General features: G+C 64.5%; 209 protein-coding genes, 1 tRNA gene and 4 pseudogenes (1 of these 214 only partly in view). 78 read left to right on the top strand and 136 right to left on the bottom strand.

The window, feature by feature from the left end:
- On the top strand, window positions 1-319 hold the end of the coding sequence (locus IQ16_RS11560; RefSeq protein ID WP_018641567.1) for a L,D-transpeptidase family protein. It extends 1,874 nt beyond the left edge of the window; the window shows 319 of its 2,193 coding nt (coding positions 1,875-2,193); the start codon falls outside the window, past its left edge; its stop codon occupies window positions 317-319.
- A 271-nt stretch (window positions 320-590) separates the two neighbouring features.
- Window positions 591-2,213 carry a peptidoglycan L,D-endopeptidase MepK gene (locus tag IQ16_RS11555; RefSeq protein ID WP_018641568.1) on the top strand — a complete coding sequence of 541 codons (1,623 nt, stop codon included), beginning with the start codon at window positions 591-593 and terminating at the stop codon, window positions 2,211-2,213.
- Window positions 2,214-2,331: 118 nt separating this feature from the next.
- Here the strand turns inward: IQ16_RS11555 and IQ16_RS11550 are convergent, their stop codons facing one another.
- The 4 genes from IQ16_RS11550 to IQ16_RS11535 all read right to left on the bottom strand — a co-directional run bounded on the left by IQ16_RS11550 (window position 2,332) and on the right by IQ16_RS11535 (window position 5,506).
- Complete coding sequence (locus IQ16_RS11550) at window positions 2,332-2,766, bottom strand: DUF1801 domain-containing protein (protein ID WP_026311775.1); 435 nt, start codon at window positions 2,764-2,766, stop codon at window positions 2,332-2,334.
- 47 nt (window positions 2,767-2,813) lie between these two features.
- Window positions 2,814-4,580, bottom strand: coding sequence for an adenylate/guanylate cyclase domain-containing protein (locus tag IQ16_RS11545; protein ID WP_018641570.1), 1,767 nt, complete (start codon window positions 4,578-4,580; stop codon window positions 2,814-2,816).
- A gap of 116 nt (window positions 4,581-4,696) precedes the next feature.
- Window positions 4,697-4,969 (bottom strand): DUF2312 domain-containing protein, encoded by a 273-nt coding sequence (locus IQ16_RS11540; RefSeq protein ID WP_018641571.1) that lies wholly within the window; start codon window positions 4,967-4,969, stop codon window positions 4,697-4,699.
- Window positions 4,970-5,200: 231 nt separating this feature from the next.
- The gene (locus IQ16_RS11535; protein ID WP_018641572.1) at window positions 5,201-5,506 is read right to left on the bottom strand and encodes a DUF1244 domain-containing protein; all 306 of its coding nucleotides are present in this window, start codon (window positions 5,504-5,506) and stop codon (window positions 5,201-5,203) included.
- A 165-nt stretch (window positions 5,507-5,671) separates the two neighbouring features.
- Between IQ16_RS11535 and IQ16_RS11530 the strand changes: the two genes are divergently transcribed.
- Window positions 5,672-6,253 carry a DUF1036 domain-containing protein gene (locus IQ16_RS11530; protein ID WP_018641573.1) on the top strand — a complete coding sequence of 194 codons (582 nt, stop codon included), beginning with the start codon at window positions 5,672-5,674 and terminating at the stop codon, window positions 6,251-6,253.
- A complete protein-coding gene (gene pyk / locus IQ16_RS11525) occupies window positions 6,250-7,686 on the top strand; it encodes a pyruvate kinase (protein WP_018641574.1) in 1,437 nt (478 codons plus the stop codon). Before IQ16_RS11530 ends, pyk begins: the two co-directional genes overlap by 4 nt.
- A 151-nt stretch (window positions 7,687-7,837) precedes the next feature.
- Here the strand turns inward: pyk and IQ16_RS11520 are convergent, their stop codons facing one another.
- Window positions 7,838-8,518 (bottom strand): TetR/AcrR family transcriptional regulator, encoded by a 681-nt coding sequence (locus tag IQ16_RS11520; RefSeq protein ID WP_026311776.1) that lies wholly within the window; start codon window positions 8,516-8,518, stop codon window positions 7,838-7,840.
- 268 nt (window positions 8,519-8,786) lie between these two features.
- Between IQ16_RS11520 and IQ16_RS11515 the strand changes: the two genes are divergently transcribed.
- Window positions 8,787-9,770: a phosphatase PAP2 family protein gene (locus IQ16_RS11515; RefSeq protein ID WP_018641575.1), complete on the top strand. Its 984-nt coding sequence runs from the start codon at window positions 8,787-8,789 to the stop codon at window positions 9,768-9,770.
- 501 nt (window positions 9,771-10,271) lie between these two features.
- On the opposite strand, the gene IQ16_RS11510 is transcribed toward IQ16_RS11515, so the two are convergent.
- Window positions 10,272-10,436 carry a Flp family type IVb pilin gene (locus IQ16_RS11510; RefSeq protein WP_018641576.1) on the bottom strand — a complete coding sequence of 55 codons (165 nt, stop codon included), beginning with the start codon at window positions 10,434-10,436 and terminating at the stop codon, window positions 10,272-10,274.
- A 289-nt stretch (window positions 10,437-10,725) separates the two neighbouring features.
- On the opposite strand from IQ16_RS11510, the gene IQ16_RS11505 reads away from it, so the two are divergent.
- Complete coding sequence (locus IQ16_RS11505; protein WP_145831468.1) at window positions 10,726-12,198, top strand: hypothetical protein; 1,473 nt, start codon at window positions 10,726-10,728, stop codon at window positions 12,196-12,198.
- Between the two features lie 73 nt (window positions 12,199-12,271).
- Here IQ16_RS11505 and IQ16_RS11500 read toward each other — a convergent pair whose 3' ends face one another.
- Entirely contained in the window at window positions 12,272-14,044 is a 1,773-nt protein-coding gene (locus IQ16_RS11500; RefSeq protein ID WP_018641578.1) for a DUF6798 domain-containing protein, read from the bottom strand.
- Window positions 14,045-14,414: 370 nt separating this feature from the next.
- Entirely contained in the window at window positions 14,415-14,735 is a 321-nt protein-coding gene (locus IQ16_RS11495; RefSeq protein ID WP_018641579.1) for a BA14K family protein, read from the bottom strand.
- 283 nt (window positions 14,736-15,018) lie between these two features.
- Between IQ16_RS11495 and IQ16_RS11490 the strand changes: the two genes are divergently transcribed.
- Window positions 15,019-15,894 carry an alpha/beta fold hydrolase gene (locus IQ16_RS11490; protein WP_080648021.1) on the top strand — a complete coding sequence of 292 codons (876 nt, stop codon included), beginning with the start codon at window positions 15,019-15,021 and terminating at the stop codon, window positions 15,892-15,894.
- A gap of 93 nt (window positions 15,895-15,987) precedes the next feature.
- Here the strand turns inward: IQ16_RS11490 and IQ16_RS11485 are convergent, their stop codons facing one another.
- From IQ16_RS11485 to tolQ, 11 genes are all read right to left on the bottom strand, one after another.
- Window positions 15,988-16,425, bottom strand: coding sequence for a YybH family protein (locus IQ16_RS11485; RefSeq protein WP_035665871.1), 438 nt, complete (start codon window positions 16,423-16,425; stop codon window positions 15,988-15,990).
- A gap of 836 nt (window positions 16,426-17,261) precedes the next feature.
- Complete coding sequence (gene ftsH, locus IQ16_RS11480) at window positions 17,262-19,184, bottom strand: ATP-dependent zinc metalloprotease FtsH (RefSeq protein WP_018641582.1); 1,923 nt, start codon at window positions 19,182-19,184, stop codon at window positions 17,262-17,264.
- A gap of 268 nt (window positions 19,185-19,452) precedes the next feature.
- Window positions 19,453-20,538, bottom strand: a complete 1,086-nt coding sequence (tilS, locus tag IQ16_RS11475) for a tRNA lysidine(34) synthetase TilS (protein WP_018641583.1) — start codon at window positions 20,536-20,538, stop codon at window positions 19,453-19,455.
- A 64-nt stretch (window positions 20,539-20,602) separates the two neighbouring features.
- Window positions 20,603-21,670, bottom strand: coding sequence for a tol-pal system protein YbgF (gene ybgF, locus IQ16_RS11470; RefSeq protein WP_018641584.1), 1,068 nt, complete (start codon window positions 21,668-21,670; stop codon window positions 20,603-20,605).
- 188 nt (window positions 21,671-21,858) lie between these two features.
- The gene (pal, locus tag IQ16_RS11465) at window positions 21,859-22,347 is read right to left on the bottom strand and encodes a peptidoglycan-associated lipoprotein Pal (RefSeq protein WP_018641585.1); all 489 of its coding nucleotides are present in this window, start codon (window positions 22,345-22,347) and stop codon (window positions 21,859-21,861) included.
- 249 nt (window positions 22,348-22,596) lie between these two features.
- The gene (locus IQ16_RS11460; RefSeq protein ID WP_018641586.1) at window positions 22,597-23,322 is read right to left on the bottom strand and encodes an N-acyl amino acid synthase FeeM domain-containing protein; all 726 of its coding nucleotides are present in this window, start codon (window positions 23,320-23,322) and stop codon (window positions 22,597-22,599) included.
- Window positions 23,323-23,501: 179 nt separating this feature from the next.
- A complete protein-coding gene (locus IQ16_RS11455; protein ID WP_018641587.1) occupies window positions 23,502-25,835 on the bottom strand; it encodes a putative bifunctional diguanylate cyclase/phosphodiesterase in 2,334 nt (777 codons plus the stop codon).
- A gap of 236 nt (window positions 25,836-26,071) precedes the next feature.
- On the bottom strand, window positions 26,072-27,436 hold the full coding sequence (gene tolB, locus IQ16_RS11450; RefSeq protein WP_026311778.1) for a Tol-Pal system beta propeller repeat protein TolB: 1,365 nt from the start codon (window positions 27,434-27,436) through the stop codon (window positions 26,072-26,074).
- Between the two features lie 23 nt (window positions 27,437-27,459).
- On the bottom strand, window positions 27,460-28,419 hold the full coding sequence (locus IQ16_RS11445; protein ID WP_018641589.1) for a hypothetical protein: 960 nt from the start codon (window positions 28,417-28,419) through the stop codon (window positions 27,460-27,462).
- A gap of 4 nt (window positions 28,420-28,423) precedes the next feature.
- Complete coding sequence (gene tolR / locus IQ16_RS11440) at window positions 28,424-28,876, bottom strand: protein TolR (RefSeq protein ID WP_018641590.1); 453 nt, start codon at window positions 28,874-28,876, stop codon at window positions 28,424-28,426.
- A gap of 43 nt (window positions 28,877-28,919) precedes the next feature.
- Window positions 28,920-29,636, bottom strand: a complete 717-nt coding sequence (gene tolQ, locus IQ16_RS11435) for a protein TolQ (RefSeq protein ID WP_018641591.1) — start codon at window positions 29,634-29,636, stop codon at window positions 28,920-28,922.
- Window positions 29,637-30,258: 622 nt separating this feature from the next.
- On the opposite strand from tolQ, the gene ggt reads away from it, so the two are divergent.
- The 3 genes from ggt (at window position 30,259) to IQ16_RS11420 (ending at window position 33,213) form a co-directional block, all read left to right on the top strand.
- Window positions 30,259-31,995 carry a gamma-glutamyltransferase gene (ggt, locus tag IQ16_RS11430; protein ID WP_018641592.1) on the top strand — a complete coding sequence of 579 codons (1,737 nt, stop codon included), beginning with the start codon at window positions 30,259-30,261 and terminating at the stop codon, window positions 31,993-31,995.
- A 173-nt stretch (window positions 31,996-32,168) separates the two neighbouring features.
- On the top strand, window positions 32,169-32,456 hold the full coding sequence (locus IQ16_RS11425) for a hypothetical protein (protein ID WP_018641593.1): 288 nt from the start codon (window positions 32,169-32,171) through the stop codon (window positions 32,454-32,456).
- A gap of 238 nt (window positions 32,457-32,694) precedes the next feature.
- Entirely contained in the window at window positions 32,695-33,213 is a 519-nt protein-coding gene (locus IQ16_RS11420) for a DUF2231 domain-containing protein (protein WP_018641594.1), read from the top strand.
- A 7-nt stretch (window positions 33,214-33,220) separates the two neighbouring features.
- On the opposite strand, the gene IQ16_RS11415 is transcribed toward IQ16_RS11420, so the two are convergent.
- Window positions 33,221-33,988 (bottom strand): serine acetyltransferase domain-containing protein, encoded by a 768-nt coding sequence (locus IQ16_RS11415; protein WP_018641595.1) that lies wholly within the window; start codon window positions 33,986-33,988, stop codon window positions 33,221-33,223.
- Between the two features lie 312 nt (window positions 33,989-34,300).
- Between IQ16_RS11415 and IQ16_RS11410 the strand changes: the two genes are divergently transcribed.
- Window positions 34,301-35,464, top strand: coding sequence for an acyl-CoA desaturase (locus IQ16_RS11410; protein WP_018641596.1), 1,164 nt, complete (start codon window positions 34,301-34,303; stop codon window positions 35,462-35,464).
- Here the strand turns inward: IQ16_RS11410 and IQ16_RS45100 are convergent.
- From IQ16_RS45100 to IQ16_RS11370, 9 genes are all read right to left on the bottom strand, one after another.
- The gene (locus IQ16_RS45100) at window positions 35,451-35,615 is read right to left on the bottom strand and encodes a hypothetical protein (RefSeq protein ID WP_018641597.1); all 165 of its coding nucleotides are present in this window, start codon (window positions 35,613-35,615) and stop codon (window positions 35,451-35,453) included. The two genes, IQ16_RS11410 and IQ16_RS45100, sit on opposite strands and share 14 nt — an antisense overlap.
- Window positions 35,612-35,866, bottom strand: coding sequence for a hypothetical protein (locus tag IQ16_RS11405; RefSeq protein ID WP_018641598.1), 255 nt, complete (start codon window positions 35,864-35,866; stop codon window positions 35,612-35,614). Before IQ16_RS11405 ends, IQ16_RS45100 begins: the two co-directional genes overlap by 4 nt.
- A gap of 54 nt (window positions 35,867-35,920) precedes the next feature.
- Window positions 35,921-36,049, bottom strand: a complete 129-nt coding sequence (locus IQ16_RS47260) for a hypothetical protein (RefSeq protein WP_018641599.1) — start codon at window positions 36,047-36,049, stop codon at window positions 35,921-35,923.
- 257 nt (window positions 36,050-36,306) lie between these two features.
- Window positions 36,307-36,798, bottom strand: coding sequence for a DUF2852 domain-containing protein (locus tag IQ16_RS11395; RefSeq protein ID WP_145831466.1), 492 nt, complete (start codon window positions 36,796-36,798; stop codon window positions 36,307-36,309).
- Window positions 36,799-36,919: 121 nt separating this feature from the next.
- The gene (locus IQ16_RS11390) at window positions 36,920-37,660 is read right to left on the bottom strand and encodes a TetR/AcrR family transcriptional regulator (protein WP_018641601.1); all 741 of its coding nucleotides are present in this window, start codon (window positions 37,658-37,660) and stop codon (window positions 36,920-36,922) included.
- A gap of 188 nt (window positions 37,661-37,848) precedes the next feature.
- A complete protein-coding gene (locus IQ16_RS11385) occupies window positions 37,849-38,214 on the bottom strand; it encodes a hypothetical protein (RefSeq protein ID WP_018641602.1) in 366 nt (121 codons plus the stop codon).
- Window positions 38,215-38,273: 59 nt separating this feature from the next.
- On the bottom strand, window positions 38,274-38,678 hold the full coding sequence (locus tag IQ16_RS11380; protein WP_018641603.1) for a YciI family protein: 405 nt from the start codon (window positions 38,676-38,678) through the stop codon (window positions 38,274-38,276).
- A gap of 158 nt (window positions 38,679-38,836) precedes the next feature.
- The gene (locus tag IQ16_RS11375; protein WP_018641604.1) at window positions 38,837-39,490 is read right to left on the bottom strand and encodes a glutathione S-transferase family protein; all 654 of its coding nucleotides are present in this window, start codon (window positions 39,488-39,490) and stop codon (window positions 38,837-38,839) included.
- 88 nt (window positions 39,491-39,578) lie between these two features.
- Window positions 39,579-39,944 carry a nuclear transport factor 2 family protein gene (locus tag IQ16_RS11370; RefSeq protein WP_026311780.1) on the bottom strand — a complete coding sequence of 122 codons (366 nt, stop codon included), beginning with the start codon at window positions 39,942-39,944 and terminating at the stop codon, window positions 39,579-39,581.
- 319 nt (window positions 39,945-40,263) lie between these two features.
- Here IQ16_RS11370 and IQ16_RS11365 point away from each other — a divergent pair, with 319 nt between their 5' ends.
- From IQ16_RS11365 to IQ16_RS11345, 5 genes are all read left to right on the top strand, one after another.
- On the top strand, window positions 40,264-41,928 hold the full coding sequence (locus IQ16_RS11365; protein ID WP_018641606.1) for a methyl-accepting chemotaxis protein: 1,665 nt from the start codon (window positions 40,264-40,266) through the stop codon (window positions 41,926-41,928).
- 258 nt (window positions 41,929-42,186) lie between these two features.
- Window positions 42,187-42,975 (top strand): SDR family NAD(P)-dependent oxidoreductase, encoded by a 789-nt coding sequence (locus IQ16_RS11360; RefSeq protein WP_018641607.1) that lies wholly within the window; start codon window positions 42,187-42,189, stop codon window positions 42,973-42,975.
- Window positions 42,976-43,096: 121 nt separating this feature from the next.
- The gene (locus IQ16_RS11355; RefSeq protein WP_018641608.1) at window positions 43,097-43,534 is read left to right on the top strand and encodes a hypothetical protein; all 438 of its coding nucleotides are present in this window, start codon (window positions 43,097-43,099) and stop codon (window positions 43,532-43,534) included.
- Between the two features lie 261 nt (window positions 43,535-43,795).
- Window positions 43,796-44,131: a hypothetical protein gene (locus IQ16_RS11350; protein ID WP_018641609.1), complete on the top strand. Its 336-nt coding sequence runs from the start codon at window positions 43,796-43,798 to the stop codon at window positions 44,129-44,131.
- A 426-nt stretch (window positions 44,132-44,557) separates the two neighbouring features.
- Window positions 44,558-44,908: a hypothetical protein gene (locus IQ16_RS11345; protein ID WP_018641611.1), complete on the top strand. Its 351-nt coding sequence runs from the start codon at window positions 44,558-44,560 to the stop codon at window positions 44,906-44,908.
- Between the two features lie 104 nt (window positions 44,909-45,012).
- On the opposite strand, the gene IQ16_RS11340 is transcribed toward IQ16_RS11345, so the two are convergent.
- The 4 genes from IQ16_RS11340 to IQ16_RS11320 form a co-directional block, all read right to left on the bottom strand.
- A complete protein-coding gene (locus IQ16_RS11340; RefSeq protein WP_018641612.1) occupies window positions 45,013-45,426 on the bottom strand; it encodes a VOC family protein in 414 nt (137 codons plus the stop codon).
- Between the two features lie 39 nt (window positions 45,427-45,465).
- Complete coding sequence (locus tag IQ16_RS11335; protein WP_018641613.1) at window positions 45,466-46,002, bottom strand: SRPBCC family protein; 537 nt, start codon at window positions 46,000-46,002, stop codon at window positions 45,466-45,468.
- Window positions 46,003-46,191: 189 nt separating this feature from the next.
- A complete protein-coding gene (locus IQ16_RS11325) occupies window positions 46,192-47,478 on the bottom strand; it encodes an RNA polymerase sigma factor (RefSeq protein ID WP_018641614.1) in 1,287 nt (428 codons plus the stop codon).
- A complete protein-coding gene (locus IQ16_RS11320) occupies window positions 47,475-47,843 on the bottom strand; it encodes a YciI family protein (RefSeq protein ID WP_018641615.1) in 369 nt (122 codons plus the stop codon). Before IQ16_RS11320 ends, IQ16_RS11325 begins: the two co-directional genes overlap by 4 nt.
- Before the next feature lie 144 nt (window positions 47,844-47,987).
- Between IQ16_RS11320 and IQ16_RS11315 the strand changes: the two genes are divergently transcribed.
- Entirely contained in the window at window positions 47,988-48,953 is a 966-nt protein-coding gene (locus IQ16_RS11315; protein WP_018641616.1) for a 2-hydroxyacid dehydrogenase, read from the top strand.
- Between the two features lie 283 nt (window positions 48,954-49,236).
- Window positions 49,237-51,204, top strand: coding sequence for a methyl-accepting chemotaxis protein (locus IQ16_RS11310; protein WP_018641617.1), 1,968 nt, complete (start codon window positions 49,237-49,239; stop codon window positions 51,202-51,204).
- A 306-nt stretch (window positions 51,205-51,510) separates the two neighbouring features.
- On the opposite strand, the gene IQ16_RS11300 is transcribed toward IQ16_RS11310, so the two are convergent.
- A complete protein-coding gene (locus IQ16_RS11300) occupies window positions 51,511-52,191 on the bottom strand; it encodes a TetR/AcrR family transcriptional regulator (RefSeq protein WP_018641618.1) in 681 nt (226 codons plus the stop codon).
- A gap of 105 nt (window positions 52,192-52,296) precedes the next feature.
- Between IQ16_RS11300 and IQ16_RS11295 the strand changes: the two genes are divergently transcribed.
- A complete protein-coding gene (locus tag IQ16_RS11295; RefSeq protein ID WP_018641619.1) occupies window positions 52,297-52,941 on the top strand; it encodes a glutathione binding-like protein in 645 nt (214 codons plus the stop codon).
- 216 nt (window positions 52,942-53,157) lie between these two features.
- Here the strand turns inward: IQ16_RS11295 and IQ16_RS11290 are convergent, their stop codons facing one another.
- The 7 genes from IQ16_RS11290 to IQ16_RS11260 all read right to left on the bottom strand — a co-directional run bounded on the left by IQ16_RS11290 (window position 53,158) and on the right by IQ16_RS11260 (window position 62,511).
- Window positions 53,158-53,925 carry a substrate-binding periplasmic protein gene (locus IQ16_RS11290; RefSeq protein ID WP_018641620.1) on the bottom strand — a complete coding sequence of 256 codons (768 nt, stop codon included), beginning with the start codon at window positions 53,923-53,925 and terminating at the stop codon, window positions 53,158-53,160.
- Between the two features lie 64 nt (window positions 53,926-53,989).
- Window positions 53,990-54,316, bottom strand: a complete 327-nt coding sequence (locus IQ16_RS11285; protein ID WP_244635628.1) for a c-type cytochrome — start codon at window positions 54,314-54,316, stop codon at window positions 53,990-53,992.
- 101 nt (window positions 54,317-54,417) lie between these two features.
- On the bottom strand, window positions 54,418-56,136 hold the full coding sequence (locus IQ16_RS11280) for a pyrroloquinoline quinone-dependent dehydrogenase (RefSeq protein ID WP_018641622.1): 1,719 nt from the start codon (window positions 56,134-56,136) through the stop codon (window positions 54,418-54,420).
- Window positions 56,137-56,528: 392 nt separating this feature from the next.
- A complete protein-coding gene (locus IQ16_RS11275) occupies window positions 56,529-58,187 on the bottom strand; it encodes a hydantoinase B/oxoprolinase family protein (protein WP_026311782.1) in 1,659 nt (552 codons plus the stop codon).
- A gap of 2 nt (window positions 58,188-58,189) precedes the next feature.
- Complete coding sequence (locus tag IQ16_RS11270) at window positions 58,190-60,274, bottom strand: hydantoinase/oxoprolinase family protein (RefSeq protein WP_018641624.1); 2,085 nt, start codon at window positions 60,272-60,274, stop codon at window positions 58,190-58,192.
- A 186-nt stretch (window positions 60,275-60,460) separates the two neighbouring features.
- Entirely contained in the window at window positions 60,461-61,456 is a 996-nt protein-coding gene (locus tag IQ16_RS11265; RefSeq protein WP_018641625.1) for an alpha/beta fold hydrolase, read from the bottom strand.
- Between the two features lie 125 nt (window positions 61,457-61,581).
- Window positions 61,582-62,511: an NmrA family NAD(P)-binding protein gene (locus IQ16_RS11260; RefSeq protein ID WP_018641626.1), complete on the bottom strand. Its 930-nt coding sequence runs from the start codon at window positions 62,509-62,511 to the stop codon at window positions 61,582-61,584.
- Window positions 62,512-62,624: 113 nt separating this feature from the next.
- On the opposite strand from IQ16_RS11260, the gene IQ16_RS11255 reads away from it, so the two are divergent.
- Window positions 62,625-63,260 carry a TetR/AcrR family transcriptional regulator gene (locus tag IQ16_RS11255; RefSeq protein WP_035665876.1) on the top strand — a complete coding sequence of 212 codons (636 nt, stop codon included), beginning with the start codon at window positions 62,625-62,627 and terminating at the stop codon, window positions 63,258-63,260.
- Window positions 63,261-63,268: 8 nt separating this feature from the next.
- Here IQ16_RS11255 and IQ16_RS11250 read toward each other — a convergent pair whose 3' ends face one another.
- The 3 genes and pseudogenes from IQ16_RS11250 to IQ16_RS11240 form a co-directional block, all read right to left on the bottom strand.
- Window positions 63,269-64,090: an NAD-dependent protein deacetylase gene (locus tag IQ16_RS11250; protein ID WP_018641628.1), complete on the bottom strand. Its 822-nt coding sequence runs from the start codon at window positions 64,088-64,090 to the stop codon at window positions 63,269-63,271.
- A gap of 69 nt (window positions 64,091-64,159) precedes the next feature.
- The gene (locus IQ16_RS11245) at window positions 64,160-64,996 is read right to left on the bottom strand and encodes an SDR family oxidoreductase (protein WP_018641629.1); all 837 of its coding nucleotides are present in this window, start codon (window positions 64,994-64,996) and stop codon (window positions 64,160-64,162) included.
- Window positions 64,997-65,069: 73 nt separating this feature from the next.
- A pseudogene (locus IQ16_RS11240) lies at window positions 65,070-66,387 on the bottom strand (solute carrier family 23 protein).
- Between the two features lie 140 nt (window positions 66,388-66,527).
- On the opposite strand from IQ16_RS11240, the gene IQ16_RS11235 reads away from it, so the two are divergent.
- Complete coding sequence (locus IQ16_RS11235) at window positions 66,528-67,856, top strand: dicarboxylate/amino acid:cation symporter (RefSeq protein ID WP_018641630.1); 1,329 nt, start codon at window positions 66,528-66,530, stop codon at window positions 67,854-67,856.
- A 140-nt stretch (window positions 67,857-67,996) separates the two neighbouring features.
- Here the strand turns inward: IQ16_RS11235 and IQ16_RS11230 are convergent, their stop codons facing one another.
- From IQ16_RS11230 to IQ16_RS11185, 10 genes are all read right to left on the bottom strand, one after another.
- Window positions 67,997-69,613, bottom strand: coding sequence for an ABC-F family ATP-binding cassette domain-containing protein (locus tag IQ16_RS11230; RefSeq protein ID WP_018641631.1), 1,617 nt, complete (start codon window positions 69,611-69,613; stop codon window positions 67,997-67,999).
- 164 nt (window positions 69,614-69,777) lie between these two features.
- Window positions 69,778-70,125 (bottom strand): RidA family protein, encoded by a 348-nt coding sequence (locus IQ16_RS11225; RefSeq protein WP_018641632.1) that lies wholly within the window; start codon window positions 70,123-70,125, stop codon window positions 69,778-69,780.
- 15 nt (window positions 70,126-70,140) lie between these two features.
- The gene (locus IQ16_RS11220) at window positions 70,141-71,262 is read right to left on the bottom strand and encodes an NAD(P)/FAD-dependent oxidoreductase (protein ID WP_018641633.1); all 1,122 of its coding nucleotides are present in this window, start codon (window positions 71,260-71,262) and stop codon (window positions 70,141-70,143) included.
- Complete coding sequence (locus tag IQ16_RS11215; RefSeq protein ID WP_145831465.1) at window positions 71,259-72,680, bottom strand: FAD/NAD(P)-dependent oxidoreductase; 1,422 nt, start codon at window positions 72,678-72,680, stop codon at window positions 71,259-71,261. Before IQ16_RS11215 ends, IQ16_RS11220 begins: the two co-directional genes overlap by 4 nt.
- Window positions 72,677-72,973 (bottom strand): (2Fe-2S)-binding protein, encoded by a 297-nt coding sequence (locus tag IQ16_RS11210; RefSeq protein WP_018641635.1) that lies wholly within the window; start codon window positions 72,971-72,973, stop codon window positions 72,677-72,679. Before IQ16_RS11210 ends, IQ16_RS11215 begins: the two co-directional genes overlap by 4 nt.
- A gap of 27 nt (window positions 72,974-73,000) precedes the next feature.
- Window positions 73,001-74,137 (bottom strand): NAD(P)/FAD-dependent oxidoreductase, encoded by a 1,137-nt coding sequence (locus IQ16_RS11205; RefSeq protein WP_018641636.1) that lies wholly within the window; start codon window positions 74,135-74,137, stop codon window positions 73,001-73,003.
- 8 nt (window positions 74,138-74,145) lie between these two features.
- On the bottom strand, window positions 74,146-74,952 hold the full coding sequence (locus IQ16_RS11200) for an ABC transporter permease (protein WP_018641637.1): 807 nt from the start codon (window positions 74,950-74,952) through the stop codon (window positions 74,146-74,148).
- Window positions 74,949-75,824 (bottom strand): ABC transporter permease, encoded by an 876-nt coding sequence (locus IQ16_RS11195; RefSeq protein ID WP_018641638.1) that lies wholly within the window; start codon window positions 75,822-75,824, stop codon window positions 74,949-74,951. Before IQ16_RS11195 ends, IQ16_RS11200 begins: the two co-directional genes overlap by 4 nt.
- A complete protein-coding gene (locus IQ16_RS11190) occupies window positions 75,821-76,861 on the bottom strand; it encodes an ABC transporter ATP-binding protein (RefSeq protein WP_018641639.1) in 1,041 nt (346 codons plus the stop codon). The genes IQ16_RS11195 and IQ16_RS11190 overlap by 4 nt, the downstream gene beginning before the upstream one ends.
- 23 nt (window positions 76,862-76,884) lie before the next feature.
- Window positions 76,885-77,919 (bottom strand): ABC transporter substrate-binding protein, encoded by a 1,035-nt coding sequence (locus tag IQ16_RS11185; protein WP_018641640.1) that lies wholly within the window; start codon window positions 77,917-77,919, stop codon window positions 76,885-76,887.
- 275 nt (window positions 77,920-78,194) lie between these two features.
- Here IQ16_RS11185 and IQ16_RS11180 point away from each other — a divergent pair, with 275 nt between their 5' ends.
- Window positions 78,195-79,094 (top strand): LysR substrate-binding domain-containing protein, encoded by a 900-nt coding sequence (locus tag IQ16_RS11180; protein WP_018641641.1) that lies wholly within the window; start codon window positions 78,195-78,197, stop codon window positions 79,092-79,094.
- Between the two features lie 199 nt (window positions 79,095-79,293).
- On the opposite strand, the gene IQ16_RS11170 is transcribed toward IQ16_RS11180, so the two are convergent.
- The 9 genes from IQ16_RS11170 to IQ16_RS11130 all read right to left on the bottom strand — a co-directional run bounded on the left by IQ16_RS11170 (window position 79,294) and on the right by IQ16_RS11130 (window position 88,279).
- Window positions 79,294-80,667, bottom strand: a complete 1,374-nt coding sequence (locus tag IQ16_RS11170; RefSeq protein ID WP_018641642.1) for an amidohydrolase family protein — start codon at window positions 80,665-80,667, stop codon at window positions 79,294-79,296.
- Window positions 80,664-82,247, bottom strand: a complete 1,584-nt coding sequence (locus IQ16_RS11165; protein ID WP_018641643.1) for an ABC transporter substrate-binding protein — start codon at window positions 82,245-82,247, stop codon at window positions 80,664-80,666. The genes IQ16_RS11170 and IQ16_RS11165 overlap by 4 nt, the downstream gene beginning before the upstream one ends.
- 214 nt (window positions 82,248-82,461) lie before the next feature.
- Complete coding sequence (locus tag IQ16_RS11160) at window positions 82,462-83,118, bottom strand: aspartate/glutamate racemase family protein (RefSeq protein ID WP_018641644.1); 657 nt, start codon at window positions 83,116-83,118, stop codon at window positions 82,462-82,464.
- An 8-nt stretch (window positions 83,119-83,126) separates the two neighbouring features.
- Window positions 83,127-84,011 carry a polysaccharide deacetylase family protein gene (locus tag IQ16_RS11155; RefSeq protein ID WP_018641645.1) on the bottom strand — a complete coding sequence of 295 codons (885 nt, stop codon included), beginning with the start codon at window positions 84,009-84,011 and terminating at the stop codon, window positions 83,127-83,129.
- Window positions 83,998-84,813, bottom strand: coding sequence for an ABC transporter substrate-binding protein (locus IQ16_RS11150; protein ID WP_026311784.1), 816 nt, complete (start codon window positions 84,811-84,813; stop codon window positions 83,998-84,000). The genes IQ16_RS11155 and IQ16_RS11150 overlap by 14 nt, the downstream gene beginning before the upstream one ends.
- A 16-nt stretch (window positions 84,814-84,829) precedes the next feature.
- On the bottom strand, window positions 84,830-85,594 hold the full coding sequence (locus IQ16_RS11145; protein WP_018641647.1) for an amino acid ABC transporter ATP-binding protein: 765 nt from the start codon (window positions 85,592-85,594) through the stop codon (window positions 84,830-84,832).
- Window positions 85,591-86,448, bottom strand: coding sequence for an amino acid ABC transporter permease (locus IQ16_RS11140; RefSeq protein ID WP_026311785.1), 858 nt, complete (start codon window positions 86,446-86,448; stop codon window positions 85,591-85,593). The genes IQ16_RS11145 and IQ16_RS11140 overlap by 4 nt, the downstream gene beginning before the upstream one ends.
- Window positions 86,445-87,272: an ABC transporter substrate-binding protein gene (locus IQ16_RS11135; RefSeq protein ID WP_026311786.1), complete on the bottom strand. Its 828-nt coding sequence runs from the start codon at window positions 87,270-87,272 to the stop codon at window positions 86,445-86,447. The genes IQ16_RS11140 and IQ16_RS11135 overlap by 4 nt, the downstream gene beginning before the upstream one ends.
- A gap of 50 nt (window positions 87,273-87,322) precedes the next feature.
- Complete coding sequence (locus IQ16_RS11130; protein WP_080648022.1) at window positions 87,323-88,279, bottom strand: N-carbamoyl-D-amino-acid hydrolase; 957 nt, start codon at window positions 88,277-88,279, stop codon at window positions 87,323-87,325.
- 151 nt (window positions 88,280-88,430) lie between these two features.
- Between IQ16_RS11130 and IQ16_RS11125 the strand changes: the two genes are divergently transcribed.
- The 3 genes from IQ16_RS11125 to IQ16_RS45085 all read left to right on the top strand — a co-directional run bounded on the left by IQ16_RS11125 (window position 88,431) and on the right by IQ16_RS45085 (window position 90,391).
- Entirely contained in the window at window positions 88,431-89,357 is a 927-nt protein-coding gene (locus IQ16_RS11125; protein ID WP_018641651.1) for a LysR family transcriptional regulator, read from the top strand.
- Window positions 89,358-89,386: 29 nt separating this feature from the next.
- Entirely contained in the window at window positions 89,387-90,100 is a 714-nt protein-coding gene (locus tag IQ16_RS11120; protein ID WP_018641652.1) for a type 1 glutamine amidotransferase, read from the top strand.
- Window positions 90,101-90,214: 114 nt separating this feature from the next.
- Complete coding sequence (locus IQ16_RS45085; protein ID WP_158646922.1) at window positions 90,215-90,391, top strand: hypothetical protein; 177 nt, start codon at window positions 90,215-90,217, stop codon at window positions 90,389-90,391.
- Window positions 90,392-90,395: 4 nt separating this feature from the next.
- On the opposite strand, the gene IQ16_RS11115 is transcribed toward IQ16_RS45085, so the two are convergent.
- The 5 genes from IQ16_RS11115 to IQ16_RS11095 form a co-directional block, all read right to left on the bottom strand.
- Entirely contained in the window at window positions 90,396-90,863 is a 468-nt protein-coding gene (locus tag IQ16_RS11115) for a nuclear transport factor 2 family protein (RefSeq protein ID WP_018641662.1), read from the bottom strand.
- 93 nt (window positions 90,864-90,956) lie between these two features.
- Entirely contained in the window at window positions 90,957-91,361 is a 405-nt protein-coding gene (locus IQ16_RS11110) for a YbgC/FadM family acyl-CoA thioesterase (protein WP_018641663.1), read from the bottom strand.
- Window positions 91,362-91,414: 53 nt separating this feature from the next.
- The gene (gene ybgC, locus IQ16_RS11105) at window positions 91,415-91,858 is read right to left on the bottom strand and encodes a tol-pal system-associated acyl-CoA thioesterase (RefSeq protein ID WP_011089947.1); all 444 of its coding nucleotides are present in this window, start codon (window positions 91,856-91,858) and stop codon (window positions 91,415-91,417) included.
- A 222-nt stretch (window positions 91,859-92,080) separates the two neighbouring features.
- Window positions 92,081-92,266: a hypothetical protein gene (locus tag IQ16_RS45575; RefSeq protein WP_018641664.1), complete on the bottom strand. Its 186-nt coding sequence runs from the start codon at window positions 92,264-92,266 to the stop codon at window positions 92,081-92,083.
- 672 nt (window positions 92,267-92,938) lie between these two features.
- Entirely contained in the window at window positions 92,939-93,385 is a 447-nt protein-coding gene (locus IQ16_RS11095; RefSeq protein ID WP_035665968.1) for a Panacea domain-containing protein, read from the bottom strand.
- 590 nt (window positions 93,386-93,975) lie between these two features.
- Here IQ16_RS11095 and IQ16_RS11090 point away from each other — a divergent pair.
- Window positions 93,976-95,305 (top strand): annotated as a pseudogene (locus IQ16_RS11090) (IS5 family transposase).
- Between the two features lie 576 nt (window positions 95,306-95,881).
- Here IQ16_RS11090 and IQ16_RS11085 read toward each other — a convergent pair.
- Complete coding sequence (locus IQ16_RS11085; protein WP_131234201.1) at window positions 95,882-96,610, bottom strand: hypothetical protein; 729 nt, start codon at window positions 96,608-96,610, stop codon at window positions 95,882-95,884.
- Window positions 96,611-96,626: 16 nt separating this feature from the next.
- Window positions 96,627-97,139, bottom strand: a complete 513-nt coding sequence (locus IQ16_RS11080; protein ID WP_018641667.1) for a DUF488 domain-containing protein — start codon at window positions 97,137-97,139, stop codon at window positions 96,627-96,629.
- Window positions 97,140-97,703: 564 nt separating this feature from the next.
- Here IQ16_RS11080 and IQ16_RS11075 point away from each other — a divergent pair.
- Window positions 97,704-99,284, top strand: coding sequence for an alpha/beta hydrolase (locus IQ16_RS11075; RefSeq protein WP_049826435.1), 1,581 nt, complete (start codon window positions 97,704-97,706; stop codon window positions 99,282-99,284).
- Between the two features lie 13 nt (window positions 99,285-99,297).
- Window positions 99,298-100,491: a hypothetical protein gene (locus IQ16_RS11070; protein ID WP_028159538.1), complete on the top strand. Its 1,194-nt coding sequence runs from the start codon at window positions 99,298-99,300 to the stop codon at window positions 100,489-100,491.
- Here the strand turns inward: IQ16_RS11070 and IQ16_RS11065 are convergent.
- From IQ16_RS11065 to IQ16_RS46500, 6 genes are all read right to left on the bottom strand, one after another.
- Window positions 100,488-102,296 carry a DUF2326 domain-containing protein gene (locus IQ16_RS11065; RefSeq protein ID WP_018641670.1) on the bottom strand — a complete coding sequence of 603 codons (1,809 nt, stop codon included), beginning with the start codon at window positions 102,294-102,296 and terminating at the stop codon, window positions 100,488-100,490. The two genes, IQ16_RS11070 and IQ16_RS11065, sit on opposite strands and share 4 nt — an antisense overlap.
- A 1-nt stretch (window position 102,297) precedes the next feature.
- Window positions 102,298-102,498, bottom strand: coding sequence for an ABC-three component system middle component 8 (locus tag IQ16_RS11060; protein ID WP_131234200.1), 201 nt, complete (start codon window positions 102,496-102,498; stop codon window positions 102,298-102,300).
- A 25-nt stretch (window positions 102,499-102,523) separates the two neighbouring features.
- Window positions 102,524-103,495, bottom strand: coding sequence for an ABC-three component system protein (locus IQ16_RS45570; protein WP_018641672.1), 972 nt, complete (start codon window positions 103,493-103,495; stop codon window positions 102,524-102,526).
- A gap of 270 nt (window positions 103,496-103,765) precedes the next feature.
- A complete protein-coding gene (locus IQ16_RS46510) occupies window positions 103,766-103,912 on the bottom strand; it encodes a hypothetical protein (RefSeq protein ID WP_018641673.1) in 147 nt (48 codons plus the stop codon).
- Between the two features lie 30 nt (window positions 103,913-103,942).
- Window positions 103,943-104,668 (bottom strand): site-specific integrase, encoded by a 726-nt coding sequence (locus IQ16_RS46505; RefSeq protein WP_011089949.1) that lies wholly within the window; start codon window positions 104,666-104,668, stop codon window positions 103,943-103,945.
- Window positions 104,631-105,002, bottom strand: a complete 372-nt coding sequence (locus IQ16_RS46500; protein WP_074077759.1) for a hypothetical protein — start codon at window positions 105,000-105,002, stop codon at window positions 104,631-104,633. The genes IQ16_RS46505 and IQ16_RS46500 overlap by 38 nt, the downstream gene beginning before the upstream one ends.
- Before the next feature lie 318 nt (window positions 105,003-105,320).
- On the opposite strand from IQ16_RS46500, the gene IQ16_RS11040 reads away from it, so the two are divergent.
- Entirely contained in the window at window positions 105,321-105,686 is a 366-nt protein-coding gene (locus tag IQ16_RS11040) for a hypothetical protein (RefSeq protein ID WP_014492324.1), read from the top strand.
- Here the strand turns inward: IQ16_RS11040 and IQ16_RS11035 are convergent.
- The 8 genes from IQ16_RS11035 to IQ16_RS11000 form a co-directional block, all read right to left on the bottom strand.
- Window positions 105,631-106,962, bottom strand: coding sequence for a tyrosine-type recombinase/integrase (locus IQ16_RS11035; RefSeq protein WP_014492323.1), 1,332 nt, complete (start codon window positions 106,960-106,962; stop codon window positions 105,631-105,633). The genes IQ16_RS11040 and IQ16_RS11035 overlap by 56 nt on opposite strands.
- 510 nt (window positions 106,963-107,472) lie before the next feature.
- On the bottom strand, window positions 107,473-108,312 hold the full coding sequence (locus IQ16_RS11030; protein ID WP_018641674.1) for a universal stress protein: 840 nt from the start codon (window positions 108,310-108,312) through the stop codon (window positions 107,473-107,475).
- Between the two features lie 125 nt (window positions 108,313-108,437).
- Window positions 108,438-108,827 carry a response regulator gene (locus IQ16_RS11025; RefSeq protein ID WP_018641675.1) on the bottom strand — a complete coding sequence of 130 codons (390 nt, stop codon included), beginning with the start codon at window positions 108,825-108,827 and terminating at the stop codon, window positions 108,438-108,440.
- Window positions 108,824-111,865, bottom strand: coding sequence for a GAF domain-containing protein (locus IQ16_RS11020; RefSeq protein ID WP_018641676.1), 3,042 nt, complete (start codon window positions 111,863-111,865; stop codon window positions 108,824-108,826). The genes IQ16_RS11025 and IQ16_RS11020 overlap by 4 nt, the downstream gene beginning before the upstream one ends.
- 308 nt (window positions 111,866-112,173) lie before the next feature.
- The gene (locus tag IQ16_RS11015) at window positions 112,174-112,851 is read right to left on the bottom strand and encodes a membrane protein (protein ID WP_018641677.1); all 678 of its coding nucleotides are present in this window, start codon (window positions 112,849-112,851) and stop codon (window positions 112,174-112,176) included.
- Between the two features lie 42 nt (window positions 112,852-112,893).
- Complete coding sequence (gene greA, locus IQ16_RS11010; protein WP_018641678.1) at window positions 112,894-113,376, bottom strand: transcription elongation factor GreA; 483 nt, start codon at window positions 113,374-113,376, stop codon at window positions 112,894-112,896.
- A gap of 57 nt (window positions 113,377-113,433) precedes the next feature.
- Window positions 113,434-113,919: a hypothetical protein gene (locus IQ16_RS11005; RefSeq protein WP_018641679.1), complete on the bottom strand. Its 486-nt coding sequence runs from the start codon at window positions 113,917-113,919 to the stop codon at window positions 113,434-113,436.
- Between the two features lie 238 nt (window positions 113,920-114,157).
- Window positions 114,158-114,490 (bottom strand): hypothetical protein, encoded by a 333-nt coding sequence (locus IQ16_RS11000; RefSeq protein ID WP_026311790.1) that lies wholly within the window; start codon window positions 114,488-114,490, stop codon window positions 114,158-114,160.
- A 270-nt stretch (window positions 114,491-114,760) separates the two neighbouring features.
- On the opposite strand from IQ16_RS11000, the gene IQ16_RS10995 reads away from it, so the two are divergent.
- Both IQ16_RS10995 and IQ16_RS10990 read left to right on the top strand, forming a co-directional pair.
- Window positions 114,761-114,994 (top strand): DUF3551 domain-containing protein, encoded by a 234-nt coding sequence (locus IQ16_RS10995; protein ID WP_018643685.1) that lies wholly within the window; start codon window positions 114,761-114,763, stop codon window positions 114,992-114,994.
- 334 nt (window positions 114,995-115,328) lie between these two features.
- A complete protein-coding gene (locus IQ16_RS10990; RefSeq protein WP_018643686.1) occupies window positions 115,329-116,867 on the top strand; it encodes a peroxidase family protein in 1,539 nt (512 codons plus the stop codon).
- 148 nt (window positions 116,868-117,015) lie between these two features.
- Here IQ16_RS10990 and IQ16_RS10985 read toward each other — a convergent pair whose 3' ends face one another.
- From IQ16_RS10985 to IQ16_RS10970, 4 genes are all read right to left on the bottom strand, one after another.
- Window positions 117,016-117,609, bottom strand: coding sequence for a hypothetical protein (locus IQ16_RS10985; RefSeq protein WP_018643687.1), 594 nt, complete (start codon window positions 117,607-117,609; stop codon window positions 117,016-117,018).
- A gap of 295 nt (window positions 117,610-117,904) precedes the next feature.
- Complete coding sequence (locus IQ16_RS10980) at window positions 117,905-118,423, bottom strand: hypothetical protein (RefSeq protein WP_018643688.1); 519 nt, start codon at window positions 118,421-118,423, stop codon at window positions 117,905-117,907.
- A 188-nt stretch (window positions 118,424-118,611) separates the two neighbouring features.
- Window positions 118,612-120,159 carry an acetolactate synthase large subunit gene (locus IQ16_RS10975; protein WP_018643689.1) on the bottom strand — a complete coding sequence of 516 codons (1,548 nt, stop codon included), beginning with the start codon at window positions 120,157-120,159 and terminating at the stop codon, window positions 118,612-118,614.
- A 46-nt stretch (window positions 120,160-120,205) separates the two neighbouring features.
- Window positions 120,206-120,436 carry a hypothetical protein gene (locus IQ16_RS10970; protein WP_080648076.1) on the bottom strand — a complete coding sequence of 77 codons (231 nt, stop codon included), beginning with the start codon at window positions 120,434-120,436 and terminating at the stop codon, window positions 120,206-120,208.
- 87 nt (window positions 120,437-120,523) lie between these two features.
- Here IQ16_RS10970 and IQ16_RS10965 point away from each other — a divergent pair, with 87 nt between their 5' ends.
- On the top strand, window positions 120,524-121,102 hold the full coding sequence (locus IQ16_RS10965) for a L,D-transpeptidase (protein ID WP_018643690.1): 579 nt from the start codon (window positions 120,524-120,526) through the stop codon (window positions 121,100-121,102).
- Window positions 121,103-121,312: 210 nt separating this feature from the next.
- On the top strand, window positions 121,313-122,128 hold the full coding sequence (locus IQ16_RS10960) for a DUF2927 domain-containing protein (protein WP_020607915.1): 816 nt from the start codon (window positions 121,313-121,315) through the stop codon (window positions 122,126-122,128).
- A 57-nt stretch (window positions 122,129-122,185) separates the two neighbouring features.
- Here the strand turns inward: IQ16_RS10960 and IQ16_RS10955 are convergent, their stop codons facing one another.
- From IQ16_RS10955 to IQ16_RS10945, 3 genes are read right to left on the bottom strand one after another with little or no spacing between them, the layout of a single operon-like run.
- Entirely contained in the window at window positions 122,186-123,337 is a 1,152-nt protein-coding gene (locus IQ16_RS10955; RefSeq protein ID WP_018643692.1) for an alanine racemase, read from the bottom strand.
- Complete coding sequence (locus tag IQ16_RS10950; protein ID WP_018643693.1) at window positions 123,321-123,974, bottom strand: helix-turn-helix transcriptional regulator; 654 nt, start codon at window positions 123,972-123,974, stop codon at window positions 123,321-123,323. The genes IQ16_RS10955 and IQ16_RS10950 overlap by 17 nt, the downstream gene beginning before the upstream one ends.
- 9 nt (window positions 123,975-123,983) lie before the next feature.
- Window positions 123,984-125,111 carry a threonine synthase gene (locus IQ16_RS10945; protein ID WP_018643694.1) on the bottom strand — a complete coding sequence of 376 codons (1,128 nt, stop codon included), beginning with the start codon at window positions 125,109-125,111 and terminating at the stop codon, window positions 123,984-123,986.
- Window positions 125,112-125,485: 374 nt separating this feature from the next.
- Here IQ16_RS10945 and IQ16_RS10940 point away from each other — a divergent pair, with 374 nt between their 5' ends.
- The 3 genes from IQ16_RS10940 to upp all read left to right on the top strand — a co-directional run bounded on the left by IQ16_RS10940 (window position 125,486) and on the right by upp (window position 128,752).
- Window positions 125,486-126,742 carry a GTP cyclohydrolase II gene (locus tag IQ16_RS10940; protein ID WP_018643695.1) on the top strand — a complete coding sequence of 419 codons (1,257 nt, stop codon included), beginning with the start codon at window positions 125,486-125,488 and terminating at the stop codon, window positions 126,740-126,742.
- A 5-nt stretch (window positions 126,743-126,747) separates the two neighbouring features.
- A complete protein-coding gene (locus IQ16_RS10935) occupies window positions 126,748-127,986 on the top strand; it encodes a URC4/urg3 family protein (RefSeq protein ID WP_018643696.1) in 1,239 nt (412 codons plus the stop codon).
- Window positions 127,987-128,122: 136 nt separating this feature from the next.
- Window positions 128,123-128,752, top strand: a complete 630-nt coding sequence (gene upp, locus IQ16_RS10930) for a uracil phosphoribosyltransferase (RefSeq protein ID WP_018643697.1) — start codon at window positions 128,123-128,125, stop codon at window positions 128,750-128,752.
- Between the two features lie 8 nt (window positions 128,753-128,760).
- Here upp and IQ16_RS10925 read toward each other — a convergent pair whose 3' ends face one another.
- Together IQ16_RS10925 and IQ16_RS10920 are read right to left on the bottom strand one after the other, a co-directional pair.
- On the bottom strand, window positions 128,761-129,873 hold the full coding sequence (locus IQ16_RS10925; RefSeq protein WP_018643698.1) for a M48 family metallopeptidase: 1,113 nt from the start codon (window positions 129,871-129,873) through the stop codon (window positions 128,761-128,763).
- Between the two features lie 3 nt (window positions 129,874-129,876).
- The gene (locus IQ16_RS10920; RefSeq protein WP_026312094.1) at window positions 129,877-131,022 is read right to left on the bottom strand and encodes a YjgN family protein; all 1,146 of its coding nucleotides are present in this window, start codon (window positions 131,020-131,022) and stop codon (window positions 129,877-129,879) included.
- Between the two features lie 339 nt (window positions 131,023-131,361).
- Between IQ16_RS10920 and IQ16_RS10915 the strand changes: the two genes are divergently transcribed.
- Entirely contained in the window at window positions 131,362-132,627 is a 1,266-nt protein-coding gene (locus IQ16_RS10915; protein WP_018643699.1) for a cytochrome P450, read from the top strand.
- Between the two features lie 178 nt (window positions 132,628-132,805).
- Window positions 132,806-134,080, top strand: coding sequence for a cytochrome P450 (locus IQ16_RS10910; RefSeq protein ID WP_018643700.1), 1,275 nt, complete (start codon window positions 132,806-132,808; stop codon window positions 134,078-134,080).
- 214 nt (window positions 134,081-134,294) lie between these two features.
- Here IQ16_RS10910 and IQ16_RS10905 read toward each other — a convergent pair whose 3' ends face one another.
- Complete coding sequence (locus IQ16_RS10905; protein ID WP_145831463.1) at window positions 134,295-135,215, bottom strand: LysR substrate-binding domain-containing protein; 921 nt, start codon at window positions 135,213-135,215, stop codon at window positions 134,295-134,297.
- Window positions 135,216-135,340: 125 nt separating this feature from the next.
- On the opposite strand from IQ16_RS10905, the gene IQ16_RS10900 reads away from it, so the two are divergent.
- The 4 genes from IQ16_RS10900 (at window position 135,341) to mdlC (ending at window position 140,256) form a co-directional block, all read left to right on the top strand.
- Window positions 135,341-136,510 (top strand): acyl-CoA dehydrogenase family protein, encoded by a 1,170-nt coding sequence (locus IQ16_RS10900; protein WP_026312095.1) that lies wholly within the window; start codon window positions 135,341-135,343, stop codon window positions 136,508-136,510.
- Between the two features lie 10 nt (window positions 136,511-136,520).
- The gene (locus IQ16_RS10895; RefSeq protein ID WP_018643703.1) at window positions 136,521-137,618 is read left to right on the top strand and encodes a CaiB/BaiF CoA transferase family protein; all 1,098 of its coding nucleotides are present in this window, start codon (window positions 136,521-136,523) and stop codon (window positions 137,616-137,618) included.
- Between the two features lie 14 nt (window positions 137,619-137,632).
- Window positions 137,633-138,484, top strand: a complete 852-nt coding sequence (locus IQ16_RS10890; RefSeq protein WP_018643704.1) for an HTD2 family dehydratase — start codon at window positions 137,633-137,635, stop codon at window positions 138,482-138,484.
- Window positions 138,485-138,633: 149 nt separating this feature from the next.
- Window positions 138,634-140,256, top strand: coding sequence for a benzoylformate decarboxylase (gene mdlC, locus IQ16_RS10885; protein ID WP_018643705.1), 1,623 nt, complete (start codon window positions 138,634-138,636; stop codon window positions 140,254-140,256).
- 171 nt (window positions 140,257-140,427) lie between these two features.
- Here the strand turns inward: mdlC and IQ16_RS10880 are convergent, their stop codons facing one another.
- Entirely contained in the window at window positions 140,428-141,204 is a 777-nt protein-coding gene (locus IQ16_RS10880; RefSeq protein WP_026312096.1) for an SDR family NAD(P)-dependent oxidoreductase, read from the bottom strand.
- A gap of 77 nt (window positions 141,205-141,281) precedes the next feature.
- Between IQ16_RS10880 and IQ16_RS10875 the strand changes: the two genes are divergently transcribed.
- On the top strand, window positions 141,282-141,737 hold the full coding sequence (locus IQ16_RS10875; protein WP_018643707.1) for a MarR family winged helix-turn-helix transcriptional regulator: 456 nt from the start codon (window positions 141,282-141,284) through the stop codon (window positions 141,735-141,737).
- A gap of 242 nt (window positions 141,738-141,979) precedes the next feature.
- Here the strand turns inward: IQ16_RS10875 and IQ16_RS10870 are convergent, their stop codons facing one another.
- Window positions 141,980-142,774, bottom strand: coding sequence for an SDR family oxidoreductase (locus IQ16_RS10870; protein WP_018643708.1), 795 nt, complete (start codon window positions 142,772-142,774; stop codon window positions 141,980-141,982).
- Window positions 142,775-142,857: 83 nt separating this feature from the next.
- Entirely contained in the window at window positions 142,858-143,553 is a 696-nt protein-coding gene (gene trhA, locus IQ16_RS10865; protein ID WP_018643709.1) for a PAQR family membrane homeostasis protein TrhA, read from the bottom strand.
- 185 nt (window positions 143,554-143,738) lie between these two features.
- On the opposite strand from trhA, the gene IQ16_RS10860 reads away from it, so the two are divergent.
- Both IQ16_RS10860 and IQ16_RS10855 read left to right on the top strand, forming a co-directional pair.
- Complete coding sequence (locus IQ16_RS10860) at window positions 143,739-145,208, top strand: YcjX family GTP-binding protein (protein ID WP_018643710.1); 1,470 nt, start codon at window positions 143,739-143,741, stop codon at window positions 145,206-145,208.
- On the top strand, window positions 145,205-146,233 hold the full coding sequence (locus IQ16_RS10855) for a YcjF family protein (RefSeq protein WP_018643711.1): 1,029 nt from the start codon (window positions 145,205-145,207) through the stop codon (window positions 146,231-146,233). Before IQ16_RS10860 ends, IQ16_RS10855 begins: the two co-directional genes overlap by 4 nt.
- 185 nt (window positions 146,234-146,418) lie before the next feature.
- On the opposite strand, the gene IQ16_RS10850 is transcribed toward IQ16_RS10855, so the two are convergent.
- Entirely contained in the window at window positions 146,419-147,948 is a 1,530-nt protein-coding gene (locus IQ16_RS10850; protein WP_035666647.1) for a glycosyltransferase family 39 protein, read from the bottom strand.
- A 378-nt stretch (window positions 147,949-148,326) separates the two neighbouring features.
- On the opposite strand from IQ16_RS10850, the gene IQ16_RS10845 reads away from it, so the two are divergent.
- From IQ16_RS10845 to IQ16_RS10830, 4 genes are all read left to right on the top strand, one after another.
- Complete coding sequence (locus IQ16_RS10845; RefSeq protein ID WP_018643713.1) at window positions 148,327-150,060, top strand: adenylate/guanylate cyclase domain-containing protein; 1,734 nt, start codon at window positions 148,327-148,329, stop codon at window positions 150,058-150,060.
- A 356-nt stretch (window positions 150,061-150,416) separates the two neighbouring features.
- On the top strand, window positions 150,417-151,616 hold the full coding sequence (gene sorA, locus IQ16_RS10840) for a SorA family sulfite dehydrogenase catalytic subunit (protein WP_018643715.1): 1,200 nt from the start codon (window positions 150,417-150,419) through the stop codon (window positions 151,614-151,616).
- Window positions 151,617-151,630: 14 nt separating this feature from the next.
- Window positions 151,631-151,939 (top strand): SorB family sulfite dehydrogenase c-type cytochrome subunit, encoded by a 309-nt coding sequence (sorB, locus tag IQ16_RS10835; protein WP_018643716.1) that lies wholly within the window; start codon window positions 151,631-151,633, stop codon window positions 151,937-151,939.
- A 208-nt stretch (window positions 151,940-152,147) separates the two neighbouring features.
- Window positions 152,148-152,348: a cold-shock protein gene (locus IQ16_RS10830; RefSeq protein ID WP_008563500.1), complete on the top strand. Its 201-nt coding sequence runs from the start codon at window positions 152,148-152,150 to the stop codon at window positions 152,346-152,348.
- A gap of 171 nt (window positions 152,349-152,519) precedes the next feature.
- On the opposite strand, the gene IQ16_RS10825 is transcribed toward IQ16_RS10830, so the two are convergent.
- Window positions 152,520-152,981 carry an Lrp/AsnC ligand binding domain-containing protein gene (locus tag IQ16_RS10825; protein WP_018643717.1) on the bottom strand — a complete coding sequence of 154 codons (462 nt, stop codon included), beginning with the start codon at window positions 152,979-152,981 and terminating at the stop codon, window positions 152,520-152,522.
- A gap of 114 nt (window positions 152,982-153,095) precedes the next feature.
- Between IQ16_RS10825 and putA the strand changes: the two genes are divergently transcribed.
- The 3 genes from putA (at window position 153,096) to IQ16_RS10810 (ending at window position 158,557) form a co-directional block, all read left to right on the top strand.
- A complete protein-coding gene (gene putA, locus IQ16_RS10820; protein ID WP_018643718.1) occupies window positions 153,096-156,095 on the top strand; it encodes a bifunctional proline dehydrogenase/L-glutamate gamma-semialdehyde dehydrogenase PutA in 3,000 nt (999 codons plus the stop codon).
- 266 nt (window positions 156,096-156,361) lie between these two features.
- Window positions 156,362-157,567 carry a CaiB/BaiF CoA transferase family protein gene (locus IQ16_RS10815; protein WP_018643719.1) on the top strand — a complete coding sequence of 402 codons (1,206 nt, stop codon included), beginning with the start codon at window positions 156,362-156,364 and terminating at the stop codon, window positions 157,565-157,567.
- 342 nt (window positions 157,568-157,909) lie between these two features.
- Window positions 157,910-158,557, top strand: coding sequence for a glutathione S-transferase family protein (locus IQ16_RS10810; RefSeq protein ID WP_018643720.1), 648 nt, complete (start codon window positions 157,910-157,912; stop codon window positions 158,555-158,557).
- Between the two features lie 50 nt (window positions 158,558-158,607).
- Here IQ16_RS10810 and IQ16_RS45560 read toward each other — a convergent pair whose 3' ends face one another.
- From IQ16_RS45560 to IQ16_RS10780, 6 genes are all read right to left on the bottom strand, one after another.
- On the bottom strand, window positions 158,608-158,772 hold the full coding sequence (locus IQ16_RS45560) for a hypothetical protein (RefSeq protein WP_018643721.1): 165 nt from the start codon (window positions 158,770-158,772) through the stop codon (window positions 158,608-158,610).
- 28 nt (window positions 158,773-158,800) lie between these two features.
- Window positions 158,801-160,348, bottom strand: a complete 1,548-nt coding sequence (locus IQ16_RS10805) for a hypothetical protein (protein ID WP_018643722.1) — start codon at window positions 160,346-160,348, stop codon at window positions 158,801-158,803.
- A gap of 93 nt (window positions 160,349-160,441) precedes the next feature.
- Window positions 160,442-161,446, bottom strand: a complete 1,005-nt coding sequence (locus IQ16_RS10800; protein ID WP_018643723.1) for a hypothetical protein — start codon at window positions 161,444-161,446, stop codon at window positions 160,442-160,444.
- A gap of 400 nt (window positions 161,447-161,846) precedes the next feature.
- Entirely contained in the window at window positions 161,847-162,344 is a 498-nt protein-coding gene (locus IQ16_RS10795) for a TPM domain-containing protein (RefSeq protein ID WP_018643724.1), read from the bottom strand.
- Window positions 162,345-162,349: 5 nt separating this feature from the next.
- Complete coding sequence (locus IQ16_RS10790; protein WP_018643725.1) at window positions 162,350-163,249, bottom strand: TPM domain-containing protein; 900 nt, start codon at window positions 163,247-163,249, stop codon at window positions 162,350-162,352.
- 131 nt (window positions 163,250-163,380) lie between these two features.
- The gene (locus IQ16_RS10780; protein WP_018643726.1) at window positions 163,381-163,983 is read right to left on the bottom strand and encodes a LemA family protein; all 603 of its coding nucleotides are present in this window, start codon (window positions 163,981-163,983) and stop codon (window positions 163,381-163,383) included.
- 176 nt (window positions 163,984-164,159) lie between these two features.
- Here IQ16_RS10780 and IQ16_RS10775 point away from each other — a divergent pair, with 176 nt between their 5' ends.
- The 3 genes from IQ16_RS10775 to IQ16_RS10765 are packed head-to-tail and all read left to right on the top strand — an operon-like array spanning window position 164,160 to window position 167,371.
- On the top strand, window positions 164,160-165,014 hold the full coding sequence (locus tag IQ16_RS10775; protein ID WP_018643727.1) for an enoyl-CoA hydratase: 855 nt from the start codon (window positions 164,160-164,162) through the stop codon (window positions 165,012-165,014).
- 5 nt (window positions 165,015-165,019) lie between these two features.
- The gene (locus tag IQ16_RS10770) at window positions 165,020-166,159 is read left to right on the top strand and encodes an acyl-CoA dehydrogenase family protein (protein WP_018643728.1); all 1,140 of its coding nucleotides are present in this window, start codon (window positions 165,020-165,022) and stop codon (window positions 166,157-166,159) included.
- A gap of 15 nt (window positions 166,160-166,174) precedes the next feature.
- The gene (locus IQ16_RS10765) at window positions 166,175-167,371 is read left to right on the top strand and encodes an acyl-CoA dehydrogenase family protein (RefSeq protein WP_018643729.1); all 1,197 of its coding nucleotides are present in this window, start codon (window positions 166,175-166,177) and stop codon (window positions 167,369-167,371) included.
- Between the two features lie 173 nt (window positions 167,372-167,544).
- On the opposite strand, the gene IQ16_RS10760 is transcribed toward IQ16_RS10765, so the two are convergent.
- The 3 genes from IQ16_RS10760 to IQ16_RS10745 form a co-directional block, all read right to left on the bottom strand.
- Entirely contained in the window at window positions 167,545-169,866 is a 2,322-nt protein-coding gene (locus IQ16_RS10760) for a xanthine dehydrogenase family protein molybdopterin-binding subunit (protein WP_026312098.1), read from the bottom strand.
- Between the two features lie 309 nt (window positions 169,867-170,175).
- Window positions 170,176-171,051: a dihydrodipicolinate synthase family protein gene (locus IQ16_RS10750; RefSeq protein ID WP_018643730.1), complete on the bottom strand. Its 876-nt coding sequence runs from the start codon at window positions 171,049-171,051 to the stop codon at window positions 170,176-170,178.
- Window positions 171,052-171,107: 56 nt separating this feature from the next.
- A complete protein-coding gene (locus IQ16_RS10745; protein ID WP_018643731.1) occupies window positions 171,108-172,073 on the bottom strand; it encodes a VOC family protein in 966 nt (321 codons plus the stop codon).
- 192 nt (window positions 172,074-172,265) lie between these two features.
- Between IQ16_RS10745 and IQ16_RS10740 the strand changes: the two genes are divergently transcribed.
- Window positions 172,266-173,132 carry a S1C family serine protease gene (locus IQ16_RS10740; protein ID WP_018643732.1) on the top strand — a complete coding sequence of 289 codons (867 nt, stop codon included), beginning with the start codon at window positions 172,266-172,268 and terminating at the stop codon, window positions 173,130-173,132.
- Window positions 173,129-173,500: a response regulator transcription factor gene (locus IQ16_RS10735; protein ID WP_018643733.1), complete on the top strand. Its 372-nt coding sequence runs from the start codon at window positions 173,129-173,131 to the stop codon at window positions 173,498-173,500. The genes IQ16_RS10740 and IQ16_RS10735 overlap by 4 nt, the downstream gene beginning before the upstream one ends.
- 10 nt (window positions 173,501-173,510) lie before the next feature.
- Here the strand turns inward: IQ16_RS10735 and IQ16_RS10730 are convergent, their stop codons facing one another.
- The 5 genes from IQ16_RS10730 to IQ16_RS10710 all read right to left on the bottom strand — a co-directional run bounded on the left by IQ16_RS10730 (window position 173,511) and on the right by IQ16_RS10710 (window position 179,841).
- Complete coding sequence (locus IQ16_RS10730) at window positions 173,511-174,752, bottom strand: amidohydrolase family protein (protein WP_035666633.1); 1,242 nt, start codon at window positions 174,750-174,752, stop codon at window positions 173,511-173,513.
- Window positions 174,753-174,781: 29 nt separating this feature from the next.
- The gene (locus IQ16_RS10725; protein WP_018643735.1) at window positions 174,782-175,864 is read right to left on the bottom strand and encodes a sensor histidine kinase; all 1,083 of its coding nucleotides are present in this window, start codon (window positions 175,862-175,864) and stop codon (window positions 174,782-174,784) included.
- On the bottom strand, window positions 175,851-176,543 hold the full coding sequence (locus IQ16_RS10720) for a response regulator transcription factor (protein WP_018643736.1): 693 nt from the start codon (window positions 176,541-176,543) through the stop codon (window positions 175,851-175,853). The genes IQ16_RS10725 and IQ16_RS10720 overlap by 14 nt, the downstream gene beginning before the upstream one ends.
- A 100-nt stretch (window positions 176,544-176,643) precedes the next feature.
- Entirely contained in the window at window positions 176,644-177,174 is a 531-nt protein-coding gene (locus IQ16_RS10715; protein WP_018643737.1) for a hypothetical protein, read from the bottom strand.
- A gap of 330 nt (window positions 177,175-177,504) precedes the next feature.
- Complete coding sequence (locus IQ16_RS10710) at window positions 177,505-179,841, bottom strand: Tex family protein (RefSeq protein ID WP_026312099.1); 2,337 nt, start codon at window positions 179,839-179,841, stop codon at window positions 177,505-177,507.
- Between the two features lie 396 nt (window positions 179,842-180,237).
- Between IQ16_RS10710 and atzD the strand changes: the two genes are divergently transcribed.
- Window positions 180,238-181,347 carry a cyanuric acid amidohydrolase gene (gene atzD, locus IQ16_RS10700; protein ID WP_018643738.1) on the top strand — a complete coding sequence of 370 codons (1,110 nt, stop codon included), beginning with the start codon at window positions 180,238-180,240 and terminating at the stop codon, window positions 181,345-181,347.
- A 120-nt stretch (window positions 181,348-181,467) separates the two neighbouring features.
- Window positions 181,468-182,937: an amidase gene (locus tag IQ16_RS10695; protein ID WP_018643739.1), complete on the top strand. Its 1,470-nt coding sequence runs from the start codon at window positions 181,468-181,470 to the stop codon at window positions 182,935-182,937.
- A 196-nt stretch (window positions 182,938-183,133) separates the two neighbouring features.
- On the opposite strand, the gene IQ16_RS10690 is transcribed toward IQ16_RS10695, so the two are convergent.
- Window positions 183,134-183,451: a hypothetical protein gene (locus IQ16_RS10690; protein ID WP_018643740.1), complete on the bottom strand. Its 318-nt coding sequence runs from the start codon at window positions 183,449-183,451 to the stop codon at window positions 183,134-183,136.
- A gap of 150 nt (window positions 183,452-183,601) precedes the next feature.
- Between IQ16_RS10690 and IQ16_RS10685 the strand changes: the two genes are divergently transcribed.
- Window positions 183,602-184,510 carry a PaaI family thioesterase gene (locus IQ16_RS10685; RefSeq protein ID WP_018643741.1) on the top strand — a complete coding sequence of 303 codons (909 nt, stop codon included), beginning with the start codon at window positions 183,602-183,604 and terminating at the stop codon, window positions 184,508-184,510.
- Window positions 184,511-184,578: 68 nt separating this feature from the next.
- The gene (locus tag IQ16_RS10680) at window positions 184,579-184,944 is read left to right on the top strand and encodes a hypothetical protein (RefSeq protein ID WP_018643742.1); all 366 of its coding nucleotides are present in this window, start codon (window positions 184,579-184,581) and stop codon (window positions 184,942-184,944) included.
- On the opposite strand, the gene poxB is transcribed toward IQ16_RS10680, so the two are convergent.
- From poxB to IQ16_RS10665, 3 genes are all read right to left on the bottom strand, one after another.
- Window positions 184,941-186,677 (bottom strand): ubiquinone-dependent pyruvate dehydrogenase, encoded by a 1,737-nt coding sequence (poxB, locus tag IQ16_RS10675; RefSeq protein ID WP_018643743.1) that lies wholly within the window; start codon window positions 186,675-186,677, stop codon window positions 184,941-184,943. The two genes, IQ16_RS10680 and poxB, sit on opposite strands and share 4 nt — an antisense overlap.
- Before the next feature lie 110 nt (window positions 186,678-186,787).
- Window positions 186,788-187,420, bottom strand: a complete 633-nt coding sequence (locus IQ16_RS10670) for a 2-dehydro-3-deoxy-6-phosphogalactonate aldolase (RefSeq protein ID WP_018643744.1) — start codon at window positions 187,418-187,420, stop codon at window positions 186,788-186,790.
- Window positions 187,421-187,433: 13 nt separating this feature from the next.
- Window positions 187,434-188,348, bottom strand: coding sequence for a 2-dehydro-3-deoxygalactonokinase (locus IQ16_RS10665; RefSeq protein WP_018643745.1), 915 nt, complete (start codon window positions 188,346-188,348; stop codon window positions 187,434-187,436).
- A gap of 210 nt (window positions 188,349-188,558) precedes the next feature.
- Here IQ16_RS10665 and IQ16_RS10660 point away from each other — a divergent pair, with 210 nt between their 5' ends.
- Window positions 188,559-189,656, top strand: coding sequence for an LLM class flavin-dependent oxidoreductase (locus IQ16_RS10660; protein ID WP_026312100.1), 1,098 nt, complete (start codon window positions 188,559-188,561; stop codon window positions 189,654-189,656).
- Between the two features lie 57 nt (window positions 189,657-189,713).
- Window positions 189,714-190,268, top strand: coding sequence for a flavin reductase family protein (locus tag IQ16_RS10655; RefSeq protein WP_018643747.1), 555 nt, complete (start codon window positions 189,714-189,716; stop codon window positions 190,266-190,268).
- A gap of 175 nt (window positions 190,269-190,443) precedes the next feature.
- Here the strand turns inward: IQ16_RS10655 and IQ16_RS10650 are convergent, their stop codons facing one another.
- The 6 genes from IQ16_RS10650 to IQ16_RS46300 form a co-directional block, all read right to left on the bottom strand.
- Window positions 190,444-192,309 carry a sigma-54-dependent Fis family transcriptional regulator gene (locus tag IQ16_RS10650; protein WP_026312101.1) on the bottom strand — a complete coding sequence of 622 codons (1,866 nt, stop codon included), beginning with the start codon at window positions 192,307-192,309 and terminating at the stop codon, window positions 190,444-190,446.
- Window positions 192,310-192,475: 166 nt separating this feature from the next.
- Window positions 192,476-195,778: an acetyl-CoA carboxylase family protein gene (locus IQ16_RS10645; protein WP_018643749.1), complete on the bottom strand. Its 3,303-nt coding sequence runs from the start codon at window positions 195,776-195,778 to the stop codon at window positions 192,476-192,478.
- 12 nt (window positions 195,779-195,790) lie between these two features.
- Complete coding sequence (locus tag IQ16_RS10640) at window positions 195,791-197,512, bottom strand: AMP-binding protein (protein WP_018643750.1); 1,722 nt, start codon at window positions 197,510-197,512, stop codon at window positions 195,791-195,793.
- A 148-nt stretch (window positions 197,513-197,660) separates the two neighbouring features.
- Window positions 197,661-198,332, bottom strand: a complete 672-nt coding sequence (locus IQ16_RS10635; protein WP_018643751.1) for an aspartate/glutamate racemase family protein — start codon at window positions 198,330-198,332, stop codon at window positions 197,661-197,663.
- A gap of 12 nt (window positions 198,333-198,344) precedes the next feature.
- Window positions 198,345-200,027 carry a methyl-accepting chemotaxis protein gene (locus IQ16_RS10630; RefSeq protein ID WP_018643752.1) on the bottom strand — a complete coding sequence of 561 codons (1,683 nt, stop codon included), beginning with the start codon at window positions 200,025-200,027 and terminating at the stop codon, window positions 198,345-198,347.
- A gap of 256 nt (window positions 200,028-200,283) precedes the next feature.
- On the bottom strand, window positions 200,284-200,679 hold the full coding sequence (locus tag IQ16_RS46300; RefSeq protein ID WP_026312102.1) for a hypothetical protein: 396 nt from the start codon (window positions 200,677-200,679) through the stop codon (window positions 200,284-200,286).
- Between the two features lie 110 nt (window positions 200,680-200,789).
- Between IQ16_RS46300 and IQ16_RS10620 the strand changes: the two genes are divergently transcribed.
- A complete protein-coding gene (locus tag IQ16_RS10620) occupies window positions 200,790-201,263 on the top strand; it encodes a hypothetical protein (RefSeq protein ID WP_018643754.1) in 474 nt (157 codons plus the stop codon).
- A 3-nt stretch (window positions 201,264-201,266) separates the two neighbouring features.
- On the opposite strand, the gene IQ16_RS10615 is transcribed toward IQ16_RS10620, so the two are convergent.
- Window positions 201,267-201,866, bottom strand: a complete 600-nt coding sequence (locus tag IQ16_RS10615) for a TetR/AcrR family transcriptional regulator (RefSeq protein ID WP_018643755.1) — start codon at window positions 201,864-201,866, stop codon at window positions 201,267-201,269.
- A gap of 158 nt (window positions 201,867-202,024) precedes the next feature.
- Here IQ16_RS10615 and IQ16_RS10610 point away from each other — a divergent pair, with 158 nt between their 5' ends.
- Together IQ16_RS10610 and IQ16_RS10605 are read left to right on the top strand one after the other, a co-directional pair.
- The gene (locus IQ16_RS10610) at window positions 202,025-202,402 is read left to right on the top strand and encodes a tautomerase family protein (protein WP_018643756.1); all 378 of its coding nucleotides are present in this window, start codon (window positions 202,025-202,027) and stop codon (window positions 202,400-202,402) included.
- A 25-nt stretch (window positions 202,403-202,427) separates the two neighbouring features.
- Window positions 202,428-202,553: pseudogene (locus IQ16_RS10605) on the top strand (GFA family protein); the annotation flags it as partial.
- 24 nt (window positions 202,554-202,577) lie between these two features.
- On the opposite strand, the gene IQ16_RS10600 reads toward IQ16_RS10605, so the two are convergent.
- From IQ16_RS10600 to IQ16_RS10590, 3 genes are all read right to left on the bottom strand, one after another.
- Window positions 202,578-203,447 (bottom strand): urea carboxylase-associated family protein, encoded by an 870-nt coding sequence (locus tag IQ16_RS10600; protein WP_145831459.1) that lies wholly within the window; start codon window positions 203,445-203,447, stop codon window positions 202,578-202,580.
- A 76-nt stretch (window positions 203,448-203,523) separates the two neighbouring features.
- A complete protein-coding gene (locus tag IQ16_RS10595; protein WP_018643759.1) occupies window positions 203,524-204,453 on the bottom strand; it encodes a CobW family GTP-binding protein in 930 nt (309 codons plus the stop codon).
- Between the two features lie 3 nt (window positions 204,454-204,456).
- Window positions 204,457-205,947: an amidohydrolase family protein gene (locus IQ16_RS10590; protein ID WP_026312103.1), complete on the bottom strand. Its 1,491-nt coding sequence runs from the start codon at window positions 205,945-205,947 to the stop codon at window positions 204,457-204,459.
- A 904-nt stretch (window positions 205,948-206,851) separates the two neighbouring features.
- On the opposite strand from IQ16_RS10590, the gene IQ16_RS10580 reads away from it, so the two are divergent.
- The 4 genes from IQ16_RS10580 to IQ16_RS10565 all read left to right on the top strand — a co-directional run bounded on the left by IQ16_RS10580 (window position 206,852) and on the right by IQ16_RS10565 (window position 209,757).
- Window positions 206,852-207,283 carry a hypothetical protein gene (locus IQ16_RS10580; protein ID WP_026312104.1) on the top strand — a complete coding sequence of 144 codons (432 nt, stop codon included), beginning with the start codon at window positions 206,852-206,854 and terminating at the stop codon, window positions 207,281-207,283.
- A 182-nt stretch (window positions 207,284-207,465) separates the two neighbouring features.
- Window positions 207,466-208,491 (top strand): alpha/beta hydrolase, encoded by a 1,026-nt coding sequence (locus tag IQ16_RS10575; protein ID WP_018643762.1) that lies wholly within the window; start codon window positions 207,466-207,468, stop codon window positions 208,489-208,491.
- 195 nt (window positions 208,492-208,686) lie between these two features.
- Complete coding sequence (locus IQ16_RS10570) at window positions 208,687-209,157, top strand: aminoacyl-tRNA deacylase (protein WP_145831458.1); 471 nt, start codon at window positions 208,687-208,689, stop codon at window positions 209,155-209,157.
- Window positions 209,158-209,337: 180 nt separating this feature from the next.
- Window positions 209,338-209,757, top strand: a complete 420-nt coding sequence (locus tag IQ16_RS10565; RefSeq protein ID WP_018643763.1) for a CBS domain-containing protein — start codon at window positions 209,338-209,340, stop codon at window positions 209,755-209,757.
- Window positions 209,758-209,871: 114 nt separating this feature from the next.
- Here IQ16_RS10565 and IQ16_RS10560 read toward each other — a convergent pair whose 3' ends face one another.
- From IQ16_RS10560 to IQ16_RS10550, 3 genes are all read right to left on the bottom strand, one after another.
- On the bottom strand, window positions 209,872-211,689 hold the full coding sequence (locus IQ16_RS10560; protein WP_145831457.1) for a DEAD/DEAH box helicase: 1,818 nt from the start codon (window positions 211,687-211,689) through the stop codon (window positions 209,872-209,874).
- A gap of 119 nt (window positions 211,690-211,808) precedes the next feature.
- Window positions 211,809-211,883 (bottom strand) — tRNA-Glu (locus IQ16_RS10555).
- A 194-nt stretch (window positions 211,884-212,077) separates the two neighbouring features.
- Window positions 212,078-212,419 carry a hypothetical protein gene (locus IQ16_RS10550; RefSeq protein WP_018643765.1) on the bottom strand — a complete coding sequence of 114 codons (342 nt, stop codon included), beginning with the start codon at window positions 212,417-212,419 and terminating at the stop codon, window positions 212,078-212,080.
- Here IQ16_RS10550 and IQ16_RS10545 point away from each other — a divergent pair.
- From IQ16_RS10545 to IQ16_RS10530, 4 genes are all read left to right on the top strand, one after another.
- Window positions 212,418-213,440, top strand: a complete 1,023-nt coding sequence (locus IQ16_RS10545; protein WP_018643766.1) for an RluA family pseudouridine synthase — start codon at window positions 212,418-212,420, stop codon at window positions 213,438-213,440. The genes IQ16_RS10550 and IQ16_RS10545 overlap by 2 nt on opposite strands.
- Window positions 213,441-213,657: 217 nt before the next feature.
- On the top strand, window positions 213,658-214,557 hold the full coding sequence (gene rpoH, locus IQ16_RS10540; RefSeq protein WP_018643767.1) for an RNA polymerase sigma factor RpoH: 900 nt from the start codon (window positions 213,658-213,660) through the stop codon (window positions 214,555-214,557).
- Window positions 214,558-214,800: 243 nt separating this feature from the next.
- Window positions 214,801-215,139 carry a hypothetical protein gene (locus IQ16_RS10535; protein ID WP_018643768.1) on the top strand — a complete coding sequence of 113 codons (339 nt, stop codon included), beginning with the start codon at window positions 214,801-214,803 and terminating at the stop codon, window positions 215,137-215,139.
- An 86-nt stretch (window positions 215,140-215,225) separates the two neighbouring features.
- Window positions 215,226-215,567 carry a hypothetical protein gene (locus IQ16_RS10530; protein ID WP_018643769.1) on the top strand — a complete coding sequence of 114 codons (342 nt, stop codon included), beginning with the start codon at window positions 215,226-215,228 and terminating at the stop codon, window positions 215,565-215,567.
- 46 nt (window positions 215,568-215,613) lie between these two features.
- On the opposite strand, the gene IQ16_RS10525 is transcribed toward IQ16_RS10530, so the two are convergent.
- The 4 genes from IQ16_RS10525 to IQ16_RS10510 form a co-directional block, all read right to left on the bottom strand.
- Window positions 215,614-216,240, bottom strand: coding sequence for a peptidoglycan recognition protein family protein (locus IQ16_RS10525; protein WP_018643770.1), 627 nt, complete (start codon window positions 216,238-216,240; stop codon window positions 215,614-215,616).
- A 34-nt stretch (window positions 216,241-216,274) separates the two neighbouring features.
- Entirely contained in the window at window positions 216,275-217,486 is a 1,212-nt protein-coding gene (locus tag IQ16_RS10520; RefSeq protein ID WP_020607920.1) for a GGDEF domain-containing protein, read from the bottom strand.
- A gap of 755 nt (window positions 217,487-218,241) precedes the next feature.
- Complete coding sequence (locus tag IQ16_RS10515) at window positions 218,242-218,853, bottom strand: LysE family translocator (RefSeq protein ID WP_018643772.1); 612 nt, start codon at window positions 218,851-218,853, stop codon at window positions 218,242-218,244.
- Between the two features lie 56 nt (window positions 218,854-218,909).
- Window positions 218,910-219,284: a response regulator gene (locus IQ16_RS10510; RefSeq protein ID WP_018643773.1), complete on the bottom strand. Its 375-nt coding sequence runs from the start codon at window positions 219,282-219,284 to the stop codon at window positions 218,910-218,912.
- A 120-nt stretch (window positions 219,285-219,404) separates the two neighbouring features.
- On the opposite strand from IQ16_RS10510, the gene IQ16_RS10505 reads away from it, so the two are divergent.
- Window positions 219,405-220,235 (top strand): SDR family NAD(P)-dependent oxidoreductase, encoded by an 831-nt coding sequence (locus IQ16_RS10505; RefSeq protein ID WP_018643774.1) that lies wholly within the window; start codon window positions 219,405-219,407, stop codon window positions 220,233-220,235.
- Between the two features lie 141 nt (window positions 220,236-220,376).
- On the opposite strand, the gene IQ16_RS10500 is transcribed toward IQ16_RS10505, so the two are convergent.
- Complete coding sequence (locus IQ16_RS10500) at window positions 220,377-221,183, bottom strand: lytic murein transglycosylase (protein ID WP_018643775.1); 807 nt, start codon at window positions 221,181-221,183, stop codon at window positions 220,377-220,379.
- A 152-nt stretch (window positions 221,184-221,335) separates the two neighbouring features.
- Between IQ16_RS10500 and IQ16_RS10495 the strand changes: the two genes are divergently transcribed.
- From IQ16_RS10495 to IQ16_RS10485, 3 genes are all read left to right on the top strand, one after another.
- Window positions 221,336-221,863 (top strand): hypothetical protein, encoded by a 528-nt coding sequence (locus IQ16_RS10495; protein ID WP_018643776.1) that lies wholly within the window; start codon window positions 221,336-221,338, stop codon window positions 221,861-221,863.
- Window positions 221,864-221,983: 120 nt separating this feature from the next.
- Entirely contained in the window at window positions 221,984-222,322 is a 339-nt protein-coding gene (locus IQ16_RS10490) for a hypothetical protein (protein WP_018643777.1), read from the top strand.
- A gap of 519 nt (window positions 222,323-222,841) precedes the next feature.
- Window positions 222,842-223,078 carry a hypothetical protein gene (locus tag IQ16_RS10485; protein WP_018643778.1) on the top strand — a complete coding sequence of 79 codons (237 nt, stop codon included), beginning with the start codon at window positions 222,842-222,844 and terminating at the stop codon, window positions 223,076-223,078.
- A gap of 113 nt (window positions 223,079-223,191) precedes the next feature.
- Here the strand turns inward: IQ16_RS10485 and IQ16_RS46295 are convergent.
- Window positions 223,192-223,428, bottom strand: a pseudogene (locus tag IQ16_RS46295) (group II intron reverse transcriptase/maturase); the annotation flags it as partial.

The following is a 223,428-nucleotide window of genomic DNA, read 5'->3' as shown; positions in this document are numbered from 1 at the left end:
CCCGGTCAACATCACCTACCAGACCGCGTTCGTGGACGACGCCGGCAAGCTGCAATTGCGCAAGGACGTCTATGGCCGCGACGCGACCATGCTCAACATCCTGAAGAACGGCCGCGGCAAGGATCTCGAGAACGTCGTCGCGCACTCGCAGCCGAGCTATTCGCGCCCGGCGACCACCCTGCCCTCGGGCGTTGCGGTGGCCAACAATGGCGGCGGCTTCGGCTCGTCCGGCCCGAACTTCTTCGAGCGGCTGTTCGGAGCGCCGACCCCGCCGCCGGCTCCGGTCGGCCGCCGGCCGCAGCGGGTGTTCACCCGCTGAGGCCCGCCGGCGCCTCATTTCCTGAAATTCTGCAATGAAATCAGCGCCCTCATCCCCAGGATGGGGGCGCTTAACGTTAACCATTCTCCGACCTGCCCTCAGGCAACGGGCGTTTTTTTGCCACAGTCAACCGTTTAGGATTGTAGCCTGACTTGGTTTGGGGGCGGGAAGGTCAACCTCGAATTAACCTTCTTGCTTTAAGAAAGCGTTCACCCTCTTTCGCGCGCTAACGGGGTTGGCGGGAGAGTCCATTTGAACGCTCGTCGACTGGGTGGGCTCATACGTGCTGACTGGTCTTGCACGCCAACTTGCTGTGCTGTCGTTGTCCCATGCGGGAGTGAAGGTCGGATCCAGGATCGGCCTCGCTTCCGTATTGCTGCTGGCTGCCGCCGGCTCGGTCCATAACGCCGCCGCGCTGAACGAGACCAAGACCCTCACCTTCCACCACACCCATTCCGGCGAAGACCTCAGCGTCACCTTCAAGCGCGACGGGCGCTATGACGAAGCCGCGCTGAAGCAGCTCAACCATTTCCTGCGCGACTGGCGCACTCAGGACGAGACGGTCATGGACCGTCACCTCTTCGACATCCTCTGGGAAGTCTACCGCGACGTCGACGGCAAGCAGCCGATCCAGATCATCTCCTCCTACCGCTCCCCCGCCACCAACGCCATGCTCCGCCGCCGCTCCTCGGGCGTGGCGCGCTTCAGCCAGCACATGCTGGGCCATGCGATGGACTTCTACATCCCGGGCGTACCGCTGGAGCAGATCCGCTTCGCCGGCCTGCGCCTGCAGCGCGGCGGCGTCGGCTTCTACCCGACCTCCGGCTCGCCCTTCGTGCATCTGGACACCGGCAGCATCCGGCACTGGCCGCGCATGACGCATGACCAGCTCGCACGCGTGTTCCCGGACGGAAAGACGGTGCATCTACCGACCGACGGCACACCGCTGAAGGGTTATGAGCTCGCCAAGGCCGAGATCGAGCGTCGCGGCAGCGGCGATGACGGCGCCAGCAAGCCGAACTTCTTCGCCGCCCTGTTCAAGAGCAAGTCGGCGCCGGCGGCCAGCAGCAGCGACGAGGATGACGAGGGCGCACCGGCCCCGGCCGCGAAGTCGTCCGGGCCGACCGTGGTCGCCGCCGCAGCCAAGCCGGCCGACCCGGTCCCGACCCCGCGCGCCAAGCCGCAGGTCGCAGCCACCCTCCAGCTCGCCTCGGCCGATGCGCAGCTCGTCGCGCCGCCCAAGCCGAAGCCCGCGCCCGTGGCTGACAAGCCCGCCGCCAAATCTGCCGAGGCCAAGCCGGAGACCCCGGCCGACATCATCAATGCCCGCGGCTTCTGGGATGCCCCCGCCACGCCGCAGCAGGCGACGCCGGCGCAGGTCGCGGCGCTGAAGGCCCGCCAGGCGCTTGCCTCCGCGAGCGATCCGCAACAAACCGCGAGCGTGTCCAGCGCAACGCTTCAGGCACTGGCTTACGCGCCTGCCGCCTCCCCGGTCGATCGCAGCAACGTGGTCGCCGCCTCCGCGCCGATCCCGCGCTCTGCCCGTTCCGGCGCGCGCGGCGCGGCACCCGCGACCGAGATCAACAGTGTGGTCGGCAAGAGCGTCGACGGCATGGTCGCGACCGCGACCCGCCTGTCCGCGGCCAAGAACGAGAACATCTGGCTCAAGATCGTGATGCTGTCGCCGAGCGCCAGTCGTGCGATGTCGGTCACGCTGATGGGCGAGCTCGATACGGCGGCGCTGCGCGGCTATTTCGTCAAGCCGCAGACGGTGATCGCGATGGGCTTCACCGAGGACCCGATGCCGGGCCTGTCCTGCGACAGCTTCTCGGGCAGCGCGACCGCGAAGCTCGAGACGACGTCCTTCGTCATGCGCACCGCGGCGCTGCGCTAAAGGCGCAGAACGACCTCCACGAATTCAGTCTCGTAGCCCGGATGAGCGCAGCGACATCCGGGAAAACGGCGCGCGCTGAGACATCCCGGATATCGCTTCGCTCATCCGGGCTACAGGTTCACAGCATCTCTTTCGCTTTCCCGCCCCGCCGATCCAGATGATAGGTCAGCGCCAGCGACAAGCAGACGGCAAGCTCCCGCTTTTGCAATTTGCCCGCCACCGGCAGCAGCAGTGCCCTGGTCTGCCGGTACTCGAACTGATCTGGAAAGCGCTCGCGAAAGCTGTCGACCAGCGTCGTCCTGCAGTTGAACAGAATGGCGGCGTGTTCGGAGTCCTTCAGGCGGCCGAGCCTGATCGTTGAGCCGCTGCCCGTCTCTTCGGTCAGATAGGCGGGCTCGCCCCATTTCAGGGTTTCGCTGAGCCGGCCGACCTCCTCATGCACTGCCGCGGTCGCAAAGATCAGATCGCGCACCTGAAGGAGCCGCTTGCGCATCGGCGCCGGAAAGGCGTCGAAGGCCCGGCTCACCTCGCGCGGCAATATCGGCTCGGTCACGGTCTCGCTCTCGATGGATCGGCAATCGGTCTCCGCCGTGCGCCAGATCAAGTCGGCAGGCCTGCCCGAAGAAGGCCTGCCTCATAGCGCTGACGATCGACCTCCCGCTTATAATGCTGGGTGGAAAGATGATTGGCGACGGAAAATGCCGGCTCACGCTTGAGAACTTCGGCCGCGTGCGCGCCGGCAGCCACTGCATTGCCCATCTGCGCGAAGATCCCGGCGAGGAACGCATGATGGGTGTGATCGGGGCGTGAGATCCGCGAGAAGGCTTCGGCGGCTTCGGCGTATTTCTCGGCACAGTAATAGGCACGCCCGAGATGGCTCCAGAATCGTTCCGGGTGATACGGGTTGAGCCGCATCGCCTTCTTGATCCAGTCGATGCCCTCCTCCGGCCTCCCCAGCCAGGTCAGCAGTTCGCCCTGCTGCACCACCACGAGGTCATAATTCGGGTTGAGCGCGAGCGCGCGTTCCTGATGGTAAGTGGCCTTATCATGATCGTCGCGGTTCAGATTGAGTGCCGCGAGGATGCGGTGGACGTCGCTGTCATTGTCGTCGAGGCCCAGCGCGGTTTCCAGCTCTGAAGCCACCTGCTCAAAGGTAGCGTCGCGATCCGCGCACCAGCTATAGACCCAGGTCTGGCCCAGGACGCACGCCTTCCACGCATGCGCGTGAGCATAATTCGCGTCGAGTTCGAGCGCCCGGTTGAGCAGAAGCTGCGCCCGCGCATTGTCTTCGCGATTGGAGCGATGGTGCAAAACCTTTGCGGCCAGCACGCATTCATAGGCCGCCATGTTGTCCGTCGGCTTGCGGTTCGCCCGATCGTGCGTCGCCGCCTCGACACGGCCGGGCAACGTGGCGGCGATCGCACGCGTCATCTCGTCCTGGATGGCGAAGATGTCCTTGAGCTCGCCGTCATAGCGCTCGGCCCAGATATGCCGATCCGTCTCCGCATCGATCAGCTGCACGGTGACGCGGACGCGATCCCCGGCCTTTCGGACGCTGCCCTCGATGACGTAGTCGACACCGAATTCGCGGCCAACGTCCTGTACCTTGACCGACTTTCCCTTGTACACGAAGGTCGAGTTGCGCGAGATCACCAGCAGGTCGTGGAAGCGGGAAAGCTCGGTGATGATGTCCTCGGTCAAACCGTCCGCAAAGAACTCCTGCTCCGGATCGCCGCTCATGTTGGCGAAGGGCAGCACGGCGATGGACGGCTTCTTCGACTTGCCGGTCGACTTTGCAGCGGCCGTCGTGCCGGCTGGCGCGCTTGCCGACCCATCCTCCAATCGAATCCTGTAGACGCGGATGGCGCGCGCGATGTTCTTGACGTTCTGCTCGCCGATATCTTCGAACGCGACACCATCGAGGCGCTCGCCCAGCTGGTCACGCACCGCGCTGGAGATGCAGATGCCTCCAGGCTCGGCCAGGGCCTCCAACCGTGCCGCGACGTTGACACCGTCGCCGAAGATGTCGTTCTGGTCGACGATCACATCGCCCAGATTGATACCGATGCGGAATTGGATCCATCGCGGCGGCGGGACATCGGCGTTGCGGCGCCCCATCCGGCTCTGAATTTCAGCAGCGCACAACACGGCGTCGACGACGCTATGGAATTCGACGAGCAGTCCGTCGCCCGTCGTCTTGATGATGCGGCCGTGATTTTTGGCAATCGCCGGATCGATGAGCTCGATCCGGTGGGTCTTGAGGCGCGCGAGCGTGCCACCCTCGTCGACCTCCATCAGCCGACTAAAGCCGACCATGTCAGCCGCGAGGACCGCGGCGAGCCTGCGCTCTGGTCCAGGCACATCCATAGCTCGGTCCCTTCACCGAGCATTCTAGCAGACGAGCCGATTTTGCCCAAGCGCGGGCCTCCGCAAATTGCGGCCCGGCGAGGTACTCTTACGGGTGAGGCGCGGTCCCGTCGCCTTCAGAGCATCCCCAGCGCCTGCATGTAGGTCTCGAGGATGGTCTCGGCCTCGGCGCGTTCGTTGGGGTCCTGCTTGCGCAGGCGCACGATGGTGCGCAGCGCCTTGACGTCATAGCCGTTGCCCTTGCTCTCGGCATAGACGTCGCGAATGTCGTCGGAGATCGCCTTCTTCTCTTCCTCCAGCCGCTCGATGCGCTCGATGATGGATTTGAGCTGGTCCTTGGCAAATTTCGTCGCGGGCTCATCGTCGCGGACGGCGGCGGAGGTGGCCATCTTGGTACTCCCAATGGAACTGGCAAAACGAGGCGACGCCGGCATCCACCGCGCGTGCTGGCAAAACCCTTAGGGTTCGTCCCCCCTGCGTTCAAGCAAGCATCGCGCTCGTCCACAGCGCGCCCACAGGAGATGACGTCGTCATTCCGGGGCGCCCGAAGGGTGAACCCCGAATCTCGAGATTCCGGGTTCGATGCTTTGCATCGCCCCGGAATGACGGAACGAAATTACTCAATGCCCGTGCGGATGGACCTTCTTCATCGCCTCGAGCTGCTCGGGCGTGGCCGTGCCCTGGTGCTTCGCCTTCCAGGCCTCGTAGGGCATGCCGTAGACGGCCTCCCGGCTCTCGTCCTTGCTCAAGGCGACCCCTTGCGCGTCTGCGGCGTCCTTGAGCCAGTTGGACAGGCAATTGCGGCAGAAGCCGGCCAGATTCATCAGGTCGATGTTCTGGACGTCCGTGCGGCTCCGCAAATGATCGACCAGGCGCCGGAAAGCGGCCGCCTCGAGCTCCGTTCTGGTTTTGTCGTCGATTGCCATAGCTGGATCCCTCGGCTGGCCGTTAGACATCGTCACCCTTACGGGATCAGGTGGGGTCCTGTCACAGATTTTGCCATATCGCGGTGCAAACGGGCCAAAGCGCGGCCTGGGGCAGTTCCCGGCCCTACGCCAAATCGTCAATGATCTGGTATAGCTTCCGCAACAATGATTGCCGAATCTCCCCGCTTCCCGCTTCGCCTGCTCGCCCGGTTGGTCCCGGTGCTGGCGGTCGCGCTGCTGTGCCTCTGGGCCAGCCCGGCCTCCGCCGATTTCCGCCTCTGCAACAACACCTCGAGCCGGGTCGGCATCGCGCTCGGCTACAAGGATGCCGAAGGCTGGACCACGGAGGGCTGGTGGAACATCTCGTCCCGCTCCTGCGAGACGCTGCTGCGGGGCACGCTGGTCGCCCGCTATTACTACATCTACGCCATCGACTATGACCGCGGCGGCGAATGGTCGGGCCAGGCCTTCATGTGCTCGCGCGACAAGGAGTTCACCATCCGCGGCACCGAGGACTGCCTGGCACGCGGCTATGACCGCACCGGCTATTTCGAGGTCGATACCGGCGAGCAGCGCGCCTGGACGGTGCAGCTCACCGATGCCAACGAACAGCCGGCGCAGCAGCGCGTGCCTGGCCTGCCCGGACCGGTTGGCCCGGGCGGCGTTCCGGGTTTGCCCAATGTCCCGCCCGGTGCTACGCCCCCGGGCTCGCCCGGCCTGCCACCCCCTTCCGGAAATAAGCCATGAGGCGTCTTCGCCGTATCAAGATTCTTGCGACCCTGGGACCTGCCTCTTCAGACCTCGCAATGATCCGCCGCCTGTTCGAGGCCGGCGCCGACCTGTTCCGCATCAATATGAGCCACACCCCGCATGACAAGATGCGGGAGCTGGTGGCGACGATCCGCAATGTCGAGAGCAGCTACGGCCGCCCGATCGGCATCCTGGTCGACCTTCAGGGCCCCAAGCTCCGGCTCGGCGCCTTCGCCGAAGGCGCGGTCCAGCTCCAGAACGGGCAGACCTTTACCCTCGATTCCGACAAGGCGCCGGGCGATGCCACCCGCGTCAACCTTCCGCATCCGGAGATCCTGGCCGCGCTCAGGCCCGGCCATGCCCTGCTGCTCGACGACGGCAAGGTGCGGCTGATCGCGGAGGAGACCTCGAAGGAGCACGCGGTGACGCGCGTCGTGGTCGGCGGCAAGATGAGCGACCGCAAGGGCGTCAGCCTGCCCGACACCGACCTGCCGGTCTCGGCGATGACGCCGAAGGACCGCGCCGACCTCGAGGCGGCGCTCGTGACCGGCGTCGACTGGATCGCGCTGTCCTTCGTGCAGCGCGCCGACGACGTGATCGAGGCCAAGAAGATGATCCGCGGCCGCGCCGCCGTGATGGCCAAGATCGAGAAGCCGCAGGCGATCGACCGCCTCGCCGACATCATCGAGGCCTCCGATGCGCTGATGGTGGCGCGCGGCGACCTCGGCGTCGAGCTGCCGCTGGAGCGCGTGCCGAGCCTGCAGAAACAGATGACGCGGATGGCGCGCCGCGCCGGCAAGCCGGTGGTGATCGCGACCCAGATGCTGGAGTCGATGATCCAGTCGCCGGTGCCGACCCGCGCCGAAGTCTCCGACGTCGCCACCGCCGTCTATGAGGGCGCCGACGCCATCATGCTGTCGGCGGAATCGGCGGCCGGCAAATTCCCGGTCGAGGCGGTCTCGACCATGAACCGCATCGGCGAGGAGGTCGAGCGCGACCCGACCTATCGTTCGGTCATCACCGCGCAGCGCCCGGCGCCGGAATCCACCGCAGGCGATGCCATCGCCGACGCCGCGCGGCAGATCGCCGAGACGCTGGACCTGCCGGCCCTGATCTGCTGGACCAGCTCGGGCTCGACCGCCGTGCGCGTGGCGCGCGAGCGGCCGAAGCCGCCGGTCGTGGCGATCACGCCGAACATCACCGCCGGCCGCCGGCTCGCCGTCGTCTGGGGCGTTCATTGCGTGGTGGCGGAGGACGCGCGCGACCAGGACGACATGGTCAGCCGCGCCGGCCAGATCGCGTTCCGGGACGGTTTCGTCCGCGCCGGCCAGCGCGTGATCATCGTCGCCGGCGTGCCGCTCGGCATCCCCGGCACCACCAACATGGTGCGCATCGCCTCGGTCGGCCCCGAGGGCGACGCCAACATTTAGGCCCCGCCAGCGCGGCCAAACAAAAAAGTCGGAAAACAACCCCATGCACAGTAGCCGGCCGGTCCGGCTGATAGGCTGGGGTTTCACGAAAAGGCACGCTCAGGCAATGACCTGAGTGCGATCGGGGCGCGACCTGTGTCGCTACGCGATTTTACGCCCCAACCAGCGCCTTCGTGGTCGGCAGCAGCGTCTGCTGGACCACGAGGCCACGGGCGCGGGCGTCCATGACGCCGACGGCGCGCAGCGCCAGCAGCGTCACGGTCTGCACCGCATCGCGCATCTTGACGGGATCTTCGAGATTGTCGGGCGCGAGCGGCCCGACCAGAGCCTCATGCAGCGCCCCCAGCAGCGCGGTGGCGGCAAGCGCGGTATCCTGCGCCGGCAGATGACCGGCACGCACGGCCGCATCGATCCTCGCGGCGATCTCGCCAGCGATCTCGCGCCGGCTGGCAAGCCGGGAGGCGCTGACGTCGACATCAACAGGCTCGGCCAGGATGCCCCAGGCCAGCCGCCGCTGCGACAGGGTATGGACCGCCACCGTGGTGACCGCGGCCGCGAGTGCCGAGGACGGCCCCGGCGCGGCGTCGGCCGCCCGGCGGATCGCCGCGAGCTCGTCGCGGGAGACCTCGGCGATCAATTCGGAGATCAGCTCGGCCTTGGAGGGGAAGTAGCGGTAGACCGTGCCGGCCGCGACATTGGCCCGGACCGCGACCGGCGCGATCTGCACCGCCGCCATTCCGCCTTCCGCCGCCGCCTCCCGCGCCGCCGCCAGTATCGCACTGCGCCGCGCCGCAAGGCGCTTAACCACTTGATGCGTCCGCCGATAAACCATGGCGCGCTTCCTGTCCCACACACGCCGTCCGCACACCCCGCGGCCGAACGCTTCGTCACGCAATTTGCTGCAAATCGCCCCGCAAGGACTGAACAACTATTCAGGGGGGATGACAAGATGCATTTGCGTAAAGCGTCACGCCAAAGCCGCAGGCGACAAATGCGCAAAGTGCGAGTGCCGGTTGATAGACGGCTAACCACGATTGTTACCGTCATCTTAAAGCAGGTCCGCGACCTTACCGCCGACTGCGATCCTAGCTCGGTGCAGCATGCTCGATTCGGACGCCCGAACCGCCTGGCGGCTCTTCCACCTGAACTGGCTTCCCATCGTTGCCATGGGCGGCCTGCTGGCGATCGGCCTCCCCGCGACCGGTCTGAGCCTCGAGCCCGTCGCCTACAGCATCACGCTGGCGATCGCGGCCATCCTGGTCGGCATCGCCTGTGGCCACCAGCTGACCAAGGGCGAGCTTGCCGATCCGAAGCTGGTGTTCTCACTCGGCACGATCGGACAGGTCATTCTCACCTGCGCCATCGTCGGACCGCTGAGCTATGTCGCGGGCAAGCTGAACTGGCCGCTCCAGGACGAGGCGCTGCTGGCGATCGACCGCGCGCTCGGGCTCGATCCCGAACCGATCGCGCGTTACATCAACGACCATCCCTGGCTCGCAGACGTCCTCGCGCGCGGCTACGGACTGATCAAATGGCCGCTGCTCGGCGTTCCCGTCGTGCTGACGCTGACCGCACGCTATGTGCGACTGCAGGTGTTCATGCTCGCGATGAGCTTCGCGCTCGCGGTGACCATTGCGATCTCCGCAATGGTACCGGCGATCGGCACCTATTACGGGCTGCAATTGCCGGCCGCGCATTTCCCCGAGATCAACACCGCGGTCTATGCCGGGCAGCTGCGCGACATCCTCGCGCTACGCGACGGCAGCCTGCACGAGCTGCGGCTGTTCTTCCTCTCCGGCATCGTCTCGTTTCCGAGCTTTCACGCCGCATCCGCCGTGCTCTACATGTGGGCGCTGTGGCCGGTGCGCGGCATCGGCGGCATCGCGGCCGCGCTCAACCTGTTGATGATCGCGGCGACGCCGGCGATCGGCGCGCATTACCTCATCGACGTCGCCGGCGGCATCGCGCTTGCCGCAGCGTCGATTTGGGTGACGAAGCTTTGTGTTGAACGGCTCGGCCGCGCGGCACCTGCGTCCGCCGAACCTGCGCTGCCGCCAGTGTGGCAGCCCAGCCTCGCGGAATAGCGGGGCACTCGTCGCCATCACAAGCACGCTGCCGTAGCGTGGGCAAAGGCGCATAGCGCCGTGCCCACCATCTCTCTGCAACTGAGATCGAAGTGACGGCACGCTGACACTTCCTCGTCATTGCGAGCGCAGCGAAGCAATCCAGAGTCTTTCCGCGGAGGCAGTCTGGATTGCTTCGCTGCGCTCGCAATGACGTTGGGGCTGCACTGTGCCACGTGCTCATGATGGTGGGCACGCTTCCGCCTTCGCTCTTCGAGCTACGGCGGACAAGTCGCTTTGCCCACCCTACGAGCTTCAATTCCGTCATCCTGAGGTGCTCGCGTAGCGAGCCTCGAAGGATGAACGGCCGAGATGCAGCCGGGCCGTCGCCCTTCGAGGGCCGCTCCGCGGCCACCTCAGGGTGACGGTGATGAATGCGCGGGCTCGGAAATGATGGCGTGCGCCCAAAAGAAAAGAGCCCCGTCGAAGACGAGGCTCTCAGAATTCCCAGGTCGTCCGAGCTTACTTGAGGCTGGACGAGATCGAGCCGAACTTGGTGTTCAGCGTGCTGCCGAGGTTGTTGACGACGGTGATGATCGCGAGCGCGATGCCGGCAGCGATCAGGCCGTATTCGATCGCGGTGGCGCCGGATTCATCCTTCACGAAACGCGCAACGAGGTTCTTCATAGAGTGCTCCCAAAAAGTACACAAGGCTACAAGTGGTCTGGTCTCTTCGGCTTCCCAGCGCCGCCCGACCATGGAACCGAACCTAGGGACAAAGAATTGCGCCGCAGTTAATTCGACTGCGGAAACAAACAGCGGTTTGCGAGTATTCGCCGATGGTAAACCGGAATTGAAAACAATCCGTTAAATTGTAACGACATCGCACAGTCGCCGCGGTTTACCCGAAGTTATGACCGACGTGGTCGAATGCCGCTTGCCAATCCGACAAGAACAAGCAGGACGACGAGGCGGCATGTCCCTTTCCTTTGAGAGCAGCATCGCAGTACAGAACCGCGCGCGTGCGCTGGTGCCGCTCTGCGTCGGAGCGGGTGCGTATCTCTTCTTTCTCTGTGTCGGCGATACGCTGCTTCAGGACTCCGACTCGTTCTGGCAGATCAAGATCGGGCAATGGATTCTCGACCACCACGCCCTCCCCACCACCGACTTCTATTCCTTCACGCGGCCCGGGGCGCCCTGGGTTTCGACGTCATGGTTGTCGCAGGTCGCGTTCGCGCTGTCCTATACGCAATGGGGCTGGGCCGGCCCGGTGATCCTCACCGCGGCCGCGGTCGCATTGTCGGCAGCGATCCTCATCTATCTGCTCGACGCGCATCTGGAGATGCCGCGCTCGGTGCTGTTCGCGATGCTGGCGGTCGTGCTGTCGCTGCATCACATCCTGGCGCGGCCGCACATGCTGGCGCTGCCCGTGATGATCGCATGGGTCGGCATGCTGATGGCGGCAGCCGATCGCAAGGGCACGCCGTCATGGTATTGGCTGCCGCTGATGTCGCTGTGGGCGAACCTGCATGGCGGCTTCGTGCTGGGCCTCGCGCTGATCGGCCCGATGTCGTTCGTGGCGCTGTGGGGCCTGGAATCCGGCAAGCAGGTCCGGCTGCTGCTGCGCTGGTTCCTGTTCGGCGTTGCCGCGCTGGCCGCGTGCTGTGTCACGCCCTATGGCTGGCGCACATTGCTGGGTGCGACCAACATCCTCAATCTCGGCGAGCTGCTCACGGTCATTTCCGAATGGTCGCCGGCCAACTTCGCAACCTTCACCGCGTTCGAAGGCGCGCTGCTCGGCCTGATCGCGCTCGGGCTCTATCGCGGCCTGACACTGTCGCCGCCGCGCATCCTGATGATCCTGCTGCTGACCTGGATGGCGCTCGGCCATGTCCGGAGCATCGAGGCCTTTGCCTTCCTGGTGCCGCTGGTGCTGGCCAAGCCGCTCGGCGAGACATCGTCCCTGCAGCAAGCCGATGCGCAGACGGGTGAGAGCTGGCCTGCCCGGTACGTAACTGCAGCGGGCGCGTTGATGATCGTGGCAGCAAGCTGGACCTCGACCTCGATCTTCATGTCGCATCACCGCTTCACCTTCACGATGGACCAGACGCCGGTTGCGGCGACCGACCTGCTCGAGAAGCGTGGAGCGCAGCGCATCTTCAACGCCTACAGGTTCGGCGGCTACCTGATCGGGCGCGACATCCCGGTGTTCGTCGACGGCCGCGCCGAGCTCTATGGCGAGAAATTCGTGATGGACTTCTTCAAGGCGACCGAAGGGAAGAAGCCCGAGCTGCTGCCCCGCCTGCTCGAGGAGTACAAGATCGACGCAACGCTGCTGGCCGCCGATGCACCGGGGCCCCAGATCCTCGATCACCTCAAGGGCTGGAAGCGGATCTACACGGACAATATCGCGGTGATCCATGTGCGCGAGGACGCCACGGCTCCGTAACGATCCCATGCACGGACTGCGCGTCCATCGATCGCTGAGCTTGCCGCGCCGGCTCGCGAACGCGAGGCCCCGATCAACCGGGAGATCGCTCTGTCACCGACGAAGCATCCTTCCGCGCAGTCGGCTCGCTCGCGCCCGCGGAAAATACGCAGAGCCGCTTCGTTCGATAGAGAGCACCGCTCTGCGCGTCCGGGCCCTGGCAGATATCGATGACATAGCCGATGCCATTGCGCGACGCATAGGCGAGGCGCTCGTCGAGCGAATTCAGGCCGTCGACATCGGTCAACCTGCTTCGCCACGTCTGGTAATAGGACGGCATCCACATCGAGGTTCCGCCGCGCTTGTGATCGATCCAGACACGGCGGTGCGAGACGTATTCAAACACGCTGGCGCGATCGAGCGCCATGTCGGCGGTGCTCACCTCCGAGCCGTCAAGTCCCGGCCTCCTTGGGGTGAGGAACATGGCGTTCAAGGGCGTGTTGTTGCGCGCCCATGCGCCGACGGCGCCCCACTCTTCGATGGCCTCGTTGCAGATTCGGTTGAAGTTGAAGTCGGTTCGGATCGCGAACGGGTAGGCAACGAAAACAGTCGCGGCGAGCACCAGATGGCCCGTGGCGCGCTGATAGGATGGCGCAGGTCCCGATTCCATCGTTCGAAGCGCATACACCAGAGCGGCGACGACGAAGGCCAGGCTGCCCCAGCCGTCGAAGCTCAGGAACAGCACGATGAGACAGGTGGGAAGGAAAGTCGCATCCTTGCCTCGCCGCAACCACTTCGTCGCCAATGCTGCGATCGCAAGGCCGGCCAGAAGATGAATGACCGTGCTCGATCGCAGGAAATGAAGGTTGAGAATGAACGGCGATCGCGTGACGAAGGGAACGACGACGCCGATCAGATAGACCAGGATTGCGCCCACATAGGCCACCCGCAATTCCGCAGCGGTCTGCCTCAGCGCGAAAAACGCCAGCGCTCCGATGGCGGTGACGGCCAGGAGGCCCACGATTTCGCTCGGCGCCATCGAGTCGATCAGCATGTGGCCAGGAAAATACTGACGGAGGAAGTCGGCATAATCGATGCCGAACGGACGGCCGAACTCCGGATTGGCGAGGAAACCGTAAAGCACCGCGAAAGCCAACGGCAGACACAGGGCCAGGCCGATCAGCACCCGGGACGAGAGCTCGCCGATTGTCATGTTCCGCTGCAACAGGAAGTGTATCCCGATCAGCGCCAACGGCAGCACGAGCCAGACTGCAAAGAAGGCGTTGATGAAGAACGTGATCCCAACAGCAATCGCCGCCGCGGTGAAGCGGCCCCGGGCGGCAAAGTAGATCGCCAGCAGGGCCACACCATTCGCCATTTCCGAATGGGTGAAGGTGTTGATGAAGAGGCCACCGGAGCCGGCGTAGCTGTAGCCGTCGAGAAAGGCGACGAAGCAGAGGATCAGGCTGAAGACGATCCTGTCGCGTTGTTCCGTTATCCCCAGCAGCGAAGCGCAGCATAGAAATCCGACAAAGCTGAGCAGGCGGGACAGGAAGAACAGAACCAGGAACAGCAGCGGAACGTTGTCAAAGTATCGTTCGACGCCGCTCAGGATCAGCCAGACACCGGACGCGAAATAGCGCAGCGACTGGATGAACCGGTCATCCGCATATTGCGGCTCATTGTAGAGACCGGCAACGATCGGAAGATGATAGAGATTGTTGGTGAGACCGAAGACGAAACCCGTCCGCAACACCGACACCGCCGACGCGAAGACGGCGACCGAAAATATCTCGACCCAGAAATTCGAGGCGCCGACCGCGCGATCGCGGCCGATCATGTCAGAGGTGACGTTGACGTCTGCCATTCGAGTGCCGGTGAAAGCGACCGCTGCGGATCAGCCTCGGTTGAGCGCCGCGCCGGCCATCCGTCCTGAAAGCGCCCGCCCGGCTCGCAGAGCGATGAAGACGGACAGCAGCAGAGCTAAACCACAAACGCTAATGGCGGATGAATCGGCGTTCCAGAATTGGCACACCGGCTGATGGTAAATGCTGGGCTAAGGCCCGCGACACGATCGCCCCGGTTCGGAACAGCGATCGTAGGGTGGGCAAAGCGCTAGGCGTGCCCACCACGTCTGTCGCGACTGCCGAGAGATGGTGGGCACGGCGCAAGGGTGCCTTTGCCCACCCTACGGCTTGCTACGTCCTGCTATCCGGATCGGTGATCTGCGCGCCGCATTACCTGCAGGCATGGCGGCTGCCGTCGAAGCCCAGGTAGGTGCCCGTTGCCGGGTCGAAGGAACGATAGCGCTCGGCGCAAGACCGCGAGCTCTCCGCGCGAGCCACGACGTTGTCCACGCCTTGGGCAGGAGCTGCACCGTCCGGCAGCTCGAGGCCCAGCCGGCCTGCCGGTGTCACCGTGCCATTCAGGTTGCGATTGGGGTTCTCCGCCTCGTACGTATCCGGGTGGCTGCTTGCAAAGCCGGACTGCGCGTAAGCGGTGGTTGCGGTCAGGGCCGACAACAAGGCCACGGCAGCGAAAGTCTTGAATCCAGTCATGGTCGATCTCCATCATGGGCCGGTGCATCGTGCGGCCGGTGCGGCAGGAAGTGGATCGACATGGTGCGCCGGACAAGCTAGAGGCGCCCGATACGCGCGGCCCGACGCGATGTCGCCGTTCGAATGCAGAAAGAGTCGTTTGTTTGCGGAACGCGGCGAATGATCCATCTCCGCAGGGCCAGCGAGTTCTGCCGTGTTCACGTCTCGGTGCGACGCGGCCTCGAGACTGACGCGCCGGCGTCGCAATGCGCTAATATCCGACGATCGAACAGGAAGGCGCATCATGATAGTTCGCAATCTCTTCGCCGCATTGCTCATCGCCGTCTCGATCAGCACGGCGCACGCGGCACCGCGATGGCTGAACCTGCCGCCGACGCCGACCTTGCCCAAGGCGGCGCAGAGCGGCTTTGCGCCGGTCAACGGCATCAAGGTCTGGTACGCCGTGTTCGGCCGGGGCGAGCCCGTGCTGTTGCTGCATGGCGGTCTCGCCAACGCCAATTACTGGGGGCACCAGGTCCGCGCGCTGCAACGGCATTATCAGATCATCGTCATGGAGAGCCGCGGGCATGGGCGCAGCAGCCGCAACCAGGAGCCCTATGGCTACGATTTGATGGCCTCGGACGTGATCGGACTGCTCGACCACTTATCGATCAAGAAGGCGGCGATCGTCGGCTGGAGCGACGGCGCGATCATCGGCCTCGACATCGCCCTGAAGCATCCGGAGCGGGTGAGCAGGCTGTTCGCGTTTGCGGCGAACTCCGATCCGTCGGGCGTTGCCGACATCGCCTCAAATGACGTCTTCAATGCCTACATTGCGCGGGCGGGCGAAGAGTACAAGCGCCTCTCGCCGACGCCGACGCAGTACAAGAGCTTCGTCGACGAGATCACCAAGATGTGGGAGAGCCAGCCGAAATGGACGGCCTCGGACCTCGCGGCGATCAAGGTGCCGACCTGGATCGTGGACGGCGACCACGACGAGGCGATCAAGCGTGAGAACACCGAGTTCATGGCGGCGAACATTCCCGGCGCCGGCCTCTTGATCCAGCCGGAGGTCAGCCACTTCTCGTTCCTGCAGGATCCGGAGCAGTTCAACGAGGATGTGCTGCGTTTTCTGGGGCGTCGGGATGCGGGCGCGGCGCGGGGGGCCGCGGCCAGATGACGAGATCGTGGGGTGCAAGGCGTCGGCATGCCCACGCTTCCATCGCGTCCGGCAGGGCCACCGCCCCACCGGATCGATTTGGCCTCAATCACCCTAGTTGAAGGTTTGCAACCGCAATTTCAGCGATCCGTCGGCTTGGCGTTCGAATACGTGCATTGCTAAACCGCCGAGAGGAGAGGGCTTGCCCTCTTTGTCCTTGCCTGTGGCACTCCACTTGGCTGTGCCGAACACGACCTTGTCATCTCCGCCGGCATCGATCACCTCCAACTTGTGACCCGTCACACCGTTAGCGAAGAGTCCGTCAAAGAACTTCTCGATCTCCGCCGGACCCGATGCGACCTGATGTGTCGGCGGCATCAGTTTGGCCGTCGCCACATAGGAGGCACCGATGGCTTTTGCGTCGTGCTTGTTGAATGCGGCATCCCAGGCCGCGTAAGCCTTCTCCACGTCCCCCTTGGCGTCTGCGGCCAACGCAACTCCGGGCGCGCCGAGCAGGCAAAAGACTAATGCTGATGTTTGAGCCAACTTCATTGGATACTCCTCTGTTGGATTAACGTGCTTCACCCCCCAATCTTCTCGATTGCACAGTCAATCGATCCGGTCGTCTGCGGCGGATGCGCTTCCACCACCACGACGATATCGTCGCCGGTCCCGCTGTAGCCGGCTGTCGGTCGTTAGGGATGAGGTACAGGCGATGGCAAATTCAACGGCGCCATTCACCTTGGGAGTCCATATCGCGCGCAGTGACACCGCTCATGCAGCCGGTCACACATGCGCCGAATGCCAACCTATTCTGCGACGGACCATTCAAGATGGTCTTCGCTGGTTGCTGGAAGACTCCATCCAAAAGTTCGCGGAACAGCAATCCCGGGCAATTACCGTCAACAACGTTGACAAGCCGGTGTGCGAGGAAAGTGAAAACAGTCGGACATGGCATGCGTTCGTCGGCTGCCCGGATTCACACGCCCTGGCGCGTTAGCTGCGGCGACATCGCGAGCCACCGGGTCCGCGCGAAGCGCGGCCCGATGACAGGCTCCGCGAAGCAATCCAGCGTCTTTCCGCGGAGACATTTCTGGATTGCTTCGCTGCGCTCGCAATGACGGAATGTGTTGCGACGACACGCATCCCTCTCGTGTCCCGGACGCGCTGCAGCGTGCAACGCTGCTGCGCTGAGCCGGGACCCAGGAGGCGACACGGGAGGATGCGGAGATGTGGGCCCCGGCTCTGCAGCGCACCACGTCGCAAGGGCGACGCGCTGCGCTGCGTCCGGGGCACGAGACCGGAGTTTGAAGCGCAGCTGTATCAGCATCAGCCAACAAAAAACGCGGCGTTGCCGCCGCGTTTTTCAATTCACTATGCCGCTTGCATTACGCCTGCGGCTGCGGCTCCAGGCCGGGATCCGGATCGGGCCGCGGGCGCGACTTGCCGGCCGGGGGCACGGCGGAGGCGCGCGGGGTGGTCGGCTCGAGCACGGACTCGCGGTTCGGCTTCTTGCCCTTGAGCAGGTCGACGATCTCGTCGCCGGAGAGCGTTTCGAACTCGAGCAGGCCCTTGGCCAGGGCTTCGAGGTCGGCGTGCTTCTCGGTGAGGATGCGGGTCGCTTCCTTGTAGCCTTCCTCGACCAGACGGCGGATCTCGGAGTCGATCTTCTGCACGGTCGCTTCAGAGGCGTTCTGCGTGCGCGAGACCGACATGCCCAGGAACACCTCGTCCTGGTTCTCGCCATAGGAGACGGTGCCGAGCTCTTCCGACAGGCCCCAGCGCGTCACCATCATCCGGGCGAGGCGCGTGGCCTGCTCGATGTCGGAAGCTGCGCCCGAGGTCACTTTCTCGCGGCCGAAGATCAGCTCTTCGGCGACGCGGCCGCCCATCATGATGGCGAGGCGCGAGGTCATCTGCTCCAGGGACATCGACAGCTTGTCGCGCTCGGGCAGCTGCATGACCATGCCCAGCGCACGTCCGCGCGGAATGATGGTCGCCTTGTGGATCGGATCGGTCGCGGGCACGTTGAGGCCGACGATGGCGTGGCCGCCCTCGTGATAGGCCGTCAACAGCTTCTCTTCCTCGGTCATGACGAGCGACTTGCGCTCGGCGCCCATCATCACCTTGTCCTTGGCCTCCTCGAACTCGGCCTGCGTCACCATCCGCTTGTTGCGGCGGGCGGCGGTCAGGGCGGCCTCGTTGACGAGGTTCATCAGGTCGGCGCCGGAGAAGCCCGGGGTGCCGCGCGCGATGGTCTTGAGGTTGATATCGGGCGCCAGCGGCACCTTGCGGACGTGGACCTTGAGGATCTGCTCGCGGCCGACGACGTCGGGGTTCGGCACCACGACCTGACGGTCGAAGCGGCCCGGACGCAGCAGCGCGGGATCGAGCACGTCGGGACGGTTGGTCGCGGCGATCAGGATCACGCCCTCGTTGGCCTCGAAGCCGTCCATCTCGACCAGCAGCTGGTTCAGCGTCTGCTCGCGCTCGTCATTGCCGCCGCCGAGACCGGCGCCGCGGTGACGGCCGACGGCGTCGATTTCGTCGATGAAGATGATGCAGGGCGCGTTCTTCTTGGCCTGCTCGAACATGTCACGGACGCGGGATGCGCCGACGCCGACGAACATCTCGACGAAGTCCGAACCGGAGATGGTGAAGAAGGGCACGTTGGCTTCGCCCGCGACCGCACGCGCGATCAGGGTCTTACCGGTGCCGGGAGGGCCGACCAGCAGCACGCCGCGCGGAATGCGGCCGCCGAGGCGCTGGAATTTGCCGGGGTCGCGGAGGAATTCGACGATCTCCTGCAGGTCCTGCTTGGCCTCGTCGACGCCGGCGACGTCCTCGAAGGTGACGCGGCCATGCGCCTCGGTCAGCATTTTTGCACGCGACTTGCCAAAGCCCATGGCCTTGCCGGCGCCGCCCTGCATCTGCCGCGACAGGAAGATCCAGACACCGATCAACGCGATGAAGGGCAGCCAGGAGACCAGCAGCGACACGAACCAGGGCACGTTGTCGCCCGGCGGCTTCGCGGTGATCTGGACCTTGCTGTCATAGAGGCGCTTGACCAGCGTCGGGTCGTTCGGCGCATAGGTCTGGAAGCTGGAGCCGTTGGTGAAGGTGCCGTGGATGTCCGGGCCCTGGATCACGACGTCGCGCACATTGCCGCGGTCAACTTCGCTCAGCAGCTGGGAGAAGGCGATGTCCTGCGAGGAGGCGCGCTGACCCGGATTCTGGAAAAGCGTGAACAACGCCAACAGCAACAAGACAATGATGACCCAGAGGGCGAAGTTGCGCAGATTGGCGTTCATCGATCTTCCTTCGTGGTCGCGCGGATCGCGGCCCTGATCCTTCAGGAGTTACTCGACCCAGTGACTTGGGGCAATTCGAGGAAATCCCCAAGGAATCCTCATCGTTAGACGCATACAATTTAGGTGCCGCCCCGCCCGCTGCCAAGGGAACGAGATGGGACTATTTAGCCCATCTTAGAGCGATTCCCGCTGAAATAATGGCGCCGGAAGCCGGGTTTTTCCTGCCTGGTTAAGGTGTCCTGACGGCGGCATGCGGAAGCGGCCGGTGTCATGATCCGCCCTCATCCGCCCTTCTAGTCCCCTTTCGGGACCGCCGCACCGGCGCAGGCGCGATGTGGATACGCCCACCGGCAAGGCTGATCAAGGCTCCCGCAAGGGTCTGCTTCAGGACCGATCGGCCATTTGCGGCTGCGCGGGGGCCCAGAGCCAGGGCCTGATCGAGCACGGACAACAAAGTTTCGACCTTGCCGAGTTCCGCCGGCCCTTCATGGCCGAGGGCATTGATGGCGCGCAGCAGGAGGCGCAGGCGGACTTCCTCCGGCAGGAGGGCAAAGGCTTCGGCCTCGAAGCTGCGAACGCCCACCTGCGGCGCATCGCCGCGCGCCCGCAATTGAAGAAACCGGTCGGCGCCATCGACCAGCACCTCGACCGCCGCATTGGCGCGCGACAGCCTGCCCGCGAGCCGCGCAAGGCTCCTGCTGTCGCCGCCCTCGGCTGCGAGCTGCGGCAGCAGCGCGCGCAGCCGCGGCCGGGTGAAGGCCGTGTCGCGGTTGGTGGGATCGTCGGCGAAGGCGACTTTCGCCCGCTTCAAGGTCGCGATCAGCTGCGACTTCGGGATGTCGAGCAGCGGACGCGCCAGCACGATGCCGTCGCGCTCCGTCAGCTGTGCCATCGCCGACAGTCCTGCAAGCCCGCTGCCCCGAAGCATGCGCATCAGGAGGGTCTCGGCCTGGTCGTCGCGGGTGTGGGCGGTCACCACATGGCTCGCGCCGGCGGCGCGCGCCGCTTGCGTCAGCAGGCGGTAGCGCGCCTCGCGCGCGGCTGCAGGCAGTCCCGTCTTCGGCTTGGCGCCCCGCCAGCGCAGGGTCCGGTGCGGCAGGCCGAGCTCGGCCGCAAGCCGCTTGACCTCGCGCGCCTCGCGCGCCGCCTCCGGCCGCAGGCCGTGATCGACGGTGACAACGAGCAGACGAGGACCGCGCGAAAAACTGCGCTGCCAGCGCGCCGCGAGCCACATCAGCGCGACGGAGTCGGGCCCGCCGGAGACCGCGAGCACCAGGGCCGGCGCGCCGCGGAGGTCAGCGAAGAGTTGCTTCGCCGCGCGCGCCGAGATCGGTGAATTGTCGTCGTCTGACATGACGCTGCAATCGTCCACGGATGGATCGAATGTTTAGCGCAATGCCATCCGCCTTGTCAGCGGATCAGCACTTCACCCGCTTCTGCTCGCGGTCGACCGCGGCTTTGACGCCGGCGGAGGCGCGCGGATATTTGCGGCCGATCTCGCCGAAGGCGGCGCAGGCGGCCTCCTTCTCCTTCAGCGCGGCGAGCGACTGGCCGAGCCGCAGCAGCGCATCGGGCGCCTTGGCCGATTTGTCGTATTTGGTGGTGACCGCGAGGAAGGCCTCGGCGGAATCGCGATATTGCTGGCGCTGGAAGTAGCTCTCGCCGAGCCAGTATTGCGCGTCACCGAGCAGCGGGTCGTTCGGATATTTCTGCGCAAAGTTCTTCATGGTCTGCTCGGCCAGCGCATAGTCCTTGCGCTGCATGTAGCCGATGCCGAGGTCGAACTCGTCGCGCGGCGTCGCCGAGGGCGGCAAGGTCGTGAGGCCGGCGCCGCCACCCTGCGCCGGATAGCCCTGCTGGGCCGGCGGATAGCCCGGCTGGGCCGCGGGCGGCACGCCTTGCTGGTAGCGCGGGCTGGTATTGGCGAGATCGAGCGGATCGCCGGCATTGCGACCGCCGGGCGCGCCGGCTCCCGCCGACATCGGCTGCTGTCCGCCGCCGAGGGCGCGGGGCGCACCGGGCGCGTTCGGATTCTGGTTCGGATCAAAGGCATCGCCGCGGCGGCGCGTGCCGGGGGCGCCGGGCGCCGGCTGCTCCTGAACGATCGGCGCGGGGCCTGCGGTCTGCGGCTGCTCGTAATTGGGTTGCACGGCCTGCTGCTGCTGGCGATAGGCCGGCGCGCCTTGAGGGGGCGAAATTTGCGCCGGCGGTACGGCCGCGACGCCGGGCTGGACCGGCTGCTGTCCCGGCTGGACTTGCGCGCCGCCCTCGAGCGCGCGCAGGCGCTCCTCGAGCTGCCGGTTGCGGTATTGCAGTTCCTCGTTCTGGCCGGTGAGCTGGCGCAGCTGGTTCTCCAGCCGCTCGATCCGCATCTCGGGATCGTCATCCGTCTGGGCCAAGATCGATTGAGCCAGGACCGGCGCGCACAAGGAGAGCAGCGCGGCGGTCGCCACGGAGCCGGTAAGAACCTTAAATCTGGATGACATCTTGCCCTGACGACGAAAGCGAAATGGCCTGCGACGGAACCTTCGACGCGCCACACATTGAAGTGGAGTACGCCAAAAATGTGACTGCTACAAAGGGGTTTCTGTCACAGATCGCTGAAACGAAACCGGCGCCCGTGAGGGCGCCGGCATGATCGTTTTCTGAAGATGAACGGCGCCTGACTGAAGCGTCAGGAGCTCGCGTTCAGCACGGTGACGGCGCGACGGTTCTGCGACCAGCAGGAGATGTCGTTACAGACGGCGACCGGCCGCTCCTTGCCGTAGGAGATCGTGCGCATGCGGTTCGGATCGATGCCGCGCGAGGCGAGGAACGAACGCACCGATTGGGCACGGCGCGCGCCGAGCGCGATGTTGTATTCGCGGGTGCCGCGCTCGTCGGCATGCCCCTCGATGGTGAAGGAGTAGCGCGGATAGGTCTGGAGCCACTGCGCCTGCTTCTCAAGGGTCACGATCGCCTGCGGGGTCAGATCGGTCTGGTCGCTCTCGAAGAACACGCGGTCGCCCACGTTCACGACGAAGTCCTGCTGGCTGCCCGGCGTCGCCGCATTGGCCATCGCATCCGTCGCAGCATTCTTGTTGGCGCAGGCGCCCATCGACAGCGCGACGGCAAGCACCGCGGCCAGCTTCAATCCCTGGAGGATACGCATAGGATGTTTCATTCCGGAGCCTCCACGCTCACGTTAGTCCACTGCTGTCCGGTCTACAGGGGGTTGGTTAAGCGAACGTTCCGTCAACCTTGACGGAACCTTGCCACAGCCGGTCAAATGCCCCCAACCAGCGAAAAGCAACCGTCATGGTTAATGGGTTGTAAATGTGGCGCGAGGGTGAAGGCAAGCCGCGTTAGCCGGCAAAATCGCTGGCTTTGCTTGAATTTTGGGCCTGAGCCCCTTGCTGCCGACAGCCTTCAGTCAGGCGTGAACGGCGTCCGCCACCAGCACGCGCCGCTGCGGGACCTGGCGCTGACCGCCGCGCCCGAACAGCATCCGCCGCTCGAAGGCGGTGGAGCGCATGATCGGATAGCGCTCGAACACCTTCCTGCGGAAGGTCGGGAAGTCCGCCGCCATCAGTCCGAACGGCTTGGTGAGACCGGGGACCAGCCGCGGCTCGGCAATGGTCTCGTGCAGGAACACCCGCCGGTAGAAGGCCTGATGCTCCGGACGCACGATCGCAAGGCCGAGATCGGCATGGAAATGCTCGCAGGCCATATAGGCGAGCCGGGTCGTCAGATAGGGCAATTCGGGGACGCGCTTGACCTGGTCGGGATCGGCGACGAACCGGGTCGGGTCGATCATGATCTCGCCGCGATCGAGCCGCGGCAGCAGGATATCGGGAAAGACGTCGGCCGAAGTGGACTGGCGCCATTCCGAGGTCAGCACGCTGATGCGCACCGAGCTGCAGAGCTTGCCCCGGAGATAGACGCCGAAGGTCCACGCGTTCGACAATTCGTCGTACTGGTCGGTGACGCGCGTATCAGGAGATTCCTTGACGGCGCCCTCGCGCAGATAGGCGCGATAGCGGAGATTGTAGATCTCCTCCTTCTCCGCGGCCGTTTCCGCAAGATGATAATCGACGTCGGTCAGGAGCTCGGCACCCCGTCCAACAGCCGAAATGATCGCTCTGGCTGAGGACTGCATTCCAACTCCTTACCCGCCACCGCACACCGCATCCGCGCGGGACAACTTCCACGCGCGTGATGATTTATTAACAGCTTCTTAACAATGAAGCAAAGCAATCGAAGTGTTAGGGTTAACCCCCCGTAGCACTACGGTAGCCGGCAACAAGTTGAAACAACGGGAGATTTCGGGAAGCGGAATCAGGCGAACGAGCGCGAGCCGACGACCTGGAGCAGGCTCTCGCCGCGCCGTCCATGCGAGGCGTTGAGGAGCTGGCGCATCCGTACGGCGGGCACCGGACGGCTGAACAGATAACCTTGCGCCTCGGACACGGTGCCGTCGGCGCTGATCAGCTCGAGCTGCTCGTTGGTCTCGATGCCCTCGACCACGACCGCCATGCCGAGATCGGCCGACAGGCGTGCCACGCCGCGCAGCAGCGTCAGCGGCCGGTCGGTGTCGATTCCTTCCAGGAAGGAGCGGTCGATCTTCACCTTCTGCATCGGGAAATTGTGCAGGTAGCTGAGGCTGGAATAGCCGGTGCCGAAATCGTCGAGCGAGATGCGCACGCCGAGCGCATGCAGCTGCGACAGGATATCGTGGGTGAGCTGGGTGTTGCGCAGCAGCGAGGACTCGGTGATCTCGATCTCGAGGCGATGCGCCGGAAGCCCTGAGACCTCCAGCGCGTAGCGGATCTCGCTCAGCACGTCGCGCTGGTGGAATTGCTGCGGCGAGAAGTTGACGGCGACGCTGACGCCCTCCGGCCACTTCATGCATTCCATGCAGGCGCGGCGCAGGATCCAGCGGCCGAGATCGACGATCAGGCCCATGTCCTCGGCGACCGGGATGATGTCGACCGGCGAAACCGTGCCGCGCACCGGATGATTCCAGCGCAGCAGCGCCTCGCAGGTGGTGATCTTGCCGGACTTCAGATTGACCAGCGGCTGGTAGAACAGCTCGAACTCCTCGTTGGCGAGCGCCTTGCGCAGGTCGAGCTCGAGGATGCGGCGCGCCTCGACGGTCGCCGCCATCTCGTCGCGGAAGAAGCAGAAGGTGCCGCGACCGTCGGCCTTGGCGCGGTACAGCGCCATGTCGGCGTTCTTGAGCAAGGTGTCGGCGCTGACCTTGCCGTCCGGCGAGGTCAGCGCGATGCCGACGCTGGCGCCGATCTCGACCAGGTGATTGTCGATGCGGTAGCGCTCGCTCAGGCGCTCGACGATGCGGCGGGCGAGGCTCGCAGCGTCCTCGGCCGACGAGATGTTCTGCTGGAACACGACGAACTCGTCACCGCCGAAGCGGGCGACGAAATCCTCGGGACGCAGCATCTCGCGCAGGCGATTGGCGACCGCGCACAGGAGCTGGTCGCCGCAGGGGTGGCCGAGCGTGTCGTTGACCTGCTTGAACTGGTCGAGGTCGACGAACAGCAGCGCCGAGAGCCGTTCGGCGTGGTGGGCAAAGGCCAGCAGGCGTTCGATCTCGTCGCGGAACGAGACCCGGTTGGGCAGCGCGGTGAGCTCGTCATAGCGGGCGAGATGGCTGATGCGGGCTTCGGCGTTGGTGCGTTCGGTGATGTCTTCGAGCAGCAGCACGGTGCCGCCGCCGGTCATCGGCTGGAACGTCCAGGCCAGGGTACGGCCGCGCGAAAGATCCGGATCGGCGGTGACGATCTCGCAGATCCGCGCATGGGCGATCTCGGCCAGGATCTGGTTGCCGCTCTCCGCCGAGATGGAGCCCGCGGCGATGCAGGCCGACACGATGTCGGCCGCGGTGGCGCCGCGCTTGACCAGGTCCTCGGGCAGGCCCATCAGCTCGCCGAAGCGATGGTTCATCACTGCGAGGCGCCGGTCGGCGCGAAACATGCACAGGCCATGCGGCATGTTGTTGAGCGCGGTGTCGAACTGGCTCGCCAGCGCGGACTCGCGGAAGCTCGAGGTCAGCGCCTTGACGAAGATCGCATGCAGGCTGAGGTTGATGTTCTTCAGGCCGATGAAGAAGAACATCAGCAGGATCGCAAGACCGACGTGGTAGGGGCCGCCGTGCAACAGCAGCGCGAGCGACATCGGACCGCAGGCGAGCGCGACGTGCCATTGGATCACCCGGGGCTGGCCGTAATTGCGGGCGGCGCCGCCGGCGGTGTAGCCGATGCCGATGGCGACAGCGAGCATGTCGGCCACCGGATCCTCGTTGTTGTAGATGACGACGAAGGACCATATGCCGAGTACCGCCGCATAGCTGAGCGCGCCGAACCAGTAGCGCGGCTCCAGATGCTTGGCTTCCTCGAACGACAGCGGGTGCGCGCGGTTCTCGTATCCGCGCATCTGGAACGCGCGCGCAGTGCCGATGGCGATCAGCAGAAATGCGAGCGGCCACAGCCAGACGTCGCCGGTCTTGAGCGCAGTCATGACCGCGGCCACGGCCGCGGAGGCCGAGCCCAGGAAGATCGCCCAGAAATTCTGCACCATAGAGTTGATCAGAGCGGCGTAGAGTATCGGCTCCAGCTCGTCTCGATCGCTCTGCTTCTGGTCGGCCAGCTGCATTGGCTAATTACGCGTCCTGTTTAGAGCGTACTTTTACCCAGCCCAGGTGAAGCCTTTCTGAGGGAACATCGTTAAAGTCGAGTTGTTTTTCGGCAATTGCGAACTCGATTCTGCTGAAATATCAAGCAACTAGGCAAGCGTTGCCGCGCACAAGGTGAAGGAAAGCTTGCTTTCCCCACCGAACGCGAAAAAATCGGCGCTTTTTTTCGGAAACATCGCGCGTCTGAACACGCGATTTATTGGCCAGCAGTCGAGGACAGTAGCGGCGACCATGCCGGGTCTGAGGCGAAGCCCGGCGTCGGCACCTTCAGCTCGTTGCGGCCGGAGATGTCGACGCTGTACAGCGACGGTCCGCCGTTGCCACCGGGATCGCGGAAGAACATCAGCACGCGGCCGTTCGGCGAGAAGGTCGGGCCCTCGTTGTGGAAGCCCGAGGTGAGCAGCCGCTCGCCGCTGCCATCGGGCTTCATGACGCCGATCGAGAACTGCCCGCCGCCTTGCCGGGTGAAGGCGATGTAATCGCCCTTCGGCGACCACACCGGTGTCGAATAGCTGGCGTTGGTGTCGTCCTTGGAGAAGGAGATGCGCTGCGCCTGTCCCCCGCCCGCCGCCATCACATAGATCTGCGACCTGCCGCCGCGATCGGACTCGAAGCAGATGCGGGTGCCGTCCGGCGAATAGGAAGGCGACGTGTCGATCGCCGGCGTGTCGGTGAGGCGCGTGGTCGAGCGCGAGCGCAGATCCATCACGAACAGGTTGGAATTGCCGCCCTGCTGCAGGCTCATGATGACGCGCTGGCCGTCCGGCGAGAAGCGCGGCGCGAAGGTCATGCCGGGGAAGTTGCCGACGATCTCGCGCTGGCCGGTCTCGATGTTGAAGAGATAGACCTTCGGATCGCCCTGGCCGAACTCCATGTAGGTGATCTCTTGCGAGTTCGGCGAGAAGCGCGGCGTCAGCACGAGGTCGGAGCCGCGGGTCAGGTAGCGCACATTGGCGCCGTCCTGGTCCATCATGGCGAGCCGCTTGACGCGGCGCTCCTTCGGCCCGGTCTCGTCGACGAACACGACGCGGCTGTCGAAATAGCCCTTCTCGCCGGTCATGCGCTCGTAGATCTGATCGGAGATGATGTGGGCGATGCGGCGCCAATATTCCGGCGACGTGAAATATTGCTGGCCGGCGAGCTGCTGGCCGGTGACCACGTCCCACAGGCGGAATTCGGCCTTGAGGCGGCCGTCCGGCTGCCGCGTCATGCGGCCGGTGACGAGGGCCTGCGCGTTGATGGTCTTCCAGTTCTGGAATTGCGGCGCGACGTCGATGTTGCTGATGCGCTCGATGAAGGCGGCCTGATCGATCGGTGCGAACAGGCCCGAGCGCTTCAGGTTGTTGGTGATGACCTGGGTGACGCCGTTGCCGACGTCGCCGTCGGACGGCGAGCCCGGCACAAAGCCGGAGATCGCGATCGGGATCGGCTGGAATTCGGTAGGATCGATGCGCAGTCGCGGCTGGCCTTGAGCGAACGCATGTCCGCCCCCGAGCATGGCGAGCGCCGATCCGGTGAGGGTCATAAAGCGGCGGCGGGTGATCGATCGGGCGTCATTCATTGCAAAATTCTTTTGTTCGGATGTCACAACATATCTTTCAGGCCGAAAGTCATCGGAATGAGCTTCCAGCTCTCGTACTGCTGCTTCGGCATGAACGAATAGACCTGGCACTGCACGATGGCGCGCTTGGCGCTCTCGGCAACCGCCTGGGCGATCGACCGCGACGGTCCCCTCACCGCGACGACGATGGGCTCGGATGCGAGCGATCCATCGATCTTCATGGGAATGTCGATGTCGGCCTCGTATTGATCGGCGTCCTGGCCGTTATAGGTGGGCGTGAAGCAGCGCTTGACCGCGCCCTGGAATGCACCGCGCCAGGTCGCGACGTTGTTGGCCGCGGTCCCGGTCGCCGCTCCCAGCGACGCTGACGCATTCAATGCGGAGCCGGTCTGCTCGTGGCGGGTCGCAGCGCGCTTGTCGAGATCGCGCTGGATCTGCGCGGGATCGAAGCTGCGCTCCTTCGGTTTCGGCCGCTGCTGCGGCTGCACGGCCGCGACCTTCTGCTCGACGGGCTTCGGCGGCGGCTTCTTGGTATCCAGCTTCTTCTGCAGCTCGGCGATCGGATCTTCCTTGGCCGGATCAGGCTTCTTTTCCTGCGGCTTCGGCTCTTCCTTCGGCTTCGCCTCGGCGACCGGCTTCGGCGGCTCAGGCTTCTTCTCGACCGGCTTCTCGACGGGCTTCGGTGGCGGCTCCGGCGTCGAGTTGGTCTTGATCAGCTCTTTCTTCTCGGTGACCTTGCCGACGGCGTCCTCTTCGGGCTTGGCCTCGGCGATCTTCTCGACCTTGGGCTTCGGCTCTTCCTTCTTGCCGGTCTTCTGCCCCGCCATCATCTTGGCGAGCTGATCGGTGGAGATGATGTCGACCGGAAGCGACTCCTCCGGCGCGATGTAGGCCTTGCTGCTAAAGGTGACGAGGCCCCATCCCAGCACGAGGACATGGAGGGCAATCGACGCAACGAGTGTCTTGTCGACGTTCACCTTCACCGGCTTAGGACCCCTGATCCGCTTCCGTGACGAGGGCGAGCTTCTTGAATCCGGCACCGGACAACAGGCCCATCACCTTGGCCACCGTGCCGTAATCCGCCTTCTTGTCGGCGCGCAGATAGATGCGCTCCTCGAGCCCGCCGCGCGCGTCCGTGATCGCCTTCAGCTTCGGTATCAGATCGTTGATCGCGATCTCGGCATCGTTGATGAACACCTTGCCCTTGATGTCCACCGACATCTGGATCGGCTTCTGGTCGTTGTTCTCGAGGCTCTTGGCCTGGGTCTGCGGCAGGTCGAGCGGCACGCCGACCGTCAGCATCGGCGCCGACACCATGAAGATGATGAGCAGCACCAGCATCACGTCGACCATCGGCGTGACGTTGATCTCGGCCACGACGGGCTTGCGCCGGCCACGGCGCCCGCCGCCGCCGGACGAACTCGCAACGTTCATGGCCATGATCGCGTGCCCAAATTGCCCTTCACACTATACATGCCGTCCGTCAGCCCCGCTCGTCGATCTGACGGGACAAGATGGCTGAAAATTCATCAGCGAAGCCTTCGAGCCGCTGGGCCTGCCGGTTCACCTCGGAAGTGAACTTATTGTAGAAAATAGTGGCAGGAATGGCGGCGATAAGGCCGACCGCGGTCGCAAACAGCGCCTCGGCAATACCGGGGGCCACCACCGCAAGGGAGGTATTTTTCGACGCCGCGATCGACTGGAAGCTCGACATGATGCCCCAGACCGTGCCGAACAGGCCGACGAAGGGGCCGGCGGAGCCGACGGTGGCGAGCACCAAAAGGCGGCGTTCCAGCCGCTCGACTTCGCGGGCGATCGAGACGTTCATGACCTTGTCGATCCGCATCTGCAGGCCCGCGACCGAGCGGGCGTGGCTCTCGAACGAGCGCTTCCACTCGCGCATCGCCGCCACGAAGCAGGCCGCCATGGAATGCGTCGGCTTGGCCGAGAGGGTGCGATAGAGCTCCTCGATCGACTCGCCGGACCAGAAGGCCTGTTCGAACCGGTCCATCGAGCGGCGGGTGCGGGCGAACAGGAAGATCTTGTCGATGGCGATCGCCCAGACCCAGACCGAGCAGGACAGAAGTCCCAGCATCACCGCTTTCACGATCCAGTGAGCCTGCCAGAACAGCGCGATCAGCGATACGTCCGCGGAAGCGGCAACCGGAAGGGCTGACTGAGCCACGTCGGCCGGATTCATAAGCAGTATCCTCTCAAGGCGATCTTCAACCTCATGTCACGGCCGGTAAATGTCCGCCGGTTCCCCAACCGCCGCGCCAACCGCGCAGCCGGCAAGCCCGCTCAAAGCCTTGTCTTTCTGGGGTGCAGGGCTCGTCCAAAGCCGGCCGCCTGCATTCCCTGCCAAGATGTCAAAACTAAGGGGCCTTGACCCCAGGCCTTGACTTCGGGCTCCGGGCACGCCTGTCCACCCTTACCAGAGCCCGCCGATGGTTAATGCGGGGTTACCGCCGGCGAATTTGGCTGCGGGAAAGGCAGGCGGCGCAGGGGGATGGGGCCGCGGGAAGGCCCGGTCCGTGTCCCGGACGCACCGCAACGTTCCAACGTTGCGGTGCAGAGCCGGGACCAGAATGCAGCGCCCCCCTGCGGCGGGATGGGCCCCGGCTCAGCAGCGCATCGTCAAAGAGACGCTGCGCTGCGTCCGGGGCACGAGAGTTCCGCGTGCCCCGAGCAAGACAGGTTCCCTCCCCCTTCGCCATCGCGCGTCACCTCATCCTCATGCTCCCTCCGCGGGCGCGAGCTGATAGGGTCCGTTCGCGGACAACAACGTGCCGACATCATCGGCCAGCCCTGAGGAACTCCCCATGCCGAAACCACAAACGAATGTGCGGTGGATGACCGCCGCGGTCGTATCGATCTGCCTCGTCACATCCAGCCCCGCGCGCGCGGCATCGGTTGCGCCGGTCGCCGCGGAAAACGGCATGGTGGTGTCCGCGCAGCATCTGGCGACACAGGTGGGCGTCGAGGTGCTCAAGCGCGGCGGCAATGCTGTCGATGCTGCTGTGGCCGTAGGTTATGCCCTTGCCGTCGTCTATCCGGCGGCCGGCAATCTCGGCGGTGGCGGCTTCATGACGATTCAGCTCGCCGACGGCCGCAAGACCTTCCTCGATTTCCGCGAGACGGCTCCCAAGGGGGCGACGGCCAATATGTATCTCGACAAGGACGGAAACGTCATCAAGGGCATCTCGACCAAGGGGCATCTGGCCGTGGGCGTGCCGGGGTCCGTCTCGGGTATGGAATATGCGCGCGAAAAATACGGCACCATGAAGCGCGCCGACCTGCTCGCGCCCGCGATCCAGCTCGCCGAACAGGGATTTGTGCTCGACCAGGGCGACATCGACCTGCTGCGCACGGCAACCGACGATTTTAGGGATGACCCGGCATCCAGCGCCATCTTCCTCAACAACGGCCAGCCATTCGGCGTGGGCGACAGGCTGATGCAATCCGAGCTGGCGAAAACCCTGCGCGAGATCAGCAGCAAGGGCACCGACGGCTTCTACAAGGGCTGGGTCGGCAGCGCCATCGTGGCATCCAGCCAGGCCGGCAAAGGCCTGCTGACGCAGGACGACCTCGACGGCTACAAGACGCGCGAGCTCGCACCTGTCGAATGCGACTATCGCGGCTATCACGTGGTTTCCGCGCCGCCGCCAAGCTCGGGCGGCGTCATCATCTGCGAAATCCTGAATATCCTGGAAGGCTATCCGCTCAAGGAGCTGGGCTATCACTCCGCAGCTGCGACGCACGTGCAGATCGAAGCGATGCGGCACGCTTACGTGGACCGCAACAGCTATCTCGGCGATCCCGACTTCGTGAAGAATCCGCTCGACCGCCTGCTCGACAGGGCCTACGCGGCCAAGATCCGCGCCGTGATCGACCCGAACAAGGCCGGCGTCTCCAAGGACATCAAGCCGGGTGTCGCGCCGCACGAGGGCAGCAACACCACGCATTATTCAATCGCGGACAAGGACGGCAACGCGGTGTCCGTCACCTACACGCTGAACGACTGGTTCGGCGCCAAGGTCACGGCGGCAAAGACCGGCGTGCTGCTCAATGATGAAATGGATGACTTCACCGCCAAGGTTGGCGTTCCGAACCTGTATGGCCTGGTGCAGGGTGAGGCCAACGCCATCGCGCCCGGCAAGCGGCCGCTCTCCTCGATGAGCCCGACCATCGTCAGCAAGGACGGCAAGCCGGTGATGGTGGTGGGCACGCCCGGCGGCAGCCGCATCATCACGGCCGTGCTGCAAACCATGATCAACGCCATCGACTACGGCATGAACGCGCAGGAAGCCGTCGACATGCCGCGCATCCACCAGCAGTGGCTGCCCGATATCACCAACGCCGAGAATTATGCGCTGTCGCCTGACACGCAGAAGATTCTGGAGGGCATGGGCCACAAATTCGGCCCGCCGCAGCCGGCCAACCATCTGGCGGTGATCATCGTGGGCGCGCCGTCGCTTGGCGGCAAGCAAGTCGGCAACAACCGCTACTATGGCGCCAACGATCCGCGCCGCAACTCGGGGCTCGCTGCCGGGTATTGAGCCGTCGCTATGCAGCTTGTGCCACGCGCGAGGGTTTATTTCACCGGTCGATCGGCAACACACTCTATTGGCTTTGTTTGCGGGCCGCCTGACAACGCGGGAGTGGGCCGCTCGCAGGCAATCGATTATAGTGGCTGACGAGCTGCCCGACGACCTCGTACGGGAGAATCCGCATGGAACAGATTCTGATCAACCTCGTCTCAGGCGCGCTTGGTGGAGTTGGCGCGGGCAAGTCTTCGCCGACATTTGATCTCGGAATGGCCGGAAACATCATTTCGGGTTTGGTCGGCGGCGGGGTGCTCGGCCAGGTCGTTACGTTGCTGCTTCCGTCCATCATGGCCGCGGCACAATCTGGAAACTTGAGCGTTGGCGGCATCGTGTCACAAGTTGTCGCCGGTGGCGCCGGCGGGGCGATACTCACCGCGATCATTGGAGCCATCAAGAACAAGGCTGCCGCCTGATCGGCGAGGCAAGTGCTAAGGCCTCACCACTTCTCCCTCGAGTGCGTAGGGTGGGTTACGCCCACCCTACAGTCACTGGGCTCCCCCTGCCCTGCCCCCGTAAGGGGGGAGGAAGCGCAATTTGCCGCGCGGCAATCACCGCCTCCGCAAGCACGGCATGAAGGCTGTCACTCTGTCGCTAGGAACCAGCCCCCGCCCCAAAAATTGTCCGGAAAATCACTTTCGGCGAGGCATTGCCATGAGCATCAACCCCAAGACGACGGCCGCCATCGGCGACCATCCGCTCCACCCCATGATCATCCCGTTCCCCGTGGCGTTTCTGGTCGGCGCGCCCATTGCCGATCTGGCCTTTATTGGAACCGGCGACGGTTTCTGGGCCAGGGCTGCAATGTGGCTGATCGGCGCCGGCATCGTCATGGCGCTGGTTGCCGCCGCGGCCGGCTTTACCGATTTCCTGAATGAGCCCCGCATCCGCCGTCTCAACGATGCCTGGTACCACATGGTCGGCAATCTTGCGGCGGTGGTGCTGGCGCTGGTCAACTTCTATCTGCGCTATACGCAAGGCAGCGAGGCCGCGATCAAGCCCTGGGGCGTGGTGCTGTCGCTGATCGTCGTCGGCATCCTGCTGTTCACGGGATGGAAGGGTTGGGAGATGGTCTATCGCTATCACGTTGCGGTGCTGGATGCACCGGGCCAGACCAGCTCGGAGCCGGTCACGCCGCCCCATGGCGGCGAGAGCCATCGCCGCGCCGCCTGATGGCGGTTCAAGCCGCGGAGGCCGGCTCTGGGCAGTTGGTCAATCGCGCGGGATTGCCGACCGCGGTGCAGCCGGCGGGAACGTCCGACGTCAGAAGCGTGCCGGCGCCGATCTTGGCGAAATCGCCGATGCCGATGTCGCCGAGGATGGTCGCACCGCCGCCGATGTAGACGCCGCGGCCGATGCGGGGTGAACGCGCCGGCAGCTCGCTGTGACGGCCGATGCTGACGTTCTGCAGGATGGTGACCTCGTCGCCGATCACCACATTCGCGCCGATCACGATGCCGGTGGCGTGGTCGAGATAGACCGCCGATCCGATGCTGGCGGCGGGGTGGATGCTGACCTGCAAGGCGTTCGAGGCCTCGTTCTGGAACAGCAGCGCCGCATCGATTTGCCCGCGATGCCAGAGCCAGTGCGAGACGCGCCAGGCTTGCAGCGCCACGTAGCCCTTGTAGTGCAGCAGTGGCGGCAACAGCTCGGCGATGGCGGGATCGCGACGCGCGATGCCCTGCAAGTCGCGGCTGGCGGTCTCGATCAGGCCCGGCTGGCTGCGAAAGGCGTCAAGGGAAAAGGTGGTGAAACGCGCCCGCTCCGCTGCGGAGCCGCCAAGCCTGCGTCCGATCAGATCGGCCAGGGCGGCAGCAAAATCGCCATGGATCAGGACTGTATCGGCAAGGGACTTGCCGAAGACGGGATCGGCCGCCATCGCGCGCCGCGCTTCATCGCGTATGTCCTGCCAGAGACTGTCGCTCGCCGTGGTCGCAGCTGCCATCATCGCTGCCCCTTCCTTCTCACCTGTCGAATATAGGCCGTGGGCAGCCCGCGCGCCACGCCGTGCCGGCGGCATAGGTGACAGGCCTCGCAACATGCCGCAGGTCCCCGTGAGGCTACGAGCTTGCATGCCAGGCACCGGCAACCATATAGTCCATCGCGTTTCGGCCGACGCTGCTTCGGCCGGGGATGTACGCGCAAGGCATCCTGTCCCAGCCCCCGCGGTGGTCCGCCATCCGCGGGTTTTTCATACCCGGCGTCCTCCTGCGCTGCCGAGACAAATTCCAAGATCCCCCACTCGAGGTCACACCGAAGCATGTCGCCCAACGCTCCCGCCGACGACCATCACGACGACGTCATGTACCCCTCCGCCATACCGTTCGTGCTGGTTCATCTCGGCTGCTTCGCCGCGATCTGGTCGGGCATTACCTGGGAGGCCGTCGCGATCTGCGGTGCACTCTATATCGTGCGCATGTTCGCAATCGGAGCAGGTTACCACCGCTATTTCTCGCACAAGGCTTTTGCCACCAGCCGGGTGTTTCAGTTCGTCCTGGCCGTTCTCGCACAAAGCACCGCACAGAAGAGCGTTCTGTGGTGGGCGGCCAAGCATCGGCACCATCATCTGCATTCCGATACCGAATTGGACGTGCACTCACCGCGCCAACGCGGCTTCCTGTACAGCCATGTCGGCTGGATCTTCTATCGGGAGCACGACGAGACCGATCTCGTGAAAGTCGGCGATCTCACGGTCTATCCGGAGCTGATGTGGCTGCATCGGCTGGAGCTGCTGCCGGCCGTTGTGCTTGCAGCGCTCTGCTTCGCAGGTGCGGGGTGGTCGGGTCTGGTCGTCGGCTTCCTGTGGAGCACGGTGCTGGTCTATCACGCGACCTTCTGCATCAACTCCCTCGCCCATGTGCATGGACGCAAGCGCTACGTGACGGGCGACGATTCCCGCAACAACTGGCTGCTGGCGTTGCTCACCCTGGGAGAGGGCTGGCACAACAATCACCACGCCTACCAGAGCAGCGTGCGACAAGGCTTTCGCTGGTGGGAAGTCGACGTGACCTATTACATCCTGAAGGTCCTGTCCTGGTTCGGCATTGTCTGGAACATGAAGGCGCCGCCCGAACTGGTGCTGCGCAACGAGCAGCCGCTCGGCGCGCGCGTCATCAATCGGGCGGCCCGGCAGCTCGCCGGACGGTTCGATGCTCACGCGCTGGCGCACGCGATCTCGTCGGCGCTGCACCGCGCTGACCTCGCCCAGCTGCAACTGCCGACGCTGCACGACATCTTCAATCGCGCCCACGAAGGCGTCGATGCGCTGACGCATCTGCACCTGCCGAAGATCCCGACCCGCGACGAGTTTCTCACCGAGGCCAGGGCGATGTTCGCGCGAACGCGCTCACTCAACGAGATCGTGGACCACGCCTACGAGCACTTCCTGACGTCGGTTCGCGCGCAGCTCGTCACGGTGCGCTGAACTTTTCGGCGCCGCTGCTGCCGCCGGGACGCGTGCCCTCGCGCGCGCGGCCCGGCCGCGCCCGCCTGCGCAGGCTGAGCGCATAAAGCCAGCCGCCCGCCGCGATGAGGGCCGGCAGCACGTAAAGTGCGAAATCGCGCAGCAGGATCATGGGGCAAGCTCCGCTGTCGCAAACTTGACGGCGCGCCGCAGCGCGAACGCGGCGAGTTGATAGAGGCCGAGGCTGAGAAAGACCTTCCAGGCATTTCCGACCACGAATTCGGGATAGAACTTGATCTCGGTCGGCCAATGATTGAGGAATGCGATCGTCAGCGGAATATAGTCCCCGAACCGAACGAACAGCGTCGCCGCGCGCTCAAATAGCGCTGTGTCCTGGATGATCTCCTTGCCTTCATTCGTCATGGCGGTACCCGTTGGCGCTGTCAGGGCTTGGTCGGGCCCGGCGCGAAATCGGTTCTAGCGGTCCTGCACATGTGCGTGATCGACGCCACAGAGCGAGCGCCCGCCGGCACAGAGGCGAAAATGGCAATCGGGATCGAGCGCGCAGCTGCCATAGACGACGCTGACATAGCCGAGCACCGCCAATGCGGTGATACCAAGCAGCAGGCGGGTGCGCAGATCCGTGCGTCTTTGGTGTCGGTGAACCGTGTGACGGTTCGGGGACTCAATCTACTCCCTCTCCCCGTTCCTACGGGCCGCGACGAGCTTCGCTCGCGCTGAGCAAGCGGGGAGAGGTTAAAAACCAAACCGCCCGCCTGCGGGTTGCGCAGACGGGCGGCTCGGGGCCATCAGGACTTTGGGGGCATGCGCCTGAAGGCTTTGAGAGGTTAAGAACCTTCAGATCAGCCTTGCTGCTGGTCGGTCGGCGGCGGGGTCGGGCGCGTCTTGTGCTGCGCCATGAACTGGTCGAACTCTTCCTTGTCCTTGGCGTGACGCAGACGGTCGAGGAAGTTCTTGAACTCGACCTGCTCTTCCTCGAGCCGGCGCAACGTCTCGCTGCGGTACTCGTCGAAGGCGCGGTTGCCGGAGGACGGCGGGCCGAAGCCAAAGCCGAAGCCGCGGCGATCCATGCGGTCGCGCATGCGGTCCATCTTGTACTGCATCCGCTCCATCTTGTTCTGCCAGCGGTCCTGATTGCTCCAGCACGACATTCTTCTGCTCCCGAGTGTGAAAAAGAGAAGGGCAAGTCCGATCGGCCACCAGATGATGAAGCCGAGGATGGTCACGGCGATCCAGCCGGGATGCCAGGGCGTGTCGAGCATGCGGGGACGCTCGTACTGTTGGTATTGATCTGAAGGGCCGCGCCATCGATTGACATCAGCGGTGTAGGCCATTTCCCATCTCCATCACGGCACCAGCGCCGTTGTGAATGTAAATAACATTTACATAGCTAGACCATCCCGCGATTTTGTCAAGCTGGCCGCCTGACAGGCCGGGCGAATTATTTGCGCAACTTTATTTCGGCTTGCCCCAGGGACCGCCGGGCGGCACGCCCGAACCGGAGGAGGCCTCCGGCGGCACCGGCGGCGGCTCGGCGCCCTTGGTCGGCGGCCTGCGGTCGGTCGGGAAGCCGAGCCCGCGCAGATAGATCAGGACCTCGGCCTCCAGCAGCTCGTCCGGCGACATCGGCAGCTTTCGCCGCGCGGCATCGCCGCGCGAGAACAGCGAGGCGACGCCATGCGCCATCGACCAGATGTGCAGCGCCATCATCATCGCCGGCGGGCGCGGCGTGCCGGGCGGGGCCAGCGCAGCAAGCCGTTCGGCGGCGGCGCGGATGATGTTGAAGGCACGTTCGCTGGCGGCCTGCAGCGCCGGATTGGCATCGACCGGCAGGCCCGATTCGAACATCGCGTTGTAGAAGGCCGGCTCCTCGCGGGCGAAGGCGAGGTAGGCCCTGCCGACGCGCTCGAACGCGGTGACCGTGTCGGGTCGGCCGTCGTCCCAGGCCGCAGTGAGGCGCGCCTCGAACTGCTCGAAGCCGCGCTGGGCGATCGAGGACAACAGCTCGTCGCGATCGCGGAAATGCCGGTAGGGCGCCGCGGCGCTGACGCCGGCCATGCGCGCGGCATCGGCGAAGGTGAAGCCGGCCGCCCCCTTCTCGGCGATCAGCCCGAGGGCGGCCTGCAACAGGGCTTCCTTCAGATTACCGTGGTGATAGCCGCGCTCGGCGCGGCGCTGCTCCTTGCGCCAGCTCATGTGAACGGCTTTTACATGAGCTGGGCGTGAAGGTCACTAGCGCAGGCCGGGTTTGATTAACCCGTATTTTCCGCAGTCATTCCGGGGCGATGCGAAGCATCGAACTACGGTGCGCGCTTGCGCACCTGAGAATCTCGAGATTCCGGGTTCGATGCTTCGCATCGCCCCGGAATGACGATCCACGGAGCCTACATCTGCGGAATCGGCAGCACGGGCATGACCTCGATCGCCTCGCCCGGGAAGATCGCAAAATGCGGGTGGTTCTCGAACAGCTTTGCAGCGTCCTCCTGGGAGGCGGCCCGCACCACCGTGAAGCCGGTCAGCGCGTTGCTGATCTCGGTGATGCCGCTTGCGTCGATCCTGCGGGTCTTGCCGAGCGGGCCGCCCATCTCGACGATGACGTCCTTGTGCTTCTCGACCCAGCCGGTCCAGGCGGCCATGCCCTCGCGCTCCCGGGCCTTCCGCTCCGCCTCGGGCATCGCGTGCCAGGCCTTCATTTTTTCGCCGCTCACGCTGCCGAGATAGACGGCGAGGAATTTGTGTTCGGTGCTCATCAGTTCTCTCCTTGTTGATCGATTGACGGCAGCCGCGAATGTATCCGCGGCCGCTGTGACTATTGCTTCAGTTCGTCGAAGCCGGCGGCGGCGGCCTGCACCTCCGGCGGAAAGTCGCTCATCTCCTGCACCTGCCGGATCTCGATGATTTCGTTCGACGAGGCCGGGCACTTCTTGGCCCACGCGATCGCCTCGGCGCGCGAGGCGACGTCGATCATCCAGTAACCGCCCAGAACTTCCTTGGCCTCAGCGAAGGGACCGTCGGTCACGACAGGCTCGCCGGTCGCAAACGAGACGCGCGCGCCCATCGAGGGCGGATGCAGGCCGTCCAGCGTGATCAGCACGCCGGCATCCTTCAGCGCCTCGTTGTAGCGCATCATCGCGGAGACGCGCTCGGGATCGAGTTGGACGTCCGCCGGCGCGCTCTCGTAGCCGAGCGGGATCATCAGCATCATGAATCGCATGGTGTTCCCTACCTTCACTGTCGGGAGGAGCAGCGGCGGGCCGCCTGCCCTCGCCTTCAAGACGAATGAACGCCCGAGGAACCGACATGCCGCAGAAAAAATGTTTGCGGAGGTCCCCGACGCAATAAGACCGGCAGCCGGGCAACAGCGGGGAAATCTCACCCCTCCTCGGGGAACATCCCGAAATAGGGCTCGGCTTCTCTCAAGACCCGCATCACCGATGGACGTACTTTCAGCCGCTCGAGATAGCTGGTGATATTGGGGCGGTCAGTGCCGATCGGCTCGACCCTGTTGGCATAGAACAAGGCGGGCAGCGCCGAGCAGTCCGCGAGCGTGAACGCCTCGCCCGTCGCGTAAGGTCCGGTCGCCATCCGCTGATCGAACATTGTGTAGGCTGAACGTATGCGACCTCGCGCCGCTTCCACACCCAACGGATCCCTCTTGTCGTGCGGCCGCAGCCGATCGCCAACGATCTGCTGCATCGGCATGTGGACGTAGAGATCATAGAGGCGGTCGCACAGACGGGTCCGCAGCGCGCGGTCCGGGTCCGTCGGTATCAGAGGCGTGGGGCCGGCATAGTGGCGATCGAGGTATTCGATGATGATGCTCGACTCCGGCACCGTCTCGCGCCGCTCGGCATCCACCAGCACCGGGAACTTGCCGATCGGCCAGAGCTTCAGGAAGGCCTCACGCTCGGCGGGATTACCCAGGTCGACCGGATTCGGCGTGAACGGCACGCCGTTCTCGTAAAGCGCGATCAACACCTTCCAGCAAAACGACGACAGCGGATGGAAATGCAGTGTCAGGGACATGGCTCCTCCTGATATCCCCTTCAAGACGAACGAGGTTTTATACAGCCGACATGATGACGGTAATTATTTGGGACGTCATCGCGCCGCGCTAGCGCGGCTGCGGCAGGAAACGGCCATCCTGCCGGGCGGCGCCGAAATAGACCTCGATGCGCCGGACCTTGCCGCCGGCGAAGGTGAAGAACTCGGTGTTGCGAAAGCTCCTGCCATCCTTTGCCAGGCAGCAATAGGTGACGAAGGCCTCGTCACCCCGGACGAAGATCCGTTCGATGTCATGCCGCGCGATCCAGCCCGTGTCCCTCCAGCAGCGTTCGAAATAGGCCGCCTTGTCGAGGTCGTCGTCGAACGGGCTGGTGAAGCGGAAGTCGTCGGCGAGCGCATCGCTCACCCGTTGCCGGTCGTTGGCGATATAGGCAGCAAACAGGTTCCGGATCACACGCTCATGGTCATCAGACATCACCGTCTCCGCGGCAAGCATCCCCTGATGCAAGACGATTCCCGAACGGCCGTGCCGACACCGCACGCGGACTGCGCCAACACGACGCGGAAAATAACTCGCATGCATTCCGTACAAATACGGCCCCGTTCTATGAACTTCGCCGTGCACATGAAACGGGAACGCCTGTCAGTTGAAAGACATGGCAAACGCACGTGGAGCTTCGGAGCCGAGACAGGTTTTTCCTGCGGTTTACAGATGCTCAAGAAGAGCATGCAACTTTTTCCCTGAGGGGAAACAGATTCTCCCAATTGCCACCGAAAAACATTGCGGAGCTCACGTGTTCAATTTTCAAAGCAAGAAAGTCAGACATGCGATCGCAGAGGTCGAGGCGCTCGACCGGTCGCAGGCGGTGATCGAATTCGATCTCGACGGCACCATCCTCGATGCCAACGAGAACCTGCTCAAGATGAGCGGCTACACGCTCGCCGAGATCAGGGGCAAGCATCACAGCATCTTCGTCAGCCCGGCGGAGCGCGAGAGCGCCCGCTATCGCGACTTCTGGGCCAGCCTGAACCGCGGCGAGTTCCAGACCACGCAGTACAAGCGTTTCGGCAAGGGCGGCAAGGAAGTCTGGGTCCACGCCTCCTACGCGCCGCTGCGCGACGGGAACGGCAAGGTGGTCAGCTTCATCAAGTTCGCCACCGACATCACCGCGTACAAGATCAAGACCATGGAGGATTCCGGCAAGATCGCCGCGATCAATCGCGCGCAGGCCGTGATCGAGTTCAACATGGACGGCACCATCGTCACCGCCAACGAGAATTTCCTGAGCGCGATGGGTTATTCGCTCGACGGGATCAAGGGCAAGCACCACTCCATGTTCGTGACGCCCGAGGACCGCGCGAGCCCGGCCTATGCTGCGTTCTGGGCCAAGCTGAACCGCGGCGAGTTCGAGGCAGCCGAATACAAGCGGCTCGGCAAGGGGGCCAAGGAGGTCTGGATTCTCGCGACCTACAACCCGATCCTCGACGAGAACGGCAAGCCGTTCAAGGTGGTGAAGTTCGCGACCGACGTCACCGCGCAGAAGATGAAGGCGGCCGACAATGACGGCCAGCTCGCCGCGATCCAGAAGTCGCAGGCGGTGATCGAGTTCAACATGGACGGCACGATCCGCACCGCCAACGAGAACTTCCTGAAGGCGATGGGCTATGCACTGGCCGAGATCAAGGGCCAGCACCATTCCATGTTCGTCGAGCCGAGCGAGACGAACTCGACCGCCTACCGCCAGTTCTGGGAGACGCTCAACCGCGGCGAATACCAGGCCGCCGAATACAAGCGCATCGCCAAAGGCGGCCGCGAGATCTGGATCCAGGCCTCCTACAACCCGATCTTCGACCTCAACGGCAAGCCGTACAAGGTGGTGAAATACGCCACCGACATCACCGCGCAGGCGATCGGCCGCAAGAAGGCCGACAATGCGCGCGGGCTGATCGACGCGGTCGCGGCCGGCAGCGAAGAGATGAGCGCCTCGATCCGCGAGATCGCCGAGACCATGGCGAAGTCGCGCGAGACGTCCAAGGTCGCGACCACCAGGGTCGAATCCGCCGACCTCCAGGCCCAGAAGCTGACCGCGGCCGCACAGGCCATGAGCGGCATCGTCGAGATGATCTCCGGCATCACCAGCCAGATCAACCTGCTCGCGCTCAACGCCACGATCGAATCGGCCCGCGCGGGCGAAGCCGGCCGCGGCTTCGCCGTGGTCGCCTCCGAGGTGAAGAGCCTCGCCAATCAGGCCAAGCAGGCGACCGATACGATCACGACCGAGATCGACGCGCTGAACAGCATCTCCGGCGACGTCGCGACCTCCCTGACCGCGATCAAGGTCGCGATCGCTGCCGTCAACGAGTTCATCGCCTCCACCGCCGCGGCGGTCGAGGAGCAGAGCATCGTGACGGAGGACATGTCGACCAACATGCAGCGTGCCTCGGCCGAGCTGGCGTAAGGCGCGACTTCCGTCCATCTCCGTCATCCTGAGGCGCTCACCGTGCAAAGCACGGTGAGCCTCGAAGGATGAATCGGCCCGGCCTGTGGCCGTCGCCCTTCGAGGGCCGCTGAAGAAGCGGCCGCCTCAGGGTGACGGTTCAAACGCGTGGGCGCCTAGCTCCACCTGCAAAAGCCCTTCCTCGCCGGAACGAAAGCGAAGTAAAAGGCGCTGGCCGCCCGTGCGGCTTCCGTTTCCGCCAGAAGGACAGACCAGCCCATGCCGCAAGCCCCACAAAAAGTCGCCCTCGTCACCGGAGCCGCGCGCGGCATCGGGCTTGCGACCGCGAAGAAGTTCCTTGGCGAGGGTTGGCGCGTGGCGCTGCTCGACATCGAGGGCGAGCTGCTCGGCCGCGCGGTCGCGGAGATCGGCCAGGACGAGGCGACGCTGGCGCTGACCTGCGACGTCTCCGACGCGGCCGCCGTCGGCGCCGCGATGGCGGCGATCGAGCGGCGCTTCGGCCGGCTGGACGCGCTCGTCAACAATGCCGGCATCGCCGTGTTCGCGCCGCTGATGGAGACGTCGGACGCCGACTGGCGCCGCGTGCTCGAGGTCAACCTCACCGGCCCGTTCCTCTGCACCAAGGCCGCGGTGCCCTTGATGCGCGACAGCGACGGCGGCGCGATCGTCAACATCACGTCGATCTCGGCGGTGCGCGCCTCGACGCTGCGCTCGGCCTACGGCACCAGCAAGGCGGGCCTTGCGCACCTGACAAAGCAGCTGGCAGTCGAGCTTGCCTCGCTCAACATCCGCGTCAACGCGGTCGCGCCCGGTCCGGTCGACACCGCGATGGCCAAGCAAGTGCATACCAAAGAGATCCGCGCCGATTATCACGACGCCATTCCGCTCAACCGCTACGGTCTCGAAGAGGAACTCGCGGAAGCGATCTACTTCCTGTGCTCGGAACGATCGAGCTACATCACCGGCCAAATTTTGGCCGTTGATGGCGGCTTCGATGCGGCCGGCATCGGCCTGCCGACGCTGCGCGGGCAACGGCGGAACGGGTAAAACCTTGTAGGGTGGGCAAAGGCGCTAAGCGCCGTGCCCACCACCTTCTCCGGATTTGCCGTGCCGACGGTGGGCACGCTACGCTTTGCCCACCCTACGAAACCGAGTTGGTGGAGAGTTCATGGGACGCGTCACCTCCCTCAAAGCCCTGATGCTCGCATCCGCGCTCGTCGCCGCCACGCCCGCTGCCGCCGAAATCCGCATCATCCAGTCGCCGGGGGGACAGGTGGGACCGTTCCTCGACCTGTTCGAGAAGGTGCGCGAGAGCGGCGAGCGCGTGGTGATCGACGGTCCCTGCCTGTCCGCCTGCACGCTGGTGCTGAGCATCGTGCCGGGCGAGCGCATCTGCGTCACGAGGCGCGCCGTGCTCGGCTTCCACGCCGCGCGTTCGATCGACCGGCGCGGGCGCATCTATGCCGAGCCGGAAGCATCCGACGCGGTGCTGGCGGCCTATCCCGGCCCGGTACGCGACTGGATCAGCCGCCGCGGCGGTCTCACCTCGCGGTTGCTGCTGCTGAAGGGGCGCGACCTCGCCGCGATCTATCCGCGCTGCCGGTGACGCCCGGCGGCGCGTGACCGCGATCAGCCCGCCACTGTCCGGCGATTAGGCAGTTCGGTGAAAATCCCCCTTCGCGGCCGCTGAATCCGCTCAAGCGCTTTGCAATGGCTGCACAATTTACGCGGTTTGCAGCTTTTCCCTGCTGACTATGATGAATTTGGCCAGACTGAGGCCGCGGCGGCGTCACAATCTCAGCGGTGGTCACAGACTAGTATGGTTTTGCCTTTTCAAGATTGCTCATTTTCAAGCGGGTCGCACGCCATGCAACCCATCGATTTTCGCTACCGGCTGTCGGACCAGGGACGGATCGTCCTCGGTCAACTGAGCTCCGAGGAAACCGTCGAGTTCGAATTGCTGTCGCGACGCGACCGCGAGGGCCTGATGGACCTCGCATCCGAGCTGCGGCTGCTCGAGCTCTATGTGAAATATGTCGGCTCGGGCGCAGACGCCGCGCTCGCGCCGTCGCAACCCGACCGGCACGGCGTCGAGCCGCGGCGACCGACGCCCTCCCGGACGGCACGACCGCGCAACTACATCGTCTCGATGCTCGTCATCGCAAGTGTCAGCTTCACGCTCATCGCATTGCTCGTGAGCTGACGGGCAAGCGCGCCGGCGACATTGCGCCGGTCCCACGCTTCGTCGGTTCTAGAAGAACCGCTGGATCATCTGCGCCAGTTCCATGCTCGCGCAGATGAGCATACCCCAGAGTGCAAAGTTGATCTGTAGCGCCGCTGCCATCGGTCGCTCCCCTTCCAAGTCACGCCCATCCCAGTTTGTAGAATTTATGAAGAAATGATTAGCGATTCTGACGCTGAGTTCACAGCCTATTATTGCGCCAGTTGTTGTGCGATGCGGGCCGCACCTCTCCACGAAGCGGCCTCACTGCTCCCGCAAAGTGATGCGAGATCATGATCCCTTATTCGGCCATGCCGGCCGTCGTTTCCCTTAAGTTCCATTTAACTGGCGCGATGCGATACTTCCCAAGCGGAATTTGCGTGTCGCGTACCGCTCCAAAGGCCCGGCATGATGCGACACGGCTTCTTCTTGCTCACTTTTTGCGCAGCGCTCATGGGGTGCGCGGTCGCACCGGCGCAGGAGCGTCGTCCGATCGCATGGGACGGCCTCGGCAAGGATCCGAATCGCACTCACGTCACAAAGCGGCGCGCCGCCAGTCCCGCACCTGCGCAGGACAATCCCAATCAGGAGCGGGAAAAGGTGCTCGCCACCTTGCGTCCGTACTCCGAGGCGTGGTGGGCGGTCCACGACGAGATCGAAGCGGAGAACGACAGGACCCTCGGCACCAAGCTCGTGATCTGTCCGCGCTGCGTTCAGCCTTCGCCGTCCGGTGAAGACGTGACCGGATCAATCCGGTGAGAGACATACCGGCCGGCCGCCGGATGACGTGCCCAGCCTGGGCGCGCCCTGCCCCGCAATGATCGAAAGGGCGCGCCGCCGGGCGTGTCAGGCGACCGCTTCTGTCACATGCCCTCGGCCGGGCAATTCACCATCCAGGGAATGCCGAACCTGTCGACGCACATGCCAAAGCCCTTGGCCCAGAACGTCTTGCTGAACGGCATGGTGACGGTGCCGCCGTCGGCGAGCGCGTTGAACTTGCGCTCGGCGTCCGCGACATCCTTGATCGTCAGGGATACCGAAAAGCCCTGCGGCTTGTGAAAATGTTCGCCCGGCGCATCGGAGGCCATCAAGACGCTACCGTCTGGCAGCGACATCCGCGCATGCATGATCATCTTCTCGCGGCCGGGTGCAGCCGGCATGTCCGGCGGCGCTTCGGATGCACGCATCATCGCGTCAATCTTGCCGCCGAGAACCTTGGCGTAATAGGTGAACGCCGCTTCGCAGGTGTCCTGATAGAACAGATAGGGATTGAGCATCGTTTCTCTCCTCTTCTCTTCCTTGGGCAGTGAGGTTCATTATTTCTCGGTGAGCTTCTTCAGGCTCGCAAGGCCGGTCTCGAAATCCTTGCCGATCATGCTGTCCATGTTGATGAACACCTGCATCACCTTGGACATGAACGGGGCGGGACCGTACATCGCCCACGTGACCAGAGTGGTATCGCCTTGCGGCACAAAGGTGAACTCGGCGGTGTTGTGGCCTTCGAAGGGTCGCTCGAAATCGAGCTTGATGCGCAGCTTTGACGACGCATTCGCCTCGAGGATCTCCATGTGGCCGGCGCCGACATTGTTGTTGCCGTCCCAGGCGTAGGTTGCGCCCTTGCCCTGCGTTGTTCCACCGTAAGTGCGCTTCATTGCGGGATCGCGGTTCTCGTAGGGCGACCAGCTGGTCCAGAAGCGGAAATCGGCGACCTGCGGATAGATCGCGGCGGCCGGTGCCTTCATGGCGAGGGAACGCTCAACGCGGAACGTGTCCGGTTTGGTCAATGCGAAGACGAGGACTCCGGCGATGCCGACGGCGAGAACGATGGCGATGACGGTAATGGCTTTCAGCATAAGTGGCTCCCTGGATATGGGATTAAGACGAAGGAGGATGGCTGGGGCCGACACGACGGAAACGGAATTATTTCAGCGTCATTCCGGGGCGGTCCGCAGGACCGAACTCTGGTGCGCAATTGCGCACCTGAGAATCTCGAGATTCCGGGTTCGATGCTTCGCATCGCCCCGGAATGACGAGAATCGCCGTCACTTCACCTTCGCGCTTTCCTTTGCCTTCGGCTGGCTATCCCGGATCAGCCGGTCGAGATGCATGCGGATATGGGCGGCTTCGGCGGAGGTGTTGGCCAGCGCGATGGCGCGGTCGAAGGCGATTCGAGCCTCGTCATTGCGGCCGAGCTGCATCAGGAAGGCGCCCCGCACGCCATAGAAGTGAAAGTAGTTGGCAAGCTTCGGCCCCAATGGCTCGATCAGGTCGAGCGCGGCCTGGGCCCCGTGCACCTTGGAGACCGCGACGGCGCGGTTGAGCGTCACCACGGGCGAAGGCTGCATCACCTCGAGCGCGCCATAGAGCAGGTCGATCTGGGCCCAGTCGGTCTCCTCCGGCGTTGCCGCGCGCGCATGCAACGCGGCGATCGCGGCCTGGATCTGGTACGGCCCGCTGCGGCGATGGCGCATCGCCTTGTCGATCAGCGCCAGCCCCTCCGCGATCATGGTGCCGTTCCACAGCGAGCGGTCCTGATCGTCCAGCAGGATCAGCGAGCCGTCCGCGGCAAAGCGCGCGGCGCTGCGTGCATGCTGCAACAGGATGAGCGCGGTCAGTCCCATGATTTCCGGCTCGCTCGGGAACAGCCGCAGCAGCAGCCGCGCCAGGCGGATCGCCTCCTCGCACAGCGGCGTGCGGATCGCCGCGGTGTCGCCGCTCGCGGAATAGCCCTCGTTGAAGATCAGGTAGATCATCGCCGCGACGCCGGCGAGCCGTTCGGAGCGCTCGATTGCGCCCGGCGTCTCGAACGGTGTCCCCGCCTCGGCGACCTTCGCCTTGGCGCGCGTGATGCGCTGCTCCATCGCCGCGTCCGAGACCAGGAAGGCGCGGGCGATCTGCTTCACGGTGAGGCCCGAGACGATGCGCAAGGCCAGCGCGATCTGCTGCGTCGCCGGCAGCTGCGGATGGCAGCAGATGAACATCAGCCGCAGGATGTCGTCGCGATAATGCGAGCCGTCGAGCCGCTCGGCGAGTGCGCCCTCGGCATCGTCGAGATCGGAGATCGCCTGATCGTCCTCGGGCAGCGGCTGCTGCTTGCGGGTCCGGCGCACCTCGTCGATCGCGACGTTGCGGCCGACCATGATCAGCCACGCCGCGGGATCGCGCGGCGGCCCGTTCTGCGGCCAGGTTTTCAGCGCGCGCAGGCAGGCGTTCTGGAAGGCTTCTTCGGCGGTGTCGAGATCGCGGAAATAGCGCAGCAGCGCGCCTACCGCCTGGGGTCGCGCCGAGGTCAGCGCAGTCTCGATCCAGGCGGTTTCGGTCTCGCTCACGTCAGGTTTCCTCCGGGCCGGAACACGCCGACGGGACGCACCTCATAGGCGCCGCCGGGATTGGCCGCAGCCAGTTCGCGCGCGACGTCGAGCGCGTCGTCGAGGTTCTTGCAATCGACGATGTAGAAGCCGAGCAATTGCTCCTTGGTCTCGGCATAGGGACCATCCAGCACCAGCGGCGGGTCCTCCTTGCGCAGGGTCGCCGCCGCCGTGGTCGGCAGCAGCCGCGCCACCGGCCCGAGTCGTCTCTGCTGCGTCAGCTTGTCCTGCACCACCGCGAGCTTCTTCATCACGGCCTCGTCCTGCTCCTTGCTCCAGGAGCCGACGAAGTCCTCATCGTGATAGCAAAGAATCGCATAAAGCATGGGCAGTACCTTCCCCGACCTCTTGTTCTGAAGACGATCCACTATGCCCTGCCCCGACAGGGCTGCGGAAAAATTTTGCAAGAAAAATCCGGCAGATCGTGCCAAGGAGAGCCTCCAAAAGCGGAACCTTATGAGGCACTTCGAATGACCATGGGCACACTCGCCGTCCTGATCAACAGCACGCAGCAGAACTGGCTGCCGGAGCGCTGGAAGGCCCGGTTCGATGCGGTCTGCGGCGGCCGCCGCGTGGTGCTGCTGCCCGATCCCGGGCTCGATCCGGCCGAGGTGCACTATGCGGCGGTTTGGAAGCCGGTGCCCGGCGATCTCGGCTCCTTCCCCAACCTTCGGGCCATCTTCAATCTCGGCGCGGGCGTCGATGCGCTGATGGCCGACAAGAGCCTGCCCGACGTGCCGCTGGTCCGCGTCGCCGTGCCCGACCTCACCAACCGCATGACCGAATATGTCGTGCTGCACGTGCTGATGCACCACCGCCAGGAGCTGTATTTGCGGGACTCGCAGCGCGAGAAGCGCTGGGAGCCGAAATATCAGTGGCCGGCAAGCGCCGTCACTGTTGGTGTCATGGGGCTCGGCACCCTCGGCGCGGACGCGGCCGACGTGCTGCGGCGGCTCGGCTTCCGCGTCACCGGCTGGAGCCGCAGCCCGCGCGCGATCGCGGGCGTCGAATGCTTCCATGGCACTGCCGGCATGGACGCCTTCCTGCGCAAGACCGACATCCTGGTGTCATTGTTGCCGCTGACGCCGGATACGCACGGCATCCTCAACCGCGACGTCTTCTCCAAGCTCAACCGCAAGGGCCCGTTCGGTGCACCCGTGCTGATCAATGCCGGCCGCGGCGGCTTGCAGAACGAAGCCGACATTCTCGCCTGTCTCGATGACGGCACGCTCGGCGCCGCCTCGCTCGACGTCTTCGTCCAGGAGCCGCAGCCGAAGGACAGCCGGTTCTGGACCCACCCCAAGGTGCTCTTGACCCCGCACAACGCCGCCGACACCGACGCGGAAGCGATCTCGGCCTACGTCGCCGAGCAGATCGCGAGCTTCGAGGCGGGCCGCGCGCTGGAGAACGTGGTGGACCGGGTCAGGGGGTATTGAGGCCCCGAGAGGCGCACGACGGCGCCTCATAATCGCTGTCGTCCCCGCGCACGCGGGGACCCATACCGCGTGATTTATCGTTGGGGATGGTCGCAGTACCGAACCACCAATCTTCGCCAAACTTCTCCCTGTGGTTATGGGTCCCCGCCTGCGCGGGGACGACAGCTGTGCTTTTGGCCGGCGGCCACCACCCCACAACCACCGCGCTCCCCCGTCCCGTTCACCCTCTCTTAGCGAGAAGTTGATAGGCGTTCTTAACCAACGCTCAAACAACGAGTCGGACATGCGGGCGAGCCTCGGCCTCAGGATGCGGATCACGGTTGCGCTGGCGGTGACGGCGGCGGCGACGGCGCTGATCGCGGTGCTCGGCGCGATGTGGATCATCGCGGGGATCATCGACCGCGCCGACCAGCGCGAGCTGCGCAGCCATTACGACGCCCTGCTATCGCGCATCGCCGAGGAATCGCAACGCGCCGCCGCGATGAGCGCCGTGGTGGCAGCAATGCCGGCGACGCAGGAGGCGATGGCAAAGCAGGACCGCGAGGCGCTGGTGCGCCTGTTCGGGCCGGTGTTTGCCGCCATCAAGTCCGACTACGGCGTCGACCAGTTTCAGTTCCACGTGCCGCCGGCGACCTCGTTCCTGCGCGTGCACCAGCCCGCCAAATTCGGCGACGACCTCTCCGGTTTCCGCAAGACCGTGGTCGTCGCCAACCAGGACCGCAAGGTCGTGGTCGGCCTCGAGGGCGGCGTCGCCGGTCTCGGCATCCGCGGCGTGGTGCCGATCGCGCAAGGGGCAAAGCATCTCGGTTCAGTCGAATTCGGCCTGACCTTCGGCCAGCCCTTCTTCGACGACTTCAAGACCAACCGCCGTGTCGACGTCGCCTTCCATCTCGCCGACGGCTCGGGCTTCAAGCTGTTCGGCGGAACGCTGAAGGGCAAGAGCTTCTTCGACGCGGCCGATTACAGCCGCGCCACCGGCGGCGAGTTCACGGTGCGGCAGGCCAAGCTCGACAATATGCCGGTCGCCGCGCTGGTCGGGCCGATCAAGGATTTTTCCGGCAAGCCGCTCGGCGCCGTCGAGCTCGTGATGGACAATGCCGATTACGAGGCGTCCGCCGACCGCGCCTGGATGCTTGCGATCGGCATCGCTGCACTGGGGCTCGTGCTTGCCGCAATCGTCGGCTATCTCATTGCCCGCAGCATCTCGCGGCCGATCCTGTCGATCACATCAGTGATGCGCGAGCTCGCGGACGGGCGTCTCGACGTCGCCGTGCCCGTCAGCAAGGCGAATGACGAGGTCGGCGCCATGGTCAAGGCGGTCGCGGTGTTCCGCGACAATGCGGTGAATTTTGCGAAGCTCCAGGCCGAGCAGCTCGAGGCCAAGGCGCAGTCCGAAGCCGAGAAGGGCCGCGCCTTCGCTGCGCTCGCCGACAATTTCGAGGCCAGCATCCGCGACGTCGTCACCACGGTGTCGGCCGCAGCGGTCGAGATGGAGCACACCGCGCGCTCGATGTCGGCCATCGTCGCGCAGTCGCGTGAGCAGACCCGCACGGTGTCGTCGGCCTCGGCCCTCGCCTCGGAGAACGTGCAGACGGTGGCGGCGGCCGCGGAAGAACTGTCCTCGTCGATGACCGAGATCAGCCGGCGGCTGGCGCATGCGACCGAGGTGGTCGGCAAGGCCGCCAGCGACGGTCGGCAGTCGAATGCGCGGGTGCAGAGCCTTGCGGACGCCGCGCAGAAGATCGGCGACGTCGTCTCCTTCATCAACGGCATTGCGGGACAGACCAACCTCTTGGCGCTCAATGCGACGATCGAAGCGGCGCGCGCGGGCGAAGCCGGCCGCGGCTTTGCCGTGGTCGCCTCCGAAGTGAAGGCACTGGCGACCCAGACCGCGAAGGCGACGGAAGAGATCGGCGCACAGGTGACGGCCGTTCAGGGCGAAACCAGTGGCGCGGTGGACGGCATCCAGTCGATCTGCGCGACGATCCAGCAGGTCGATGAGATCTCCGCGGCGATCGCCGCCGCCGTCGGCCAGCAGGGTACGGCCACGCAGGAGATCGCGCAGAACGTCCAGCAGGCCGCGGCCCGCACCGGCGAGGTCTCGCAGAACATCGCGGGCGTCACCGACGGCATCGCAGCCACGGGCACGGCCGCCGAGGAAGTGCTGGGCTCGGCGATCGAGCTGGCGAAGCAGTCGCAGCGGCTGCGGGATGAGGTGGACCGGTTCCTGGCGCAGATCCGCGCGGCGTAGCGAGACGAAAGCTGGCGCGTCTCCGTGTCGTCCTGGCGAAAGCAGGACCCATTACCCCAAGGCGTAGTTGCGGCGCGACGGCGGCAACTCCGAGTCATCGCCAAACTGCATTCGGTGGTTATGGGTCCTGGCTTTCGCCAGGACGACGTTGGGGAGAGAGTTCGCGCCACAAACTCGCTGTCGTCCCGGCGCAGGCCGGGACCCATAACCACAGGATGCAGTTTGGCGGAAGATCGCAGTTCGGTACTGCTACCAATAACAATCGATCGATTCCGCGGTGGGTCCCGGCCTGCGCCGGGACGACAGCTAGGGCTTAGCCCCCACCATCACATCGATCGCGCCCTTCACGATCGCTTCGAGCTCCTTGCGCGGGACGCGCGCGCGTGAGCGGATGGCGATGGTGTGGACGGTGGCGGAGGCGATCTGCGCCAGGGCGAACGGATCGGCGCTCTCCGGCAGCTCGCCCTTCTCCTTGGCGCGGCGGAAGCAGCTTGCAAACGCCTTGTCGAGGCCGGTGAGACCGTCGAGAACCATGGCGCGGATATCGGGATCGGCGACGGCCTCGGACGCCGCGGTCACGACCGTGAAGCAGCCGCGCGGACCGGTGTCGCCGGACAGATAGATGTCGAGCGCTGCAGCGTAGATGCGCTCCAGCCGCTGGCGCAGCGGCATCTCCTGACGAAAGATCTCGACCATGGAAGCGGCAGCTTCCTCGCGATAGCGCTGGTAGCTCTTGATGTAGAGCTCGCGCTTGTCGCCGAAGGCGCCGTAGAGGCTCGGCCGGTTCATGCCGGTTGCTTCGCTGAGATCGTCGAGCGAGGTGGCCGCAAACCCTTGCTTGCGAAACAGGTCGAGCGCCTTGCCGAGCGCGATGTCGGGCTCGTAGGCGCGGGGACGGCCGCGACGCTTGGGTTCGCCGCGGCGCTCGGGTTCGCCGCGGCGCTCGGGCTGATTGGCAGCAGTTGGCGGTTTCGATTTTTGTACCATTTCGCAAAATAATCCTTGACCATGGATATATTATGCAAGATGGTACAAAAATCAATCTGGCCAGGTTGAGCGACCCCAAAGAGGAATTGCCCAAGGAGGCTACAGATGGATCTCTATTTCTCGCCGCTCGCCTGTTCGATGGCGACACGCGTCGCATTGTATGAAGCCGGCGCCGAGGCGAACTATCTCGAAGTCGATCCGCCGACCAAGACCGTGCTGAACGACGGCTCCGACTTCCGTACCGTCAATCCGATCGGCCTCGTGCCGACGCTGCGCACCGACGAGGGCGTGGTGCTGACCGAGAACGCCGCGATCCTGCAATATGTCGCGGACCGTTTTCCGCAATCCGGTCTCGGCGCCACGGCGGGCATCGAACGCACAAGGCTGCATCAATGGCTCTGCTTCATCGGCACCGAGCTGCACAAGGGCCTGTTCATCCCCGTGCTCGACCGCAAGGCGCCGCAGGAAGCGAAAGCCTATGTGCTCGAGAAGAACCTGTCGCGGCTCGATTATCTCGACGACTACCTGAAAGGCCGCGAGTTCCTGCTCGACCATTTCAGCGTGGCCGACGCCTATCTCGTCACGGTCATCAACTGGACCATGGCGACGCCGCCGATCGAGCTTGCGAAATGGCCGAACCTGAAGGCGTATTACGAGCGCCTGCGCCAGCGGCCGTCAGTCGCCAAGGCCATTGCGGAGGAGTTCGAGCTGTACAAGGCCGAGCTCGCGCGGAAGAAGGCGGCGGCGTAAGGCGCGATGAAATAGGCTCGATCGCTGCAACGACGGAGGTGCGCTCCCTCTCCCGCTTGCGGGAGAGGGTTGGGGAGAGGGTGCTTCTCCAATGGGACAATCCCCAAGAGGAAAAAGCCCTCACCCGCGCCTCCGGCGCGACCTCTCCCGCAAGCGGGAGAGGTGAACGAACCGCGGCAATCGATTCAACCAAAGCCGTTCCGTCGTGCAGCTCGACTATCTCGGCGCCTGCAGCACGATCCCATAGCGGCCGTAGATGCGGTCGATCGTGCCATCGCCTCGCAGCCGCTCCACGGCTCCGTCGATGGCTTCGCGCAACGCATCGTCCGGGCGGATCATGCCGACGGCGACGTTCCAGTTGAGATCGGCGACGCTCTCGTCGCGATCCAGGATCCGGAGCGCCTTGTCCGGATGCGTCAGGTTGAAGTAGCTCGCCGAGGTGGGCGTGACGGCGGCGGCATCGATCTCGTGGTTCGACACCGCCTCCAGGCTGTCGTTCTCGAAGCCGAAGGTCGACGTCGGCACGCGTCGTTGGCCGATGATCATGGCTGCGATCGATCCAACCTGCACGCCCACCTTGGTTGCCTCGTTGAGGCTCCCGAACGAGGTGAGCGTGCTGGATGACGGCACCGCGAGCGCGACGCCCGTGCGATAATACGGCTTCGAGATCCTCAAGCGGGTTTCGCCCTGCGCTTCGCGGTCCGCGATGACGTCCAAAAGGATGTCGCAGCCGGCGCTGCGCATCTGATACTGCGTGATGATCCAGTCGAGCCTGAGCGAGACGCCGAGCTCGCGTGCCAGCACCCGGCCGAACTCGACCTGAAAGCCGGGGGGATCACCGGCCTTCTGCGCAAAGGGAAGCGAATTGGGATGCGCGCACAGCCCGATCACGCCGCTCGACCGGATTGCGTCCAGGGTTCGCGCCGGCGCCGGTCCCGACAGAACGATGGCGGCAGCGACGATGGCCGGGGCGAATGCCTTCATTCCGTGTCTCTTGGATGGATCGGGTCTTGATGGATCGAGTCTTGATGGATCGGGTCCTGGCGGTTCAGCCCTCGCGCGGTTTCAAGGCGCGGATGTATTTGACGATCTGATCGATCTGGGCGTCGGTGAACGCGCCGTCGAATGCCGGCATCGCCCCCTGCTTACCGTGCTTGATGCGGTCGCGAATGAAGTCGTCGTCGCGCGGCGAGTTCATCAGTTGTGGCCCCTTGCCGGCTGCCCGGCCACCGTTGGAGTGACAAAAGCCGCAAGTTCCCGCGAACACCTGCTCGACCTCGATCGTCCCGTTCTCGGGCGCCGGCGTGGCGGATTGTGCTTGAGCCATAACAGCCCACAGCAACGAGGCGGCCACCGCCGCCGGAACCGTTTTCAAATGCAATCTCAACACGTCCGCTCCATTCCTGAATCACGCCGCCGCTTCGATCGACCGGGGAGCGGGCTTGCGCCCGCTTCCCGACGAACGTTTGCGGCAGATTATTTCAGGCTGAAGACAATGAGCGCGCCGTCGTCACGCGGCATGCTCTTGTAGGCGCCGCCGAAGTTCGGCGCATACTCGTCCGCCAGCATGCCGCCGAAGCCCGCGGTCACGGCGATATATTGCTTGCCGCCCGCGGAGTAGCTGACGATGCCGCCCTGGTGGCCGGTGCCATTGTTGTGCTTCCACAGTTCGGCCCCGGTTTCGGCATCGTAGGCGTGAAGGACGCCGCGGGAATCAGGCACGAACACCAGATTGCCGGCGGTCGACAGCACGCTCCCGAGCGGCGGCTCGGGGTAGCGAACCTCCCATTTCTTTGCCCCCGTGATGGGGTCGCGCGCGTCGAGGTGTCCATAGATCTCACCGCCGGGGGGCGGCACCATCTTGAAATCGGCGCCGATGTTGAGCTGAACCTGCGGCGCAGTGACCGGCGTCGTCTTCTGGATATCGAGCGTCATGCACCATTCCTGGCCGATCTTGTAGTAGAGACCGGTCTTCGGGCTGTACGAGCCGGCATTCCAGCTGATGCCGCCGCCGATGAACGGACACAGCGGCGGTTCGGTGACCTTCCCGACCGGGAAATCGCGACGGCCGATCAACGCGCCGGTCTTGGGATCGATATCCTTGACGAAGTTGATGTTCTCGACCAACCGCCAGACGTTCTTCACACCGAGATTGCGGTCGTAGACGAAGACGAAGCCGCCCTTGTTCGGATGAACCACGTATTTCTGGCCGTCTCGCTCGAGCATCACGAATTCGCCGACGGCACTGTCGAAGTCCCAGGCATCGTGCGGCAGCTCCTGATGGTAGGATTTCAGCTTTCCGGTATCGATATCGAGAGCGATCACTGAACTCGTATAGAGATTGTCGCCGGGACGCGCCCCTTGCGTCTTGTAGTCGGCGCCCGACCAATCGTAGAGCGGCGCCGGGTTGGCGGTGCCCCACAGGATGGTGTTGGTCTCGGAATCGTAGGTGCCCGGCATCCAGCCGCCACCGCCGCCGGTGCGCCAGGAATCGTTGCCCCAGGTCTTCATGGCCTCGTCGGTGCCCGCGACCGTCAGGAACTCCCATTTCTTCTTTCCAGTGGTGGCATCGACCGCGAAGATCGGGCCGCGGCCCGGCCATTCGCCGCCTTGCGAGCCGATGATCACACTCCCCTTCGCGTAAAGCGGCGCGCCGGTGAAGCCGACCGTGAGCTTCTGCGAGTCGATCAGCCTGGTCTCCCAGAGGACCTTGCCGGTCTTCGCATCGAGCCCGAAGAGACGACCATCCATCGTGCCGACGAAGACCTTGCCTTCGCCGAGAGCTACGCCGCGGTTGTAGGGAGAGTGGGTCTGGCGGCTGATGAGCGCCTCATCCAGCTCCGGAAAGAACGACCAGAGAACCTCGCCCGTCGCGCCGTTCAGCGCGAAGACACGGCTGTAGGAACCCGAGTAGTACAGCACGCCGTCGGCCGCGAGCGGCATCGACTGCAGGCCGCGCGTCGATCGTCCTGGAATGTGCATCCAGGCGACGCCCAGATTGCCGACGTTGTTCGCGTTGATCTGCGCGAGCGGGCTGTAATGATGGGATTTGTATGAACCGTGATAGGTGAGCCAGTCGTTCTGACCGGCGCCCTCGATCCGGGCCGTATCCACGGTTTGGGCCAACGCCGCCGACGCCGCAAATGCCGCAACGGCGAGAACAGGTAAGCCCGAGTTGAGCCACTGCTTCCTCATATGCACTTCCTCCCGCTTGATGTTTATTGATTGCGTCTCGTGAACGCCGCTGCGAGGAATGTTTGCAGTTCAGTATGCGTCGATTGTCCTCCACCGGACATGAGTTGCAAACAAATGCCCCTTCTCTCGGCGCATGTCGCCAAGGGAGCCACGTTCACTGCCGTGATTGCTGTCGCACGTCTGCTTGCACAGCGTACGACGGATCACAGAACGTGCAAAGACGGAATGCGCGCGAGGGGCGAATTGGCGCGGGGCGAATTGAAACGACAGCAGCGCTGACCGTTCGATCGCCATCGGACCGAAACGGCTATCCGTAAAGCACCCGCGGCAGGATGGTGACGATGCCGGGCCAGAGCGTCAGCAGCGGCACGAAGCCGATCGATCCGTTGGCATCAACGCGCGTACCCGTAAAGCTTGACTGCGTTGGCCGAGGACACGAGACCGCTCGCGACGTCGTCGTTGACAGCCGCACGGTCGCGTTCCCTGGGATCGCCGATGCCGGCACCGCCGGGCGTCATCACGACCAGCCGGTCGTCCGACGGCACCTGCTGAAAACCCTTCCCGCGCATCTTCTGTCCCGACTTCAGCCCGACATAACCGGCCTCGCCATTCTGCCCGCCATCGCGCCCACGCGGCGGATGATCGATGCGGTCGAACGCAGCGAGAATGTCGAACGGCGCATCGATGCCGCTGCCAACCTCGATGATCTGGCCGAGGCCACCGCGGGTGCGCCCTGCCCCGCCGGAATCCGGACGCAGCTCCTTGCGCCAGAAGATCAGCGGCGTCTGCGTCTCCGCGATCTCGACCGGCGTGCCGCGCACACCGCTTGGGTAAGCGGTGGCGGAGAGGCCGTCCTTGCCGAAGCGCGCGCCGGTGCCGCCATTGGAGGTCACCGCCATCGAGAACCCGTAATTACCACCGGCGCCGGAGCGGGTCTCGCCGCGGACGACGAGATTCCATAGGCACGAAGTACCCTCCGCCGGCACGCGCTCGGGAATGATCTGGCGCAGGCAGCCGAACACGACGTCGGGCAGCATCTGGCCGATGATGTGGCGCGAGGCGACCGGTGCCGGTTTCGGCGCATTGAGGATCGCGCCAGGGGGAGCCGACACCGTCAGCGGCAAGAGCGAGCCGGCATTGTTGGGGATCTGCGAGGCGACGACGCAGCCGAGGCCGAACACGGTGTAGGCCGTGGTGTAGGACAGCGGCACGTTGATACCGAATTTTGACGCGGCCGAGGTGCCGTCGAAATCGACGTGAATGCCCGCATCCGAGATCGTCAGCGTCGCGGAGAGCGTCACCGGCGCATCATAGCCGTCCACGACCATGGTGTTGCGCCAGCTTCCCTTCGGCAGCTTTGCGATCTCGGCCAGCACCGCCTCGCGCGAGCGGTCGCAGATGTAGTCGCCGAGCTCGTCGAGCGTGTCGATGCCGAACTCGGTCATCATCTCGACCAGGCGCTCGCAGCCGACGTCGTTGCAGCCGGCGAGCGAATAGGTGTCGCCTTCGGTGTCGATCGGCAGCCGCGTGTTGGTGCGGATCATCGCCATCAGCGTCTCGTTGACGACGCCCTGGTCGATCAGCTTCAGCATGGGGATGTAGAGCCCCTCCATGAACACGTCGGTAGCGTCAGGCCCGAAGCCGATGCCGCCGATGTCCATGAGATGGCTGGTGCAGGAGAACAGCGCGACGACCTTGCCGTCCTTGAAGCAGGGCGTGGTCACGACGAAGTCGTTGAGATGGCCGGTGCCCATCCAGGGATCATTGGTGATGTAAGCGTCGCCTTCCTTCATCGTTTCCAGCGGGAAGCGGTTGATGAAGTGCTTGACCGACTCCGCCATCGAGTTGACGTGGCCGGGCGTGCCGGTGACCGCCTGCGCCAGCATCCGCCCCCTGAGGTCGAACACGCCGGCCGAGAGGTCGCCGCATTCGCGCACGATCGGGCTGAACGCGGTGCGCAAAAGCACCTGCGCCTGCTCCTCGACCACGGCGATCAGCCGGTGCCACATGATCTGGAGGTCGATCAGGCTCGCGCCGCTTGCCTTGCTCATGATCAAGCCGCCTTTCGTTCCATGACGATGCTGCCGGCACCGTCGATATGCGCGTCAAAACTGGTGGAGACGAAGGTGGACGTCTCGTCTTCCGCGATCACGGCGGGGCCCGCGATGGTCGCCCCCGGCGCCATGTCCTCGCGGCGATAAAGCGGGATCTCGATGACCTCGCCTGCGCGGCCGTCGAAGAATTTTCGGCTGCCGACAGCCTTGGCCGCGGGCGTGCGCGCAACGGCCGCAACCGCGGAAGGATTGCGCGCGTCGGTGGTTGCGAGCACCGACCAGCTCAAGACCTCGATCGCCGCGCCCGGGATCGGACGCTCGAACATCGCGGAATAATCCGTCTCGAACTTCTGGCGCAGGCCGGCGAGATCGGCCGAGGTCAGCGGCCGGTTCGGCAGCTCGACGGTGATCTCGTGGCCCTGACCGACATAGCGCATGAAGGCCGCGCGGCGTTCGCGCACCGGCGCACAGGCTGCACCGGGCTCGACCAGCGCACGCGCCTCGGTCGCCATCTCCTGAAGCAAATCGGAGACGGCCTTGGTGTCGAAATCGTCGAGCCGGACGTGACGGCTACGCACCAGCTCGTAGGCGATGGGCGCCGCCAAGAATCCGACCGCCGAGCCGACGCCGGCATTCGACGGCACGATCACGCGGGAGACACCGATCTTCTCGGCGACGCGCGCCGCATGCAGCGGCGCGGCGCCGCCGAAGGCGATCAGCGTATGCTGACCGACGATCTCGCCACGCTCGACGGCGTGCACGCGCGCCGCGCTCGCCATGTTCTCGCAGACGACCTCGTGCACGGCATAGGCCGCGGTCTCCGCCGATAGGCCCAGCGCCTCACCGACATCGCGCAGCAGCGCCTGCTTCGACAGCTCCGGGTCGAGCTTGATCGTGCCGCCTGCAAACGCGTCGGGATCGATCATGCCGAGCGCGACGTCCGCATCCGTCACCGCCGGACGCTGGCCGCCGCGGCCGTAACAGGCGGGGCCAGGCTCCGACGAGGCGCTCTCCGGACCCACGGTGACCCGCTTCATCGCGTCGACATGCGCGATCGAGCCGCCGCCTGCGCCAATCTCGACCATCTCGATCACCGGGATGCGCACCGGCAGGCCCGAGCCCTTGAGGAAGCGCGCGGCACGGTCGACCTCGAACACGCGCGAGGTCTCCGGCTGGTATTTTTCGATCAGGCAGATTTTTGCCGTGGTGCCGCCCATGTCGAAGGAGAGCACCTTGCTCTCCCCCAACCGTGCCGCGATCTGCGCCGCGAAGATCGCGCCGCCGGCCGGGCCGGATTCGACGAGACGCACCGGAAAGCGCCGTGCCGTCTCGATCGAGGTGACGCCGCCGCCCGACGTGACGAGATAGATCGCACCGCGAAACTGCTCGACCTGCAAGGCATCGGCCATGCGGGCGAGATAGCCGTCGATCAGCGGTTGCACATAGGCGTTCGCGACCGCGGTGGAGGTGCGCTCATATTCGCGAATCTCCGGGCACACGGCCGATGACACCGTCACGGAGATGCCGGGCATCTCCTCACCAATGATCGCAGCCGCGCGCCGCTCGTGCTCGGGATTGGCATAGGAGTGCAGGAAGGCGATCGCGACGCTCTCGACGCCCAGCTCGCGCAATTTCGGCGCGAGTGCGCGCACGGCCATCTCGTCGAGCGGGAGGCGGACGGCGCCATGGGCGTCGATGCGTTCGGGCACGGTGAAGCGGAGGCTGCGCGGCGCCAGCGGCTTCGGCTTGTCGATGCTGAGATCGTACTGATCGTAGCGGCTCTCGGTGCCGATATCGAGCACGTCGCGAAAGCCATCGGTCGCGATCAGCGCCGTCTTGGCGCCGCGGCGCTCGATGATCGCGTTGGTCGCGAGCGTCGTGCCGTGAATGAAGACGTCGATGTCGCTGATATGCGCGCGCGCATCGGCAAGAATGAGGCGCATACCGTCCAGCACGGCCTGCTCGGGGCGCTGCGGCGTGGTCAGCACCTTGCGCGTCTTGCGCGCCTCGCCCACGTCCAGCACGATGTCGGTGAACGTGCCACCGATATCCACGGCAAGCCGCACCTCGGCTCCCTCAAGCATTCCAAATTCTCCGTGCTGATCGTCAAGACTGGGGTCGAAAAACGCAGCAATTTTCATACCAGCAGGAGCGCGTTTGGTGAAGCCGCCGGGGCGGGCTTGCGTGGCACCTATGCAGCATTGCCAGCCGCGCCTTGGGCGTCCCCGACAGGTCAGGGTCGGTCATGCGACCGGCCCTGACAACATCGCTCATGAACGGTTCGGCAACCCGCGCATGAATTCGACGAGCGCGGCGCTGACCTCGCTCGGACGCTCCTGCTGTGTCCAGTGGCCGCAGCCGGGAAGCATCTGCACCTTCCGCAGGCCGGGAACGAGCGTCTTCAGATTTGCGAGCAGCTGGTCCGTCCCGGGAGAAGACAGCAGGAAGTCGCGATCACCCGCCATGTAGAGCGCGGGGATCGTGACCTGGAGGCCCGCCAAGGCACCTGTGATTTCCCAATTGCGATCGAGATTGCGGTAATAGTTCAGCGCGCCGCGAAAGCCGGTTCGCCTGAACTCCTCACCGTAATGGTCGATGTCGCGCTCGCTGATCCAGGATGGCAGGGTTGCCGGCGCACTTGGTCCCCGCAGGAAGCCGCCGCCCTTCGGGACCATCGCTAGGTTCGGCGTCGTTCCGCCGGCCGCACGGCTCGCTGCTACACCGTCACCGGACGCGCCGAACAGCATGTTGCGCAGGGTCGCGCGTGGATCGCGTCCGAACTCGGCCTCCGCGGGTCCCGGCTCCTGGAAATAGAGCTGGTAGAACTGCGCGGTCTCCGTGCGCGGCATGAGACTGGTCGGTGACGCCTTGGCGCGGGGCCGGAACGGGACGCTGAGCGCAGCGATGGCCCTGAAGCGATCAGGCCGCGTGAGCGCTGCCTGCCAGGCAACGCTGGCGCCCCAGTCATGCCCGACGATGACAGCGGTCGGCGCGCCCAATGCGTCGAGAATGCCGACCATGTCACCGACGAGATGCAAGATCGTATATTGGTCGATCGCCGGCGGTGCATCGCTCCTGCCGTAGCCCCGCATGTCGGGAGCGACGACGCGGAAGCCGGCCGCAGCAAGATCGTCGATCTGGTGCCGCCAGGAATACCACGTCTCAGGAAAACCGTGGACCAGCAACACCAGCGGCCCTTCGCCCCGTTCGGCAATGTTGATGCGGATTCCGTTCGCTTCGATCATTCGTTGTGTGATCCCAGTCATTTTCTCATCCCGTTCCGCACTCGCTGCAAAGGCGTTTGATGACACCGCGGGTGGCATCGCCTGCAAAGCGATCGGAGCCAAAGCCGCACCCAGAAACCGTCGTCTGTCCATGAGCATTCCTCCGGTCAGGCCGTCGGCTTCGCGGCGGGCGCCAGCAACTCGGACTGCCGCTCGCGAACGAATTGCTCGAACGTCTTCGGCGCCGCACCGCCGATCTTCTCGATGGTATCGGTGACGGCGAAACGCGCGGTCTCGGCCGAAAGCCGGGCGGCCCGTAGCGACTTCCAGAGCGAGGACAGATGCTCGACCGCGTGCGCGTTCCAGCCGCGCGACAGAACCTCGTCGCGCCATGCTTCGTCGCTGATCTCTTCGTAGTGGGCGTCCCTGTCGAAGACGTGCGCGAACGCTCGGACGATGTCGCCCACGGAATTGACGCTCCCGATGATGGGATACGCGGATCCCGCAGCTTGCGCGGGACCTGCGAGCAGACCGACGGCGACCCGCGCCACGTCCTCGGCCGAGATCAACGGCAGGATGGTGCCTTCGTCGCCGAGCGGCAGGCGGATGGCACCGCGTTCCGGCAGGTTGGCGCCGACAAGACGCGCCACGTTCTCGTAGAACACCGTCGCCCGCAGATGCAGCGGCCCGACGCCGGCCCATTCGAAGACCTGTTCCGACAGATAGTTCTGCCGCATGCGCGGCGTCGGCGCATCGAGCGACGACTGATACATCACGAGATTGACGAGCCGGGAAACGCCATGTCGGCGCGCCGCAAACGCCATCGCGGCGGTTGCATCCGCCAGTCCGTCCTGGACCGGATAGGCAAAATAGACCGATGAGACGCCCTTGACTGCCAGTTCGACGGACCGGGCGTCGAGGAAATCGCCGACGAAGATCTCAGCGCCGAGCGACTTCAGCCGGTCGGAACGGCTGTCGATTTGACGCACGAATGCACGGACGTGATGACCCCGCCGAAGCAGCATTTCGGACACATGCCGGCCAGTCTGGCCCTGGGTGCCGCCTGCCGCGGAGGTCACGAGGATTGTCTCTGCCATCGTCTCGATCCTTTCCCGTTTCACTTCGCTGTGGTACGACGCGGTACCACGCAAGGATCGATATGGTACCGACTGGTACCGAGACAAGGGGAAGCAAGGAGAAGATTGCGTCCATGAGTCCGAAGTCAGAGCCGCCCGAGCAAGACGCTGAAGGCCTTGAAGTCCGGAGGCGGATCCTGGGCGCAGCGCTTTCCGCGTTCATGGAGGGCGGCTACGCGCAGACCAGCACCCTGGAGATCGCGACGCGCGCACGCGTGTCAAAGCGCGAGCTCTACTCCCTGTTCGGCAACAAGGAGGCGATGCTGGTCGCCTGCATCACCGAGCGGGCTCAGCGGATCAAGGCTCCGGCAGACCTGCCGGCGATCCACGACCGAGAGATGCTGGCGAAAGTGCTCACCGCGTTCGGGACGAAGCTTCTGACGGAAACGACCGACCCGGTCGTCGTCGCCGTGTTCCGGCTGGCGATATCCGAAGCCGTCAATGCACCAAAGGTCGCGCATGCGCTGGACAGCATCGCCCGCAAGCCCACCCGTGACTCGCTGCGGACGATCATGGCGAACGCCAGATCGACGGATCTCCTTGCCGGCGAGCCTGAAGCGATGGCCCAGACCTTCCTGGGACTGTTGTGGGGAGACCTGATGACGGGTCTGCTGCTGCAGGCCGTCAATCGCCCAAGCAGCAGCGAGATCGCGCGGCGCGCGAGCGAGGCGTCAACGGCGTTCCTGAAGCTCTATCCGCAGTCCGGCTAACCCCCGTTTCAGAGCAGGAATGCAAGCGCCGTTTCACAGCGCTCCTCGACCTTCAGCGTCAGGAGATCGTCGGCGCGGGTGCGACCGAGATTGACCGCGGCGATCGGAATCTGCCGTTTCGCCGCCGCCTGCACGAAGCGGAATCCGGAATAGACCATCAATGACGAGCCGACGACCAACATGGCGTCGGCCTGCGCCAGGTGATCCTGCACCGTGGCGACGACGTCGCGCGGCACGTTCTCGCCGAAGAACACCACGTCGGGCTTGAGGATGCCGCCGCAGGCTTCGCAAGGAGGCACCCTGAACGACGAGAACTCCGCGTGCTCCAGATCGGCGTCGCCATCAGGCGCATCGGCGGCATCGAGCGTCAGCCACTCCGCGTTCATGCGCCCCAGCGTGTCCTGGAATTCGCTCCGCGGCGTCTTCGTCCCGCAGCCCATGCAGCGGACGAGATCGAGCCGGCCATGCAGGTCGATGACCTGCCGGTGGCCGGCGGATTGATGCAGCCGGTCGACATTCTGGGTCAGCAGCATGCCGCAGCGCCCGCCCGCCTCGAGCCGGGCCAGCGCACGGTGCGCATCATTCGGCTTCGCCTGGCCGAACCGCCGCCAGCCGACCAGGCTGCGCGCCCAATAGCGCTGGCGCGTGTGCTCGTCCGACATGAAGGCCTGGAAATTGACCGGCTGGGTCCGCTTCCAGTTGCCATGACTATCTCGGTAGTCGGGAATGCCCGAATTGGTGCTGCAGCCGGCGCCGGTCAGCACGAATAGATTTCCGTGCCGACCGATGAAATCCTGAAGGGGAGCGTTTGCCAGCGGAGCATTTGTCATGGCGCAGATGTAGTCTGCGCCGGCGGATTCTGCCAGATGCCGCGGGGACCCCGCCTGCGGCGAACCGAGCTAGCTCGCCCAGTTCTCGCGAAACTCCGGAAACAGCGTGATACCTCCGCAAGCGTAGATGGTCTGCCCGGTGATGTAGCTGGCGTCATCCGAGGCGAGGAAGGCGAACACGGCGGCGATCTCTTCCGGCGTGCCGACACGGCCCATGGGAATGTGGCTGGTGACGACGCCGCGCTTTTCGGGATCACCGGTCCAGGCTGCGTTGATCGGCGTGTCGATCGCGCCGGGACCGACCGCATTGACGCGGATGCCGCGGCCGGCGAACTCCAGCGCCAGCGTCCGCGTCAGACCGGCCATGCCACTCTTGCTGATGGAATAAGCGAGATAGCCCGGCTTCGGGATGATCTGGTGGACGCTGGAGCAGTTGATGATGCTGCCGCCTCCGCCGCGCGCGACGAAGTGCGCCAGCGCCTTCTGCGCACAGAGCACGGCGCCGTTCAGATTGACGTCGATGATGCGGCGATAGGTTTCGACGTCGAGCGCATCGCTCGGGGATTCCCGCTGGAAGCCGGCATTGTTGACGAGACAGTCGAGACGCTTGAAGCGCGCAAGAACCGTCTCGAACATCGCGGCGATCTCCTGCTCGTTGCCAACATCGGCCTTGACGATGACATGATCGAGCCTGCCGTGACCGCGGTCGCTCGATGCCGTCCGCGCAAGGGCGAGCGTCTCCTCGGCCTTCTCAGGATGATCGAAATAGTTGATGGCGACGGTCGCGCCTTCCTGCGCCAGCCGGATGGCGACGGCGCGGCCGATACCTTGCGAGGCGCCGGTCACCAGCGCGTGTTGGCCGACGAGGCGCGAAGGAAAGGAAGTTGAGCGTTCGATTTGCGGCATGTGTTCTCTCCGGAATGCCTCATCATGGATGGAACCGGCGTTTTGTTCCATCCCTTCGGCGCATTGCTGGGATTCATTCCGCGCGGCGCGCCAGCGGCGAGGTCAGGATCTGATACAGGATGATGGCGCCGAAGGTCGCGGTGCCGATGCCGCCGATGGTGAATGCACCGAATTTGAGCGTGAGGTCGCCCGCGCCTGCGGTCAGCGCCACGGCGACGGTGATCAGGTTCGCCGGGTTTGCGAAGTCGACCTTGTTCTCGACCCAGATCCGGCCCGCCATCGCCGCGATCAAGCCGAACAGCACGATCGAGAGGCCGCCGATGACTGCCCGGGATCGACAGGATCAGCGCACCGAATTTCGGCGAGAAGCCGAGCAGGATCGACACTGTGGCCGCGAAAGCAAACAGCAGGGTCGAATAGACCTTCGTTGCCGCCATGACGCCGATATTCTCGGCATAGGTGGTAACGCCGGTGCCGCCGCCGCAGGCCGCCACGATCGTCGCGAGGCTGTCGGCAAACAGGGCGCGACCAAGATAAGCATCGAGGCTGCGGCCCGTCATGGCGCCGACGGCCTTGATGTGCCCGAGATTCTCGGCGACCAGGATGACCGCGACCGGCGCGATCAGGAAGATCGCATCGGCCTGGAAGGTCGGCGTGGTGAATTTCGGCAGGCCGAGCCACGCCGCGGCCGAAAGCTGGGTGAAGTCGATCGGCTTGCCGAAGCCGAGGCCGTTCGCGAAGAGAAAATACAAAAGATATCCGCCGATCGCCCCGAGGATGATCGGCAGCCGGCGCCACAGGCCCGGCGCTGCAACGGCAACCACACCGATGATCAGAATGGTCGCAAGCCCGATCCAGGTGTCGAACGCGTTGGCGCTCACCGCCTTGACCGCGACCGGCGCGAGGTTGAGACCGATCGCGGCGACCACGGCGCCGGTGACGGCCGGCGGCATCAGGCGCTCGACCCAGCCGACCCCCGACCACATCACGATCAGCGCAATCGCGCCGTAGAGCACCCCGGCGCCGACGATGCCGCCGAGCGCAACGGAGATGTTCGGGTTCGGCCCCTGCCCGGCATAGCCCGTGGCGGCAAGGACGACGGCGATGAAGGCGAAGCTCGAGCCGAGATAGCTCGGCACGCGCCCCGCGACGATGACGAAGAAGATCAGCGTGCCGACGCCGGAGAACAGGACCGCGACATTGGGATCGAACCCCATCAGCAGCGGCGCGATGATCGTCGCACCTGACATCGCCACGCAATGCTGCAGACCGGAGATGATGGTCTGGCCCCATGACAGCCGCTCCTCCGGCATGATCACGCCCGAGGTCTTCAGCTTCCAGCGCGGAAAATAGCCCTGCGCCTGCTCGTCCGAGCCTGTCGTGGTTGTCATATTCCCCCCGTTGCGGTGCAGCGATCGATGTTCGTGCGATCCGACAAAAATGTGATTGTCGCTTCTGCGGCGGCCATCACATGATGCGAGTCATGCAAGATTCAAATCTTGCAAAATCAATGTGTTCCGGGGCTCATCATATGACACAGATCGCGATCCAGCCAGCCGTCCATCGCCGGCACCAGCCCTGGTACAAGATCCTCTACGTCCAGGTGCTGATCGCGATCGTGCTCGGCGTGCTCATCGGCTATTTCTATCCCGATCTCGGCAAGGCCTTGAAGCCGCTCGGCGACGGCTTCATCGCGCTGATCAAGATGATGATCGCGCCAGTGATCTTCTGCACCGTGGTGCACGGCATCTCCTCGATGGGTGATCTCAAGCGGGTCGGCCGGGTCGGATTGAAGTCGCTGATCTACTTCGAAACAGTCTCGACCGTCGCGCTCGCGGTCGGCCTCCTGGTCGGCGAGGTTCTCCAGCCCGGACACGGCTTCAATATCGATCCGGCCACGATCGACCCGAAGTCGGTGGCGACCTACGTCACCCAGGCCAAGGAGCAAGGCATCGTCGCCCATCTGATGGCGATCATCCCCGACAGCTATGTGGGCGCGATCGCGCGCGGTGACCTGCTCCAGGTGCTGCTGATCTCGATCCTCTCGGGCTTCGCCATCGCCTTCCTCGGCAAGGCCGGTGAGCCCATTGCGGAGGCGATCGACAAGGCGGCGAAGATATTCTTCGGCATCATCCGCATCATCGTGCGCGTGGCGCCGATCGGCGCCTTCGGCGCGATGGCGTTCACCGTCGGCGCCTATGGCCTCGGCTCGCTGCTCAACCTCGCCGCCCTCATCGGCACGTTCTATCTCACCAGCATCCTGTTCGTGCTGATCGTGTTGGGTGCGATCGCCCGGCTCGCCGGCTTCTCGATCCTGCGCTTCATCGCCTACATCAAGGACGAGCTCCTGATCGTGCTCGGCACCTCGTCCTCGGAGACGGTGCTGCCGCAGATGATCCAGAAGATGGAGCATCTCGGCGCCTCGCGCTCGGTGGTTGGTCTCGTGATCCCGACCGGCTACAGCTTCAACCTCGACGGCACCAACATCTACATGACGCTGGCGACGCTGTTCCTGGCGCAGGCGACCAACACCCATCTGACCATCTGGCAGGAGCTCGGCATTTTGGGCATCGCCATGATCACCTCGAAGGGCGCCTCGGGCGTGACCGGCGCCGGCTTCATCACGCTCGCCGCGACGCTGTCGATCGTGCCCGATATCCCGATCCAGTCGATCGCGATCCTGGTCGGCATCGACAAGTTCATGAGCGAGTGCCGCGCGCTGACCAATCTGATCGGCAATGGCGTCGCCTGCGTCGTCATCAGCATCTCCGAAGGTGAGCTCGACCGCGACGCGCTGCACGAGACCATGGCGCATCCGCTGGAGATCGGTGAGGCACTGGAACCGGGCGGCGGCGCGTGAGGCCACAGCAGTCCGGTTCCGACCGCGGTAGTTTCCCGGAGTAGAAATTTGGTGCGGCGCACGTCACAACAGTGGCGTTGGGATCACTGATTGATACTCATTTTTTCCACCCGACGCGCTGGGGGCAGGGCGTCGGGTTTTTATTGTTCGACTAACGGGCGTTTGGAATCACGTTCGCCGGTGAGATCGAATCGCCGCGTAATGCCGATCGCCTGCAGGAATGCCTCGTCATGACTGACGACAAGCAACGCGCCGTCATAAGCTCTCAAGCCTGATTCAACGGCCTCGATGGACTCGATGTCCAGATGATTGGTCGGCTCGTCCAGGATCAGCAGAGACGGCGGCTTTAGCCCGCCCAGCACACAGGCAAGGCCGGCGCGAAGCATCTGCCCGCCACTCAGATGTCCGACTTCTTGCAAGGCAGCATCGGCGCGAAACATGAACCGCGCCAGCGCGGCATGGCATTCATTCGCGCCCGCCTTCGGGTTGAGACGCCGGAAGTTTTCCAGGATCGAGATCGCGGGATCGAGCAGGCTGACCTTCTGATCGAACAACGCGAAGTCCGGCCTGACTCTCACGGTGCCCGAGAGCGGGCGCAGCTCGCCCGTGACGAGTTTCAGCAGCGTCGTCTTGCCGGAACCGTTCGGGCCAACCAGCGCGACCCGTTCCGGCCCGACAATCGCAAGCGAAAGATCGCGCAAGACCGGCCGCTCCGGCCGATAGCCGGCGCTGATCCGGTCCAGTGAAAGCACCTCCCTGCCCGCCGGCAGGACAGTCGCGGGCAACTTGACCGACAGCGGCTGGAGAATCTCGATGCGTCGGCGCGCCGTGTCGACAGCCTCGAGAGCCTCCGCGCGCCGCCGCTCGGCGATCAGTGCGGCCTTGCCGCCAGTGTCTTCGCTGCGATCCCTGCGCGCGCCGGCGAGGATGCGCGGCATGTCGCCCTTCGCACGCTTCTTCCGGCCGCCGCTGTCCTTGCGCGCCTTCCTCTCTGCGGCCTCCTGCGCCTTGCCGTCAATCCCGGACAGGCGCTTCTCGGCATGCGCGAGGTCGTGCCTCACGGCCGCCAGCTCGACGGCCTTCTGTGCGCGATAACTGCTCCAGTTGCCGCCGTATCGCGTGACGCCGAGCGACGTCAGCTCGACGATCGCATCCATCGTTTCGAGCAGATCCCGATCATGGCTGACGACGATCGCTCCGCCGCGCCAGGCGCCGAGGAGATCGGCCACGGCCTTGCGCCCGTCCCGGTCGAGATTGTTGGTAGGCTCGTCGAGCAGGAGGAAGTCCGGCTCGGCGAACACCAGTGCCGCGAGGCGAACCCGTGTGATCTGGCCGCCGGACAGGCAGGAGAGCTCCGTGTCCGGGGCAAGATCGAACCCGGCGCGCGCCAGAGCGGTTTCCAGTCGCGCTTCGAGCGTCCAGTCGATCGCAGCGATGTCGTCAGCGGACGCATCGCCCCGCTCGGCGCGGCGCACCAGCTCCAGCGCTGGCCGCACGCCGAACAGATCGGCCACGGTCGCGCCCGCGAGCACCTGCACGTCCTGGCGCAGCAGGCCGATGGTGCCGTTGACCAGAACGCGCCCGGATTGGGGGACATGTTCCCCCGAGATCGACGCAAGCAACGTCGTTTTCCCGACGCCGTTGCGGCCGACGAGACCAATCCGCTCGGCAGCGAATGTCAGATCGATGTTGGAGAGAAGAGGACGGCCGTCAGGCGTGGACAGCGACAGGTTCGACAGGATGATTGAAGCAGGCATGGAATTCCCCGTGGGCAAGGCGGATGAGCGTTGCGGTCGGGGTAAAATCCATGGCTGCGAATATCCTGGTTGAGGAACTCCCTAAGTAGTCCCATCGAAGGGCGAGATCAAGGCGCGGGGACAACGGCGCGGAGACCGCCGTCGTCCTTCGTCGGCCTGCGCGATCAGCCCTTGAGCGCGGTGACGACCACCTCGATCAGCGCGCCGCCTCCGAGATCGGCGACGCCGACGGTGGCGCGGGTCGGCAGATTGTCGCCGAAGAACTCGGTCCAGGCCGCGTCCATCTCCTTCTTCTTGGAGAGGTCGGTGACGAAGATCGAGGCGCTGACGACGCGGCTCTTGTCGGTGCCGGCTTCCTTCAGATAGCCGGCGATCTTGCCGAGGATGTTGCGGGTCTGGTCGCCCATCGAGACCGAGGTGTCGTCGGCGATGGTGCCGCCGACGAAGACGAAGCCGTTGGCTTCGACCGCGCGGTGCATGATGGGCGTGCGGATGCTGCGGGTGATGCTCATGAAATCCTCTTGTTGCTAGAGCGTGGAAGGATGGAAGCGGTCGATGCCGAGATCGCTGACGCGGGTCTGGGTGCCGCCATTGACGATGAGCTCGGCCATGACCGCGCCGGCACCGGGGCCGAGCTGGAAGCCGTGCAGCGAGAAGCCGAACTGGTGATAGAGGCCCCTGTGGCGCGAGCTCGGCCCGAACACGGGGATGTCGTCCTTCATCTTCGCCTCGATGCCGGCCCAGGCGCGGACGATGGTGGCGCTGCGCATCACCGGGAACAGCTCGAACACGGTCTGCGCGCTGGTCGCAAGGCTCTTCCAGTCCAGCACCGTCTCGTTGCGGTCCTGATAAGGCTTTGCGAGATGGCCGCCGCCGATCAGCACGGTGCCGTTCTTGAACTGCTTGAACGACAGCTTTCGTCCGCGCAGGATCACGACGGGGTCGATGAAGTGCGGCACGCGCGAGGTGATCATCAGCATCGGCGCGACGGTCTCGACCGGCACCGGCTCGCCCAGATCAGCCGCGATCTTGCCGGCCCAGGCGCCGGCGGCATTGACCAGCACCGGCGCGGCAAAACTCTCCGAACCCGCATCGACGTGCCAGAGGCCGTCGCTGTAGCGGATGTTGCCGGCAGCCACGCCTTCGCGCACGGTCGCACCGAGCCGCTCGGCCTTGCGGCGGAATGCCGTCGTCGTCTGCGCCGGATTGGCCGCGCCGTCGCGGCGCGAGACCACGCCGCCGGGACAGGTCTCGGCCACCGCGGGCACCAGCCGGCGCAATTCGGCTGCGTCGATCAGCTCTTCATGGGTGAAGCCGAGCGCGTTGAGTTCGGCGACGCGCGCGCGGCAGACGGCAAGCTCGTCCTCGTCCTCGGCGACCAGCACCTGGCCGTGGCTCTCGAAGCTGCAATCGTCGTCGAGGAGATCGGTGATCTTCTCCCAGATCCCCATCGAGCGGATCGAGAGCGGGATCTCCGGAATGTGCCGGGCGAGCTGGCGCACGCCACCGGCGTTGACGCCCGAGGCATGGCGGCCGGCATAGTCCTTCTCGATCAGCACCGGCTTCAGGCCGGCGAGGCACAGATGCAGCGTGGTCGAGCACCCGTGGATGCCGCCGCCAATGACGATCGCATCCACGTTCTTGCTCATCCGCGCACCACGGCCTTGACGTCGGCCTCGCTCTTCGGAACGGCGGCGAGCTCGGCGAGCGTGATCGGCTTCACCGGCGCGCGCAGCCGGTAATAGCCGATCTCCTGCGGGGTCTTGCCGCGTGCCTGTGCCATCAGCTCGGTGACGGTGAGGCCGCAGAGCCGGCCCTGGCACGGGCCCATGCCGGTGCGGCGATATGCCTTGAGCTGGTTCGGCCCGGTCGCGCCGATCGCGACGGAATCCAGAACGTCCTTTGCCGTCACTTCCTCGCAGCGGCAGACGATGGTGTCGCCCGAGGGAATCCGGAACTGCGGCGCCGGCCGGAACAGTGTGTCGAGGAACAGGCGTCCGCGCTCGGCCTTGGCGAGATCGGAACGGAGCGTCGCCATTGTTGCGGGAAGTTTTGCGGCAGAAGCGGGCGCCAGTGCGTCCACCGCCGCGCGCGCGGCAATGCGACCGCGCACCACGGCTGCATTGGCACCGCCGATGCCCGCGCCATCGCCGGCGATCGCGATGCCCGCGACCGAGGAATTGCCGCTCGCGTCCAGCACCGGCGACCAGCACAATTGCAGATCGTCCCAGCGATGCTCGATGCCGGCCGCCATCGCCAGGTTGACGTTGGGCACGACACCCTGATGCAGCAGCAAGAGATCGGTGGGAATGGTCTCGCGCTTGCCGCCCGCAACATAGCTGACGCTCGCGAGCTGACCGTCGCCGGATGCGGCAAGCTCGGTGACGCCCGAGACGACCTGCACCTTCGCCTTCACCTCGCGCATCATCGACAGGCCCTTGGCGAAATAGGGCGAGGTCAGGAACGCGAAGGCGTGCGGCAGCGCGGCGAAATAATTGCCACGTTCAGTCGTGTCGAGAATGCGATCGATGCGGCCGCCGAGACGCAGGATCTGTGCGGCGAGCAGCCAGAGCAGCGGGCCCTGCCCCGCGATCACCGTGCGTCCATCCGGCACCAGCGCCGAGGACTTCAGCATGGTCTGCGCCGCGCCAGCGGTCATCACGCCCGGCAGCGTCCAGCCGGGAATCGGGAACGGCCGCTCCAGCGCGCCGATCGCGAGGATCACGCGCTTCGCCTTGACGAAGGCGGAGGCGCCGCCGATCGAGACGGCGATATCGAGATTGCGGTCGAGGCTCCAGACCGTCGCACGATGGATCACTTCCGCGTTGCTTGCGCGCAGCGACTGCACCAGATCAGCTCCGACCCAATAATCCGCGCCGAGCTGATTGCGCTCGGTCACCGGCGTCGAGGCGATCGCGCGAAACACCTGGCCGCCGGGGCCGATGTTCTCGTCGAGCAGCAGCGTGGACAGGCCAGCTTCGGCGGAGGTCGCGGCGGCGGCAAGGCCAGCGGGGCCTGCACCGATCACCACGACGTCGTAGTCTTCGCGCTTGGGAGCCACAGTCATCTTCCGATCTCCCGCTTGCCCTTCTGGATCTCGATCTGCATGCCCTCGGCGACAGGCACGAGGCAGCCCTGCCGGTTGCCGACGCCATCGATGGTGACGAGGCAGTCGAAGCACACGCCCATCATGCAATAAGGCAGACGCGGCGCGCCGCTCACCGCGGTGGAACGACGAGCGTCCTGACCGGATGCCAAAAGCGCGGCGGAGACGGTGTCGCCCTGGCGCGCCGCGACGGCAACGCCGTCGACGAAGATCTGCACCTGTGGCCGCTTGTCCTGTTCGGATCGTCTAAACATGGGATGCCTCTTGGCTCCTTGATATCTCTAATACCCGCTGCTGTTGGCAGCGCCCGCGCCGCCAAAGCGGCTGGCCGAGAACGCACCGACCAGCTCGGGCTCGAGCGCGCCCTGCGCCACCATGCGCGCGATCTCGAAAGCGTGGTTGGAGGCGAGCGTCACGCCGGAATGGCAGCAGGCGACGAAGGCGCCGGGATGCGTCTCCGACTGGTCGTAGATCGGAAAGCCGTCCTGCGGCATGACGCGGATGCCGGACCAGCTCCTGACCACGTTGAGTCGCGACAGATGCGGGAACATCCGCTGCGCGCGATCAGCCATCACGCCGCTGATCGAAGGCTTCAGCGTGCGATCATCCAGCTCATCCTCCTTGCTGTCGCCGATCATCACCGTGCCCTCGTCGGTCTGGCGGATCGTGGTCAGGGGATGCGGCAGGAACGGCATGGTGCGCTCGGTCACGACGACCTGGCCGCGGGTCGGCCCCATCGGCGCATAGAGACCGACCATCGGCGCCAGCGTCTGGTTGGCATTGCCGGCGGCGAGCACGATCTTGGCGGCACGCAGCTCGCCCTCGGGCGTGGTCAGGCGGAATTCGCCGCCGCTCTTGCTGATCGCCGAGACCGGACGCTCCGGAAAATAGTCGATGCCGAACGCCTTGAAGCCGGTGTGGAACGCGCGGAACGTGCGCAGCGAATTGACGTGGCCGTCGAGCGGGCAATAGCTGCCGCCGGAGACCTCCGGTCCGATCAGCGGCAGCGCCTTCTTGATCTCGGAGGGGCGCAGCATCTCCATCTTGTAGTCGGCCGCGCCGGCCTGATTGTGCATGCGCTTGACGAGCTCGGCACGCTGGCCGAATTCGTCCTCGCCGAGCGTGAGATGGAAGCCGCCATTCTGCTGAAGGGCAACGTCGAGCCCGGTCTGCTGCTTCAGCTCGGACGCTAGCCGGCCCCACGCTTGCGACGCCTGCACGGTCCACACCGTATAGGCCGGCATACCCAAACCCTTGCTCTGAACCCATACCAGCGCAAAGTTCGCGCGCGAGGCGCGCTTGGTGATATCGCCTTCGTCGAGCACGGCGACCTTCTTGCCGAGGCGGCCGAGGCCCCAGGCGATGGCGGAGCCGAGCAGTCCGCCGCCGACGACGGCGACGTCGTAGTCTCCTGACATAATTTCTCCTATCGTCCCGTGTCGCCCTTGCCGGCGAGCACGCGGTCGAGCCCGTAGAAGCGGTCGAGCAGAATGAGGGCGGTCATGGTGATCGCGATCACGCAGGCCGAGACCGACGTCACCAGCGGATCGATGTTGTCCTGGATGTAAAGGAACATGCGCACCGGTAACGTCTCGGTGCCGGGCGCCGCGAGGAAGACGGTCATGGTGAGATCGTCGAAGGACTGGATGAAGGCGAGCGCCCAGCCGCTGATGACGCCGGGCAGGATAAGCGGCAGCGTCACGCGGCGGAACAGCGTCCAGCCGCCGGCGCCGAGCGAGACCGCGGCCATCTCGACGGTGCGATCCATGCCGGTCGCAGCCGCCAGCGTCAGCCGCAGTGCGAACGGAAACACGATGATGACGTGCGCGATGATCAGCGCCGCAAAGCTGCCGCCAAGCCCGGCCGAGGTGAAGAAGCGCAGGAAGGCGATGCCGAGCACGACATGCGGGATCATCAGCGGCGACAGGAACAGCGCCGCGAGCGCATCGCGGCCGCGGAAGCGATAGCGCGCGATCGCCAGCGCCGCGGGCACCGCGAACAAGAGCGACACGAAGGACGAGAGCGCACCGAGGCCGAGGCTGACCCAGAAGGCGTGGATGAATTCGGGGTAGTTCAGGATGGTCCTGAACCAGCGCAGCGAGAAGCCGTTGGTCGGCAGCGACAGAAAGCCTTCGGGCGTGAAGGCGACGAGGCAGACCACCAGGATCGGCGCCGCCATGACGATGACGAAGATGGTGTGGAAGATCAGCGCCAGCGGGCCGTTTTGTCTCATCGAAACACCTCGGCATAGCGGCGCTCGATCAGCGAATTGCTGCCGACGACGATCAGCACCAGTGCGACCAGCAGGAGCGTCGCGACCGCAGCCCCCAGCGGCCAGTTCAGCGTATTGAGGAACTCGTCATAGGCCAGTGTCGCCGCGACTTTGAGCCGGCGGCCGCCGATGATCGCGGGCGTCGCAAAGGCGCTGGCGGAGAGCGAGAACACGATGATCGCGCCCGACAGCACGCCCGGCATGATCTGCGGCATGATGATGCGGCGGATGATGGTAGCGGGGCTCGCACCGAGCGACATCGCGGCATTCTCGATCTGCGGATCGAGGCGCTGGAGGGCTGCCCACACCGACAGCACCATGAACGGCATCATCACATGCGCGAGCGCGATTACCATGCCGGTTTCGGTGAACATGAACGGAATGGGCGAGCGGATCGCGCCAAGCGACATCAGCAGCTTGTTGACGAGACCGTTGTTGCCGCCGAACAGCAGCGCCCAGCCGAGCGTGCGCGCGACGACGGAGATCAGCAGCGGCCCGAGGATGATCAGCAGGAAGAAGCTCTTCCAGCGGCCGCTCATGCGGTTGAGGATGTAGGCTTCGGGCGCGCCGAGAACCGCGGTGAGGAATGTCGTCAGGATCGCGATCCGAAACGTCCGCCAGAACATCTCGGCGTAATAGGGATCGGTCGCGATCTCATGCCAGTTCTTGAGGATGAAGACCGGCTCGATGCCCTTGTACTGGCCCCAATCGTGGAACGACAGCATCACCGTCATCGCCAACGGAATCAGCAGCACGCCGACGAACAGCATCAAAGCGGGCGCCGTCAGCGCCCATGGTGCACGTGCGCTGCGCTCCTCGGCCGCCGCGCTCATGCGTCAGCCCTCGCGCGGACGCTCATGTCCTCGGGCCGCCAGGTGAGGCGAACCGCGTCGCCTTCGGCCGGCTGCGCCTGGCCGTCATTCTGGCGGATCACGATCGCCGGGCCGCATTCGCTGTCACACTGGAACAGCCAGTGATTGCCCTGGAAGATGCGCGCGATGATTTTTGCGCTGAGCCCGGTATCGCCAAAGCCGATTCTTTCGGGACGAACGCTGACGGTGACAGGGCCGCCGAGCCCGGCCGGCGCCGGCGCGCGCCAGGAGCCCGCCACCAACTGCGTCGGCGCGACGGTCCGGTCGATCGTTCCGGCAAAGTCGTTGGTCTTGCCCAAAAACTGCGAGACGAAGGCCGAGGCCGGCTTCTCATAGGTTTCCTGCGGCGTGCCGATCTGCTCGATCTTGCCCTGGCTCATCACCACGATGCGGTCGGACAGCGACATCGCCTCGTTCTGGTCGTGGGTGACGAGAATGGTGGTGGTGCCGATGGTGCGCTGGATCTGGCGCAACTCGATCTGCATCTCCTCGCGCAGCTTGGCGTCGAGATTCGACAGCGGCTCGTCGAGCAGCAGCACGCTCGGCTTGATCACCAGCGCCCGCGCCAGCGCAACGCGCTGCTGCTGGCCGCCGGACATGCGGCGCGGATGGCGATCCTCGTAACCGGCGAGGCCCACCATCGCGAGCGCGGCGCGGACGCGCTCGGCCCGCTCATTGCGCGGCACATTGCGCATCTCCAGACCGAAGGCGACGTTCTCCGCCGCGGTCATGTGCGGAAACAGCGCGTAACTCTGGAACACGATGCCGAGGCCGCGCTTGGCCGGATGGATCGCGGTCAGGTCCTTGCCCTCGAGGCGGATCGCGCCGCGCGTGGGATCGAGAAAGCCCGCGATCATCTGCAGCGTCGTGGTCTTGCCGCAGCCGGACGGGCCGAGGAAGGAGATGAACTCCCCCTTCCCCACCGACAGGCTGAAGTCGTCGACCACAGTCTGCGCGCCGAACTGCTTTGCGACCCGATCGAGCTCGAGATAGGCCATGACGCTGTCTCCGCTGCGAACGATCAGCGTTCGACCTCACGATTCCAGCGCTTGGTCCACTCCTCGCGCTTCTCGTTGATGACGGTCCAGTCCGGGTTGTAGAGCTTCGCCGCGCGCTCACCGATCGGCGCCATCTTGCCGAGCTCCGGCGGGATCACCAGCGATTTCAGCACCGGGCCGTAGCCGTAATCCTTGAGCATCACGAGCTGGATCTTGGGATCGAGCAGCATCTTGACGAAGCTGGACGCCAGCGGTGAAGCATTCGGCTTGGTGATCGGGCACGCCGTCGTCAGCAGCGTCGCGGCGCCTTCCTTCGGATAGACGAAGTCGACGGGGAAGCCGGTATTGGCAAAGCTCTGCACGCGGCCGGTGCCCCACACCGCGATCACGGCCTGACCGGACTGGAACAGCTCGGTCATCTTGCCCGGCGACGGCTCATAGGCGAGCACGTTCGGATTGATCTGCTCCTTGAAGATCTTGAAGCCGGAATCGACGTTGGTCTCGCCGCCGCCATTCATCTTCGACAGCATCACCAGCGCTTCGAGACCGTAGGTGTTGTTGATCGGCGGGATCACGAGCTGTTTTGCGTATTTCGTGTCCTTCAAATCGTTCCACGAGGTCGGCGGCGCCCAGCCTTTCTCGGCAAACACCTTGGTGTTGTACATCAGGCCGGTTGCGACGATGCCGATCGCGACCGCGCGGTCGTCCTTGAAGCGCGCGGTGTCGTAGAGATCGGCCGGCAGGCCGTCGAGCTTGCCGCAGAAGCCGAGCTGGATCGCCTGGTACATCGGGCCGTCGTCGACGATGGCGACGTCGATCTGCTGATTGCCCTTCTGCGCCTGAAGCTTGGCCAACGTATCGGTGGAGTTGCCGGCGACGTATTCGACCTTGACGCCATTCTCCTTCTCGAAGGCCGGGATCACCTCGTCGCGGATGGTCTTCTCGAACGAGCCGCCGTAGCCGGCGACATAGAGCGTTTTCTGCTGGGCCGAGGCGACCGAGGGGGCGGCAATGAGCGCCGCGATGCTGACCGCTGTCAGAAGGCGAAGAGTCTTCATATGGACCGATCTCCAATACCGGAATGAGGTGACGTGCCGACGAGTCTCGCTGGCTGAAGCGCCTTCCGCATCTCCTTCCGCGCGAATCCCTCTCCGATCAGGGCTCCGGCCCCCATTCGGCGGGTTTTGGCGCGATTTGGAGGTTTGAACCCCTCCAATCTGCCGAAAAAGCGGGCTGTCTCCAGTCCTGATGAAAAAGATCGCAACCTATACTTCCATCGTCCAATGAATAATGGCACCCTTTGCATACCGAAATATTATGAATGGAATTGGGGATGGCGCGGATCAATTCGCGGCAGGTGGAGGCCTTCCGGGCGACGATGCTGACCGGCAGCGTCACCGAGGCGGCGAAACTGATGGCGGTGACCCAGCCGGCGGTCAGCCGGCTGCTGCGCGACCTCCAGGCGCTGCTGAAGATGGAGCTGTTCGAGCGGCGCGGCACCGGCCTCGTGCCGACCGCGGCGGCGATGGCGCTCTACACCGAAGTGGAGCGCTCCTTTGTCGGTCTCGAACGCATCACGGCGGCGGCCGAGGAAATCCGGGGACGCCGCACCGGCTCGTTGCGCATCGCTGCGCTGCCGGCACTGGCGAACGGATATCTGCCACGCCTTGCCGGACATTTCCTGATGGAGCGCCCCAACCTCAACCTTGCCTTCTTCGGCGTGATCTCGCCGATCGTGGTCGACTGGGTCTTGAACAATCAGTGCGACATCGGCTTTGCCGAGGTGCCGATCGCGCATTCCGGCCTGCCGAGCCAGCGGCTGCCGGCGTTGGCGCGCGTCGCGGTGCTGCCGACCGGTCATCGTCTCGCCCAGAAGGAAGTCCTGGAGCCGCGCGATTTCGAGGGCGAGACCTTCATCTCGCTGTCGGCGGGATCGTCGAGCCGGCATCTTGTCGACCAGGTCTTCCACCGCCACGATGTCCGCCGCGTGCTCCGCGTCGAGACCACGCTGTCGGAGATCATGTGCGGCATGGTGTCGTCGGGGCTCGGCGTCTCGATCTGCGATCCCTTCACCGCGCAGGAATTTGCAACGCGCGGCGTCGTCGTGCGCCGCTTCCTGCCGCGCATCGACTTCGAATTCTCCGCGGTGTTTCCGGCGCAGCGCAGCCCCTCGCCGGTGGCGCTGGATCTGGTCGAGACCATGCGTAAGGCGCTGGTGGAGTTTGACGACTAAGCCGAATGCCTTTGGGTCCAGACCACCTAGCCACGCACTCGCTGCAACCTCTCCCGCTTGCGGGGGAGGTCGGCGCGAAGCGCCGGGTGGGGGCTCTCTCCGCATAGGGAGTGTCCCCGGTTGGAGAGAACCCTCTCCCCTGCCCTCTCCCGCAAGCGGGAGAGGGAGTGCACCTTCTTCGTCGCTCCCGAGACGCCCGTCACCCGTTGAACGCCGCCTGCGCCTCCGGCAAATCCCAGATCTTGCCGATGGCAGCGCTGCCCGCTGCCGTGATCGCCGCTTCGTCCGCGCCGAGATAGCGTCCCTCGTCGACCAATACGCGGCCGTCGACCATGACCTGGTCGATATTGGCGCGGTTGGCGAGCGCGATCAGCGCGCGGCGCGGATCGAACAGCGGCTGAAGATGCGGATGGGTGAGATCGACGACGGTGAGATCGGCGGTCGCGCCCGGTTCGATGCGGCCGAGATCCGGCCGCTTGATGACATCGGCGGCGACAGCCGTGTTCGCCTCGATCAGCTGAGGCGAGTTCGCGACATCAGGGCGCGCCGAGGTGATCTTGGAGATCAGCGAGGCCGCATTGAGCTCGCCGAGCAAATCCATGTTGTAGCCGTCGGTGCCGACCACGGTGCGGACGCCGTGCTCGGCGAACCGGCTGAAGGCGGCGGTAACGCCGGCGCGCGCGAACACGCGCGGGCAGTTCAGCACGGTCATGCCGCGCGCGGCCATGAGCTTGAGGTCGTCGTCGCTGCTGAACATGCAATGCGCCGCCATCAGATCGGGCGCGAGCAGGCCGAGCCAGTCCAGATATTCTGCCGGGGTGCGGCCGCCATAGCGCTTGCCGATGGTCTCCACCTCGGCGCGACTCTGCGCCATATGCGTCGTGATGGGCACTCCGAGCTCGCGCGCCCGGGTGGCGCAGGCTTTCAGGAGATCGGGGCCGCAGGTGTCGGTGGCATGCGGGCTCATGGCGAGGCTGATGCGACCGTCGCCGCGATTGTTCCAGCGTTGATAGAGCGCATCCCACGTCGCCATGTCGGCGGCGCCGTCGTCGCCGGAATAACGGACCACGCCATCCGGCCCTGCTTTGGCGTCGGACGTCGAAAACAGATAGGGCGCGCCGTAGAAGCGGATGCCCATCTCTTCCGCGGCGTCGAACATCTCGGGGATCGAATTGCGGAACGGCTCCATCACCGTGGTGGCGCCGCCCTTGAGAAGCTGGAGGATGCCGAGCCGCGCCACCGCGAGACGCTCCTCCGCCGACAGGATATCGGCGCCGCGCTTGGTGAGCGGCAGCAGCACCGTGTAGACGATGCTCTGGTTGTTCTTGCGGCCGTTGCCGTCCTCGGTATGGCTGCGCGCCACCGCCTCGGAGAAGCAGTGATTGTGCAGGTTGAGCAGACCCGGCAGCACGAAGCGGCCGGGGCGGTCATAGACCTGATCCGCACGCGGCTTGTCGCGCGTGATTGCGGCGATCCTCTTGCCCTCGACCAGGACCCAATGGTCGCGCAGCACATCCTGCGCGCCGTCTTTCCGTGACAGCACATAGCTGCCAAAAATTGCTGTGGTGCTCATGCGGGGCGTACGTTCCAGAACACGGCGGTGCCGTCGAGAATGCCGGTGATGGCCTTGCGATAGGCGGTCGGCTGCTTGTACAGACCGATCGGAATATAGGGGATTTCCTCGAACGCGACCGCCTGGATCTCGCGGCAGATGCGCTGCTGCTCGGCGAGCTGGGAAGCCGCCAGCCACTGGCTGCGCAATTCGCCCATCTTCGTGCTCGCATACCAGCCGGCGACCTTGCCTTCGCCGCGGATGTTGGTGTTGCCGGCCGGATTGAGCCAGTCGATGCCCTGCCAGTTGCCGACCGCCGCGCTCCAGCCGCCCTGCGGAAGCGGATCCTTCTTGAGCTGGCGCTGCAACACCACGGCGAAATCGAGCCCGGCATATTCGACGTTCATGCCGGCCTTGCGCAAGCTATCCACCGCGATCTCGCCGAGCGGCTTCTGCGCCAGCGAGTTGGTGGGGACGAGCACCACGATCTTCTCGCCATTGTAGCCGGCGGCCTTGAGGTCAGCCTTGACCTTGGCGTAGTCGCGCGGACCACGGAACACATCGAGACCGACGTCGCTCGCCATCGGCGTACCCGGGGCGAAATAACCGATCGGCGAAACCTGAAAGGCTGGATCGACGCCGGCGACCGCCGTCATGAACGCGGACTGATCGATCGCGCCCAAAAGCGCGCGGCGGACGGCCGGATTGTCGAACGGCGGCTGAAGGTGATTGAGGCGCAGCATGCAGGCGTAGCCTCTGGGATCGAGGACGCGCGTCTCGATATCGCCGGCAGCCTTGATCACCGGCAACAGATCATGGGGCGTGGTCTCCTGCCAGTCCTGCTCGCCAGTCTGGAGCGCGGCAACGCCGGTGCCGGCATCGGGCGTGGTAGTCCAGACCACGCGGTCGTAGTGGACGATCTTCGGACCGGCGGTCCAATCCGGCTTGCCGTCGGTGCGCGGCTGGTAGCGCTCGAATTTGGCATAGGCGTTGCGCGCGCCCTGCACGCGCTCGTCGGCGAGATAGCGGAACGGGCCGCTGCCGATCACCTCGGTGAGCGGCTTGAACGGGTCCTGGCTCGCCAGCCGCTCCGGCATCATGAAGCAGGCATTGATCGCGGCCTTGCCAAGCGCTTGCGGCAGCAGCGGGAACGGACGCTTGAGACGGAAGCGGATGGTGCGGTCATCGGCGGCCGACAGTTCGGCGGTCGCCTCCAGCAGCTCGCCGCCAAAGCCGTCGCGCGCCGCCCAGCGGCGGATGCTGGCAACGCAATCGCGCGCCAGCACGCGCTCGCCGTCGTGCCAGAACAGGCCATCGCGCAAGCTGAGATCCCACTGGAGCTGGTCGCCGGAGATAGCGTGCCCCGACAGCATTTGCGGAGAGACCTGCAGCGACGAGCTCATGCCATAGAGCGTGTCGTAGACCATGAAGCCGTGGTTTCGCGACACCTGCGCGGTCGAATAGATGGGATCGACGAAGGCGAGATCGATGACGGGGATGAAGCGCAGCGTGGACTGGGATTCAGCGCGGACGATGCCCGGCAGCGACAGCGCCGGCATGGCTGCGGCGGCCTTGAGGAGCGAGCGGCGGGAGATGGGCATTACGAGAGGCTCCTAAGTGCGCGGCATTGGCGGTGTGCTCCCTCCCCCGCTCGCGGGGGAGGGTTGGGGAGAGGGTGCTTCCGCAGGCGAGGACCCCCAAGAGGAAACAACCTTCACCCGCGCCTTCGGCGCGACCTCTCCCGCAAGCGGGAGAGGTTGCAGCGAGTGCGCGGCCTGAGAGGTGCCAGAAAAACGGAGGTTCATCACTTGCCGCCTACGTGTTCAACAAGACCGCGCCGATCGCGGCAGCGACCGCCTGCTGCGCCGGCTCGATCACGGGCACGCCGATCGCCTCCGCAATCGCCGCGCGATGCGAGGCCATGCCGGCGCAGCCCATCACCACCACGTCGGCGCGGCATTGCGTGACCAGCGCACGCCCGGCGTCGATCAGCCGCCCGCGGATATCGGCGCCTGCCGTCTCCGCCGCACTCGCGCCGACTGACCAGCTTCCGGCATAGCGGCTGTCGACGCCCATCACCCGCGCCATGCGCTGCTGGCGGCGGATGCTCGACGGCGACAGTGCGATGACGCCAAAGCGTTCGCCCAGCATCAGCGCGCGGAAGATGCCGCATTCGGCGATGCCCAGCACGGGGCGGCCTCCGGCGGCCTCGCGCACCGCATGCAGGCCGGGATCGCTGAAGCAGGCCAGCACAAAGGCGTCCGCATTGTCGCGCGACACACGGTTGACCAGCGGCATGACGACGCTGTCGGCATCGCGTTGCGAGCTGATGCCCGGCGGGCCCTCGGCAAGGCCGACCACCTCGATTTCAGGCCCGCCGGCGATGCGCAGCGGCGCCACCGCGTCGTCGATCGCCGCCGTCACCGACGCCGAGGAGTTGGGGTTGATGACGAGGATGCGGCGACGGGTCATGACTTGGCTCAGCGGTTGGCCGCTTCGTGGCGCAGGAAGTTTTCCGCGATCTTCTCGCCGGTGGTGATCCAGACATCCGGGCACGACTTGGCGTAAGTGAGGAACTCACGCAGCAGGCGCAGCCGCATCGGACGGCCGCTGCACTGCGGATGCAGCACCGTCGTCACCATCGCGCCCCAGTCGCGGACTTCATCCAGCTCGTCCTTCCATATCGAGAGCACATGCTCCTTGGGGAAGATCGAGCGCGGGCTGAAGCGGGCGGAGAGGCCGTGCATCCAGTCGTCATAGCTCGCGGTGACCGGCAGCTCGATCGTGCCGGGCTTGCCGTCGGCAAGACGATGGCGATAGGGCCTGACGTCGTCGCGGAACGAGGAGGTGTAGACGATGCCGTGCCGCACCAGCGCGACGCGCAGCTCCTCGGTGAACTCGCCATAGGGCGCGCGATAGCCGGTCGGCTTGACGCCGAGCCGGCGCTTCAGCGCCTCAAAACCGCGCTCCAGCTCCTCCTCGATCCAGGGATCGCCGGGATCGGGCAAGAGATGGTGATAGCCGTGATGGCCGATCTCGTGGCCGGCCTTCAGGATAGATTCGGCCATCGCCGGATGCGCATCGACCGACCAGCCCGTGACGAAGAACGTCGCCTTCAGATCGAGCTGGTCGAGCAGCTCCAAAAGCTTCGGCGTGCCGACGCGCGCCTCGTAGCCGCCATAGCTCATGGTGATGAGCCGCTGCGCATGCACCGCGTCCTTGCTGGTCCACGCACTCTCCGCATCCACGTCGAACGACAGGAACATCGCCGACTTGTACGGCTTCGGCCAGGGATATTCGGGCGCAGGATCCGCAGTGTTGGCCGGGACGAGCGGGATGCTCTTGAGTGCCTTACTGTCCAGCATTGATGGTCGCCTTCTCTAGTCCGTTATCGTTGAGTTTCCACTTGGCAAGCAGGGTGCGATAGGTGCCATCGGCGATCAGCGCATCGACGGCCTCGAGAATGGCCTGCTGAAGTGCCTTTTCCTTGACCGGCAGCGCGATGCCCGTGAACTGCGTCGCGAAGGGATCACCGACCGGCGCATAGGTGCCCGGCTCGAGGTCCATCAGATAGGGCAGCGTCTCGTTGCCCTGCACGGCGGCGTCGATACGGCCCTGCCTGAGCTGGTTACGCGCATCGGCCGAGCCGTCGGTGCCGACGAACTGGATCGGATTGCTGCCGCAGTTCTTCTGGCTCCACTTTTCGATCTCTGCCGGAAACATGGTCCGGCGGCTGGCGCCGACCTTCTTGCCGCAGAACGCAGCCATGTCCTTGAACTCGGACGCACGGGACTGCTGCACGAAGAATTTCGGACCGCTGCGCAGATAATCGACGAAGGAGGCGATCTCGTGCCGGCTCGCATAGTCTGTGAAGCCGGACAGGATGGCATCCACCCGCCCGGTCGAAATCGACGGCATGAATTCGGCAAAGCTGGTCTCGGTCCATTCGATCTTGACGCCGAGCTTGCGGCCGATCGCCTCGCCGAGATCGATGTCGAAGCCGGACAGCGCGTTGGTGGCGGGATCGCGGAATTCCATCGGCGGATAGTTCGGCACCAGCGCCACCTTGAGGCTGCCGCGCTTGGCGATATCAGGCGGCAGCTCGATCGCCAATGCCGAAACGGTCATGGCACCAACCAGCGCCACCGCAACCAAAAGCCTCTTCATCACCACACCCCCAATGTCAGATCACTGCCGAAAGAAATGCCTTGGTGCGCTCCTCGCGCGGCGCGCCCAGAACGTCGGAGGCGCGGCCCTGCTCGACGATCGCGCCCTGGTCCATGTAGACGACGCGGTCGGCGACCTCGCGCGCGAAGCCGAGCTCGTGCGTCACCACCATCATGGTCATGCCGCTTCGCGCCAGCTCCTTCATCACCGCAAGCACCTCGCCGACGAGCTCGGGATCGAGCGCGCTGGTCGGCTCGTCGAACAGCATCAGCATCGGCTTCATCGCGAGCGCGCGCGCAATCGCGACGCGCTGCTGCTGGCCGCCGGAGAGCTGCGCGGGATACGAATCGGCCTTGGCGGCGAGCCCGACGCGACGGAGCAGTTCGATCGCTTCCGCGCGCACCTCATCTGGCTTACGCCCCTGAACCTGGGTCGGGCCTTCGGTGATGTTCTCCAGCGCGGTCTTATGCGGAAACAGGTTGAAGCGCTGGAACACCATGCCGGTCTTGAGCCGCTGCCGCCCGATCTCCCGCTCGCTGAGGCGATGAAGTTTCCCACCATGCTCGCGCACGCCCAGCAGCTCGCCGTCGAGCCAGATGCCGCCACTGTCGATCGTCGCGAGCTGGTTGATGCAGCGGAGCAATGTGGTCTTGCCCGAGCCGGAGGCGCCGATCAGGCACATCACCTCGCCGGGCCAGACATCGAGCGAAACGTTCTTGAGAGCCTGGAACTCTCCAAAGTTCTTGCTGACGGTGCGGATCGCGACGAGGGGTTTTGTCATCGCGCCAGCCGCAATGTGCCGCGGGCAAAGCGGCGTTCGAGCAGCATCTGCAGCGGGGTCAGGATCGAGACCACGAGCAGGTACCAGAGCCCGGCGACGATCAGGAGCTCGATGACGCGGGAGTTGGCGTAATAGATGTTCTCGGCGTTGTGCAGCAGTTCCGGATACTGGATGACGCTGGCGAGCGAGGTCGCCTTCACCATGCCGATGAACTCGTTGCCGAGCGGCGGGATCACCACCCGCATCGCCTGCGGCAACACGATCCGGCGCAGCGCGCGCAGCCGTCCCATGCCGATCGCCTGCGCCGCCTCATATTGCCCGACATCGACCGACAGCATGCCGGCACGCATCACTTCGGAGGTGTAGGCGCCCTGGTTGATGCCGAGCCCGAGCAGCGCGGCGAGGAACGGCGTCATGACGTCGACGGCCCGCGCGCTCCACAGGCCGGGAATGCCGATGGTCGGAAACACCAGCGCGAGGTTGAACCACAGCAGCAGTTGCAGGATCAGCGGGGTGCCGCGAAACAGCCAGGTGTAGCCGGCGGCCACAGTCTTCAGCACCGGATTGGGCGACAGCCGCATGATCGCGACGACGATGCCGAGGACAACGCCGAGCATCATCGCCAGCACCGCCATCACCATGGTGTTGACGATGCCTTCGAGGATGACCTTCACGGTCAGGAAGCGGCTGACATAGGACCACTCGATCTGGCCGTTCGCAAACGCGCGCGCGATCGCCGCCAGCACAAGGATAATCAGGGCCGCGCTGATCCAGCGAAACCAGTGCGGCTCGCGCGCGATCCGCATGCCCGACAGATCGGGAAATCCCTCCGCGAGTGCCGGCGCCGGTTTCATTGCGGCGCCGCGTTCAGCATGGGCTGGGCCACCGCATTGGCCCCCAAGCCCCATTTGTCGAGAATGGCCTTGTAGGAGCCGTCGGCGATCATGGCGGCGAGCTTCTCGGTCACCACCTCGCGCAAGGCGGCATCGTCCTTGCGGAACATGATGCCCTGATATCCCCTCGCGAAGGCCTCACCGACGATGCGGTATTTTCCGGGCTCCTGGGATTGCGCATAGGGCAGCGTCTCGCTGCCCTGCACCGCGGCATCGATGCGGCCCTGCTTGAGCTGGTTGCGGACGTCGATCGAGTTCTCGCCCGGAACATACTGGATCGCCGGCTTGCCGGCCGGCTCGCAATTCTGCTTGCTCCACTTCTCGATCTCGACCGGGAAGCTGGTGCTGCGGGTGGTGCCGACCTTCTTGCCGCAGAGATCGGTCGCGTCCTTGGCGGCGCTGTCCGCCATCACGAAGAACTGCGGGCCGGTCGCTAGGTAGTCGACGAAATCGGCGGTCTCGCGCCGCGAAGCGCGGTCCGAGATGCCGGAGATGATGAAATCGGCGCGCCTGGTCTGGAGCGAGGGGATCAGCTCGGCGAACGGCGTCTCGCTCCAGACGATCTTGAGACTGCCGAGCCGCTTGGCGAGCTCATTGGCCAGATCGATGTCGAGCCCGACCAGCTCGTTGGTCGCGGGATCGCGATATTCCATCGGCGCGTAGGTGGAGTTGACCGTGAGCTTCAGCGAGCCGGCCTGCTTGATCTCCGCCGGCAACTCTGCGGCCCGCGCGGAGGTCACCGCGGCCAGCGCAGCAACAGCGAGAGAAAACGAGAGGCGTGTCATGTCAGCTCCTTTGCCCATGTCAGCTCCTTTGCCAGCGCCGTGCCACTTGCTCAGTCGGCGTCGAGAACGGCCGGCTCGATGACGCCGGCGCGTTCGGTGATCACCCGGTATTGCTCGGGCCGCCGGTGGGCGGCGAAGTTGAACATCTTGTCCTTGCCCTGGCGGCAGAGATCGAGATCGATGTCTGCGACGATCACCTCGTCCGCGAGCGTCTGCGCCTGTGCGACGATGCGCCCGTTGGGATCGACGATGCAGGAGCCGCCGATCAGCCCGGAGCCGTCCTCCTCGCCCGCCTTCGCCACCGAGATCGCCCAGGTCGCGTTCATGTAGGCGTTGGCCTGCGTCACCAGCGTCGAGTGGAAGGTGCGGAGCGCGCCGTCTTCAGTGGTGCCGCCGTTCGGATCATAGGCCGCCGAATTGTAGCCGATGCAGACGAGCTCGACGCCCTGCAGGCCGAGCACGCGCCAGGACTCCGGCCAGCGGCGATCGTTGCAGATCATCATGCCCATGATGGCGTGGGCCCAGGCCGAGCCGGCGCGGAAGGCGGGAAAGCCGAGGTCGCCATATTCGAAATAGCGCTTCTCGAGCTGCTGGTAGCGGGCGCCCTCGCGCGGCTCGACCGAACCCGGCAGGTGCACCTTGCGATAGCGGCCGAGAATCTCGCCGTCGCGATCGACCAGGACGGCGCAATTGTAGCGGCGGCCGTCCGGCGTCAGCTCGGCATAGCCGACATAGAAGCCGACGCGCAGCGCACGCGCGCGGTCGAACAGCTTTGCCACCGCCGGGTTCGGCATGCCGCGCTCGAAATAATGGTCGAGCGCCTCGCCCTCGAGCAGCCAGCGCGGAAAGAAGGTGGTGAAGGCAAGCTCTGGAAACACCACGAGGCTGGCGCCGCGGCCGGCGGCCTCCTCCAGCAGCGCGAGCATCCGCGCCAGCGTATGCTCGCGCGTATCGGCTTTTTGCGTCGGCCCCATCTGGGCGGCGGCGGCGCGAAGGACACGAACCAAGATTGCCTCCAATCTGTGCGCAGTGCTGCCTCAATGGGCGAATCAACCCATTGATGCAACGCGCAAATCCGCTGCCATTACGGAGAAGCGGGGCTGCAAAATCAATTCATTCTGCTATGATGTTTTGGCCCTGAGTATAACCGGCAGTGATATGAACCTGCGCCAGCTCGAGATCCTGCGTGCCGTCATCCGCCACCGCACCACGGTAGCGGCGGCGGACGAACTGGCGCTGTCGCAGCCCGCGGTCAGCAACGCGCTGAAGATCATGGAAGCGCAGGCGGGCTTTGCGCTGTTCGAGCGCGTCAACAACCGGCTGTTTCCGACCGCCGAAGCGATGGCGCTCTACAAGGAGAGCGAAGCGATCTTCGCGCTGCACGCAAAACTCGAGAACCGCGTGCGCGATCTGCGCGAGAACCGATCCGGGCATCTCGCGATCGTCGCGACACCGCCGCTCGCCTACAGCATCATCCCGTCCGCGCTGTCAGGTTTCCTGCGCAGGCGCCCGGAGACGCGCGTGTTCTTCGACGTGCGGCGCTATGAGGGCATCATCGAGGGCGTGCTCAGCCGTGTCGCCGAGCTCGGCTTCGCGCTCGGGCTGACGCATCATCCCGGCATCGCGCATGAGGTCGTGCACACCGGCGAGATGGTCTGCGTGCTGCCGCCGCAGCACCCGCTCGCCGACAGGCCAGTGATCTCCGCGGCGGACCTGTCCGGCCTGCCCTTCATCGGGCTCGAGCGCGGCACGCGGCTTGGCGAAGCCGTGCGCGACAGTTTTGCCCGTGCCGGCGCACCCTTCCAGCCGACCGTCGAGGTGCGCTACTGCAACACGGCCTGCGTGCTCGCCGCCGCCGGCGTCGGTGCCGCGGTGGTCGACCCGTTCTCGCCGCGCCAGAACGGTGGGAGCGGCCTCGTCGTGCGGCCGTTTGCGCCGACAACGCACGCCGTCGCCTATATGCTGTGGTCGGAGGCCGAGCCGCTGTCGCGCCTCGCCAAGGCTTTCCTCAACGAAGTGCGCAAGGAAAGCGCGCTGCTGGAGCGTACAGCGCCACACCAGCAACATGGGGCAGAAAGCGACTGAGCTTCGCAACCTTTCAACCCGGGGGGCACATGGCACGCATCACCATCATCGAGACCGGACAGGTCCCGCCGAAATATCGCGAGCGGCACGGCTCGTTTCCGGACATGTTCGAGCGCATGGTCCGCGCCGAGGATCCGACGGCGACCGTCGAGGTCGTCAGCATTCCCAACGGCGATGCGCTTCCCGATCCCGGCAAGCTCGAAGCCGTGCTGATCACGGGCGCTGCCGCCGGCGTCTATGACGGGCTCGAGTGGATCGCGCCGCTCGAGGACTTCGTCCGCAAAGCCTACACCAACAAGACACCGATGGTCGGCGTCTGCTTCGGCCATCAACTGATCGCGCAGGCGCTCGGCGGCACCGTGCGCAAGTCCGAGAAGGGCTGGGGCATCGGCCGTCACGTCTATCAGGTGCTGCCGGAGAACGGCGTCGTCGACGGCGAAGCGGTCGCAATCGCCGCCTCGCACCAGGACCAGGTGATCGAACCGCCAAACGACGCGCTGACGATCCTCTCCTCCGAGTTCACCCCGCATGCCGGCCTGCTCTACGCCAACGGCGCCACGCTGACGGTGCAGCCGCACCCGGAGTTCGATGTAGGGTTCGCAGAAGTGTGCTGCGACCTGCGCGACGGCAAGGCGCCGGAGCATGTCGTGGCCACGGCGCGGGCGTCATTGGCGGAGCCGATGGACAGCGCGAAGCTCGGTGGGGCGATTACGCGGTTTTTGGCAAGGCGCGCGGCGCCTTAGTTGCACACTTCTTAGCTCTCTCCCCTTGAGTGTCCCCATAGATGGGGCATAATTGTCCTCTGGACGCTTAAGGCTGGATGGGGAATGAGCCCAATTCGTCGCACGATAAGCCTGATGTTTGCACTTGCCTTGATCGTCGTAGGGCTGGTGGCTCTAATATATCTTCTGTTGTTCGCGCTCGCGTGGAAGGGCTGGATGGTAATGGCCGCCGGTTTCGTGACGGCGCTAGGCTGCATGTGGTTCTGGGAGGACTTCTCAAAAGCGACAGCCAAGAGCAGTGAGGGCGGTTAAATAATCAGAACGGATCAGTCCCCAGCCCCGGCACATCCGCCGGCCGCGGCCCCGGCGCCGCCCAGTGAAAGCGGCGATCCTTCTCCGCAATCATGATGTCGTTGATCGACGCCTCGCGGCGTTTCATCAAGCCGTGCTCGTCGAACTCCCACTGCTCGTTGCCGTAGGAGCGGTACCACTGGCCGTTTGCATCGTGCCATTCGTACTGGAAGCGCACGGCGATGCGATTGCCGTCGAAGGCCCAGAGATCCTTGATCAGGCGGTAGTCCTGCTCCTTCTCCCATTTGCGGGTGAGGAAGGCGACGATGGCTTCGCGGCCCTGAAACACCTCGGAGCGGTTACGCCAGCGGCTGTCCTCGGTATAGGCGAGCGAGACTTTCACCGGATCGCGAGAATTCCAGGCGTCCTCGGCCATGCGGGCCTTCTGCGCGGCGGTCTCTCGGGTAAAGGGCGGAAGCGGCGGGCGCGACATGGTGGCCTCATCGGTTGGCGGGAGCGGCAATCTACGCCGGCATGCCGCGGAGTCGAGAGGCCATCACCTATCGGCCGATCACTTATCGGGCGATCAGGAAATCAAATCAGCCTTCATCAAGGTGCGGATCGATTTCGGGATCGGCTGGGCGCGGCCGTCGCTGATGAAGGCGACGCGCACCTCGGCCTTCACCAGCACGTCCTCGCCGCGCCGGACCTCCTGCGCCAGCATGATGGAGGCGCCCTTCACCGCGATCGGCCAGGTCACGACGTCGAGCACGTCGTCCATCCGCGCGGGCTTGAGGAAATCGAGATGCATCGAGCGCACGACGAAGGCAAAGCCGGCGCCTTCCGTCTCCACCTGCTCGAACAGCGCCTGCTGCTCGGCGCCCATCAGCCTGAGATGATTGGTCCGGCCGCGCTCCATGTAGCGCAGATAATTGGCGTGATAGACGATCCCGGAAAACTCTGACTTGACGATATCGCAACAAAAGGCCAACGCATTGATTTCATTGGGTCGCTGGAGCGTTAAAGCGTGAACGAAAGGCAGATTTATCTGTGCTCTTCCATAGCAAGCCTCAGAGCCTTTGGGATGCGCTGCGCTTTTCCGCCTGAGATAAACGCGACCCGTACACGCGCCGAGACCAAGAGATCACCCCCGCGCCTGCACTCCTGCAGCAAGGCAATCGACGCGCCTCTCACCTCTTGCGGGACCGTGACAATGTCAAGCAGGTCGTCCAAGACTGCCGGTTTTAGAAAATCGATTGTCATCGAACGGACAACGAAGGCGAAGCCCGGCGCATCGTTCCGCGTTTCCTCGAGCAGCGCTTGCTGATTGGTGCCGAGCAGGCGCAAGTAATTCGTTCTGCCACGTTCCATGAAACGCAAAAAATTCGCGTGATAAACAATCTGGCCGGAATCGGTATCTTCGAAATAGACGCGGACCTGCATGTAATGCCGTCCGTCTCGAATTTCGCCGTCAAGAGAGAGTGTCACAGCGCGGTTTCCTCTTATTGCGCGTACAGGGACCCATGGTCTTGCACAGAGGCGGTTTTCTGAGCAATCGTCTTGAGCTTGGCTCCTGCTGCCGGAAGCTGAGGCAACCGCCTGAATGCGGCAGGCGTCGCGCTGCTGCCATCGACTTCGGATGAATATGTCGGAGATCTATCGTCAACGCGTACCCGGCTTGAGGACGACGTTCATGAATGCGCCTCCGGCTCATGAACCTAGGCGAGCCAGTCCTTCGCCGCAATCGCTGAACGAAAAATCGCCGAGGCCGGCGAGGCCGTAAATGGCCTTGCCCTTGGCGATGGCCTCGTGCTCGCTGCTGGCGAGCACGAGGGTTTCGTATGTCATCCAGCTTTTGAAGCCGACGTCGTAGCCCCGCGTGGCGGCTGGGCTCATTGCCCCGCCTCCGCGTCGGCCTTGGGTTCGCGAACCACGAGGCGGCCGTTCAATGGCAGGCAGCTCAACTGGATGTTGAAGCCCTTGCCGTCCTGTTGCCAGGCCGCGCGCCGATCTTGGTCCAGAAGGGTCTACAAGGCGACAAAAGCAGAAGAGCGCCTCAACTCGTCTCAAGTTCATTTCGAGCTCTGGACCAGCGGCGGCTTCACAGATGCCGCAATCGCTGTTCTTGAAGCTGCTCGATCCACGACCAAGCGTTACAACATAGGCTGGAAATCCGGCAAGGAGGTCCGCGCCGAGCTCGCTCGCACAAGCTCAAGAGTACTTTGCCGCTACGGCGATCAAGGAGGCCGATCTCACGTTGAGCGAAGTAAAGCTCGGGCCGGCCAGCTACGGGATGGGAGACCTTATCCTGAGCGGGACTGTAGCGAACGACCAACGACGCCTTGGCCACCATCTTTTTCCAAGTAATCCTCACGGACTGTCGGGAAGCCACTTGTCGCGTTGTCGGTCAGAAGGACGCCTCGGCATCAGTTTCAGTCCCGCCCAAGCAGTTACGTTCCTTCAGCTCGTATGCGATACGCTTTGAAAATCTCCCCCCTGTCTCCGCGGCGAAGCGCTCCTGGACGTATCGGATCACTGGCCTGCGGGCCGGGTAACTCCGACTCTATGTCAGGCTATCGATCGTTGCTTCAAGGAGCTCACCCAAGTCGCTGATGACGCCGAGACTCCAGCACGGGCCTCGATCCACGGCTCTTCTCGGTGTGTCATTTCCTCGAGTTGGTCGCCGGAAAGCGGGGCGTAGACCTCGAGCACGGAGTTGATAAAGGCGCGGTCAGCCTCAGTCAGGCCCATCGGATCAAAACCTTGCCGGACATCAGGAAGCCCGACCGACGAATACATCGCCTTCGTCTGAACGAACCGGTCATAGACGGCGCGGCTTAGGGGCCCATGAACCCAGGCCTGAAAACTGTTTTGAGGAAACAGCGGACCACGACCAAAGGCCAGGCTCCAAGCCTGGCAGTAGTAAAGCAATTTGTGCAACTTCAGGACGTTCAGAAATCCGCCGTCCTCCGTAAGCCTCACAATGATGTAGTCGCAAGCATCCTGAATGTTCATCTTGGCCTCTATGACGAAGACCATATCATATCGCGACTCGGCGGTCACGGAATCTAAAGTCGTGCTTTGTCAAGACGTTCAATTGGAGCTGCGGCACGGCAACGCAAAGACTGATTCGCGGCCGCCTCAAGTCGGGGGGCCGGCGCCGGGGCGCGTTAACCTTTTGGTAGATGTTTCATTTTCTGGCCTATTTGAGCGAAACTAGCTCTGACGCCAATTCCGCGCGTAGGCTTCTCAGGCATTGCCGGGGAGAGGGCATCACTAGAAATCCGACTGACCTCGCCGGCTGCTCACGATCCGCAGGAGGTGGCTGGCGATTATCAACATCTCGGCCGCCCTTTCGGATTCGACAAGTCAACGTTCCTATGGCTTCTTGGGTTCTTAAAGACGCTGACTGCGACCCCGCTGGCCGGATTAGTCGCCCGTGAAGAATTCGGAAGCGATTGATCTGTCGCAGTGATTTGACGCGAGCAAGTATTCGATTTTGCAAGAAAGCCGTGGGTAGGTCCTGGTTTTCTTGCGTTTTTGGATTCCGGATTGGGCGGCTTCGTGATTCCTTTGACGGCGAGATTCGCTGTTGGGGAGAACCCATGAGCCATCCGCGCGACGATCGTCAGGACGATCTGTTTCGTCCATCTCTGGAGAAGATCATCAACCTTCGCCATCCGTTGGTGCGTCTGGCGGCGGAGATCGATTGGGACTTCCTGGCGGGACGCTTCAGTTCGGTCTGTCGCCTCGGTCCGGGGCAGCCACCGTTGCCGACACGATTGGTAGCCGGACTATTCATCCTCAAGCACATGCACAATCTCTCTGACGAGGCGCTGTGCGGGGGTCGAGAACCCGTATTTTCAGTATTTCTGCGGCGAGGTGGTGTTCCGGCACGACTTGCCATTCGATCGCTCGTCGCTGACCCGCTGGCGCCAGCGGCTGGGTGAGGAGCAGATCGCCGCGCTGTTGCAAGAAAGCCTCTCGGTGGCGCATCGAACTGGGGCAATCGAGACCAAAGATCTCGAGCGGCTCGTTGTGGATACCACCGTACAGGAGAAGTCGATCGCGCATCCGAGCGATGCGCGGCTCATGCACCGGGCGATCGAGAAGCTGGTCGGTTTGGCCAAACGCGAGAGCGTCGAACTGCGCCAAAGCTATCTGCGCGTGGCCAGGCGCGCCGCCATCATGGTGGGACGCTACACGCATGCCCACCAGTTCAAGCGTGCCCGGCGAGAGCTCAAATTCCTGCGCACCCGGCTTGGCCGCATCATCCGTGACATCAGACGCAAGATCGAGGGCGACCCTGCGCTTGAGGATCGCTTTGGTCCGCTGCTCGATCTCGCCCACCGGGTTCGCCATCAAGAGCAGCGTCAGCGCGGTCCCAAGGTCTACTCGTTGCACGCCCCCGAGGTGGAGTGCATCGGCAAAGGCAAGGCCCGGGCACCTTACGAATTTGGCTGCAAAGTCTCGATTGCCACGCCTGCCACCGCGCCCAAAGGCGGGCAGTTCGTACTGCATGCCAAGGCCCTGCACGGCAATCCCTATGACGGCCACACGCTCGGTCCCGTCATCGCCGACCTCGAAAAGCTCACTGGTGTTGCAGCGCGCCGCATCCACGGCGACAAGGGCTACCGCGGCCACAACTATCCTGACCGATTCAAGGTCTGGATCAGCGGCCAGGTTCGCCGTGTCACCAAAGCCATCCGCCGCGAGATGCGGCGTCGCGCCGCCGTCGAGCCTGTGATCGGCCATCTCAAGGACGACCACCGAATGCGCCGTAACCATCTCAAGGGTCGCGACGGCGACCGCACCAACGCCGTGCTCGCCGCCGCCGGCTACAACTTCAGCCTGCTCCGCCGCTGGCTCACCGAACTTTTATGCGGCCTGTTATGGATACTCTGTCGCCACCTATCGCAACCACACCTTGCGTAAAACGGTGCTCAGGGACGTTCTTCACGAACGACGGATTAGCTGTCAAAGTCACCGACGGCTTTTTCCTCGTCGGACTGTCAAACGTCGATGCCGACCGCTCCCGGAACTACAGCTGCTGAACGACCGCTCTTGGTTCGACATGCCGCTCCAATACAAGACGCAGCGCCGTGCCATTTTAGCGATCGAGAAGGGACCGTCAGGCGCGGACGTCTTTGCATCCGCCTTTTCGGCATGGGGTCAACCGGTAACCCCTGTCGAGAGCAAGCCGCCGGCCGCACCCCCGGTCAGCCCACAAACGTTCCGCTCACCGGTCGTCTTCCCAAAGGACGTTTCGCCCAGCTACTCGTCGGAGGAACCCGGACAAGCTCGAATGCTGACTTGTCGCGATCAGTATGTGGCCAACAAGGCTACCGGTTCGAATGGAGGCATGCTGTGGATCCAAGACAACGGTGGCTACTACGCGGAATGCAATAAACGCTAGAAGGGTTGCCCCCTCAGTAGCGTGGCGTGCGTGTGCCGAAGGTGCCATTGGCCATACAACCATGAGGTCAGGCCGATGTCGAATCCAAGAGTGAGTTAAAACATTGAACCTTGGTCAATATCGTCTTGGCGCACCACTCCGTTGATGAGCCATGTGTCTTGATGGAGTGAGTGGGTACCCATCGCCAAGAGCATTCCTTTCTCCGGATACTCTTTCCCGAACACTCGCTCCATGTCGGAAAGCGCTCGCTGATCACCATAGTCGCGCGACCAATTATGATACGTGGCCTCGATTTCCCAATCCTGACACGTACCTTCGCGAATACCGTCGTCAGTTCGGTAGCGATATTTGAAATTATACGGACAGGGATTGTAGTTGTTGGTCACTTGCTTCGCGAAAAGGTCATCTTGCGCGCGGATTGAATCGAATAGCTCTTTTTCCACTTTGACTTCTGCTGCATCCTTTTTTTCGATCTTGAATGCAATGATCTCGGGCCTGAGAAGCGCAAAGCTTCTGCCGGCCTCGCGTTCCCGCGCCAAGCTTGTCACGACGGCCTTTGCAAGAAACGCCGCTCGCTCCGATTTCTTCAGCTTGCCGACAATCTCGATTGACTGCTGATCCACTCGGCGGCTCTCGACCCGCCTATCATCGTTAGGCAGTCGCCAGTTGAACCTTATTCGATCCCAGCGGCCAAATTTTTTCGACTGCTCGAGCGTTCGAAAGGACACCGGATACAATCTGAGCCAATTGCCGTATAGATCGATCCCAGCACAGCAGACCGTTTCACCATGACGTCGGCCGACCTGCGGCGCCGCCTTCACCATCACTATTGCCTCGGTGCTACCCCATGTGGGCGGGTGTCCTGTCATCGGAGGAAATTCGGCCCCTCGGCACTTTGTGACCGGCTAACGGTGCTGCGCTCAAATGAACAAGCTTAAACTTACCGCGCCTCACCATCGAATCAGCGACGATGCAGCGGTGGCAATTGGTGTGATCCTGTTCAAAGCAAAGCAAACATGCAACGGATTTCGAGGCGGCCGAGAGAGCATCAGTTAAAGCTTGCTGCGCCGCAGTAGTCATCATGTGTGCCGCGAATATTCGGCGGAAATCAGAAAACCGGCCCTCCCGGGCGGCCGTCCGCCCGGGCTTCGGATCGCCAAGCCCCTTAAGGTGCAGATATTGGATACCGGCTTTATCCAATCCCTGCGCAAGGGCAGTTTTCGAGAAGCCCGGTTTGCGCGAAATCGGCACGTCTCGGACGTCGATCAGCAGCTTGACGCCATTTTTCTGAAGGCTCGCGAACAGGTCGGATGGCTTGCAACCTTCGTATCCAACGGTGAAAAGTGTCGTCATGTGCGTGCTCTCCTACAGTGCTTCCACCATGTTCGCCAAAGGTTGACAACCCGTGAGGATGATTGCCGCATGCCCATAGATGCCATGCTGGTCGACATCAATGCAGGGACGGCCCTTCGGCGGCTCGGCAGTGCTGCTCCTGCCATTCTTCGACAGTGAGAGGGTGGCGCCTCCCGCCATCGTAGAGCACCGCGTGCCCTCTAAATGCGACATGCGCGAGGCCGTCCCTCAACCAACCCTGGACGGTTTCCGCGGTCGGTGGCTGTTCGCTCCCTGGTATGGGGCAGGTGGCTACAATGACGTGGGGAGTACCGGGGCGGACGTGCTCACCCTCGAGCTGCTGGAGAGGAGCAACAGTATAGCGGCGCCGAAGGCGGGATGCGGGGCCGAGTGCCGTCCGCAAGGAACATCTCGCAATCGCAGAAAACGCTTGGGAGAGATATAGCCAGGAAAAAGATTGTTTATAGAGAGATATACAACCGGTCTCCCATAGAGCAAAATTGGCCTCACTCGCATTGATCGTCCGGGAATTCCGGGTCTCTCAAAAATCGCTTCGAGGCCATCATGATCAAGTGCCGTATTCCGGTTTTAGCCGTATTGAGTTTTTTTTACCTCGTGTGTTCACCGGCATGGCCGCAGGCGCCCGCGCCTCTGGCCCTTGCGACCCAAGGAAGTCAAAGTCCCGACTTGGGTGCAGCAGATCCTGTGCAGGTTGCAACGGATATCTTCTTGGCCTTTGGATCCAATGACTTAACTGCTTTCAGGCCGGTTCTTGAGTCAAAGATATTCGAGCATCTGTCGGTGAATGGCGACAAGCTTTCCGAACAAGTCCAAGACTTGTCCTTGCCCCGAAAAGCCTCAGTCATTGCCAGCGGGTACGTGAAACCAAGGTACTTTTTTGAAGTAGAGCTGACTCATGACCTGCTGCGCGGTGATCCGGGCGCAGTTGTCGCCGCTGGAGGCCAACGGAGCTATTATCTCATCGGCTACAATACGGAGGTCGGCCTGATAGACGCCTTCGCTTTCCGAATCGACTTTCGAATCTTCGAAAGTAACCGACCAAATCTCGCATTTGGGAGTAATCTGCGGGAAGAGCCAATGGTTAGTGCAGGTGCCGCGTTAGCGACAGGCCCAGATCCTGATCCGCGCACGATCGACTTTTTGTTTGCGACGACGAGAGCACGTGAGCAGAAGTCGTTTAGCGAAAAGCGAGGCACAACCATCACATTCGGCGGTCTTCGTGTTAGGATTCCGGACGACCACAAGATGGGGAACGTACGGGTCCCGAAAATCCGCGAGGCACTCATCGGAACTTATGAAGAGAAACTCGATCCTGGAAAGCACTTTGTAATTTCTAGGCAAGGCGTTATCGGAAAGCCTACGTGGTCTGATACGGCTAAGGCGGCGCGCACTACCGAAGCGCTCGTGTTTGTACACGGCTTCAACAACACTTTTGACGATGCCGTATATAGAGCCGCTCAGGTCTTCTGGGATCTCCAGTACAAGGGCTTGCCTGTTTTGTACTCGTGGCCTTCTTGGGGTAACGCGAGAAACCCGCTCGATTTGGCGCGGTCTTATCTCTACGATCGAGATAGCGCCCTGACTGACAGCGATAGCTTTCTAGAGCTTCTCCGATTGCTTCGTGATGAGCTTGGGATAAGGCGGGTAAATATTGTGGCCCACAGTATGGGCAACTATCTTGTGCTGAATGCGCTTCGAGGCCAAGCGTCCTCTCAGGACAGTAAGAAGTTCGGTGAATGGATTCTGGCCGCGCCGGACGTCGATAAGGACCAGTTTATGCGGTTCGTTCCAGGCGTTCAGGGGCTGCTCACTGGTGTGACGTTGTATGCATCGGCTTCAGACAAGACACTTCTGGCATCTATGAAGGCGGCAAGAAACGTGCCGCGAGCGGGATATGTGTATGGTAAGCCGCTAACGTTGCCGGGAATTGATTCAATCGACGTCACCAGAATGGGCGACGAGTTGTTTGGACTGAACCATGACACGTTCGCCACCAACAGGTCATTGATCGATGACATGGGATTGCTGCTCGATGGTGTACGGCCACCAAACAAGCGGCTTCGGCAGATCATACCGGTACCGGCCAACCCGCCGCCGCCCAAATACTGGGAGTTCGCTCCGTAGTGGGAAAGCGGCCATGCGCATATTCTCGTGGAATCTGCTTCGTGGCTTCGTTGTTGGTAGTCTGCTGATCACGTCCGCGGTGGTCAGAGCCGCGACAATAGACGTCACATTTCCGGATCGAGCGCCCGACGCAGTGGGCGCGATCACCATCTCTTTGACCGGCTTTATCGAGACGGAAGATGGAGACATCTTCCTGAAAAAACTGGCAGCGGCAAAAAAAGCCCTGTTCGAGAAAGACAATCCGGATCTTATTTACGAGATATCAGGTCCCAGCTATTTGCAGATTCGGCTCGAATTGGACAGCAAGAACGGAGGCGAACTCTCTGCGGCCTTAAAGATCGCCGCGGCTGTTAGAGAGGATGGGATAGCGACGGTGGTCAAGAAGGGAAGCTCCTGTGTGTCCGCATGCGCGTTTATCTTCCTGGCAGGCGAGAGCCGCGTTCCATATTCGGACGTGACCAACCACCGAATTCTGCAGCCTGGAGGATTTGTCTTTTTTCATTCTCCGCATCCCCAACGGCGGCGACCGGGAACGTTTGCCGAAGGCAGAAAAGCAGTTCGAGAAATGCTGCGTGTTCTTGGTCCTCGGCTTCCGCCTCACCTTGCCGTTGAGATCCTCCTGAAAGAGCCCCATGAGTTCCTATCAATCGATACCGTTGCGGACGCAATCAAATGGAACGTCGATCTCGAAAAGATTCGCGTTCCCTGGCCGCGGCGATCCGGCTTTCTTCAAGCCTGCAGAAATTATCTTGTGTTCAAGAAAGGCAGACCGATCGACGATCTGACTGTCGGGGTCAAGGAGCCAGAGAAGCCGTCAACACCAGACTTCGGCCTTCAAGATGACAGGCCGCTTCGCGCTGATGACAGAGATCCCCTGACGAAGCTGGAAGCCTCCTTGTTACCAGAGGAGAGTCCTGAGCTTCAGCAGGCCAGGATTGAATTCCGGGCTCCAATGTTGATGCGCATGGTTTATATCGGAGAAGGAGAAATGGCTTCGCAGTTTGTCTTCGACGCGGGAGATATAAGGGGCGCCATTCCATGCACCATATGGAGCGGAAACTATGATCTCCATGTGAGTGAAAGACTTGTTCCGCTAACTAAAGAAAGTCTTGAACAAGAGATGGGGGATGGTCGATCAGCTCCCATACCCTACTGGTACCAATATCCACCGGACACGGAGCTTAGCTCTATAGCGGGAGATTACTAGAACTCGGCCATCTTGAACAAGCGCCCATCGGCCCCATCGTCGTGTAAGCGGAGCACGACCTCGTCCTCTGCGAACGTCGGTGGGGATTTCTCATCAATACGCGGGAGGTCCGAAGCGATCAGCGTCATTATATACTGGATCTTCATCGTACTAGTTTGCTCGCGTACGACCTCCAACAGTGCGAGTTTTTTTCGATCATCAAGAGCTTCAAAGATACCGTCATGGTACACGAAGTGGAAGAAACCAACGTCCTCATAAACCTTTAGCAGCGCCAAGTCGAAAAGTGCGCAAACCAGCTTTTTGTAGCTGGTCCCCTCTCCCTGGCTGGACGTCTTCCCGGTTTGCCCTGGGGTCCCGAGACCGATGGTGTAATCGAAATTACCGTTTGAGTTTACATGGAAGTAGAAAATGCCCTCGTGACTAAGCACTCGCTGACAGTAAGCGTTGAAGACGCGGCTGAAGTTTTCATAGATCGGCGTCGGCCTAGCAACCATCGCCTTGATTTCATCGACTACTCTGCCCCGCTCCCGCTCGCTCTCACGCACCTGCAGCGCGGTGGCCGCCACCACTTCAAGCTTCTTGCGTTGCTCATCGAGATAGACAAGTTGCGCTTTCTGCTCGGAGAGTTCGCGCTGCAAGGTTTTGAACTTATCAAACGTGTCTGTGCTGCGCAGAACTCGAAGTTGCTGCTCGCGCCGTTGATCCAAGCTGGTCTTGCGAGACTCTAGCTCCACCCGCTCCTTGTCGAGCGTTGTCCTGCGGGTTCTCAAGGCGGCGTTTCGTTCGCGAGTGACCTTCTTATTGAAGTCCACCAGGTCTTCGTATTGCTTCTTCACCTGACCGGCGAACAAAATATTGGATTCGGAGAATATGGTTGCGACCTCGTCCAGATCGAACCGGTCCTTATGCTCCATCGCCACATCAATCTGCCTAACATCGTAGTTGATGTTGTAGAGGCGCTCGTTGATATCTGAGATTTCACCCTCAACCTCATCGACGAGGTTTTTCATGATACGGCGCTCTTCAGCGTCGAACTCAAAGGCGTCAAGCTGAGCCTCAAGTTCTTCCACCTGCTGCCGCAAGACAGAGATTTGCGCCTGGAGCTTTGGAAGGTCCTCTTCCCGGTACTGGACTTCTGCCGCCTGTTCAGCCTGGCGCTGCTTCAGCGCGCCGATGGAGTCGTCAAGCTCGTACTTGCGCTGCACCGGCGATTCACTAAAGCCGAAGAGGTGAGCAACGAACGGCTTCCAGTGTGCGTCCTTACCCATTTGGAACTTCTGTAACTGAAGCTCATCGCTGAAATCACCTTGGGCCCTCAAGAAATACGTGATGGCCATTCGGTAGTCGTATGGCTTTAGGACCTTCAAGTCGAGCCAGCCGTCCAGCAGCTTGACGGCCTCCTCGCGACTCAGCTCGGCGTGATCCCATTGGTCGTCAGGCAGGTCAACCAACCGCCTGCCGCTCTCGGCGTGCTTTGTCAGAGCAACTTTGTTGGGGTTGTCCGCACCCCGTCGAATGGTAGCAAACTCACCTGAGTTTAGGGCTACCTCGATAAAAAACTGATAGCCAGCAAAGCGGTCTTGATGCTTGACCAGAAACTGCTCCGGAGCGGTGCCCTTGAGCATTAGAAATTCGATAAGATGAAGAAGGGTGGTCTTGCCGAGGTTGTGGGAGTCGCGCTTCTTGTCCTTAGGCTTCTTAACATCGCCAAAAATGACATTGAGACGATCAGCATGCTTGCCGAAATTGAAATCTATCGGATGAAAGAGGTCATCCTTATTGGAGTAAATGCGACTGATCTGCATGTCAGTTCGCCCTGTACTCTATGACGTCGTTTTTTGCGTGATATTCAATCTTGCCCATCAGGTATAGGAAGCTTAGTGCAGGCAAAAATGTGATTTCTCCATCCCCGCCGACGCGCCTGATGACAATGCCCCGCAGACGCTCGAACTCCATCACGCCGCGCTTCTTAAGCTCACGGAGCATGATGGCCGCGATTCGCAGCACGGAGACATCCAAGTTGAGGTGTTTTCTAGGCGTGAGCATTGTCGGTCATCGGTGTTGTTGGAAGTTTTTTCGATCCGATGTCGCAGTTGGCATACATGTAGTGAAGCATCACGCTGATCATACGCCGCTTGCCCTTCAAAGCGACACGTTTCTTTTGAATCTCCTCAATTAGAAAAGCAAAGACGCTATCAAAGGTTTCAAACTGCGGGCGCGCGGCCAAAATCTTTTGCTTCAGCTCGTCAGCGCTATCGTGATAGAGAGCGGCAATCTCCGTATTCCGTGGATTGCTCAAGAAATGGTCTATCCGCGAAAAGTGCGGGAATGAGTTATTCACGATGACCTGGTTATAGTAGTCATCTGAAAGTCCGTTGATCTTGTTTTTCTCTTCTCGCAGCTTGAGCTTCTCAAAGTCGCGCGCGCTGTTGAAGGCGCTCATCACCGAGCCATCAGCATAGTCGTGAACGGCACCGATAACCTCAATGAGGTCGTCAGGCTCAAACCGGAATGGGATTGTGTCCTTCCTGTTCGGCAGCCACTCTCGGAGTTGCTGCATATCATCCAGCGCAGTATTCAAGCGTTCGATCCCGATGATATGAGCACTCTTCACGCCAAGCGCCATAAGACCAGCTATCAGCTTCTCGTCGGCGCCGCCGGTATAGCGGCGGTTGGTGAAGACCATGTAGTGGTCACACAATCCTTTCTTCCCCAGCCGTTTGATTTTGGCATGCTCCTTTTTCAGGAGCCGCTCAAAGTCCTTATCCGAGCACGACTTGTCGAATACGGCGACGTGCTTCGCCTGGAGTACGACATCCCCCTCCAAAGGCTGCGTGGTACTGGGAAAGCACTCAGCCTTGCCATTGAATTTTCCGTCACGACCTCCGTCGCGGCCTGGCGCGAACGGTGTGACGCCTTCCCCGAGCCACTTCACGCAGATCTTGACGACAAGCTCTTCAAATTCGCTCTCGCTAAGTTCGTAAAGGCGGTAATCGCGGCGCATATATAACCTTGTTCCAAATAGAATTGAGTGACCAGCAACGTGACGCGAATTTGGGCTCCAGTGCTGCCCACGCGTACCAGTAGGGAATCAATGTGGATAACGCAGTGGTTGCAATACTGACGTAATATCGCCTTCAAGATCAAGGGGAGAGCGCCTGCGCGCCAAAGGCGAACCGCTAAACGGGTTCGTAAGAAAGATCGGGCCCTTCGGCCCAGTAAGAATTTAGAGCCTCCACCAGCGGTTTCGGCGCTTCTTTATGTTGATTTAGGTTCAGACAAAATCCTGCGCCTCAGGATCAACCGGCGCTTGGTAGACCTCACTCAACTGCCTGCGAGGAGCGGGCTTGGCCTGACGCACATTGATGGCGGAAGCATCGAGCCTGTTCTTGATGTGCGCCGCATAGAACTTCTCGATCATCTCCACTGAGGTTCGGCAGTTCTTCGCTATCTAGTAGCTGTCCGCCCCTTCCATCAGGCGCATGCAGATGTAGGTATGCCGCAGGCTGTATGCGGTCCGCCGATTGCCATCCCGATCCAGCTTCAACTCGCTCCTATCAAGCAGGGCATTGAACATCTTGATGTGATTGCCCGGAAACACGTGGTCGGTCGGCTTGGGCAACTGCGGCGGCTCGTTAGAGGGCGGCAGCTTCGCCCGCACCCGCGCTCTGCCCTGCTTCACGTATTTCGCGCGGCCTAGCAGCCGCTCATAGGGTCGCACCGCGCTCGGCATGCTCTTGCAGTAGCCGACGCCCCGCTTGCCGCGCACCTCGATTTCCAGGATGCGCTCGCCGCTACGTTCGTCCTCAACAATGGTCACGTCGCGATGCTGGAGGTTCTTGGCCTCATCCGGCCGCAAGCCGGTGTTGGCCAAGAACAGGACGTAATCATGCAATTGCTCGGCACTCCAACGGTGGTGGATCTGGCTGGCCTTCGCGTGCGCCCGCGTGGTTTCGTAGAGCTGCTTGTATTCCTCGGGGCTGAACCACGGCCGATGCACCACCTTCCCCGAAGTCTTATAAGGAGGAGAGAAGTCCGGCAGGTGCGCGAGCCATTCATGGCGAATGGCAGTCTTCAACACCTGCCGCAACGTCACGACCTCGTCGTGGATAGTGCTGCGCGCGGGCGCCTTGCCGGTCTTAGACGTTGCGATCCGGTGCAGGCGATATTCCTGCACCTTGCCTGAAGAACGGCAACAGGTGCAGGCGAAGCCTGATCTCGTAACCCTGGACCCAGCGCTCGCTGCGCTGGCCCTCGGTGATCACCTCATACTCTTTCAGGAATTGGTCAGCGGCTTGGCGAAAGGTCTTCTCATTCACCAACAGCCCCGCCCGCGCCTTCCCACGAAGACCGATAAACGAGTCCTCCGCAAACTGCTTGGCGAGGGAGAGATCTTCCTCTCCGGTCGTGCTGCGGTGTTGGCGGCCGTCGATGGAGGCCGAACAGTGCCAATACCGGCCGTTTCGCCGGTATACCTGAATCAGACCACCTAGAAGCTCGTGCCTGGCCATCATGCACCTCCACGTGCATTTTAGCGCAGGCAACCAAAAAGTCGAATTTTGTGCTAGGCGCGTGCTAGGCCATTTACGAAAAATTAAAGGGTTAGGCTTTCGCCCAACCCGTTGTATTACATCAGAAATTTGGTTGCGGGGATAGATTTGAACCTATGACCTTCAGGTTATGAGGCCGAAGGTCTGCCGGGCTGGAACCGGTTCGTCCTATTTGTACGCCACAGCTACCCAGCAACCATACCTGCGCACTTGGTTTCTTTCTTGCCGGAGCAGCCTACGATCTTATTGCCCAGACCGATCATGGTTCGGGGCGGAGGCATGCGCGGCAAAGACGAAAAGATTGGGATCGAGGCATTTGGGTCGGCAGGTTCCAGCAAAATACCGCGGGCGAATCGCCGTCGCAAGAACCGTGGCATGCCGCCGCCCGCGACGTTCGATATCGATACGCTGCCGGGCAGCTCTAATTTGACGGCATTTGAGGCGGCCGCGGTCATCCGGCGTACGCCCGGCGCGTTGGAGCAGTGGCGGCGCAATCCGAGCCACCCGCTGAAATGGCGCTACGTCGATGGCCGCCCCCTCTATCGTGTCGATGCGGTACGCGACTATCTGGCCAAGTGCGATAAGACCACTAAGATGCCTCAGCCGCATAATGCTCACGGAGACGGCCGAGGAGCTCGGCCTTGATCGGGTCAAGCGGATTCGTCCGCTGCAGGCGCACGATTTTGCCGACCCGTTTCGCGCCGACCAACTCCGCAATGTAGTCGTGAGCCGCTTCGAACGCCATTTTGCGGATGATCCACTGTTCGTCGTGATTGTAGACCTGATCGATTCCGCTTGGCCTTTGCCCGACACACAGCCGCTGGATTTCGTTGTCGTAGCCGCAGCGAGACATGACGGTTCGTAAGCTGCGCCTTAGGTCATGCATGGTAAACTTGGCAACACCCGCTTCCTTGACCAGGCGGTTGACCATCTTGGTGAACCCGGACATCTGGCCGCCGGTCTTTGGTGACGGGAAGACATAGTCGGACGTTGCGCGCTGGAAGTGTTTGGCGGCCGCGAGCACCTCGTTTGCGAGGTGGGTGCGCGGCACGTCGTGGTGCAGGCCCATCTTGGTCCACGCCGCATCGAAGGTGATACGGTCATCCATGATGTGCTTTCGCCACTCGATCATGGTAGGCTCGCTGCGGCGCGGGCCACCGAGCAGGCACATGCGAGCCAGGAGACCAAAAGCCCCGAGCTTGCCGGATGCATCCCAGACTTTGATGATTTCCTCATCGGTCAGCGCGCGGCCCTTCGTTCGGCGTCCGACCCTTTGCGCGCGGGTTTCCTTGGGCGCGCGATAGCCGGCGAGCACGTTGTGCTCGACATAGCCCTCACCGACGCACCATTCGAGCAAAGTATGCACGTGCTTGCGCAAGTCCTTGGCTGCACCACGCTTGCCGGTCTTGGCAATCTTATCGACCGCAGCCATGATCTGCCGTCGCGTCAGGTCCCCCACGCCGCTCTCGGCGTGATCCTTGAGCCCGCGCCGCAGCGCCGACATTGCTGGCTTCCAGTTGACGACTTGACGTTCGGTCATAGACGTCTGGTAAGGACCATCTTCAACAATGAGGGTCGCGAGCGTGGTGCGCTGCTTCTCGGCTGCCTGTTGCCGCCTCGCCTCGCGCTTCGCGTCGTTCGGGTCCAAGCCCTTGACGACTTCGCCTGCGGCGATGGTGGCGGCCTTGCGGGCGGCCTTCTCATTATATTTGGGCCACGCGCCGAGGGTCTTGCGCTGGGTCCCCCTCACCCCCGGCTTGGTGAAGAGGTAGACCCAGGTCCGGCCGCCGGTGGCGCGCATGCGCAAGGCGAGGCCGGGCAGCTTGTCGTCGTGGAGATAATGCTGCGCCTTACCCGGCGGCAGCGTTGCGTTGCGGATCACCGCATCGGTGAGTGTCAGCTGGTTGGCCGGCTCCGTCATGATTCCTTCCCTCTCTCTGTGCCCCAGTGTGCCCCGCAAGAAGGGCGGTGAGCCTCGAACAGAACCGGGTCTCAGACCTCCCCCGTTTGTGTGCCCCAAGGGAATATCCGCGGCGGGCACAACGGGGGCATACAAAATGTAGTAAGGTCAGGTATGGGCTCTTATAGCCGCAGTAGGCCATAACTCTCATTAATTTAAGGAGTTTTTACACCTCAACTATGGCCGGATTTGGTTAGCTCGGGTCTACGGATTGTGGTTCACACGGGAGAGGTCCAAGGTTCGATCCCTTGTGCGCCCACCATCCACTCCCCTGACCCCATGCTGGTTGCGGACGATCATCACGCCTGGAGGTGTTCGGCGCCGTCCAAATCAAAAATGTCGAAAACAACCCCATGCACAGTAGCCGACGTCAGTCGGATCAATGCGTTACGCCTTTTCCGAATCCCGCTTGCTCCGTCGGGCAAAACAGGGGCATGATGGCATGATCCCGCGACAGGCCGGCGTGCGGCTCTAATGAGCCATCAGGACAGGCAAATCCGCGTGTTCCATGATATAGCTGGTCGCCCCACCGAAGATCATTTGCCGCAGGCGAGTGCGGGTGAAGGCTCCCTTGATCAAGAGATCGCAGCCGTGAGCCCTGGCGGCATCGAGGACCGCCTCTCCAGTGTCGCGATTTTCCAGTTCAACCGTTATCACATGGGCTGCAATGTCATTGTACCGCAGCTGTTGGACGATCCGATCGGCAGATGGTCCCGGTACCGCTTGGCCGCCAATAACGGTTAGGACCGATACCCTTTCGGCCGAACGAAGCAACGGCATGGCAAACGCATTTGCCCGAGCTTGCTCGGTACTACCGTTCCAGTGGATCATGATGTTCGTCGCGATGCTTCTTGATGCGTTCAACGGCGCCAGCAGGACCGGCCTGCCGCTCTCGAACAACGCGGATTCGATCGCGCGACGGTGGGGGCCCGCAGCATCAGCGTCAGACCGTGCCATCACGATCAGATCGAAAGCGCGTCCATAACTCCCGACGAAGTCTTCGCCCTCAGGCGCGTTTTCCAACCAGCCGCAGCATGCTCCGCTCGATCCCGCAGCTGCTCGAGGAATATCGTGCCTCAGCATGAATGCCTCGAAAAAGGTGCGCATGTCGTTCAATTCGGCTTCGCTCTTCTCCTGGTACGAATCTACAGGAATGCCGGTGGCCAATTCTGCGGTTAGATATCGGGGGATGCCGAACCGGAGTGGAAAAGCTTCGACGTAGGCGCCGAAACGTTGCGCGAGGCCCACGACGACATCGAGCGTGGACGGCATCATCGAAATATTCTGGAGCGGGACCAAGAGCGTCTTCATTCGTACCTCCCGGTGTTTTCGGTGAACATAGACGTAAGATGCCTAATCTCACTTGGGATAGCGGCGACCATGGTTTCACCTTGCGAGCCGTTCCGGTTTGTCATCGACCACGGCAAGGCTTCCGGTCATGCGGCCTGCTCGAGCCTCGTATCGATCTCCTGGCGCAGCGCGGCGAAGTCGATTGGTTTGGTCAACAGATCGGCTGCGCCGCTCGCCAGCGCTTTACGCTTGGTCTCCGCGTCACCGTAGGCCGTGATCATGATGACCGGTACATCGGGGTGGGCCGAGCGCACGATAGGTAGCATCTCCAGCCCGCTCATTCCGGGCATGTTGATGTCGGACAGGATCAGAATCAGGGTGGCATCCTCTATCTCGACCGCACGCGCCAGGGCCGCGGGTGCGGACGATGCGAACTCCATGAGAAAGCGGCCGGCGCGCAAATCACGCCGAAACTGCTGGCGGAACAACGCCTCGACGTCCGGCTCGTCGTCGACGACCAATATGTAGACGCTCAAGTTCTGCCTCCGGTCTGCAGTGGTGCCGCCAGCGTACGCGGCAGCGTAATGATGAACTCGGTATAATCGCCAGGCGCGGTATCGACTTCGATGCGGCCGCCGTGCTGCTTCACAACGATATCGTGACAGATTGACAGGCCGAGTCCGGTTCCTTCGCCCGCGGGCTTGGTTGTGAAGAATGGGTTGAATATCTTCTCTCTCACGTCGGCTGGGATGCCGGCGCCATTGTCGCGAATCCGGATTTCGACGGCACCGCCGAGACTTGTGGTCGTCGCGCGCAGCCTCGGCTCGAAGCCGTCGCCGACGGCGTCCTTTTGTTTGCTCGCCGCGTAGAATCCATTCGAAATGAGATTGAGGAACACCCGCGTGATCTCCTGCGGATACAGCTCGAGCGCCCCTGCAGACGGATCGAGACTCCTTTCAAGCGTGATATTGAAACCGGCTTTTTCAGCGCGCGCGCCGTGATAAGCAAGATTGAGACTTTCCTCGATGATGGCGTTGATATCGGCCGAGCGGCGTTCGCCGGACCCCTCGCGAGAGTGCAGAAGCATATTCTTGACGATGGAATCGGCGCGCTTTCCGTGCTGCACGATCTTTTCCAAATTGCCTTGCAGCGTTTCTATCAGCGCGTCGATGTCCCGCCTTGCTGCCTCGCCAAGTGCGACTGCGCGCAGCCCGTCGCCGAGCTCGTCGATCAGTTCGGAGGAAAGCGCCGCGAAGTTATTGATGAAATTGAGCGGGTTCTTGATTTCATGTGCAATGCCGGCGGTAAGTTGCCCGAGCGAGGCAAGCTTCTCGGTCTGGATCAACCGATCCTGCGCATTTCGTAATTCCTCGAGCGATTGCGACAACTCCATGGTGCGCTCGCGCAGTTCATTCAGGAGGCGCGCATTCTCGATCGCGATCACGCCCTGGTGCGCGAAATTGGACACGAGCTCGATCTGCTTGTCTGTGAAGGGTTTAACTTCCTGGCGAAAGATCGTGATGGTGCCGATCAGTTCGTCTTCCTTGAGCATCGGCACGATGACGAGGGTCCTTGCGCCGGCAAGGTCGGCAAGCGCGCGAACGTTCAGGTTGCCTTCGACGTAGGGCGGCTGAGTCCTGATATCGTCGATATGAACCGTCTGATGAGTTTTCTCGACGGTGCCGAGCCCGCTCGCCGGATGTGGGCGAATGCTCTGGTATAGCCGGGTATCGACATAGGCCTGCGGCGCGTTGTGAAGTGCGACCGTGCGAAAGCCGCCGTCCTCGTAGAGATTCATGGTGCCGAAGCCGGCGCCGCAAATTCGCGTCGCATTCTCCAGCATCTTATGGAAAACCGGAGTCAAGGCGCCCGACGAAGCGCTTATGATTTCCAGCACCTCCGACGTCGCCGTCTGTCGCTCCAACGATTCGTTCAGTTGCTCGAACAGACGCACGTTGCCGATGGCGATGACAGCCTGATCCGCAAAGGTCTGCAAGAGGTTGATCTGCTTCTCGCCGAATGGGCGCACCTCCGTGCGACGCAGCACGATCGCACCCATGCTCTCGCCTTCGCGCAAAAGCGGCACACTCAGAACGGTACGAACGTTGGAGCGAAGCGCAAATTCCCGTCCTGTCGGGAATTCCTCCCCTTCGGGCCCGAGCAGGTCGTGCACATGAACGGTACGGCGGTCGATAATGGCCCGGCCACTGGGCGATTTGACATTGATCAATCGCCGGCTCCACACCACGGGGACTTGTCCATGGTGCGCCTGGACAACGATCTCGTTGCCATCCCTCAGAACGACCAGCGCATCATATGCCTCGCAAAGTCCGCAAGCGCTTTCCACGATGGCCTTGAGCACCGGACCGACCTCGGTCGGCGAGGACGCGATAACCCGCAGGATATTGGCGCTGCCGGTCTGGTACGTCAGCGCCTCAGACAGGTCTCGCGTCCTGGTCTGCAATTGTTCGAAGAGCCGTACATTCTCGATGGCGATCACGGCCTGGTCGGCAAAGGTCGCGACGAGTTCGATCTGCTTTTCCGTGAAAGGCTGCACACGCCTGCGGGCGATCACGATCGCGCCGATGGGCTCGTTCTCGCGCAGGAGGGGAACGCCGAGCGCCGTGCGCTGACCAGCCATGGTAATGGACTCGCGCAGGCCGTATTCGGGATCGGCCGCGACATCGAGGACTTGCACCGGACGGCGCTCGAGCACGGCCCGACCTGTGACCGTGCCCTGTCCGGGGGCAATCGGGTGCCCCCGCAGAAACTCGATGTAGTCCTCGGAGAACCCTACCGCTGCTCCGGCCAGATATTCATCGCCCTCGCGGCGCATGATGAATGCCATCTCCGCTTCGCACAGCCGCGCCGCCGAATCGACCAGCGTGTTGAGCACGGTTTGCAGGTCGAAGGTCGAGCGGCTGATCACCTTCAGCACATCGGCAGTCGCAGTTTGCTGCTGAAGCGATTCGGCGAGATCGCGCGTCTTCGCCTGGACCTCATCGAACAGCCGCGCATTCTCGATGGCGATAACGGCCTGATCGGCGAAGGTCTGCAGAAGTTGCACATGATGTGGGGCGAAGGTACCGGGCTCGACCCGCGTGACGCTGATCATGCCGATCACCGCGCCGTCGGTCGTGAGCGGAACGAACAACATGCTGCGAAAGCCGCGGGCGCGCGCGATGAATTTAATCTCGTTCGTCAGCGCTTCGGTGTCGGGGGTCGGTACCACGTTACCTGCCTGGGTTCTTGCGAAACCCTCAAAATCGGTGATCGCCCTCGGAAACATATTCTTCAGAGCCTCGTCGGCGGCAGAATTCGTCGGCGTGAATGCACTCAAGTGGGCAGTGCCGTCGATGAAGCGGAATACGGCCGTCGAAAAGCCGCCGAGCAAGGCGTTGGCCCGCTTCGCGATTGCATCGAATACCGGCTTCACCTCTGATGGCGAGCTGGCGATGATCTTGAGAATGTCCGCGGTGGCGCTCTCGCGATCTTGTGCGGCGCGCAATTCGGCCAGGAGCCGCGCGTTCTCTTGCTGCAAATCCGCCACCACGTCCTGAGGAAGCGCGGCCATGATGAAAATCCACGTCGCCAGCCGGTTCGGGCCGACTTAAAATCTGATCAAGGAAAGCGTCAGGAATTATTCCACTCTCGGGTCCTTCCGACCAGACGTATCTTGAGTTGATTTTCCATCAGCTACGCGTCGGCCCGATCCTCGGAAATACCTCGGCTTCCTCCCGGCGGTGGTCTTGATCGCGCCGGATCTCGGGAGCTCAAGGTTTGATCCCTTGCGCGCCCCCCAATCCTCCTCCTGAACCATGCCGATTGTGGAGATCATCGACGCGTGCGGCGGACAAGCCGCGCGCGATGACGGAGCAAGCTTCAAGCAGCCCGCTGCGGCCTTAAGGCTGCGTAGAGACCGACGAGGGTCCCGATGGCGACCAGCGCCGCCGCCAGCAGCACCTGCAATTGCCCGTCATCGGTGGGGCCGACGGACGACACAAGCCTGGTCACGACGACGAACAGAATGCCCACCGAGGCCGCTGCGCCCACGCACAGATGCGCGAGCTCCCGCGTCAGGTTGCCGCCGAGAAGTCCGAGTGCCGTAAAGTACATCGCGCAAGCGTTGGGGTGAACGAACAAGGCAACGCGCGCGTAAGGACCGTAGGTGTCGAGGAGGGACTCGCATCGGCTCAGTGCCGCTTTTGAGGCGACCCGCTGCAGGAGCGGTCTGAAGAAACGCGCCTGTCCGTAACTCAAGACGGCGCCCACGATGATGGCCAGCCACGCCATGATGAAAACGGGCATGTCCGCGGACTTCGGACTGAGCGCCACCGACATCAGGATGAGCGCGGTCCCGGGAAAATAGCCAAAGTAAGGGAAGACCGACTCCAGCAGCACGCAGACGAACATGAAGACCGGAAACCACGCTGAACCGGCCGCGCCCTGGACGACGGCGTTCAAGTCGAAGACGTTTGTCTTGTACAGGACGAGGTACATGCACATGGCGAGGCCCGCCAGTGCGTAGAACGGCAACGCTCCCGACAGAAACCGTTTCATTCAACTATCAGGCTTCGTGTCACGGACACGGCGGGAGCCATCTTACGCAATCGATACAATCTCGATCTCCTGCGTGCCCGTCCCCACGACGTCCCCCACCGCCTTCCCCATCAGCGACCTCGCGACCGGCGAGACGAAGGAGATCGAGCCGGCCTTCGGATCGGCCTCGTCCTCGCCGACGATGCGGTAGGTCTGCACGCGGCCGTCGGGGCGGCTGAAGGTCACCGTGCTGCCGAAGGCGACGATGTCGGTCGAGGTCCGGGTGGGCATGACCTGCGCCGTGCGCAGCCGTTCCGTCAGATAGCGGGCGTCGCGCAACGGCACGGCCGACTGTCGGCGCTTCTCGTTGACGTCGTCGATGGCTTGTGCGGCCTCATAGGCCTCGCGCGCTTGCTGGAGCTGCATCTGCAAGGCCTGCAGGCCGGCCTCTGTCACGAGGTTCGGATGCGGCGAGATCGGGCGATCCGGCAACAGCGTCTCGGACGCGGTCTCGGCGCTTTCTTCCTTGGTAAAGGCGACGCTCAATTCAAGAATCCTGTCGAACTGTCTGGTCGCGGCGCCACACGCCGCCGTTAGCCCGGATTATATCTCAAGTGCGACGAAACGACGGAGCTTGACGACGAGATCCGGCATCGCTTGGCGGAACCGGGTCGCGTTCTGGAAGCTGGTGGAGAACGGCGCGAAGGTGATCATCGCGTTCCAGTGCCGGTAACCATAGACCGTCACGGAAGCGCCGGTCGCCGGGAAATCCTCGATCTTGCGGAGCTCGCCGAGCACGAGATCGGCAATCGCTTCCGCCGGCAGCAATTGCCTGCCGTCCGGCGTCGTGACGATCTTTACGGGCGGTTCGGCCGGCTCGGTTGCCGCGGGCGCGGCATTGGTCGCATGGTCGGGCTTGGGCGATTCGGCATCGGGGCTCGACGCCGCGACCGGCTCGAATGCATGCGTCGGGGCCGTCGGTGGAACCTCGGTGAGCGGCGGCGGAGCAACGATGTCTGCGCGCTTGTTGCCTCCGAGGATGCTGCTGATCATGGCCACGAGGCCAGCATCCTTCACGTCGTCGCTCATTACGTCCCCCGGCACGCCCTTCGGCTTTGACGTACTTTAGCACCGCTCCGGCAGACCGCCACAATGGTTATGCAGTCCGCCTTTGCTTGACCAGGCCAGCTCGCCTGCGGTCCATCCTTCGAGACGCCCGCCTGCGGCGGGCTCTCAGGATGAGGTTACGTCTTGCGGCGAGATGTCAGGCCCTCATGGTGAGGAGCCCGCCCGCGGGCGTCTCGAACCATGAAGGTCATGCAATCCGTCACTGCTTCTCGAACGGAATATATTGCTGGTACTGCTTCGGGACCGAGCTGCGGTAGCGCGCGGGCACGGTGCCGCTGTCGATCGAATGATCGATCTCCTGCTGCCGGGTCATCTTCTTCTTTGCCGGCTTCTTCGATGCGCTCTTCTTGGAGTCGGATGGCTGGCTGGTATCGGTGGTCGCGCCCGGCGCCGTCGTCGCGGCTGGCGCAGTGGTTGTCGCCGCAGGCGCCGCGGTGCCGCCGGCGGCCGGTGCGCTCTGCGCCAGCGCGAGCGATGATTGCGCGAGAAGCGCCAGCGCTGCTGTCGCAGCCAGCAAATACGAACTTTGCATCAGAACCTCCAAAAATTGACCTGACCCAAATGAGGAAAAGCGTAAGCTTTCGGGAGAGGCGCGTGCAAGTCCGCCGACGGTAAGTCGAAAGCAGGTGGCGAACTGTGGCCGAGATCACATTACTCGCCGCGGCTTGCCTCATCATAGGCGTATGTTGAACGCGGTGCCCACTGCGGACACCAAGACGAGCACGACTAAGTGTCGGACAAGTCGCGGAACACGCAAGTTGAGCTGGTGTTCCTCATCCCACCGTTCTCGAAGGAGACTGAAATGCGTCGCACCATCCTCACCCTCGCATCGTTCGCGGCCCTGATGGCCGCGATGGCCCCGACGGCCCAGGCCCAGCCCGCACCCGACAGATATTGCCTGCAGGGCCGCATCTGGGGCTATCCCGGCAACTGCCAGTTCGCGACCTATCAGCAGTGTCAGGCCTCCGCCTCCGGCACGTCGGCCTATTGCGGCGTCAATCCGCGCTACGCGTTCGCGCGGCAGCGCTACTACTGATGTGGTTGCGGCGTGCGCGCGATCACGCGCGCCGCCACAATTTTCACGTGAAGACGATCGCCGCGCCGACGGCCCGGCGAGTCGACATCGCACCCGCGGCTCGCGCGCACCGATGACGAGAATGTTATCCGTCATCGCTTCGGGAAAAATTTGCAAAGCGCGACCGCAGCTTGCCCGCACCCCTCCGCTTCGGAACAGCATCGACACCGCGCACAGTGTGAAGCCGCGGCTTGTGGCGCGCCAAAATCCCTGATCTAGCTTCGCCTGCATATTCTGCTGCAAACAACTTTAGCTTTATTCGTTCCGTCGTGACTTTTTCAGGGAGGTGTTTTCAATGAGCAGCCGCCACGCAATTGCTCCGCGCGGATTGAACGCAACCCGTTCGCCGCTTTCGCAAGGCCGCTTCGGCCGCATGTTTCGCAAGCTCACTCCGGCAAAATTCGGCGCCAGCGACTCCGCCAACATCGCCAACCTTTCGGCGCTGGCCGACAAGATGGTCGGCAAGTTCGATGAGCCCAAGGACGGACCGGACGCGGAGGAGAGCGGCATTCCCTCGCTCTACACCTATTTCGGCCAGTTCATCGACCACGACATCACCTTCGATCCGGTCAGCTCGCTGACCAGGCAGCAGGATCCCGACGGGCTCGTCGACTTCCGCACGCCGTCATTCGACCTGGACAACGTCTACGGCCGCGGGCCGAACGACCAGCCCTACATGTACGACGGCAACAAGTTCCGCCTCGGCGAGAAGCTGAGCGGCACGGGCGTGGCCGACACCCACGACCTGCCGCGCTTCAAGGGCCGCGCGCTGATCGGCGATCCCCGCAACGACGAGAACAGCATCGTCTCGCAGTTCCAGGCGTTGATGCTGCGCTTCCACAACCGCATGGTCGACGACAATGACAGCCTGTCGTTCGAGGAGGTGCAGCAGCGCGTCCGCTTCCATTATCAATACGTCGTGCTGAACGATTTCCTGCCGCGCATCGTCCACGCCAGCGTGCTGGACGAATTGAAGACCTCGGGGCACTACGACCGCAGCAAGCTCGCCAACTACCACTGGAAGACCTATCCGTTCATGCCGGTCGAGTTCTCGGTCGCGGCCTATAGGCTCGGCCACTCCATGATCCGCCCCGGCTACCGGCTGAACGATGCGGACAACATGCTGCTGCAGATCTTCCCCGATCCGAACAATCCCGATCACAACGCACTGACGGGATTTCGTGCCATGGGCCCGGGACGCGCCATCGACTGGGGCCGCTTCATCGATCTCGACACGCGGCCTTACGGCGTCGAGGACGACGACACCAATCCCGACAACAAGCGCCGGCTGCAGTTCGCCTATCGCATCGACGCATCGCTGGTCGATCCGCTGCGCAAGCTGCCGCCGGAGGTCGCATCCAATCCGGCCTCGCTGGCGCTGCGCAATCTCGAGCGCGGCTGGCGGCTCGGCCTGCCCTCGGGCCAGGCTGTCGCCAGGGCGATGAACCTGACGCCGCTGACCGACGATCAGATCATCATCGGCAAGGCCGTCGACGAGCCCGGCCCTGACGATCCGCAAGCGCCCATCGCGACCATCGCGAACGGCGTGTTCGCCGGCAACTGCCCGCTGTGGACCTACATCCTGGCCGAGGCGCGGCAATTCCAGATCGCCGTGACGATTCCGGCTACCGGCGCGCCGGCAGGCGGAATCAACACGCCGCAGCTCGGCCCCGTCGGCGGCCGCATCGTGGCCGAGGTCTTCCTCGGCATGCTGTTCGGCGACAATTCCTCCGTGCTGTCGCTCGACCCGCAATGGACGCCGGTGACGGGCCCAAGCTTTGCGCTGAAGGACCTCGTCGCCTACGCGCTCGGCCAGGGCGATCCGCTGCATTGAGCGCGGGACGGAAGACGATGCAAGGGCCGCTCGCGTCACGCGGGCGGCCTTGTACTCGCCAGTCGCGTCCGGTTTGCTCTTTGAAAGCGACATTGAAAACGACATGCATCATGTCGGCCTTGGGCCAGAAGCTGACCTCGCGATTGGCTTATGGGCCCGGCATCATCATGGTCGGCTTTTCCAGCAGGGAAAAGTCATAGCCCTCGCAGCTAACATTCGGGTTGGTGGGCGCAAACATGCCGAGCGGGTTGTCCTTGAACAACCAGGCATGCAGATCATAATGCACAAACTCCTTTGGAATGAGCGGCTCATGTCCTTCCATCGGGCCCATAAAGGGTTGGTCGAAGAGAGAGGGACGCTGCGTGGTATCCGCCGTTAGAGGCACCAGCCACTCAACAGCTACGAGCTTCAATTCCTTGCCCACGGGCTCGTAGATCAGGACGTTGGGCTTCATCGGATCGGGAGCGCCTCGCACCGTGAGATTGACAAAGTGCACTCCCATAGCGCCTTTGGCATACTCCATGTGGTGCGGTATTTTCTCGCCAGAATAATGCACGCAGCCCACCGTCGAGAGGTAGCGGTCGCGCACGGCTACCTTGTAGTCCTGGTATTTCTCCAGCGATTTGCGCAACGCGTCGAGTTGAGCCTTGTAAGGCTCTTCTGCCGCAATTGGTCCGAGTGCTGCACCGAGAAAGGCAAGACCCAGCGCGGCGACGAAGGTACTACGGACAGATTTGCGCATGTTCCCTCCTGGCTTTTCATCAATGCGGTGTCGGAATGAGCTGACCTAACCGAGGGTGAGCGTTTTTGCCATTTCCAACAAGGCGGTAACAACCTCGTGGCCCGCCAATCGCGATGGAAAAATGGTGGTACTCCGTCTTGGGCGTACATGGGCCTTGGATCGCTCAGCCGACGGACCGCGTTCTTCATCGCTCGACTGTGAAGAGGATGTCTCAATCGGGTCATCAGCAGTCGTTGTTGGTCAGGCGGGCGACTCCCGCCTTGTCCTCGATATCCGACGCTTGAAAGCACACGCCCTAATGCGCGGCCCCTAATCCATTCTCCTCCAGCCGCGCTGCGAACCAGCGCGACATCGAGTCGTCGACGAGGCCGCTGACATAGACTTCCGACAGCGTCACGTGCTGCTTGTCCAGCACCAGCAGCACGCCGATCCAGTAGGGAAACCAGACATGCACGTCGGTCAGCGCCCGCAGCTTGTGCTGGTCGTGGTCCAGCGGCGTGTGATTGTTCGCCTTGCGGATTTCGACCGTGAGCAGGTTGTTGGGAATCTCGCGCTGGTGCACGGCGACGTCGGGGTAGATCGACTTGCCCAGATGGTCGTCCGTCGAGATGATGGTGCCGTGCGGCAGATGCAGCGTGCGCTCGCCGAGCCGGTCGTAATTGCAGTCGACGGCCCAGCCCGAGAACTGGCGTTCGAGATAGACGGCGAAGCGATGCGTGATCGCGCGCTCGCCGATGTCCTTCTCGAACAAAAATCCTTCGTGGGCATAGAAGTCCTGGAGCGCCGCGATCACCTTGTTCAGCTCGGTCTGCATCGTGCCTCCGCCGCAGCGCGCGCCTCACTCTCAGTGTCGTCCCGGCGAAAGCCGGGACCCATACCGCGAGGTCTATCGAGTGCGCGCGGTGCGCGTACCGGCCCCCGAATCTTCGCCAAACCCCTCCCTGGGGTTATGGGTCCCGGCTTTCGCCGGGACGACGTGGGGAGAGAACTTGGTCAACCAACCTACATCTGGACTTCGATCAGCCGCGGCCCGGGCTCGGCGACGGCTTCAGCCAGAGCCTTGTTGAACTCGTCGGCATTGGTGACGGCACGGCCGGGGACGCCCATGCCCTTGGCCAGTGCCACGAAGTCCAGCGTCGGCCGGTCGAGGCGGAGCATGTCGTTGGCGCGCTGTCCGGGTTCGCCGGCGCCGACATTGTCGAACTCGCCGCGCAGGATCTGGTAGATGCGGTTGGCGAACACGATGGTGACGATGTTGAGATTCTCGCGCGCCTGGGTCCACAGCGACTGGATCGTGTACATCGCGCTGCCGTCACCGACCATGGTGATGACCTTGCGGTCCGGGCAGGCGATCGCAGCCCCAATCGAGAGCGGGGTCGAGAAGCCGATCGAGCCGCCCATGTTCTGCAGCCAGTCGTGCGGAGCCGCCGCCGCGGTCGGCGGGAAGAAGCCGCGACCGGTCGTCAGCGACTCGTCGACCATGATCGCGTTCTCGGGGATCGCGCAGGCGATCGCCTGCGCGATCGAGGCGAAATTCAGCGCGCCGGTCGGCTTGACCAGTTCAGCCAAGGCCTGCGGCTTGACGTCCTTCGCGCTCGCCTTCACGGCACCGGCCAGCGCCTCGAGCGCGGCGACCGAATTCTCGCCCCAGGAGGTCATGCGATGCACCTCGCAGCCCTCGGGCTTGAGCATGCTCGGCTTGTTCGGATAGGCGAAGAAGGCCACGGGATCGTCGGACTCGACCAGCACGATGTGACGGAACTTCGCCAGCATCGGCAGCGCGTTCTCGATCACGTAGTGGATGCGGTCGATCGAGTAGCGGCCGCGGCCGCGCGCCATCTTCGGGCGGAAGGTCGGGCCCATCACGGTGCAGCCGGTCTTGCCCGCGATGCGCTCGGCCAGCGCCAGGCCCTGTTCGCTCAGCGCGCTGCCGGTCATCAGGAGCAGCGTACCCTCGCCGTCACCGTGCAGGATCTTGGCGGCCCGCTCGACCGCCTGCGGCGAATAGCTGGCGCGCTGCTGCTCGGCCGGCACCTCGGCGATGCCGTCGGCCTCGTTCCAGGCGGTGTCGGCGGGCAGGATCAGGGTCGCGATCTGCCCCGGGGCGCTTTTGGCGGCGGCAATCGCCGCGGCGCCGTCGGCGGCGACGGATTTGGAATTCGGCGAGGTCCGGACCCAGGACGACATCGGCCGGGCCAGGCCCTCGATGTCGGAGGTCAGCGGCGCGTTGTAGTCGATGTGGTAGACGGCATGCTGGCCGACGATGTTGACGATGCCGGAATTCGCCTTCTTGGCGTTGTGCAGGTTGGCAAGGCCGTTGGCGAGGCCGGGACCGAGATGCAGCAGGGTCGAGGCAGGCAGGCCCTTCATGCGGTAATAGCCGTCGGCCGCGCCCGTCACCACGCCTTCGAACAGGCCGAGCACGCAGCGCATGCCGGGAACGCGGTCGAGCGCCGCGACAAAATGCATCTCGGAGGTGCCGGGGTTGGTGAAGCAGACGTCGACCCCACCCTTGACCATCGTCCGCACCAGGCTTTCCGCACCATTCATTCTTTTGCTCCCGCTACCGGCGATTTCCAGTGATCCGTCCGATCAATCATTGTTCGCAGGCCTCGTCAAAGCAATAGCGGCCGTTGCGGCCCTGCCCCGCGCGGCGACGCGGCGGCTTGGCTAACGCCCCGTTCCGATGGGATCGGAACGGGGCATTAGATTCTTGTTTTGACGCGTTTTCTTTATGCGAACCGGTATCCACTTCGCTTGAAAACGCTCTGACGCTTTGCGGCAAATTGGCCCGGTTGCCGATTTGGTAACGCCAATCGTTAAGCATGGCCTGCCTCACGGGGCCGTGGCTTGCGAAACCCTCGCAAATATGGCCTCTGACGTTCGTTGAATCGATTTTTTTCCGGGGGAGACAATGATCCGGTTTTTTGCCGCGCCGATTGCCGCCATCGCACTTTTGACCGCCACGGCCGGCGGCGCACTCGCCGAGGAGTTCGACTCCCGCGACATCATGGGCGGCGGCCCGAACTTCTTCCGCGGCGGCGCGAGCCCGATCCCCCGCTCCACCGTCATGTATAACGGCAATTACGCCCCCGGCACGATCGTGGTGAATACGTCCGAGCGGCGGCTGTATCTGGTGCTCCAGAACGGCCAGGCGCTGCGCTACGGTATCGGCGTCGGCCGCGACGGCTTCCGCTGGGGCGGGGTGCACAGGATCACCGCCAAGAAGGAATGGCCGGCCTGGACGCCGCCCTCGCAGATGCTGGCCCGCCGCCCGGACCTGCCGCGCCACATGAAGGGCGGCATCGAGAACCCGCTCGGCGCCCGCGCCATGTATCTGGGATCGACGCTTTACCGTATCCACGGCTCCAACGAGCCGGAGACGATCGGCCAGGCGGTCTCCTCGGGCTGCTTCCGCATGACCAATGACGACGTCACCGACCTCTACAGCCGGGTCTCGGTCGGCACCACCGTGGTGGTGCTCAACAACTAACCAAGCGCAAACTCTCGTAGGGTGGGCAAAGCCGAAGGCGTGCCCACCACTTCGGTGACGCGATCGCGGTGAGATGGTGGGCACGGCGCTTGCGCGCCTTTGCCCACCCTACGGCAGTGCGCCTGGATAACGAGCCACAGCAGGAACCCGCAGGGCGCGTGAATTTGCGGTCTTGTGTGCGCGGCGCGAATACGGCAGCGTCGCACAACGATGAGCGCATTGGACCTGCCCTCGGCTGCCCTTCGCATCGCCCTGCTGGCGCTCGCCACGCTCACCTGCGTGCCTGACACCGCTACCATGGCCGCCGCGGGCGAACTGCCCGCGATCGCGTCGCGCCAGCGCGCCGAGAAGAAGAGCTTTACCGACAACGAGATCGTCGAGGGTTTTCTCAAGACCGCGTTCGGTGCCGAATATCACCTCGCCGGCCGCGTCGACCGCATCCGCAAGTTCGACGGGCCGGTGCGCGTGTTCGCCGAGAGCGATCGCGCCGACCGCAAGACACAGCTGGCAAAAGTCGTCGCCGACATCGGCAAGCGCGTGCAGCATCTCGACATCGCCATGATCGACAGCAGCGAGGCGGCGAATGTGCGGGTGAAGCTGGTGCGCGACCGCGATTTGTTCCGCACCCTCACCAGCTTCTACGGCGTCGAGAAGGCGCGCGAGATCCGCTCCTCGCTCGATCCGCAGTGCCTGTCCGGCTTCCGCAAGAACGACAATTTCGAGATCGAGCATTCCGACGTCATCCTCACCGTCGACAATGGCGATTTCACCTTCCTCGACTGCGCCTATGAGGAGCTCCTGCAATCGCTCGGGCCCATCAACGACACCGCGAGCGTGCCGTGGACGATGTTCAACGACAACGTCTCGATGGGCTATTTCGACGTCTACGACCAGTACATCCTCAATCTGCTCTACGACCCCCGGATCAAGCCCGGCATGACCGTGCCGGAGGTCAAGGCCGTGCTGCCCGCTGTGCTCGCGGACGTCAGGGCGTGGGTGAAGCGGGTGAATGACCTGAGGGAGTGAGCGCTTGCCCTTCCCTGGAGGGTAAGCGCAGCGTCTCCTCCAGACGTCAGGCCCGTCCTACCAGCCATTGATCCGCGGCCAGACCGCGCTCACTCCGCCTTCCCGGTCCAGCACCTGATAGCGATCATATTGCGCGCCGGTCGCGCAGGCGTGGTTGGTGAGGATGCGGACGCGGGAGCCGATGGGCAGGTCGGGCAGCGCGGCATGCGAGCCTTTGCGCAAGCCGACGATGCCGTGCTCCTGGTTGGCATCGGTGACGATGAGGTCCGGGTACGGTTTCCCAGCGAGATCGCAGACCACGCCATAGCCCTGGTCGAGCGCCTGTTTCGCCGTGCTGCGATCGCGCGACAGCGCCATCCAGCCGGCGTCGACGATGATCCAGCCTTTTGCCTTCTGGTGGCCGATGACGGTGGCAAGCACGGAGAGCGCGAGATCGTCCATCGTCACCGAGCCGACGCCGGCCTGATAGAGATCACCGAACATGAAGACACCGGCGCGCACTTCGGTGACGCCGGTCAGGTCGCGCGCATAGCGCGCGGTCGGTGTCGCGCCGACGCTGACGACGGGACAGGGCAGACCCGCGCTGCGCAAGGCGCTCGCGGCAGTCACGGCGGAGATGCGTTCCGCTTCCGCCGCCTCCGCGATGGCTGCGGGATCGTTCAATGCGTAGCTGTCGCCGGCGTGCAGCAGCACGCCGCGCAAGGTCGCGCCGCCCGAGGCCAGGCGCTCGCCGATGGCGACCAGCGCTGCCGCGTCGGTCGGCGCAACGCCGGAGCGATGGCCGTCCGCGTCGACCTCGATCAGGACCGGGATGGCATCGCCGCTGCTCGCGGCATGCGCGGCGACGGCCTCGGCCTGTTCGATGCTGTCGAGGATCACGGCGAGATCGGCGCCGGTAGCCCGGATGGCAGAGACGCGCGCGAGCTTCGCAGGTGCGATGCCGACGGCGTAGATCATGTCGCGGACGCCGCCGGCCGCGAAATATTCGGCCTCGCGCAGCGTCGAGACCGTTGCCGGCCCCGCGGCAGAGGTCATCGCGATGCGCGCGACCTCCAGTGATTTTGCAGTCTTCAGATGCGGGCGGAAGGCCACGCCGAGACCGGCGAGGTGCACCTTCATCCGCGCGACATTGGCGCGGAGCCGCTGCTCGTCGAGCAGCAGACAGGGCGTTTCCAGAGCCAGCAAGCCTGCACTAGCGGGCATCGGCATATACCGTGGCACGCGACACTCCGAGATGAGCCGCAATGATGTCCGAGGATCGACGTACCTGCATGCAGCCGGCGTCGCGCAACTCGCGCAGCAGCGCGCGGCGATCCTCGGTGTTGAGCGCGCGGGGCGTGGTGGCACGGCGCGCGGCGAACTGGTCGATATGGGCGCGGATGGCGTCCGCACCCACGGGGCTCAGCGACTCGCGCGGGCCGTTCTGCGCATCGACGCTGACAAACTGGCCGATTGCGCTCTGCAAGCCCTGGAACAGCGTCAGGTCGACGTTGAGGCAGAGCGCAGCGACATAAGAACCATCCGCACCCTTGATACCGATGGACGTGCTCTTGGCCTGCCGTCCGTCGGCAAAGCTGTTGGCATAGTTCGAAATCACCTGCGCATAATCGGGGTCGGCGATGCGGGCAAGGCCGAGCTCGGTTGCGGGCTGGCCGACCTTGCGTCCCGACAGATTGTTATGAATGGCAACGATCGCCTGTTTGGGGTCGGTGAGATCGTGCAGCACGACTTCGCAGAACGGGGCCAGAGTCTCTCCCAACCCCTGCGCAATCTGCTGCAACTGATCGAACAGCAGTTTTCGCTCGGCTGCGGACTTGCCCGGGGCTGCTGATTTGCTGCGGCTCATCACTCGGTCCTACTGCACGAGATCGGCAACGGTGGTCGCGGCCTTGAGGCCCGTGCCGGTGAGCACCGCGACCGTAGTCTCGTTTGCCTTGATGGCACCGGCGGCCGAGAGTTTTTCGAGTGCCCCGGCCGCGCTGGCGCTGGTCGGCTCGGCAAACAATCCTTGCCGCGCCAGACGCCGCAGCGCGGCGACGATCTCATCCTCGGTGAGCGCGACGGTGCCGCCGCCGCTCTCGCGCAAGGCGCCGATGATCTCGCGCAGGCGCAGGGGATTCTTGATCGCGGTGCCCTCGGCGATGGTCTTGCTGACCTCGCGCGCGACAGGCGTGTCGACACCGGCCTTGAAGCTTGCGTCGATCGGCGAGCAGTTTTGCGGCTGTGCCGCGAACAGACGCGGCAGCTTCGCGATCTGCCCGGCTTTCAGGAGCTCGCGGAAGCCGAAGGCGCAACCAAGGAGACTGCTGCCGGCACCGACGGGGACGATGACGTTGTCGGGGGCGCGGAAGCCGAGGTCTTCCCAGATTTCATAGGCGAGCGATTTGGTGCCTTCGAGGAAGAACGGCTGCCAATTGTGGCTGGCGTAGAAGGTCTGGGTGGACTGGCGGATGGCCTCGGCCTCGGACTCCTCGCGCGGCCCCTCGACCAGTTGCACCGTCGCGCCATAGGCGCGCACCTGCGCGATCTTGGCCGGCGACGTCGAGGCAGGCGCCAGAATCTTCACCCGCATCTCGCCGGCAGCGCCCAACCCCGCCATCGACGAGCCGCCATTGCCGGACGAGTCCTCCAGAATGGCGTCCACGCCGATCTGGCGCAGGAAGGACAGCATCACGGAGGAGCCGCGGTCCTTGAAGCTGCCGGTCGGGTTGAACCATTCGAGCTTGAACAACGGGCGCAGCTCGCCCCAGCCCTGCTGGACCAGCGGCGTGCAGCCTTCGCCGAGCGTGATCGGGTTCGCGATCTCGACCGGCAGCGCCGCCCGGTAGCGCCAGAGCGAGCGCGTCCGGCTGTCGATATCCTCGCGCGATATCCCCGCGCCCGGCGTCACCAGCAGCGGCGTGCGCTCGTCCGAACACCAGCGCGGCTGGTCAAGGGAATAGAGCTTTCCGTTGCGGGGATCGATGTAGCTGGCGGCGGGCATGGCGAGCTCCGGGGCAGAGGCAATCTATACGAATTGTCTGATTATATACGTTTCGTCTAGCCTCGGCAATCGTCACGGCAACCCCTTGAAACCAGAAAAAGTAAAATTATTTCAAATCCTTAGATCTATCCTCAGGTCGAACGGCAGAATTCTGCCGGAGCGACGAGGTGGCCTTCGCGCGAGCCGGACCTGCCGGTCGATGACGGGAATTTGGCCGCGAGCGGCCCTGCCCGCGCAGCACGATTAACTTGTCTGTCGTGCCTTGCCGCTACAATATGTTGGATTGAGCTTGCGCCGCCGGTGGTCTGCACCCGTAACGCAAGCGAGCCAGGCCCGTCCAAGCGGCGGGCCGTTGGCTTTTTGGGAGCCTGGACATGAGCCGCGCGAACCGTACCGACCACATCCGCCTGACCTCCCATCCGGAGCCGGGCCGGAAGGCCGCCTTTCCGATCCATTGGGGGGCAGCCGACGCGCGCGCCCGCGGGCCGATCATCGGCACGGTGTCGCGCGCCGGGGATCGCAACGTGATCGGCAGCCATGGCGGGTCCTATGCGATGTACCGGGCGCTCGCGGTCTCCGCCGGCGCGCTCGACCCGATCCGGCGCCCGGATCTCACCAACACCTTTCCGGCCGCGACCATCGGCCCGTTCGAGCAGTGGCGCGATCCCGCAAAGATCGTCGCGCTCGATCCCTGGGGGCACCTCGTCGCGGAGAATTTCGGCAAGGACATCGCCGAGGGCGTCGACATCCGCCCGAGCATCGCGGTGACGCGCGCGCGGCTCGACCTGCCGGAGATCCGCGAGGCGCTGGCGGCAAAACGCCTGCGCGCCGACGGCGAGGTGGTGCACGCCAATGGCAGCGTCTCGGTGGTGAAGATCGCGATCGATCCGGTCTGGTACCTGCCGGGCCTTGCGACGCGTTTCGGCACCGGCGAGACCGAGCTGCGCCGCACGCTGTTCGAGCAGACCGCCGGCATGTTCCCCGAACTCGTGACCCGGCCGGACCTGAAGGTGTTCTTGCCGCCGATCGGCGGCACCACCGTCTACATGTTCGGCGATGTGACAAAACTGCCGGACCATCGCACAAAAATCACCTGCCGCGTGCATGACGAGTGCAACGGCTCCGACGTGTTCGGCTCCGACATCTGCACCTGCCGGCCCTACCTCATCCACGGCATCGAGGAATCCGCGCGCGGTGCGCAGGAGGGCGGGCTCGGGCTCGTCGTCTACAACCGGAAAGAGGGCCGCGCGCTCGGCGAGGTCACCAAATTCCTGGTCTACAACGCGCGCAAGCGTCAGGAGGACGGCGACGCCGCCGCGGCCTATTTCGAACGCACCGAATGCGTCGCCGGCGTCCAGGACGCGCGCTTCCAGCAGCTCATGCCCGACACCATCCACTGGCTCGGCCTGAAGCGCATCGACCGCTTCCTCTCGATGAGCGACATGAAATACGACGCATTGACTTCGCAAGGCATCGACATCGTCGAGCGCGTGCCGATCCCGCCGGAGCTGATCCCGGCCGACGCCTATGTCGAGATCGCCGCGAAGAAGGCCGCCGGCTATTACTCGACCGATATCGCGCCCGAGAAGGACGTCGACGGCGTGGTCGGGCGCTCGCTGGAAAAATACTGATCGCGATGACGGAGAGTTTGGAACTGCAGGCGCGAACGCTGCTCACCGCAAAAGCGGTGCGGGCGCGCGCCGGGCAGATGCTCGAGCTTGGCCTTGCCGGCGGGCTCACACATTTCACTGTTGATCTCAGCCGTATGGATGGGGTTGCGGATGCTGTTCTCGCGGTCACGCGAAGAGCCTATCCGACGCTGGACGTCCCCTTCCACGCGCGGTGGCGGCACTTTGTGCTTGGCGGCGTCGACCGCTGGGCCCGGCTTGCGAACGCCGCATCATGGTCGGATGGTGCCGCGCGGGCGCGCGCCGAGTTCGACCTTGCGATCGTCAGCGTGCTGCTCGACGCCGGCGCAGGCGCTGCGTGGCGCTACCGCGATGCCGTGACCGGCGAAGCCATTGGGCGATCCGAAGGGCTTGCGATTGCGAGCCTCGACATGTTCGCAAGCGGGCTGTTTTCGCACGATGCCCGCGCGCCGTTCAGGGCCGATGCGGACGTGCTGGCAAAGCTGCCCCTCGCGGCCCTCACCTCCGCCTTTCAGGTCAGCGATGGCAATCCGCTGCTCGGGCTTGAAGGACGCACCGATCTGTTGCGGCGCCTCGGCAAGCAGGTCTCGGAGCGTGCGGACGTGTTCGGACTGCACGATACGCCGCGGCCGGGCGGGCTGTTCGATCATATCGCGGCGCAAGCCGTGGGCGGCGCGATCGCCGCGCCCGCCATCCTGTCGGCGGTGCTGAACCAGCTCGGACCGATCTGGCCGTCACGGCTCGAGCTCGCGGGCGTCCCGCTCGGCGATTGCTGGCGGCATCCGGCGATCAAGGCCGACGATGCGACAGGAGGCCTCGTGCCGCTACACAAGCTGTCGCAATGGCTGAGCTACTCGCTGATCGAGCCGCTGCAGCGCGCCGGCTTCGCGGTTACCGACATCGACGGGCTGACCGGGCTTGCGGAATACCGCAATGGCGGCCTGTTCGTCGATCACGAGGTGCTGCGCCTGCGCGATGCCACGGATGCCGAGCGCGCGCATGCGGTGGATTCCCTGCTCGTCGTGGAGTGGCGCGCGCTGACGGTCGCACTGCTTGACAGGCTCGCCGAACTGGTTCGCGCCAAGCTCGGCCGCACACCCGAGACATTACCGCTCGCCAGCATTTTGGAAGGCGGCACCTGGGCCGCCGGCCGCGCCATTGCGTTTGCGCGCCGCCCCGATGGTTCGCCGCCGCTCAAGGTGATCAGCGACGGCACGGTTTTCTAGGTCATGGACAAAGATTTTCGGCCACGCGCGTCATTGCGAGCGCAGCGAAGCAATCCAGAATCTTTCCGCGGTGGGACTCTGGATTGCTTCGCTGCGCTCGCAATGACGATCCGGTGAATTTCAGGAGCAACCGATCATGGAAGGCGTCACGATCGTCGATCACCCGCTGGTGCAGCACAAGCTGACGCTGGTGCGGGACAAATCCATCTCGACAAAGTCGTTCCGCGAGCTGATCAAGGAGATCGGCATGCTGCTCTGCTACGAGGTGACGCGCGACCTGCCGCTCGCCGACACCGTCATCGAGACGCCGCTGGCGACGATGCACTCGGCCAAGATCGCCGGCAAGAAGCTGGTGTTCGTGCCGATGCTGCGCGCCGGCACCACCTTCGTCGACGGCATGATGGATTTGGTGCCGACCGCGCGCGTCGCGCATATCGGCCTCTACCGCGAGCCGCTCAGCTTTGCCGCGGTCGAGTATTTCTTCAAGTCGCCGTCGGATCTCGGCGAGCGCCTCGCCATCGTGGTGACGCCTGTCGTCGCGACCGCCAACACGGCCGTCGCCGCCATCGACCGGCTGAAGGAGCGCGGCGCCAGGGACATTCGCCTCGCCTGCCTGATCGCGGCCCCCGAAGGCCTCGAGCGGCTGCGTGGGCTGCATCCTGATGTGCCGATCTGGACCGCCGCGGTCGACGAAGGACTCGACGAGAACGGTTTCATCCTGCCCGGCCTCGGCGACGCCGGCGATCGCGCTTACGGAACGCGGTAAGCGCGAAGCTAGATCTTCCCGCTGCCGCAGATCAGCTTCAGCGCCTGCCATTCCTTGTCGGTCAGCAGCGGCTGCCCGCTGGCGGGACGATCTTCCTTCGTCATGCGGGCGAGCCGGTCCTCGGTCAGCGGATGGCTGGCGAGGATATTCGTCAGACCGGAGCCGCCTTCCTTGCCGGTGATGCGGAACATCAGCTCGGCCGCGGGCTTCGGCGAGCGGCCGAGCTTGTGCATGATCTCGATCGCGAACGTATCCGCCGCAGTCTCCGCCTCGCGCGAATAGGAAGCCTCGACCACGCTGCGCGAGGCGAAGATCACGGCGGACGAGCCGGTGACGTCGCCGAACAACAGGCCGATCAGGAACGAGGTGCCGCCGTTGTAGATGAGGCCGCGCATGTTGTCGTGATGCTTGAGATGGCCGAGCTCGTGGGCGAGGATGCCGGCGATCTCGTCGGGGCTATCGGCCTTGTCGAGCAGGCCCTTCAACAGGAACACCTTGCCGCCGGGCAGCGCGAACGCGTTCGGCACTGGAGTCGGCAGCACGCCAGCCGTCATGGAATCGTCGTCGAGGCCGGCGGCATCGCGCAGGCGGTTGACGAGCTTGGTGAACGCAGCCTTGCCCGCGGGGTCTTCGCAGACGCTGCGGCCGAAGATGGTCTTCACCTGCACTTCGGCGGCATCGCCGATCCGCCGTTCGACCGGCTTCGGCACCAGCGGTGCAAGCCGGTCGGCGGCGAGCGGCACGCCGAACAGTACGACGCAGACGATGGAGGCGGCAGCCGCCACCGACCAGCCGACGATCTTGGCGATGCCGCGGCGCGAGGTCTGGTGCTCGTCGAGACGGGTGCAGCGGGCGATCAATTCGGCCGCGAGCGCGGCGTCGCGGATCTCGAGCCGCGCCAAAGGCGGCGCAGCGGTGCAGGCCAGACGCAGGACGCCCGTCGGACTGTCGGCACGGCGAATATCGGCATAGGTCCAGCGGACGGGCGTTCCGCCCTCCTCGACGATCTCGAGCGCATCGCCGAGCGCAAGCGTCACCTGCCGCCTGCGGCTCGACACACCGTCGAAGAAGATGGTCGGCTTGGCGGACTGCGCCGGAGCCTCGGTAGACAACTCACTCACAGCTCAGAATCCTGCAACGTCAAGCCCATCGGCAAAGCCTTCGCCGAGCGCGCTGGCAAGTTCGCCGCTGCCGCGCACGTCCGACGCGGCGGCAATGTTGTGCACCTCGACCGTTTCCAGCACCTTGGCCCAGAGATCGCGCTGAAGATAGACGCGCATCACGATGTTGATGGCAAGGGCGACCGCGAAGTAGCCGATGACCATGATCACCAGCATCGGGATGCTCTTGGCGGGATCGCCGGACCCGAACAGCTGCTCGGCCGAGAGACCGCTCAGCTGGACGACGAGCGCGGTGGCGCCGCCGAGATAGGCGCCGAAAATCATCGAGAGCAGCACCCACCAGCCGATCACCTTCCAGTACAGGCCATAGAACGCATTGTGCGGAAGCTCCGAGGACAGGCTGACGCCGCCGATGCGGATGCCGTCCAGCCACCAGCGCCACTCACGCGCCTTGAACTCGGCATAGAAGAACGGCGCGAGCGGAAAGATGATCAGCGCGATCGGGCTGAGCAGCCACAGCCACCAGCCGCGCTTGAAGAAGGTCCAGCCATTGCCCTCGAAATCCCCGCGCAGATCGCCGTAATGGGTGTGCCGCATCTTGTAACGTTCGAGTGAAGCCGCGCGCCACGGCAGCGCCAGGCCGAGGGTCAGGAACACCAGGAGGCCCCACGCCATGGCGCGGAACGAATAGGCCCAGCCCGAGCCGTCCATCCAGAACCGCACACCGCGCCAGACCGTGCGGGTCAGGCGATAGCGCCGCGCGCGAAAGATCGCGAACTGGCCGAAGGCGTAGAAGCTGATGAACAGCGGCGTCGAGGCAAAGCCCTGCCAGCGCTCGAACTCGATGCCGATGAGGAAGTAGGCGAGATAGATCGGCACCAGGATCGCGAGCGCGAACAGGAAGCCGACCAGCAGCTCCTTGCCGCGACCGGTATATTCGGCCGCATCGCCGTCGATCGCGGTGTGCGTCCACAAATGACGGCGGATGTCGGTGACCAGCCAGAACCGGTAGAAGCCGAAGGTGACGAGCTCCAGCATGGCACCCTTGGTGACCATGTTGAAGAACCCGGACCGATTGCCGCTGAAATCCACCCGCGTCGGCGGCAATGGCGGCGGGACCGGTTCGGAGCCGATGGGCGTCCATTGCATGTCGTTCACGGCGGCAACCTCGGGGTGCGCATCTGCTGCGGTCAAACTATAGATCAGAGATTAGTCGAACCCCAAGATGGGCGGGTTCGATTTACCCCGATTCCAGTCGATTTCTGACGGGAATTCATGACGAACGGCGTGCGGCAGGTCACGCTGCGGATGTCCTGTAGCCCGGATTTCGCTCGGCGCCATCCGGGCTACGCGCCCGGCCACGCCCAAAGGTTGGATGTGGCAAAAGTCTCCCTTGCTCCGGCGCAGACAACGGGTTGTAATTGCAAATCAAATACCGCAGCGCAGAATTCAAAAAAGACGCGCGGAGGAACGCCAGGGAGAACGGTCATGCATGGGACCATCGAGAGCGCGTCCAAACTCGACGCACTTCGCGAGCGCGCGTCGACATTGCCGCTGGAGCAATTCGATCCCGGCGATCCGGAACTGTTCAGGACCGATACGTTCTGGCCCTATTTCGATCGCCTGCGCCGGGAAGATCCCGTGCACTACTGCAAGGACTCGATGTTCGGCCCGTACTGGTCGGTGACGCGGTACAACGACATCATGGAGATCGAGACCAACCATGCGGTGTTCTCCTCGGCCTCCGCGCTCGGCGGCATCACCATCCGCGACATCGATCCGGATCTGCGCCGCGAGAGTTTCATCTCGATGGATCCGCCGCGCCACGCCGCCCAGCGCAAGACCGTGGCGCCGATGTTCACGCCGACGCATCTGGACAATCTCGCGCTCAACATCCGCAAGCGCTCGGCCGAGTGCCTGGACAATCTTCCCCGCGGCGAGGTGTTCGACTGGGTCGACCAGGTCTCGATCGAGCTGACCACGCAGATGCTCGCTGTGCTGTTCGACTTCCCGTGGGAGGACCGCCGCAAGCTGACGCGCTGGTCGGACGTCGCCACCACCATTCCCGGGCCTGACGGCCTCGTTGCCACCGAGGACGAACGGCAGGCCGAGCTGACGGAATGCGCGGGCTATTTCTCGAGGCTGTGGAAGGAACGCATCGAACAGCCGCCGAAGAGCGACCTCTTGTCGATGATGGCCCATGGCGCCGCGACGCGCGACATGGACGCGAAGAACTTCCTCGGCAATCTCGTCCTTTTGATCGTCGGCGGCAACGACACCACGCGCAACACGATGTCGGGCTCGCTCCACGCGCTGAGCCAGCATCCGGAGCAATATCGCAAGCTGCGCGAGAATCCTGCTCTGCTCGACAGTTTCGTGCCGGAGGTGATCCGCTGGCAGACACCGCTGGCGCATATGCGCCGCACCGCGCTCGCCGATTTCGAGTTCCGCGGCAAGCAGATCAAGAAAGGTGACAAGGTCGTGATGTGGTACGTCTCCGGCAACCGGGACGAAGAGGCGATCGAAAAGCCCTACGATTTCATCATCGACCGCGCGCGGCCGCGCACGCATCTCTCCTTCGGCTTCGGCATCCACCGCTGCGTGGGCCTCAGGCTTGCTGAACTCCAGCTCAAGATTATTTGGGAAGAGATTCTCAAGCGCTTCGACCATATTGACGTGGTCGGCGAACCGAAGCGGGTCTATTCGAGTTTCGTGAAGGGACTTGAAACGTTGCCGGTGAAGATTGCGGCGTGAGTTAACTCCCTCTCCCCGTTCTTACGGGGAGAGGGTCGGGGTGAGGGGCTCTCTCCGCGAACGCGCTGAGACGGATTCGCGGAGAGTCCCCCTCACCCGGAATTCAAGCTTCGCTCGAATTCCGGCCTCTCCCCGCGCGCGGGGAGAGGCGAAGGAAGAACCAACTGGAGCCACGACGATGAACATCCAAGCGCCGGTTAAAGTGGACAGGGCCGAACGCATGCGCAGGGCGCGGGAAGAGGCCTATGCGACCCCGCTGGCGCAATTCCACCCCGGCGCGCCACGGCTGTTCCAGGACGACACGTTGTGGCCGTGGTTCGAGCGGCTGCGCAAGGAGGAGCCGGTGCATTACTGCACCAACGCGCCGATCGAGCCGTACTGGTCGGTGGTGAAGTACAACGACATCATGCATGTTGACACCAACCACGGCATCTTCTCCTCGGACTCCACGCTCGGCGGCATCTCGATCCGCGACGTGCCGGAAGGCTACGACTATCCGAGCTTCATCGCGATGGACCAGCCCCGGCATTCGGCGCAGCGCAAGACGGTGTCGCCGATGTTCACGCCGACACACCTGGACGAGCTGGCCAAACTGATCCGCCAGCGCTCGCAGACCGTGCTCGACAATCTGCCGCGCAACGAGACCTTCAACTTCGTCGAGCGCGTCTCGATCGAGCTGACCACCCAGATGCTGGCGACGCTGTTCGACTTCCCCTGGGAGGAGCGGCGCAAGCTGACGCGCTGGTCGGACGTCTCCACCGCGCTGCCCAAGAGCGGCATCGTCGCCTCCGCCGAGGAGCGCCGCCGCGAGATGGACGAGTGCTACGCCTACATGTCCAAGCTCTGGAACGAGCGCGTCAACTCCGCGCCGCGCAACGACCTGCTGTCGCTGATGGCGCACAACGACGCCACCCGCCACATGGACCCCGACAACCTCATGGGCAACATCATCCTGCTCATCGTCGGCGGCAACGACACCACGCGCAACACCATGACCGGCTCGGTGCTGGCGCTGAACGAGAACCCGGAGCAATACGAGATGCTGCGGAAGAATCCGGCGCTGATCGATTCCATGGTGCCGGAGGTGATCCGCTGGCAGACGCCGCTGGCGCATATGCGGCGCACCGCGCTGCAGGATACGGAGATCGGCGGCAAGCACATCAAGAAGGGCGACCGCGTCGTGATGTGGTACGTCTCCGGCAACCGCGACGAGGAGATGTTCGAAAGGCCGAACGACTTCATCATCGACCGCCCGCGCCCGCGCACCCACCTCTCCTTCGGCTTCGGCATCCACCGCTGCGTCGGCATGCGCCTCGCCGAGCTGCAGCTGCGCATCGTCTGGGAGGAGATGCTGAAGCGGTTCGATCGCATCGAGGTGGTCGGCGAGCCCAAGCGGATCTATTCGAGCTTCATCAAGGGATATGAGTCGCTGCCGGTGCGGATTCCGGGGTAGGCGCCATCCTCCGTCATTGCGAGCGCAGCGAAGCAATCCAGACTGTCACCGCGGAGGGACTCTGGATTGCTTCGCTGCGCTCGCAATGACGAGTTCTGGGATGCAGATGCGCATCAAACCCGCAGCGCCCCCGCCCCAGCTATAAAATTTCGGCATGACAGCTCGCACCAGATGCGAAGGCCATACGGCGCGCGACTGTTCTACGACACGGCATCTAACTCAATTTGATGTCCCACACGCCTTCCTTGCGGCAGGCGGCGACCTCCTCGCGCAGGAGCGCCGTGATGGCGAGCGAGGCCGTCGAGGCCGGGCGGTCGATCGGAGAGGCGAAAATGAGCTCGCGCGTCATCGGCTTGGACACGGCGGTGGTTTCCAGCCGCCCCTCCGCGACCTCGCCGTGGACCGACGAGGGCGGCAAGAGCGCAAAGCCGAGCCCTTCCTCGACGAGGCTGGTCAGCACGCGGAACGAATCCGCTTCCAGCTGGACGTCGAGCTTGATCTTGCGCTGGGCCGCGGCGTGCTCGATCAGCGCGCGGAGGCCGTGGGAATGACTGGGCAGCACCAAGCGCTGCCGCAGCAGCCAGCCGATATCGACGCTCTTCTTGCGCGCGAGGCCGCAGCCGCCCGGGCCGACCGCGACGATGTTGTCGCGGCCGAGGCTCTGCACGTTGAGATGCAGATCGGCGGAGCGGCCATAGAGGATGGCGAGGTCCATCTCGCCGCGATGCAGCCATTCGACCAGATGGCCGCTATAGCTCTCGACGATGCGCAGCGAGATGCCGGGAAATTTTTCGACGCAGCGCCGCGCAAAGCGCGCCGACAGCACGCAGCTCACGGTCGGAACCAGGCCAAGCACGACCTGGCCGGACGGCGGCCCCTTGGCGGACTGGATGTCGTCGCGGATCTGGTCGATCTGCCTGACGATGCCGGAGGTGCGCGCGAGCAGAAGGCGCCCTGCTTCCGTCAGCGCCATGCCACGGCCGTTGCGCGTGAACAGCTCGGTGCGCAGCTCGTGTTCCAGCAGCTTGATCTGCCTGGAGAGCGCCGGCTGCGCCACGCGCAACGTGTCGGAGGCCTTGGAGAGGCTGCCGAGCTCCGCCACGCAACTGAAGGTCCTGAGCTGCCGGAAATCCATGCTTGCCAATCCTGGAAGGCTACTCCATACGCTATAACAAATGAGCATAGGGGGCTGGCGTTGTTTTCACAACGCCTGAGGATTGGCCGGCGTTATCTTAACTGCCGCTACCAATGGGAAACGCCATGAGTGAACAACACCACACCGAAGATCACGCCGATATCCGCGAAGCCGTCGCAAAGCTCTGCGCGCAGTTTCCCGGCGAATACTGGCGCAAGCTCGACCGCGAGATGGCCTACCCGAAGGCCTTCGTCGATGCGCTGACGCAGGCGGGTTACCTCTCGGTGCTGATCCCGGAAGAGTATGGCGGCGCGGGGCTGAAGCTGTCCGCCGCCGCGGCGATCCTCGAGGAGATCCAACGCGCCGGCTGCAACGGCGGCGGCTGCCACGCCCAGATGTACACGATGGGCACCGTACTGCGGCACGGCAATGCCGAGCAGAAGGCAAAATACCTGCCGAAGATCGCGAGCGGCGAATTGCGCCTGCAGGCCTTCGGCGTCACCGAGCCGACCAGCGGCACCGACACCTCCTCGCTGAAGACGTTTGCGCGCAAGGAAGGCAACGACAGCTACATCGTCAACGGCCAGAAGATCTGGACCAGCCGCGCCGAGCATTCCGACCTGATGGTGCTCTTGGCGCGCACCACGCCGAAGGAGCAGGCCAAGAAGCGCACCGATGGTCTGTCGGTGTTCATCGTCGACATGCGCGAGGCCAAGAACAACGGCCTCGAGATCCGCCCGATCCGCACCATGATGAACCACGCCACCACGGAAGTGTTCTTTACCGACATGAAGGTGCCGGCGGAGAATCTGATCGGCGAGGAAGGCAAGGGTTTTCGCTACATCCTCTCCGGCATGAATGCCGAGCGTATCCTGATCGCTGCCGAATGCATCGGCGACGCCAAATGGTTCATCGCGAAGGCCACCAACTACGCCAAGGAGCGCGCAGTGTTCGGCCGGCCGATCGGCCAAAATCAAGGCATCCAGTTCCCGATCGCCAAGGCCTACGCCTCGATGCGCGCGGCCGACCTGATGGTGAAGGAGGCGACGCGCAAATACGAGGCCGGGCTCGACTGCGGCGCAGAGGCCAACATGGCCAAGATGCTGGCGGCGGATGCGTCCTGGGAAGCGGCGAACGCCTGCATCCAGACCCATGGCGGCTTCGGCTTTGCCGAGGAATACGACGTCGAGCGCAAATTCCGCGAGACGCGGCTCTACCAGGTGGCGCCGATCTCGACCAACCTCGTGCTGTCCTATGTCGCCGAGCATGTGCTCGGCATGCCGCGCTCGTACTGAGGCAACAATCATGGGCGCACTTGACGGGATCAGGGTGATTGCGGTCGAGCAGGCGGTCGCGGCGCCGTTCTGCTCATCACGCCTGGCGGATGCCGGCGCGGAGGTGATCAAGATCGAACGGCCCGAAGGCGATTTCGCCCGCGGCTATGACGCGGCGGCCAAGGGCCAGAGCAGCTACTTCGTCTGGCTCAACCGCGGCAAGCAATCGGCGGTGGTCGATCTCGCAACGAAAGAAGGCTGCGCCGAGCTGGAGAAGCTGATCGCCAGCGCCGACGTGCTCATTCAAAACCTCAAGCCCGGTTCGATGGACAAGCTCGGCTTCTCACGCGAGCGGCTTTTAAAGGACTATCCAAAGCTGGTCTCCTGCACGATCACCGGCTATGGCGACGAGGGCCCGTATGCGCATCGCAAGGCCTATGACCTGCTGATCCAGGCCGAGAGCGGCCTTGCCTCGATCACGGGCAACCCCGACGGCGCCTCGCGCGTCGGCATGTCGATCGTGGATGTTGCGACCGGCGCCACCGCGCACGCAGCGATCCTGGAGGCGCTGATCGGGCGCGGGCGCACCGGCAAAGGCGCCGACATCCGCATCTCCATGTTCGACGTGATGGCGGACTGGTGCACCGTGCCGCTGCTCAATGCGGAGGCCGGCAATCCGCCCAAGCGCATGGGCCTGCGCCATCCCTCGATCGCGCCCTATGGCGTGTTCACCTCGAAGGACGGCAAGGACATCCTGATCTCGATCCAGAGCGAGCGGGAGTGGAAGACGCTGTGCGTGAAGGTGCTGGATCAGCCCGATCTGCCCAGCGATCCCCGCGTCGCCAACATGGTCGAGCGCGTGCGCAACCGCGACTTCACCGACAAGACCGTCGCCGACATTTTCGGCAAGATGACGCGCGACGAGCTGCTCAAGCGGCTCTCGGACGCGGACATCGCCTTTGCCGAGGTCAACACCATGACCGACCTCACCAACCATCCGCATCTGCGCCGCATCGAGGTCGACACGCCGAACGGCCGCGTCAGCTATCCCGCTCCGGCACCGATCATCGTCGGCGAGTCGCGCGCTTACGGCGCGGTGCCCGCGATCGGCGAAAAACCCAAGAAGTAACAGAGCGAGGCGTCATGACCGAGAAGCTCGACATCGATCATTTGCGGCAATGGATCGGCCGCAGCACGGAAGCCACCGACATCGTCACCGCGCAGCTCGTGATGGGCCTGCGCGCGACGCTGTTCCAGGAGGTCGGCGAGCCCAAGAAGGGCGATGCCGCGCCGTTCACGGTGCACTGGTGCCTGGCGCAGCCGGTGTTCCCGATGTCGATGCTCGGGCCCGACGGGCACCCGACCCGCGGCGGCTTCCTGCCGCCGGTGCCGCTGCCGCGCCGGATGTGGGCCGGCGGCGAGATCGAGTTCCTGCAGCCGCTTCGCGTCGGCGATGAATCCACGCGCACCTCGCGCATTGCCGACGTGCAGGTGAAATCAGGCTCGACGGGCACGCTGTGCTTCGTCTCGGTCGAGCACAGCATCTCCTCCCCGCGCGGCGTCGCCATCCGCGAGCGGCAGGACATCGTCTATCGCGAGATGACGAGCAGCGCGCCGGCTGGCGGCAAGGCGCCGCCTCCACCGCCAAAGGCACAGCATCGCGAGACCCATGTCTCCGATCCCGTGCTGCTGTTCCGCTATTCCGCGCTGACCTTCAACGGCCACCGCATCCATTACGACCGCGACTATGTGACCAAGGTCGAGGGCTATCCGGGCCTGATCTTTCACGGTCCGTTGCAGGCCGCGCTGATCATCGAGATGGCCGCGAAGCTGCGCGGCGGGAAGGCGCCGAAGAAGTTCACCTATCGCGGGCTCCAGCCGCTGTTCGAGGGTACCGAGTTCTCCATCAACGCCAATGACAGCGGCGAGAGCATGGAGCTGTGGACCGCGAACGCGGAAGGGCAGCCGACGATGAAGGGCACGGCGGTGTGGTGAGCCACCGCTGTTTCCTCCTCGTCATTGCGAGCGCAGCGAAGCAATCCAGAATCCCTCCAGTGAGACAGTCTGGATTGCTTCGTCGCAAGGGCTCCTCGCAATGACGGGGTGAGGCTGCTACCTTTCATAAGCAACAAGGGACGGAAACCATGGCCAAGAACGGCAAGACCGGCAGCAAGTCCGTCACTGTCAAGCAGGCGACGCTCGACCTGCTGCGATCGTTCGGCATCGACCGTGTCTTCGGCAATCCCGGTTCCACCGAGCTGCCGTTCCTGAGCGACTGGCCCGACGACATCGACTACGTGCTGGCGCTGCAGGAGGCTTCCGCGGTCGGCATGGCCGATGGTTACGCGCAGGCGACGCGCAATGCCGGCTTCGTCAATCTGCATTCGGCGGCAGGCGTCGGCAACGCGCTCGGCAACATCTACACCGCACACCGCAACCAGACGCCGCTGGTGATCACCGCGGGCCAGCAGGCGCGCTCGATCCTCCCCTTGCAGGCGTTCCTGTACGCCGAGCGCGCGTCGGAGTTTCCACGGCCTTATGTCAAATACAGCGTCGAGCCGGCGCGGGCCGAGGACGTGCCGGCCGCGATCGCGCGCGCCTATTACACCGCGATGCAGCCGCCCTGCGGGCCGACCTTCGTGTCGATCCCGATCGACGACTGGGCGCATGCCTGCGCGCCGGTCGAGGCGCGCAAGGTCAGCCGGGAGATCGGGCCTGAGCCGGAGGCGATGAAGGCGCTGGTTGCTGCGCTTGGTTCGGCAAAGCACCCCGCCCTCGTCGTCGGCCCCGGTGTCGATCGCGCCGGCGCGGTCGATCTGATGGTGCGCGTCGCCGAGAAGGCGAAGGCCAGCGTCTGGGTCAGCCCGTTCTCGGCGCGTTGCTCGTTTCCCGAACGGCATCCGCAATTCGCTGGCTTCCTGCATGCCTCGCCGGCGCAGCTGTCCGACGCGCTACGCGAGCACGACCTCGTCGTCGTCATCGGCGCGCCGGTCTTCACCTTCCACGTCGAAGGCCATGCCGCGATCTTTGACGGCGGCGCGACGATTTTCCAGATCACGGATGATGCGGATGCGGCGGCCGTGACGCCGGTCGGCACCAGCATTGTCGCGACGATGAAGCCGGCGCTGAGCCTGCTGCTCGACCTCCTGCCGGAGAGCAAACGCGCGACGCCAAAGGTCCGCACGCTGCCGCCGGCGCCGCAGGCGGCCGATCCGCTGCCCGTCGAATTCCTGCTGCACTCGCTGTCTCAGGCGATGCCTGACGACGCATCGCTGGTCGAGGAAGTGCCCTCGCACCGGCCGGCGATGCAAAAATTCCTGCCGATGCGCGGCCAGGACAGTTTTTACACCATGGCGAGCGGCGGCCTCGGCTATAGCCTGCCCGCCGCCGTCGGCATGGCGCTGGGCAAGCCGAAGCAGCGCACCGTCTGCCTGATCGGCGACGGCTCGGCGATGTATTCGATCCAGGCGCTGTGGACCGCAGCGCAGCGCAAGCTGCCGCTGACCGTCGTCGTCATCAACAATTCCGGCTACGGCGCGATGCGCTCGTTCAGCCAGGTGATGCAGGTCAGGAACGTGCCGGGGCTGGAGCTGCCGGGCATCGATTTCGTGCGGCTCGCGGAGGGTATGGGGTGCCATGCCGTGCGGGTGAGCGAGGCGGCGGAGCTTGGCGAGGCGCTGAAGCGCGGCATGGCGTTCGCGGGCACGAGCCTGGTTGAGGTCGTCGTGGATTCGGCGGTGCCGGTGCTGTACGGGCAGAAGCATTAGGACGCACGGTATCTCACCAGTGTCGTCCCGGCGAAGGCCGGGACCCATACCCACAAGCAGGAGTTTGGCGAGGACTCGTAGTGGGCAGTCTCGCGCTACAACCCCTCCCTGGGGTTATGGGTCCCGGCCTTCGCCGGGACGACATCGAGTTTGCCGCACCACCACCCGCAACTACGACGCCAAAAATCCCCCGTCCGCCGCGAGCACGTGGCCGACCACGTAGGACGACGCGTCTGACGACAGCCATACCACCGCCTCGGCAACTTCCTCCGGGCTGCCCATTCGGCGCAGCGGCAGGCCGGCGCTCACCGTCGCGACATCGCCGACGCCGGCGCGCAGCATCATGTCGGTGACGACGCGGCCGGGCGCAATCGCATTGATGCGGATGCCGCGCGGGGCGTTCTCCATCGCCGCCGAGCGCGTCAGCGAGATCGCGGCGGCCTTCGAGGCCGAATAGAGCGAGAAGCCGGGATTGGGATTGCGCATGCCGCTGACGGAGGCGTTGACGACGATGCTGCCGCGGCCTTTCGCGAGCATCGCCGGCAATTGATGGCGCAGACAGAGAAACAGCGCGCGGACATTGGTGTCGAACACGCTGTCGTAGATGTCGGTGCCCTGCTCTTCCAGCGGCGCACGGCGCTCCTGGAAGCCGGCATTGTTGAAGGCGACGTCGAGCCGGCCGCAACGCTCAACGGCGGTACCGACGAGACGCGCAACCTCATCCTCGCGCGTGATGTCGGTCTTGAGCGCGATCGCTTCCACGCCGAGCTCGCGGCACGCCGCAGCGGCCGCCTCGATCTCGGCTTCGCGCCGTCCGGCAATGACGATCGCTTCCGCCCCTTCAGCCGCCATCCTCAGGGCCGTGGCGCGGCCGATGCCGCTGCCTCCGCCCGTGACCAGGCAGACCTTGCCGTTCATCCGCATCCCGGTTGGCAAAGTTCCGGTCATGGTCCACTCCAAAACGCTTGCATGCGCCACGTTGCGCATATAGTTGTATGATACAACTATATGCGGAGAGTCAAGAGATGGCCGAGCTTGCGCTGATCGACGACATCCGCGCCGCCTCGCGGCTGATGGTGCGCGAGCTCGGCTTCATGGATGCGACGGTGGCGGCGTCGGACTATCCGCCCTCGGCCGTGCACACGATCCTGGAGATCGGCATCCGCGGCCCGATGACGTCGGGCGAGCTCGGCGATTTCCTGCGGCTGGAGAAATCCAGCGTCAGCCGCCTGGTCCGCAAGCTGATCGATTGCGGTGAGCTCAGGGAGACGCCGGACGAGCTTGATGCGCGCAGCAAGCTGCTGTCGCTGACGGCGAAGGGCCGGCGCACACTCGAGGCGCTGCACGCGTTCGGCCGGCGGCAGGTGAGCGGCGCGCTGGCGGCGCTGACGGAGGCCGAGCAGCGCACGGTGCGCGAGGGCATGATGCTCTATGCGCGGGCGCTCAGGCAGAGCCGGGTGGAGGATGAGGTGGTGGCGTAACACAGGTGTCGTCCCCGCGAACGCGGGGACCCATACCGCGTGATTTATCGATGAAGCGCAGGTGTCAGTACCGCGCGGAAGAACAACTACCGGTCTTCGCCAAACTCCTTCCTGTGGTTATGGGTCCCTGCGTTCGCAGGGACGACACCGAGGGGATGGCGCGAGCGGGGCTCGAAATACTTAGCCCGGAATCTCGAGATCCCGGGTTCGGTCCTGCGGACCGCCCCGGGATGACCTGACGATCACTTCCCGAACTCCTCCCGCATCTTGGCCTGGATCTTGGCCATGCCGCCGATCCAGCGGTCGTAATTCTCCGTCTTCTTGCGCATGTAGCCGAGCACCTGGGGGTGCGGCAGGATCAGGAACGTCTCCTGCTCGAGACCGGCGAGCACGTCTTTTGCGACCTGCTCGGGCGTGAGGTCGCCGTCGCCGGATTGCGGGCCCTTCGGGATCGAGCGCAGCATGTTGGTGTCGACGCCCTGCGGGCAGAGGATCGAGACCTTGATATTGTCAGCCTTGTGCGAGATCGCGAGGTTCTCGGCAAAGCCCACCGCCGCGTGCTTGGTCGTCGAATAAGCGGGGCTGCCGACCTGCGACAACAGGCCCGCGGCCGAGATGGTGTTGAGGAAATAGCCGCGGCCACGCGCCTTCATCCGGGGGATCAGATGCCTGGCCGCGTAGACGTGCGCCATGACGTGGATCGCCCAGCTCCGCTGCCACGGCTCGTCGGAGGCGCCGCCGGCATTGACCGACATCGGATCGAAGCCGCCGCCGATGCCGGCATTGGAGCAGAACAATTCGATCGGGCCGAACTGCCGCTCGGTCTCCTCGATGACGTGGGCGATGTCCTTTTCCTGCGCGACATCGCATTTGAACGCGGCGCCATCGACCATGGCGGCGACGGCCCTTGCATTGGCGGCGTCCATGTCCGCGACGACGACCTTGGCGGCGCCCGCTTTGTGAAAGGCCTCGCACAGCGCCTTGCCGATGCCGTTTGCGCCGCCCGTGACGACCACGACCTTGCCGGTCACCTGCATGCGACGTCTCCTCTTGTCTTGTATTGTCTTATTGTCTTGTACCGCTTTATACCGCGCCGCTTATTCCGCGTCGCGGGTCCTGCTCAGCTCAACACGAGGTCGAGCACTGCGGTATAATGGCATGCCGCGCCGGCCAAGACAAAGCCGTGCCAGATCGCATTCTGGAAGCGCAACCGCCGCCAGGCATGGAAGATCACGCCAAAGCTGTAGAGCAGCCCGCCGGCAAGGATGAAGCCCAGCACCAGCGCGGGCAGCGCCTTGACCACGGGGCCGTAGAGCATGACGCCGCTCCAGCCCATCGCGAGATAGATGCCGACCGAGACGCGGTCGAACCGGCCCGGGAAGAACAGCTTCAGCACGATGCCGAGAATGGCGACGCACCAGACGCCGGCGAGCAGCACCAGCGCGAACACGCTGTCCTTCACTTCCAGGATGAACGGCGTGTAGGTCGCCGCGATCAGCAGATAGATCGCCGAATGGTCGAAGCGCCGCAGCAGCCATTTCGCCGGTGACACCGGCCAGAGATTGTAGGTCGCCGACAGCACCAGCATCGACAGCAGGCCGGCGACATAGATCGAGACGCCGACGATGTCCGTCGCGTCGGAATAGACCGTCGTCAGCACCACCAGCACGGTCGCGGCGATGAGGCCGGAGAGCACGCCGATCGCGTGGACGACGCCATCCGCGATCAGCTCGGCGCGGTCGTAATCCCAGCCGATCACGTCGGCGGCGGCGTGGACGGAGGAAGACGCAAACTGTTTCAACTGGAAGACGGTCATGGCAATCCGCAAAGGCTTAAGGCAATGCCCTCTTCTATGGGTGTTTCGGGTCCGGCGCGTCGTTCAAACGGCTGATTTGCCGACAAAGGCGGTGGAAGTATGAAAGCTTGATTTTCTTCAGTCAGTTGCCACTTTTGTGATTAGTCCGTTTTGCGTACCCCTCGCCCGAGCCCCCTCACGTTCATATGGCATTCAGTTTCCAGGATATGGTCGAGGAGGCGCGGCTGTCGGCCCGGGCGCTGATCGACTATGGCGAGCATTTCTTCAACCCGACCGTGCGGCTTGGTGTCACCGGCCTGTCGCGCGCCGGTAAGACCGTATTCATCACCGCGCTGATCCATGGGCTGACGCGTGGCGGCCGGTTTCCGGTGTTCGAGGCCTACGCCTCGGGCCGGATCGCGCGGGCGCATCTGGCGCCGCAGCCTGATGATGCCGTGCCGCGGTTTGCCTATGAGAACCATCTTCGCGCGCTGGTCGAGGAACGGCGCTGGCCGAACTCCACCGTCGACATCAGCGAGCTCCGCCTCGTCATCGACTACCAGCGCCCGAACGGCGCCGACCGCACGCTGACGCTCGACATCGTCGATTATCCTGGCGAATGGCTGCTCGACCTGCCGCTGCTGCAGAAGAGCTACGAGCAATGGTCCGCGGAGAGCCTGGCGCTGTCGCGCGAGGCGCCGCGCGCGCATCTTGCGACCGAATGGCACGCGCATCTCGCAACGCTCAAACCCGGGGCGCGCGAGGATGAGCAGGCGACGCTCACGGCCGCAAAACTCTTCACGGATTATCTGCGCGCCTGCCGCGACGAGCGCTTTGCAATGAGCCTGCTGCCGCCCGGCCGTTTCCTGATGCCGGGCAATCTTGCAGGCTCGCCGGCGCTGACCTTTGCGCCGCTCGACGTGCCCGCAGGCGGACAGGCACCCGAGGGATCGCTATGGGCGATGATGGTGCGGCGCTTCGAGGCCTACAAGGACGTCGTGGTGCGGCCGTTCTTCCGGGATCATTTCGCGCGGCTCGATCGTCAGATCGTGCTGGCCGACGCGCTCGCCGCGTTCAACTCCGGCCCCGAGGCGCTGCACGATCTCGAAGCGGCACTGGCCGGCATTCTCGACTGCTTCAACATCGGCCGCAGCACGATCCTCTCCAGCCTGTTCCGGCCGCGCATCGACCGCATCCTGTTCGCCGCGACCAAGGCGGATCATCTGCACCATTCCAGCCACGACCGGCTCGAGGCCGTGCTCCGCCGCGCCGTCTCGCGTGCCGTTGCGCGTGCGGAAGATACCGGCGCGGCGATCGACGTCGTCGCGCTCGCCGCCGTCCGCGCCACAAGAGAAGCTCAAGTCGCGCATGGCCGCGACAAATTGCCGTCGATCCTGGGAACGCCCGCCGCGGGCGAAAGCGCCGGCGGCGAGTTCTTCGACGGCAACACGGAGGTCGCGACCTTTCCGGGCGATTTGCCGCTGGATCCCGAGCCGCTGTTCAATGGCAGGGACGCGTTCCAAGGGTTGTCGACACATGCCGCCGAAAAGAGCGACTTTCGCTTCCTGCGCTTCCGCCCGCCCAAGCTCGAACGCGAGGGTGCTGACGAGCCTACGCTGCCACATATCCGCCTCGACCGTGCCTTGCAGTTCCTGATCGGAGACAAGCTCGCATGAACGACCGATCGAAGCCACGGCGGCCGGCGACATTCCGGCTCGACGATCCCGGCGTCGTCGTCACCGAAGCCGACGAGACCAGCCGGCTCAGCCGCGCCACCATCCAGATCACGCCGGAGCCCGATCCAATGGCGCTGCCGGTGCCGGTGCAAGCCGCGCTGCCGGCACGGCGCGGTTTCCCTTGGGGCACGGTGTTCTGGTCGGGGCTCGCGGGATTGACGCTGCTCGGCACCGGGCTCGGCGTCGTCCATCTGATCGAGGACCTGTTTGCGCGCAGCGAAACGCTCGGCATCATTGGCGTTGCGTTCGCCTTCGTCACCGCGCTCGCGCTTGCTGTCGTGATCGGACGCGAGGCCTTCGGGCTGGCGCGGCTTGCGACCATCGAGAAGCTGCATGCGCGCGCAGCCGCGGTCCTTGCCAGCGACGACCGCAAGGAGAGCCGCGTCATCGTGCAGGACCTGCTCAAGATCGCGCACCAGAACCCGCAGCTCGCCCGCGCCCGCGCCACGCTGGAGAGCCACACCGGCGAGATCATCGACGGCGCCGACATGATCCGCCTCGCCGAGCGCGAACTGATGTCACCGCTGGATATCGAGGCGCGGCGGCTGGTGTCGTCAGCGGCGCAAAAGGTCTCGATCGTCACCGCGGTCTCGCCCCGCGCCGCGATCGACGTGCTGTTCGTGTTCGTCGCCGCGCTGCGGCTGATCCGCCAGCTTGCCTATCTCTATGGCGGACGTCCCGGCGCACTCGGCATGATCCGCCTGCTCCGCCACGTCATTGCCCATCTTGCCATCACCGGCGGCATGGCCGCGAGCGACAGCCTGGTGCAGCAGATGCTCGGCCACGGCATCGCAGCAAAGCTGTCGCAGCGGCTGGGCGAAGGCGTGCTGAACGGGCTGCTGACGGCGCGACTGGGCCTCGCCGCGATCGACGTGACGCGGCCGCTGCCGTTCGCGGCGCTGCCGCCGCCGAAGCTGTCGGACCTCGCGACGGATCTTTTGCGGAAGAAGGAGGATGAGGAGTAGCGGCGACTTTCTTACCCTCCCCTGGAGGGGGAGGGTCGCTACGCATGAAGCGCAGCGCAATGCGTAGCGGGGTGGGGTGGCAGTCTCTCCGTCCTGCACACTGCCCGCGAGGAGAGATCACCCCACCCCGCTCGCGCTACGCGCGATCGACCCTCCCCCTCCAGGGGAGGGTAAGAGAAGGCGCTCTATCCGCGCTCCCGCTTTTCGAATTCCCCTGCCAGCACGCGCCACTGAAACAGCGGCGAGTCCTTCGGCGGCGACAGCTCCGGGGTCCAGCCGGAGAGCTTTTCAATCACGTAGGTATCCGTCAGAACGCCGCGCCAGCGGCGCTCGACTTCGCCGAGCGGCTCGCGTTTCGCCGGGATATTCTCCCACTGCGCCGAACGGTTGTCCGGCACACGGCCGACATAGATGCCCGCATGTCCCCTGATCTTGTCCATGCCGGGATCGGCAAAATCCTGGAAACGGCCGCGCTCGTTGAGCTCGATGACGGGCACGCGGCCCCGGAACAGCCAGCGCATCATGGCGTAGGTGCGATAGTCCGTGGTCGCGATCCAGGTCGCGCCTGTTTCGTCGAGGGCGCCCTGCGCGCGCGCCGCGACCTGCTCGTAGCCGGCCTCGGCGCCGATCGGATCGATCTTGCCGAGCAGATTCCAGGGGGCCGCGACGTAATAGAGGAACACGATGACGACGAAGGCGATGCCCGAGACGATTGCCGTCTTCACCCAGAACAGGCTCGACCGGATCATCCGCGCCGACCATTTTTCACGCGGCAGCATGACGAGATTCACCGCCGCAGCCGCAAAGCCCACCGGCCACATGAACATCGGCCAGGTGTCGCCGACCCGGAGCGTCAGTGATTTCACCAGGAAATAGAGAAACGGCACCAGCACGGCGGTCGACAGCAGGATCGCGACCGGCTCGCGCGTGCGATAGCCGCGCCACGCGGTCATCACGAGGCCCGTCAGCACCACCGGCAGCATGACGAAGCCGACGAGGCCGAATTGCAGGCCGATGTAGTCGCCGACCGTGCGCAGCGAGATGCCGTAATTGGTGGTGGCGCGCACGCCCTGGAAGCGGATCGAAGCCCAGTCGTGCTGCACGTTCCAGATCAGCACCGGCGAGAACACCGCGAGCGCGACCAGCACCGCGAGATAGGGATAACGGCTGCGCAGCCAGCGCCAGCGCCAGTCCGGCACCAGCAGAAAAGCGGCAACCGCGGGCGCGAATAGGATCACGGTGAACTTCGACAGCATCGCGAGGCCAGCGAACAGTCCGGCCGCGAGCCACCAGCGGCCGTCGCCGCTCTGCGCCAGCCGCACCAGGGACCATATCATCGCCACCGCGAACGGGATCATGGCGACATCAGGCGCGACCTTGGCCATCAGGAGGCCGTAATAGAGCGCGGCCTCCGGCATCAGCACAGCGAATACGACCGCGCGAATGTCGTGCGTGAGGCGGCGGACGATGTCGGCGAGCAGCAGCTGCGTCGCCAGCATCGCGACGATACCGCCGAAGCGCACGCCGAGCGTGGTGTCGCCGAAGATCGCGGTTCCGAAACGGATCAGCCAGGCGATGCCGGGAGGATGATCGAGGAAGCTGAGCGCGGCCTCCTTCGACCAGGTCCAGTAATAGGCCTCGTCCGTGCGCAGCTCGATTGCGGAGGCATAGACGATGCGGAGAACGGTCATCGCCGCGATGATCGCCGCGGCCATGACGAGGGGCCGGCGCGCGGCGCCACGGGGGAACACGGTGATATCAGGGGATGTCGTCACGGCCGCGCTTTTCGCCAACCTGGGAGGGGGAGTCAATGTCGGGAGTCCAGACATAGGTGTCGTCCCGGGCAAGCAAAGCGCAGACCCGGGACGCAAAACCACAGGGCGGGGTTATGGCACGAGCTGGTAACCACGAGTCCTCGCCAAACCCGACCCTGTGGCTATGGGTCCCGGATCGGCGCGCGCTTAGGGCGCGCTTGTCCGGGACGCCGGCGGAGTGTGAGGCGCCTTCCCGGGCATGTGATCCCCGAACCTGTCCACCCCCGGAATTAAACGCTAGTCTGGCTGTTCTCCTCCATGAACTGATACAACCGAATCATGGCCACCGCTCCCGTCCACATGCCCGAACTCGTCCGCGCCACCAGCGTGCGGCAGGTGCGGCTCGTCTGCGGCATCATCCTGTTCGCTTATGTGGTCAGCCATTTCCTCAACCATGCGCTCGGCAACATCTCGGTCGATGCCATGGAGGCCGGGGTCTATTACCACGTCCTGTTCTGGCAGTTCCTGCCCGTGACGATCGTGTTCTACGCGGCCGCGCTGATCCACGCCGGGCTCGGTGTGTTCGCGCTGTACCAGCGCCGCGAGTTTCGCTGGAAGACCGTCGAGCCGCTTCAGCTCGCGCTGGGCCTGAGCATCCCCCTGCTCGTCATGGCGCATGTGATCGGGATACGGCTCGGCCTGACGCTCTACGGGCACGAGAAGCTTTACCCGCAGGAGCTCTATCTGTTCTTCGTCCTGGCGCCCGCCCGGCTCTGGCAGATGACGATTTTGCTCGTGGTCGCCTGGGTGCACGGCTGCGTCGGCATATATTTCTGGCTGCGCATGAAGTCCTTCTTCACGCGCGCCGCGCCCTATCTGCTCGCAGCCGCCGTACTGATCCCGACGCTGGCGTTGCTCGGCATCTACCAGGGTGGGCGCAGCGTTGCCGCCGACAGCGACGACGCGGACTGGCGCAAGACGAATTATACGAGGCAACAGGTCGGCACGGTCGCGGAAAACAAAGTGCTCGACCGCATCAGCGGCGGCCTCGTCATGGGCTATTTCGGCCTGCTCGGCGTGGTGCTGCTCGCAAGAGGCGCGCGGGCCTGGCGCGAGCGGCGCGGCGGCATGATCGCGCTGTCGTATGGCAACGGCAAGACGGTGCGCGTGCCAAAGGGCCTCTCCGTGCTGGAAGCGAGCCTGCGCCACAACGTCCCGCATGCCAGCGTCTGCGGCGGCCGCGCCCGCTGCTCGACCTGCCGCATCCGCGTCATCGGCGACCATGGTGCCCTGCCCCAGCCGTCGCAGCGCGAGGCCTTCGTGCTGGCCCGTGTCGGCACCGCCGATCCCTCGATCCGGCTTGCGTGCCAGCTGCGTCCGGAATGCGACCTCTCCTTCTTCCAGCTCTTCACGCCGCATACGCAGGCGGCGGACGGGCAGGCCACGACGCCGGCGCGCATCGGCCAGGAGCGCTATCTCGTCAGCCTATTCGTGGACATGCGCGGCTCGACGCAGCTCGCCGAGAAGCGGCTGCCGTTCGACACCGTCTTCATCGTCAACCGTTTCCTCGGCGCGGTGTCGCAGGCCGTGATCGCGAATGGAGGGCAGCCGAACCAGTTCGTCGGCGACGGCATGCTGGCGCTGTTCGGGCTGTCGGCGGATCCGCAAGAGGCCTGCCGCCAGGCGCTGAAGGCTGCCAGCAGCCTCGCTGCAAATATCGACGAGTTGAATCAGCTCCTCAGCCACGATCTGCGCGAGCCGATCCGCTTCGGCATCGGCATTCACGGCGGCGAGGTCATCATCGGCGACATCGGCTATCGCGATCACATCGTCTTCACCGCCCTCGGCGACGCCGTCAACGTCGCCGCACGCCTGCAGGACATGACCAAGACGCTGGCCTGCGAGGCGATCGTCTCCGAGGAAGTGCGCCGCACCGCCGGCCTTGCCGACGACGCCCTGCCGCAGCAGGAGGTCGCGATCCGCGGCCGCGACGAGCCGATGGCCGTGCGCGTGGTCGCGGATGCGAGGGAGCTGGCGGGGCTGGTCGATCGCGGCGCGCTGGTGGCGGCTTAGAGCGCAAACCACGCGCGAGGTGTGCGCTCCCTCTCCCGCTCGCGGGAGAGGGTTGGGGAGAGGGTGTCTCCATAACGGGACAATCCCCTAGAGGAGAAAACCCTCACCCGGCGCGCGGGACGATGCTTCGCATCGCCCGGGACGCGCCGACCTCTCCCGCAAGCGGGAGAGGTGCACCGCCACTGCGGTTACAGCTCACCTCCATCTCATTACATGCGTAACACCGGCTTGCTGCAACGCAGCGGCATGGGCTTGCTGCGAAAGCACGAATTGACTTCGTCCTGTTCGTTGCGACAGATGAGCGCGGGATCGCGGTGATGACCGCTGTCCAACGATAAGCTCCGGGAGGAGACCACATGTTCGATCGACGCGACCTGCTCAGAGGAGCGGGGCTTGCCGCCATGGCGGCCACACTGAATTCCACCAAGGCGCTGGCCCTGGACACCGTCACCCTGCCCTTCGTCAATGGCGAACGGCCGTTGGTGAAATATCCGCAGAAGCGGCCGATGATCGGCCTCACCAGCCGGCCGCCGCAGCTCGAGACGCCATTTGCGGTGTTCAACGACGGGCCGCTGACGCCGAACAACGCTTTCTTCGTGCGCTACCACCTCTCCGACCTGCCCTACAATCTCGACCCCGACAAGTTCACGCTGGAGGTCAAGGGCAAGGTCGACAAACCGCTGAGACTTTCGCTGAAAGACATCAGGAAGATGAAGGCGACCGAGATCGTCGCCGTTAACCAGTGCTCCGGCAACAGCCGCGGCTTCTTCGAGCCGCGCGTCGCCGGCGGCCAGCTCGCCAATGGCGCGATGGGCTGCGCACGCTGGCGCGGCGTGCCGCTCAAGGCCGTGCTGGAGATGGCGGGCGTGCAGGCCGGCGCCAAGCAGGTGACTTTCAACGGCATGGACGGCCCAGTCAGCGACAAGACGCCCGACTTCATCAAGGCGCTCGATCTCGATCACGCCACCGACGGCGAGGTGATGCTGGCCTATGGCATGAACGGCGAGGATCTGCCGTTCCTGAACGGCTTTCCGCTGCGCCTGGTCGTGCCCGGCTATTACGGCACCTACTGGGTCAAACACCTCAACGAGATCACCGTCATCGACAACGTCTATGACGGCTTCTGGATGAAGTCGGCCTATCGCATTCCCGATACGCCGAACAATGCGATCGAGCCCGGCACCGCGCCGAAGACGACGATCCCGATCAACCGCTTCACCATCCGCTCCTTCATCACGAGCGTGCCTGATGGCGCCAAGCTGAAGGCGGGGACTGTGACCCTGCGCGGCATCGCCTTCGACGGCGGCAAGGGTATCAAGGATGTTCAGGTCTCCACCGACGGCGGCAAGACCTGGGCGAGCGCGAAGCTCGGCAAGGACCTCGGCAAATACGCCTTCCGCGAATGGAAGCTGCCGGTGAAGCTCGCGGCCGGCGCCGTCGAGCTCAAGGTCCGCGCCACCGGCAATGGCGGCGAGACCCAGCCGGATACGCCGCGCTGGAACCCGGCGGGTTATTTGCGCAACGTCGTCGAAACCGTCCGCGTCAGCGTGGCCTGAGAGGGAGAATGATCATGCAGCGCACCGTTCTCCTCGCCGTCTCGCTCGCCCTCGCCGCCGCGGTGGGTTCGGCGCTTGCAGCGCCGGTCAACTACAAGACCCCCGACGAAGTCGCCGCGTTCAAGCCCGGGCCCAATCTCGAGGTGGTGCAGGGCAATTGCACCGCCTGCCACTCGTCCGACTACATCAACACCCAGCCGCCGATGAAGGACAAGAAGGGCTTCTGGCAGGCCGAGGTGACCAAGATGATCAAGGTCTATGGCGCACCGATCGACGATGCCGATGTTGGCAAGATCGTCGATTATCTGGCCGCGACTTATTGACGGACGCCACGCGGCGCGCGGGCCGATTGACCGCGAAACGGGCAAAACCGGCAAAAACGCCGCGAAGTTGAGCGGAATTCGGCGAAAGGCGGATGTGGTTTGAGCTACCAAGCCCGCCACATTCCGCGTATCCTGTTAGGACCGAACCGGCCGGTTGGCGGGGACTGGCGGTTCGAGATCTCGGAGGAAGACCCGCGGAGAAGTCGTGATGGCTAAAGGTACGGTCAAGTGGTTCAACCCGACGAAGGGTTATGGATTTATCCAGCCTGCGTCGGGAGGCAAGGATGTGTTCGTGCATATCTCGGCAGTGCAGAAGGCCGGTCTGTCGACCCTGAACGAGGGACAGACGGTTGAATACGAAGAGATCGCAAACCGGGGCAAGACCTCCGCAGAGAACCTCAAAGTATAAGCCCGCCAGCGTTTCGCTGCCTCCCGGACCGCTTCCGGGAGCGAGGCCAAAAAAATTTAGAAGACGGCCAGTGCATTCGACGACAGGCGTTGCGACTGCACACGGAGGGCTATTTTCCCGCGAAGACCGCTCATTCAACGCCACGGCAATGACAATCGCGACGGCACTTCGCTAACCCACCGGCAACGGTGCGTCGCGCTTGATCTCCTCCATCACCGCGTAGGTCCGCGTCTCGCGCACGCCCGGCATCGACAGCAGGGTCTCGCCGAGGAAGCGTCGATAGGCGGTCATGTCAGCAAGCCGCGCCTTCACAAGATAGTCGAAGCCGCCGGCAACCATGTGACACTCCAGCACTTCAGGCGCGAGCTTCACCGCGCGCGCAAAGCGCTCGAAATTGTCGGGCGTGGTCTTGTCGAGCAGCACCTCGACGAACACGAGCAAGCCGAGACCGAGCCGGTGCGGATTGAGCCGCGCGCCGTAGCCCTCGACAAAGCCCTCACGCTGCAGGCGCTTCAGCCGCTCGCCGATCGAGGTCGGCGACAGGCCGATGCGCTCGGCGAGCTCGACATTGGCGATCCGCCCGTCTTCCTGCAAAATCGAGAGGATCTTCCGGTCGATTCGATCCAGTTCCATATTTTATCTTGTCGACATGATATCTGACTTCATTTTCTAAGGCAAAATCGCTATTTTGTCTATCGAACTACGGTAACGCGGGCCTTATCCTGAATTTGAGCCACAGGACACGCCATGCCGAACATTCCGCCGCCCTTCACCGCCCCCTACGCCCCCGATGATGCCGAGATCGCCGCACGGCTGCTGCCGGCCTCGCATCTGGCCCCGCCGCAGGAGGCGCGGATCGACCGCACCGCGACGCGGCTGATCGAGGCGATCCGCAAGCGGGACGACCGCCTCGGCGGGGTCGAGGACATGCTGCGGGAGTTCGCGCTCTCGACCAAGGAGGGCCTCGCGCTGATGGTGCTGGCCGAGGCGCTGCTGCGCGTGCCTGATGCACGCACCGCCGACCAGTTCATCGAGGACAAGCTCGGCGAGGGCGACTTCATCCATCACGAGACCAAGTCCACGGCGTTCCTGGTCAACGCCTCGGCCTGGGCGCTTGGCCTGTCGGCGCGGGTGATCCAGCCCGGCGAGACGCCGGATGGCACCATCGGCCGGCTGGTGAAGCGGCTCGGCGCGCCGGCGGTGCGCACTGCCACGCGCCAGGCGATGCGGCTGATGGGCAATCATTTCGTGCTGGGCGAGACCATCGAGCAGGCGCTGGAGCGGGGCAAGCCGCGCTCCGGCCAGAAGCCGCGCTATTCCTTCGACATGCTCGGCGAAGGCGCTCGCACGGCGGCGGACGCCAAGCGCTATTTCGACGCCTATGCCAGCGCCATCGAGACCATCGGCAAGGCGGCAGGCCCCCATCCCCTGCCCGACCGGCCCGGCATCTCGGTCAAACTCTCGGCGCTGCATCCTCGCTTCGAGGCGATCAGCCGCGACCGTGTGATGCGCGAATTGGTGCCGCTGCTGCTGGACCTCGCGCAGCGCGCCAAGGCGGATGATCTGAACTTCACCGTCGATGCCGAGGAGGCCGACCGGCTGGAGCTGTCGCTCGACGTGATCGCGGCGACGCTCGCTGATCCCTCCTTGGCCGGCTGGGACGGTTTCGGGCTCGCGATTCAGGCCTATCAGAAGCGTGCCAGCGCGGTGATCGACTATGTCGATGCGCTCGCCCGCGCGCATGACCGTAAGCTGATGGTGCGGCTGGTCAAGGGCGCCTATTGGGACACCGAGATCAAGCGCGCGCAGGAGCGCGGGCTCGGCGGCTATCCCGTGTTCACGCGCAAGGCGATGACGGATCTGAATTACGTCGCCTGCGCGACGAAGCTTTTGGCCTTGCGGCCGCGCATCTTCCCGCAATTCGCCACCCATAACGCACTGACGGTCGCAACCGTGCTGGAGATGGCCGGCGGCAGCGGCGGCTTCGAATTCCAGCGCCTGCACGGCATGGGCGAAGCGCTCTACGAGCAGCTCGCCAAGGATCACCCCGATATCGCCTACCGCACCTATGCGCCGGTCGGCAGCCATCGCGATCTGCTGGCCTATCTGGTGCGGCGGCTGCTGGAGAACGGCGCGAACTCATCCTTCGTGGCGCAGGCCGCCGACTATCGCGTACCCATGTCGGCGCTGCTGCAGCGTCCGGCGGATGCCATCGTCCGGCCGCAAGCGGCGGCGCATCCCAGGATTCCGTTGCCGGGCAACCTGTTCGCGCCGGAGCGGCGCAATTCGCGCGGCGTCGAGTTCGGCGCGCGCGCCGCGCTCGAGCAATTGCTGACGGAGGTCAAGGCTGGGGCGATCGATCTCAAACCGATCGCTGACGCAGCGCCGGAGCAGGCCAATGCAGCGGTCGCAGCAAGCCGCGCCGGTTTTGCCGCCTGGAGCCGGACGCCTGCGGGCACACGTGCGGCGGCCCTGGAGCAGGCCGCGCATCTCCTGGAGAGCCGCAGCGCGCATTTCATCGCACTGCTGCAAGCCGAGGGTGGCAAGACACTCGACGACGCGCTGTCGGAGCTGCGCGAAGCCGCCGACTTCTGCCGCTATTATGCCGCGCAGGGCCGCAAGCTGTTCGGCGTTGATGCCGCTATGCCGGGCCCGACCGGCGAGAGCAATGCGCTTGGCCTGCGCGGCCGCGGCGTGTTCGTCGCGATCTCGCCCTGGAATTTTCCGCTGGCCATTTTCCTCGGTCAGGTCACGGCCGCGCTGATGGCCGGCAACAGCGTCGTGGCAAAACCCGCCGAGCAGACGCCGCGCATCGCGCGCGAGGCGGTCGCCCTGCTGCACGAGGCCGGCATTCCCAGGAGCGCGCTGCATCTCGTCACCGGGGACGGCCGCATCGGCGCGCTGCTCACCGCGCACCAGGATATCGCCGGCGTCGTCTTCACCGGCTCGACCGAGGTCGCGCGCAGCATCAACCGGACGCTCGCGGGCAAGGACGGGCCGATCGTGCCGCTGATCGCGGAGACAGGCGGCATCAACGCCATGATTGCCGATGCGACCGCGCTGCCCGAGCAGGTCGCCGACGATGTCGTGACCTCAGCGTTCCGCTCCGCCGGCCAGCGCTGCTCGGCGCTGCGGCTGCTGTTCGTGCAGGAGGACGTCGCAGACCGCATGATCGAGATGATCGCGGGCGCGGCGCGCGAACTGAAGATCGGCGATCCCGCAGATGTCGCAACCCATGTCGGTCCGGTGATCGACATTGAGGCCAAGCAGCGGCTCGATGCGCATATCGCGCGGATGAAGCGAGAGGCGCGGCTGCATTTTGCCGGCACCGCGCCGGAGGGCTGCTTCGTCGCCCCGCACATCTTCGAGCTCAGGGATGCCGGTCAGCTCACCGAGGAGGTGTTCGGCCCGATCCTGCACGTGGTGCGTTATCGCGCCGAGAACCTCGGCCACGTGCTGCAGTCGATCGAGCGCACCGGCTACGGGCTGACGCTCGGCGTCCACTCCCGCATCGACGACACCATCGAAGCCATCATCGACCGTGTGCAGGTCGGCAACATCTACGTCAACCGCAACATGATCGGCGCCGTCGTCGGCGTGCAGCCGTTCGGCGGCAACGGCCTGTCCGGAACCGGCCCCAAGGCCGGCGGCCCGCATTACCTCGCACGCTTTGCGACCGAGCAGACCGTGACAATCAACACCGCGGCAGCGGGCGGCAATGCGGCGCTGCTGGCGGGGGAGGAGTGAGGGGCGCTCCTGGAGGCGCCTTCACAGCACGCGCAATATCAGTTCCGTCATCCTGAGGTGCTCGTCCTGCGGTGTACCGCAGGACGAGCACCTCAGGGTGACGGGAGATGGTTTTAGATCCCTGGCTGACGTGCTGGATGTCGCGCAACGAGCCCTGCGCCCGGCGCCGTTGCATCCCGGCGAAACATCGGTCTAATGCTGCCATGACTTGGCCTGCGCCAATTCCAGCGCGCGGGAAACAACAAGAGCGAGGGAGCAACGCCGCGATGGAAAAAGGCATTTTTGCGGGGCTGAAGGTTCTGGACTGCGCGAGCTTCATCGCAGCGCCCGCGGCCGCGACCGTGCTGTCGGATTTCGGCGCCGACGTCATCAAGATCGAGCCGCCCGGCGCTGGCGACCCCTACCGCAATCTGCCCAACCTGCCCGGCTATCCCACCGGCGAGCACAATTTCGCCTGGCTGCTCGAGGCCCGCAACAAGAAGAGCATCGCGCTCGACCTCGCAAAGCCGGAGGCGCAGGCGGTGCTCTACAAGCTGGTGGAGGAGGCCGACGTCTTCATCACCAACATGCCGCCGCCTGTCCGCACCAAGCTCGGCATCACCTATGACCATCTCGCCCATCTCAACGACCGGCTGATCTACGCCTCCTTCACCGGCTATGGCGAGAAGGGCGAGGAAGCCAACAAGCCCGGCTTCGACAGCAACGCCTATTGGGCGCGCTCCGGCCTGATGGACCTCGTCCGCGCCGACATCGACACCACGCCGGCGCGCTCGGTCGCCGGCATGGGCGACCACCCCTGCGCCATGGCGTTCTACGGCGCCATCGTCACGGCGCTGTATCAGCGCGAGAAGACCGGCAAGGGCTCGCATGTCGCCTCCAATCTGATGGCGAACGGGCTGTGGGCGGCGAGCGTGCTGGCGCAGGCAAAGCTCTGCGGCGCAAAGTTCGGCGAGCGGCGCCCGCGCGAACGCGCGCTGAACGCGGTCGCCAACCACTACCAGTGCAAGGACGGCCGCTGGCTGATCCTGTCGCTGCTGAACGAGGAGAAGCAGTTTCCGACGCTGGCCAAATGCCTCGGACGCGAAGACCTGATCAATGATCCCCGCTTCGCCACCAAGGCCGACCGTCACGCTCGCTCGGTCGAGCTGATCAAGATATTGGACGAGACCTTCGCCACCAGGGATCTCTCCGAATGGCGAAAAATCCTCGACGGCAATGGCCTCGTGTTCGGCGTCGTCGCCATTCTGGACGACATCCCGAACGACAAGCAGATGCTCGACAACGAGGTGCTGGTGCCATTCGAGAACGACACCATGCTCACCATCTCCAGCCCGATCTGGATCGACGGCGCCAAGAAGGTCCAGCCGCGCAAGCCGCCTGCCGTCGGCGAGCACAGTGACGAGATTTTGCGCGCGGCGGGATACGACGAGGCGACGATCAAGCAGCTGCGCGGCTCGGGGGCGGTGGGGTAAGGCGGTCGCCTTAAACTTCGCTGTCGTCCCGGGGCGCGCAAAGCGCGAGCCCGGGATCCATAACCACAGGGGCGGTTATCGCGCGCGACTGGTCACTCCGAGTCTTCGCCAAACGCCTTCCTGTGGTTATGGGTCCCGGATCTGCGCTCCGCTTCGCTGCGCTTGTCCGGGACGACGTTGGCGAGGCGAACCGCGCAACAAAGCCCCGTCATTGCGAGCGCAGCGAAGCCAATCCAGAATCTCACCGCGGATGCATTGCTGGATTGCTTCGCTGCGCTCGCAATGACGGCGCGGGACCATCTCGGTATAACAATCGGCAGAACATCAATACCGCGAGGTCCCATGCCCAGTTATCGCCTGCACTACTTCCCCGAATCCGGCAACAGCTACAAGCTGGCATTGATGCTGACGCTTTGCGGCGAGACGTTCGAGCCGGTGTGGACCGACTTTGGCGGCGGCGTCACGCGCACCGCAGAATGGCGCAAGGCCGTCAACGAGATGGGCGAGATTCCCGTGCTCGAAGTGGACGGCGTGAAGATGACGCAGACCGCGCCGCTCCTCTTGAAGCTCGCCGAGCAGTACGGCCGCTTCGGCGCCGATACGGAGGAGGAAAAGTTCGAGCTGCTGCGCTGGCTGTTCTGGGACAACCACAAGCTCACCGGCTACATGGCGACCTATCGCTTCATGCGCGCCTTCACCGAGAAGAACGATCCGCAGGTGCTGAAGCATTTTCGCAGGCGGCTCGATGATTTCCTCGGCATTCTCGACGGACATCTCCAGCACAATGCCTTTGCGATCGGTACGAAGCCAACGGTCGCCGATATCTCGATGATGGCGTACCTGCACTATCCCAGCGACGAGCACGGCTTCGACTTCGCCACGAGCCATCCCGCGATCCACGCCTGGCTCGGCCGCATGGCCGCGCTACCCGGCTGGAAGCCGGCCTATGAGCTGCTGCCGGGAAAGCGGATGACGAATTACGCGAAGTGAGGGCTCTCTCTTTCCCCTCTCTCCGCACGCGGGGAGAGGCAAAGAGAAAACTACCTCAACGCCAGCCAGCCGAGTGTGAACAGAATGCCGCCGATGATGACGACCACCGCGACCGCCCAGATGCTGACGCGCACGCTGCCGGTGATCTGCTTGGCTTCCTCGTTGCGCGCGATCTCGCGATTGCGCATCTTGTTGGCTTCGCTCGTGTCCGTCATGGGTCATCCAAACCAGGTTGGAGGCGGCCTAACGCGTCTTGATGAAGCACATGCCGATGCGGCGCGAGGCCGCGGCAGCCTGACAGGTCAAGCCTGTAGCACAGCTCCATGACGTAAAACTCTCGTCCCGCCTTCCCGATCCCGCATCTTGCAAGGAACAATGCGCGCCCCAGCCGTCCTGATATTCGGTGCCGGCCAGCTCCGCGCTGCCGCGGCTCTGCGGCCGGCTGGCAAATCCGCGTGAGAAATCAGGGCGTTTGCCCGCGGCGAACGCGGTCAGGATGTCGCGGCGGCGCACCTGGTCGCCGATAAAATGCGGCGAGGCCGGCACGATGGTGGAATTGGACGGCTTGTCGGCGAGCCAGTCGACGCCCGGGAAATGGAAGCCGCCGATCCCTCGGGTCTGGTGGCAGCCGGCGCAGGTGACATCGTTGAGGCGGCGCTGGAAGCCCGCGACCGAGCGGATGTTCTGCAAGTCACCGCGCGCGGCCGCCTGCTTCAGCGCGCCGACCACGTCGTCGTCGGTGAAGACCGGATTGTCCTTGCCCTCCCCTTTTCCTTCCCCTTGCATCATGCCGAACTCCGGCTGCAACGGCGAAGCATCGAGGCCGGTCGGCGTCGGCACGACCGCGGCCTTGGCCAGGAACTTCTCGGGGATCAGCACTGTGCCGCGATCGAACTCGCGGAGATTTTCCGGCGCGAGCAGCCAGGACTTGAAATCGCGCCGGAGATCGTTGTCGGCAATGATCCGGTCGCGGTCGATCTGGTTCTCCAGCGTCGATTCCTCGAACGTCTTCGTCGTGGCGTTGTACTTGAAGACCTTGAGCAGATAGTCGGAGCGGAAATCGTGCAGTGCCGATTTCGGCGCGATCGAGATCTGGATGTTGGTCTCGATGCGGTCGACCATCGCGTCGTGAGGATAGAAGCGGCCGCCGATCAGCCCCTGCCAGTCGCCATTGTCGAGCCAGCGCCGCGCGACCTCGGCGCAGCTGACCGGCTTGCCGCTCGCATCTGTTTGGCGCGCGTCACGGGCCTTCAGCACCAGATTGAACGTCATCGGCAGCCGCGTCGCCGTCTTGGCGCCATCAGGCCCGGCATCGAAACGCGCCAGCCGGTAGATCAAGCGGATCTCGCCGCAGGACTCCTCCGCCACATAGGCGCGGTCCATGCGGTTGACGATGCCGGCCAGCACGAAACGCGTGTTCGGAGATTTCAGCACGGCCCGATCGAACAGCTGCACGTCAACGCCTTCGCCGACGCCGATGGTCTCGCTTGGAAAGGCGACTTTCTGCCGCGCGATGTAGCGGTCGAACTCCGCATCGATCGCGGGCGGAATATCCTTGAGCTGCGGCAGCCAGGCGAACAGCAGATCCGTCGTCAGCGGAAAGTTCGCGTTGCGCTCCGGCCATAACAGGCGCGAGATCGTCAGCTGGTCGTCCTGGTCGAGCTTGCGCAGCAGGTCGGGATCGGTGATCGCGGTTCCGCGCGTGAGCTGTGCGTTCTCAGCCGCCGACGGCGACGTGACGCCGCCGAACAACACGACGACAGCAACGAGAATTCTCAAGGCGCGGCTCATGCCTCAAGTAACACCGCGCGAGCGCGCCTATTCAAGCAAAAAGGCGCTTCACATGGTGGTGAAGCGCCTCTTCGAAAGTCGAATATCGAACGCTCAGCGCGCGACGATCAGGCCCTTGCTGGTAACGACCACCCAGCGGCCGTCCTGGCGGCGGATCGCGTCGACGCGGCCGACTCCGGGGATGGGGTCGCCGGCATAGACCTCATAGAGGCCGTCGCGGCCTTCGATCAGCGCGCCGCCATTGGCGACGTCGCGCAGCCTCCAGCCTTCGAGCGTCGGCAGGCGGCCGACCTCGGTCTTGGGCGCGGCGGGAACGGGCGCCGAAGCGGCAGCCGCGGTCGCAACCTGGGCCGGCGCGATCGAGCCGGTGGTCTCCTTGGGCGCCACGGCAGCGGCCTGCGCGGGAGCGGCAGGCGGCGTGGCCCGGAGCTTGTCGACGGTCTCGGACAGCTTTGCGAGCTTCGCCATCGGCTCGGCCTGCGCCTTCTCGAGCTTGTCGAGACGGTCATTGGCGCGGTTGAACTGGGTGAGGCCGGTCTTGGAGCTGTGCTCGACATTCGCCTTGAGCGCGACGAGGTCGGCATCGATCCGCGCGACGGACGCATCCAGCGCGCTGGTGTCGGCGACCTGCACCGGCGCGGCGGCCGGGGCGGCCGGGGCGGCAAAATGCATCATGCCGGCCGTTGCCAGCGCGCCGCTGATCGCACCGACGCTGGCCGCGATCGCCACCACGGCGGCCATGGCCGAGAGGCGACGCTTGCTGCCGGTCTCACGCGGCTCGTCCGCCTTCACATGCGGGGCGAACTCCTCGCGCTCCCAGGCGCGGTCGGCGGGCGGCATGACGATGAGCTTGCCGAGCTTCGGTTCGGGCTTGGATTCAGCCTTGACCTCGGTCTTGACCTCGCTCTTGGCTTCCAATTTCGGCACCTCGATCCGCGGTGGCTCAACCTTCGGGGCGTCTGCCTTCACCTGATCGGGCTTGGGCGGCGCTTCGTGGTCGGGGGCGATCGAGGGGGCGTCGATACTGGCGGCAGCCTCGACGGCCTGCGGCGCTGCGGCGTCGACAGCACCGGAATCCTGGGCAGCCTGCTCAGCCATTGGTTCGCTCACGGCTCAAATACTCCAGTCTGGATTGACCTTTTGGTAACTTTCATTGCTTGCGAAATCCTTACCTTCGGACCCGCTTACCGAAATTTTAGGAACTCATCCGGGGCTGAATTGGGCCGGGAACGTGGAACCGGTGTGGCGGGCGTGAAACAATTTGTAAGCGCGGCAAGATGAACGGCGGCGGAATGGACGCTGGGCGCCCTTTGAGGGCCGCTCCGCTCGTACCTCGGAGTGTCGGCGAGAGGGTCGGCCCCGCAGCTTCCACATCGTCATTGCGAGCGCAGCGAAGCAATCCAGAGTCTTTCCGCGGAGACGGTCTGGATTGCTTCGTCGCAAGGGCCCCTCGCAATGACGGAGTGAGTGGCGCCCGCTCCGTCCACATCACTCACCGTCACATCACCACCGGTGCATCCGGCAGCTCGTTCGCATGCGGGCCTTGCGGCGGGAAATGCCGTGCCAGCTCGCGCGACACCGCCGCGATGCCGCTGATCACGCCGCGCTCGAACTGGCCGGACCTGAACTCCGTCTCCATCGCGCGGCAGATGGTCTCCCACCCCGCCGCGCCCACCTTCGCGTCGACGCCGCGGTCGGCGATGATCTCGACGTCGCGGTCGGCGAGCAGGAGATAGATCAGGACACCGTTGTTGTGTGCGGTGTCCCAGATGCGCAAATGCGAGAACAGGTCGAGCGCGCGCTCGCGTGCCGGCTGGTTGCGGAACAGGGGGCGGCCGTCGAGCGCGCCTTCGACCACGAAGCGGACCTGGCCGGAATGGGTGGTCTCGCCCTGCCGGATGGCCTGTTGGATGCGGTCGAGCGCGGCCTGCGGGAAGATCTGCTTTGCCCGCCAATGATGCTGCACCAGGTGTCTGGCAATGCGCTTGATGCTCATGACCGCTACCAGCTCCCCGAGGCGCCGCCGCCACCAAAGCTGCCGCCACCGCCGCTGAAGCTGCCGCTGTCACTTGACGACGAACCGCCGCTCCAGCCGCCGGACGAGGAGCCGCTCGACCAGGAGCCGCCGCGCGAGCGGCCTGTGCCCGGCGTGATCGCCGAAAACAGATCAGCGACGAATCCGATGATGAAGCCGAGACCACCGAGCGCGAGGGCAAGTGCGAAAGACCCGAGAATGATCCAGGTCAGCGCGGCGATGATGCCTCCGGTTACGACCGATCCGAGCAGCCGCCCCAGCATTGCGCGGAAGGCCCCGCCTACGCCGATGGAGGCGAACAGCGTCACGATGAAGAGCGGCGCGAGATCGTCCAGGCTGCCGAAGTTCACGGTGGGCGAAGGAACCGGCAATGGCTCGCCGTCGATCACCTTGATCATGCGATCGACACCGTCCGAGATGCCGCCGCCAAAATCGCCGGTCCTGAATTTCGGTGTGATGATCTCGTCGATGATGCGCCGCGAGGTGACGTCGGTCAGCGCGCCTTCGAGGCCGTAGCCGACCTCGATGCGCAGGTGACGGTCGTTCTTGGCGACGATGAGGATCGCGCCGTCGTCGATCTTCTTGCGGCCGAGCTTCCAGGCCTCCGCGACGCGGATCGAGTACTGCTCGATCGTCTCCGGCTGCGTGGTCGGCACGATCAGGACGGCGACCTGGCTGCCCTTGCGCGTCTCGAAATCGCGCAGCTTTTGGGAGAGCGCGGCGATGTCGCCGCTGGAGAGCGTGCCGGTCTGGTCGACCACGCGGCCGGTGAGCTGGGGAACGGCGACGTCGGCGGAGGCGGGGAGCGCGAGCGACAGCAGGAACGCTACGAGAATGGCTGCACGCCACCACACACTCAGGGTCATCGCCCGGCTTGACCGGGCGATCCAGTATTCCAGAGACGCCGGCGGACTATGGAGAAGCCGCGGCGTACTGGATTCCCCGCTTTCGCGGGGAATGACAGTGGTGGGCGTGGCGCGCATCTGTGCGAACGCGGCTACTTCGACGGCGCCGGGTTGAAATCCACCTTCGGCGCAGTCGAGATCTCCTTCTCGTTCTCGACCGAGAAGTTCGGCTTCTCCTTGTAGCCGAACGTCACCGCGGTGAGGTTGGTCGGGAACGAGCGGATGGTGACGTTGTAGTCCTGCACCGCCTTGATGTAGCGGTTGCGCGCCACCGTGATGCGGTTCTCGGTGCCCTCCAGCTGGGACATCAGATCCTTGAACAGGGCGTCCGACTTCAGCTGCGGATAATTCTCGGTGACGACCAGCAGGCGCGACAGCGCGCTGGAGAGCTCGCTTTGGGCGGCCTGGAATTTCTGAAAGGCAGCGGGGTCGTTCAGCACCTCCGGCGTCGCCTGGATGCTGCCGACCTTGGCGCGGGCATTGGTGACCCCAAGCAGCACGTCCTTCTCCTGCTGGGCAAAGCCCTTCACCGAGTTGACGAGGTTGGGCACGAGATCGGCGCGGCGCTGATACTGGTTCACGACCTCGGACCAGTTGGCCTTGATCTGCTCGTCCTCGCTCTGGATCGCGTTGTAGCCGCAATTGGTCAGGCTCAGCGAAGCCAGCGCCGCCAGCACGGTGAGGATCTTGCGCATTAAATTTCTCCCGGTGGAATCTCGTGCAAACTACCAGATTGAGCGCGCGAGACGCCAGACCTCTTGGAGACGCGGAAAGCAGCCGACTGACGCAAGCCCCTTGCCTATCCCTGGCCGACATTGTCAACTCGGGCACAACAAGAACATCAACGCCAGGGAACGCCAAGGGGAACGCGATGAGCTCGTTCGAGACCATCCTCGTGGAGCGGCCGGAGCCGGCGATCACGCGGGTCGTGATGAACCGGCCCGAGGCGCGCAACGCACAGAACCTGCAGATGACCTACGAGCTCAACGCCGCCTTCGATGCGGCGGTGCAGGACGATGCGGTCAAGGTCATCATTCTCGCCGGCAGCGGCCCGCACTTCTCGTCCGGCCACGATCTGCGTCCCGGCGGCAAGAACGCCGCCGGCGTCGATTTCCCGCCGATCGGAAATTGGGGCGGCTTCGCTGAACCGAACGCACATGGCCGCTTCGCGCGCGAGCAGGAAATATATCTCCAGATCACACGGCGCTGGCGGAACCTGGCCAAACCGACGATTGCCGAGGTGCACGGCAAGTGCATCGCGGGCGGCTTGATGCTGGCCTGGGCCTGTGACCTCATCGTCGCCAGCGACGATGCGCAGTTTTGCGATCCCGTCGTCACCATGGGTGTCTGCGGCGTCGAATGGTTCGTGCATCCCTGGGAGCTGGGTGCGCGCAAGGCCAAGGAGTTTTTGTTCACCGCCGACAGCTGGAGTGCCGAGGAGGCGCACCAGCTCGGCATGGTCAATCAGGTCGTACCGCGTGCGGAATTGTCGGCGCGCGTGCTGGAGCTGGCGCGCCGGATCGCATCAAAACCGTCCTTCGCGCTGAAGCTGACCAAGGAAGCCGTGAACCGCTCGGTCGACGTGATGGGCCAGCCCGCCGCGATCGACCAGGCCTTTGCGCTGCATCAGCTCTGTCACGCCCACAATCTCCAGGAGTTCGGCATGATCGTCGATCCATCCGGCCTGCATCCCTCCGTGCGCAAGCCGCCGGCGGCCGCGGAGTAGATGCGATGGACCTGAACCTCAGTGACGAGCAGCGGCTGCTGCGCGAGAGCGCGGACCGCTTCGTGGCCGAAAGCTACGATGCGGACCATCGCCGCAAGATGGCGAGTGATCCGCTTGGTTACAGCCCTGCAGTTTGGAAGCAGTTTGCCGAGCTCGGCTGGTTGGCGCTGCCGATTCCCGAAGAGTTCGGCGGGCTCGGCGCCGGCGCGGTCGAGATCGGCATCTTGATGGAAGCCTTCGGCCGCGGGCTGGTGTCGGAGCCCTATGTGGCAACGGTCGTGCTGGGCGCGGCGCTCATCGAGCGATGCGGCAGTGCAGCCCAGAAACAGGGAATCCTGCCCAAGGTCGCCGACGGCTCACTGAAGCTCGCCTTTGCGCATTCCGAACGCGCGGCGCGGTTCGATCTCGCCAAGGTCGCGACCACCGCGAACAAAACGGAGCAAGGCTGGCGCCTTGCCGGAAACAAGATCACCGTGCTCGACGGGCACGCCGCCGATGAGATCATCGTCTCCGCGCATCTCCATGATCATCGCGGCCCGTCGGGGCGGATCGGTCTGTTCCTGGTCCCGGCGACGGAACCTGGCCTTATCATCAGCGACTATCCTCGTCTCGGCGGCGGGCACGCCTGCAACATCGAACTATCAGACGTGCATCTGCCTGAAGACGCCTTGCTCGGCGACGGCAGCGATGCGCTGCCCGCGATCGAATGGGCGGTCCACCGCGCCATGGCCGCATTAGGCGCGGAAGCCGTCGGCATCATGCAGACGCTGCTGGACATCACGCTCGAATACACCAAGATCCGCAAGCAATTCGGCCGACCGCTCTCGGCCAACCAGGTCATCCGCCATCGCCTCGCCGACATGGCGATGCAGGTCGACGAGGCGCGCTCGATGGCGCTGCGGGCTGCGTTGAAGGCAGATAGCCCGCCGGTCGAACGCGCGCGCGCCGCCTCCGGTGCGAAGGCCAAGATCGGCAGATGCGCGCGCTTCGTCGGCGAACAGTCGATCCAGCTTCACGGCGGCATGGGCGTCACCGAGGAGCTCGAGGTCGGCGCCTATTTCAAGCGCCTCGTCGCCTTCGACACGCTGTTCGGCGGCAGCGCCCATCACTATGCCCGCCACGCGCAGCTCGGCCGTACGGCCTGACAAGGGGAGCGCATCATGGATCTCTCTTTCAATGCCGAGGAGCGCGCCTTCCAGAGCGAGGTGCGCGGCTTCATCGCCAAAAATCTCACCGACGAGATGAAGCGTGCGACCGCGCTGACGCCATCGGTGTTCTCTGATCCTGATATCGGCATGGCCTGGCAGCGCGCGCTGCACAGGCAGGGCTGGGGCGCGCCGGGCTGGCCGGTCGAATATGGCGGCCCGGACTGGACGCCGGCACAGCGCTGGATTTTTGAGACCGAATCCGCGCGCGCGGGCGTGCCGAATGTCAACGTGATGGGCGTGAAGATGGTCGGGCCGGTCATCATCGGCTTCGGCAGCCCTGAGCAGAAGAATTTTTACCTGCCGCGAATTCTTTCAGGTGAAGACTATTGGTGCCAGGGCTACTCAGAGCCGGGCTCCGGCTCCGACCTCTCCTCGCTGAAGACGCGCGCGGTGCGCGACGGCGACGACTACATCATCAACGGCACAAAAATATGGACCACGCATGCCCACCACGCCAACCGCATGTTCGCGCTGGTGCGCACCAGCGACGGGCCGCGGCAACAGGACGGCATCAGCTTCATCCTGATCGACATGAAGACGCCGGGTATCACGACGCGGCCGATCCTCACCATCGGCGGCGACCACGAGGTCAACCAGGTGTTCTTCGACGACGTGCGCGTGCCGGTGGCCAACCGCGTCGGCGAGGAAGGCAAAGGCTGGACCTACGGCAAATATCTGCTGGAGTTCGAGCGCGGCTCCGGCATTGCCTCGGCGAAGCTGCGCGAGGGGCTGAAGGCGATCGCGGATCTTGCTGCATCCGATTTGACCGGGCGCGCGATCGACAGCCCTGACATCGCAACGCGCATCTCCGAAGTCGAGGTCGACATCGACGCGCTGGAGATGACGGAGCTGCGCGTGCTCTCGGCGCTGCAGACCGGACAGAATCCCGGCGCGGTGTCGTCGATCCTGAAGCTGCGCAACAGCGAGATCCGCCAGGCCGTGACGCGCCTCGGCGTCGACGTGATCGGCTACGACGCCCTCGCCGTCGAGCCGATGCGCCCGCTCTACAGGCTCAACCACGAGCCGGCGATCCCGGAGGACACGCTGACGGTGGTGCCGGAATATCTCAACGGCCGGGCGTACACGATCTTCGGCGGCACCTCGGAGATCCAGCGCGACATCATCGCGAAGATGATGCTGGGGATTTAGCCCCAGCAGTCGCCTCATTCTCCGCCGTCGTCCCGGCGCAGGCCGGGACCCATACTCCCAGGGAGGAGTGTGGCGCGAGATGGTCATGACCAATCTTCGCCAAACTGGATTCGGTGGTTATGGGTCCCGGCCTGCGCCGGGACGACACCGAATTTGAGGCTTCAGCTAAGCCCCTAACCCACCTTCGCATCCCTGATCGCCTGCCAGATCTTCTGCGGCGTCAGCGGCGTATTCAGCTGGGTGATGCCGAGCTCGGCGAGCGCGTCCATCACACCGTTGGTGACGCAGGGAGGGCCGCCGATGGCGCCGGATTCGCCGCAGCCCTTGGCGCCGAGCGGATTGGTGCGGCAGGGCGCGGTGTCGTCGAGCGTCACCACGATCGGCGGCACGTCATCGGCGCGCGGGATGCAGTAATCCTGGTAGCTGGCGGTGAGGAGCTGGCCGTCCGGATCGTAGGAGACGCCCTCATAGAGCGCCTGGCCGATACCTTGCGCGACGCCCCCGTGGATCTGGCCGGTGACCAGCATCGGGTTGACCGCGACGCCGACGTCGTCGACGGTGGTGTAGCGCACGACCTTGGACACGCCGGTCTCGGGGTCGATCTCGACCTCGCAGATATGCGTGCCGTTCGGCCAGCTCGGTCCATCCACCTCGCCTTCCGAATCGACGGTGAGCTTGGCGCCGCTTTCCTTCTCGGCGAGATCGAACAGGCTGATGCGGCGATCGGTGCCGACCACGGTGAGCATGCCGCCCTGATATTCGATGTCCTCGACCGAGGTCTCCAGCACGTTGGCCGCCTTCTCGCGTGCCTTCTGGATCAGGTCGCTGGAGGAGACCGCGACCGCCGTGCCGCCGACGAACAGCGAGCGCGAGCCGACGCTGCCAAAACCCATCGCGAGATCGGTGTCGCCCTGGACCACGTCGATCTTGTCGAGGGGAATGCCGAGCGAGTCGGAAATCATCTGGGTGTAGGTGGTCTGCAGCCCCTGCCCCATCGCCATGGTGCCGGAATGCAGCACCACGCGCCCTTGCGAGGTCGCGTGCAGGCTGACCTTCTCGGTGTGGGCGCGGCCACCGGTCCATTCGATGTAGGAGGTGAGCCCGCGGCCGTAGAGCATGCCCTTCTTCTTGGCGGCCTTCTTGCGCGCGGCAAAGCCGTCCCAGTCGGCGAGCTTGACGGCACGGTCGAGCATGTGCGCGAAGGCGCCGGAATCGTAGACCTGGCCGGCCGCATTGGTGTAGGGCAGCTGCGCCGGCTTGATGTAGTTGGCTTTCCGGATCGCGCGCGGATCCATGCCGATCTTTCGCGCGGCGGCGTCGAACAGGCGCTCGACGATGAAGACCGCTTCGGGACGGCCGGCGCCGCGATAGGCGCCGACAGGCGCGGTGTGGGTCATCACCGATTGCACCTCGAAATGCACCAGCGGCAGATCGTAGACGCCGGTCTGCACGAACGGCCCGAGCACCAGCGGAATGATGTTGGCCGCGCCTGAGGAGTACGCACCGGTGCAGCCGATCGACTTGACGCGATAGGCCAGCACCTTGCCCCTCTCGTCGAGCGCGAACGACGCCGTCGAGGTGAGATCGCGGCCATGGGTGCCGCCGACGAACTCGTCGGTGCGGTCGCCGCGCCAGCGGATCTTCTTGTTCAGCTTGGTCGCGGCGTAGGCGACGATGCCGTCCTCGGGATAGAGGTTGGTCTTCTGGCCAAAGCCACCGCCGATGTCGCCGACCAGCACGCGGACGCTGTCCTTGGGACGCTTCAGCACGGCTTCCGCCAGCACGTCGCGGGTCGAGGCCGGCGTCTGCGACTGCACGTGCAGCAGGAGACGGCCGGTCTTCTTGTCGATCTCGGCGATGGTCGAGCGCGGCTCCATCGCGGAAGGCACCAGGCGCTGGCTGACGAGATCGAGCTCGACCGTATGCGCAGCCTTGGCAAAGGCCTCGTCGACCTTGGCGGCATCGCCGTAAGCCATCGCGCCGACGATGTTGTCGGGCGCCTCGGGCCACACCACGGGCGCGCCGGGCTTTACGGCTTCCACCGGATCCACCACTGCGGGCTGCACGTCATATTCGACCACGATTGCCTCGGCCGCGCTCTGCGCTTCGGTGCGCGAGGCGGCCACCACCGCCGCCACCGCTTCGCCGGCGTAGCGCACGATCTCATGGGCGAGCAGCCGGCGCGGCGGCACCGTCATCGGCTTGCCGTCGGGGCGCTTGAAGATGCTCAAGGTCGGGATGACGCCGATGTCGTCCTTGACGAGGTCGGCACCGGTGTAGACCGCGGCGACGCCAGGCATCGCGACCGCCGCGCTGGTGTCGATCGAGACGATCTTCGCATGCGCATGCGGCGAACGCAGCACGTACAACCAGAGCGCGCCGTCTTCCGGCTTGTCGTCGATGAATTGCCCCTTCCCGGTCAGCAGCCGCTGGTCTTCCAAACGCTTGACGGGCTGGCCCGCTCCGAAACGCAAATTGCCGGGAAGAATGTTCATTCCGTGGGATCCTCAGGGTCTTTTCGAAACTGCGGGCAGCCTTTTAGCGGATCGATCAGGGGCATGCCAGCCGCGGTTTTGGGCGGGATATCCACGATTTCGGCATGCCGTCCCTGCGACTTCGTAGGGTGGGCAAAGGCGCGCTTGCGCCGTGCCCACCATCGCTCAACGGACGCGATCAGAATGGTGGGCACGCTTCGCTTTGCCCACCCTACGGCACTGAGGATTGTCATTCCGGGGCGTCCGAAGGACGAACCCGGAATCTCGAGATTCCGGGTTCGATGCTGCGCATCGCCCCGGAATGACGGCTCAGCCCAACTCCCTCAGCGCGGCCTCCACCACCTTGCGCGCATCAGCGTTCAGCGCGGCTTGCGGCGGGACGGGATCGCCGACGTCGTAGCCCTGGATTGCAAGGCCGGCCTTGATGCAGGCCGCGAGGTTGAAGCGGGCAAAGGCCTCATTGATACGCCACAGCCGACGCTGGAGCGCCATGGCCTCGTCCCAGCGGCCGGCCTTGCAGAGGTCGTAGAGCTTAACGCTCTGGCGCGGGATGATGCAGGCCGGCCCGGCCATCCAGCCGAGGCCGCCGATCAGCATGACCGCCGCAGGGATATGGGCGGAGGCCGAGAACACCCGCAAGCCATCGCCGCAGCGGTTCATGATCGAGAGCAGCCGGCCGGTGTTGGTCGAGGCGTCCTTGATGTAGCCGATGCGCGGATGCTCCGCGAGCCGCGCGATCACGTCGAGGGTCAGATCGGAGCGCTGGAATTGCGGATTGGTGTAGATGACGAGGGGAATGTCCACGGCATCCGCGATCGCGCGGAAGTAGGATTCGACCTGGGCATCGGCGAGCGGGAAATAGGCTTCCAGGATCGCCAGGATGCCGTCGGCGCCGAGCTTCTGATAGGCCCGTGCCTGCGCCACCGCATCCGCAGTCGAGGTGGAGGCGACGCCGGCCACGACCGGCACGCGGCCCTTTGCGGCTTCGATCGTGGTCTGCACGATCGCGCTCCGCTGCGCGGCATTGAGATAGGCGAACTCGCCGGTCGAACCGAGCGGCGTCAGTCCGTGCACGCCGGCAGCGATCAGGTCGTCGCAGAGCTTCGCGAGCACGTTCGTCCGAACCGTGCCGTCGGCATCGACGGGGGAGACGAGGTAGGGAAAGACGCCGTGGAATTCGGACATGTCGGGGGCTCCGGAAGCTGGCACCCCTGAGGTCTTAGCAATGCCCGTCCCGGCGATCAAACCTTGAGCAAGCGTACCCGCGTGCCCCAGGGATCGATCGCCTCAACGCCATCCGCAAGCGCCGTGACCTTCACGCCGCTCTTGCGCAGGCGGTCTTCCTGAGCGGCGAGCAGCTCCTGCTTCGCCATCACCAGCGAGAACCAGGCGAGACCAGTCGTGGAATCGTCGCGCTGGCCGGCGCCCTGGCTCTGCCAGACATTCATGCCGAGGTGATGGTGGTAGCGACCCGACGACAGGAACGCCGCGCCATTGCGCTTGCGGGTCGGGTCGAGGCCGACCGTGCCGTGATAGAAGCGCTCGGCCTCGGCGAGATCGCCGACGCGCAGATGCATATGGCCGACGCGCATACCGTCCGGCGCCCTGGCGTAATCAGGAACGCGTGTGTTGGTCAGCGACAGCAAGTCGGGAATGTTGAGCTCGTCCGTCGCCATCTTCACGCTGCCCTCGCTCCACTGCCATTGCGAGGGATCGCGATCGGCATAGACCTCGATGCCGTTGCCTTCGGGGTCGTCGAGATAGACGGACTCGCTGACGAGGTGATCGGCAAAGCCCGACAGCTTCACGCGGTGCGAGGCGGCGTGGACCAGCCAGCGCGCGAGGTCCTTACGGGTCGGCATCAGGAAGGCGGTGTGGTAGAGGCCGGCGGCGCTGCGCGATTCAATCGCAGCATCGGGACGGGCTTCCAGCACCAGCAGCGTGATGCCGCCAGTGCCGAGCTTCGCGCCCGCCGCCGAGCGTTCCATCACGGTGAGCCCGATCACGTCGCGGTAGTAGTCGGCAACCGTATCGAGATTCTTGACCCGGAGCGTCACCATGCCGACCCGCATCGGCGTGCGGCTGGCATAGGTCGGGCCGCCGCCCTGCGGGTTGCCCTCGGCACGCGCCGCGGTTGCGGCCGCCATCGCAAGCGAGGTGGCACCGGCGAGGTGAAGCAGGGTGCGGCGGGTGAGATCGATGGTCATCAGTCGGGGCTCGCTGAAATCCTTGAGGCCATAGGGCGCAATTTCGGGATTGCTACACGTTCCCGTGAGGCGCTCCCAATCACATGTTCGTCGGCCGTGGTCCTACGGAGGCCTGCCTCTTTCCTGGCCACCCGGCCAGTTTCGCAATCGCCCGCGGCATCCCAGATTGAGGACAACTTACAGGAGCCCGCCATGACCGATTCCAGCCCCCCGTCCTCACTGTCGTCCGCGCTCTCGGACGTGGTGGCGCGCATCGCGCCGTCCGTCGTCTCCGTGCATTCGCACCGCTCCCGCTCGACCGGCTTCGTCTGGAAGAGCGGCCTCATCATCACCGCCGACGAGGCACTGGCCGACGAGGGCGAGGTCGAGATCGGCCTCGCCGACGGCAGCCGGGTCGCCGCCACGATTGTCGGCCGCGACCACACGACCGACATCGCATTGCTGCGCGCCGACATCGCCGTTGCGCCTGTGAAGCTGGCCACCACAGTCCCACCGCTCGGTGCCTTGTCGATCGTGGTCGCCACCCATCGCGAGACGCCGAGCGCGGCGCTCGGGATGGTCTCGGCGTCCGGCAAGAGCTGGCGCTCCCTGCGCGGCGGCGACATCGATGCCCGGATCGAGCTCGACGTCCGTCTGCGCGAAAGCCAGCAGGGCGGCCTGGCGCTCGACGCATCGGGCGACGCCTTCGGCATGGCCGTGCTCGGGCCGCGGCGAGTACTCGTCATTCCGACCGCGACGATCGAGCGTATCGCTCCGCAGCTCGAGACGCGCGGCCGCATCGCCCGCGGATATCTCGGGCTCGGGCTCCAGCCGGTGCGGCTCGACGACGGCATCGGCGCGATGGTGATGAATGTCGACAAGGCCGGACCTTCGGCCGCGGCCGGCATCCGCCAGGGCGACGTGATCGTGGCGGTCAACGACCAGAAACTGTCAGGCGTGCGCGCGCTGTCGCGGACGCTCGGTCCTGCCAGCGTCGGCGCCGTGGTCGATGTCGCGGTGCGCCGCGGCGGCGAGCCGGTCAGCTTCAAGGTCACTGTCGGCGAGAGGCCGGAGGCGTGAGCGCGGACAAGACGGCCGAGATCGTGCTCGCGCTGGAGATCGACGATCCTGCGCTGGCCGATCGCCTGACGGCGCTGCTCGACAATGTCAGCGGGATTCGCCTCGCCGGGCCCGGTGAGCAGGCCGCGGCGACGGTCGTCGCCCGCGATCCGCGCAGCATGCCTGAGGACATCGCGCTGACGCAGCGCGAGCTCGACGTGCTGGCGCTGATGGCCGAGGGCTCGTCCAACAAGATGATCGCGCGTCAGCTCGGCATCTCCGTGCATACCGTGAAATTCCACGTCGGCTCGCTGCTCGACAAGCTGGACGCCACCGGCCGCACCGATGCTGTCGCGCATGCGGCACGCCGCGGCGTGATCGAGCTCTGAGCGGCATGGATCAATCGCCGACGGCCATCTGCGCCAGCGCGCACATGCGGTCGGTGTCGACGACGCGGCCGTGGCTGATGACGACGCGCGGGGGGCTGTGGAAACGCAGCGCCTCGGTGACGTCGCCCTGATCGAGCACGACCAGATTGGCCGCGCAGCCGAGCCCGAGGCCGTAGCGTTCCAGATTCATCGCCGTGGCTGCGCGCGTGGTGATCATGTCGTAGAGCGTCTCGAACTCGCCCTTCCCGGTCATCCAGAGCAGATGCGAGGCGAGGAACGCCACTTCCAGCATGTTGTTGCGGCCGAGCGGATAGTAGGCGTCGGAGATATCGTCCTGGCCGAGGCAGACATTGATGTCGGCGGCCAGCAGGTCCTTCACGCGCGCATGCAGCGGCCCGTTGTGGGGATTGCTCACGACGCTGACGCGGGCCTCTCCGAGCAGCGCCATCAATTCACGGAAATAATTGTCGGGATAGAGGGCCATCGCCCGGCAGTGATGCGCGAGCGCCCGGCCCTCGACGCCCCGAGCGATCACCGCGCGCGCCATCATGTCGAGCGTGCGCATATTGGCGTCACCGACGTCATCCAGCAGCATCGAGACGTCGGCCCCGTGCTGGGCCGCGAGGTCGAAGCAGAAATCGATGTGGCGGCGCCGGTCCTCTTCATCGGCCTCGATCCAAGGAATGCCGCCGACGATATCGGCCCCGAGCGTCATCGCCTTGCGCATCAGGTCGTCCGCGCCCGGCTCGCGAAACAGGCCGTCCTGCGGGAACGCCACGACCTGGATATCGACGATGCCGCGAAATTCCTCGCGAATGGCAAGCAGTGCCTTGATGCCCTCGAGCCGGGCCTTGGTGTCGACATCGGCGAAGGCGCGAATGTGGAGATTGCCGTGGAGCGCGGCGAGCGCCACCGCACGCCGCGCGTTCGGGACGATCCAGGACGCGTCATAGTTGTTCTTCACCACCGCGGCGAGCTCGACCGCCTTTGCCGCCTCGCTCATGCCGCCGCCCTGATAGGCCGCGAGCTCCGCCTCGGACATCATCGGCAGGGTCCAGACCTTGCAGAGATGCAGATGCGGATTGACGAACGCGGGCGTGACCAGACCGCCTCTGGCATCGACGAAGGATTGGGCGCCGGTCTGCAGCCGGCTGCCGATTGCGGTGATCACGCCATCGATGATCCCTATGTCCACGATCTCGCGGCTGCGCGTGCGGGCGTTGGTGATGACGAGGTCTGGCAGGCGGGACATTGCAGGACTTCCACTCGATACCAGGGCGATCATGCAAGTTGGGTGCCGGTATGCGGAAACCGGAGCCGGACGGTCAGGCCCGGCGCATTCTCATGCAGTGCAATCTCGGCGCCATGAAGGCGCACGACGGCGGCGACGAGGCTGAGACCGAGGCCGTTGCCCGGCGTGTAGCGGCTCTGCTCGAGCCGGTAGAAGCGCTTGAAGACGTGATCGCGAGCCTCGGTGGGAATGCCCGGTCCGTCGTCGGCGATCGCGATCGCCGCGCCGCCATCTGCATTGCGGCAGGTCACCGTCACCTGCCCACCCTTGCGCCCGTGCTTGATGGCGTTGTCGACGAGATTGGCGACGGCGTCGAACAGCAGGTCGCGGTCGCCCGTGATCGGCACTTCGCGGTCGCCGTCGAGACTGAGGCGGGTTGCGACCTGTTCGGCGGCGGCGTCGTAGAGCTCGACGACCTCGCCTGCGATCTCGGTCAGGTTCAACGCACGAAAGGCGCTCCGGCGCGCGCGAGTCTCGATCTCCGAGATCCGCGTGATGGATGCGAACATGCCGAGCACGGCATCGAGATCGGCGATGGTGTCGCCGATCAGCGCCGCGTCGGCCTCGCTGTTGCGCGGCGTATGATAGGCCTTCTCGAGCCGGCCGCGCATGCGCGTCAGCGGCGTGCGCAAATCGTGGGCGACGTTGTCGCTGACCTGCTTGACCTCGCCCATCAGCGTCTCGATGCGGTCCAGCATCTGGTTGAGGTTTTCGGCGACGCGGTCCCACTCGTCGTGACTGCCGCGCAACGGGATGCGCCGGTCGAGGCCCGACAGCATGATGGCACGGCTGGTCGCGTTGATCTCCTCGATCCGGCCCACCGTGCGGCGCGTCACCAGCACCGCCGCAAGGCCGGCGAGGACGAGGAGCAGCACGGCGACCGCGACCATCGCAAGCTCGATCATGCCGGTGAAGCCGTCGTGATCGACGGCAGCTCCGAGACGGCGCTCCACGTAGGCGAGCGTTCCGACATAGACGTAGGCCATGATCGCCGCGACGATCAGCCCGAACGCCGCGATCGCCATCAGCGCCAGACGGAAGGTCGAGGAGCGGAGCGTCTTAGCCAGGAGCACGGAGGCAATATCCGATGCCGCGGATGGTATGGATCAGCGGATAGGCCTGGGCATCATCGACCTTGCGGCGGACGCGGCCGACATAGACGTCGATGATGTTGGTGGAAGGATCGAAATGCAGGTCCCAGACGTGCTGGAGCAGCATCGCGCGGGAGACGACGCGGCCCTCGTTGCGGACGAGATATTCGAGCAGCTGGAATTCCCGCGGCAGCAGCGGAATCTTGCGGCCGCGGCGGCTGGCGCTGCGTGCGATCAGGTCGATGGCGAGGTCGCCAACGCGCAGCAGCGTCTCCTTGGCGATGGTGTCGCTGCGGCGGCCGAGGGCCTCCAGCCGCGCCAGCAGCTCGACGAAGGAGAACGGCTTGACCAGATAGTCGTCGCCGCCGGCGCGCAAGCCCCGGACGCGGTCGTCGACCTCGCCGAGCGCGGAGATGATCAGGAAGGGCGCGGCAATGCCATCGTCGCGCAACTGGCGCATCACGGTGATGCCGTCGATGTCGGGCAGCATGCGGTCGATGGTGATCACGGCATAGTCGCGCGCGACGCCGTGGCTGAGGGCCTCGCGCCCGGTGGCGGCGAGATCGACGTCATAGCCAGAGGTCGTCAGCTCCTCGACGAGCTGGCCTGCGGTTTCCGGATCGTCCTCGACGACCAGGATGCGGCGGTGACCTCCGGTCATGCGAAACTCCGCGCGACGATCGCCACCAGACTATCCCGTTCCGGGGCTGAGCGGAACTGCCCGATGGCGATCGCGACAATGGTGCGGTACGGCGATGCGACTACCAATAGTCTCCGCACACATTGACCCACTGCCATCCATACGGCGTCCAGCTCCTGCGCCAGCAGCCGTCGTCGTAGTAGTTGGCATAGATGAACGGCGCGCCGACGAAGGCGAACCGGCGGAAGTGATGACGGTGGAAGAAGGCATGGCGGCCGATGAAGGGCCTGCCGTGCCAGCCCGTGCCGGCAAACCGCGGTCCAAACGCGGCGCGGGTCGCCAGCGGAGCTCCGCCAAAGCGGGGTCCGATGGCGGCGCGCGCGGCCATCGGCGAACCGACGAAGCGGGCGCCACCGAAATGGGCGCCGCCCATCCCGCCAAATCGCATGCCCCCGCCACCCATGCCGCCACCACCGACATGCATGCCACCACCACCGAAGTGGCCACCGCCGCCAAAGCCGCCATGGCCACCACCGCCGAAGCCGCCGTGACCTCCACCACCCATGCCGCCACGGGCGAGCACTGGTGAACCGAGCGCCATCACTGCGGCGACCGTCACCGCAGTGAGGCCTTTGAGAAGCCTGTTGTCCATCGAAGCATCCTCCGTGCTGCGCGGCGATATTTCTGCCGCGTCAGAAGGATCAGATGAGAGGAAGGGACAGGCAGCTTCAACTTACAAACGCGCCAGATTCTGACGCGGAAGTTAGGGAAGCGGAGCTCCACTCTCTCCTCGTCATTGCGAGGAGCCCTTGCGACGAAGCAATCCAGACTGTTTCCGCGGCGGCAGTCTGGATTGCTTCGCGGAGCCTGTCATCGGGCCGCGCTTTGCGCGGACCCGTTGGCTCGCAATGACGTGGAGATAGCTCTCCCTGTATCCACAGCTAACCTCTCCCCGCAAAGAGCGGGGAGAGGTAAGAGACTCTTACGCCCGCTTGCCGTTGTTCTTCTCGGCCGCGCGGCGCATGGCCTCGGCAAGCGCGCCGCCGCCGGAGGATTCCTGCTTGCGCGGCGCGGACGAAGTCATGCGGCTCGCGTTGCGCTGGCCGTTGTCGCGCTGCATGCCGGGGGCGTCCTTCTTGGCGCCGACCTCGTCGTCGAGCCGCAGCGTCAGCGAGATGCGCTTGCGGGCGACCTCGAAGTCCAGCACCTTCACCTTGACGATGTCGCCGGGCTTCACCACCTCGCGCGGATCCTTGATGAAGTTCTTCGACATCGCCGAGATATGGACGAGGCCGTCCTGGTGCACGCCGATGTCGACGAAGGCGCCGAAGGCGGCGACGTTGGTCACGGTGCCCTCGAGGATCATGCCCTTCTTGAGATCCTTGATCTCCTCGACGCCTTCCTTGAACACGGCGGCCTTGAACGCCGGTCGCGGGTCGCGGCCGGGCTTTTCAAGCTCGCGCAGGATGTCGGTGACGGTCGGCAGACCGAAGGTCTCGTCGACAAAATCCTTCGGTTTCAGCGTGCGCACGATCTCGCTGCTGCCGATCAGCGCCTTGATGTCGCTCTTGGTCGCCTCGAGAATCCGCCGCACCACGGGATAGGCTTCGGGATGCACGCCTGACGCGTCGAGCGGGTCCTCGCCGCCGAGGATGCGCAAGAAGCCCGCGCACTGCTCGAACGCCTTCGGCCCCAGCCGCGGCACGTCCTTGAGCGCCTTGCGCGACTTGAACGGGCCGTTGGCGTCGCGATGCGCCACGATGCTCTGGGCAAGGCCCGAGCCGACGCCCGACACGCGCGCGAGCAGCGGGGCGGAGGCGGTGTTGACGTCGACGCCGACGGCGTTCACGCAATCTTCCACCACGGCATCGAGCGATTTGGCCAGCTTGGCCTGGCCGAGGTCATGCTGATACTGGCCGACGCCGATCGCCTTCGGCTCGATCTTGACCAGCTCGGCGAGCGGATCCTGCAGGCGCCGCGCGATCGAGACCGCGCCGCGCAAGGTGACGTCGAGGCCGGGCAACTCCTCCGACGCAAAGGCCGAGGCCGAATAGACCGACGCGCCGGCTTCCGACACCACGATCTTGTTCATCTTCAGCTCGGCGAGGCCCTTGACGAGATCGCCCGCGAGCTTGTCGGTCTCGCGCGAGGCAGTGCCGTTGCCGATCGCAATCAGCTCGACGCGGTGCTTCATCGCGAGCCGGCCCAGCGTCGCCAGCGACTCGTTCCACTGTCGCTGCGGCTCGTGCGGATAGATCACGGCCGTATCGACCACCTTGCCTGTGGCGTCGGTGACGGCGACCTTGACACCGGTGCGGTAACCGGGATCGAGCCCCATAGTGGCGCGGGTGCCGGCGGGCGCGGCCAGCAGCAGGTCGCGCAGATTGGAGGCGAACACGCGCACCGCCTCGGTTTCGGCCGCATTCCACAGCCGCATGCGCAGGTCGATGTTGAGATGCACCTGGATCTTGGTGCGCCAGGCCCAGCGCACGGTGTCGACCAGCCAGCGGTCGCCGGCACGCTTGAGGTCGGCGATAGCGAAGCGCTTCATGATCTTCAATTCATAGGCGCTGGGCACGCCGGGCGGCGGTGCTTCGGCCTCGGGCTGAATTTGCAGGTCGAGGATCTCCTCCTTCTCGCCGCGGAACATCGCGAGGATGCGGTGCGACGGCAGCCTGGTCAGCGGCTCCGAGAAATCGAAATAGTCGGCGAACTTTTCGCCCTCGGTCTTCTTGCCGTCGCGCACCTTGGAGGCCATGCGCGCGTTGGTCCACATCTCCTCACGCAGCGCGCCGATCAGGTCGGCGTCCTCGTCGAAGCGTTCGACCAGGATGGCGCGGGCGCCGTCGAGCGCGGCGGCAGCATCCGCAACACCCTTCTCGGCGTTGATGAAACCTTCCGCCACGACCTTCGGATCGTTGCCGGGCTCGGCGATGAGCTGATTGGCGAGCGGCTCGAGGCCGGCTTCCTTGGCGATCTCGGCCTTGGTGCGGCGCTTGGGCTTGAACGGCAGATAGATGTCTTCCAGGCGCGCCTTGCTGTCGGCGGCCATGATGGTGGCTTCCAGCGCGGCATCGAGCTTGCCCTGGTCGCGGACCGATTCGAGGATGGCCTTGCGGCGGTCCTCGAGCTCGCGCAGGTAGACCAGGCGCTCCTCCAGGGTGCGCAATTGCGCGTCGTCGAGCGCACCGGTCGCTTCCTTGCGGTAGCGGGCGATGAAGGGAACCGTGGCGCCGCCGTCGAGCAGCGTCACCGCCGCCTCGACCTGCTCCGCCCGAACCCCAAGCTCCTGCGCAATTTTCTGGTTGATATTTGCCACGCGAGAATCCCTCTATCCAAGCACGCGACGCAGGGGCGAACCACTGGCCGCGGGACGCCGCTTATGGACCAACCAAGGTTGATTCATCAAGGTGCGGCGCGCAACCGTCGACAGAGGATTTTTTTGCTGGATCGATGCGATGTCGCCACATTCGTGGGGACGGCGGGCGTTCATGGTGCGAGGACTCTACCTCTTGTCGTCCTGGCGAAAGCCAGGACCCATACCGCGGAATCCATCGATTGCTGACGGTATGAGTACCGGCCACGAGTCTTCGCCAAACCACTCCCTGGGGTAATGGGTCCTGGCTTTCGCCAGGACGACGATGGGGATTGACATACGCTGTGGTTCAGCGGCTGTTTGCAGTGCCGGGCCCCTGAATCCACACGAGCACCATTCATGCGTACTACATCGGTCGGCGTCTTCAAGGTCGCCACCACGGGCCCCGGCGACGTCTCCGGCCTGATGGCCATGATCGGCTCCGGCGCGATCGATCCGAAGTCGATCCTCGCCATTCTCGGCAAGACCGAGGGCAACGGCGGCGTCAACGATTTTACCCGGGAGTACGCCGTCGCCGCGCTGTGCACGGCGCTGGCACCAAAGCTTGGCCTGTCGCCGGAGACGGTCGAGCAGCGCATCGCCTTCGTCATGTCAGGCGGCACCGAAGGCGTGCTGAGCCGGCATATCACGGTGTTCACGCGCCGCGAGGCCGAGCGCCCGGCGGGCCTGTCCGGCAAGCGCCTGAGCATCGGCATGGCGCACACACGGGACTTCCTGCCCGAAGAGCTTGGGCGCTCCGCACAGATCGCGGAGACGGCCAAGGCTGTGAAGGCCGCGATGGCGGATGCCGGCATCCTCGAGCCCGCCGACGTGCATTTCGTGCAGATCAAGTGTCCGCTGCTGACCAGCGAGCGTGTCGCGGCGGCAAACGCGCGCGGCAACAAGACGGCGACGACGAGCTCTTACAGCTCGATGGCCTATTCGCGCGGCGCCTCCGCGCTGGGGGTTGCGGTCGCGCTCGGCGAGATCGGCCCCGACGTCCGCGACGAGGACGTGCTGCGACGCTACGACCTGTTCTCGAACGTCGCATCGACCTCGTCCGGGATCGAGCTGATGCACAATGTCGTCATCGTGCTCGGCAACTCGCAGTCGTCAGCGAGCGCGTTCGAGATCGGGCACGCGGTGATGGACGATGCGATCGACGCGCCGGCTGTGGTATCGGCATTGAACAGCGTCGGGCTTGGCGTCGCACCGCAAACCGGCGCGGGCCGCGCGCTCGTCAACATCTTCGCCAAGGCGGAAGCCTCGCCTGACGGCAGCGTGCGCGGCTTTCGCCACACCATGCTCGAGGACACCGACATCAGCTCGACACGCCACGCCCGCGCCGCGGTCGGCGGCCTGATCGCGGGCCTTGCCGGCACCGGCGCGGTCTACGTGTCCGGCGGTGCCGAGCATCAGGGGCCGGCCGGCGGCGGCCCGGTTGCGGCGATCGCACGACTGTCGGATTGATAGAGCCGGCATCATCCGACCTCTCCGCCCGGCGCAACCCTGCCCCTCGCGCCGGCTCAGTTGATTCACGCGGGCCGTTGCGAAAAAGGTGGCGCCGCACCTTAAGGGGATTTTGACTTCATGACTTTGCCGATGAGCTGGAATGAATGGGCGCAGCACGATGGCGTGGCGCTGGCGGCCCGCGTCCGCAAAGGCGAGCTGACGGCGAAGGAGCTGGCGCGCCAGGCTGCTGCGGGCGTCGCCAAGGTCAATCCGGCGCTGTCGGGCGTGGTCGAGCTGTTCGAGGACGTGATCGCCGATCCCGCCAAGGACGGCGCCAATCTCGCAGGTCCGTTCGCCGGCCTGCCCTTCCTGATGAAGGACCTGGGACCGACCATGAAGGGCCGGCTCCAGGAGATGGGCTCGCTGTTGATGCGCGGCAATCGCGCCGCGGCGGACACGTTCCTCACCGGCAAATTCCGCCAGGCGGGGCTCAACCTGATCGGACGCACCACGACGCCGGAATTCGGCGTCTGCAGCTCGGCCGACAATCCCGCCGTCTACGTCACGCGCAATCCCTGGAATACCGACTACACCACCTGCGGCTCGTCGGCGGGCAGCGCCGCGATGGTCGCGGCCGGCGTGGTGCCGATCGCGCATGCGACCGACGGTGGCGGCTCGATCCGCATTCCCGCCGGCGTCAACGGCAATATCGGCTTGAAGGTCTCGCGCGGCGTGTTCTCGCTGGCGCCGCACATGTCCGACCTCACCGGCCTCGTCTCGATCCAGGGCTGCCAGTCGCGCTCGGTGCGCGACACCGCCGCCTTCGTCGATCACGCGCGCGGGCCCGCGCCCGGCGAGTTCATGCCGTTCTGGACCACGGCGCAGCCTTATTCGGAAATGATCAAGCGCGATCCGACGAAACTTCGCATCGCGCTGTCGCACACCTGGGGCGATTACACCGCGACGCCCGAGATCGCCGCCGAGCTGGAGAAGACCGGCCGTTTCCTCGAAGGCCTCGGCCATCACGTCGACTACGCGCTGCCCGAGCTCGACTTCCGCGCGGCCTTCGCGGCGCAGACCACCTGCTACATCTCGAATTTCGCGGTGGTGATCTCCAACATGCTCGCCGCGCGCGGGCTGGAAAAGCCGCCGGAAGATCTGATCGAGCCCATGAACATCCGCATCTGGGAGGCCGGCCGCCACACGACCTTCGCCGAACGGGCGAAGATGCAGGGCGTGTTCAACACGACGTCACGCAGCTTCGGCGCGTTCTTCGAGCAGTGGGACGTGATCCTGACGCCGATCACCGCGCTGCCGACGCCGAAGGTCGGCACCAGGGAATATCTCACCATCTCCGACAATCCTGATGTGCTCGACTGGTTCGGCAATCTCTGGCGCTTCTTCGCCTTCACGCCGCTCGCCAATCTCTGCGGCATGCCCGCAATCTCGATGCCGATGGCAGCGCAAGACCACGGCCTGCCGCTCGGCATCCAGGCCATCGCCAAGCAGGCCAATGACGGCCTGCTCTTGCAGCTCGCCGCCCAGATCGAGCGCGCGCTCGACGGCAAGTGGAACGGCGGCAAGAAGCCCAAGGTGCATGTCGGCTGAAGCGGGACTATTTGTTTCGTAGGCCCCACGCTTGCGGCCATCCTTCGAGACGCCCGCCGTTGGCGGGCCCTCAGGATGAGGTCTCGTTTCGTGGCGAGAATGTCAGACCCTCATGGTGAGGAGCGCCGCCTCGCGGCGCGTCTACGGACGACGCTTCGCGTCGCCGCGAGAACCATGCAGGCCCGCGCGACGGCCTTCAGTTCTTCACCGCCGGAATGTCCTCCGCGGGCTGCTGCTGGCCCTGCTTGTACATCGCGAGCGCCTTGTCGAGCGCTTCGCGTAGCGCGAGCGCTGCAGGGACACTGCAGCGCAGATGCGCGGTCTGGACCACGTCGACCCTGACGGCGGCGCCGACCGGCATCAACAGGTTCGCGGCGAGCTCGATCTGGATCGCACCATTGTGATGGCCGAAGCACGATGCCCCGTCGAAATAGATGATCGGCGCCCGCTCCGAGCTCGAGGTCGAAATGGTGGCGAGCCCCTGGGTGGTGCCGGGTGTCTCGGGGTCGGTCATGGGCGCTCCTTGCGGGCATTGGACGAACGAAGCGCCCACCATCGTTGCTTTGGCCTGCCCTGTCGAGGCCAAACCGCCCCCCGGGGCCGGCGTCCCGGGCGAGGCGTATCGGGTTTTGCGCGGCGGCGGGCACTGGTCTAGAACAGCGCCATGTCCACTGCACCTGCCACGCTCCCGTTCGAGGAACTCGCCGAGGCCATCAAGGGCCGCCGCTCCGACTACGGCCATATCAGCGGGCTCCAGCTCGACCGCTTCGCACCTGGCGAGGCCTGGTCCAGCCTGCCCTACCGTCCCGTCTTCGTCGGCGACACCGAGACCGGCGTTCTGCATGGCGGCGTCGTCACCGCGATGCTGGACGAGAGCTGCGGCATGGCTGTGCAACTCTCGCTCGACGGCACGCGCGCCATCGCAACCCTCGACCTGCGGATCGACTACCAGAAGCCGGCGACGCCCGGCCTCGACATCAAGGCGCATTCGGTCTGCTACCGCACCACGCGCTCGATCGCCTTCGTGCGCTCCACCGCCTATCAGGAATCCGAGGACGATCCGGTCGCGACCGCGACCGCCTGCTTCATGATCGGCGCCAACCGCACCAACATGCTCGCCGACCGCCGGATGGATGCGCGCAGCATTCCGACGCTCGAGGCGCCTGAGGATCCCGATGGTCCGTTCGCACGCAGCCCGTTCGCGCGCGCTCTCGGCATCCGCGTCAACGACGACGGCACGCTGACCATGCCGTTCTCGCCAAAGATCATCGGCAATCCGATCCTGCCCGCGATCCATGGCGGCATGACCGGCGCCTTCCTCGAGACCACGGCCATCATCGGGGTCGCGCGCGAGCTCGGCGCCGCCACGCCGCCCAAGCCGATCGGACTCACTGTCAACTATCTCCGTTCCGGCCGCGCGCTCGATACCTTTGCCAACGTCTCGATCGTGAAGCAGGGCCGTCGCATCGTCGCCTTCGAGGCGCGTGCCTGGCAGGACGATGCGGACAAGCCGATCGCCACCGCCTTCGGTCATTTCATGCTGCGGCCGACGCCCGGAAGTGACGAGGAATAGACGTATTTTCCCTTGACGGAGGGGAACCGGGCCACAACGATAGCGCAGTTCCTGCGAGAGGTATTGGGTTGCGGCATCCGATCGACATCATCGCCATGTTCGCTGCGATCTGGCTGCTCGCCTCGATGGTGCTCGACGCGCTGACTCCGAAGGAGCTGACGGCGATCATGATCGCCATCGCGATCGGGCCCGCCATCGTCATCACCGCCGTGTTTTACTATCTGCGCTGCCCGCGCACGGATTTCGCAGTGATCTTCGCGGCACTCTGGCTGATCTCGGATATCGCCATCGCCTTCATCTCGCAGAAGGAGCTGCCGCATTTCCTGATCGTGCTCGGCTTCGCCCCGGCCCTGCTGATCGGCATCGTGCTGCACTGGCAGCGCTTCCAGCGCCGCCACGAGCAACTGCCCGCGCCGTCGGTGAAGCGCAGTTAGCGCGGCAGCAAATTCGTCTTCGCGAGATCGAGCACCTCGTCGCCACGACCGTTCATCACGGCGCGCAGCACCCAGAGGCTGAAGCCTTTGATCTGCTCGGGCGTGATGGTCGGGGGCATCGACAGCTCCTGCTTGGCGGTGACGACGTCGAGCAGCGCAGGTCCGTTATGGGCCAGCATCTCCTTCATCGCGCCCGGAAGCTCGCCGGGATCCTCGACGCGCTTGGCAAAGATGCCCATCGCGCGGGCCATGGCGGCGAAGTCGGGGTTCTCCAGATCGACATTGGTGTCGACAAAGCCGGCCGCCTTCATCTCCAGCGCGACGAAGCCGAGCACGCCATTGTTGAAGACGACCACCTTCACCGGCAGCTTCATCTGCGTCAGCGTGATGAGGTCGCCCATCAGCATGGTGAAGCCGCCGTCGCCCGACAGCGAGATCACCTGACGGCCGGGCTGGGCGGCCTGCGCGCCGATCGCCTGCGGCATCGCATTGGCCATCGAGCCGTGCACGAAGGAGCCGATCAGCCGGCGCCGCCCGTTCATGTCGAGATAGCGCGCGGCCCACACCGTCGGCGTGCCGACATCGGCGGTGAACACGGCGTCGTCGGAGGCGTGGTCGCTGATGACCTTTGCGAGATATTGCGGATGGATCGGCTTGCTGCCCGGCGTGCCCCTGGCGAGCGAGTCCAGACCTTCGCGCGCCTTCTTGTAGTGGGCGATGGCATCGTCGAGATGCCGGCGCTGGGTCTTGGACTTGAGCAGCGGCAGCAGTGCCTCGATGGTCAGCTTGACGTCACCGACGAGGCCAAGGTCGATCCTGCAGCGCCGCCCGAGATTTTCCGGACGGATGTCGACCTGCGCGACCTTCGCGTCGGTCGGGAAGAACTGCTTGTAGGGAAAATCGGTGCCAAGCATCACCAGCGCGTCGCAGGCGTGCATCGCGGCGTAGCCGGAGGAGAAGCCGATGAAGCCGGTCATGCCGACGTCGTACGGGTTGTCGTATTCGACATGCTCCTTGCCGCCGAGCGCATGCACGATCGGGCTCTTGAGAGCTTCCGCAAGCTGCATCAGCGGCGCATGCGCGCCGGCGCAACCGCGGCCGCAGAACAGAGTGATGCGCTCGGCGCCGTTGAGGAGGTCCGCCAGGGCTTTCAGCTCATCCGTCTGCGGCACGACCTTCGGTGCCGCCAGCGCAAGCCCGCGCGCCGTCGACAGCGCGCGCTTGGGCGGCGCGCGGAAGGCCACATCGCCGGGCATGGCGACGACGGCGACGCCGCGCAGGCCCACCGCCGCGCGGATGGCGTTTTCCAGCACGTAGGGCAGCTGGCTCGGGTCCGACACCAGCTCGCAATAATGGCTGCATTCGCGAAACAGATTCTGCGGGTGCGTCTCCTGGAAATAGCCGCCGCCGATCTCGGCTGTCGGAATTTGCGCCGCGATCGCCAGCACGGGGACGCGGCTGCGATGCGCATCGAACAGGCCGTTGATGAGATGCAGATTGCCCGGACCGCAGGAACCGGCGCACACCGCAAGGCTTCCGGTCATCTCGGCTTCGCCCGCTGCCGCGAATGCTGCGACCTCCTCGTGGCGGACATGGATCCATTCGATGGTGCCGCGGCGTCGCAGCGCCTCGGTCAGAGCGTTCAGGCTGTCGCCGACGATGCCGTAGATGCGCTTGACGCCGGCCTGTTCGAGCGTTGCCACGAACAGATCGGCCACGTTGTTGATCGCCATGTCGGTCTCCTGCTGTCGCCAGTCGCATGTCTACGATGCTCGAATCTCAGCATCGCGACACAATGCGGCACAATAAGCTACGAGAGGATCACGGCTAGTTTATTGCCGGTTCAGTCTTTCACAATCGCCCGATCATAGGCCGCGATCGTCGCCTTTGCGCGCGCTGCGACATCGGCTGCACTCATGCCGGGCTTGTAGAGGCTGGAGCCGAGCCCGAACGCCGTCACACCACCCTTGATGTACTCGGCAAAGTTCTGGTCGGAGACGCCGCCGACGGCGGCGATCATCACGCCTGCCGGCAGCACGGCGCGGATCGCGGCGATGCCGGATGCACCGAGCACACTCGCCGGAAAGAATTTCAGGCCCGATGCGCCGGAGCGCGCCGCGAGCAGCGCCTCGGTCGGCGAGAACACGCCCGGCAACGTCACCATGCCGTGCTGGTGCGCGCGCGCCAGCACCTCGGTGTCGACATTGGGCGAGACCATCAGCCTGCCGCCGACATCGTTGAGACGATCGACGTCTGCGGCGGTCAGCACCGTGCCGGCGCCGATCAGCACGCCAGCGGGCGCGAGCTTCACGGCAAGCCCGATCGAGCGGAACGGATCGGGCGAGTTCAGGGGAATCTCGATCGCGGTCATGCCGGCCTCGATCAGCACGCCAACGATGGACTCGGTCTCATCGGGCTTGACGCCACGGAGGATCGCGACCAGCGGGCGCTGCATCGGCGGAAAGGGAACGCTCATCTCAAAAGTCCTTCTATTTCGTCCAGATCGCCGCTGCCGCCATCGACAGGCCACGGCGGACCGCTTCATCCGCATCGATCGGCTGCACGGTGACCGACAGGGCGTCGAAGGCGTGCCGGTACAGCGTTGCCAGGCGACCCGAGGCAACCAGCGTGATGCCGGCTTTCGGTACCGTGCCGGTAAGCCCTGCCGCCAGCTCGGCACCGATCAAGGTGCCCGACAGCGTTTCGCGCGCCGCAGCCGGCGTGCCGCCGAACAGCAGCTGCCGTGCGCGCGCGCCGAACAGCAGGTTCGCCGCAAAGGCGGGTGCTTCATACGCAGATTTCACCGCCGTCTTGAAGCTCGCAACGTTCTCGGCATCATCGGCGCCGGCAACCGCGAGCGAGAGGATGGTCTCGCGCGAGACCACGCTGAAGAGCTCGCCGGTCATGAAGGTGGAAAACCGCATGACCGTGCCATCAGTCACCCGCACCCATTTCGAATGCGTTCCGGGCATGCAGACCAGCGCCTCGCCGGCGGCCTGAAGACCGAGCGCGCCAAGCAACTGCGTCTCCTCGCCGCGCATCACGTCCGGCGCCTTGGCATCGCGCTGCGCGATGCCCGGCAGGATGCGGATATCGCGCGCCTCGCCCGGCACGCGCGCGGCGTGCTTCAGGATGGCGGCGAGCGACGCCGGCGTGTCGACATAACCGGCCTCGACCCAGCCGGTCTTCGCGCCGGCCATGCCGCAGACGAGAACCGGCAGGTGCGCGGGTGCCTCGACTGCAGCAAGATGTGATTGCAGCACACCGGCAAAGCCAGCCTTCGCCGCGGCCAGCATGCCCTCGCCGCTGCGGCGCTCGGCCAGCACCTGGCCGGCGCGATCGACCAGCCACAGGCGAAAACTGCTGGTGCCCCAATCCACAGCGACATAGGCGGGTTCGGTCATCCTATCCTCGTCTCACCGGCAAGACGCCGTCTCGCGACAATGAGACGGTCCCTTGGAAATCTGCCCCGGGATATCGGCTATTGCCCCGGCAAACCAGCCTTTTCTCGCAGGTCTGAGGCGCGAGGCGCGCTGGCACACCGCTTGCTTAAGCCTCTCCACTCACATCCGTGAACCGCGCAGCAAGACGCGTCAATTATGGAGAGGAAACCCATGGAGATCGGCTATTTCACGATGCCTTCGCATCCGCCGGAGTGCGGCCTGAAGGAAGGAAACGACTGGGACCTGCAGGTCATGCGCTGGCTCGACGAGCTCGGCTATCAGGAGGCCTGGGTCGGCGAGCACCACACTGCGCCCTGGGAACCCAATCCCACACCGGACCTTCTGATCGCGCAGGCCTTGATGCAGACCAAGAAGCTTCGCATCGGGCCGGGCGGCTTCCTCTTGCCCTATCACCACCCGGCCGAGCTCGCCAACCGCGTCGCGATGCTCGACCACATGTCCGAGGGCCGGCTCAATTTCGGCGTCGCGGCCTCGGGGCTGCCAAGCGACTGGGCGATGTTCAACGTCGACGGCATGAGCGGACAGAACCGCGACATGACCCGCGAGGCGCTGGAGATCATCCTGAAGCTGTGGTCCGATCCCGCGCCCTTCACCTACAAGGGCAAGTTCTGGACGGTGACCAAGCCGGACACGATGTTCGACTTCCTGAAACCCCACATCAAGCCGCTGCAGGCGCCGCATCCGCCGATCGGCGTCGCCGGTCTGTCGAAGAACTCGGACACGCTGAAGCTCGCGGGCGAGCGCGGCTTCATCCCGATGAGCCTCAACCTCAACCCGGCCTATGTCGGCAGCCACTGGGACTCCGTGGAAATCGGCGCGGCCAAGACGGGACGCAAGCCGAACCGGCAGGACTGGCGGCTGGTGCGCGAGGTGTTCGTTGCCAATACCGATGAGGAGGCCTGGAAGCTCTCGACCGGCGACATGATGGGCCGGATGATGAGCGAGTACTTCCTGCCCCTGCTCGGCCATTTCGGCTTCAAGGATTATCTGAAGCACGCGCCTGACGTGCCCGACAGCGATGTGACGGTCGAATATTGCGCCAAGCGGAACTGGATCGTCGGCTCGCCCGCGACCGTCGCCGAGAAGATCGAGAAGATCTACGACGAGGTCGGCGGCTTCGGCGTGCTGCTGGTGTTCGGCTTCGACTACAAGCACAAGGCCGAAGCCTGGCACCACTCGCTCTCGCTGCTGAAGAACGAGGTGATGCCGCGCCTGACGCATCTCGGCTCCGCGAAGAAGGCGGCTTGACCCGATGCGGGTGCGGCGCGATCGTGGCGCACCCGCATTCATTTGGGAGATTTCCGCGTGTCGGTGGACGCCAAGGATTTCAAGCAGGCGATGCGCCAATGCGCAGGTGCCGTGGCGCTGGTCACGGTCGGCGCCGAGCATGGCAGGCGCACGGGGCTCACGGTGACATCGGCCTGCTCGTTGTCGGACTCGCCGCCCTCGCTGATCGTCTGCGTCAACCGCAATGCCAGTGCACACGCGCGCATCCGCGAGGAAGGCGCGTTTGCGATCAACTTTTTGCATGAGGATCACGCGATGCTGGCGCTGACCTTCAGCGGCCAGAAGGGCGTCAACGGCGACGACCGCTTTGCGTTCGGGCAGTGGACGCGCGGCGTGACCGGCGCGCCGCTGCTGACGGATGCGGCGGCGGCATTCGACTGCGTGCTGGCGCAGGAGTTCGAAACGAAGACGCATTCGATCTTTGTCGGCGAGGTCCGTGGCGTCTCGCATGCGGATGCGGCCAAGCCGCTGGTCTATCTGCGCGGCCATTTTCACACGCCGCACGAGATGCGCGAGACGGTCGCGCTCGGCGATCTCGATGCACGGCATCTGAGCTGGACGGATTTTTCGTAAGCGCCGCGGCGCAAGCTATCCACGACCACAGATATCGTAGGGTGGGCAAAGCGAAGCGTGCCCACCATTTGCGTGTGATTGGTGAGAATTCGCGGGCACGGCGCAAGTGCGCCTTTGCCCACCCTACGATTTCGGACTCGCGGATAGAAGAACGCTCGCGGCGCGCAATTAAACCCTACTGCGCCGTCTCGATCTTCATCGCTTTGATCTTCCGATACAGCGTCGCGCGGCTCAGCTTCAGCGCGCGTGCTGCCTCCGTGACGCGGCCGCCATGCTTGCGCAGCGCTTCCACGATCGTCGCGCGCTCGGCCGTCGCGAGATCCGGCTCCGCCCTCCCGCCGAACGGCGGCAGATCGAGATCGGCATCGGTGATGACGCCGTTCTCCGCCGTGCAGCCGGCAAGCCGCAATACATGACGGAGCTGGCGCATGTTGCCGGGATAAGGATAGGCCGAAAGCAGTGCCCAGGCTTCGTCCGAGAGCCGGCAATTCGGCGCCTCCTCGCGCGCGATCTGGCGGATGATGTCGTCGCGGTCGGCGCGCTCGCGCAACGCCGGCAGGCGCACCTCCATGCCGCGGAGGCGGAAATAGAGGTCGGCGCGGAAGGCGCCCTCCTCCGCCATGCGGCCGAGATCGCGGTGGGTGGCGCTGACCAGGCGGATGTCGACCGGCACCGGCTTGAGCGCGCCGAGGGGCCAGACCTCGCGGTTTTCCAGAACGCGCAAGAGGCGCGTCTGCAGCGCGATCGGCATGTCGCCGATCTCGTCGAGGAACAGCGTGCCGCCATCGGCCTGCACGATCAGCCCCTTGGAGCCCTCGCGGCGCGCGCCGGTGAAGGCGCCGGCCTCGTAGCCGAACAGCTCGGCATCGATCAGGCTTTCCGGCATCGCCGCGCAGTTCAGCGCGACATAATTGTTGCGCGCGCGATTGCTCGCGGCGTGGATGGCGCGCGCGAACACGTCCTTGCCGACACCGGTCTCGCCATGCAGCAGCACCGGCAGGTTGTGATCGCCGATGCTCATGAGCCGCTTCACGCTTCTGACCAGGCCGGGATCGCGGCCTGCAAGACGGTGCAGGGCCTCGGGGCGGCTGGCGGGCGCATCGCGGCGCGGCGCATGCGATTTTGCACGCATCGGCGGCGCGACATGCCCCTGCCCCAGCGGAGTACCGTCGGCGCGGCGCAGCTCGACGATCTCGTCCGCGCCACGCGCGGCATGATGATCGAACCTGATGTAGCGCGACAGATCGATGCCGGAGGCAATGAGGCCATCGGTGAGGCCGAGCAGCGCGCGCGCAGAACGACAGGCGCCGACGATGCGGCGGTCGTCGTCATAGGCGATGAGCCCGCTGCCGCCGTCACCGGGCACCGTCGCAATCCAGGCGTTGCGGAAATGGCCGCGGAAGATCGCGCCCTCCATCCGCCGCGTCGCCTCCATCGTCACCGCCAGCGCAAGCTGATGCGCAGCGCGCTCGAGATCCTCGCGGCAGGAGGTGATGTTCACCGCACCGGCAAGACGCCCGGCCTGATCGAACAGCGGCGCCACCGCGCAGGAGAACATGTGCCATTGCGCGCGAAAATGCTCGTCGCGGTGCACCAGGATCGGCTTCTGCTCGGTGAGCGCGGTGCCGAGCCCATTGGTGCCCTCAAAGGTTTCGGCGAAGTTCGAGCCGGTGTAGATCTTCCAGTCCAGAAACATCTTTGCGTCGGCTTCGCCCGGCAGGCGGCTGAACAACATGGTCGCGTTCGCATCCGCGAGATTGACGCAATAGCCGGCGTCGCGCAGCACGCGGGCAAGATCCTCGAGCTCGGGCGTGGCGAGCCTGATCGTCTCCTCCATGGGCTCGGCGACGTGGCGGATCTCGGCTTCCGTCAGCGTCTGCGGCGGGCCCTGGCGGGCGGGATCGAGCTTGTGGCTGATCAGGCAGCGCCGCCAGGAATTGGCAATCCGCGAAGAGGCATCGACGTCGGCCAAGCGGTCAGTAACCTGATTGGCGACGGACAAGACACGGGCGACATGGTTCGAGGCCGAAAGGCTGGCCATCGCGGACGTCTCCACCCTGTATTATTGTGCAAAGTCTGGCACTACGGATGGGGATGTCAATCGGGAACAGGGAACAGAGGAGCGCACGCTGCCTCCTCTCGTCATTCCGGGGCGGCTCGAAGAACCGAACCCGGAATGACGTCACATCGCTATTGCTGCACCGCCGTCACCACGTGTCGATGCAGGGCCGCTTCTTCGCCGTCCTTGCCGGGGGCTTCGGCACCGACCTAAGCCCCGCCATGATCCACCGCCGCGTCTCGGCGGGGTCGATGACGTTGTCGATCTCGAACACCGAGGCGATCGAGACGGCCTTGCCGTTGGCGTAGAGCTCGGCGACCTTGTTGCGGTAATAGGTCTCGCGCTCTTCGGGATCGGCGATCGCCTCCATCTCCTTGCGGAAGCCGAGGCGCACATAGCCTTCCAGGCCCATGCCGCCGAACTCGCCGGTCGGCCAGGCCGCGGTGAAGAACGAGGCGTGGAAGCCGCCGCCGATCATCGACTGTGCGCCAAGACCATAGCCCTTGCGCAGCACGATGCCGAAGAGGGGCACGGTGAGGCTCGCACCCGTCACGAACATGCGCGAGACGTGGCGCACGATCGCGGTCTTCTCGGCCTCCGGGCCGACCATGAAGCCGGGCGTGTCGCACAGTGAGATGACGGGTAAGTCGAACGCATCGCAGAGCTGGAGGAAACGCGCCGCCTTGTCACCGGCATCGGCATCGATCGCGCCGCCGAGATGGCGCGGATTGTTGGCGATCAGGCCGAACGGTTTTCCTTCGATGCGGATCAGCGCGGTGATCATGCCGACGCCGTAGTCGCGGCGGAGCTCCAGCACGGAATCCTTGTCGGCGACGAGGTCGATCACGCTGCGGATGTCGTAGACGCGCAACCGGTTCTCGGGGATGGCGCGGCGGAGCAGGCGCTGGTCGGCGGCTTCCCAAGCCGTCACCGCGCCCTGGAAGTAGGAGAGGTATTTTTGCGCGACGCGCGTCGCTTCCTCCTCGTCCTCGACGAGGATATCGATGACGCCGTTCGGCGACTGGAACGTAACAGGGCCGACCTCGGCCGGATGATAGACGCCAAGTCCGCCGCCCTCGATCATGGCCGGGCCGCCCATGCCGATCGAGGCATTCTTGGTCGCAATGATCACGTCGCAGCAGCCGAGCATCGCGGCATTGCCGGCAAAGCAATAGCCGGAGACGACGCCGACGACAGGCACGAGGCCCGAGAGCCTTGCGAACTGCACGAAGGACGGGCCGTCGAGGCCGGTCATGCCGAGCCGGTCGGTGTCGCCGGGCCGCCCGCCGCCGCCCTCGGCGTAAAACACCAGCGGCACGCGCCAGTCTTCCGCCAGCGTCAGCATGCGGTCGATCTTCTTGTGGTTCATGTGGCCCTGCGTGCCCGCGAGCACGGTGTAGTCATAGGCCACGACGATGCAGCGCGCGCCCTCGGGTCCGAACTTCTCGCCATTCACCGTGGCGACGCCCATGACGAGGCCGTCGGCCGGCGTGTTCTTGATGAGATCGTCGAGCTTGCGGCGACGGCGCTGCGCCGCAATCGCGAGGCTCCCGTATTCCATGAACGAGCCGTCGTCGACGAGCTGCGCGACATTCTCGCGCGCGGTGCGCTGGTTGGTGTTGCGGCGGCGCTCGACCGAGGCCGGGCGGTTTTCATCGAGCGTATTGGCCTGTCGCTCAATCAGTTCGGCGAGGTCAGGGCGGATGTGGTCGAGATCGACATCGGCTTCCGCCGCCGTGCTGTCGGCCGCGACGTCGAGCGGCTCCAGATACATGATCGGCTCGCCATGCAGCAGCGTGACGCCGTCGCCGGCGACGAGTTTTGTCACCCGCCCGCCCTGCTCGGCCATCACGAGATGCTCCATCTTCATGGACTCGATCACGGCAAGCTGCTGGCCCGGACGAACGATTTCGCCTTCCTTGACTTGGATCGTGACGATAGTGCCCTGCAGGGGCGCTGCGACCATGACCGCACCTTCGGGCACGACTGGCGCGACATGCGCTTCCGCGCCGTGAGCGGCACGCTCTGCCGCCGCAAAGTAGAGCGGCTTGGCCGCTCCTTCCTCTGCCTCGACCAACTTTGCGATGTTGCGATCGATGAAACCCGTCGCGATGCGGTTCGTCCTGAAGTCGGGATGCGCCAGCACGGCCTGGAGGAAAGCGATGTTGGTGACGACGCCGTCGATCCGGAACTCGCGCAGAGCGCGCGACGCCTTGGCGACCACGTCATGCCACGCCTCGCCCGGCGTATGCACGATGACCTTTGCCAGCAGCGAGTCGAAGGCCGCGCTGGTCTTGTAACCGGCATAGCCAAAACTATCGACGCGGACGCCCGGCCCCGACGGCGGCTCGAACACCGCGAGCACGCCGCCGGTGGGGTGGGTCGCGCCGGTCTCGTCCAGCGTCTCCATATTGACGCGGAGCTGCATGGCATAGCCGCGCGGCTTCGGTATCGAGCCTTGCGCGAGGTCGAGGGACGCCAGCGAAGCTCCCGCGGCGACCGCGAGCTGGGCGCGGACGAGGTCGAGGCCGAGCACCTCTTCCGTGACGGTGTGCTCGACCTGGAGCCGCGGATTGGCTTCGATGAAGGCAAAGCTGTCCTCGGCGGTGCCGTCGACCAGGAATTCGAAGGTGCCGAGATTGTCGTAAGAGGCCGCCGTCGCCAGCTGCTTTGCAGCCTCGATGATGCGGCCGCGCAGGGCATCGCTCAGCGACGGGCTCGGCGCCACCTCAACCAGCTTCTGGTGCCGGCGCTGGATCGTGCATTCGCGTTCCCAGAGATGGGAGATCGCGCCATGGCGGTCGCCGATGATCTGGACCTCGATGTGGCGCGCCTGCCGGATCAGCCGCTCGGCATAGACGCCGTCGAAGCCGAACGCAGCCTTGGTCTCGGACTGGCAGCGTGCATAGGCCTCGGCCAAATCCGCAGCGTTCTCGACGACGCGCATGCCGCGGCCGCCGCCGCCGGCCATGGCCTTGATCACGATCGCCGCGTTGCTGCCGAGCGAGGTGAAGAATGCCGAAATCTCCTCCAGCGACGAGGGGCCGCTGGTGCCGGCAATGATCGGCACGCCGCAGCGCTTGGCCAGTTGCCGCGCCGCGACCTTGTCGCCGAACAGTTCGAGCGCGGTCGCCTTCGGCCCGACGAAGGTGATGCCGGCGTCCGCGCAGGCCTTTGCAAATGCCGCGTTCTCGCTGAGGAAGCCATAGCCGGGATGCACGGCATCGCAGCCGGCCGTCTTCGCCGCCTTCACCACCGCCTCGATGTCGAGATAGGCCCGCGCGCCGCGGCCGGGGATTTCGACCGCCTCGTCGGCAACGCGCACATGCAGCGACAGCGTATCGTCGGCGGGATGGATCGCGACCGTCGCGATGCCGGCGTCAGCCGCCGCGCGCGCGATGCGGATGGCGATCTCGCCGCGGTTGGCGATCAGGAGTTTTTTGAACGACATCGTCTCTCTCGCTCAGACAGCAGCAGGAAGATTTGGATTGAGGTCCTGCTTCTTCACCTTGCCCGTCGCCGTCAGTGGCAGGGCATCGATAATACGCACTTCCGGGACCTTGTAGACGGCCATGCGCTCGGCACACCAGGCGCGCAGGTCTTCCGCGGAGATGGTGCCGACAGCCTCCGGCTTGAGCTGGATATAGGCGACCGGCACCTGACCCTTGTCGGGATCGTCGCGCCCAACCACGCCCGAGCCCAGCACCTTCGGATGCTGGCCGAGCAGCGCCTCGATCTCCGGCGGGAATACGCTCATGCCCTTGACCTTGAGCATCTCCTTGCGGCGGCCGAGGAAGTGCAGAAAACCGTCCTTGTCGATGGTGCCGATGTCGCCGGTGCGCAGCCAGCCGTCGACGAGCGACTCCGCAGTAGCCTCCGGCTTGTTCCAGTAGCTCTTGAGCAGCGACGGTGTGCGCACGCGGATCTCGCCTTCGGCGCCGAGCGGCAGCAACGCGCCGGTCTCGAAATCGGTGATCTTGAACTCGGCGCCGGGGACCGGCAGGCCGACGAAGATCGGCTGGTTGTTGAGATCGAAATCGTTCTCCTGGAAGCCCGCCGTGAAAGTGTTGGAGGTGTGGGTCTCGGTCATGCCCCACGCCGCCTCCATCAGGATCGTGCCGGTGAGGTCCTTCCAGCGCTTGCGGTAGTCGGCGTTGAGCTTCTTGACGAAGGAGACGACGCGCACCTGCTCCAACGACGAGAGGTCGAACTCGCCCCAGCGCGGATGGTCCATCAGTTCGACCGCGCCGTCCACCGGCATTGCGGTGATGGTGACCTTGTACTTGTCGATCGCGGCCATCGCGCCGACGGCATCCCAGCGCGCGAGCAGGACCAAGGTCGCGCCGGAGAACAGCGGGAAGATCAGGCCGAAGTTTTCACCTGCAATCCAGAATTCCGGAAAGAACGACAGGAACACGCTGCTCTCGTCCGACAGCACCGAGATTCCGTAATTGGCGGCAGCCGTATAGACCATGTCGCGATGAGTATGGACGCATCCCTTGGGCATGCCGGTGGTGCCGCCCGTGTAGTTGAGCGCGGCGACATCATCGAGGCCGGGCGGCGGCAGCGGCGTCGGCGCCGGCATCGCGGCGAGTGCCGGCAGCAGATCGGTGGCGCCCGGGACCGCGACGCGCGGCGAGCGGATCGAATCCGGCGCAGGAAATGCTGGCGCAGCCGGCACGACATCGGCAAAGCTCGTGACGATGATCTCGCGCAGCCGCACCTCGCCCCTCACCTGCTCGACGACGGGGATGAGCTGGTCCAGCGCCACGATCACTTCGGCCTGGGTGTCGTTGAGCTCGTAGGACAATTCGAAGGCGCGCGACAGCGGGCTGACGGGGACGTGGACCGCGCCGAGCTTCAAGATGCCGAAGAAGACGATGTGGAATTGCGGGCAGTTCGGCAGGAAGACGGCGACGCGGTCGCCCTTGCGCACGCCCTTCGACTGCAACAGCGCCGCAAAGCGATCGCTCTGCCGATCGAGATCGGCATAGGTGGTGACATGCCCGTAGAAGATCACGGCGGGGCGCTCCGGGCTCCGCTTCGCCCAGGCGCGCAGATATTCCGTCAGGGGAACTTCGCCGTGCAGATAGTTCGGCGAGCGCGGCATGCCCTTCGGCCAGGCCTTGTCCCACAGGCCGCGCAATGTGGCGAGATAGTCCTTCTCGTTGAGGCCTGCGCTCATGGCGTCTTTTCCCGTTCTGCTTTTCTTATCGCGAGGGACGCAATCTGCCGTCACTCGACCTCGTTACACGTCGAGCACGGCAGAGTTCATGTCAAGGAAAACAGTTTTCCGTGGCACGGCCGATGCCGCGGCGCGGAAAAACCAGACGTTACGCGGTGACGAGACGAATGATCCGCCGCACGGCAGACGGGATCGGCGCGATGACCGGAACGGTGAACATCGGCCGAAGCTCGCGCGCCGCTTCGCCCAGCGGCCCGCCGCCGATGATCACAGCTTCCGCTGCGTCCTGCGCAATGCAGGCCTCGACCGCGCCGGCGAGCGCTGCCCGAAGCCGCGCCGGATCGCTCATCAGCACCTCGGGATCGCCGTCGGCAAAGCGCGTGCCGGTGTAGAGCGATTGCAGCCCCAGCGTATCAGGCAATGCATCGATCTTCGCTTTCAGCAATGGCGTCGTGGTCGCCACGCCGAACCGGCGACCGCTCTCAGCGGCTTCCAGCATCGCGGATTCGCCGATGCCCACGGCAGGCAGCGTCATCGCCGCCTTGATCCCGGCGAGGCCGGGATCGCCGAATGCCGAAACGATGATGCCATCGCACTCGCCGCCACGGACACGCGCAATCTCCTCGACCTCTGAAGCAGCCGCCGCCAGCGCATCCGCCGAGACGATCATCGCGGGCGCACGCGTTGCCGTGGCGCCGGCAATGTCGAAGCCATCGGCGGCTGCGGACCTGGCGATCGCCACCATCATCGCGGTGGTCGCCTCATTGCTGTTCGGATTGATCAGGAGGATGCGGCGGCGCCGATCGGAGTTTTGGCCCATCCTTCCGCTATACTAAGCCGCGCGCACGCCCGCAACGAACGTGCTGACCTCGTCCTGGAGCGATTGCAGCTTCTGCGACAGCCGGCCGCTCGATTGCAGCACGAGGCCGGCGGCTTGGCCGGTCTCGGCGGTCGCGTCGGTGACGCCGGAGATGTTTTGGGAGACCTGGTCGGTGCCGGAGGCCGCCTCCTGCACGCTGTGCGCGATCGCCCGCGTCGCAGCGCCCTGCTCCTCGACCGCGGCCGCGATCGACGAGGAGATCTCGTTGACCTCCATGATGGTCTTGCGGATGCTCTCGATGTTGCCGACGACCTGGTTGGTCTCGGCCTGGATCGCCGTGATCTGCGCGCCGATCTCGTCGGTCGCCTTCGCGGTCTGGCTCGCCAGCGACTTCACCTCGCTCGCGACCACTGCAAAGCCCTTGCCGGCCTCGCCCGCCCGCGCCGCCTCGATGGTGGCGTTGAGCGCGAGCAAATTGGTCTGCGAGGCGATCTGGTTGATGAGGTCGATGACCTCGCCGATCTTGTGCGCAGCGGCGGCGAGCCCCTGCACGGTGTCGTTGGTACGCTGGCCGTCGGCAGCGGCCTTGTCGGCCACCGATGCGGCCTGCGCGACACGCTGGCTGATCTCGGTGATCGAGGACGACAGCTGGCCCGCGGCGGACGCCACCGTCTGCACGTTGGCCGAGGCCTGCTGGCAGGCGGTCGCGACGAAGCTCGCACGGTCGGTCGCCTTGTTCGCCGTCTCCGACATGCCTTGCGCGGCCTGCTGCATCTCGCGCGCTTCGTTGAACACGTCGCGGACGACGGCCTGGACGCTCGCCTCGAACTTGCCGGCGAGATCGGCCATCGCCTTGCGCTTCTCGCCATCCGCCTTGCGCTTCAGCTCGTCCTGCTCGGCATGCATCTGCTGCACCGCCGACGCATTGTTCTTGAACACGGCGAGCGCCTTGGCGAGCCCGCCGACCTCGTCGCGACGATCCGTATAGGGCACCTCGAACGCGCTGTCGCCGGCGGCGAGGCGCTCGGTCAGCGCGGTGATCTTCGCGAGCGGTTTCGTGACACTGCGGCCGATCACGAACGAGGCGCCGAGGACCACGACCAGCACCGCCAGACAGATGTAGGCGAACGTCATTGCGTTCTGACGGAACACGGCGTCGACGTCGTCGAGATAGATGCCGGTACCGATGATCCAGCCCCAGGGCGTAAAGCCCTTCACATAGGAGATTTTTCCAACGGGCTGGTCGAAGCCGGGCTTCGGCCAGAGATAGCTATAGAAGCCCGCGCCCTGCTTGTTGACGACGTCAACGAAGCCCACGAACAGCGCATTGCCGGACGGATCCTTCATTCCGGAGAGATCCTTGCCGTCGAGCTCGGGCTTGATCGGATGCATGACCATTTTGGGGGTCATGTCGTTGATCCAGAAATACTCGACCTTGTCGTAACGCAGGCTCTTGATCTCCGCCATCGCGGCGGCCTGCGCCTGCTCGCGCGGCAGTTTGCCTTCGCTCTCGAGCTTCTGGAAATGGGCCAGGATGCCGTAGCCGACATCGACCATGTGCTGCGTCTTGGCCTGACGATCGGCGATCATCTGCGCGCGCAAGGTCGAAAGCGCGATCGGCGCCAGCACGATCATGCCGAGCAGGCTGATGCCGACAATGAGGACCAGCTTGAAACTGATGCGGGAGAAAATCATCGGGGCTCGCAAGAATTGGAAGGCTGATATGCCAATTTATCCCGCGCCCCTTAGCAAAGCTTTAAGCATTCGGGTTCCCGAAGGCCCGCTGAAACACGGCTTCGCCGGCCGGCCCAAAGCCCGGCTCTTTAGATCTAGAAGACCTCGATATCGGCCCTCGAAGCGTTGACTTGGCGGACCCTCTGGCCGAACGATCGGTGCAGATCATCGGCGCAGCGAAGTGCTGCGCGCCGCCAAAGGCCAGAGGCTCAATGTATCAATCGACATACGCCAAGCCCCTCGAGCTGCCCGCATTGACCGCAGCGGAGCGGCTCTTCGTCTGGGGATTTCGTGCGAAGGCGCGAAGCGGCGGCGCCGTTCCAACGGCGGCCGACATCCAGCAGGTGTACGACCACTTTCGCGTTGGCGACGCCGTGCCGTCGCTGGAATCCATCATCGAGATCTTCGCCTGCACGGCGCACACGGCGATCGAGGTGCACTGTCCCACCTGTCCGCGCATGTCGGAGAGCGAATGCGGAATCTTGCGGGCAATCGCCGCAGCGCAGAAGGAGCGCGACGATGTCGCGCGCGAGCAGTTCGAGTGCTGGCTGCCGCCGGTGGGCGCGGATTGGGCGCTGGCGCCGGTGCGGGGCCTCGCGACGATCTTCCGCATGGCCGGCCTCATCCTGCCTGACCGGCACGTCTCCTCACGCGGCCATGACCGGACGATGGCAATGAAGAGCTGGTTCGTGGGCAGCCCCACATGCACTGACGAGATCGTTCATGATGCAGGCCATTTGCGATTCTGCGCTGAATCCGGAAGCCGGTCCGTCGCGGCTCTGTCCGCTGCAAGCCGCGCTTTCGACCCCTCGAAGCGTCGAAGGCTATGATGATTTCTGCCGCGTCGCGCTGTCGCTGTTCCGCTTCATCGGAGCTGCCTATGCGACCGGCGCATCGGATTGCTGGGAGGCGGCCTATCGCTTTGCCGACGAAGCGCCCGGCATTGCCGACAGCCCGCTGCTGGTCGCGCGCGCGGCCGCGCTGGTCAGGATCCTGCGCAGCGGCCGGCCGTGCGAGCTGTGCTTCATGCCGCCGTCCTGCAAGCGCCTGTCGAAGGACGAGGCGGAGCTGATGCGATTGCTGGCGATCGCACGTCGCAAGCAGCCTGGCGAACTCGAATCGGTCGTCAGCCAGTTCGTCGGCAACGAGAGCGAGCTTGCGACAACGCGGGCAGTCAACGCGCTCGCGGTCTGCTGACCTCTAGCCGCCCTTCTTGTCGAGCACGAGATCGATGGTGTGGCTCGCGATCTTGCGCAGCTGGGCTTCGTCGCCGTAGGCGCGTTCGAGCACGGCGAGGCCGCGTGTCACCGTGACGATGTGCAGCGCTGCGGCCGCGGGATTGCCGTTGAATTCGCCGCGCCTCGCGCCCGCCGACAACGTGTCCTGAACCAGCGCGGTGATCCGGGAGACGAGGCTCGCGAAGGCCTGGCGCGCCTCTTCATCCAGTCCTTCGCCCTCCGCCGCGCCGAGCTCCATCAGGCCGCGCGTGGTCGGACATCCCCGCGGCGGCGCGCCGGAGCGGAAATTGCTGATGGTGAGGTCGAAGAACGCGGTGAGACGTTTGCGCAAGGACCCCATCCCGAGCGCCTTTTGCAGGGCGAGCAGATAGTTGCCCGCGTAGCGTTCGTAGGCCTGCAGGAACAGCGCTTCCTTGCTGCCGAAGGCATTGTAGAGGCTGCCGCGCTGGACACCGGCGTCGCGCGCGATATCCGACAGCGAGGTGCCGCGGACGCCCTTGCGCCAGAACTGGTCGAACGCGATGCGCAGGACGTCGTCGTGATCGAATTCGCGCGGCCTCAAGCTCTGCTCCTCAAAGTATTTGACACAACGTCAAGAACATGCTTTCTCGACATCGTGTCAAAAATGAAGCGGGATTGATATCCCGTTTCGTCAAAAAGCCGGCGGCCGGCGCGGATGATGCGCCTGGCCGATCGGGCTTGCATGCAGAGGGACGTACGATGCCTCTCCTCCACATCTCGATGCGCGCCGGAAAGCCGGAAGCCTACCGCCAGGCCATCCTCGACAGTCTCTACCGCGCCATGCGCGAGGCTCTGAACGTGCCTGATGGCGACGAGTTCATGACCATCAGCGAGATCGAACCCGCAAACTTCCGCTGCGGCAATGCCTACGGCGTCAGCCGCAGCGAGGACGCCGTGCTGATCCAGATCACGGTGTTCGCCTCGCGCACCCCCGAGCAGAAGAAGGCGCTGTACCGGCGGATCGCGGAGCTGCTCGGCGAGAGCCCGGGCATCCGGCCCGAGGACGTGTTCGTGAACGTGCTCGACGCGCCCAAGGAGAACTGGTCGGTGGGGCACGGCATCGCGCAATTCGCGTGAACTTGCCGGGCGCCGCGGAAGCTGCCTGTGCGGCGCCGTGGCCTTCGAAGTCGAAGGTCCGTTCGACCGGTTCCTGAACTGCCACTGCTCGCGCTGCCGCAAGGCGACCGGGACCGCGCATGCCTGCGAGGTGATCGTGAAGGCAGAGGCTGAACTGCCGGTGGAGGATTGAGGCTCAACTTCCCGCATGCGCACCGTGGTGACGGTGATAGGCACTCGGCGAGGGCCAGGTCCAACCCCTCAATGCCGCTCGATCCGGCTCGAAGATTTCGATCTTGAGCGGATGGCACGCCGCGGCATCGCTGGAATGAGTTGCGCTGCAGTCTCCACCGGGACAGGCCGACAGCGCTCCGAGCAGGTCGATCTCCGCGAAAAACTCGATGAAGTCGCCGGGGCGGACCGGACTTGCCTTCATGAAATACTGGTGCGTGTCCTTGGTGAAGCCGGTGCACATGAAGACGTTGAGCACGTCGTGGACATGATGCTCCACCGCATGCGGCTCCATCTGCAGTTCGGTCGCCAGCGCACGCGACAGGTTGGAGTGACAGCAAAAATCGTAAGCCGTGCCGTTCAACAGGAGGTTGGTATAAGGGTCGCAGCGCGTGCCGATCACATCGTGAATGCCGGCGCCGTCCGCGTCGAAGCCGTACCAGCCGAGCGTATCGTGACTGATGGTCGCCATCGGCCGAAGATAGGGCATATTGCTCCAGAGCCGGTCACCGGTGCCGACATGCGTGCCATGGAGCGCCCGGGTCTTGCCGCTGAAGAAGCGCTCGGCGAGATCGTCCGCGTTCCAGAGATTGAGGTCGCCGACCTGAGGGCCTTCGATGCTGACGATACGGAAGAACTGGCCGCGCGCCACGCGAAAGGCACGGGCATCGCGTGGCGGCACGATGAGCTCGTGCGTCTTGACCGCCGCGCGGCGGGCTGCTTCGAGCGCGGCCATATCCGGCCCGGGCATCGTCCCGGCCGGATAGACGATAGCCGGCTTGGCAGCGCGGCGCGAGGCGGCATCAGCGGGAGCTGGTGGGATATTTGGAGGCATTGTTCGGTCTCGGATCGACTCGGCAAGAGGAGAGGCGCTGGCTGACGGCGGAAGCGGTTGACCCTACCGCCTCACCTCAACCGCCGGCAACGCACGCTTCCATGATCCCGTCGAGCTCGGCCTGCGAGAGCACGCCGAGCTCGGCGATGAAGACGATCCGCGTTCGCGGCACGGCTGTCGGCGGTGCCTCGCCTGGCGCGAGCGTGGCGCGGCCGCCGGCGAACTGGAACACCATCTGGCGTCCCGGTTGCTCGACGGTCTCGAACAAGCCCTTGGCACGCGCGAGCTTTGGTGCAAGCCGGCCGATGGCCTGCTGCAGGCGCGGCAGCGAGATCGGGTAATCGGAGGTCCAGCTCAGCGTCTCGAAACGTTCCTCGGCCGGCCGTTTCGGTCCCGGCTCGCGCGGGGTTGGCGCGCGATCGACGGCTGCGGGAAACAATAGCGCAGACGGAATCTCGCCGTGGTTCGCATCGACCACTACGGCGGGGACTTGCTGGGCGCGGATGGCTTCGCGCATCCGCGCAGCTGCGCCCTCGTCCGCCAGATCGAGCTTGCTGAGCGCCACGATATCGGCGACGCGCAATTGCGACCGCACAAGCGCGTCATCCAGAGCTGACGGCGGCGTCCCCGCATCGATCACGCAGAGCACGGTCTCCAGCGGCGCCTCGCGCAGGATCACCGGGTCCATCAGGTTGCGCACGATGTCGGCGGGATCGGCGATGCCGCTGGTCTCGATGACGATGTACTCAGGCCTGGGATCGCGCCGCAGCAGCGTCGAGAGCGTGCGGAGCAGATCGCCTTCGAGCGAGCAGCAGATGCAGCCATTGGCAAGGCTGACCACGCCGTCGCTCGCGCCCGCGATCAGCTCCGCATCGATGTTGATGGCGCCGAAATCGTTGACGACGGCAGCGATCCGTCGCCCATCCGCATGCGCGAGCAGATGGTTCACGACCGTGGTCTTGCCGGCCCCGAGAAAACCCGTCACCAGGAGAACGGGGACCGGCATGGGTCAGCCCTCGACAACGGGGCGGCGCACGGGTTTTCCCGGCCGCGCGTTCACGTCCAGAATGCCGTCGCTGATCAGCGGCTGACCGCTGACGATGAGATGGCGCACGCCTTCCGACGGGCGGTTCATCGCCGTGAAGGTCGCGCGGTCCGAGAGTTTTTCGTAATCGAACACGACGATGTCGGCATCCGCGTCCTTGGTGAGCCGGCCCTTGGCGCGCATCGCAGGCGTGCTCTGCGACAGGATCTCCGCCGGGATCAGCGCGCATTTGCGTACGCCTTCCAGCAGCGACACCGCTTTGCGCTCGCGCACCCATTCGCGAATGAATTTGGTGAAGCAGCCGGCCGAGCGCGGATGCGAGGTGGCGTCGTCCGGCAGCGGCCAGGCATCGCCGGTGTAGGTCTTGCCGTCCGAGGTCGTCCACGGCATCGCGTCGGAGGCGATGGCGCCGCCGGGATAGAGCACCGACATGTCGAGCAGATCGCGGTGATGCGCATTGTGCTCGGTGTCGAGGATGTGCCAGAGCACCAGCGAGGACGGCTCCTCGGCCTGCGCCTTGAGCAGCTCCTCGCGATCGTGGAAGCGGTAGCCGTCGGTCACGCGCTGCACGGAATCGTACCCGGTGCCGTTGCGCTCGACGAATTGGGGATCGCTGAAGAAGGCGGCGGCGAGCACGGTCGAGCCGGTGCCGTAAGGATAGGCCTCGACCGTAATGGGGAGGCCCTGCGCCTGCGCCTTCTCGACCAGCACGCGGCAGCGCTCGATGTCGGTCTTGCTTGACGAGTTGAAATGGCAGATGTGCATGTGCGCGCCGGTGGCGCCGGCATAGCCGATCAGGCGGATATAGGCTTCCACCGCGCTCTCGGGGTCGATGCGCGACATGAAGGCGACGTGGGTAAAGGTCGGTACGTCCTGCTTCGCGGCGAGCTGGCACACCGCGGTCAGCTCCTGCACGCCCGCGCCCGGCGCATAGGCGTTCAAGATGCCGATGCCGATGCCGCCTTCGTTGAGGCCGCGGGCGAGGCGCTCGAGGATGCCGGCGACTTCCGAATCGGTTGCGACATTGTCCATCCAGCGGCGATCGCGCATTGCATTGCCGAACGCCTCCAGCGAGCTCTCGGCATTGGAGCCCGTCATCGCGCCGATGCGGGCGAAGGCCCAGTTGGTGGCAGCGCCATAGTTCAGCACGCGACCCTTCCGCGCCTGGCGCTCGTACCAGGAGCCGACCGGCAGCACGCCGGCTTCGAGATCAAGCGTCGTCGTGACGCCGTCAAAAGCCTGCATGCGATCGGCCGGAATCGACTGGCCATGGGCATGGAGATCGATGAAGCCGGGCGCGACCACGAGGCCAGTGGCGTCGATCACCCGCTGGGCGCCGCCGAGACCCGTGCCGACAGCCGCGATCTTGCCGTCCGCCACCGCCACATCGCCGATGGCATCCATCCCGCTCGCGGGATCCACCACCCGGCCGCCGCTGATCACCAAACCGCTCATCTCGTCACTCCGAAAAGCCATTGCAAAAACCTCCAAAGGCCCGGCAGCAGCTCCGGAGGCACGTCGGCGCGCATAGTGCAGATTCTGGGGAGAACGACCACCACCACTGATGCCGATGCTGCATGCTTGCAAGTGAGGCCGATGAACGCAGGGCGTGTATCGAGACCGGAGCGCAACAACGCCGCTGCGTCAATTCGCCAATCGGCATGCGCCCGCATCCTCGCGGCAGGATTTGCCCGAGCTGTGCTCCGCTTCACACCCTCTCTTGAGAAAGGGCGCAGGGAAGACCGGGCGCCAGCTGGCACCCATAAGACCCCTGCGCTGAACGAATGCACACGCAATGCACAGGGGAGACACAGGGCAGCCGAAACCAGGCCTTCCCTGCGCGATGGTCTGACGGCCTATGCCGCGCTCTCCCGGGAGCCGAGTTCCTTCTGGCCTCCCTCGCCTCCGCGAAAGTCACGACACCGCGCCGGTTGACGCGATGACGCCTTCGCCGAGGCTTGACCGTAGCAACGACGGCCAGGACCACACGGTTTCGCCGTACGCGGGCACTCCCGCTTCGCCAGAGGCATCACGGGACTTGAGCGCCGTCCGTCTTCGCGGCCCGCACCATGCTCATGAGGTTCATCTCGCCCTGCACGCGCAAGGTCCGCCTTTAACGCCGCCCGCGTCCACCGCAATCCCAGCCCGCGCTCGAAACGACGTACGACCGCCCCTTTGGTGGGCTGGGATGCGAGACACATACGACAAATCCGAATTTCGGTAAAGCGGAATATTTTTGTGAAGAGGGAGTTGACTGTGACACGGGCTGTTTTGCCCGACGGGCAGTTCGCGATCGAGGGGCTCTCCCCCTGTTACAGTATCGGCGCATTGCTGTATTTTGGCGTTGAGGGAGAACACCATGCCAGTGAGCCTCGCAGACGTCACCGAAGCCTTCGAGTTCGCCAACATCAATGGCGACATGGGCGAATTTCGTGCCTTCGTCTGCAAACAGACCGGGAAGATCCACCATCAAACCGATTTTCTGGACGCAGTCGAGCTAGACGACCAACTGCCTGACGACATCGACGACGAGGAGAAATACATCGCGCTCCCGGACAAGCGTGAACTCGGCCTGGGCAAGCCACTGGTGCTCGATTTCGGCCGGGAGTTTCTGCCTGATGATTTCGACGACGTTCGTTACTTCTTCAGCAAGCGCGGCGCCTATCCTAAATTCAAGGCGCTCCTCGCCAGACAAGGCGCGATCGATCGCCGGCATGCGTTCCAGGCCAAAGCCACGGAGCAAGCGCTGCGCGAGTGGTGCGCGCTGCATTCGATCGAAATCGTCGGCTGATCTGATGTCCGCGCTCGGACACAGTTCCGGAACTTCACAGGACGCTCGCAAATGCGGCGGCGGCGTACGCGGACGCCATGTCCACGCAACCGCGACACTGCTCCGCCGTCTTCTCGCCCCCATTGTCATTCAGGGAGAAAGGCGGGGCGGCTTACGGTGGGCATAGTTCCCTGGGGTTCCGTGTGATCGTCCGACGTCTTCTGCAACCCAACTCCCGTCATTCTGTTTCGCGCCGCGCTCTCCTCGGCGGCTTTGTGTCGGCAGGGAGCGCCCTCGCGCTCGGCGGATGCGCTGGCCTCGGTGCGACCGGCGCGCGCTTCGACGCGTCGTCCCTCTCCGTTGACCCCACGTTGCTTGTCACCACCACGCGCAAGCCCGTGGGCGGCGGCCGCACCAAACCCTGGTTCGGGCCGGAGCGCGCGACGAGCATGACGGTCGCACGGGCCAGACTGGTGGCCCCGGACGAGAGCCGTCTTTCTCTCGCCTCGGTTGGACTCGGCGATTGGCGTCTTGATCGGATCGAACCGGTGTCGGCCGACGCCGGCGATCTCGCTGCGCAGGCCGGCGGAGGGGACGTGCTGATCTACGTGCACGGCTTCAAGCAGACATTCGAGACGGCGGTGCTGGATGCCGCCCATCTCTCTGATGGGATCAAGTTCCGCGGCCGGACCATGGCATTCTCCTGGCCCTCCAAGGCAGGACTGTTCGACTATGCCTATGACCGCGACAGCGCGATGTGGTCTCGCGACGATTTCGAGCGCGTGCTCTCTGCGCTCGTGTCGGCTCCGAGCGGCGGCCGCGTGCACATCGTTGCGCACAGCATGGGAACCATGCTGACTCTCGAAAGCCTGCGTCAGCTCTATGCGCGATACGGCGACACGGTGACGAGCAAGATCGGCGCGGTCGTGTTTGCCGCGCCCGATATCGACATGGACGTGTTCTCATCGGCCATCCAGCGCATCGGCCCGCTCGCCGGCAAGATCACCGTGATCGCCGCGACGAACGATCGGGCACTCGCGCTGTCGGGCCAGATCGCAGGCGGAATGACCCGGGTCGGCGCCGCGGAGAAGGCCGCCATCGCGCGGCTCGGTGTGCGTGTGGTCGATGCCTCTCAGGAAGGCTGGGGCATCATCAACCACGATCTGTTTCTGTCGAATGCGGACGTGCAGCGGGTGATCCGCCGCTCGATCGACGGCACGACGGCGTAAGAGGGCACCCGCGCCGAGCCATGCGAAAGCCTGCTCCTGCGCACGCTCGCTGCGGCTCCGAGGGGAAATGAATTGCAGCTTGCGGATGGAAGACCTATGTTGGGTCTCTAGTCAGGCAGCCGCCCATCGTATGGCGAGAGTCTGCAGGGTCGACCTCACGGTGGATGGTTTCCATTCAGCATCGGAGGTGATGCCATGGCCATTGCTCCCACGCTCCAGAAATACCTCGCCGCTGAGAACATCCAGTACGAGGTGATCCCGCACGAACTCAGCATGACGTCCGCTCGAACGGCCGAGGCATGCCATATCTCGGGCGACCGCCTCGCCAAGGGCATCGTGTTGCGGCGCGACGGCGGATACATGCTGGCAGTCCTGCCCGCATCGCACCACCTCCGCCTGTCGGACCTGAGGACAAGCCTCGGCGACAATGTCCACATGGCCGACGAAACCGAGATCAATCGGCTGTTCAGCGACTGTGCACACGGTGCAGTTCCTGCCGTCGGCAAATGCTACGGATTGGATATCATCGTCGACGACAGCATCGAGGCACAGCCGGACATCTATATGGAAGCCGGCGATCATGAGACGCTGCTTCATATGGGTCACACGCAGTTTGCGCGCCTGACGGCCAACGCACCGCACGGGCGCTTCAGCGCGCATGACTGAGGATTCTGTACACCGCCCATTGCCCTTGCGATCCTGGGCGGGAACTCTGGCCGCGAAGCGCCGTCATACTGTTGAGCAGGTGGCGGCGAGAGTGTCTGCGCCTGTCTGGTCGGAGTTCGGAAGATGGGGGTGCCGCTGCATTGCATCAACGCAACTGAAACCCACGAACGGAGGCTCGCCATGAAAGTCAAAGACGTGATGCACAAGGGTGTCGACTGGGTCAGCCCCGACACCCCAATCACCGAGCTTGCCAAGCTGATGCGGGCGCATGACATCGGCTGCATTCCGATTGGCGAGGATGACAAGCTCGTCGGAATGGTGACCGACCGCGACATCGTCTGCAAAGGACTCGCGAGCCACAGCTTCGATGCCGGCCGCGCGAAGGCGCGCGACGTGATGACCGAGGGCATCCATTGCTGCCGCGAGGACGATGACCTCGCCAAGGCGATGCATCACATGGAGAAGCTGCAGGTCCGCAGGCTGCTGGTGATCAACAAGAGCAAGCGGATGGTCGGCATCATCAGCCTGGGTGACGTCAGCCATTCCACGTCGGGTGATATGCTGACCGAGACCGTCAGGAGCGTTTCGGCGCATCACTGAACTTACGGCCGGGCTTACGGCAGGGGCTCCTCTCGCGATCGCCGCTCGAGCAGGCGTTGAGGAGAGCCCGAGCCATGCGCTCATACGGCGTGAGAGAGCGCCCGCGCGGCCGGCCTACGCGATCAAACGCTGCACCAATTCCGACTCACTCGAGTACGTCAGGAGCGCCTCGTGAGTCGCTCGAGTAATCCCAACATAGGTCAGCCGGACACACTCCTCGACGGTCTCGCCGTGGCGGCCGAGCAAGCCCAGGCCGGCAATGGCGACGCAGGGAAACTCCAGCCCCTTCGCGGTGTGCATGCTCAAGAACCGCACGGCCACCCGCTTGACCGAAACTCTGTTGCGATTGTCCTTGGCCATATCGATCGGCACATCATGCCTGGCGAGTATCTGCTCGACCCGCCCGCCGATCCAGTGCTCGGGGTAGAGACACGCCATCTGCGACCACTCGTACCCAGCCTTTTTCCTATCGAGAAACCACTCGGCGACGCAGTGAGCCTCTGCGTCGATGCTCACGCACCGCCGCACGGCCGGCTCCACTCCCTGCCGGCCCGCATCTTCGGGCAGCAGGATGGCGTGCTCATCGTCGGCAGTGATGCCCGGAGCGCCAATGACGTCTGCAGCGAAGCGTTTCGCGAAGGCAACGATTTGCGCAGTGTTGCGGTAGTTGACTTTCAATACGCTCGTTCTGCCCTTGGCCTCAATTCCAAGTTGGCTCCATACCGGGCGTTCGCGCCCTTTGTAGATGGCCTGGATGTCGTCGTAGACGACCATCAGCGCCTTCGTGCGCGGGTTCACCATCCTGGCCGCGAGCGCGAGCCATTGCGGCTCGAAGTCGTGTGCCTCGTCGATCAGGACAGCGTCGTACTGCTCCGTTGGGATATGGCCTTGATCTACCGCCTTCATGACCTCTGAAACGCTCGCAGCCAGCCGCTTGGCGTAGTCCGGATAATCTCGCTCGGATGGGGCTGGGACCCCGTAGGTCCGCAGCATCCGGTAGCACCAGGAATGAAAGGTGAGGACCTGAACACGGTTCTCCACGCCTCTGCTCTGCATGGCATCCTCGAGTCGCCCGGCGATGCCATTGGCGTAACACAGGATGAGCACCGGCTTTGCCGCCGCACGTGCCAGATACTCGGCTCGAAAGGCAAGGATCAGGGTCTTGCCCGATCCGGCGACGCCTCGAATAATTCGATGCCCCTCTCCCAGACTGCGCGCGAACTGCTCCTGATGCAGGTCCATGACTGCAAGCGTCCGGTCCGAAGGATCGGCCCCAGGCGCGTCGTCCAGAGGCAGGGCAATCTGTCGTACGCGGATTTCCGGAAATAGCAGCGCCCGCAGGCGGTCGAACTGCGGCATGGACAGCGGCTGTTCGGGACGCGGATGAACCATGCGCCACAATCTGGTCCGGAATTCTTCGGGATCCACGGTCTCCGTCATTTCATCCTTGAAAAGACACAGATCCTCGGCCAGCACCTCCTTGAGATTGGTCTGATCGAACTGCTTGCGCGTGATGTTCGTGAATACGGCCCCGAAGCCGAACGGAACAATGGACCGGCCCACGAAGCGATGGCCGGGCGGAAACAACAATTGCCCGTCGCGCTCCAGCGTGCGCACGACCTCGAACGTGTACCTGCGAGCCTGCTCGAGGGGATTGCTCTCCCGTACAACACCACGACTGGTCAGCAACTCGACCTTGGTCTTGTCCGCCGAAACAATCGTCTCCAGGCGCCAGTCTTTCACCTCGAGCACGAGCAGGCCGTTCGCGGGGTGAACGATGATAAAATCCGGATGCCGGTTGAGAGGGCCGACAGGAAGATTGTGCCAAACGACAGCGTTCTCTTCGACGAAGTCCTTGAGTCGTTCCGCCAGTCGTAGTTCCCCACGACTGTCGAAGCGTGCGAAGCCGAGACTGGGGATCAGGATGGCCATGTTACGACCGCGAGCGCCATTGCGGACCACCTTGTGAGGCTACCTGCGTAGCATGGCGGTCTCTCCAGGCTCACATGGTTGCCTAGAGTGTGCAGGTTTTCAATGGCTTAGGATTTGTCTGGCGCTCCCTAGGGGAATCGAACCCCTGTTTCAGCCTTGAGAGGGCCGCGTCCTAACCGCTAGACGAAGGGAGCGTGAGGGACAGGACATAGCCGCGAATTTTGCCGGCGGCAAGCCTCGATCGGGGGTTTTCAAACCTCCCCCGCAGCGTCGTCCTGGCGAAAGCCAGGACCCATTACCCCGAATGGTCGTGGTCAAGGCACATCGGAGTGCCGATCTCGTCCACGCAACCGGACTCGGTGGTTATGGGTGGAGGGGTCCGGGCCCCCTAAGGCTCATTAGCAAATTTGAGCTTTCCGGCCGGCCTCAAGGTGTGCGCATCAAAAGTGCGGATCTCGGTGACCCCGCCGATATCGAGCGTGATCACCAGGCGGTCGCCGGCTACCCCGGTCGCGACGATCCTGGCGCCCTTGGGCAGGGTGGCGATGACGTCGCCGGCGGCTTCGACCGCCCTTCCCTCCGACTTGAAAAGGCGGTAGCCCACCGCGATCAGCACGGCGCAGACAGCCAGCGCCGTGGTCAACCCCGCGATCAGCATCATCCGCCGCACCCGCGCGAACAGCGCGGCCTGCTCGGGGGTCGGTTCGGGAATAGCGGTTTCGGTCGTCATGGAAAGTCTTGGCCCTAAAAGTCTTGGCTCTGCGCAGAGGTTGGAGGTTGTCGTCGCCGGCGACGAGGGGTCGCCCCGGCTCGACCGCGTGCTGGCGGCGCACCTCACCGACCTGTCGCGATCGCGGCTGAAAGCCCTGATCCTGGCGGGCGCGGTGAGCCTGAAGGCTTCCGCCATCCGCGACCCCGCTTATCACGTCGCATCCGGCGATACGATCATAATCGACGTGCCGGAGGCGGCGCCCGCCGAGCCGAAAGGCGAGGATATCGCCCTCGATATCGTATTCGAGGACGACGACATCATCGTCATCAACAAACCCAAGGGCCTGGTCGTCCACCCCGCGGCCGGCCACGAGACCGGCACGCTGGTCAACGCGCTGATCGCCCATTGCGGCGCCTCACTGTCGGGCATCGGCGGGGTGCGCCGGCCCGGCATCGTGCACCGGCTGGACAAGGACACCACAGGGCTGATGGTGGTCGCCAAGAACGACCTCGCCCATGCCTCGCTGTCGGCCCAGTTCGCCGACCACGGCCGCACCGGCGAGATGCGGCGCGGCTACATGGCCTTTGCCTGGGGCATGCCGAACCGGCATCGCGGCACAGTCGATGCGCCGATCGACCGCCACCCGCACGCCCGCGAGAAGATGGCGGTGCGCCAGGGCGGCCGCGAGGCGGTCACCCATTGGGAAATCCTGGAGAGTTTTGCCGGGCGCGACGGCAAGCCGATCGCCGCCCTGCTGTCCTGCGAGCTCGAGACCGGGCGCACCCACCAGATCCGCGTCCACCTCGCCCATATCGGCCACCCCCTGATGGGGGACGCCGTCTATGGCCCGCATTTCAAGACCAAGGCGAACCACCTCGGGCCGGAATCGCGAGGAGCCTTAACCGCGCTCGGGCGGCAGGCCTTGCATGCCTATCTGCTGGTATTGGAGCACCCGAGGACGGGAGAATTACTCCACTGGGAGGCGCCTCTGCCGGAGGATTTGCTTCTCCTGGAGAGCACCCTCAAAGCGGCGCTATGACGCAGGCCGTTTAAGAAAGGCGTTACATTACAAAAAGTTATAGCTGCCACACGGGGACGTGACGTCAGCAATCCTTCCCTTTTCGACCCCCCTTGGGGTATATTGCGCCTGCGTTGGAAATGACCAGCGCGGAACATCGCAGCCCGGCCGGCTTTGACACAGCGGTCGTCTGCCTGGCCCGCCGCTATCGGGGGCCTGAACCTTTGGAGGGCGCACTATGGCCCGTACCGCTGCTTTGCCGGTCCTCAATGGAGAATCCGGCCTTTCTCGCTACCTCGCCGAGATCCGCAAGTTCCCGATGCTGGAGCCCCAGCAGGAATACATGCTCGCCAAGCGTTGGCGCGAGCACGACGATCGCGACGCGGCGCACCAACTCGTCACCAGCCATCTCCGCCTCGTGGCCAAGATCGCCATGGGCTATCGCGGCTACGGCCTGCCGATCTCCGAGGTCGTCTCGGAAGGCAATGTCGGCCTCATGCAGGCGGTGAAGCGTTTCGAACCCGAGAAGGGGTTCCGTCTCGCCACCTACGCCATGTGGTGGATCAAGGCGTCGATTCAAGAGTACATCCTGCGTTCCTGGTCGCTCGTGAAGATGGGCACCACCGCGAACCAGAAGAAGCTGTTCTTCAACCTGCGCAAGGCGAAGAGCAAGATCAACGCGCTGGACGAGGGCGATCTCCGCCCCGACCAGGTCGCGACCATTGCCAAGCGCCTCGGCGTGACGGACCAGGACGTGATCGACATGAACCGCCGCCTTGGTGGCGACGCGTCGCTCAACGCACCGATCCGTGACGACGGCGAAGCCGGCGAATGGCAGGACTGGCTGGTCGACAACACGCCCAACCAGGAAGCCCTGATGGCGGAGCACGAGGAGTACGATCACCGCCGTGACGCGCTGAACGGCGCCATGGGCGTGCTCAACCCGCGCGAACGCCGCATCTTCGAGGCCCGTCGCCTCGCCGATGAGCCGATGACGCTGGAAGACCTTGCCGCCGAGTTCGGCGTGTCGCGCGAGCGCGTCCGCCAGATCGAGGTCCGCGCCTTCGAGAAGGTGCAGTCCGCGGTCAAGGGCACGATCGCAAGGCAGGAACAGGCCGCGCTGGAAGCCGCGCACTAAGCGGGCTTGCGCGGCAAGAGATTGGCGGATCGAAAGAGACGAAAAGCCGGCGGCAACGCCGGCTTTTTTGTTTGGGTATGGAGGAGCGATCAGCGCCGCTAAAGCGCGACAATATTGCCCTTACCGCGACAGAGCTTTTCTATTGCCGGACGGCACAACCTGTGATGACGTTTTCGTCATACTTTATCAGTATGCGGGAGGCAGGTACTGGTGGGAGAGTCAGATTCGGATACTAGCGCCAGATTGTTCGGATATACGACGGACGAGCTAATTCGCCTCTTGTCCTTTGGATTTGCGATTGTGGTTACACTAGGCGCCGCATTTGTGTTCGCTTGGGCGTTGTTGGTCACTGTCACTCAGTTCAAATATTGGGAAGAATTGCTGCGACTGCATTTCGCGGCGATTATCGGTCTCCCAGGCGCGGCAGCAGCGTCCTTCGCGCTTGTCGTGTTTCTCAGGCAGACGGAAGGACCAATTGAATTCGAGGGGCTAGGATTCAAGTTCAAGGGCGCGTCCGGTCAGGTAGCCATGTGGGCTGTCTGCTTTCTCACGATCGCCGCAGCTATCAAAATGTGCTGGTAGCGGACCATTCCAAACTTGAACCACTGAACCCGCGCGGCCCGTCAACCGACCAAAGGGCGAGAGCACCACTTGGACGGACACGCACCGTGTCGATCATCCTGCAATCCACCGTCGGCGGCTTCGAAGCCCAGTTCATGCGCAAGCTGCCGCTGGTCGAGCAGGCGATGCGCGAGCACGGGCTGGAGCCGTCCGAGTTCGTGATATCGAAGGATTATGCGGGCACAGCGACCATCCCGCTCATGGGTCCGTTCTTCTTCAGTTACAGCGTGTTCTTCGGCGACGAGACGTTCACCGTCACCGAGCCGAACGACATGGTGTTCCTGGACTACTTCTTCAAACGCGTGCTCGCCGCCGACGGGCCGCCGGAATTGCCGCAGCGGCCGGGCCTGATCCGGCGGCTGTTCGGCTGGATGGCGCAACCGGTGTAGTCATTCCGGATTCGCGCCAAGAGGCGCGCCCCGGAATGACGGGGGCCTACTCCCCCCAAATCCTCGCCAGCGTCGCGAGCCAGCAGCCTTCGCAATAGCGCGCGTCCTTGTAGTCGATCCAGTTGTGCGCATAGACGTGGTCGAGCGGGATGTCGTAGCGCGCGCGCAGCACCTTGACGAGGATCTTCCAAGCCGCGACCTGCGCCTCGGTCGGTCCCGTCGTGACATCCGGATAGTTGCCGGCGAACTCGACGCCGATCGAATTGTCGCGCACGACCTGGCGATAGGTCGGCCTGTTATCGATATACTTGTTGTCGTTGCGGTTGGCGCCGTCGCCATGGGTCGGCACCAGGTTCTCGGCGACCGCCCAATAGACCGTGCCGTCGGTCTCCACCCACACCGTGACGCCGCGGCGCGTCGGATTCCTCGATTGCTCCGCGGCGCCGCCGCGGGCCGAGCCCGCCGGCCCCTCGGTCTGGTGCACGATGATGTTGCGCCACGAATGGGCGCTGCGGACATCGCCCCAGGGCGCGAGCCAGACCATCTTCAGGCCGGGAATGTCGGGCGTGCCGGCGGCGCGCGCGATCTTCGCGAGCTCGGCGTCGGTTGCGGCGGCAGGTGCGGTCAGGAAGAGTGCGGCGAGAATGGCCGCGAGCAGGCGAGACATCATCATGCGGGTCCAATGACGGACCAGATCGTAGCAGGCTTTACGCGAATGTGCGCTTGCCCTCGGCCGGGCTGATCGGCTCCGGCGCGAGCGGCGGGGCCGGATCGTAGACCGCAAAATCGTTCTTGCCGTTCTTCTTGGCGGCATAGAGGGCGTGGTCGGCATGCGCGATGAGGCGGTCCGGGAATTGGCCGATGCCGCGGTCCCACTCGGCGACGCCGATCGAGATCGCGATCGGGATCTCCTTGGCCGTGCATGCGGCGGCATCCTGACGGCAGACCTCGAGCACGCGGCGGGCGATCGCGGCCGCCTCGCGCAGGGACGACGATGGCAGCACGATGCAAAACTCGTCGCCGCCGGTGCGGGCGAGCATGTCGCCGGGCCGCAACCGCGTCTGCGCCATCAGGGTGAAGTGCCGCAGGCATTCGTCGCCCGCGGCATGGCCGTGGGTGTCGTTGATGGTCTTGAAGCCGTCGAGGTCGATCACCAGCAGCGAGAACGGCTCGCCGCTGCGCTCGGAACGGGCGCATTCCTCGGACAGGCGCTGCAGCAGATGGCGCCGGTTCGCGACGCCGGTGAGATCGTCGAGCAGCGCGAGGTCGGCGACCTCGCCCCGCAGCCGGTCCATCGCCATCAGCAGGAAGCCGAAGTTGAGCGTCATCGACAGGAACAGCAGCCCCAGCACCATGACGGCATGGTTCTGACCGCCCGCGACGGCCGAGAAATCATAGCCGAGCAGATTGCCCACCGTACGCACCAGCAATAGCCCGATGATGCTGAGAATGACGATGCCGGACAGCCGCGCGCCCGGGCTGACGCGGCCCTCCGGCGGCAGCAGCAGCAGATGCAGCGCCAGCAGCAGCGGCAACCCCTGCCCCATCGTGTAGCTGAGCATGCGCAGTTGCATGTGCTCGAAGCCGATCATGAAGAACACGACGCCGGCAAGGCTCAGGCATTGCGCCGCGATCATGATGCGCCAGGAGACCGGCCGGTCATAGAAGCGCTGAATGCCCATGGCCGCGAAGCAGCTCGCCGCCATGACGCCGGCAGCGCCAAGCAGGAGCGGCACGGGGGATGTGACGAACAGACGGATCAGGGCCGTCATCGCCCCGGCCGCGCCGACGAAGGATGATGCCATCCAGAACCGCGCGGCGGCGAATTTCGGATAGGAGCGCGTCACGTAGGCCCAGATCAGGCCGAGCGCGAGGAAGTTGACGACGAAGACCGTCCAGAGTGTCGGTACGTTCAGCATGGCGAGCACAGCGCGCACAGCGTCGCGTCCCCCATTCCTGGCAGCCGTCCGTCCATGACCCATCCCCGTCTTCTTGCGGGGAACAATGCGCGGGTTGCACTTAACGGAGTCTCACTGCGATCCTTCAAAGCGCGCCTTTGGTTTTGGATTCATGAACGGCGCGGCCGCGTTGTCGGCTCGTTAGGCATGTCGCCGCCGTCCCGCGCGACGCGTTCGATGCGGATTCGCGGGCAAAAATCACCCGAAAATGCATCTGAGCTGTGGATAACGCAATGACACGGATGTGACAGCACAGGGCAGAGCCCTGCGAATCTGCTGAGTTTATGGTCGAGGATATTGCGAGGCTGGCCCTCCGCCGAGCATCCCTCGTGTCGCGTTCCACCATTAAACCCTAAGAGGATACTATGGCTAAGAAAGCGAAGAAGGCGGCGAAGAAGAAGGCGAAAAAGGCCAAGAAGGCGAAGAAGAAGTAACGAGGCTTCTTTTTCTTTGCCCGGGTGGAGCTCGCTCCGCCCGGGCGTCGGGACAGATTGGTTCGAAGATGGCGGGCGCAAGGCCCGCTTTTTTATTGCCTTGCTCCGCTCTCTCGCTCCCTCGCCCCGTTCTTACGGGGAGAGGGTTGGGGTGAGGGGTTTCTCTCCACGCGCGCGATTGTCGATGGACCTGTACCCCCTCACCCGCATCCCATCTGCGATGGGATGCGACCTCTCCCCGCAAGCGGGGAGAGGTGAAGAAGGCAGACGGGCAGAAGCAAGTTACCGCTCCGCAAACGCCAGCTTGGCGCCGAGTGCGGCAAAGCCCGCCGCAAAGCTGCGGCGCAGCCAGGCCATCACGGCGGGGCGGGAGATGACGCGCTCGCGCACCGAGGCCGCGCACAGGCCATAAATGGCGAACACCACAAAGGTCATCGCCATGAAGGCACCGCTCAACTCGAGCATCCGCGCCAGCACATGGGCCTCGTCCGCCGCGACGAACTGCGGCAGGAAGGCGAGGAAGAAGATCGACAGTTTTGGATTGAGGATGTTGATCAGAAAGCCGGTGACGACGACCCGGCCGCTCGACCTCTCCTTGATCTCGCTCTCCACCGCAAGCGCCCCGGTTTCGCGCAGCGCCTGCCAGGACATGTAGAGCAGATAGAGCACGCCACCCCATTTCAGCGCGGCGAAGGCGAGCGCGCTGGTATGGAGCACGGCGGCAAGCCCGAGCATGGCGGCACACATGTGCGGCACGATCCCGAGCGTGCAGCCGAAGGCGGCAGCGAGGCTGGCGCGCGAGCCGCGCGTCAATGCCGCCGCCAGCGTGTAGAGCACGCCGGTGCCGGGCGAGGCGACGACGATGAGCGAGGTGAGCAGGAAGGACCAGGACATGGGCCAAGGCTATCACCCCGCCTCGCGGCAGGAAAGTCGGCCCATGCGATCGGCCGTCAGGACAGTTGCGCGATCTCGGCCTCGCGCAGCACGTCGAGCGGCGCCCAGGGCTTGGCCCAGAATTTCGCGCCATCGGGCAAGGGCTGCCTCAAGGGACGGCCAGAGGTCACGACGACGTCGAGCCGGGGATTGCGGTCCTTGGCGACATGCGCAAGCTCGACCCCGTTCATGCGCCCCGCAAGCTGCACGTCCGTCATCATCAGGCAGAGCGCGCCGGCGTTCTTCTCCAGCACGCGCTCGGCCGCCTCGGCGCTCTCGCACTGGATGACGTCGTAGCCGCTCTCTTCCAGCAGGAGGCACAACATTTCCCGCTGCATGATGTCGTCTTCAACGATGAGCGCTGTCGCGCGAAATGGCTTTGCTTGTCCCATCGACGGCTCCAATGCTTGCGTCGGTAACGTATGTTAAAAGCCCGGAGCGGCTACGGTTCGGTTTCATTTCAAAAAAATGTAAATCGTGGTTCCATCATCGGGGACTTGACGGGGGAGATCATGACTGCGATTCGCGGCGCCGCCGCCATTACGGGAGCCGCGAGCGGCATCGGCCGCGCGCTGGCCATCGAGTTCGCCCAGCGCGGCTGCGACCTCGCGCTTGCCGACCGCGACGAGGCCGGGCTGAGATCGCTCGCCGCCGAGCTCGGCACGAGCCGCAAGGTCAGCGTGCATCGCGTCGATGTCGGCGAGGCGAGCGACATCGCGCGCTTCGCCAGCGAGGCGACGGCAGCGCATCCATCGCTCGGCATCGTCGTCAACAATGCCGGCGTCGCGCTGCTGGGGACGTTCGAGGAGATCGACCAGGTGCAGATGGCGTGGCTGTTCGACATCAATTTCTGGGGCGTGGTGCACGGCACGCGCGCCTTCCTGCCGCATCTGAAGACGCTGCCCGAGGCGCATGTCGTCAACGTCTCCTCGATCTTCGGCATCATCGCGCCGCCGGGACAATCGGCCTATGCCGCGGCGAAGTTCGCGGTGCGCGGCTTCTCCGAGAGCGTGCGCCACGAGCTTGCGGTGGCGGGCAGCCCGGTGAAGGTCTCGGTGGTGCATCCCGGCGGCATCGCCACCGCGATCGCGCGCAATTCCCGTACCGGGGTCGGCGTCACCGACAATGCGCGCCGCTCGCAGATGATCGAGCGGTTCGAGACCGCGGCGAAGACCACGCCGAAGGACGCTGCGCTGCGCATCATCAAGGGCATCGAGCGGAACGAGCCCCGCATCCTGATCGGCAACGACGCAAGGTTCATGGACCTGTTGCAGCGCTTCCGCCCGGGCACGTACTGGGCGCCGCTGCAGCGGCGCCTGGAGAAGATGGCGAAGGGGAAGTGAGCCGGGGACGCGATGGCGTTGCCCGCCCTCCGCTGCCGTAGGGTGGGCAAAGCGTAGCGTGCCCACGACTTCCGACAACCGATGGAAATCGTGGGCACGGCGCTTCGCGCCTTTGCCCACCCTACAAGACCGTGCGTGTACTCACTGCCCCGCCAGCCGGTCCGCGAAATACCCGATCGTCTTGCGGTAGACCACCGCCCTGTTCCACTCGCGCATCGCCTCGAAATTCGCGGTGCCTTCGCCGTAGGGCTGGCCCATCTTGAAGCCGCTCGTGTGCAAGAGGTTCGCGGTCGAGGCGAGCACATCGGGGACGCTGTGGCGGAGATCGACATGGCCGTCGCCGTCGAAATCGACGCCGTACTTGATGTAGGACGACGGCAGGAACTGGGTCTGGCCGATCTCGCCGGCATAGGCGCCGATGAGGTCGCGCAGCGGCAGGTCGCCGCGCTGCACGATCTTGAGCGCGGCAAACAGCTCGCCCTGGAACAGGTCGGTGCGGCGGCAGTCATGCGCGAGGGTTGCCAGCGTGCGGATCACCGGCAGCTTGCCGATGTCGCCCTTGCCGAAATCGCTCTCCAGTCCCCAGATCGCGACCAGGATATAGCGGGGCACGCCGAACTGCTGCTCGATGCGCGAGAGCAGCGCGGCGTGACGCTGCAGCAGCGCCCTGCCGCCATTGATGCGCCCCGGACCGACACGGGTCGAGACATACTGCTCAAAGCTCTTGTTGAAGGTGTAGCGCTGGCGCCGGTCGAAGGCGAGCACGGCGCCGTCCTGGGTGATGCCGCTGAATGCCGCGCTGGTCACGTTTCCCGAGACGCCGGCGCCTTGCGCTTCCGAGGCCATGGTGGCGATGAAGCTGTTGAAGTCGCCGCCGCAGCGCGCGGCCTGCGCCGAGCCGCCGGCCAGACCAAGGAAGCAGGCAGCGGCCAGAGCGTATCTCAACATGTCGAGCGATCCCCCAAGAAATCTAGTCGCGAAGCAGCGCGCGATCATGCCCGGGAAAGCCGCCAGCGTCAAAGCGGCACGCTTGATCCGCATCAACGTATCTCATGCCCTGCTTTTTAGACTGGCGGGGAGAGCCGTCCAGGAGAATACCTATGACCGGAATTACCTTGACCGCCGAGCAGATCCGCAATGCGCCCGCGCCGGTGCGGCAATGGATCGAGCAGGAGGTGATCAATTCGCTCGGGCTTGCGTCGCAGACGCAAGCAACCGCGCCGCCGCAGGCCACCCAGCTTGTCGCCTGCAGCGTGGAGGACATGGCCGGCGTGCTCGAGCACATCCGCGGCGTGTTTCCCGCCGTGAACGTGCTGTTCGAGCTCGGCCGTCCCGGCATCAGCTTCGGCCAGCCCGCGGTGATGACGTTCCGACTGATGGACATTCTGCATCACGCGCGCCTAGAGGACATCGGCGAGGTCGTGACGTGCCTCGAGATGCTCAACCAGGCGCTGACCGAGGTGAGGAAGGACCCGTCGGTGCGATTCTGCGGCTTCGACAATGAGGGCCATTGCCTGATTGCACCGCAGACGCAAACGAGCATCGCGACGCTGTGGCAGACCATGATGGAGCGCCAGCAGGCGGCGCAGGCGCGCGAGGCCGGCAGCCGGGTTGCGCCGGCGGCTTGAGAGGGACGACATCGTGGTGCGAGCGCCACGACGCGGCGTGGCTCGCAACTCCGTCGCGCTCCGGAATGACGGATGAGAGAACAACCTCTACGATGCGGGCGCTGGAGTAAGAGGCGATGCATGCCTGACAATCAACCTCGACCAACCCGCCTCCTCCGCATCCCGCTGTTCCGCCTGCTCGCCATCAACCTCGCGATCGGTGCCTGCGCAGCAGTGCTGCTCGTCGGCGGGCTGCTCTGGCTCAACCCCGGGCATTTGCGCGAGCTGATCTTCGCCGACCGCATGCCCGGCATCGCGCTTGTTCTGCTGCTCGCCTCCTTCCTCATCACCTTCGGTTCCGCCGCAATGGGCAGCGCGATCATGGCGCAGGGACGCAAAGAGGATGATGATGGGCACAGCGGCGGGGAAAGATCGCGGCTCGCCGTTCAGGAAGTGGCGCAGCGCCCGCGCACACCTTGAGAATACCCACGCAGTGATGGAACTCGGCTCCGCCCAAGGGAACCGCATGTCTGCACGTAGACGGGAAGACGTGCAGCGGGGCGCAATTCTCTACAAGGCGTACAACGCCCGCTGCATTGCGAGAACGGTCAATATGAACAAAGCGCTTTGATGATCCAAACAATTGCTTCGACGTGCATCGGAACTTAACTTTACGATCACCGCATATCTGCTGCGCTCGCTGCGACACCAACGCTCCGACGATTTGGCTTGCCACGGCATGACGCAATCTATAGTCTTCTATTTTAGGTTGTTGCCCTGCCAGCCCCGGGCGACGCTGAAGACCAAAAATAGACGGCGGGCTTTGCGGCCCGCCGTTTATTGAGGGTTCGCACCGGACCTTCGAAAAGCGCATGGCGCTTCCCTCCTGCAAGCAGATGTCGCCGATCGACGGCGCGGAGCCCTCCGCAAGACCACGGCTGCATGCTGACAATCGCGAAAGCCATTTGACTGCGGCGTCCTGATCGACGACAAGCCGCCATGGCCAAGAAACCCGGAACCAACCCCAAAGGCGAATTCGCCTTCTTCAACGTCGTCTATGAAGACGGCTCCCAGCGATCCAACCGCCGCGTGCCCGCCGAGCTGCTCGGCGGCCTCGACGGCGACGAACCCGCCCGCAGCTTCATCATGGAGCAGGACCGCGAGATCGCGGAGAAGTCGGGACGGCCGGCGCTGGAGATCAAGAGTCTCGATCGTGTCGGCGCGAAGAAGAAATAGGATTTCCAGCGCGACACGCGAAGCGTCAGCACAATCGGGATAGGGGGAAGCCTCGCGGCTCCGCCCCTCCCACACCACCGGACATACGGGTCCGTATCCGGCGGTTCAGCGGATTATGCGGGTCGCCGTGCCGCGACGGAAGCCAAGCCGAGTGAGGCAAAGAAGCCGTTTGGCAGAGCAATGGTGAGCGCGGGGCTGTTCGCGAGCCGCCAAGGGCCACGTGGGCTGCCGGCGGTTTGCGCCGCCAGATCCCGGCCGACGCCGCGGCGTCGCAACTCGGCAAAGCGAGCGGGTCCATACTTCCATTGCTTCCAGGCAACGGCGCGCAACCGTCGCCTGATCCACTGGTC

Source organism: Bradyrhizobium huanghuaihaiense (genome assembly GCF_007830635.1).
Classification (GTDB): Bacteria; Pseudomonadota; Alphaproteobacteria; order Rhizobiales; family Xanthobacteraceae; genus Bradyrhizobium; species Bradyrhizobium huanghuaihaiense.
Note: the sequence above shows the minus strand (reverse complement) of the source record. Positions and strands in the feature narration are given on the sequence as shown.

What these genes read in the sequence shown, in the direction of transcription:
- IQ16_RS11545 (WP_018641570.1), bottom strand. Translation starts at nt 4,580, where the DNA reads ATGGATGTGCCTGGACCAGAGCGCAGGCTCGCCGCGGTCCTCGCGGCT.
- IQ16_RS11540 (WP_018641571.1), bottom strand. Translation starts at nt 4,969, where the DNA reads ATGGCCACCTCCGCCGCCGTCCGCGACGATGAGCCCGCGACGAAATTT.
- IQ16_RS11535 (WP_018641572.1), bottom strand. Translation starts at nt 5,506, where the DNA reads ATGGCAATCGACGACAAAACCAGAACGGAGCTCGAGGCGGCCGCTTTC.
- IQ16_RS11530 (WP_018641573.1), top strand. Translation starts at nt 5,672, where the DNA reads ATGATTGCCGAATCTCCCCGCTTCCCGCTTCGCCTGCTCGCCCGGTTG.
- pyk (WP_018641574.1), top strand. Translation starts at nt 6,250, where the DNA reads ATGAGGCGTCTTCGCCGTATCAAGATTCTTGCGACCCTGGGACCTGCC.
- IQ16_RS11520 (WP_026311776.1), bottom strand. Translation starts at nt 8,518, where the DNA reads ATGGTTTATCGGCGGACGCATCAAGTGGTTAAGCGCCTTGCGGCGCGG.
- IQ16_RS11515 (WP_018641575.1), top strand. Translation starts at nt 8,787, where the DNA reads ATGCTCGATTCGGACGCCCGAACCGCCTGGCGGCTCTTCCACCTGAAC.
- IQ16_RS11510 (WP_018641576.1), bottom strand. Translation starts at nt 10,436, where the DNA reads ATGAAGAACCTCGTTGCGCGTTTCGTGAAGGATGAATCCGGCGCCACC.
- IQ16_RS11505 (WP_145831468.1), top strand. Translation starts at nt 10,726, where the DNA reads ATGTCCCTTTCCTTTGAGAGCAGCATCGCAGTACAGAACCGCGCGCGT.
- IQ16_RS11500 (WP_018641578.1), bottom strand. Translation starts at nt 14,044, where the DNA reads ATGGCAGACGTCAACGTCACCTCTGACATGATCGGCCGCGATCGCGCG.
- IQ16_RS11495 (WP_018641579.1), bottom strand. Translation starts at nt 14,735, where the DNA reads ATGACTGGATTCAAGACTTTCGCTGCCGTGGCCTTGTTGTCGGCCCTG.
- IQ16_RS11490 (WP_080648021.1), top strand. Translation starts at nt 15,019, where the DNA reads ATGATAGTTCGCAATCTCTTCGCCGCATTGCTCATCGCCGTCTCGATC.
- IQ16_RS11485 (WP_035665871.1), bottom strand. Translation starts at nt 16,425, where the DNA reads ATGAAGTTGGCTCAAACATCAGCATTAGTCTTTTGCCTGCTCGGCGCG.
- ftsH (WP_018641582.1), bottom strand. Translation starts at nt 19,184, where the DNA reads ATGAACGCCAATCTGCGCAACTTCGCCCTCTGGGTCATCATTGTCTTG.
- tilS (WP_018641583.1), bottom strand. Translation starts at nt 20,538, where the DNA reads ATGTCAGACGACGACAATTCACCGATCTCGGCGCGCGCGGCGAAGCAA.
- ybgF (WP_018641584.1), bottom strand. Translation starts at nt 21,670, where the DNA reads ATGTCATCCAGATTTAAGGTTCTTACCGGCTCCGTGGCGACCGCCGCG.
- pal (WP_018641585.1), bottom strand. Translation starts at nt 22,347, where the DNA reads ATGAAACATCCTATGCGTATCCTCCAGGGATTGAAGCTGGCCGCGGTG.
- IQ16_RS11460 (WP_018641586.1), bottom strand. Translation starts at nt 23,322, where the DNA reads ATGCAGTCCTCAGCCAGAGCGATCATTTCGGCTGTTGGACGGGGTGCC.
- IQ16_RS11455 (WP_018641587.1), bottom strand. Translation starts at nt 25,835, where the DNA reads ATGCAGCTGGCCGACCAGAAGCAGAGCGATCGAGACGAGCTGGAGCCG.
- tolB (WP_026311778.1), bottom strand. Translation starts at nt 27,436, where the DNA reads ATGAATGACGCCCGATCGATCACCCGCCGCCGCTTTATGACCCTCACC.
- tolR (WP_018641590.1), bottom strand. Translation starts at nt 28,876, where the DNA reads ATGGCCATGAACGTTGCGAGTTCGTCCGGCGGCGGCGGGCGCCGTGGC.
- tolQ (WP_018641591.1), bottom strand. Translation starts at nt 29,636, where the DNA reads ATGAATCCGGCCGACGTGGCTCAGTCAGCCCTTCCGGTTGCCGCTTCC.
- ggt (WP_018641592.1), top strand. Translation starts at nt 30,259, where the DNA reads ATGCCGAAACCACAAACGAATGTGCGGTGGATGACCGCCGCGGTCGTA.
- IQ16_RS11425 (WP_018641593.1), top strand. Translation starts at nt 32,169, where the DNA reads ATGGAACAGATTCTGATCAACCTCGTCTCAGGCGCGCTTGGTGGAGTT.
- IQ16_RS11420 (WP_018641594.1), top strand. Translation starts at nt 32,695, where the DNA reads ATGAGCATCAACCCCAAGACGACGGCCGCCATCGGCGACCATCCGCTC.
- IQ16_RS11415 (WP_018641595.1), bottom strand. Translation starts at nt 33,988, where the DNA reads ATGATGGCAGCTGCGACCACGGCGAGCGACAGTCTCTGGCAGGACATA.
- IQ16_RS11410 (WP_018641596.1), top strand. Translation starts at nt 34,301, where the DNA reads ATGTCGCCCAACGCTCCCGCCGACGACCATCACGACGACGTCATGTAC.
- IQ16_RS45100 (WP_018641597.1), bottom strand. Translation starts at nt 35,615, where the DNA reads ATGATCCTGCTGCGCGATTTCGCACTTTACGTGCTGCCGGCCCTCATC.
- IQ16_RS11405 (WP_018641598.1), bottom strand. Translation starts at nt 35,866, where the DNA reads ATGACGAATGAAGGCAAGGAGATCATCCAGGACACAGCGCTATTTGAG.
- IQ16_RS11395 (WP_145831466.1), bottom strand. Translation starts at nt 36,798, where the DNA reads ATGGCCTACACCGCTGATGTCAATCGATGGCGCGGCCCTTCAGATCAA.
- IQ16_RS11390 (WP_018641601.1), bottom strand. Translation starts at nt 37,660, where the DNA reads ATGAGCTGGCGCAAGGAGCAGCGCCGCGCCGAGCGCGGCTATCACCAC.
- IQ16_RS11385 (WP_018641602.1), bottom strand. Translation starts at nt 38,214, where the DNA reads ATGAGCACCGAACACAAATTCCTCGCCGTCTATCTCGGCAGCGTGAGC.
- IQ16_RS11380 (WP_018641603.1), bottom strand. Translation starts at nt 38,678, where the DNA reads ATGCGATTCATGATGCTGATGATCCCGCTCGGCTACGAGAGCGCGCCG.
- IQ16_RS11375 (WP_018641604.1), bottom strand. Translation starts at nt 39,490, where the DNA reads ATGTCCCTGACACTGCATTTCCATCCGCTGTCGTCGTTTTGCTGGAAG.
- IQ16_RS11370 (WP_026311780.1), bottom strand. Translation starts at nt 39,944, where the DNA reads ATGTCTGATGACCATGAGCGTGTGATCCGGAACCTGTTTGCTGCCTAT.
- IQ16_RS11360 (WP_018641607.1), top strand. Translation starts at nt 42,187, where the DNA reads ATGCCGCAAGCCCCACAAAAAGTCGCCCTCGTCACCGGAGCCGCGCGC.
- IQ16_RS11355 (WP_018641608.1), top strand. Translation starts at nt 43,097, where the DNA reads ATGGGACGCGTCACCTCCCTCAAAGCCCTGATGCTCGCATCCGCGCTC.
- IQ16_RS11350 (WP_018641609.1), top strand. Translation starts at nt 43,796, where the DNA reads ATGCAACCCATCGATTTTCGCTACCGGCTGTCGGACCAGGGACGGATC.
- IQ16_RS11345 (WP_018641611.1), top strand. Translation starts at nt 44,558, where the DNA reads ATGATGCGACACGGCTTCTTCTTGCTCACTTTTTGCGCAGCGCTCATG.
- IQ16_RS11340 (WP_018641612.1), bottom strand. Translation starts at nt 45,426, where the DNA reads ATGCTCAATCCCTATCTGTTCTATCAGGACACCTGCGAAGCGGCGTTC.
- IQ16_RS11335 (WP_018641613.1), bottom strand. Translation starts at nt 46,002, where the DNA reads ATGCTGAAAGCCATTACCGTCATCGCCATCGTTCTCGCCGTCGGCATC.
- IQ16_RS11320 (WP_018641615.1), bottom strand. Translation starts at nt 47,843, where the DNA reads ATGCTTTATGCGATTCTTTGCTATCACGATGAGGACTTCGTCGGCTCC.
- IQ16_RS11315 (WP_018641616.1), top strand. Translation starts at nt 47,988, where the DNA reads ATGACCATGGGCACACTCGCCGTCCTGATCAACAGCACGCAGCAGAAC.
- IQ16_RS11310 (WP_018641617.1), top strand. Translation starts at nt 49,237, where the DNA reads ATGCGGGCGAGCCTCGGCCTCAGGATGCGGATCACGGTTGCGCTGGCG.
- IQ16_RS11300 (WP_018641618.1), bottom strand. Translation starts at nt 52,191, where the DNA reads ATGGTACAAAAATCGAAACCGCCAACTGCTGCCAATCAGCCCGAGCGC.
- IQ16_RS11295 (WP_018641619.1), top strand. Translation starts at nt 52,297, where the DNA reads ATGGATCTCTATTTCTCGCCGCTCGCCTGTTCGATGGCGACACGCGTC.
- IQ16_RS11290 (WP_018641620.1), bottom strand. Translation starts at nt 53,925, where the DNA reads ATGAAGGCATTCGCCCCGGCCATCGTCGCTGCCGCCATCGTTCTGTCG.
- IQ16_RS11280 (WP_018641622.1), bottom strand. Translation starts at nt 56,136, where the DNA reads ATGAGGAAGCAGTGGCTCAACTCGGGCTTACCTGTTCTCGCCGTTGCG.
- IQ16_RS11275 (WP_026311782.1), bottom strand. Translation starts at nt 58,187, where the DNA reads ATGAGCAAGGCAAGCGGCGCGAGCCTGATCGACCTCCAGATCATGTGG.
- IQ16_RS11270 (WP_018641624.1), bottom strand. Translation starts at nt 60,274, where the DNA reads ATGCTTGAGGGAGCCGAGGTGCGGCTTGCCGTGGATATCGGTGGCACG.
- IQ16_RS11265 (WP_018641625.1), bottom strand. Translation starts at nt 61,456, where the DNA reads ATGACTGGGATCACACAACGAATGATCGAAGCGAACGGAATCCGCATC.
- IQ16_RS11260 (WP_018641626.1), bottom strand. Translation starts at nt 62,511, where the DNA reads ATGGCAGAGACAATCCTCGTGACCTCCGCGGCAGGCGGCACCCAGGGC.
- IQ16_RS11255 (WP_035665876.1), top strand. Translation starts at nt 62,625, where the DNA reads ATGAGTCCGAAGTCAGAGCCGCCCGAGCAAGACGCTGAAGGCCTTGAA.
- IQ16_RS11250 (WP_018641628.1), bottom strand. Translation starts at nt 64,090, where the DNA reads ATGACAAATGCTCCGCTGGCAAACGCTCCCCTTCAGGATTTCATCGGT.
- IQ16_RS11245 (WP_018641629.1), bottom strand. Translation starts at nt 64,996, where the DNA reads ATGCCGCAAATCGAACGCTCAACTTCCTTTCCTTCGCGCCTCGTCGGC.
- IQ16_RS11235 (WP_018641630.1), top strand. Translation starts at nt 66,528, where the DNA reads ATGACACAGATCGCGATCCAGCCAGCCGTCCATCGCCGGCACCAGCCC.
- IQ16_RS11230 (WP_018641631.1), bottom strand. Translation starts at nt 69,613, where the DNA reads ATGCCTGCTTCAATCATCCTGTCGAACCTGTCGCTGTCCACGCCTGAC.
- IQ16_RS11225 (WP_018641632.1), bottom strand. Translation starts at nt 70,125, where the DNA reads ATGAGCATCACCCGCAGCATCCGCACGCCCATCATGCACCGCGCGGTC.
- IQ16_RS11220 (WP_018641633.1), bottom strand. Translation starts at nt 71,262, where the DNA reads ATGAGCAAGAACGTGGATGCGATCGTCATTGGCGGCGGCATCCACGGG.
- IQ16_RS11215 (WP_145831465.1), bottom strand. Translation starts at nt 72,680, where the DNA reads ATGACTGTGGCTCCCAAGCGCGAAGACTACGACGTCGTGGTGATCGGT.
- IQ16_RS11210 (WP_018641635.1), bottom strand. Translation starts at nt 72,973, where the DNA reads ATGTTTAGACGATCCGAACAGGACAAGCGGCCACAGGTGCAGATCTTC.
- IQ16_RS11205 (WP_018641636.1), bottom strand. Translation starts at nt 74,137, where the DNA reads ATGTCAGGAGACTACGACGTCGCCGTCGTCGGCGGCGGACTGCTCGGC.
- IQ16_RS11200 (WP_018641637.1), bottom strand. Translation starts at nt 74,952, where the DNA reads ATGAGACAAAACGGCCCGCTGGCGCTGATCTTCCACACCATCTTCGTC.
- IQ16_RS11195 (WP_018641638.1), bottom strand. Translation starts at nt 75,824, where the DNA reads ATGAGCGCGGCGGCCGAGGAGCGCAGCGCACGTGCACCATGGGCGCTG.
- IQ16_RS11190 (WP_018641639.1), bottom strand. Translation starts at nt 76,861, where the DNA reads ATGGCCTATCTCGAGCTCGATCGGGTCGCAAAGCAGTTCGGCGCGCAG.
- IQ16_RS11185 (WP_018641640.1), bottom strand. Translation starts at nt 77,919, where the DNA reads ATGAAGACTCTTCGCCTTCTGACAGCGGTCAGCATCGCGGCGCTCATT.
- IQ16_RS11180 (WP_018641641.1), top strand. Translation starts at nt 78,195, where the DNA reads ATGGCGCGGATCAATTCGCGGCAGGTGGAGGCCTTCCGGGCGACGATG.
- IQ16_RS11170 (WP_018641642.1), bottom strand. Translation starts at nt 80,667, where the DNA reads ATGAGCACCACAGCAATTTTTGGCAGCTATGTGCTGTCACGGAAAGAC.
- IQ16_RS11165 (WP_018641643.1), bottom strand. Translation starts at nt 82,247, where the DNA reads ATGCCCATCTCCCGCCGCTCGCTCCTCAAGGCCGCCGCAGCCATGCCG.
- IQ16_RS11160 (WP_018641644.1), bottom strand. Translation starts at nt 83,118, where the DNA reads ATGACCCGTCGCCGCATCCTCGTCATCAACCCCAACTCCTCGGCGTCG.
- IQ16_RS11155 (WP_018641645.1), bottom strand. Translation starts at nt 84,011, where the DNA reads ATGCTGGACAGTAAGGCACTCAAGAGCATCCCGCTCGTCCCGGCCAAC.
- IQ16_RS11150 (WP_026311784.1), bottom strand. Translation starts at nt 84,813, where the DNA reads ATGAAGAGGCTTTTGGTTGCGGTGGCGCTGGTTGGTGCCATGACCGTT.
- IQ16_RS11145 (WP_018641647.1), bottom strand. Translation starts at nt 85,594, where the DNA reads ATGACAAAACCCCTCGTCGCGATCCGCACCGTCAGCAAGAACTTTGGA.
- IQ16_RS11140 (WP_026311785.1), bottom strand. Translation starts at nt 86,448, where the DNA reads ATGAAACCGGCGCCGGCACTCGCGGAGGGATTTCCCGATCTGTCGGGC.
- IQ16_RS11135 (WP_026311786.1), bottom strand. Translation starts at nt 87,272, where the DNA reads ATGACACGCCTCTCGTTTTCTCTCGCTGTTGCTGCGCTGGCCGCGGTG.
- IQ16_RS11125 (WP_018641651.1), top strand. Translation starts at nt 88,431, where the DNA reads ATGAACCTGCGCCAGCTCGAGATCCTGCGTGCCGTCATCCGCCACCGC.
- IQ16_RS11120 (WP_018641652.1), top strand. Translation starts at nt 89,387, where the DNA reads ATGGCACGCATCACCATCATCGAGACCGGACAGGTCCCGCCGAAATAT.
- IQ16_RS45085 (WP_158646922.1), top strand. Translation starts at nt 90,215, where the DNA reads ATGTTTGCACTTGCCTTGATCGTCGTAGGGCTGGTGGCTCTAATATAT.
- IQ16_RS11115 (WP_018641662.1), bottom strand. Translation starts at nt 90,863, where the DNA reads ATGTCGCGCCCGCCGCTTCCGCCCTTTACCCGAGAGACCGCCGCGCAG.
- IQ16_RS45575 (WP_018641664.1), bottom strand. Translation starts at nt 92,266, where the DNA reads ATGAGCCCAGCCGCCACGCGGGGCTACGACGTCGGCTTCAAAAGCTGG.
- IQ16_RS11095 (WP_035665968.1), bottom strand. Translation starts at nt 93,385, where the DNA reads ATGAACATTCAGGATGCTTGCGACTACATCATTGTGAGGCTTACGGAG.
- IQ16_RS11085 (WP_131234201.1), bottom strand. Translation starts at nt 96,610, where the DNA reads ATGGTGAAGGCGGCGCCGCAGGTCGGCCGACGTCATGGTGAAACGGTC.
- IQ16_RS11080 (WP_018641667.1), bottom strand. Translation starts at nt 97,139, where the DNA reads ATGACGACACTTTTCACCGTTGGATACGAAGGTTGCAAGCCATCCGAC.
- IQ16_RS11075 (WP_049826435.1), top strand. Translation starts at nt 97,704, where the DNA reads ATGATCAAGTGCCGTATTCCGGTTTTAGCCGTATTGAGTTTTTTTTAC.
- IQ16_RS11070 (WP_028159538.1), top strand. Translation starts at nt 99,298, where the DNA reads ATGCGCATATTCTCGTGGAATCTGCTTCGTGGCTTCGTTGTTGGTAGT.
- IQ16_RS11065 (WP_018641670.1), bottom strand. Translation starts at nt 102,296, where the DNA reads ATGCAGATCAGTCGCATTTACTCCAATAAGGATGACCTCTTTCATCCG.
- IQ16_RS45570 (WP_018641672.1), bottom strand. Translation starts at nt 103,495, where the DNA reads ATGCGCCGCGATTACCGCCTTTACGAACTTAGCGAGAGCGAATTTGAA.
- IQ16_RS46510 (WP_018641673.1), bottom strand. Translation starts at nt 103,912, where the DNA reads ATGATCGAGAAGTTCTATGCGGCGCACATCAAGAACAGGCTCGATGCT.
- IQ16_RS46500 (WP_074077759.1), bottom strand. Translation starts at nt 105,002, where the DNA reads ATGGCCAGGCACGAGCTTCTAGGTGGTCTGATTCAGGTATACCGGCGA.
- IQ16_RS11040 (WP_014492324.1), top strand. Translation starts at nt 105,321, where the DNA reads ATGCGCGGCAAAGACGAAAAGATTGGGATCGAGGCATTTGGGTCGGCA.
- IQ16_RS11035 (WP_014492323.1), bottom strand. Translation starts at nt 106,962, where the DNA reads ATGACGGAGCCGGCCAACCAGCTGACACTCACCGATGCGGTGATCCGC.
- IQ16_RS11030 (WP_018641674.1), bottom strand. Translation starts at nt 108,312, where the DNA reads ATGAAGACGCTCTTGGTCCCGCTCCAGAATATTTCGATGATGCCGTCC.
- IQ16_RS11020 (WP_018641676.1), bottom strand. Translation starts at nt 111,865, where the DNA reads ATGGCCGCGCTTCCTCAGGACGTGGTGGCGGATTTGCAGCAAGAGAAC.
- IQ16_RS11015 (WP_018641677.1), bottom strand. Translation starts at nt 112,851, where the DNA reads ATGAAACGGTTTCTGTCGGGAGCGTTGCCGTTCTACGCACTGGCGGGC.
- IQ16_RS11005 (WP_018641679.1), bottom strand. Translation starts at nt 113,919, where the DNA reads ATGAGCGACGACGTGAAGGATGCTGGCCTCGTGGCCATGATCAGCAGC.
- IQ16_RS11000 (WP_026311790.1), bottom strand. Translation starts at nt 114,490, where the DNA reads ATGCAAAGTTCGTATTTGCTGGCTGCGACAGCAGCGCTGGCGCTTCTC.
- IQ16_RS10995 (WP_018643685.1), top strand. Translation starts at nt 114,761, where the DNA reads ATGCGTCGCACCATCCTCACCCTCGCATCGTTCGCGGCCCTGATGGCC.
- IQ16_RS10990 (WP_018643686.1), top strand. Translation starts at nt 115,329, where the DNA reads ATGAGCAGCCGCCACGCAATTGCTCCGCGCGGATTGAACGCAACCCGT.
- IQ16_RS10985 (WP_018643687.1), bottom strand. Translation starts at nt 117,609, where the DNA reads ATGCGCAAATCTGTCCGTAGTACCTTCGTCGCCGCGCTGGGTCTTGCC.
- IQ16_RS10980 (WP_018643688.1), bottom strand. Translation starts at nt 118,423, where the DNA reads ATGCAGACCGAGCTGAACAAGGTGATCGCGGCGCTCCAGGACTTCTAT.
- IQ16_RS10975 (WP_018643689.1), bottom strand. Translation starts at nt 120,159, where the DNA reads ATGAATGGTGCGGAAAGCCTGGTGCGGACGATGGTCAAGGGTGGGGTC.
- IQ16_RS10970 (WP_080648076.1), bottom strand. Translation starts at nt 120,436, where the DNA reads ATGCTTAACGATTGGCGTTACCAAATCGGCAACCGGGCCAATTTGCCG.
- IQ16_RS10965 (WP_018643690.1), top strand. Translation starts at nt 120,524, where the DNA reads ATGATCCGGTTTTTTGCCGCGCCGATTGCCGCCATCGCACTTTTGACC.
- IQ16_RS10960 (WP_020607915.1), top strand. Translation starts at nt 121,313, where the DNA reads ATGAGCGCATTGGACCTGCCCTCGGCTGCCCTTCGCATCGCCCTGCTG.
- IQ16_RS10955 (WP_018643692.1), bottom strand. Translation starts at nt 123,337, where the DNA reads ATGCCGATGCCCGCTAGTGCAGGCTTGCTGGCTCTGGAAACGCCCTGT.
- IQ16_RS10950 (WP_018643693.1), bottom strand. Translation starts at nt 123,974, where the DNA reads ATGAGCCGCAGCAAATCAGCAGCCCCGGGCAAGTCCGCAGCCGAGCGA.
- IQ16_RS10945 (WP_018643694.1), bottom strand. Translation starts at nt 125,111, where the DNA reads ATGCCCGCCGCCAGCTACATCGATCCCCGCAACGGAAAGCTCTATTCC.
- IQ16_RS10940 (WP_018643695.1), top strand. Translation starts at nt 125,486, where the DNA reads ATGAGCCGCGCGAACCGTACCGACCACATCCGCCTGACCTCCCATCCG.
- IQ16_RS10935 (WP_018643696.1), top strand. Translation starts at nt 126,748, where the DNA reads ATGACGGAGAGTTTGGAACTGCAGGCGCGAACGCTGCTCACCGCAAAA.
- upp (WP_018643697.1), top strand. Translation starts at nt 128,123, where the DNA reads ATGGAAGGCGTCACGATCGTCGATCACCCGCTGGTGCAGCACAAGCTG.
- IQ16_RS10920 (WP_026312094.1), bottom strand. Translation starts at nt 131,022, where the DNA reads ATGCAATGGACGCCCATCGGCTCCGAACCGGTCCCGCCGCCATTGCCG.
- IQ16_RS10915 (WP_018643699.1), top strand. Translation starts at nt 131,362, where the DNA reads ATGCATGGGACCATCGAGAGCGCGTCCAAACTCGACGCACTTCGCGAG.
- IQ16_RS10910 (WP_018643700.1), top strand. Translation starts at nt 132,806, where the DNA reads ATGAACATCCAAGCGCCGGTTAAAGTGGACAGGGCCGAACGCATGCGC.
- IQ16_RS10905 (WP_145831463.1), bottom strand. Translation starts at nt 135,215, where the DNA reads ATGGATTTCCGGCAGCTCAGGACCTTCAGTTGCGTGGCGGAGCTCGGC.
- IQ16_RS10900 (WP_026312095.1), top strand. Translation starts at nt 135,341, where the DNA reads ATGAGTGAACAACACCACACCGAAGATCACGCCGATATCCGCGAAGCC.
- IQ16_RS10895 (WP_018643703.1), top strand. Translation starts at nt 136,521, where the DNA reads ATGGGCGCACTTGACGGGATCAGGGTGATTGCGGTCGAGCAGGCGGTC.
- IQ16_RS10890 (WP_018643704.1), top strand. Translation starts at nt 137,633, where the DNA reads ATGACCGAGAAGCTCGACATCGATCATTTGCGGCAATGGATCGGCCGC.
- mdlC (WP_018643705.1), top strand. Translation starts at nt 138,634, where the DNA reads ATGGCCAAGAACGGCAAGACCGGCAGCAAGTCCGTCACTGTCAAGCAG.
- IQ16_RS10880 (WP_026312096.1), bottom strand. Translation starts at nt 141,204, where the DNA reads ATGACCGGAACTTTGCCAACCGGGATGCGGATGAACGGCAAGGTCTGC.
- IQ16_RS10875 (WP_018643707.1), top strand. Translation starts at nt 141,282, where the DNA reads ATGGCCGAGCTTGCGCTGATCGACGACATCCGCGCCGCCTCGCGGCTG.
- IQ16_RS10870 (WP_018643708.1), bottom strand. Translation starts at nt 142,774, where the DNA reads ATGCAGGTGACCGGCAAGGTCGTGGTCGTCACGGGCGGCGCAAACGGC.
- trhA (WP_018643709.1), bottom strand. Translation starts at nt 143,553, where the DNA reads ATGACCGTCTTCCAGTTGAAACAGTTTGCGTCTTCCTCCGTCCACGCC.
- IQ16_RS10860 (WP_018643710.1), top strand. Translation starts at nt 143,739, where the DNA reads ATGGCATTCAGTTTCCAGGATATGGTCGAGGAGGCGCGGCTGTCGGCC.
- IQ16_RS10855 (WP_018643711.1), top strand. Translation starts at nt 145,205, where the DNA reads ATGAACGACCGATCGAAGCCACGGCGGCCGGCGACATTCCGGCTCGAC.
- IQ16_RS10850 (WP_035666647.1), bottom strand. Translation starts at nt 147,948, where the DNA reads ATGGCCGCGGCGATCATCGCGGCGATGACCGTTCTCCGCATCGTCTAT.
- IQ16_RS10845 (WP_018643713.1), top strand. Translation starts at nt 148,327, where the DNA reads ATGGCCACCGCTCCCGTCCACATGCCCGAACTCGTCCGCGCCACCAGC.
- sorA (WP_018643715.1), top strand. Translation starts at nt 150,417, where the DNA reads ATGTTCGATCGACGCGACCTGCTCAGAGGAGCGGGGCTTGCCGCCATG.
- sorB (WP_018643716.1), top strand. Translation starts at nt 151,631, where the DNA reads ATGCAGCGCACCGTTCTCCTCGCCGTCTCGCTCGCCCTCGCCGCCGCG.
- IQ16_RS10830 (WP_008563500.1), top strand. Translation starts at nt 152,148, where the DNA reads ATGGCTAAAGGTACGGTCAAGTGGTTCAACCCGACGAAGGGTTATGGA.
- IQ16_RS10825 (WP_018643717.1), bottom strand. Translation starts at nt 152,981, where the DNA reads ATGGAACTGGATCGAATCGACCGGAAGATCCTCTCGATTTTGCAGGAA.
- putA (WP_018643718.1), top strand. Translation starts at nt 153,096, where the DNA reads ATGCCGAACATTCCGCCGCCCTTCACCGCCCCCTACGCCCCCGATGAT.
- IQ16_RS10815 (WP_018643719.1), top strand. Translation starts at nt 156,362, where the DNA reads ATGGAAAAAGGCATTTTTGCGGGGCTGAAGGTTCTGGACTGCGCGAGC.
- IQ16_RS10810 (WP_018643720.1), top strand. Translation starts at nt 157,910, where the DNA reads ATGCCCAGTTATCGCCTGCACTACTTCCCCGAATCCGGCAACAGCTAC.
- IQ16_RS45560 (WP_018643721.1), bottom strand. Translation starts at nt 158,772, where the DNA reads ATGACGGACACGAGCGAAGCCAACAAGATGCGCAATCGCGAGATCGCG.
- IQ16_RS10805 (WP_018643722.1), bottom strand. Translation starts at nt 160,348, where the DNA reads ATGAGCCGCGCCTTGAGAATTCTCGTTGCTGTCGTCGTGTTGTTCGGC.
- IQ16_RS10800 (WP_018643723.1), bottom strand. Translation starts at nt 161,446, where the DNA reads ATGGCTGAGCAGGCTGCCCAGGATTCCGGTGCTGTCGACGCCGCAGCG.
- IQ16_RS10795 (WP_018643724.1), bottom strand. Translation starts at nt 162,344, where the DNA reads ATGAGCATCAAGCGCATTGCCAGACACCTGGTGCAGCATCATTGGCGG.
- IQ16_RS10790 (WP_018643725.1), bottom strand. Translation starts at nt 163,249, where the DNA reads ATGACCCTGAGTGTGTGGTGGCGTGCAGCCATTCTCGTAGCGTTCCTG.
- IQ16_RS10780 (WP_018643726.1), bottom strand. Translation starts at nt 163,983, where the DNA reads ATGCGCAAGATCCTCACCGTGCTGGCGGCGCTGGCTTCGCTGAGCCTG.
- IQ16_RS10775 (WP_018643727.1), top strand. Translation starts at nt 164,160, where the DNA reads ATGAGCTCGTTCGAGACCATCCTCGTGGAGCGGCCGGAGCCGGCGATC.
- IQ16_RS10770 (WP_018643728.1), top strand. Translation starts at nt 165,020, where the DNA reads ATGGACCTGAACCTCAGTGACGAGCAGCGGCTGCTGCGCGAGAGCGCG.
- IQ16_RS10765 (WP_018643729.1), top strand. Translation starts at nt 166,175, where the DNA reads ATGGATCTCTCTTTCAATGCCGAGGAGCGCGCCTTCCAGAGCGAGGTG.
- IQ16_RS10760 (WP_026312098.1), bottom strand. Translation starts at nt 169,866, where the DNA reads ATGAACATTCTTCCCGGCAATTTGCGTTTCGGAGCGGGCCAGCCCGTC.
- IQ16_RS10750 (WP_018643730.1), bottom strand. Translation starts at nt 171,051, where the DNA reads ATGTCCGAATTCCACGGCGTCTTTCCCTACCTCGTCTCCCCCGTCGAT.
- IQ16_RS10745 (WP_018643731.1), bottom strand. Translation starts at nt 172,073, where the DNA reads ATGACCATCGATCTCACCCGCCGCACCCTGCTTCACCTCGCCGGTGCC.
- IQ16_RS10740 (WP_018643732.1), top strand. Translation starts at nt 172,266, where the DNA reads ATGACCGATTCCAGCCCCCCGTCCTCACTGTCGTCCGCGCTCTCGGAC.
- IQ16_RS10730 (WP_035666633.1), bottom strand. Translation starts at nt 174,752, where the DNA reads ATGTCCCGCCTGCCAGACCTCGTCATCACCAACGCCCGCACGCGCAGC.
- IQ16_RS10720 (WP_018643736.1), bottom strand. Translation starts at nt 176,543, where the DNA reads ATGACCGGAGGTCACCGCCGCATCCTGGTCGTCGAGGACGATCCGGAA.
- IQ16_RS10715 (WP_018643737.1), bottom strand. Translation starts at nt 177,174, where the DNA reads ATGGACAACAGGCTTCTCAAAGGCCTCACTGCGGTGACGGTCGCCGCA.
- atzD (WP_018643738.1), top strand. Translation starts at nt 180,238, where the DNA reads ATGCGTACTACATCGGTCGGCGTCTTCAAGGTCGCCACCACGGGCCCC.
- IQ16_RS10695 (WP_018643739.1), top strand. Translation starts at nt 181,468, where the DNA reads ATGACTTTGCCGATGAGCTGGAATGAATGGGCGCAGCACGATGGCGTG.
- IQ16_RS10690 (WP_018643740.1), bottom strand. Translation starts at nt 183,451, where the DNA reads ATGACCGACCCCGAGACACCCGGCACCACCCAGGGGCTCGCCACCATT.
- IQ16_RS10685 (WP_018643741.1), top strand. Translation starts at nt 183,602, where the DNA reads ATGTCCACTGCACCTGCCACGCTCCCGTTCGAGGAACTCGCCGAGGCC.
- poxB (WP_018643743.1), bottom strand. Translation starts at nt 186,677, where the DNA reads ATGGCGATCAACAACGTGGCCGATCTGTTCGTGGCAACGCTCGAACAG.
- IQ16_RS10670 (WP_018643744.1), bottom strand. Translation starts at nt 187,420, where the DNA reads ATGAGCGTTCCCTTTCCGCCGATGCAGCGCCCGCTGGTCGCGATCCTC.
- IQ16_RS10665 (WP_018643745.1), bottom strand. Translation starts at nt 188,348, where the DNA reads ATGACCGAACCCGCCTATGTCGCTGTGGATTGGGGCACCAGCAGTTTT.
- IQ16_RS10660 (WP_026312100.1), top strand. Translation starts at nt 188,559, where the DNA reads ATGGAGATCGGCTATTTCACGATGCCTTCGCATCCGCCGGAGTGCGGC.
- IQ16_RS10650 (WP_026312101.1), bottom strand. Translation starts at nt 192,309, where the DNA reads ATGGCCAGCCTTTCGGCCTCGAACCATGTCGCCCGTGTCTTGTCCGTC.
- IQ16_RS10645 (WP_018643749.1), bottom strand. Translation starts at nt 195,778, where the DNA reads ATGTCGTTCAAAAAACTCCTGATCGCCAACCGCGGCGAGATCGCCATC.
- IQ16_RS10640 (WP_018643750.1), bottom strand. Translation starts at nt 197,512, where the DNA reads ATGAGCGCAGGCCTCAACGAGAAGGACTATCTCGCCACATTGCGCGGC.
- IQ16_RS10635 (WP_018643751.1), bottom strand. Translation starts at nt 198,332, where the DNA reads ATGGGCCAAAACTCCGATCGGCGCCGCCGCATCCTCCTGATCAATCCG.
- IQ16_RS10630 (WP_018643752.1), bottom strand. Translation starts at nt 200,027, where the DNA reads ATGATTTTCTCCCGCATCAGTTTCAAGCTGGTCCTCATTGTCGGCATC.
- IQ16_RS46300 (WP_026312102.1), bottom strand. Translation starts at nt 200,679, where the DNA reads ATGCGGAAGATCGTCGCGAGGCCCCGCACCGGCGCCAGCGCCCAATCC.
- IQ16_RS10620 (WP_018643754.1), top strand. Translation starts at nt 200,790, where the DNA reads ATGATGCAGGCCATTTGCGATTCTGCGCTGAATCCGGAAGCCGGTCCG.
- IQ16_RS10610 (WP_018643756.1), top strand. Translation starts at nt 202,025, where the DNA reads ATGCCTCTCCTCCACATCTCGATGCGCGCCGGAAAGCCGGAAGCCTAC.
- IQ16_RS10600 (WP_145831459.1), bottom strand. Translation starts at nt 203,447, where the DNA reads ATGCCTCCAAATATCCCACCAGCTCCCGCTGATGCCGCCTCGCGCCGC.
- IQ16_RS10595 (WP_018643759.1), bottom strand. Translation starts at nt 204,453, where the DNA reads ATGCCGGTCCCCGTTCTCCTGGTGACGGGTTTTCTCGGGGCCGGCAAG.
- IQ16_RS10590 (WP_026312103.1), bottom strand. Translation starts at nt 205,947, where the DNA reads ATGAGCGGTTTGGTGATCAGCGGCGGCCGGGTGGTGGATCCCGCGAGC.
- IQ16_RS10580 (WP_026312104.1), top strand. Translation starts at nt 206,852, where the DNA reads ATGCCAGTGAGCCTCGCAGACGTCACCGAAGCCTTCGAGTTCGCCAAC.
- IQ16_RS10570 (WP_145831458.1), top strand. Translation starts at nt 208,687, where the DNA reads ATGGCCATTGCTCCCACGCTCCAGAAATACCTCGCCGCTGAGAACATC.
- IQ16_RS10565 (WP_018643763.1), top strand. Translation starts at nt 209,338, where the DNA reads ATGAAAGTCAAAGACGTGATGCACAAGGGTGTCGACTGGGTCAGCCCC.
- IQ16_RS10560 (WP_145831457.1), bottom strand. Translation starts at nt 211,689, where the DNA reads ATGGCCATCCTGATCCCCAGTCTCGGCTTCGCACGCTTCGACAGTCGT.
- IQ16_RS10545 (WP_018643766.1), top strand. Translation starts at nt 212,418, where the DNA reads ATGGAAAGTCTTGGCCCTAAAAGTCTTGGCTCTGCGCAGAGGTTGGAG.
- IQ16_RS10550 (WP_018643765.1), bottom strand. Translation starts at nt 212,419, where the DNA reads ATGACGACCGAAACCGCTATTCCCGAACCGACCCCCGAGCAGGCCGCG.
- rpoH (WP_018643767.1), top strand. Translation starts at nt 213,658, where the DNA reads ATGGCCCGTACCGCTGCTTTGCCGGTCCTCAATGGAGAATCCGGCCTT.
- IQ16_RS10525 (WP_018643770.1), bottom strand. Translation starts at nt 216,240, where the DNA reads ATGATGATGTCTCGCCTGCTCGCGGCCATTCTCGCCGCACTCTTCCTG.
- IQ16_RS10520 (WP_020607920.1), bottom strand. Translation starts at nt 217,486, where the DNA reads ATGCTGAACGTACCGACACTCTGGACGGTCTTCGTCGTCAACTTCCTC.
- IQ16_RS10515 (WP_018643772.1), bottom strand. Translation starts at nt 218,853, where the DNA reads ATGTCCTGGTCCTTCCTGCTCACCTCGCTCATCGTCGTCGCCTCGCCC.
- IQ16_RS10510 (WP_018643773.1), bottom strand. Translation starts at nt 219,284, where the DNA reads ATGGGACAAGCAAAGCCATTTCGCGCGACAGCGCTCATCGTTGAAGAC.
- IQ16_RS10505 (WP_018643774.1), top strand. Translation starts at nt 219,405, where the DNA reads ATGACTGCGATTCGCGGCGCCGCCGCCATTACGGGAGCCGCGAGCGGC.
- IQ16_RS10500 (WP_018643775.1), bottom strand. Translation starts at nt 221,183, where the DNA reads ATGTTGAGATACGCTCTGGCCGCTGCCTGCTTCCTTGGTCTGGCCGGC.
- IQ16_RS10495 (WP_018643776.1), top strand. Translation starts at nt 221,336, where the DNA reads ATGACCGGAATTACCTTGACCGCCGAGCAGATCCGCAATGCGCCCGCG.
- IQ16_RS10490 (WP_018643777.1), top strand. Translation starts at nt 221,984, where the DNA reads ATGCCTGACAATCAACCTCGACCAACCCGCCTCCTCCGCATCCCGCTG.
- IQ16_RS10485 (WP_018643778.1), top strand. Translation starts at nt 222,842, where the DNA reads ATGGCCAAGAAACCCGGAACCAACCCCAAAGGCGAATTCGCCTTCTTC.